We start from the raw sequence: 165615 nt of genomic DNA, 5'->3' as shown, positions 1-165615 counted from the left end.
TTCCTAACCAAAACTTTTTAATAAAAATTTTTGATTTCTTTTTTAAAGCGCAAATCCCAAATTTGCTCACTCCTTAATCACCCCTCTCTATGAACATCACTTCGTTTCCAAAGCGGGTGCAAATATACAGCCGTTTTTTAATTGCACAATAGCTATTCTAAAAATTAGTTATTTTTATCTTAAATCTATTATAACGACTTCAAACTATAGGATTAGGCAGATGTTTCTAGAAGAACACCTCAAATAATGCAATTGAATCCTTAATTCTAAAAGAATTCAGCAATATGGAAATTAGATTTCTAGAGAAAAAGATTCCAAACAAGACCAAATCTTACGAGAAAATCGGTGTATGGATAGCCAGGAGCGGAAAAATTATTGTTCTGTTCAATTAAATCATTTAGATTTTCCAGTTTGAAGAAGATCCTCGCTTTGTCAACTTTCGCATTAAAAAAATAGTCTACTACAGGGTACCCTCCTAATTCCTGTGAATTCTGCACGTAAAATTCAGCTAAAACAGGATCATAATCATTCATTTCATACTTGGAAAAGTATTTAAATGTAAAACCCGTTTGCAAATAAAGTGCCTCATCAAACCAGAAGTCTTTATAGTATATTGAATTCCTTGTTACAAATTCAGGCAAATTCAACACATCTAAGCCCTCAAAAACATTCTGATACATTATTGTATTATAAGCTCCGAATAATCCAAGATCTATTTCCTTTTCAGCCCGCAACTTCAAATATCTTACCTGTGAACCTGCCTGAAACGGTTTCACAAATCCATTTTCATCTGTAGAAAAATAAGTGTAATTCTCGATTTGTTCAAGACTACCAGATACGTCGAATAATTTTTTGGATCTAAAATCAGCAAAAAGCTTTTGAGAGATCTCATTATCAAAATCATTCTGCCAGTTATAATTCAGATAATCGCTTTGATAAAGAAGAAAATTAAAATTAGGTGCCGAACTATTCTGGTTCAGCCCGAATAGTATCGAATTATCTTTATTAAAACTATACGATGCTCTTGCTTCAAGATAATTTCCAGAAAATTCATCAGACAGATTTAGTCTTCCTTCCGCATTTAATGCAAACCCACCTATCTTCTTATTGTAAGCACCAGCAATATGAAGTACACCACCATTCAATCGATTTCCAATGGTATCTCCGGGCTTTATAAATACCGAATTATATCCATAATCGTATTTGGTATAGCCTGCTCCAAAAGACAGCTTACCTAGAATTTTATTGGCGTAATTGGCCGAAACTTCATTAAATAATCGTTTCATCCTGGTTTCATCCCGTAAATTAGATGATTCAAAGGATTCACCGAAAATATCATTAACCGCCGATTCCTGATCATAGACATATTTCTTATAACTATAATCAAATTCATGACTAATACTCAACATATTTGTAGAGTCGGTCACCCTGGTAAGGATATATTCGTGGTCCAGAAAGAAGCGTTTCCCATACAATGTATTCTCAGCATTTTCGAAATTCACGGAAAGCACAGACCTGTCGTCAAACTCTTCCTCCCTTGCAATATACTGTTCTACCGAAAGACTGTCTAAACCTCCATTTTCTTCATTTGCCAGATCCTGAGATGCGAAATGCGCCTTTGCATGATATTTTGCATTATCAGAATCATAACTAAAGCCTAGTCTAAGATTCCCGGCACTGGTTTTAATATTCTGATACCTACCTAAGGCACGGGTTCCTTTATAGCCAATAAAAAGATTGAAATTTTTAGATGTATTCACTGTAAACAAAGCATCGAGCTGCTGCCCCTGCTCCGGGACGGTTTTAAAATAAAGATCGGTCATTGGAGTTGGAACGTGATAATAATTCACATCTTCCACTTCGAAAAAATTGAAATGCTTAGCTCTTGCCCCAAACTCCGGAAAAGCATTTTTGTATTTTCTATCCAGACTTAAACTATTATAAGGCTGACCTGTATTAGAGAAAGACAAAAGTTCAAAATTATCTTTTCTCAGGTAATTGAAATTATAGTCTTTTAATATGGTTAAAGTAGTATCTAAATGAACTGTATCATTTTTAACCGAAATGATCTTGTAATCCTCTATAGGCGGCATGCTATCCTTTTTCTTGGAAGCATCTATTCTTTGGCTTTCTCCAGGAGCCTGACTCCAACTCTGAAAAGAACATAAAATAAAAAGACAAAAAAGGATTTTTCTCATATCGACAAAGACTATGGGAGCAAAAATATAATAATTAACGAAAGATAGTTGAAGTTTATTAAAACAAAAAAAACCACCCGAATTGGGTGGTTTTCTATTATATAAAGTCATTAATTTAATTATAACCCTGGTTCTGTTGAACGTTCGAATTAACAGCAGTCTCAGAACTTGGAATTGGCAATGCCAATCTAAAGTCTCCAAAAGGGATACCAGTATGCAATTGTAGCACTGGATCTTTAGCTTCAACTCCCATACCTGTTCTCATAAGGTCATGGAATCTAAATCCTTCAAAAGCTAATTCTTTTCTACGCTCTAAAAGAATGTTATCTTTTGTAGCAGCAGCATAAGAAGTTGCCCCTCTATTTTCTGGAACCATATTTAACCAATCTAACGCATCACCAGCATTTCCTGTTTCCAATAGAGCCTCAGCATATATTAGAACAACTTCTTCGAAACGAATTACTGGTATATTATCTTCATAAGGAGCGGTTGATGGATATTTTCCAACATTTCTTAAAGTTCCATCAGGATGAAGACCAATAACTGTACTTGGCGCCATTCCAGCTGCAGGATCATAGTCGCTTACACCTCTAACATCACCGTCTTCATAAGTTGCGGCTAGATTTGGAAGTGCAATAACATCACCGTAAGAACCAGTTTGGTATATATTTGCTAAACCGTTGATATCAGCATTATCTGTAGGTGTGTTCGCAACTTCCCAGATCATGTTTGCTCCACCATCAGCATCAAAATTAGCTAAAAATGTATCAGCTCCAACTACGCTAAAGTTACCAGAGTCAATCACTCTTTCAGAAGCTGTTAAAGATCTCTGCCAGTCACCAAAATAATTAGCGATTCTAGCTTCGATAGCAGAAACTGCACTTGTAGTGATATACTCTTTAGCCGGATCGTCAAAAGTAGGATCCATTAAAGAAAGAGCCATTTCAAGATCTGCATAAGCCATCATTTTAACTTCACCCACTGTATTTCTTGAAGGAAATAAACTTTCATTATCTCTAAAAGTAGTTACATAAGGAACTCCTAATGCAGATTCACCACCAGTAACATTTTGCTGACCATAAAAAGTCACAAGATCAAAATGAGTAAGAGCTCTAATGGCATACGCCTGCCCTTTTAGGTGATTTATTCTGTTTTCATCTCCAGAAATACCCTCTGCTGCAATTATAATATTAGCAGAACCGATAACCTCATACAAATTCTCCCAAAGTGTCGCCACGATTCCAGATTCTGGAGTCAAAGAAAACTGAGCTTCGGTTACGAATCTATTGGAATTCGCATTTGAAGTCGTATTATCAGACATGATCTCTCCCATGACAATTACATCACGGCTATAGTAAGTATTTTCTTGGATTCTTTCATAGGCTCCAATTAATACAGCTTGAAGATCTCCAATTTCATTAATACTGGTTTCTATACTTTTGTCCTGAGCCAAAGTAGGCTCGAGATCCTCTTCAGAACAGGAAGTAGTCGCTAGACCCAATCCTAATCCTAAAACAAATAAATATTTTAATTTCATTTTCATAGTTTAAAATTTAACATTAACGCCTACAGAATAAGTCTTTACAGGTGGAGTTGTAAGTTCTGTGTAACCATTAGCTCTCACCTCCGGGTCTAATTTCAATCCATCTTCTTTAACCCAAGTATAAAGGTTAGTACCTCTTAAGGTTAAAGTTAAAGCATCAATTCCTATACCATCAATTAATCCAGAAGGAAGGCTATATCCTATAGTAGCATTCTTAAGACGTACATAATCTCCATCATATAAATGTCTAGAACTTGTTGCATGGAAGTTATTATTCTGAGCGTAGTTTACAGCAGGAACGTCTGTAACGTCACCTGGCTGCTGCCATCTTTCTAATAATTCCTGAACACCATTATACGTCCCTAATGTAAAACTGTTAGTTCTTAAATAGAACTGTGCATACTGCTCGTAGATTTTGTGACCACCAGCTGTATAAAGCGTTGCGTCAGCGAAAAGTCCTTTATAGCTAATTCTTGTGCTAAAACCACCTGAGTATGTAGGCAATGCACTTGCATCATCCTGGAATACTCTTGCCGCTGAGTTATAATTTGAAGTTACCTCACCATCAGTACCATTTAAATACCAAGTTGGAGCACCTGTATCTGGATCTACACCAGCCCATGTTCTCATATACCATGCAGCAGCTGGAAGACCTACTACTGTAGATTTATATGATGTACCTGCGAGTGGATCTAATGGTTCTCCATCAGCTCCAATAGCTAATTCAGTAACTTCGTTCTTTACTGTAGCAAAGTTTGCAGATACATTCCAAACGAAATCATTTGTTCTGAAAATATCAACAGAAAGTTCTGCTTCAATACCAGAGTTTGTCATTTCCCCAAGGTTTCTATCCTGCTCTTGGAAACTCGTTGTTGGAGAAAGTGGCACACCTTGAAGAAGATCATAAGTTCTTCTGTTGAAATATGTAAAAGTACCATTTACTCTATTGTCCCAAAGACCATAAGTAATACCTACATCAAAGTTTTCACCTTTTTCCCAGGTAAGATCAGGGTTACCAAACTGAGATGGTTCAGAACCACCATTGTTAGAGTAATCTGCTCCAAAACCTAATAAAGCCTGGTAGCTATTTAATCCTACTGCGTTGTTACCTGTTAGACCATAAGAAGCTCTTAATCTCAAGGTATTAAATAATCCTCCTTGCATAAATGATTCTCTGTGAATATTCCATGCCGCACCTACAGATCCAAAAGTACCAAATCTGTTTTCTGGAGCAAACCTTGAAGATCCTTCACGACGAATCGTAGCATCAAGTACATAACGACCATCATAGTTATAGTTTAATAAACCTAGATAACCAACATTTACCCAGTCTGTTAACCTAGAAAATGCGTCAAAGTTAGCACTAGCAGAAGCGATATTGGTTAAACCATCGGCTGGGAAGTTTTCACCATACCCATACTGGTAGAAATTTTGGTTTTCTTGGTACTCAAATAAAGTAGTAAGGGAAAAATTATGAACATCACCTAAGGTAAAATCATAGTTCAAAGAACCTTGATAAACATAGTTATAGTTTTTCTCATCACTAATTGTAGATGAACCATTCACCGGAGCTGAATCTCCTTCGTATCTATTCTCATAGTTACGGTATTCAGTTAATTGGAAATCCAAACTCAAAGTGTTTCTGAAAGTGAAACCATCAAATAACTCCCAATCTAACTGAGAATTAGAGATCCCTCTAAGTAATTTGTTACGAGTTATGTTGTTATCTAAAACATATAGCGTGTTATGTAAAGAACCGAAAGATAAATCTGTTGTTGGTGTACCATCCTCATTATAAGGATTGTTCAAAGGATTCATCAAGTATCTTGTAAGAAAAGGATTCGAAAAGAATGACCCCTGCTCCAAAATAGGATTTCCTTGTTCAGTGTTAGAAACGTTTACACTTGTAGAAAATTTCAAGTTATCTCTAAACTGTCTTTCAAAGCTAAGAAGTCCGTTGATTCTTCTGAAGTCAGACTTGATAACTGTAGATTCTGTATCATTAAAACCAATAGAAGCGTAGAAAGAACCCTTCTCACTACCACCAGAGGCAGAAAACGTATGATTTTGAGTTAAAGCATCATCATTAGTAATAATACCACCCCAATCATAATCTGTTCCATCATAATCAAGATATCCAGCTGGGAAAAGACCAAAATCAACTGCTAACGGAATCGCGTTGTCCTGAGTAAATCCAAAATCTCCGTTAGTACCATTGGCTCCGTAAGCATTTACTAATGCTTCGCTTGCCAACTCTAATCTTTGATTACCGTTTAGAATTTTTCTTTCATTATAAGCAGCATTTTGAATACCTACCTGAGAAGTAAACGTAAATTGTGTATCTCCCGTCTTACCATCTTTAGTTGTAATTACAATTACACCATTAGACCCACGAGCACCATATGCAGCAGTTGCCGAAGCATCTTTAAGTACTGTAATACTTGCAATATCCTGGCTGTTGATTGCTGAAAGTGGATTCAGCGAGCTACGGTTATCACTACCACTATTGTTATTGTTTACAACCGGCACACCATCAATTACGTATAATGGCTCATTTGAAGAGGCTAGGGAACTAAGACCACGAATACGTACGTCCTGAGTAGAACCAGGAGTACCAGAGGAAGCAGAGATCTGAAGACCTGCAACTTTACCCTGTAACGCCTGATCTGCAGAAACCACAGGTATATCTGCAATTTCTTCTCCAGTTACCTGAACTGAGGATCCTGTTACTTCTTCAACTCCTTTAGTGCTATATCCAAGTACAACCACCTCTTGTAATGCCGCAGCATCTACCTCAAGGGTTACGTTTACTTGATTTGCACTTCCCACAGGCAGTTCCTGTGATTTGAAACCTACGTAACTAAATACTAAGGTTCCAGTTGGAGCAACGGTAACACTGTAGTTACCATCAAAATCTGTTTGAGTACCAGTATTAGTACCCTTAACTAGGACAGTCACACCTGGTAAAGGCAGACCATCACCGTCAATTACCGTCCCTGTAACGGTTTTTTCCTGTGCAAAACCAATTTGCACTACTAACACCAATAATAGTGTCAGAAATCCATGTAATCTTTTTTTCATTATTTCGTTAAATTTGAATTAGCCAGCGCCAAAAATCATAATAAATTCTTAATAAACCAAAAAAATATTCATTTTAACTTATCAATACTTTAACAACTTCGAGAATCTTTCAAGGAATTGAAGAGGCTGATTTTAAGTATCTATCAATAAAAACCAAACAAAATTACGAATGCTCAATTTTTACAACATTGAATTAATTGTAGCTGGAACAGACGAAGCAGGAAGGGGTTGCCTCGCGGGACCTGTTACTGCTGCTGCAGTTATCCTTCCACAAAATTTCACAAATGATATACTCAACGATTCAAAAATTACCAGTTTAAAAAACCGCGAATTATTAAAGTCTCAAATTCAGTCTGAAGCTCTGGCTTACGGAATTGACCATGTTTTTATGGATGAAATCGATAAAATTAACATTTTAAACGCCTCTATACTGGCCATGCACAGGGCTCTGCAAAAGTTAAAATTAGATCCGGAGCATATAATTGTGGATGGAAATAAGTTCAAACCATTCAAAAATATCTCACACGAATGCATCATAAAAGGTGATGGAAAATTCATGAGCATTGCAGCAGCCTCCATTTTGGCCAAAACCAGCAGGGACGAGTTTATGCAAAGAATTCATGAAGAATATCCTGAATATAACTGGAAAAAGAATAAAGGTTATCCAACTAAAGAACATAGAGCGGCCATAGAAAAGCACGGAATCAATAAATACCACAGAAAAAGCTTCAAACTACTACCAGATCAATTGAAGATTGATTTCTAAGTTGCTATTTTTGTCGCAAACCCACTACCAACCTATGAAGCGATTTGCCGTATTTCTAACCATACTAACATTCATTGCCTGTTCAAAAAAACAGGAAGATAATTACAACCTGGCAAAACATATTCCTGCAGATACTGAGGCAATAGTTGTAACGAATGACTTTTCAGAACTACTTCAGCACATCAAATCAAATAATTTTTTAGCAGATAGTGAGTTTGGTCTTAAAACCAAATTGATTAATCAACTGAGTTATTTATCGAATTTTAATTTTAAAACAGAAACAGGTCTTAGCATCTCGAATCTCGATTCTAAAACTCTTGTTTATACTATTACTACAAAAAAGGATTCAGGTTTTATTCAACTTGATTCCATTCAGAATAAAAGCGTAGAGAGCATTCAGGAAGATGGAGCTACTTTTAAAAGAATGAACATCGAGAATTCAAAATTCTTTCTATTTGAAACTGAAAATGCAACAATTATCAGTAACTCGAAAACGAAGATTCTTGACATTGCCAATAATAGAAATTCATTGAATTCAAATACTTTCAAAAGCGCTTACGATGCTGCAGATCCTAATAAAACTTCCATATTCCTGAATCAAGCTGCACTAAAAAAAATGACTTCTATCTTTGAAAAATTCAGTTTTCCTGGATTCAAAGATTTCTCAGAATGGATCGTTCTCGACCTTGATCTGAAAAAAGACAAGCTAAAAGCAAATGGAATTAGCGTGCATGGTAAGCAGAAGAACTTTTTGACCAACTTTAACGGAGTATCACCAAGGGAGATTGAGGTAAGTAAGGTTTGCCCTGAAGATTTTATAAGCTTTTACTCATTTAGCTTTTCTTCATTTAAAGACCTTCAGAAAAACTCTAAAGATTCTATTCAAAAATCATATCCCAATATTCTCGATAATTCCAGAGAAGCAGCTATCATTAAATTAAAGGATGGTGAACTTTTTATTCTTAACGCCATTGAAAGCGAAACAGCAAAGGCAAATCTTGCAGGATTTGGAACTGAAATAGAAACTTACCGGGGAATACCGATTTATGAAATGGAAAAACCGGGAGTTTTTAATTCGATTTTCAGCGATCTTATACTTTTAAATGAGAATAGATTTTATGGTATCATAGATCATTTTATTGTTTTTTCCAGTGACACAGAACTCATCAAAAAAACCATCGCCGATCATCAAAATTCAAATACCATTGCCGGAAAGTCTTATTATGAAGAAATAGCTTCTTCCCTATCTTCAGAATCATCAGTGTTACTGGTGTCAAGATTACCTGAATTTTATACTTCTATAGAAAATAACAGCAAATCAAGTAAGCTGAAATTTAAAAAGAACAGCCTTGCTGCCTTTCAAATGATAGCTGAAGATAATTTCACTCATTTACACGGTATTTTTTCAAATTCAGAGGAACAGAAAGGAAGTAGTAATGGAGCAAAACAATCGGCATCCTTTAAACTGGAAGCTCCTGTCGCCACAAGAGCCTACTTTTTCAAAAATCACGAGACAGACCAAAGAGATATCCTGGTTCAGGATGAAAATAACACACTCTATCTAATTTCAAACAAAGGGACAATTTTCTGGAAAAAGGAATTGGATAGCCAGATCTCGGGGCCTATTCATGAGGTAGACCTTTTTAAAAACGGAAATAAGCAAATCGCTTTTTCAACTGGTTATCACCTTGAGGTATTAGATAGAAATGGAAATACGGTCAAGCCTTTTCCTATTAAATTCAACGAACCTCTTACTCAACCGCTTTCGGTATTTGATTATGACAACAACCGAACTTACCGTTTTGTTTTGACTCAGAATAAAAGGGTTTACATGTTAGGGCCTAAAGGAAAATCGATCAAAGGCTTTGATTTTGAAAATGCGAAATCGAATATTGTAAAAGCTCCTAAGCACATCAGGTTGGGCACGAAAGATTATATTTTGATCGCTGAAGAATCTGGAAGACTCAATATTCTTAGCAGGCAAGGAAGTATTCGCGTGCCCGTGAATGAGAATTTTAAATATTCTGAAAATGAATGGTATGGTAATGACGGAAATTTCATCACCACAGAACCAGATTCCAATCTAATTACCGTCACTCAAAGTGGAGCTGTATCACGAAAAAATCTAAACCTAGCAGATAATCACAGACTTAAAGCAAACGATGATCTGCTCGTTTACCTTAATGAAAATGAATTATCTATCAAAGGAAAGATCGTAAGCCTGGATTTTGGATTATATACAGATCCTCAAATTTTCAGTATTGGCAGAAAAACTTACGTTTCAATTACAGATCTGCAGGCGCAGAAGGTATTTGTTTATGATTCTAATGCGGAATTGTTAAGCGGTTTCCCGGTATTTGGAACTTCAGAAGTAGATATTTCTAATGCAGATCTTGATTCAAGACAAGAACTGATTGTAAAAGGTGATGATAATGAGATCCTGCTATATAAACTTTAATTATTCCTGAATCAGTTCAGCTTCAAAGAGTTCCTGGAAATGTTTCATTAATTTCTCCTGAACTTCGTCCAGATCGATCTCTTTTTTGCCTAATTCAACATTTAAAGAAGTTACTGCTTTACCTTTGATTCCGCAGGGAATGATATTATCAAAATAACCAAGATCTGCATTCACGTTCAAAGCGAATCCATGCATGGTTACCCATCTGCTGGCACGAACTCCCATGGCGCAAATTTTTCGAGCAAATGGAGTTCCCACATCATGCCAGACACCTGTTTCACCCGGACTTCTTTCAGATTTGAGTCCGTATTCAGCAAGTGTTAGGATCACGGTTTCTTCCAGCAATCTCAAATATTTATGAATATCGGTAAAAAAATTATCCAGATCTAAAATTGGGTAACCCACAATTTGTCCTGGACCGTGATAGGTGATATCTCCTCCCCTGTTGATTTTGTAAAAAGTGGCATTTTTTGCTTTTAGTTCAGCTTCAGAAACAAGTAGATTGGAAGCATCTCCGCTTTTTCCCAGTGTATAAACATGTGGATGTTCTACAAATAACAAGTAGTTTTGAGTAGGTTCATCCTGTTCTTCCCTCCTGTTCTTTATTTTGAGATCTAGCGTATCCTTGAAAAGTTTTTCCTGGTAATCCCAGGCTTCCTTGTAATCTTTAATACCTAAATTCTGTACTTCTACTTTCTTGTTCATTAGCTAAGACTTAGGATTATTAAGAATGATCAAAGCAGCTATTACTCCAGGTATCCAACCAAGAAGCGTAAGTATTAGTACGATCAAAATAGAACCACAACCCTTATCGTATACGGCCAGCGGCGGGAACAAGACTGAAAGAATAACTCTCCAAACACTCATTAAAAAGCAAATTTTGATGCAAAGATAGAATTATTATTTCGGCTTTTAATTGCGTTGTGCGGCAGCCTGATAGTCACTATATTTGCATCCGCATTTTTGTTGAATGCATAAAAAAAATTATATGCAGCAGTTATCAGAACAGGAACAGATTAGAAGAGAGAAATTAACGGCTATAAGAAAAGCCGGTATTAATCCATATCCTGCCGATCTATTTCCGGTAGACCATACCACCATCGCCATTAAGAATACTTTTGAAGAAGGTAAAAAGGTGATTATCGCCGGAAGGTTAATGTCTAGAAGAATTCAGGGAAAGGCATCTTTTGCAGAACTTCAGGATTCTAAAGGAAAGATCCAGGTTTATTTTAACAGAGATGAGATCTGTACTGGTGATGATAAATCTAAATACAATGATTTCTATAAGAAGTGGTTGGATATAGGTGATTTTATTGGTATCGAAGGTGAGTTATTCAAAACTCAGGTGGGAGAAATGACAGTTATGGTAAAAGACTTTCATTTACTTAGTAAGTCTATTAGACCGCTTCCGCTACCAAAAACCGATAAAGAAGGAAATGTACATGACGGCTTTAGAGATCCTGAACAAAGATATCGCCAGCGATATGCCGATCTAGCGGTAAACCCGAAGGTGAAAGAGATCTTCGTAAAAAGAACAAAACTGTTCAACGCCATGCGAAATTTCTTTAATGAAAGAGAATATTTCGAAGTTGAAACTCCAATTTTACAATCAATTCCCGGAGGTGCGGCGGCAAGACCTTTTGTAACTCATCATAATGCACTGGATATACCATTATACCTTAGAATCGCAAACGAACTTTATCTTAAGAGATTGATCGTTGGCGGATTCGACGGAGTTTATGAATTCTCGAAGAACTTCAGAAATGAAGGAATGGACAGAACGCATAATCCAGAGTTCACTGCGATGGAAATTTATGTAGCTTATAAAGACTACAACTGGATGATGGATTTCACTGAAAAACTTCTGGAGCACTGTGCTATTGCAGTAAACGGAACTACGGAAGCTACTTTTGGAGAACATAAGATCAATTTCAAGGCGCCTTACAAGCGTTTGAGCATGACCGATGCTATTAAGGAATTTACCGGTTTTGATATCACTGGAAAGTCTGAAAAAGAACTTTACGAGGCTGCTAAAGAAATGGGTATCGAAGTTGACGATACAATGGGTAAAGGAAAACTTATCGATGAGATCTTTGGTGAAAAATGTGAAGGTAACTTTATACAACCAACCTTCATTACAGATTATCCGAAAGAGATGAGTCCGCTATGTAAAGAACACAGAGAAAATCCGGAGCTTACAGAGCGTTTCGAATTGATGGTTTGCGGAAAAGAGATCGCCAATGCTTATTCTGAGCTGAATGATCCAATTGACCAGAGAGAACGTTTTGAAGAACAATTGAAACTTTCAGAAAAAGGAGACGATGAGGCGATGTTCATTGATAATGACTTCTTACGATCACTTGAATACGGAATGCCTCCAACATCTGGACTTGGAATTGGCATGGACAGGTTGATCATGTTCCTTACAAATAATCAATCTATTCAGGAGGTATTATTCTTCCCTCAAATGAAACCTGAGAAAAAAGCAGTTGAACTTACCGATGAAGAAAAAGTGGTCTACAAGCTTTTAAAAGGTGATGATGTTCATGAACTGGATACTGTGAAAGAACAATCTGGATTAAGTAACAAAAAATGGGATAAAGCTGTAAAAGGCCTTAGAAAGCATAAGATGATAGATGTATTTAAAGAAGGAGAGACATTAAATATGAAGATCTCATAATCTTCTACTTATTTATATAAAAAAGCCCTGTATATAAACGGGGCTTTTTTTATTTCTGCCCAAGAATTATTCTTTTAACATTTCTCATTTAAACCTTTCAGGAAAAATTTAGTCAAACCACTACCTAATAGGCAGTTCATTCTATTTTCCATAGAATCACTGCTTTCAAAAAGTTAACATATTAACCAAATAATTACTTTTCTATGATCAAAAAACAAGGTCTCAGGCTCATGCTTGTAGCACTTTCTTTGTCCGTTTCGGGCTGTGCGGTTTTTCAACCGACTAGCAAGAAATCTGAGACTGCTCAGAAAGAAGAAAAAGGAGACAAGAAAGATGGAGGCTTAAAACCCTACGCTAAAGTCATCACTAAAGATGCTAAATCAGACGAAGGTCTGTTTACCGTGCATAAAGTTGATGAAAATTACTTCTACGAAATTCCAGATAGCCTTTTCAACCGTGAAATGCTTACGGTTACACGTATTGCGAAAACAGCAAGCGGAATTGGTTTTGGAGGTGGAAAACAGAACACCCAGGTTCACCGCTGGCAGAAAAAAGGAAATAAAGTATTGCTTAGAGTAGTTTCTTATGACATCTACGCTAACGATTCTCTTCCTGTTCATGAAGCTGTGGTAAATTCTAATTTCGAGCCAATCATCCAGTCTTTTGACATTAAAACTGTTGGTAAAGACTCTATAAGCAAATCTACAGTGATCGATGTAACCGATCTTTACACGAAGGATGTTCAGGCGCTTGGAATGCAGGATAGAACCAGGAAAGAGTATAAAGTTTCCAGGCTTGATGAAAGTCGTTCTTTTATAGACACTATCAGAAGTTACCCTGAGAACATAGAAATTAGACATATCAAGACCTATAACGCAGGTGAACCGCCTTCAAATGAAAGCACAGGTTCCATCTCTATGGAATTCAGTAATTCCATGATCCTTCTACCAAAAGTACCAATGGAAAGAAGATATTTTGACGAGCGTGTAGGATGGTTTACTACTGAACAAACCGACTATGGTTTGGCTGCTCAGAAAAGTAAAACCATTGAATACCTTGACAGATGGAGACTTGAGGTAAAAGATGAAGATATGGAGAAGTTCAAAAATGGTGAATTGGTGGAGCCAAAAGAGCCAATCGTTTATTATATAGACAGAGCAACTCCTAAACAATGGGTTCCTTATATCAAGGAAGGGATTGAAGACTGGCAGGTAGCTTTTGAAGCTGCTGGTTTCAAAAATGCTATTATTGCTAAAGATGCACCAACGGTTGAGGAAGATCCAGACTGGAGTCCTGAAGACGTTAGATATTCTGTCGTAAGATATCTTGCTTCTCCAATTCCAAATGCAAATGGCCCTCACGTTAGTGATCCACGTTCCGGAGAAATCCTGGAATCTGATATCAACTGGTATCATAATGTAATGACCCTTTTAAGAAACTGGTTCTTTGTTCAAACAGCTTCTATCAACGAAGATGCTCAGGGAGTAGCTTTCAAGGATGAAGTGATGGGAAGATTGATAAGATTTGTTTCTTCACACGAGGTTGGTCATACATTAGGGCTTCCGCACAACATGGGAAGTAGTGTTGCCTATGCGGTTGAAGATTTAAGAGACCCTGAATTCACTAAAGAATTTGGAACAGCTCCTTCTATCATGGATTATGCTCGTTTCAACTATATCGCGCAGCCTGAAGATGGTGATGTGGCTCTTATGCCAGAAATTGGACCTTACGATAAATATGCTATTGAATGGGGTTACCGTCCAATTCCGGAAAAAGAAGGAATGGAAGAAAAAGATATTCTTGATGAATGGATTCTGGAACATGCAGGAGATCCAAAATACAGATTCGGAAGTCAGCAAAGTGGAGGAGTTATAGATCCAAGTTCTCAAACCGAAGATCTTGGTGATGACGCAATGCTTGCCAGCGAATATGGTATTAAAAACCTTAAAAGAATTGTTCCTAAGCTTATCGAATGGACCGCTGAAGACGGGAAGGATTATGAAGATCTTGATGACCTTTACGGACAGGTTCTTGCTCAGTACAACAGATATATGGGACACGTAGCTGCGAACATCGGTGGTGTTTATGAGTATTATAAAACCTACGATCAGGAAGGTGCGGTTTATACTCATGTTGATAAAGAGACCCAGGAAAGAGCAATGAGCTTTCTTCAGGACCAATTATTTGATACTCCGGAATGGTTGATCAACCAGGATATTTTCAATAAGATTGAATTTGACGGAAATATTGAACGTATTAGAAATATGCAGCAGCGATCTCTAAATAACATCCTTGATTTTGGTAGAATGTCAAGATTAATGGAAAATGAAGAGATCAACGGCAAAGAAGCATATTCACTTCTGGATATGATGACCGATCTTAGAAAAGGAATCTGGAGCGAAGTTTATTCAGGAAAGAAAGTTGATAGATATCGTAGAAACCTTCAACGTGCTTATATCGAAAGAATGGAGCATTTAATGAATGAAGAGCAGGATGAAATTCCATCAAGATGGAGAAACTGGATCACAAGAAGTAATGTAAATGTTTCTCAAAGTGATATAAGACCTGTAGTTAGAGGAGAATTAAAAGCTCTAGAACGCCAGGTTAAAAATTCTATTTATAGTTCAGGAGATACCTTAACAAGGTATCATTTACAGGATGTCCTAAAGAGAATAGACCTGATACTCAATCCGGTAAACTAAATTTTAACTGTACCCCAATACTAAAAGCTATCGTTGTTAAAACGATAGCTTTTTTTTGTTAAAGCACATTTTATTTACACATCCAAGGTTTAATTTTAAATAGACATTTTTAAAACCAAAGTGATGAAACAGATAAGTTTATTATTGATCGTAGCACTTATTTCTTTAGGCAGCTTTGCCCAGGGAAATAAAAAAGACAAGATGGAGAAACACTCCAAAACTCATAATATGAGTAAAGAGCATATAGATAGTGAAGCTCATGCAATGATGTATGCAGATAAAATGACGACGAGACTAAATCTTAGCCTGGAGCAAAAGGAAGAGATCAGGGAGGCCCAGATGAAAAGACTTGAAAGACAAAAGGAAATGATGGCTGCTATGATGAGCGAAGGTGGCAATATGGGAAGTTATAACGAGGAAAAGAAGCAGGAAAAGATGAAAATCCAGAGTGACTTCCAGGATGAAATGAGAGAAATACTTTCTCCTGAACAATATCAAGATTGGGAACCAATGCATAAGCGTGAAATGAAAATGCAAAGAGACAAAATGAAAAATAAAGATCTCTATAAAGCAAAAGGCAAAAACAAAGAAAAGAATAAAGGAAAAGACAAGGATGAATATGAAAAAGATTCAGACGATTATTAATCTGAAATTTTGAATTTCATAAAAAAGGACCAAAAATCATGTTTTATTTTAAACCTTTTTCAAATTTAAAAGTCAAACAATCAGAAACTTAAATATTCATTCTATGAAAAAGTTGATCACAGTTGTATTTCTCTTTCTGGGAATTTCAGTTTTTGCACAGGAAAGAGGTGCCGCAAGAGCAGAAATATCTCAGGATGAAATGGCAACTCTTAGAGCAAAGAGATTGGTTATGCAGTTAGATCTTAATACAGACCAGGAAGAAAAACTGAAAAAATTGTTTGCCAAGAGAATTGAAGCAAATAAAGAGCTTAAAGAAGAAATTCAAAAAAATAAGGATGCAGACCGTGCAGAGAAGGCTGAAATGCGAAAAGAACGTATGGAAATGAACGAAGAGCAGAAAGCCGAGTTACGTGAGATCCTTACTGAAGAACAATATATAAAATGGGAGCAACTTCAGGAAAAAAGAAGAAAAGGTAGAAAAGCTCCAATGCGAGAAAGGAAAAATTAAGATTGGATTTTTTAATTGTTTGTTAGCTTGAGAAGGAACCTGTGAAGGTTCCTTTTTTTTATGATAATTTCGCACTACGTAACCTCAATGCATTTCCAATTACAGAAACAGAACTGAAACTCATCGCTAACGCCGCGATCATCGGAGATAATAATAATCCGAAAAAAGGATAGAGAATTCCCGCAGCTATGGGCACTCCAATGCTGTTATAGATCAAGGCAAAAAATAAATTCTCCTTGATGTTCTTCATCACCTTTTCACTTAATCTAATTGCCTTCAAAACTCCTTTAAGATCTCCCTTTAACAAAGTCACCTCAGCACTTTCAATAGCGACATCGGTCCCGGTTCCCATAGCAATTCCAATATTCGCCTGGGCAAGCGCCGGAGCATCATTAATACCGTCACCAGCCATAGCGACTTTTCTTCCCTGATTCTGGAGTCTTTTAACTTCTTCCATCTTATTTTCAGGAACCATTCCCGCTTTAAAGTCGGCAAGATCTAATTCTTTAGCCACGGCAGCAGCGGTCCTTTCATTATCCCCGGTGAGCATGATCACCTTTACTCCATCTTTCTGAAGTTTAGCCAGGGCTTCTTTACTGGTCTTTTTGATCTTATCTGATATGGTCACGTACCCCACCGCCTTTCCATTAACTGATAAATAGGAAACCGTCTTCCCTTTTTCCTGCTCATCAGAAATCTGTTTTTTTAGATCCTCTGGAATTTCAACATTTTCAGCCTGCATCAATTTTTCATTTCCCAAAGCAAGCTGTTTTTCTTCAAATTTCGCCTTAACTCCTTTACCGGTTACCGCATTGAAGTCTGAAGCTTCGCCAAATTCAATATTATTTTCTTTGGCATAATTTATCGTTGCGGTTGCCAGCGGATGTTCGCTTTGGGCATTTACTGAAGCAATTAACCTAGCTACCTCCTCTACCGAAAAATCTGAAGCAACAGAAACCACTTTTTCAACTGAAGGTTTCCCTTCTGTGATCGTTCCCGTTTTATCTATGATCAAAGTGTCGATCTGGTTCATCTCTTCAAGGGCACGGGCATTCTTAATTAGAACCCCATTTTTAGCTCCTTTTCCAACTCCTACCATTACAGACATAGGCGTAGCCAATCCAAGCGCACACGGGCAGGCAATGATCAACACGGCAATCGCATTTACCAAAGCGTATACATAGGACGGCTCGGGACCGTATATTGCCCAGATAATAAATGTGACCACAGAAACCAACACAACAATTGGTACAAAATAGGCTGAAATCCTATCTGCCAGTTTTTGAATTGGCGCCTGAGAGCGGCTGGCATCGTTCACCATTTTTATGATCTGGGAAAGCAAGGTCTCATCTCCTACTTTCTCGGCTGTCATGGTAAAACTTTGATTTCCGTTAATAGTTCCTGAACTTACCTTATCTCCTTCATTTTTATCTACCGGAATTGGTTCACCCGTGATCATGGACTCATCAATACTCGAAGCTCCTTTTTTGATAGTACCATCCACTGGAATTTTATCTCCGGGTTTTACCCTTAAAATATCTCTTTTCTTAATTTTATCGACAGAGATCTTTTCTTCCTTTCCATCTACTACACGAATGGCGGTATTCGGTGCCAGTTTCAATAATTCCTTAATAGCAGAATTTGTTCGGCTATGTGCTCGGGCTTCTAAAACCTGCCCCATCAGAACTAAAGTCAATATAACTGTGGCTGCTTCAAAATAAACATGCACCGTTCCCATTTCAGTCTTAAACTGAGCCGGGAAAAAATCTGGAAATAATAATCCGAAAACACTAAAAGTCCAGGCTACTCCCGCTCCTATCCCTATTAGCGTGAACATGTTCAAATTCCATGTTTTAATTGATCTCCAGGCTCTTTGAAAGAACATCCAGGTTGCATAAAAAACCACCGGAAGTGAAAGTCCAAACTGTATCCAGTTCCACACTTTCATATCGGCAAGCTTATAAAGAGGATTATCGGGAATCATTTCAGACATGGCGATAAGGAAGATAGGCAGTGTAAAGGCTACAGCAAGCCAGAATTTACTCAGTAATTTCTTATAACTCTTTTCCTCTGCAGAAGCTTCTGGCTCCTTCGGCACTAATTCCATACCGCATTTTGGGCAATCTCCAGGTTCATCTTCCACTACCTCAGGATGCATTGGGCAGGTATATTGTGTGGCTTGTGAAGCAGTACTCACTTCTTCTACCAGGTCCATTCCACAAACCGGACAGTCTCCGGGTTTATCATAGGTTTTATCGCCTTCACAATGCATCGGGCAATACCAGGTTCCGGTGCCTTTGCCTTCTGATTCTTTAGATTTATTCTTTGAAGTCTCTGAAGCTTCTTCTCCCGGCATTATAATGTGATAATTCCCTCCATCATTCTGAAGTGCCTTTTCAAACGTATCAACCTTAATATGCTTTTCCATACTGATCTCTGCCTCGCCATTCTCAAGGCTTACCGAAGCATTGATCACGCCGTCTACCGAATTCAAGGTATTTTCAACATGAGAACGGCATCCATTACAGGTCATCCCCGTTACCTTATATACATGCGTCATCGGTGATCCCGCTGCATGTTTTTCAGAATCAGTATTCATAATATGGTAATTTCCACCGGAAGAGGATAAAGCTTCTTCAAATTTCTTCAATTCAATATGCTTATCCATTTCTATTTCTGCAGTTCCAGAATTGAGATCAACCGAAACCTTTTGCACACCCTCAACCTCAGTCAGAGTTTTTTCAACGTGCGTCTTACAACCATTGCAGCTCATACCGGTTATTTTATAGATGTGGTTCATATTTAGAAATTTAGGAATGAAATAAGGATACTAAATTACTACAGTTCGAAATAGAAGAGTTTCAAAATCTAGTAGTATACTTTCAAATGGATGTATCCAAAAAAGAACTGCCTGAAAGAATATTTCAGGCAGTTTTATTGATTATGCGGCATATGCCTCACAAGCTTTTACGCATTCCTGGCAGGCTTTAGCGCAGTCTTTACAATGTTGATGATCATGCTTTCCACATTCATCAGCACAGGCCTGGCAAACCTTTTTACAGTAATCAACCAAGCCTTGTACGTCTTTATAATTAGTGGCAAGAACCTGGTTTAACGTAGAGCAGACTTCTGCGCAAACACGATCAGTTCTTATACAATCTTTCATCATTTTCACATTGTCTTCATCGAGACATGCATCGGCACAATAATTACAATGGTTAATGCAATTACCGAGCGCACTAATTAGCTTCTCATTTCTCATAACTTATTGATTTTATTGGTTTTCAATCTAATTTAAGCAAGAGATAAGCTAACTGCTTTTAAAATTATGCTAAGTTCTTTCAGTTTTAAGATTACTTAAACAGAATCAAGTCGTTTTCTGTCCTTAATGTGAAGATTTTTATATTCGGAAGGAGTAAATCCGGTGGTTTTCCTGAAGGAAGTGGATAGATATGCCGGAGTGGAATAGCCAAGGTTGTCGGCAATCATCGCAATACTCCAGTCATCATAATTAAGAAGTTCCTTTGCTCTTTCAATACGAACATTGTTGTAGAATTTCTGAATGCTTTGCCCCTCAATCTCAGTAAAAACATGAGTAATATGACTGTAGTCGTAATTCAATTCTGAGCTAAGCAAACTGGATAGTTTTTGATTCGAAGAATTTTCAGAATAAACTTCCTCGATAATAAGGGATTTGATGTTATTGATCAGTTTTTCATTTCGATCCTGAATGACCTCAAACCCAACCTTTTCAAACTCTTTCTGAATTTGATGTTTTTCAATACTGCTTATTTCCCGCTTAAGAATGGCTTCACCGAGATCTACTTCTGAAAAAGGAATATTCAGCCTATTAAGAATCTCCTCCACCGTCATGATGCAACGCTGGCAAACAACATTCCTGATATTCAACTTCACTTTTTCCAAATTTCAATAATATATTAAAAAGATCAGGCCGAAATGACTCCGACCTGAATCAATTTATTTTTACATGATGGTATTATCTACTCTACCACATTTTAGCATCTTATCCCCAAAATAAGGATTTCTTATCTCTTCTGAATTTGAATACCAGTAGTCTCCTTTTCCTTCAAACGCCATTGGGCAAAATTGCTTGTAGATCTTCCCCGAAGAAATGGCGTCTTTAAGCACCGGCTCCATAGCTGCCGTTAATTCTGAAAAAATCTCTCTTTGTACATTAACATCTTCAGATTCGGCAAGTTTACCTGCGATCCCGGCGATCTCTGGCTTAGCTTCCGCCAGGGTTTTCTCAAGATTTTGAGCAGCTTTACCGGCCGCAGCTGCATCAGTTCCAACCAACGCATCTTTTACTGCCAGATATTCTTCGTAAGCCTTCGTTACATTTTGATCATTGAACTCTGCATTAGCTTCTTCTGAACCATTTTCAGATTTCATTTCTTCGGAATGGTCGTTCATTTCTTGCTGCTCTCCAGAAACCTGCTCATTCTTATCTTTCTTGTCATCAACACAGGAAGTTAGAATAAAACTTCCGGCGATCACAGCGATGGTAAACAGTCTTTTAATTTCTCTTTTCATTTTATTGATGTTTAGTTTATGCTCTTTTTTTAAAATCTTTGCCAAATTTACTGAAGTGTTCTGGTAACTTCTCCACAAGTTAACATTGCTTCTCCATAGTACGGATTTTGTATTTCTGCTGTGCGGCTCAACCAGTCGGCTCCTTTATTATTATTTGCCATTGGGCAATGTTGCACATAGATGGTCGAATCAAGGTTCGATACATTACCAGCAATATTTATCATTTCTTTAGAAAGCAGTCTGAAAGCTTCTCGCTGTTTATCAATATTGCTTGTTTCTGAAATGCTTTTTGTCATAGACTGCAATCTTTTTAATTCTTCCATACTAGCCAGATTTTGATCCATTTCTGATGCTATTTTTGAAGCTTTTTCTTTTTGTGAAGCTACAAGTGCATCTTTCAATCTGAAATAGTCGTTCAGTAACTTTTTGAAGTCTTCTTGAAAAGATTCCGAAAGCTTTAGGTATAATTTCACATCAGATGATTTAGATGAAGTCTGATTCATCATCGATCTCTTTCCCTGCAATTGTGCCGCGGCGTCTACCGTGAAAGTTCCATTCGTTACAATCTCTTCTCCCGAAGAAAGGCCTCCCAGAACCTGGTAAGTTTCCCCGCTCGTATTCCCTAGTTTCACCTCTCTCATTTCAAAAACCGGCTGAGTTCCGGCTGCTTTTACATAAACTAACGATCGTTCCCCCGTCCACATTACAGCACTTTTAGGGATTTCCAGACTTTCAATTTCTGAATTGGTAAAATTTTCAACCTCAGCATGTACAAACATTCCCGGCTTGAGTTCATTATTCTGATTATTCAGCACCACACGCACTTCCACCGTTCTGGAATCCTGGTTTAAAATAGGATCAATAAAAGATATTTTTCCGCTGAAATCTTTATTAGGCAATGCATTTACCGAAATATCAAGATTCTGTCCTTCTTTTAAATTCGAGATCTGGGATTCGTAAGCATTAAAAACTGCCCAGACAGAATTAAGGTTAGAAACTTTTAAAATCGGCATACCATCCATTATATGCGCACCTTCTTCCACCATGATCTCGGTAACTGTCCCGTTCACGTGAGAATAAACTGGAATAGAAGTTCTCACGTTACCGGAATTTTCGATCTCATCCAGCATCGCATCGCTGATCTTCCAGTTCCTGAACTTATTTCGCACAGCCTGATACAATTGAGGCTGGGAATTTTTCAGTTTGGCCGCCGTGATCAGTTCCTGTTGCGCCGCCACTAATTCCGGAGAATAAACATTGGCAATCGTTTGTCCCATACTCACTTTATCGCCAACAGTGTTCACATATAGCTTTTCCACCCGACCGTCAAAATGTGCCGGCATCGCTGCATTTTGATCATCGTTCACTTCGATCTTCCCGAATAAATTCATTTTACCTTCAGTTCCTTTTCCCTCTCCAACTGTCGTGGTTTGAATATTAGCGAGTTTCATTGCATTTTCAGTCATGCTGAATTGATCTGCACTCAATCCGTCTGAAGTTGCATCAGCGGGAATGAGATCCATGCCACAAATAGGGCAATCTCCCGGCTCTGGCTGCATAACTTGTGGATGCATAGAACAGGTCCACGCCTCAGTTGTTTCAGCTTCCTTATGATCATGAACTTCTTTTGAAGAATTACTGAAAATCACATACCCCAGTAAAAGTCCGGCGATGATAAGCAGTAAATAAAGTATATATTTTTTCATCTTATTGATTATTAAGAGTGAGATATTCTACAACGGCATCCTGCCTGAACCAGCTACTAACGGCTTCAATGAGGTTCATTTGGATATTTAATTGTATTTCCTGAATATCCAGAACATCATCAAAATCTATTGTTCCGGTTTCATATTGTTTTAATAGCAATTCTTCTGCATCTCGAGCCTGAGAAAGATTATCTGACTGAGTTTCAAATTTGATCCTTGCAGAAGCTCTTTCATTCAAGGCAGAACTTAACCTGCTTTCCATATCGTTTAAAGCAGCATTACGGTCAAATGAGATCTGTTCCTGCCTTATTTCGTTTTGCCTGGAAATGGAGCGATATTTTTTATTGAAAATCGGTACCGAAAACGAGACCATCGGCATCACGATATCTTTTCCGTTATCTGAAAAATCCATATCTGTCCTTTCCTGAACGCTGACGTAGTCAAGACCAAAGCCCAATTTAGGAGCAGATTCCTGCTGATTCAATTCTTCGGAATTAGTAATACTTTCAGCAAATTTATCATAGCGCTGTAATTCGGGATGCAAGGCAAGATCGATATTCTCTGATTCCTGCATTGGAATGATCAAAGTGTCCTGAACCTCCATATTCTCATCATTAATATTCAGTAACTTATTAAATCTTATGTTTAATGCCTTCAGTTGCAGCCTGATTATTTTCATTTGCTCCTCAAGATCATTCTGACGCATTTTAAGCCTTAAAACTTCTACCGCTGAAGCTTTCCCTACTTCGATTGAATTTAGTGCCATAGTTCTATAAACTTCCAATAGATCGATATTCTGCTGCAATACTTCCAGTTTCTCTTCCAATTCATAGATATCGAAATAGACCTGGGACACGTTCAGTTTCAACTGCCTTCTAGCTATTTCAAGATCGACTTCTTCCACACCAACCATAGAACCTGCATAATCTTTCCTGGATTGAACAGTTCCAAACCAGGGTAACATCTGCCGCACAGAAACTTTGAATTTCTGAGCACCTGTCCTGGTTTCAGGTTCACTTACAAAATATCCCAAGCCAAATTCAGTATCAGAAAATGCATTTGCTTCGTTGATCCTTTCCTCGGCTATATCTATAGAAGAATTTAAAGATTGAATCTCAGGGTTGTTTTGCAAAGCGCGGTTCTGATAGTCTTCCAGTTCTTGACCACTTACTGAATGAAAAGTGAAAAGTGAAAAGTGAAAAAAGATCAGCATCCAAAAATTGCTTTGGAAGATTTTCAATATTCTACTAATTAATATTCTCATCTTAGTCTAATTTAGATTTGGCTGTTTTAATGGAACTTACCAACATTGCAACTAATTCCTTACAGTTTTGATAAAGATCGGCATGAACTTTAGTTTCTATAAACTCAGAATCTCTTAATAGATCTAACCAGTAAATATTTTCGTTAGCCTCTTTTAGCGCGATACTCATTTTATGAATAAAATCCTTTTTACTTTCCGCAAATTCTGCCTCACGAATCAAAGCACCTATTGCAGTACCACTTCTTAAAATTTGTTTACTGATGACAAATTCTTTCTTTTCAGAAACAATGGATTTATATCGTTGAACAACTAGTAAAGCGAACGAATAACTTTTATCTTTTAAAACATTACCTGCCATAATTTTAGTTTTTCACTTTTAGTTTTTCATTATTCACTTTCAATAGAGCTTCTTTCCTCCAACTAAATAAGACCGGTACTACGAATAAAGTGATCAGCGCGATTAACATTCCTCCGAAAGCAGGGATCGCCATAGGGATCATAATATCGCTTCCGCGTCCCGTTGAAGTTAAAATTGGCAGTAAAGCAAGAATAGTTGTTGCGGTAGTCATCAAACATGGCCTGATGCGCTTTTCTCCTGCTTCGATCACAGACTGCCTGATCTGCTTCTTATTATCTGGAGAATTTGAATCGAAAGTCTGCGTGAGATAAGTCGCCATAACAACTCCATCATCGGTGGCAATTCCAAAAAGTGCAATGAAACCAACCCAGACCGCCACACTTAAATTGATAGTCTTGATCTGAAATAACTGCCTCAGGTTTTCTCCAAATAAACTGAAATCCATAAACCATTCCTGCCCGTAGAACCAGATCATAAGAAATCCACCTCCGAAGGCAACTGCAATTCCGGCAAAAACCATCAATGAAGTTGAAACCAACCTAAACTGGAAATAAAGGATCATGAAAATGATCAATAACGATAACGGTACAACCAGCGACAGTGTTTTTTCAGCTCTTAACTGATTTTGATAATTCCCCGTAAATCGATATTTGATACCGGTAGGAACTTCTAATTCTCCGGAGTCTATTTTTTCCTGAATAAAATCCTGAGCATTTTCAACCACATTCACTTCAGCGAATCCATCAAGTTTGTCGAATAATACATAACCAGTAAGAAATGTATTCTCACTTTTAATTACCTGAGGACCCTGCTCATATTTAATATCTACCAGTTCGCCCAAGGGAACCGGCGCTCCATTTTCTACAGGCACATAAATATCCTTAATATCTTCAGGGCTACCACGAAGCTCCCTTGGATATCTAACCCTTATTCCGTAACGCTCTCGCCCCTCCACCGTTTCGCTCAATTGCATACCGCCAATCGCAACCTGAAGCACTTGCTGAACCTCATCTATGGAAATACCGTAGCGAACCAATTTTTCACGTTGTATGTCGATCAATAAATAAGGTTTTCCAACGATTCGGTCGGCAAACACAGCTTCTTTCTTTACTCCTTCAGCTTGTTTCAGGATATCTTCCAGTTGCATTCCAAATTCCTGTATTTGCTTGAGGTCCTGTCCCTGCACTTTGATTCCCATTGGTGCCCGCATCCCGGTTTGCAACATGATCAAGCGTGTTTCTATTGGTTGTAATTTTGGTGCTGAAGTAACACCCGGCAGTTTAGTAACCCTGGCGATCTCATTCCAGATATCTTCAGGTGTCCTGATTTCAGGTCTCCAGTTTCTGAAATATTCGCCTTCTTCATCTGGAATTAATTGCGATGAACCGATTTTCAACGGCTTTACAACTAAGGATTGCTGATATTCTTCTCGATTTTCAATATCAGAATTTGGGTTGGCTGCAAGTTTTCCACTTTTCAGCACAAAGAATCCATCCTCATTAACGTGATATTTTTGCTTTTCCCCATTCTCATTCTGCATATATTCCGTCTTATACTGGATGATATTCTCATACATGGATAATGGAGCGGGATCTAAGGCAGATTCTGTCCTACCCGCCTTCCCTACTACAGTTTCAATTTCCGGAAGGCTCGCCACCGCCATATCGAGTTGCTGAAGAACCCTTTTATTCTCTTCAACGCCAGAATGAGGTAAAGAAGTTGGCATAAGTAAAAAGGAACCTTCATTTAAAGAAGGCATGAATTCCTTCCCTGTATTTTTCATTATAAGAAATCCAATAATAATGATCGCCGCCGGAATTGCCAGAAACAATGCTTTATTCTCCAGAGTCCAGGTTAAAATTCGGACATAGGATTTTTTGAAAACATAGAATACTGCCAGAAGTCCGAAACTGATAACACCAACAAAAGTTAAATTGAGTAGAATACTGTTTTGAAGACCGAGTGGGCGCCAGTAAACTGATAACAATAATACAATCGTAATTATGGCAACTAAGATCTTAAGAATTTTACTCTGAAGTTCATCTATCTTATCTAATTTCAGCAAAAGATCAATCATTCCGAAGCCGATCAAAGCAAGACCTATCCAGTATCCAAAAACTATCGCCACAATACCTGAAAGGATCAGAATAAAAGGAAATATGAAGCTGATCTCCTTTCGGAAATTTCTTTTCTTAAAAAGTATCGCCGCGAATGGTGGAATTAGAAATAGGGCCACTAATATAGAAGCGGTGAGCGCCATTGTTTTAGTGAACGCTAGTGGTCTGAATAATTTACCCTCGGCACCAACCATGGTAAAAACCGGAATAAAGCTGATGATCGTCGTTAATACCGCGGTAAGAATCGCTCCAGAAACTTCAGCAGTGGCATCATACACCAGCTGATTAATAGGTCTATCATCTTTCATATCCAGATGCCTGATGATATTTTCAGAAAGGATAATCCCCATATCCACCATGGTTCCTATAGCGATCGCAATACCTGAAAGAGCAACAATATTAGCTGAAACTCCGAATATTTTCATCGACACAAAAACCATTAGTACGGCAACCGGTAATAATCCTGAAATAAGAATCGAAGCTCTTAGATTAAAAACCATTATAATGATCACCAAAATCGTGATCAGGATTTCCATAGTTAAAGCTTCGTTTAATGTGCCAAGGGTTTCCTGGATCAATTCTGTACGATCATAAAAAGGAACGATCGTAAGTTGTGATTCGGTTCCATCACTTAAAGTTTTAGAAGGCAAACCTGAGCTGATCTCATTAATTTCAGCTTTTACATTGTTGATCACTTCCATTGGATTCGTACCATAACGAGCTACCACTACTCCTCCAACAACCTCGGCGCCTTCCTTGTCAAGGATTCCGCGTCGTGAAGCAGGTCCCATAGAAACATTAGCAATGTCCTTTATCCTGATAGACGTATAATCTTCAGAAGTCACCACGGCATTTTCAATATCTTCCACAGACTTTACATAACCCAGACCGCGCACAAGATATTCCGCCTGGTTGATCTCCAAGGTTTGTGCACCGATCTCGCGATTACTTTCCTTTACCGCCATCACGACCTGATCTAAACCAATATTATACTGCCGCATCACTTCCGGCTTCACATCAATCTGGTATTCCTGGACGAAACCACCAATACTGGCAACTTCGGAAACTCCGCTGGCTCCGGAAAGCGCATATTTCACATAATAGTCCTGGATGCTTCGCAGTTCCTGAAGATCCCAGCCACCGGTCACATTTCCATCCTTATCCCTACCTTCGAGCGTATACCAGAATATCTGCCCAAGTCCGGTTGCATCTGGTCCAAGTGTGGGATTCACTCCTTCAGGCAATAGGTTTTCAGGGAGAGAATTAAGCTTTTCGAGGATTCTACTTCGACTCCAATAAAATTCTACATCTTCTTCAAAAATGATATAGATACTGGAAAAACCGAACATCGAAGAACTACGAATAGTTTTCACTCCCGGAATACCAAGTAAACTCGTGGTTAGCGGATAGGTGATCTGGTCTTCAATATCCTGTGGTGAACGACCGGCCCAATCAGTAAAAATGATCTGTTGATTTTCACCGATATCGGGAATCGCATCCACGGCTACGGGATTATTCGGCAGCAAATCTGTTTTCCAGTTGAAAGGTGAATTCATGATTCCCCAACCAACCAGCACCGCCAGTAAAATAAAGGCGATAAGTTTATTTTCAATTAAATATTTGATGCTTTTATTCAGCATTACTCCATTATTAAAAATTAGAAATTAAGCGTATAACGCAAGTTGCCACGGCATGAGATGCGTGGTTTAAATTCTAAATTTTAACTATCAAATGAGGAAAACCTGGTCTTCCAGCTGAATATCGGAAACCAGTAACGGAGGGGAATAATCTTTAAATGGAATGCTCTGTTTTGGCAGACTTTCAAAAAGATTTAGATAAGTAAAAGAAAAAGTAGTTATGAAAAGTTGCTGATCAAAATCGAAAGAATCGAAAGAAATTTTCAACTCATCCTGACCTTCTACCGAGATCTTTTCATTGGTACAACAATGAGATTCATCGTTTGCAGACATTTGCATTCCACAAGTCTTTGCTTTTGAGAATACAGCTTTATCAACAAGATGACTTCCGCAGAAATGTTTATCTACCGTAAAAGACATCGTAGAAAGCAGGACCATAAAGGCCATACTTAATGAAATGATATGTTGAAAAGCTTTTTTCATTCAGTTACAAAAGTACATTATTTTTAAATACCTATAAATAAGCCCTAAAAGCATCCCATTCAAAAGAAATAATTAATTATATAAATGATTGATAACTAGATATTTATTTAAATACAATTGATTAATTTTAAGTATCCGATCTGCTTAACCTTCAATCATTTAAATTTAGAAATTATGGAAGATAAGAAGATCATTGCGGTTGTTGGGGCAACCGGTGCACAGGGAGGCGGTTTAGTTCAGGCGATACTTGACGATCCTGAAGGAGGATTTAGAGTTAGAGCCATAACAAGGGATGCTAAATCTGATAATGCCTTAAAATTAAAAAAGTTGGGAGCTAAAATCGTAGAAGCCGACCTCGATGATAAAGCAAGTATCATTAAAGCATTCGACGGAGCTTATGGAGCCTATTGTATGACGAATTTCTGGGAACATTTCTCTCCTGAAAAAGAAATGCAGCAGGCAAAGAATATGGCGGAAGCAGGTAAAGAGGCCGGCTTGAAACATATAATTTGGTCTACGCTGGAAGATACCAGGAAATGGATTCCACTTGATGATGATCGCATGCCTACGCTCATGGGTAATTATAAGGTTCCGCATTTTGACGCTAAAGGAGAGGCAGATGAGTATTTTTCTAATAGCGGAATACCTTACACCCTTTTATTTACATCATTCTACTGGGATAATTTTATCAATTTCGGAATGGGCCCTCAAAAGGATCAAAACGGTGACCTGGCAATCACCTTACCTATGGATAATAAACAACATCCTGGAATTGCTGCGGAAGATATCGGCAAATGTGCCTATGCGATCTTTAAAGCCGGTGAAACTTTCCAGAACAAGATCGTCGCGATCGCTGGGGAACATCTAACCGGAAAAGAAATGGCCGAAACCTTCAGTGAAGTCTACGGTAAAGAAGTAAAATATAATGCGGTTTCTCCGGAAGTTTACAGAAGTTTTGACTTTCCCGGCGCAGATGACCTGGGAAATATGTTTCAGTTTAAAGTACAGGAGGAAGAATATTTCTGTACCATAAGAGATGTGAACGCTACCCGAAAATTAAATCCTGAGTTATTGAATTTTAAAAACTGGCTTTTAAAGAACAAGAATAAAATAGAAGTCTGAAATTCTTAATCTTTTGATCTCTTATAATTCTTTAACCTGTAATAATAAAAAGCAGGCAGAAGAATCAATAGAAATAACGGGTGGATTAAAAAGCGACGAACATAGAACAATGCCAGGTAATGTTCTCTTTCAATATTTAGCACCAGGAATATAAAGACTGAAGTTGCCAGAACATATAGTACGGCATAGAGAATTGCTGAAAATTTTAAGATGTTGAGATCTCTAAAACTGAAGTAGATTATAGCTAAGGATATCGCTGAATTTAACGTATATCTTAGAGTGAGATTGAACATTAATTTCGCCATATCCATTGGTGGAATAATGCCTAATAAATAATCTGATTTAAAAAAAATAATCAAGGGATCATAGAAAAGGTCCTGTTCAAAGAACCGTATACAGGCTAAAAGTAATATCAGCACACCTATCTGAAGAAACCGAAGTATGTTCTTATTTACCTTTTTTTCCATCTCGAATAAATTCTAACCCATATTAACCAGAGAATAAATACCGTTCCATAGATCGCGAGCGGAAAAAAGATGGAATGCATAAAGCCTGAATATTCAGGGTATTCATAAATGCTCACAGCAAGAATCACTATTCTAAGTATATTGATCGCGTAGATAATTACTGAACCGGCAAATAAATAGAGAAATGTTGATACCGTTTTTCCGAAGAATGCAAGAACAAAAGACGCAAAAAGAATAATGATACTGGCAGAATTACAACCTTCAACGATTCCGGCTAAAAAATAATCTCCAACCATCAATTTCATGGATAATCCTGTATAATGCATTACCACATCAACATTCTCATACCCCAATCCCTGCATTAACGTACCGCTTTGCCTCGCTACAAGCTGTGTAATCGGATCTGGCACAGGATTTTCAGTATCGTAGAGAATTAGAAAACCATTATATAGACTGGAGAACATAAAATAACTACCCAGAAAAATAAAAATGAATCTTAGAACAAGTCGGTATTTTCTAAAAAGACTGAGCAAATTTCAGATAGGTTTTTAACAAATTTATAGAAATACAGTGCTCCCTTTACATAAGAAAATGAATACTTTTGCACTAAAGATTGTTAATATGACTTTTGATAAGCTAAAACCAGAAATAGAAAAGATTCTTCAGAATAAAGAAATGGATGTAAAAGACCGTCTCACTGGAGTATGTGAAGTTCTAGAATCCAACATTCCTTATTATGATTGGGTTGGTTTCTACTTTAAAAATGGAGATAAAGAAGAACTGAAATTAAAATCTTTTGCCGGCGAACCAACAGATCATGAGATCATTCCGTTTGGCAAAGGAATTTGCGGACAGGTTGCAGTTTCAAATAAAAATTTCGTGGTGCCAGATGTAAAAGCACAGAACAATTATATCGCTTGTAGCATTCATGTTAAAGCAGAGATCGTTATTCCTTTGTTCGTAAATGGAGAAAATATTGGACAAATAGATATAGACAGTCATACTGCAGATCCATTCTCTCATGAAGATGAAATCTTTTTACAATGGGTAAATGAAAAAGTAGCAGAAATACTCTAATTAATCTGCTTAAAAATAAAAAAGAAAGCCTCGAATTAATTCGAGGCTTTCTTTTTTATAGCAAGTAGGTAAGTTGAACTTTGAAGTTCAATATTTTTCTAAAACTGAAATGCGATAATGACAAATAGAATGATAAAAAACCCTATTAATTGCATTACAGACGATAGATAATCTTTTTCAATTTCATTTCCCATTTTCCCTGATTTTTTATTTAAATATACTCAAGGGATGCACTGCTAATTAGGCATTTAACTAACTTTAATTCTTTTTATAAGAATTTAAGGAAATATATGTCAGAAGACTTTTGAATATTAACGAGACTTTTACATTCCGGTTCTTATCGCTTCTACTGGATCCAGCTTAGAAGCTGATATTGCGGGGATTATCCCAGAAATTAATCCAATCATTGCAGATACTGCTGTTCCTATCAAAACATTAAGTGGTGACAGTACAAATTCGAAGTCACCGGTAAATTGAGATGCAATAATGGAAACGAGCCAGACAATAAATAATCCAACCATACCTCCAATTACAGATAGTATGATCGCTTCAAATAAAAATTGTGACAGGATGAATTTATTTTTTGCTCCAAGTGATTTCTGAATACCAATAAGGTTGGTTCTTTCTTTCACACTCACGAACATGATATTTGCAATTCCGAAGCCACCAACAAGCAGAGAAAATCCGCTTATCACCAATCCGATGACATTTAATTGACCGGTAATATTATCAATAAAGTCTGCGAATCCCTGTAACTGATTGATGAAGAAATTATTGATCTCGCCAGGTTTGATTCCGCGCATATTTCGCAGCTGTTGTTCCAGCATGGCAACAAATTCAGCATTATCTACACCGCTCTCAGGTTTCATTACAATTTGAGGGAATACTGTTCCTTTTGTAGTTCCGTAGATCCTTCTGGCGAAGTTGGCTGGTACAAATGCCTGGCCATCTCTGGAACCTCCAAAAAGCGACTGACCTTGTTTCTTCATTACTCCGATCACCGTGGCTTTTCTTCCAAAAACTCTTAACTCTTTACCCATTGGGTCACTGGTTCCAAAAAGATTCTGCGCAACTTCATGACCTAGAATGATCACCGGAGAACCACTTACACCTTCCGGTTCATTGAAAAACCTTCCACTTTCCAGTTCAAGGGCCTCAATATCATAATATTCGTGCGTCACGGCACCAACGTCTACGCCGGTACTTGTAACATCCTGGTATTTTAATGAAGTCCCACCCGGGATTCCAAGCGCGAAACTGATCGCTTCGACATCTGGCATACTTTTTTTCAGATACTGATACTCTTCATAACTCACATCGGGAAACTGCTCTCTTTTCCATCTCGGCACATCTGAAGGACCAAAATTGAATCTCATAATAATCACTGTGCTGTTGTCCAAAGCACTCAGACTTCCAGTAATATCTTTTTTAAGAGAATCTACAGCTGCCAGAACGGCGATAATTGAAAATATACCAATGGTTACCCCTAAAAGGGATAAAAAAGTTCGTAAACGGTTATTCTTAAGTGCGCTTATCGCAAAATTAAAGCTCTCCTTAAGTACGCGTAAATAGATTAACATGGTATAAAATCAGCTGTTTTTGGATGATTTAAAGATAGGACGCATGATGTAATTTTTCGTTACAAAATTTATCGAGAATTCATTCCATGTACTTTCAAATTTTTGGTTGAATTAGTTACTTTTGCTGCTTTAACAAACACAACACAATGAGCGAATTAAAACAAGCAAAATCTGCTTTAATTTCAGTTTTTAGCAAAGACGGACTAGAACCCATCGTACGAAAACTTGATGATCTTGGGATCACTATTTATTCTACCGGTGGAACCGAAAAATTCATCAAGGACCTTGGCATCAATGTGATCCCGGTTGAAGATGTAACTTCTTATCCTTCAATTCTTGGAGGAAGAGTTAAAACACTTCATCCAAAGGTTTTTGGAGGAATTCTTAACCGTCAGGATCATGAAGGTGATGTAAAGGAGCTGGAACAATATGAAATTCCGCAGATTGACATTGTGATTGTAGATCTTTATCCTTTCGAGAAAACTGTAGCTTCAGGAGCTTCTGAACAGGATGTAATCGAAAAAATCGATATTGGCGGGATTTCACTTATTCGTGCAGCTGCCAAGAACTTTAAAGATGTAACCTGTGTTTCTTCAGTAGATGATTACAAGGAATTTCTTGATCTTCTAAATGAAAAGAATGGAGAAACAAGCCTTGCAGACAGAAAGAAATTTGCCGCCAAAGCTTTCAATATTTCTTCTCATTATGATTCTGGTATCTTCAATTACTTCAATACTGAAGGTGAAATCAACTCTTTCAAACAAAGTGAATTGCAGGGAAAAGAATTGAGATATGGTGAAAACCCACATCAAAAAGGAACCTTCTTCGGAGACTTTGATGCAATTTTTGACAAATTACACGGTAAAGAACTTTCATACAATAATTTACTAGACGTAGATGCCGCGGTGAATTTAATGAACGAATTCAAAGGAGAAGCGCCAACATTTGCCATTCTTAAGCATAATAATGCCTGTGGACTTGCTCAGCGCGACACCATTCACCAGGCTTATGTAGATGCCCTGGCTGGAGATCCGGTTTCTGCTTTCGGGGGAATTCTGATAAGTAATGTGGAAATAGATGCCGAAACTGCTGAAGAAATCCACAAACTTTTCTGTGAAGTGGTGATCGCTCCATCATATTCAGAAAAAGCACTGGAAATTTTAAAAGGAAAGAAAAACAGAATTCTTCTAATTCTGAAAGATATTGAATTACCAACAAGCCAGGTTAGAACCTGCCTCAACGGTGTTCTTGTTCAGGATAAAGATTTGAAATCTGACTCACTTGAAGATCTAAAACAAGCAACAGATAATAAAGCTACCGATGAAGAGTTATCTGACATGATATTTGCTTCAAAGATTTGCAAACACACCAAATCTAACACCATCGTTTTAGCTAAAAACAAACAACTTTGTGCAAGCGGGACAGGCCAGACCTCAAGAGTAGACGCCCTTACCCAAAGCATTGAAAAAGCCAGGTCATTTAGTTTTGACTTGAAAGGAGCTGTTATGGCAAGTGATGCATTCTTCCCATTCCCCGATTGTGTAGAGATCGCAGGAAATGCCGGAATAACCGCAGTAATTCAGCCTGGAGGGTCAATAAAAGACCAGTTAAGCATAGATTATTGCAATGAGAATAATATCGCAATGGTGATGACAGGAACGCGCCATTTTAAACATTAATTTTAGTACATTTACCCAAACCTCAATACTTATAATACACTATGGGATTTTTTGACTTTCTCATTGAAGAAATTGCAATCGACTTAGGTACCGCTAACACCCTTATAATTCATAACGACAAAGTTGTTGTAGATAGCCCTTCTATCGTAGCACGCGACAGGACATCCGGCAAAATTACCGCCGTTGGTAAAGAAGCCGCGATGATGCAGGGTAAAACTCATGAGAATATAAAAACCATTCGTCCCTTAAAGGATGGGGTTATTGCCGATTTTGATGCCAGTGAAAAAATGCTCACGATGTTCATCAAGGAAATTCCGGCATTAAAGAAAAAACTATTTACTCCTGCACTTAGAATGGTGATCTGTATTCCTTCAGGAATTACTGAAGTAGAGATGCGAGCCGTTAAAGAAAGTGCCGAGAGAGTAAATGGTAAAGAGGTATACCTGATACATGAACCAATGGCCGCAGCTATTGGTATTGGAGTAGACATCATGCAGCCAAAAGGAAATATGATCGTAGATATTGGGGGTGGTACTACGGAAATTGCGGTAATCGCCCTTGGTGGAATTGTTTGTGATAAATCGGTAAAAATTGCCGGTGATGTTTTCACTAACGATATCGTGTATTACATGCGAACTCAGCATAACCTTTATGTTGGTGAACGTACTGCGGAAAAAATTAAAATTCAGATAGGTGCGGCGACTGAAGATCTTGAGGTTCCGCCAGATGAAATGAGCGTTCAGGGTAGAGACCTGCTAACAGGTAAACCTAAACAGGTAAATATCTCATACCGTGAGATCGCCAAAGCTCTTGATAAATCTATTTTAAGAATTGAGGATGCTGTGATGGAAACATTATCGCAAACTCCACCAGAATTAGCTGCCGATATTTATAACACCGGTATCTATCTTGCAGGTGGTGGTTCTATGCTTAGAGGACTTGACAAGCGTTTATCTCAGAAAACAGATCTTCCTGTTTATATCGCAGAAGATCCATTAAGAGCTGTAGTTCGTGGAACAGGTATTACCCTTAAAACACTGAACAGATATAAAGGAATTTTGATCAAGTAGGAGAAGCTTAATTTATGCAGCAGATTTTCAATTTTCTTATAAGGAATAAGAATTCAATTTTATTCTTAATCCTGCTTGCTGTATCAGTTTTTCTAACCATACAAAATCATGCTTTTCAAAAAAGCCGGTTTATAAGTTCTGCAAATTTTGTTACCGGTGGAATTTATTCCTGGTCTAACAACATCAATACCTATCTTCATCTTGATGAATACAATGAACGATTGCTCGAAGAAAACAATAAACTTCGTAATATCATTTCAAACATCAATGACAGTATTTCTGTTGAAAAGCAACTAGACAGTACTTCATTTGAAGGAGATTATCTTTTCAGAACTGCAAGAGTGATCAATAATAACTTTGCTAAAACCGATAATTACCTTACTCTCAACCGTGGAGAACAGTCTGGCATTGAACCTGAATATGGTGTGATCACAAGCCAGGGAATTGTGGGTATCGTAGACAGAGTGAACGATAATTACTCCCGAGTGATCTCAATTTTGAACAGTAGATCAAGGATCAACGCTCAATTGAATAATACCAATCACTTTGGTAGTCTTGTATGGGACGGGAAAGATCCCAATTTGGTTCAGTTAATTGATGTGCCAAGACAGGCACCGCTTAAAAAAGGAGATACAATAATCACCGGAGGACGTTCGTTGATCTTTCCTAAAGGATTACCCATTGGTAAGATCGAGGATTTCACACTTGACCAGACGCAGAGTTATTACACCATCAACATTAAATTATTCAATGACATGACCAATATAGGTTATGTGTATATCATTGAAAATGTGAACCGGGAGGCTATAGAAAATTTGCAGGAGACGACTAATGAACAGTAAATTATTTTCAAATATCGCCCGTTTTATCATACTTGTATTTCTACAGGTATTGATTTTAAACAACATCAATTTTGCAGGATATATCAACCCGTATTTATACGTTCTTTTTATCCTTTTATACCCTTTTGCAGGTAACCAGAGTCTTTTTCTGTTCCTGTCGTTCTTACTGGGAATAAGTGTAGATATTTTTGAAGACAGTGGCGGAATTAATGCCGCAGCTTGCCTGGTAGCAGCTTTCGTTAGACCTAATTTATTGAGATTCTCTTTCGGAATTAGTTATGATCACCAAAATATCAGGTTAGCTAATACACCTTTTGGTGCTAAACTGAGTTATATTTTCTTGATGGTGCTTATCCATCATTTTGTATTATTTTCCTTGGAAATGTTCAGTCTAAATCATATACTATTAATACTGAAAAAGACATTATTTTCAAGTATATTCACGGTAATCCTAACACTTTTAAGCCTTACGCTGTTCAGCAAGAAATATAGATGAGAAAAGTATTGCTCTACATAACCATCTTGACCACAGGAATACTATTTATCGGGAGGTTATTTTATCTTCAGGTAGTAGATACTTCCCTGGCGATCCGTTCTCAGGATAATGCCATCAAGGTTGTATATGATTATCCCCAGCGTGGTTATATTTATGATAGGGACGGCGAATTAATGGTGTCTAACCAGCCGTCTTATGACGTTATGGTCATTCCAAGAAACCTGAAACCTTTTGATACTACCGAATTCTGTAATATTCTGAATCTCTCCAGGGAAGATTTGGAAAAGAAACTTGATAAAGCAAGGATATATTCACCCATGCTTCCATCTGTAGTTATTCCGCAGCTTACCAAAAGCGAATATGCGATACTACAGGAGAAAATGAGAAATTATGAAGGCTTCTATATTCAGAAGCGTTCTCTTAGAGATTACCAGGTAGACCATAGTGCAAACGTTCTTGGATACATTGCGGAAGTAAATCAAAGCATCGTTAATAAAAATCCTTACTACATCTCTGGTGACCTTATTGGTCGCGCGGGAGTTGAAGAAACTTATGAAGATCTTCTTCGTGGTGTTAAGGGTGTTAAATATATACAGAAAGATCGTTTCAACAGGGATATCGGACCTTATAAAGAAGGGATTTACGACACTCTCCCAGAAAAAGGAAAGGATATAACCTTAACGGTTGACGCAGCACTTCAGGACTACGGAAAACGTCTAATGAAAGACAAAAGAGGTGGTATCGTTGCCTTAGAGCCGGGGACAGGAGAAATTCTTGCTCTTATCACTGCTCCTACTTATGATCCTGCAAAACTTGTTGGACGTAAAAGATCCCCAAATTTCACTGAACTTTATTACGACACCATTGCAAGACCTCTTTATGATAGAGGCCTACTCGCACAATATCCTCCAGGATCACCTTTTAAAACACTAAATGCGTTAATAGGTTTACAGGAAGGAGTTGTTGATACTGATGATGCTTTTTCCTGTAATCATGGATATGCCTACGGAAGAGGCCGAAAATTAGGTTGTCACGCTCACCGAAGTCCACTTTCTATGGTGCCGGGAATAGCACAGTCCTGTAACGCCTATTTTGCGAATGTTTACCGAAGGATCATTGAAAAATACAATACACCTCAGGAAGGAATGGATGCCTGGAATGCTCACTTAAAAAGTTTTGGCCTCGGTCAATATATGGGTAATGATCTTAGTACAGGGCAACCTGGAAAGATACCTGATTCAGATTACTATAACCAGATATACAACTATCCTACCTATAAATGGTTTGCCACCGCAACGATCTCAAATGCTATCGGACAGGGAGAAGTATTGATGACACCTATTCAGCTGGCAAATATGGCTGCCACAATAAGTAATAAAGGATGGTATTATACTCCGCATATCCTGAAAGAGATCAATGGTCAGCCAATCAAGGAAGAAAAATTTACCAAAAAGAATTACACCACGATAGAAGCCAAAAACTTTGAACCTGTTATTGAAGGTATGCATGAAGTTTATAAAAGTGGTACCGCTACAACTTTAAGAATTCCGGGAGTTGAGATCGCAGGTAAAACCGGAACTGCTGAAAACTTCACCAAAATAGACGGAAAAAGAGTTCAGCTAACAGATCATTCTATTTTCGTGGCTTTTGCCCCGGTAGAAGATCCAAAGATCGCGATCGCTGTTTTTGTAGAGAACGGATATTGGGGAAGTAGATATGCAGGACGCATCGCGAGTTTAATGATCGAAAAATACATGAAAGGCACCATCACCAGAACTGATATGGAAGAATGGATATTGAGTCATAGCCTTGAAAACGAATACGAAAAGCCTCTTAGCGGGGAACCTTTTATAATCAATCAGTAAATGGCGAAAAGCAGCGCAGCAGGATTCGACTGGATCAGCATTTTTATTTACCTAATCTTAATCTGCTTTGGCTGGGCCAATATATACTCTGCATCTTTAGGCAGCACACCAGGATCTTTTTTTGATCTTGATCAGCCTTACGGAAAACAAGCTCTTTTTATCGGACTAAGCATATTCCTGATTATTATAGTACTATCGGTTGAAGCCAAATTCTACCAACGATTTTCAAGTATTATCTATATAGTTTCACTACTATCTCTAGCGGGCTTATTTGTATTTGGGAAAACTATATCTGGAGCAACTTCATGGTATTCATTCGGGAGCTTTGGCCTACAGCCCTCTGAATTTGCAAAATTCGCCACAGCTCTTGCATTAGCGAAATACTTAAGTGATATTCAAACTAATATCAGGCGATTAAGTCACCAGGTAAAAGCTTTCATTATAATCGCAATTCCAGCTTTACTGATTGTCCCACAACCTGATCCGGGAAGCGCTTTGGTCTACGCGGCATTTTTCTTTCCACTCTACAGGGAAGGATTGTCAGGTTTTTATTTGGTTACAGGACTTTCTGCAGTGGCAGTCTTCATATTAACTCTTATTATAGGGCCTATATGGGTTAGTGTAGGCGTTCTCACTTTAGGTCTGCTTATATTCTTCAGGAAACGAAAGAAACGTCCCGGAAGGCTATTAATAACGCTTTTTGCAATTATTTCAATAGCCCTAAGCTTTTCAGTGAATTATATTTTTGAAAATGTATTTGAACAGCGACATCGTGATAGATTTAATATCGTACTCGGTAAAGAAGTTGATTCAAGAGGTATTGGTTATAACACAAACCAGAGTGAGATCGCTATTGGTAGTGGTGGCTGGCTTGGAAAAGGCTGGACTGAAGGGACTCAAACAAAAGGTCACTTTGTACCAGAACAGCATACCGATTATATCTTCAGTACAGTGGGCGAAGAATGGGGCTTTTTTGGAAGCGCTATGGTAGTGATCCTATTTGTATTATTATTATTAAGGCTACTTGTACTCGCTGAAAGGCAACGCAACCAGTTCTACAGGGTTTATGGATATTCGGTGATTGGAATTCTATTTATACACTTTCTGGTAAATATAGGGATGGTAATTGGTGTATTCCCTACAGTTGGTATTCCCCTACCCTTTTTCAGTTATGGTGGTTCCGGACTGTGGGGCTTTACTATTTTACTCTTTATTTTTATTAAGCTGGATTCTGACAGGCTCTCTTATTAGGAACACTTATCGACCATTAGAAGGATCGCTGCGACAACTAGAATTAGAAAGGGATATACGTATTTTCTTTTCATATTATTAAGCATAAAAAAACCCGGAAATTACCTTCCGGGTTTTTGAATTTTATTAGACTTCTAGTTCTTTACTTTTTTCTTTGAATTAGTATCTGCTAGTTTATTTCTAGTGATATTATTCATTTTCATATCAGACAGTACATTAATTGCCTCTTCGATGTAAACATCTTTACTAAGACTTTCATGCCATCTCTCTCTCTTTTCCTTCAGGATTGTATCTGTGGTAAAAAGCTTCTCTTCGTAAGGCAGTGAATTATAGGTCAGATTTGTCTTATAATCTTTAATAGCATCAAATTGTTTAGCCATTTCCTTATTCTTCTCAGCCTCTTGAGCATAGTCGTCATAATTCAGAGAATAACTGTTATCATCGCTTTGAGTTTTCACCCATTTTGCATTCTCTTCAATAAGCTTTAACTGCTCATTAGTTTCCATTCTCTGCTTACTTGCTGCAATAGCATCGTCATAACCGACATATCCATTCCAGATCTCATAATCTGCAGCATCTATTTTATCCCATGGAAGTGGATTTTCCTGATCTTTTTCACCGATATCCACAAAACTGTATCTATCTGGAACCACTACGTCACTCTTCACACCTTCCAACTGGGTAGAACCACCATTTACACGGTAGAACTTCTGGGTAGTGATCTTAAGCGCTCCCATATCTCCCATATCATTATTTCTAAGCCATCTGTTAAGATCAATTACATTCTGAACAGTTCCTTTACCATAGGTTTGTTTACTACCAATGATAATTGCTCTTTTATAATCCTGCATTGCAGCAGCAAGAATTTCAGAAGCAGAAGCAGATAATTCATTTACAAGAATCACTAACGGACCATCCCAAAGTACTTGTGGATCTTCATCTTTCAATACTTCTTTTCGTGCGCCGTTAGATTTCACCTGAACAATAGGCCCTTCTTTAATAAACATCCCGGCAATATCTACTACCGTTTTCAAAGATCCTCCACCATTATTTCTAAGGTCTAGAACAAGTCCTTCCATTCCTTCTTTTTTAAGGCGGATGATATCTTCTTTAATATCTGAAGCAGCATTACGCTCGTCATAATCGGTCATATCAAAATAGAATTTTGGGAGGTTGATCACTCCAAATTTTCTACTCTCTTTTTCAACCATGGATGCTTTAGCATAAGTTTCTTCTATTTCAATCACATCTCTAACCAAAGTTACTTCTTCTATATTCCCCATTACTTTCTTACGAACGGTAAGAATTACTTTGGTATCCTTAGGCCCTTTGATAAGATCTACTGCGTCGTCAAGCCTCATACCTACGATACTTACAGCTTCCTTTTCATCTTCCTGCTTTACTTTAAGAATCACATCTCCTTCAGAAATCTCATCACTTCTCCATGCAGGACCTCCTGAAATAACTTCAGTAATCGTGATATTATCGCTATCTTTTACCAAACGAGCTCCAATTCCCTCAAGCTTTCCAGACATGGCAATATCAAACCTATCTTTATCCTGAGGTGCAAAATAGAACGTATGCGGATCAAATTCTTCTACGATAGCATTGATATAAACTGAAAAATAGTCTTCTCTTTCAAGATCATCAGTAAAATCATAGTATCGGTCGATATTAGAGAGTGTTGTTTCTCTTGCTTCTTTTTCCAGTTCAGCATCAGACTTCATTTCATAAGTCTCATCATTCTCTTTTTTAGTCTGCTGATCTTGTTTAAGATCGTAATATGTGATAAGAGTATTGAATTTCAGCTGTTCTTTCCAACGTTTCTTCATTTCCTCTTTTGAAGAAGCATAATCCAGGCTATCGTAAGAAGTATTTATTTTTTCAGCTTCTGAAAAGTCAAATGGCTCAGCCAGGATCTCTTTGTAAAGTGATCTTGCCTCTTCCATCCTTTCACCTAAACGACCATAAGTAAGATTAAAAAAATCTATATTCTTTCCTTTGATCTGATCATCCAGCTTTTCCTTAAATGAATCAAATTCAGCAATATCTTCTTTGTAGAAAAAACGCTTGGAAGGATCCAGCCCTTCTAGATAATCTTCATATACGTTAGCTGAAAAACTGTCATTAATGTCTTTAGCGTCATAATGTCCCTGGTTAAGAACATATGTAATTAAATCTATAAGAAGTTTATCTTTATTCGGGTCTTCAAACTTCTTAGTAGTAAAACTACATGAAGCCGCAGCCATTAGGAGAACGACCGCTAATATTTTAAAATTCCTTTTCATAACTCGTTTTAATTTCGTCATCGTTTGGTTACCAATATTATAGTAAAAACTGTGCCAATGAGTTAAATCATACACACTAATTTGTCAATGTACTAATATAAGCTTTCCTTATTTAAATTCTTATTTTAGCAGAACCAAATAATGAAGCATGAACAAGAATAAACCGCTTATCCTGGTCACTAATGACGATGGGATAACCGCTCCGGGAATCAGAACTCTGGTAGAAGTAATGAAAGAGCTTGGAGATGTAGTTGTAGTTGCACCAGACAGTCCGCAAAGTGGAATGGGCCACGCGATCACAATAAGCGACACTCTCTTCTGTGAACAGGTTACGATCAAGGAATCTTACAAGCATAAAGAATACAGCTGTTCCGGTACTCCGGCAGACTGTGTGAAAATTGCCACGCAGGAGATCTTACATAGAAAACCTGATCTTTGCGTTAGCGGAATTAATCATGGTTCCAACTCCTCAATTAATGTGATCTATTCCGGCACCATGAGTGCTGCGGTTGAAGCAGGAATTGAAGGAATTCCTGCAATTGGGTTTTCACTATTGGACTACTCATTAAATGCCGATTTTGAGCCCACTCGAAAATATATAAAAGCCATTACCAAAAATGTTCTTAAAAACGGACTACCAACTGGTGTGGTTCTTAACGTTAATATTCCGAAATTAACGGAATCTGAGATCAAAGGAATAAAAGTTTGCAGACAGGCAAATGCTCACTGGGAAGAGGAGTTCGATAAAAGAACCAATCCGCAGGGGCGCGAATATTACTGGTTAACAGGAACATTTGTTAATAAGGATGAAGGAAACGATACAGACGAAAAGGCCCTGGAAGATGGATATGTATCTGTAGTACCTGTTCAATTTGATCTTACCGCGCATCATTTTATCAAGGATTTAAGCAGCTGGTCTTTAAATGATTAAACAGAATATTTTTACAGGATTTCTAACCGGGATCGCCGCTAATATTGCCGGGGTGATTCTGTATGTGAGCCTTCTGTCTAATTCTGAACTTGACGCAACTATAAATGATGCCATTGCGAATGATTATCTTGGAAAAATAATCGCACTTGGTGCAGTTCTAAATTTCGTTCCATTCTTTGTTTTCCTTAAAAAGAAACAAAATTATCATGCTCGCGGAGTTTTACTGGCAACGGTAAGTGTAGCGATAGGCGTAGCAATCTTCAAATTCTTTTAATATGAAATATTACATCATTGCAGGTGAAGCTTCAGGAGATCTCCATGCTTCCAATCTAATGAAAGCATTGAAAGAAGTTGATGAAAATGCAAATTTCAGATTTTGGGGAGGAGATCTTATGGCCAAACAAGGTGGAACTCTGGTTAAACATTACAGGGAACTGGCCTTTATGGGTTTCGCCGAAGTGATCATGAACCTTAGAACCATTTTTAAAAATATCAAGCTCTGTAAGAATGATATTAATGAATATGATCCTGATGTGATCATTTTTGTTGATTATCCAGGCTTCAATATGAGAATTGCTGAATGGGCAAAAAAGGAAGGTTACAGAACTCACTATTATATCTCTCCACAGATCTGGGCCTGGAAGGAAAACAGGATCAAAAAGATCAAACGCGATGTAGAAGAGATGTATGTAATACTTCCATTCGAAAAGGATTTCTATTCGCTAAAACATAATTTTCCAGTGAATTTTGTGGGCCATCCGCTATTAGATGCTATAGATAATCGAGCTTTGGTGAACACAGAAGATTTCAAAAAGGAAAATGAACTTGATAAAAGACCGGTCATAGCACTCCTTCCGGGTAGTAGAAAGCAGGAAATTGAGAAAATGCTTGAGGTCATGTTAAGCATTACCTCCGAATTTAAGGATTACCAGTTCGTTATTGCCGGTGCTCCCAGCCAGGATGAAGAGTTTTATCAGAAATTCATCAAGAAGTCCAACATAAAAATTATTATGAATAAGACCTATGATGTACTAGGCATCTCACATGCCGCGTTGGTTACATCTGGTACTGCAACTTTAGAAACTGCCTTGTTCAAAGTTCCAGAAGTTGTTTGCTATAAGGGAAGTTATATTTCCTACCATATTGCTAAAAGAATTATTAATCTAGAATATATTTCACTGGTTAATTTGATCATGGGCAGAGAAGTAGTCACGGAGCTGATTCAGGGTGATTTCAATTCTGAGAATTTGAGATCTGAATTGAACAAGATCCTGGATGAGGATAATCGTAAAAGAATATTTGAAGATTACTTTGACCTGGAGCAAAAACTTGGTGGGAAAGGAGCCAGCAAAAATACTGCTAGATTGATTTATAACAACATAAAAGGCATAGCGTGAAAGCAGGAATTTTAAAATCAGCACTTCTGATATTTAGTATGATCCTTTTGGCATCTTGCGGTTCTTCACGTTCAAAAGTAGTTACTACAAAAAAGGAAGCGAATAGAAACTCACAAACTACCCAGGTTTACGATCGCACACCTTCCGATGAACCGGAAGATAAATCGGTTTCTAAAATCGTTAAGACAGCTAAAAAGTTTGAAGGAACCAGGTATAAATATGGCGGGACCGATAAAAAAGGAATGGATTGTTCCGGTTTGATCTATGTTTCATTCCTGGAAGAAGGAATCTCTCTACCAAGAACTTCACGAGCCATGTCCCTTGAAGGAAAAAGACTTTATCTCAAAGAGGTGAATGTTGGCGACCTGCTTTTCTTTGAAACCAACAAGAACCGAAAGGTTATAAATCATGTTGGGCTTGTTGTGGAAATTGATGAGAACGGCATTTATTTCATTCATTCCTCCAGTTCAAGAGGCGTTATTATTTCCTCATTATCAGAATCTTACTGGTATAATAATTTCGTCATGGCGCGACGAGTAATTTGATTATTTCATACCTTCAGATTGCAATTTTCAATCTTTGAAGGATTTCAATTTTATATTTATTAGACTTGCCGTTTATCTAATTATCGGCATAGTGGCTGGATTCTATTTCTCAATAGGAATTGCTACTGCTTTTTTGATCTCCGGATTTGCATTTTTGATCTTTACATTCAGTTTTCTAAGAGCTCGAAGAATGATCTTCTCCGACGCTATCTTCGGAATATCCAGTTTACTTTTAGTTTTTTGTATTGGAGTTACAGTCACCAGCTTAAGCATTCCATCTAATCAGAATAAGCATTTTTTAAATTTAGAAGAAGAATTTGGGAACGAAGTTCTGATCGCCAATATTTCTGAAGAATTAAAACCGACAGAATTTTCAGAAAGATTTATACTTGAAACCGAAAGTTTACTGCGCGATGATCGATCAGTTAAGATCAAGGGAAAAATTCTTGTAAATATCCGAAAGGATTCGATAAACGGGTTGACGTTTAAGCCTGGAATGAGAATTTTGCTTCCATGGAATCCTTTAGAATTCAATTCTTCTTTAAACCCATTTCAATTCGATTACAGGGACTATATGCGTAGACTTAAAGTAGAGAGGCAAATAAACCTGAAGGCAAGCCAGATCCAGATTTCAGCAAGCAATAATGCTAGTTTAAAAAGCATTGCATGGCAAATAAGGGAAAAAATTATAAATAAGCTTAAAAGCCACGATTTTGGACCGAATGAAATTGCCGTTTACCAGGCACTAATTTTAGGACAGCGTAGAGAGATCAGTAATAAACTATATCAGGATTATGCTGCGGCCGGCGCAATACATATCCTGGCAATTTCTGGTCTACATATTGGAATCCTACTTTATTTTCTCAATTTTCTATTGCAATGGCTTAATCGATTCAAAAATGGACGAATAATAAGGACTATTGTACTGATCTTACTTCTATGGAGTTTCGCCTTGATCACTGGCCTAAATCCATCGGTGGTGAGAGCAGTTACGATGTTTTCTTTTATAGCGATCGGACTTCAGTTAAAACGAAAGACCAGCGTATTAAATAGTCTGTTTGTTTCACTTTTCTTTTTACTAATCTTAAATCCATATTATATTTTCCAGGTTGGTTTTCAACTGAGCTACCTGGCAGTTTTCAGCATCATTATTTTTCAGCCAAAAATTTATAAATTACTGAAGTCTGAATCTCAAGTTTTAGACTATTTCTGGAAATTATGCTCAGTAAGCCTGGCCGCGCAGATTGGAGTTATCCCAATTAGTATATTCTATTTTCATCAATTTCCAGGGATGTTTTTGATCTCGAACCTTGTTATTCTGCCTTTCCTCGGAATTATTCTGGCGTTTGGTATACTGGTGATTTTTCTAGCATCCATCGGGCAACTTCCCGAATTCATGGTGAGATCATTCGATTTTCTTCTCAATTCCATGAATAAATTTATCGAATGGATCGCCTCTAAAGAAGGCCTAATAATTGGCGATATTCATGTTTTAAGCTACCAGGTTCTTGCAATTTATATGTTCATTTTTAGCCTGATCATTATTTTTAGGAAACAGAATTATTTTAGTCTTAGTTTTCTGCTTATAAGTATTCTTTGCATCCAGTCAGCAACTCTTTTGTCTAAAGCAAAGATACCTGATTCAGAAATAGTGATATTCCACAAATCCAGACAATCGGTGATCACAGTTAAGAATTCGAATCATTTAGATATCTATTCCGCGGTAGATAAATCAGATTTAAGCCTGATAAAAGATTATACCCGGGAAAGAAACATCAAATCGGAAGAATTGAAAAGCATGCCGGAAATCTTCTATTTAGCAGACCAGCTAACCCTAATAATTGATACTGCAGAAAATTATGCAATACCGAATTTCAAACCAGATCTTATCATACTGCAGAATTCTCCTAAGGTCAATCTCGAAAGGATCATAGATGAACTCAATCCAAAAGAGATCATTGCCGATGGCAGTAATTATAATTCAATCGTAAAAAGATGGAAGTCTAGTTCACAAAACAAAAAAATCCCTTTCCACCATACCGGAGAAAAGGGAGCTTATATTATAATTTCAGCACAGTAGATTAACTGGAAAAAGTGCTTTCAAATTCTTCCTGATACTTTGCCCATTCTTCATCTGTCTTCACTCTCTTATAATCATCTGTCGCGAAGATCTTCAGAAATATTTCTAATTTTTGTGGAGTTAGATATCCTTTAATAGGAGTTAAGAAACCTGCATTTTCATCAAAGAAAACCATGGTAGGATAAGCGCTTACACCCATAGCCAAAGCAAATTGATGTACAGCATTTCTCCCTTTTTTCTCAGGATCATAATTTGGGTTTTTAAAGACCTTGTCCTTAAAATTCACGGTTTCATCACCTTCTGCATTGAATTTTACCGCATAAAAATGCTTGTTTACATATTCAATAACATCCTTGTTAGAAAAGGTATTCTTATCTAACAATTTGCACGGTCCACACCAGGTGGTGTATGCATCGACAAATATTTTCTTAGGCTTTTTCTTCTGCGCAGCCAGAGCTTCATTCATACTCATCCAGTTAATTTCCTGAGCCTGGATTGCAGAAACTGAGAAAATTAAAAAGACAAAAAGGAGTAATTTCTTCATCTCATCAAATTTTTAATTAGGAAAAGCAAAAAGCATTCCCAAATTTAATGAATTCCATTCATCCATTTACGCAAAAGCGGAACAAGTAGTAATAGGAGTAATGCCGCAGCACCAACTACACAGAATCCCCATATCCAGTAAGTATCTGAATAAATACCTAAGGTAACTGAAGCAGGAGTATCATCTGTAACTTCTTCACTCGTGGTTAAAGTGCCAATTAAGCCTGCCATTTTATTAGCCAGGGCAATTGAGAGAAACCATGCCCCCATAACAAATCCCACCACTTTTGCAGGTGATAACTTTGTAACCATGGAAAGTCCGATTGGTGATAGTGATAATTCACCGGTAGTATGTAAAAGATACATAACCGCAAGAAAAGCTATGGAAACCAGCCCGTCACCGGAGGCAAAATACTTCGCTCCAAGAACAATCACACCAAAACCTAAAGCTAACTGGGTTAGACCTAAAACAAATTTCATAGGTGTACTTGGCTCTTTTCCGGCTTTGTTCAGTTTAAACCACATCCATGAGAATACCGGTGCCAGAAGCATGATATAAAGCGGATTTAAACTTTGGAAAATCGATGCAGGAATTTCAGTCCCACCTACGAATCTATCTACATTCTTATCTGTAAAAATGGTTAAACTACCACCGGCCTGCTCGAATAAGGCCCAGAAAATAGCATGGAAAAAAAATAATACAATTACTACAAGAAGTCTTTGACCTTCGACTTTATCTTTTGCTGTTAATGCCTGGTATAACAGATAAGCAATGATCAATAAGGAGATCACGATCATAGCTCCAGACATCACTTCATCAAGATCCAGCATATAAGCACACACAGGAATTGCCAGAAGTGATACGATATAAACTCCGTAATCTGGCTTCAAGCCAAGAAATTTTCTTTCTCCCTTCGTAACTTCTTCCGGCTGCCCACCTTTACCCTGAAGCATATCAGTTTTAGAAGCAAAATAGAAAACGATCAATCCCAGAAGCATTCCTATTCCGGCAAGTCCGAAACCATAATGCCAGTTGATCTGTTGCCCTACATAACCACAAGTAAGCGTTGCAAGAAAAGACCCGATATTCACTCCCATATAAAAGATAGAAAATGCTCCATCCTTTCTAGGGTCATCGGTTTCATAGAATGTACCCAAAAATGAACTGATATTCGGTTTAAAAAATCCGTTACCTACGATTATCAAGGCAAGAGCAGCAAAGAAAAATGGCATATTCCCCTCAAGACCTTCAATACCCTGAAGCGCCAGGGTAAAATGCCCTAAAGACATTAATAAACCACCCCAGATGATCGTTTTTTTGAACCCAAGTAGCCTGTCGGCAACAAGGCCCCCAAGAACAGGAAACAGATAGACCATGGCGGTATAGGAACCATAAATTCCGTAGGCCTGTGTTTCAGCTACATTCTGAGCAAGGTCAATAAAAAGAACCTTGGTCATATAAAGAACGAGGAGTGCCCGCATCCCATAATAAGAGAAGCGCTCCCACATTTCAGCAAAGAACAACACGAACAGTGCCTTTGGATGAGCTTTTTTATTAGTGTATATAATAAAGGGTACCCAGATAAGTACAAATACCCACCCAATGATCATGATCCATAACGTGATATCCATCGCTAATATGTATTAAAAATTATTCGACAGTAGTTTCTTTTGGAATTCCTTCTTCCAATGTAGCGTCTTCGGCTCCGTGCGTAAGTCTCTTGAGAGGTTTCAGTAATAAGATCACAATTACACCTATCAATGACCAGATAACTGCAATTCCTGTAAATACTTCAAATTCTCCTAATGATTGAGCTGATTCACCAATAAGTCCGGCAACTTTATTACCAAGACCTGTAGCAGCCCAATACATACCCATTATTATAGATGCATATTTTAGCGGAGCAAGTTTTGTAATAAAAGAAAGCGAAACCGGCGAAGCACATAATTCTCCAATTGTATGGAATAAATAAGCTAAAATTAACCAGTACATAGCTGAAGAACCAGTCTCTTCATATTCTACTGAAGCCATGCTCATAAACCCAAATCCAAGAGCCATGATAATTATACCCATCGCCATTTTGAAAATAGACGAAGCTTCCTTCCCTTTTTTCTTCCATTTGAACCAGAAAGAACCAACTACAGTAGCCAGGGTTATAATAAAGAATGAATTAATAGACTGGAACCATGATGCCGGAACTGTAAATCCTAATAAAGAACGATCTGTTTTTTGTTGAGCATACAGGTTCATCAATCCTCCTGCCTGTTCAAATGCAGCCCAGAAAAGAATGATTAAAAGGAATGAAAGCAATAATACTTTAACTCTGTCTTTTTCAACACTTGTAAGTGGTTTATCAAGAATAGCTTTATCTGCTTCATTCTTTCTTGAGATTAGATTACCTACATGCTTCAGGTGTTTCTGCCCCCACATATATACAACCTGACCAAGGAACATCCCTATCGCAGCAAGACCGAATCCCCAGTGCCATCCATATTTCTGAGCAAGGAAACCACAAGCGATCGGTGCAAGGAATCCACCAATATTGATACCCATATAGAAAATATAGAAACCAAGATCTCTTCTCTCATCACCTTGCTTGTAAAGTCCACCAACCATTGAAGAAATGTTCGGTTTTAAACCTCCAACTCCTAAAATGATAAATAAACAACCTACATAAAAGCTGATCTCAGAATCGAACGCCAGAACGGAGTGACCAATACAAAGTAATATTCCTCCGAGTAATACAGTTTTCTTTTGTCCCAGTAATTTATCGGCTACCCATCCACCAGGGATAGAAGACACATAAACCAACATGGTGTACCAACCGTAAAGTTCAAGAGCTTCCTGGTTAGTCCAACCGAATCCCGGGTTATCTGCAGTAGTTTCAGCTACCAGGAAAAGGGTGAATAAAGCACGCATTCCGTAGTAAGAAAAACGCTCCCATAATTCAGTAAAGAAAAGAATATAAAGACCTACCGGATGGCCAAATAATTCGTTCTGATTTTCAATCGCTTTAGCTTTGTTCATGTCAATAGGTTAGATTCTTAAAGTTTTTCAAGTATAAAATCGGTCATCATGTTGTAAAGGTGCAATCTTGTATTGCCCCCGTAGATTCCATGATTTCTATCAGGATAGATCGCCCAGTCAAATTGCTTATTCGCCTGAACTAATTCTTCAACCATTCTCATAGTGTTCTGAACATGCACGTTGTCATCTCCACCACCATGGATCAATAGGTAATCACCTTTTAGTTTTTCAACATGATTTAAAGGAGAGTTTTCATCATAACCTGAAGCATTCTCCTGTGGAGTTCTCATGTATCTCTCTGTATAAACTGAATCGTAGAATCTCCAGCTTGTAACCGGTGCCACTGCAATTGCCATTGAGAAAGTATCATTTCCTTTCAGGATCGCGTTAGAAGACATAAATCCTCCATAGCTCCATCCCCATATTCCAATTCTTTCTGAATCTATATAAGCTCTTTCTCCTAATTTTTTAGCAGCAGAGATCTGATCTTCTACTTCAAATTTTCCTAATTCCTGGTAAGTCACTTTTTTAAATTCAGCTCCTTTAAATCCAGTCCCTCTACCATCAACACATACAATAATGTAACCTTCGTTCGCTAATAACTGATACCAGTAGTCATTGGTGCCGAAATATGAATTAGAAACAGATTGTGATCCCGGTCCTGAATACTGGAACATCAATAATGGATACTCTTTATTTTCATCAAAATTTGATGGTTTGATCATCCACATATTCAGATCGTTCCCATTGATATTGATTGTTGAAAGTTCTTTTGGAGAGAAACCGTATGGTTTCACTGTTTCCAGCAATTCCTTGTTATTAAGAATCTCACGAACCTGCTTACCATCTTTTGCTCTAAGTAGAGTATAAACTGTAGGAGTTTCAGTGTTTGTAAAAGAATTGATGAAATAAGTATAATCTGCACTAAATGAAGCAGAATTTTTTCCTGTATTTTCTGTAAGTCTCTTTTTACTCTTACCGTTAGGTTTTACCGAATAAACATCACGATTAACACTTCCGTTTTCAGTACTCTGGTAATAAATCCTGTCAGATTTTTTATCGTAACCATAGTAATTAGTTACTTCCCAGTCTCCGCTAGTCACCTGGTCTAATAGTTCACCTTCTTCATTATAGTGGTAGATATGGTTATAGCCATCCATCTCACTGGTCCAGATAAAGCTATTATCTTCAAGAAAAGTCAGATTATCGGTAATATCAACATAAGCCTTGTCAGTCTCATTTAAAATAAGTTCAGCCTCGTTATCTTCAGCATCTACAAAAATAAGATCAAGATTATTCTGGTGTCTGTTCAATACCTGAACGCTAAGGATCATAGGTTCAGCCGTCCACTTGATTCTTGGAATGTAAAGATCACTGAATTCTTCCTGGGTATATTTTTTTCCAAGATCGATCTCTTCTGAATTTTGCGAATCAAGATCGAACATATGCAGGCTAACTTTTGAATTTGCTTCACCAGCTTTAGGATATTTAAAAACCTGCTGCGTAGGATAAAGATCCTTTCCGTAAAGGTCCATTGAGAATTCAGGAACTTCGGTTTCATCAAATTTCAGGTAAGCAATCTTATTACCTGTTGGATTCCATTCAAAAGCTTTTACAAAAGCAAATTCTTCCTCATAAACCCAGTCTGTAATCCCATTTATCGTACTGTTGATCTCACCATCTTTGGTAACCTGAGTTCTCTTGTTAGACTTAAGATCCAGGATATAGATGTTATTTTCAAAAACATAGGCTACTTTGGAAGCATCAGGAGAAAAAGAAGCCTCCTGAACCTTGTCGTCGCTAAGTTTCATCAGCTCTTTTGATTTTACATCATAAACGTAAAATATCTCTCTGGAAGATCTTCTATAAATAGACTCTACCTCAGTTGAAAGTAAGATCTTATCTTCTTTATTACTGAATTGGAATCCTGAAAAAGATTTGATGGCATCCAGATCATTACTATTAACAAGGGTTCTTGTCTTTTTTCCAGTTTTATAACTGTACACATCGATACTGCTGGCATCGCTTTCGCGATCCCTGTTCAGGACTACATATTCTTCACCATTATTAAGAGATTGTAGGGATTGAAGCCTTTCTTCTTGGAACGTTCCGCTCCATATTTCTTCAAGACTAACTTCTTTTTGTTGTGCAGTAAGCACAGAAGATGCTGCCATTATAAAGGCAACAAGTATTTTAGGGAACTTCATAAAATTTTTGAAATATTTAATGCAGGCCAAGTTTACTAAAATTTAACGGAAAAATGACTATCGAAAATTGTTAAATACTAACAATCTGTTAAGAAAAACACGGCTTTAGTCTCTTCATCCATATGAATTTATAGGTCTCTAAAAATATGCTTTGTATCTTTGAGCTCCCGAAATAAAATTAAAATGACAAAGCCCGTAAACGGATTTTCAAAACTTAATAAAACTGAGAAAATTGAATGGCTGGCAGAAAATTATTTAACAGATAATAAAGAAGCCGTCTCAATTCTTGAACAATACTGGAATGAAGATGAGAAGCTACAAAAGCTGCATGATGAATTCATTGAAAATACAGTTTCTAATTTTTACCTGCCCTTAGGCCTGGCGCCAAATTTCCTTATCAACGGAAAATATCATGTTCTGCCAATGGCGATCGAGGAAAGCTCGGTAGTAGCAGCAGCCAGTAAAGCAGGGAAATTCTGGAGTGAACGTGGCGGATTTAAAGCGACCGTGATCAATCAAACAAAAATTGGTCAGGTGCACTTTCTATTCAAAGGTGATATTTCAAAACTGGAGAAACTTTTTAAAGATCTTGAACCAAAGCTTCGTGAAGCCGTTAAGCCGATCACGAAGAATATGGAAAAACGAGGTGGCGGAATCCTCGATATCAGTCTAAAAAATAAAACAAAAGAGCTGGATCATTATTACCAGCTATTTGTGAAATTTGACACCAGGGATTCCATGGGAGCAAATTTCATTAATTCATGCCTGGAAAAATTTGCTGAAGTTTTACAAAAAGAAGCTTCAACAGCTGAATTTTTCTCGACCGAAGAAAAAGACCTTCAGATCATTATGAGCATACTTTCCAATTATGTGCCAGAATGTATCGTTCGTGCTGAAGTGTCCTGTCCTGTAGACCAACTCTCTGAAGACAAAAATATGAGCGGTGAGCAGTTTGCCGAAAAGTTCGTTCAGGCTGTTAGAATTGCTGAAATTGAGCCGTACAGGGCAGTAACTCACAACAAGGGAGTAATGAATGGTATTGACGCAGTTGTCCTCGCCACAGGAAATGATTTCCGGGCGGTAGAGGCAGGGATTCATGCATATGCTTCTAAAGACGGGAAATATTCCAGTCTCACCCACGCCTCTGTTGAAAATGGCATTTTTAAATTCTGGATGGAAATCCCTTTAGCCCTGGGAACTGTCGGCGGACTCACAAGCCTACATCCATTAGTAAAATTAGCTCTGGACATTCTGCAAAGACCATCTGCCAGTGAATTGATGGAAATTACGGCGGTTGCAGGACTGGCACAGAATTTTGCTGCTTTAAGATCATTAACCACCACCGGAATTCAGCAAGGACATATGAAAATGCACCTGATGAATATTTTGAATCAGAATGCAGCTACAGAGAAAGAAAAAGAAGAAATGGTAGAGTATTTTACTCATCACACCATCACACATAGCAGTGTAATCGAGCAATTGGAAAAAATGAGATCTTAATGCAGGAATTTAGAAGTAACGGAAAGATTTTATTAACGGGCGAATATGCGGTATTGAATGGAGCCAAATCTCTAGCTTTACCCACTAAAGCAGGTCAGGTTTTAAAAGTTTCTGAAGGTGAAAAAAATATAATTAGCTGGACTAGTTTTGATGAAAATGACCAGATCTGGTTTCAATCGGAATTAAAGATTGATGACGGAAATTTTACAATTATAGATTCTCCCGAAACAGCTAATAATCCTGAGATTCAGAATATACAGAAACGTTTACAACAAATTCTAAAAGCTGCTTTTCAAAAAAATCCTTCAATATTTCAGCAAACTGGTTATACAATTCATACACATCTGGATTTTAATCGTCAATGGGGATTGGGAACTTCTTCAACATTGATCAATAATATAGCTCAATGGCTGAATATTGATCCTTATAAATTATTGCATGAGAGTTTTGGCGGTAGTGGATATGATATCGCTGCGGCAAAAAGCGATCTTCCTATTACTTACCAGATCACAGAAAATAAGCCGGTTAGTTTTACTGCAGATTTTAATCCTGAATTTAAAGAAAACCTGTTTTTTGTCTATCTGAACAGGAAACAAAACAGTCGTGAAGCGATCGCGCATTATCGAAATCAACCCGATAAGGATTTGAAGAGCCTTACAGAAAAGATCTCAGGCATCACCGAGCAGATCATTCAATGCGACAACCTTGAAGAATTTAAGCTTCTCCTGAAAATTCATGAAACCTTAATTAGCAAAGCCATTAATCTTCCTAGAATCCAGAATGAACTTTTCCCCGATTATCCTGAACTGATAAAAAGCCTTGGCGGCTGGGGCGGTGATTTTATTCTCGCAACTGGAACAGAACAAGAAAAGGAGTATTTCAGAAATAAAGGTTACAACACCATATTTGGTTATCAAGAACTAATCAAATAAAAAAAGCCTCAGCAAATGCTGAGGCTTTTTTTATATTCTATGATAATCACTAGTAGAATCTAGCTCTGTTATCTTCAATTTCTGCTTTATTCTTAAGAGCATCAAACACTCTCATTGTTGCCTGAGCTCTACGAGCCGCACTTTCCTGCTGAGCAAATCCTTTATAAGAATCCATTGCTGGAGCCTCAAATTTACTTACAAGTTCAGCAACATAAACTCCTTTTTCACCAGCGATAGGAGAGCTTACTTTTCCAGTTTCCATAGAGAAAACAGCTCCTACAACTTCTGGCTCTTCACCAGCACCTGCTAGTGTTGGATTGTTAAGGTTCACCGCATCTGCCGTTTGAACGCTTACTCCCTGGTTGCTAGCAATTTCCTGAAGAGTACTTCCTTTAAGCCTTTCTTTGATCAATTCAGCTTTCTTTTCTTTTCTCAAGATCGGAGTAACTTCTCCTGAAGCTTCTTCAACACTCATAAGACCTTTATCTCTGGTAGAAGTCAACTGAGCTACGATATAACCGTTATTAGTGTCGAATCTTCTAACATCTCCAACTTTAGCCTCATCACCAAATGCCCACTGGATTACTCTACGTTGTGCACCTGCACCTGGTATATTTTCATCTAAAGCTTTTACATCTTTTACCGTACGTACTTCGTAATTACCTTCTTTCGCTACTTCTGCGAAATCACCTTCAGAAGCTGAAATTTCAAATTTCGTTACTTCATTGAAAAGGTTATTCATTGTTTTTTCAGAAGCTTCGATCTCCCTGGCAATGGTCGCAACTCTAACTGCTCTGGCAGCTTCAGTTTGATCATCAATAGAGATCACGTGGAATCCAAGAGGTGTTTCCACTACTCCAACATCACCAGTATTGTTATCAAAAACATAGTTATCAAAAGCCGGGATCATAGTTCCTGGAGTAAAATATCCAAGATCTCCAGCCTGCTCTTTATTCGATGTATCGGCAGAAAATTCAGAAGCAAGCTCTGCGAACTTAGCTTCGTCTCCTCTAACTACACCGGCAAGGCTATCTGCCAAAGCTTTTGCTTCTTCCTTAGAACGACTAACACCCGCTCCAAGTTGAGAACCCTGGTATGTCACAAGAATATGACTAGCTTTTACTGAATCAGGAATATTTTTAGTTTCAATAACCTTACTTAATTTCCAATATCCATTCTCTTCGTAAGGACCGAAAGTCTCTCCATCATTCAGGTTAAAGATCGCTTCAGCATTCTCACCAGAAAAGTCATTTCTGAATCTGAATCTGTTGTCGTATGGTAGATCTGAATTATCGCTAACAAATTCAGCATAGTCGTCTGCGTTGTCAAATCCAGCAAGCGTATCGTTTGCTCCAACTGCAGCGTTATACTCAACTCTCTGTCCTCTTAATGTTGAAAGAGATTCTTTAGCTTCACTTTTATCATCTCCAGAAGCACTTTCTTCGAAGATCACATATTGCATACTTCTAGAAGCTTCAGTCTCAAAACGAGATGAATGATCTTCCAGGTAAGCTTTGATATCAGACTTTGTTACTTCAACCTCACTGTCTGGAATAGAAGAGTAAGGAATCTGTACAAACTTCATATTGATATTATCGTTTTGAAGTCTGTAAGCCTGTTCACCTTCTAATAAGGTTGCGCCTACTCCGGCTCCAACCATATTATAGTAACTATTCATTTTGGCAGTTTGCACAAGGTTAGAAGTGAAATTCTGCCACTGAGCGTAAGCCTGAGGCGAAGTTTCCTTTAAGTTGGCAACGTATTCTCTTAACCTGTTCTCATCAAACATTCCAGCTTCATTTACAAAGTTTGGATTGTTAGACATTTGAGCACGTACTAATTGAGTAACCTGTGCTTCACCAGCTCTAATCCCAAGTTTTTCAACTTCTTCTTCAAGAATCACCTGTCTCAATTTCTGATCCCAGATACGGTTTACAGCCTGAGTCGTACTCATATTGTTCCCCATGTTTCTTTCAAAGTTCTCTACTTCACGAGCAAACTCTTCTCTACTGATCTCTTTACCATTAACGGTAGCTATCACATTCTGAGAATTCTGAGAGCTTAGTCCTCCATTACGAATCACATCAGCCAATACAAAAGAAAATAAAGCCAATGCAATGATGATAATCAAGAAAACAGACCTTTGTCTGATTTTATTTAATACTGCCATTTGAATTTAAAATTTATCGAAATATAGGGGGCGAAAATAAGGTTTTTAGGCTAATAATAAAATTTAAAATTAGCAAATTCTTAACTTTAAAGCTTTAATCTTCAGGATTGATTTTCAGCTCTACTAATTCGATTTTAGTATTGGAAGTTTCAAGGATTTTTATTTCGAAATCCTCAATGTTTATAACCTCTCCCTGCTGCGGAATTTCCTCAGTATGATTCACGATGAAACCACTTAAAGTTTCGTAATTCTCTCCAACGGGTATTTCGGTTTTATAAGTTTCGTTAAGATAATCTACTTCCAGTCTCGCCGAGAACTTGAAATGATCTTCATCTATTTTCTCTTCAATTAGTACTGCAGAATCGTGTTCATCTTCAATCTCACCAAATAATTCTTCCACGATATCTTCCACGGTCATCATACCGCTGGTCCCTCCATATTCATCAATTACAACGGCGATGCTTTTTCTCTTTTTGATAAGAATATTCAACACATCCTTTACCCACATCGTTTCCGGCACGAAAACTACAGGCAACAAAATAGACTTTATTGACTTTGGCCTTTTGAAGAGTTCGAAAGAATGAACATATCCAATAATATCGTCTATAGTTTCATTATAAACCAGGATTTTGGACAATCCGGTTTGAGTAAAAGTTTCTACAAGATCATTAGGCGCCTGGTCCTGATCTACAGCAATAATTTCAGTTCTGGGAATCATTACCTCCCGAGCTTTGATATCTGAAAACTGAAGTGCATTCTGGAAGATCTGGATTTCACTATCTACATCTTCATGCTCTTCGACCGTTTCCATTTGCTCACTAATAAAGTTACCAAGCTCTACTTTACTGAAAGCCAATTGAACTTCATCACCATCAGTTTTAAAGAATCGTTTCAGAATAATATCTGAAATCCAGATAACGAAAGACGAAACAAAACTGAAAAGCAGGTAAAAAATATAAGCCGGAACCGCGAAGAATTTCAACATCGAGTTCGCATAGATCTGAAAAAAAACTTTTGGAAGAAATTCCGCAGTAAGAAGAATTATCAGTGTAGAAATGACCGTCTGGGTTATCAGGCTCAGATCATTAATGATATAGGTAATTATAGCGCTATCGGTTTCAATACCTCCCAACCAGGCCATAAGAAGGTCACCCATGAAAAAACCATAAACAACAAGGGCAATATTATTGCCCACTAGCATAGTTGCAATGAATTTGGATGGTTTCTTGGTAAGCCTTTTTAGAACCGTCGCCAGAAAATCATTCTGACGCTTTTCAATTTCGATAAAGATCTTATTCGAGGAAACATAGGCGATCTCCATTCCTGAGAAAAAAGCGGAAAGCAGTAGAGAACAAACTATAATAAGTATATCAACCTCCATTCAGGTTATTTATTACGATCTTCATATTTGCGCCTAAAACGTCTTTTAAAGAAGAACATAAAAATGGCTACACAAACAAAGAATAAAAAAAGATAAGCTCGGTTTCTTTGATCACCCCAGATTCTAAAGGCTTCAAAAAGAAAGAACGCCGCAAATAATAAATATGCGTATTCAAAATATCTGAAAAATTTACTCATCTTCTTTTTCTTTTTCTTCTTCTATGATTTGTATACCCGTGTTGGTTCTTGAACGAAAATTAGTGAAATCCTGATTAGAATCAAAACCAAGATCTTCGGTATATGAACCATCTGGAAATCTTATAGTATTGGGCTTATCAGTAAAAATCCAGCTTCTATCCTGATCCCAGAACAACTGACTCGCTTCTAATTTTGTACTATCTGCTGTTATAATTACCACATTTCCCTGCAGGTCTATAAGTTTAGTAGCTTCGTAAACGATGCCGTAATCTGCTACCACTGTATTCTTTCTGTCCTCTTCATCAAAGAATTCTACCTCTACTCCATCAGGAAATTCCCGGTATGGAAAAGATTTATTAGTATAGTCTAACATTTTGGTGCTTTTAAGGGTAGCAACCAATCTTCCGGAATCGGTAAATTTTAAATTGATGCCTTCGGCAATTGCCTGAGGTGCATCTTCCTCTAAACTGAAGGCCCTTACCTGCTGTAAATTACCTTCACATGAAAAAAGCATTGTCACGCCTATGAGCGTGACAATGCTTGAAATTATATTACTATATGTGAGTTTCATCTTATAGGTTCGGGATACGAACGGTCTCACCGATCCAGCATCCTATTGAAATCGCATCACCAGCATTTTTACTAGACTGGAATACATCTGATTTCTGTGGCGCTCTACCTCTGTAGGCAGCAGCAGCCTGGTTCGCATTACTTGCGATAGATGGATCTACTCTTGCAGCTCTTGAAGCATAATCAGCAGCTAACCAGTATACAGCTCTTTTAGAGAATGCATCTTCACCACAGTTGTTTGCACTTTTAGCATACATATTAGCGATCTGTAGGTAAGCACTACCTAATGATGGCTTAGCTTCTAATGCTTTTCTATAGAAACTTCTTGCCTGACCGTAGCTACCTTTATCCTTGTAGTTATTAGCAATTCTATAGTAGATCTTAGCTTTATCAGACTTGTTTGTCTCAAGCTCAGCAGCTTCATTATAGTATTCTAGTGCTTTAGATCCGTTCCCATCAGCTTCAGCTAACTGTCCTAAAGAGTATGCAGATTTTGCAGAAGGCTCTAATTTATGTAGCGCCTCAGAAACCTGAACGAATAATGGATCTTCAGTACAATCTTTAGCTGAAAGTCTTGCGTTGGCATTTTTCAACCAGCTAACATCACTTTTCTTAGATTCGAAATCTTTCTTGTACAATGGAACAAGGTTATCACAATCTGCACGTGCACCTAGTTTTGCGTTAAGCGCAGCTTTTACATTACTGTAGTTTTTCAGGTTGATCTCAGCATATTTAATTTGCTTTTGCTCTTTTGAAGTAAGATCTCCACCTTCTTCCTGCTTCTTTAATAAAGGAGCAAGATTTTCGGCAGCAGCATTCTCTTCTGTCTCGATTTTAGCAAATACTCTATCGTACATATCAAATACATCCTGAAGGGTTCTATCTCCTTCATCCTGCATTTCAACTACAAGATCGAAATACGCATAAAGACCTTTAGGACTGGTAAAGTTTTCTTTATCCTCTACCCAAACTTTATCAAAAGCTTTGAAAAGTTCGTCTTTAGATCCCATTTTATTATCATACTTCAACTGAGCGATATCGGTATATATTTTACCTTTTTCAGTTTTACCAGGATAAAGTTCTAATCTGGTTTCCCAAACTTCGATAAGTTCTTCTACCAATTCAGCTTTATCACCTTCTTCAGCCTTATCTATTTTAGATTCGATCGCTCTTTCAAGGTATTGGTATGTAGCAAGGCTATATTTAGGACACTCTTCCTTAACTTTCATTAAAGCTGGGTAAGCAGCATCATAGTTTTTTGCTTTTGCATCATCGTACGCCAGAGCGGCCATTGTAGCACAATCTCCAGATTGTGCACTTGCAGCTCCCGAACCTAACATGGCAACCGTTATTAGTGCTAGAAATTTGTTTTTCATCTTTTTTTTATTGTGTGGTTAATCAAATTTTCTTTTCGTGAACCATTTGTCATTTAAAGACAATCCTACAGATAGTCTTAAAAAGTTCTCCTGAACTAAACCTGAATCCTTGGTACCTCTTTGTCCAAGCTCGATTCCGAGGTTTGCGTTAGAGAAAAAGTTTCCGACTGGTAATCCTAGTCCAAAAGATATGCCAAACTCATTTATAGACTCGTCATTGACCACTAAACCTGTCTGATCATAACGAAATCCGGCCCTGTAAACTACTCTCTCAAAGTAACTTGTGAAAGAATTGTAGTTGGGTATATAAAATCCTCCAAGAGAAAACTGAGAGGCATCTTCAAATGTACCACCATCTCCCCTAAATCTAAAACTGTCCTCATATGAAGAAGATCCTACTTTAGAATACTCGGCTCCGGCAAACCATTTATTTCTCTCTCCCAATCCTGCACCAAAAACAAATTTTGATGGAAATTCAAATTGAGTATTTCTTAGATCCAGCTCTCTAACCTCGATTACTCTACCAGTTCCTCCGGTGAAATCTACTGTAGAGATCGCTCTTGAATTCTCTGAATCCAGATCCATGGCCGGTCTGTATGTACTGGAAACATGAAGATCTAATTTTTCAGTAATATCCGTTTGATAATTAGCTCCGAAATTAAAATTAAAACCTTTAATATCAGATCTATTTATGTCTGTTGTTCCATATTGTAGCTCTTCACGATTTATACTTTGGGTATTCTGAAAATTCCCAAAATTATAGTTCGCATCCACACCAAGGCTTAATTCATCAGTTACCGCTACACCAGCAGATAGAAAAACCTTGTTCATACCTCCACGCCCGTTAAGAAAACTAGCTGAACCTTCTTCTAAATCAAGAATTCTGTATCCAACAGAGGTATAAGGTAAAACACCAAATCCAATTCCTACTTTATCACTAACCGGAAAAGCAAGCGCCAGGTAATCTAATGAGGAGATCTTAGCATTATCACTATTCTGTTCTGTTTCAACTTTTATTCTATCGTGACTTGCTCCTACTGTAAAGTTCGTGATTTTTAAGGTACCATAGCTAGCAGGATTCTGAATATTCATATGAATACTATCATTGAATATACTCAAACCTCCCATAGACCTGTTCTCTACAGTTCCCTTGAAGTTTGTTAAACCAATACCGTAATAAGAATAAGGTGAGGATACGTTTTCCTGTGCTTCTGCAGCAAAAGCTAAAAATAAAGCTACGATTACTATAAATCGTTTTATCATTGAGTCTTGTTAAATTCTAGAATGAAATTAAGTCCTTCTAACAAAAAATTTGAGTTGGCAAATATGCTATTTTTTAATGGTATAGACAAAATTTGACTATCTCCACCTGTGAAAATAACTGTTAAATCTTCAAATTTAGAGCAATAGGATTCTACTGTTCCTTTTAATTCCATTTTAATGCCGTTAATAATTCCGGATAATATGCTGGATTCGGTAGTATCACCAATCAGTTCAGGTTCCGGCTTCGCTGTTACTAACGGTAAATTTGCGGTAAACTTGTGCAGACTTTTAAATCTCATCTCCAAACCTGGGGAAATAGCTCCTCCCAGATAGACTTCTTCAGAAGTTTTAAGATCATAAGTGATACAGGTACCGGCATCGATCACCAGAACATTTTTCCCAGAATAGGAATTTACTGCGGCCGCCACTAAAGCAATTCTATCTATCCCCAAAGTTTGAGGAGTAGCATAAGAATTTGTAAAAGGAATTTTAGTATTTCCATCTAGCCGAAGTAAAGAAAATGCTTTTTCAAGCCTTTTTTCAACTTCAGGATCCAGAGATGTGACACTGGAAAGGATTGATTCTTCGATTTCAGGAAACTTTTTTTGAAGCTGATCAATTTTTTTTAAAAATTCTTCCTTCTTAAAAATCTGCTTATCTAAAATTGTATTGTTTTGAAAAACAGCAGTCTTTATAAAGGTATTGCCGCCATCGATAACTAAATTCATTCAGTTTTTCTTTGAAAGACAAAAATACAAAAGCATTTTTTTAAAATTTCCTTTGTGAGTTCCTAAAAATGAAATTATATTTGCCACCGCTTAAACAAGCAACTGGTGCCTTAGCTCAGTTGGTAGAGCAAAGGACTGAAAATCCTTGTGTCCCTGGTTCGATTCCTGGAGGCACCACCTTTAAAAACCCGATTCAGCTGAATCGGGTTTTTTTATTCATATACTTTTACTGATTCTATAAAACACAAAGACCATCTACTGATTTCAAAGAAATCAATCGACGGTCTTTTAGTTAGACGTTTCGTCTGTAATTCAAAAATTATACGTTCAGTACAATCACATTTACGATCGCACTAATTACAGCCACAAGAATTAATGCCAAAGCTAGAGTAACTCCAATCTTGGCGAAAATATTCAAGCCTTGTAGCGATCTGTTATAATTTTGAACAAAATCAGTAAAAATTTCCATAAGCCTAGCCTGTTTTGAATTAATATTCAACTCTCTTAAATATAAGGAGTTACAAGGCTTATTCAAAAAATAATCGTTGAACCCACGATATTTTAGGCGTATGACACGGCAGGAAAATTAGTAATGGAAAAATCGGACTTTTTTATCTGGATTTCGGCATTTAAAGAAATTTTTCACCTGTTCATTACATTCTAATGAATCTTGATCTTCCCCTGTTTTGAGGTCCTTTTCCGCCACCAAAACTACTCAGTTTATAAGTGAAACTAAGCATCGCATAACGCTGAAGTACCAGGTTATTTACATCCTGAATATAATCATCTCCAACCAGTCTTCTGGTATCTACGTTTTCATCCAATAGATCATAAACCTTGACTTTTAAGGTTGCATTATCTTTCAGGAATTGATATCCAAGACTCATATTCCATAAAAGCGAAGTATTGTCAAAACCAGGAGATACATTGCCAAATTGATTATAAGAAATATCATTTCCAAAAACTACATTCTTCGGCCAGTATGTCGTAGTCTCTAATGACAAGGTATGATTGGTATAACTTTGATCTCTCCCACTATTGATATCGTAGGTAATATCATTGTAATTAAGCGTGTAACTTGGATTGATCTCAAGCACCTCATCTATGGCATAGGTCAATTGAAAGCTTGGACTTAGGTTATATTGGTCTGATCTGTATTTAACCGCATTGATGAATCCAACATTCCTGTTGTAACCAGTATTCATTCGCAATCTTAAGCGAAGCTCTCTCGCGTCCTTTTTAAAGGTCTTGCTATAAGAACCTCCAAGATTTCCGTTTATCACTCCGTCAACATTTGTATAAGTAGTAGTCCTTACAAAATTATCTACGCTGCTGGTTGCTACTACCTGATTGTTGGTGAAATTCAGATACATGTAACCAAAAAATCCACTACGAGAGGCAAAATCAAAATTTCTGAAGTTGAAATTCACTCTCTGGTTAAAGGTTGGCTCCAGTTCAGGATTCCCAATAATGATATTCAGTGGGTTTGTTCTATCTACAACCGGTTGCAATTGTCTTATAGAAGGAACATCTGCATTTGTACTATAGCCTATATTGATGCTTTTTGAACGCTCTATTGAATATCGAACATCGGCATCCACAAAAATATTATTGTAGGTATTGTCAAAACTTACATCATTTCTGAAATTGTCGGTTTTTAAGTTGGTACTCAAAAGCCCTACTTCTGTACTCACCCTCCAGGTCTCACCTTCATAATTAATCCCTGCATTCGGAGTGTGCTTGAAAGTCTTTACTTCAAAATCATTGCTTAAAAGATCATTGAAGTTTGAATATTCTCCATTTACCGCATCAAAAACGTTCCTGGTGTTTCTATTTTTTGAAGTAGAAAAATTATAATTCAGATCAAGGAAAAGCTTTTCAGCCAAAACGCTACGCTTAGACGCGCCAGCACTAAATGAATTTGTATTCTCATCCTGATCTATCAACTGATCCTGAACTTCGTTATCCTCAGGAGCATTTACATAAGTACTTTCCGAAAAATAGAAATTCTCATTTTCCTGCTTGCTATGAGAATGGCTAAGATCTAACTGAAGAAAAGATCCGCGACTTCCAAAACGCTTGATAAAATCTATGTTATTAGTAAAATTTGCGCTATTTAGATCTTCCGTTTCATCTACCACGGTTGAATTTTGCAGATTCATGTTCTCGTCCAGGTTTTCCTCAGAACGATCTCTGAAAGATGTACCGATATTAGCATTGAATCTCGGGGCGATGGAAAGTTTAGTAAGGGTATCAAATTCCACTTCATATCTCAAATTCGCCCTATGACTTTCATTCAGCAATTTGCTGCTACTAAGAGAATTCGTGAAATAACGTGAGTCTGGCAAGATATTCTCTCTTTCCACCCTTGTTCTGGTATCGGTATCATTGCTTCCATAGAAATAATCTGCACTAAGCTCCATATCATTCTCCCACTCATTCACAAAATTAAAACCTGCTGTTTCAGATTTTGTGATTCCGTTATTGTTTCCAAAGCCATTTCCGTTGATACTAAAACTTCCATTGGAGTTGAAACTTATAGATCTCGCATTGCCGCCCATCATATCAAAGACCTCATCAAAACTGAAACCTGAACTGTTGATATTATTAGAACTGGCAAGAACGCTTAATCTCAGATCATCTTTAAAGTAATTCGCAATTCCGCTCAATTCATAACGTTCATCTGTACCGCCACCGGCAGTTAACCTTGCGAAGTAACCTTTATTCTTATCTTCTTTCAGTTCGATATTTATGGTTTTATCGTCTGGATTTCCGGCCTTACCAGTAAATTCTTCGCTTTTGGTCTTAGTATCTGTAACCTGTATCTTATCTATGATCTCCTTCGGAAGGTTCTTGGTAGCGATCTTTGGATCATTCCCAAAGAACTCTTTTCCGTTCACCAGGATTCGGGAAACCGGCTTTCCATTCACCGTTATATTTCCATCTGAATCTACCTCAACGCCCGGAAGCTTTTTCATCAACTCCTCCAAATTTGCATCCTGTCTTGTATTGAAGGATCCGGCATTAAATTCAAGAGTATCTTTTTTAATAGTTATTGGGGCTCTACTGGCAGTAATACTAATTTCGTCCAGCGCGTTATCCATTGGTTTTAGCTGAATATCATTTAGAACAATACTCTTCTCAACTTTCACACTTTGAAAATGAGGAGTAAAGCCGTTATAACTAACCAGTAAATTAAGCTTATCAAGTTCTGTATTTCCTTTTAAGATGAAGGAACCATTCTTTTCTGAAATAGTATAGCTTACCAAACTGCTGTCGCTGGGCTTTTCAGTATATACGGTGGCAGATTCTAGAGGATTGGAAGACTGGTCGACAATCCTTCCCGTGATTTGAAATTCCTGTGAGAAACAAAGAGTGCTGAATAAAATTCCCAGGAGACTTAGGTAAAAACGCATTCAATAATAAAGTTAGATTAAAAACAAAGACCAATAACTCAATTATAAACGAATTATTGGCCTCTACTAAGACTATTATTATTATTGAAGGTTTAAACCAGACCGTTATTTTTTTCTGAAGAAAATAGAAATCGGAACACCCTGAAAATCAAACTCCTGCCTTAATTTATTCTCAATGAACCTTTTGTAAGGATCTCTAACATATTGCGGGAGGTTACAGAAAAACGCAAATTGAGGATGCGGCGTTGGTAATTGCATGCAAAATTTGATCTTTACGAACTTCCCTTTATATGCAGGAGGTGGATATTTTTCAATAATAGGAAGCATCACATCGTTCAATTGACGCGTTTTGATCTTGTTGCTTCTGCTTTCAAATACCTTAACTGCTGTTTCTATAGCTTTAAAAACTCTTTGCTTGGTAAGAACTGAAATAAAGATGATCGGCACATCTGTAAATGGCTCGATCTCTCTACGGATCATTGCCTCGTACTCCTTCATGGTATTGGTCTCCTTATCTAATAGGTCCCATTTGTTAACCAGGATCACGATTCCTTTGTGGTTACGCTGAGCCAGCCAGAAAATATTCTGTACCTGCCCGTCAAAACCTCTGGTAGCATCCAGAACTAATAAACAAACATCACAATTTTCGATGGCTCTTACAGATCGCATTACCGAATAGAATTCAAGGTTTTCTTTCACCTTGCTTTTTCTTCTAATCCCGGCAGTATCTACCAGATTAAATTCAAATCCATAGCGATTATATTTGGTATCAATGGAATCACGGGTAGTTCCGGCGATATCGGTTACGATATAACGATCTTCGCCTATTAAAGCATTGATAAAAGAAGATTTACCTGCATTTGGTCTTCCAACCACAGCAAATCTCGGTAGCTCAGATTCATCTTCCTCTTCAATTTCTGGCAAAGCTTCGATTAAAGCATCCAGAAGATCACCTGTACCACTACCATTTGTACTGGCAATTGGAAAATATTCACCGAGACCTAAAGAGTAAAACTCTACAGCATTGGCAAGTCTTTTATTATTATCAACCTTATTGACTGCAAGAAGTACAGGTTTATTCACTTTTCTAAGCAAAACTGCTACTTCCTCATCCATTGGAGTCACTCCAGATTCAACATCTACCATAAAGATGATCGCATCTGCTTCATCTATGGCAAGCTCCACCTGCTTATCTATTTCCTCTTCAAAAATATCATCACTTCCCTTTACATAGCCTCCGGTATCTATCAAAGAGAATTTACGACCATTCCAGTCAGACTTGCCATAATGTCTGTCACGAGTTACCCCGCTTACCGAATCAATGATCGCTTCACGACGTTGAATGAGACGGTTAAAAAAAGTTGATTTACCTACATTAGGTCTACCCACAATGGCGACAATATTGCCCATAACTATAAATTGATTTCAGGAAGCAAAATTAATGGTTTTAAACCAATTAACCCGGTTCCTGTATTAAGCTGAAAAGTTTATTTTTTATCTGTGTACCCGAACCTGCGCAGTTGTTGTGAATCGCTACGCCAGTTTTTGTTCACCTTCACGTATAATTCAAGGTGCACCTGTTTTCCGAAGAATTTCTCAAGATCTTTTCTGGCTTCTACTCCTACTCTTTTCAATGCAGAACCTTTATGCCCGATAATGATCCCCTTTTGAGTTTCTCTTTCTACCATTATCACACTGCGCATTCTAATGATGTCTTCCTCTTCAAAAAACTCATTGGTCTCGATCTCAACGCTGTAAGGGATCTCCTTTTTATAATGCATCAGGATCTTCTCACGAATGATCTCATTTACAAAGAAACGCTCCGGTTTATCTGTAAGAGTATCTTTTGGATAGAACGCCGGAGATTCCGGAAGCAGCTCTATAATTCTATTAAAAACTTCAGAAACATTGAATCCTTCTAATGCAGATATTGGATGAATCTCGGCAGTCGGTACTTTTTCAGTCCAGTAACTAACCTGCTCTTCTAATTGCTCCTGATTAGATTTGTCAATTTTATTCAACAATAGTAATACTGGCACTTCAGAATTTGCGATCTTATTAAAGAAAGCTTCATCCTTTAACCCCTGTTCACCTATTTCAACGATATAGATAAGAACATCGGCGTCTTCAAAAGCAGATTTTACAAAATCCATCATCGAAGCCTGTAGCTCGTAAGCCGGTTTAATAATTCCCGGAGTATCACTAAGGATTACCTGGAAATCTTCACCGTTAACGATTCCTAGAATTCTATGACGGGTAGTTTGTGCTTTCGAGGTGATAATAGAAAGTCTCTCCCCGATAAAAGCATTCATCAAAGTTGATTTTCCCACGTTGGGATTACCAATAATATTTACAAATCCGGCTTTATGTGCCATAATGATAATTTTTGCAAAGGTATTTCATTTGGAAACTGTTACCTAATCTTTATTCAATTTCTAACGAATAGACATTTACCGATCTATAATTTGAAATTAAAGCTAAAGAATACTTTGAATAATTCAATATAACCCATTGAAAATCATAATTTAATAAAAATAGGAATCTGAACTCATTAAGGGTTGCGCTTCTCTTTTTAATGACTATTTTTGCCGCTTCAAAAAATCAAGCCGAAAAAGCCCGATTATGAAAAAAGTTTTGAACTTATTCGACTTCAAGCAACAAGTTAACTATAAAACAGAGGTGCTTGCCGGATTAACTGTAGCGATGACCATGATCCCCGAATCACTTTCATTCGCTATTCTTGCCGGATTCCCTCCTCTTATGGGATTATATGCTTCATTTATCATGGGTCTGGTTACAGCCATTTTTGGCGGAAGACCGGGAATGATCTCTGGTGGTGCCGGTGCAACGGTAATTGTACTTATTGCTTTAATGAAGTCTCATGGGCTTGATTACGTTCTTGCGGCGGTTGCATTAGCCGGTGTTATTCAGATAGTAATTGGTGTTTTTAAGCTAGGGAAATTCATACGCCTGGTTCCTCATCCTGTAATGTTCGGGTTTGTAAACGGACTGGCGATCATCATTTTCATGTCCCAATTAGATCAATTTAAAACTGTTGTGAATGGCGATATTGTATGGCTTTCCGGAACTTCTCTTTATATCATGGCCGGCCTGGTAGCTCTTACCATCGCTATTGTAGTATTATTGCCTAAACTCACCAAAGCTGTACCTTCTTCCCTAGTTGCCATTATAGTAGTATTCATACTCGTCTATTTCCTGGGAATAGACACTAAAACTGTAGAAGACATAGCATCTGTTAGTGGTGGATTCCCACCATTCCATATCCCTGAAATTGAATTAAGCTGGAATACATTGGAAACTATTGCGCCATATTCCATGATCATGGCAGCAGTTGGATTAACCGAAGGATTACTTACTTTGAACCTGGTTGATGAAATAACTCAAACAAAAGGTAGCGGTAACAGAGAATGTGTAGCCCAGGGAAGTGCTAACGTGTTAAATGGATTTTTCTTCGGAATGGGTGGTTGCCCAATGATTGCTCAAACTCTGGTTAACCTTTCTGCAGGTTCCAGAGCCAGATTATCCGGAATTATCGCGGCTTTTACAATTCTGGTGATCGTACTATTTGGAGCACCGGTTATAGAACAGGTACCAATGGCGGCTCTTGTGGGTGTAATGATCATGGTAGCGATCGGAACTTTTGAATGGGCAAGTTTGAAGATCTTTAATAAAGTACCTAAGAAAGATATTTTTCTAGTGATCATAGTAGCATTAATAACAGTATTACTTCATAACCTGGCCTTGGCAGTTCTCGTTGGTGTAATCCTTTCAGCATTATTCTTTGCCTGGGAAAGCGCCAAAAGAATTAGAGCAAGAAAGCATATTGACGAAAATGGCGTAAAGCATTATGAAATATACGGCCCGTTATTCTTCGCATCTACCACCAATTTTGCTGAAAAATTTGATGTAATAAACGATCCCGAAGAGATCATTATTGATTTTAAGGATAGTCGTGTTGCAGACATGTCGGCCATCGAAGCCTTAAACAACGTAACTCAGCGATATAGTAAGGTTGGCAAAAAAGTTCACTTAAGACACTTAAGCAATGACTGCCGCAGATTACTTCAGAACGCTGATGCACTTATTGAAGTAAACATCCTGGAAGACCCAACTTACAAGGTTGCAACAGATAAGGCTTAAAGAGAATTATCATTGATCTCTATCCAGTATCCATCAGGGTCCTGGAGATAAATCTGTTTTATACCATCTGGCCTGGTATTGGTAGTTTCCTTTTCCCCAGTCCAGTTTTCAAATGGCACTTTTTCGCTTTTCAGAAACTCCATCAATTCTGATAGCTTTGACGTATTTAATGCCATATGCACTCCTTTATGTTTTTCTGGCACATCTTCGCTTTCAATTAAATGAATCTGAACTTTTTCAGCGAGTTCGAACCATCTAATATGATCTGGAAGACCGCCATTAGGGATCTCCTTCAGTCCTAGAATTTCAGAATAAAATTTTGCCGAGGCATCTAAATCCTTTACCAGGATCGCATCGTGGTCTTTATGCAGTTGAAAATTATTTTGTGAGTTCATCATGGAAGTAAATAACAAAATTGTGAGAACACTAATTATTTTTTTCATTTTCTTATTGTTGGATTCTAAAGTTAGACAATTTCTGAAAATGTTTCGGCACTTCCCGAAAGCCTTAAAACTTTGCATTTTCTTTTAAACATTACTTAAAATGACTGATCAGAAAATATAATATTCCTAACTTTCAGGAACCAACAAAATCAAAGTTTATTAGATGGCTGAGCTAAGTGAAGATGAATTTCAGAATATTCTATCTATTCAGAATAAATGTACCCGGTTAAACCTCAACGAAAATATTTATGGAACTTTCGCTGAGATAGGAGCCGGACAGGAAACAGTTCGTCATTTTTTTAGAGCAGGAAATCCAAAGGGTACCATAGCCAAAACTCTGAGTGCCTACGATAAAGATTTTAGTGATGCTATTTATGGCTTAGATCCTCAAAACAGGTATGTAACAGAGGCTCGACTTAAACGAATGATAGATTACGAGGCAGACCTGATTGAAAAGAGATTGTCCAGGAAAAAATATCCTAACAAGCTATTCTTTAGTTACGCCAATACAGTAGCAACTATAGATTGGGCTAAAAAGTATAAAGGTCATGGCTGGCTAGGAATCAAATTCCAGCGAGAGCCGGAACAGGAATATAGCGAGATCATTCTGCACGTTCAGTTTCACGAAAATAATGCTTCTCAGCAACAGATAAGTTTAGGAATTATGGGCGTGAATCTTATTTATGCTGCATTTTACCAGAGCGACGACCCTAAAGTACTTATCAAAAAACTTTATGATCATCTTTCAGTAGATAAAATCGAGATCGATTCTATCAATTTTAAAGGACCTGTTTTCAAAAATGTGGATAACAGGTTGATGAGCCTCGAACTTGTGAAAGAAGGCATTACTGATGCCGTAATGTTCTCTAAGGATGGAAACAATATTCTACCCGCAAATGTTCTATATAAAAAGAACATTCTAACCCTTAGAGGAAGTTTTCGACCGGTTACCAACCTAAACCTGAACATGTTCATGTCTGCCAGGAAATTATTCCTGGAGGAAGAAGAAGTAGATCCAGATAAGACCGTCATTATTTTTGAAATGACCCTAAATAATCTAAAAGCTGAAGGAGAAATTGATGAAAAAGATTTCTTAGATAGAGCCGATCTTTTATGTGCTTCTGGACAAACCGTAATGATCTCCAGTTTTCAGGAATATTATAAAGTAGTAGAATATTTCTCTTTGCATACTAAAAAACAACTTGGCCTGGCGATGGGTGTAGACAACCTTATCGATATTTTCAACGAGAAATACTATCGACATTTAAGCGGTGGCATTCTGGAAGCTTTTGGAAAACTATTCTTTAAAAGTTTGAAAGTTTACCTGTATCCAATTAGAGATGAAGAGACCGGTGATATCATCAATAGTAAGAATCTAAAAGTTCATCCAAGAGTTAAAGAACTTTACAAGTTTTTCGTGGATAATGGAAAAGTGATCGATATCGAAGATTATGATGAAGAGTCACTGGATATTCACCCGAGAAAAGTTTATGAAATGATTCGTGAAGGCGATCAAGAGTGGGAAAATATGGTTCCCGGACTTACTGCGAAAATGATCAAGGAAAAAAATCTATTTCAGGAAGAAAAAGAAACTCAAAGCTAAAACCGGTTTAGGTGGAAAATTCAGATTTCATACCTCTGTCATACATAACGATACTACCCGCAACTGAAACATTCAAACTTAAAGTTGATTTGAATTTCACCAGAAAATGGGCTTTTTCTATAGCTGCATTAGATAAACCGTGATCTTCTGCACCCAGAAGATAAACACATCTACGGGGATGTTTAAACTCTTCCAGAGCCTGTGCTTCATCGGTAAGTTCAACTCCAACTAACATTGCGCCTTTTGGAAGATGTGCATAAAAATCTTCAAAAGTATCGTAATGAAAATACGGCATTGCGCCTACAGCCTTATGGGTGTCACAAGCCTGTTTTGAATATCTGTTACCAATCGTATAAATAAAACTAGCGCCCATATTCTGAGCAGAACGCCATAAAACCCCAAGATTTTCAGGGGTCTTTCCATTCTGAATTCCAATTCCGAAAAATCCCTGTTCCAGATTATCTGTTTGCATCCTGCAAAAATAGGATTCTTAAGTCTTTCTTCATAAAAATAGATGATCGCAGATATGCCGATTATCGAAAAAGCTATTGAATTTATCGGTTATATTACTGTATTTCAAAAAGTTGAACTAAATTCAAGTCAACTATCAACCAATTTTAAATCAATATGTTAGACTCTAATTCCAAATTCGAGACCGGGAGAGGTGTATACCTGCAGGTTTTCCTGGCCGTAATTCTCATGATTTTTGCAGCTTCCTGTAAGGACAAAGACTATAAAGAAGTTCCAGAAGAAAAGAAAATGACGATGAATGACAGTATTAAGCGAGGCGAATATCTTGTAAAAACAATTGGCTGTCACGATTGTCACTCACCAAAAAGAATGACCGAACGTGGACCACAGGAAATTCCGGAACTTGCTCTAAGCGGTTACCAGGCGGGCGACACTTTACCTCCAATCAATTCTGAAGCTATTCAAAATGGATGGATGTTAATGAGTGGTGACTTAACTGCTGCTGTAGGCCCATGGGGTGTTTCTTTTGCTGCCAACCTAACTTCAGATGATACAGGGATTGGTAACTGGAGTATGGAAAGATTTAAAACTGCCATGCGAGAAGGTAAATTAAAAGGAGACAAAGGTGGTAGAATGATGCTCCCTCCTATGCCATGGCAAAATTTAGGTAAGCTAACAGATGAAGACCTAGAATCTATGTTCAAATACCTTCAGAGCACTGAACCGGTTGAAAATGCTGTTCCTGCGCCAATCCCTCCAACAAAACTGGACAGTTTAAAAACAAAATAAAAAAACCGGCTTTGTGCCGGTTTTTATTTTATTGAACTTTAAAAGTTTTGAGCATTCCTTTACTTTGAGGATCTGGCACTTCAGAAATCAGGGCATAATTACCCGGTCTTAGTTCAGCTGTAAAATAACCGATTCCCCCCTGTTTCATTTCCTGCATTCCTCCAAGGAATTTAAATCCTTCAGGAGAAGGCGTCTGTAGTCCTTTTGGATCTGCCCAGTTCATCCAGGCATTAAGCTTGGAAATATCTGCACCTTCATCTACCCAAACCAGGTGAACATCAGACATCACATAATTTTCATGAACTTTTTGTTCTCCAAATTCTACTTTAAAAGTTTTTTCGCCGGCAGATGGTCTTTCATTAAATGTGATTCCTTCAATCCCTGAAACATTAATAGTGTAATCTTCCATAATATCAACCTCAGAACTATCAGGTTCAATCACATTTATCTGCATTGCCATACCCTGCGTATTATGAAAAACACCGTTGGCCATTTTAACATAACATTCAATAATGTAAGTTCCAGGCTCCAGGTAAATAGTAGACTGAGCAGTACTTTTTGCTGAAATAAGACCTACTCCGCCGGTGTATTCAACCTGCTGGAACCATTCAGGTAACTTCCCAAATGCTTCATTAGCCTTTTCAAATTCACCTTTATTCAGGAAATCCATCCCTTCCTGGAAAGCCGGTCCTACTTCTCTCTCAGCATCTTCAATTGTTTTTCCTTCCGGATATTTATCGAAAAGGATAAAATGAGTTTCATTGGAATTGTTGCGATATTTAATGGTGGTCCAACCTGCCTTCCATTCATCTTTAGCTTTAAACTCCATCGCATTGGTGACGATGGTCATAGATTGAGCTTCAGGCTTTTCTTCAGCTTGTTTTGTTTCCTCAGTTTCCTCAACTGAATCTTCATCTTTTTCCTCATTCGATTTACAGGATAGAATTAAAAAATTTAATAATACAGCGATTAATGCTCCTCCAAACGATAATTTGAAATTAGTAGCTTTCATATTTACTGGTTTTGATTAGTCTTTCTTGTGTAAGCAAGTGTGGAGCAATAACTAAATTCTAATTTTTTACGCTTATTTCAAAGAAATTCGCAATTTAAATGATGACTCAACCTCCTAAACCTTAATTAATTGTCAAAAATCTAAACAAGTTTGGAAATCGATGTCATTTTCAAAAACTCTTTATTAAATTTAAGATTCTGACGATCAAAAATTAAAACTCATAGTCTATATGCTAGAGAAGAGTAGAATTGTAATTGAAAATATAAGCCCCGTTATCAATTGTGGTGATTACCCGGTTAAAAGAGTTGTTGATGAAGTTGTAAATGTGCAGGCAGATATTTTTGGAGACGGCCATGATATCATTCAGGCATCTGTATTTTATAAACATTCAGCTAAACGAAACTGGAAAGAATCCAGAATGTGTCCTGCTGAAAATGATGTATGGAAAGGTGCCTTTTCCGTTGAAAGTCAGGGGAATTTTGAATTTTATTTACAGGGCTGGGAAGATCACGGCCTGAACTGGAGACATGGCATCATCAAGAAAATTGAGGATTCACAAAAGGTGACTTCAGAATTACTGGAGGGAGCGGAGATTTTTAAAGAGATATTACCAAAATCAACAAAGTCTGATTCAGTTTTAATTAAGAAAGCCATAGCTGCGTTTCAGGACGAAAATAGCTATGAAGAAGCTGTAAGTATTTGTCTTGACAAAGAGTTGGAAGATATTTTATTGAATTATCCTCATAAAGCTGTACCATTCGAAACGAAAAAATATCCGGTGTACGTAGATCGTAAAAAAGCAAGATTCAGTACCTGGTATGAGTTCTTTCCACGATCTGCATCAAAAGAAGAAGGTAAACATGGAACTTTTAAAGACTGTGAAGCCATCTTACCTAGAGTTGCTGAAATGGGATTTGACACCCTATATTTCCCTCCTGTGCATCCTATTGGAGAAGTTAACAGGAAAGGAAAGAATAATGCAACTAATGCTGAGGACAATGATGTAGGATCACCGTGGGGAATAGGTTCGAAAAATGGAGGTCATAAAGATCTTCATCCGGAACTTGGAAGCCTTAAAGATTTTAAATCTCTCGTAAAAAAAGCAAAGGAATTGGATATAGAAGTGGCCATGGACTTCGCCCTGCAAGCTGCTCCAGATCATCCATATGTAAAAAAACATCCTAAATGGTTCAAATGGCGTCCCGATGGAACCATTCAATATGCTGAAAATCCTCCAAAAAAATACCAGGATATTCTACCCATTCACTTTGAATCTGATGAATGGAAAAAAATGTGGAAAGAATTTCTGGATATCGTTCTTTACTGGATCGAAGAAATAGGAATTCAGGTTTTCAGAGTAGATAATCCGCACACCAAACCATTTTATTTCTGGGGATGGTTAATTGCTGAAGTGAAAAAGAAACATCCTGATATTTTATTCCTGGCAGAAGCATTTTCACGTCCAAAAATCATGGAGCAATTAGGTAAGCAAGGTTTTACACAGTCTTATACTTATTTTACCTGGAGAACAAATAAACATGAGCTAACAGAATATGTGAACCAGCTAACGAATACTGAATTAAGCGAATACTTCAGGCCCAATTTCTGGCCAAATACTCCAGATATTAATCCTTACCATCTTCAGGGTGCGAACGAATCAATGTTTATGATCAGGTATTTTCTTGCTGCGACCTTAAGTTCTAATACTGGAATTTACGGACCCGTTTATGAGTTTATGATTTCTGAAGCCATGCCTGGCAAAGAAGAGTATAGAGATTCAGAAAAATACCAGATTAGTAATTGGGACTGGAAGGCAGAAAATAAACTTATGCGTGTGATCTCAAAGATCAACACAGCGAGAAAAAACAATTCTTCCCTGCAGCAAACCAATAATATTCAATTCTGTGAAATTCATGATGACGGACTCATGGCATACTATAAATATGACCAGGAAAAAGAAAATCAAACCTTAATGGTAGTGAGTCTTGATCCTTATTATGCGAAGCAGGGTTCGGTAAGGTTTCCCAGGCATGAAATTGGCCTGGATCATGGCCAATCTGTAACTGTTGAAGATCAGATCACTGGTAACTCTTACCATTGGGATCAGGAATGGTGTTATATAGAATTACATCCAGGAATGCCTTTCCACTTATTCAAAATTATTAAAAACTAAAAAATGTCAAAGAAGGCGAATACCAACGTAAATACTTCAGATTTTCAGTTTAAGAATACCTGGGAAACGGCATTCGAAGACCAGGAATTCATCAAGACTTTCAGCACAGAAATTCTTGAAGATTATATTCTGAAGAAACGTTGGTATGCCGGAAAGTCGAGCACACTTAAGTATATTGAAGTTGTAGATCACTGTAAACTTAGCTCTGATAAAAACACTTATTTTGGAGTGCTTATCGAGATCAACTTTAGCGAGGCTTTTTTCCAAGATTATTTTATCCCGGTAAGTTTCATCCCTGGAAATAAAGAAAATTTAGAGACGGGAACCATCATTGCTCCGGTTACCTTTCAAGGCGTGGAAGGTCATTTAATAGATGCACTGCATATTGAAGATTTCAGGATCGTAGTGTTCAATAGAATTATGGGTTACTCCGGAGAAAATAACCATAAAAAGATCCTTTTCCATCGTTCAGAAACCATGAAACCTATGAAGTATGAATCTTCAGGATTTATGGGCGGTGAACAAAGCAACACGTCTATTATTTATAATAACAGCCTGGTCATGAAATTCTTCCGTAGAATTTATACCAGTAAGAATCCAGATTATGAAATAAGTCGTTTCCTTACCGAAAAAAGCAATTTCAAAAACATTCCAGCATACGTAGGCAGCATTAATCTTGATCTTGATAATGGTGATACTATTACCCTGGCATTGATGCAGGATCTTATTGAAAATGAAGGTGACGCCTGGAAATATATGCTGGAAGAGCTAAAATCTGTTTTTACCAATATTGAAAAGAAAAAGATCAAGGTTAAAAAGCTTCCTGCCATATCGCTTTACCAGAGGCAACCTATTAATTCCATTCCGCCTGAGATCATCGATTTCGCGGGACTCAATATATTTCTTAAAGTTTCCAAACTTGCACAAAGAACTGCTGAAATGCATATTGCTCTGGGAAGCGACATGCAAGACACGGCCTTCACTCCTACGAAATACAATGGTGATTATGCGGTTTGGCTTAAGAACCGGCTTATTTATATGTTTCAGAACAGGTTGAATACCATCGAAAATAATATGCATAAACTGGATGGTGAAGCCCTTGAACTTGCCAAGGAATTTCTAGATAAGAAAAAAGAAATAAGGGAACATTTTCTGAATTTTAACTGGACCAGAATGAAAAGCGAACGCATCAGGATCCATGGAGATTATCATCTGGGACAGGTTCTGGTAGATCATGATGATTTTTATTTGCTGGATTTTGAAGGAGAACCTGAAAGTACTATCCAGGATAGAAAAGTGAAACAACCACCATTAAAAGATGTGGCAGGCATGTTCAGATCATTTCATTATGCCATATATTCCACCATCTTTAATAACGACGGGAGCTTTTCTACCTCTCAGGAAGATATGTTCGAGGCCGGTGAGGTGCTTTATAAATACATGATCGGTGTATTCATGGAGACTTATGTACACAAAGTACAGGCAGAAAATTTAAATATTGGATATAAGCAGGAAATAGAATTTTTACTCGATTATTGCTTACTGGAAAAAGCGGTTTATGAACTTGGTTACGAATTGAATTCCAGGCCAAGATGGACCATAATTCCTCTTAGAGGAATCGCCAGTATTTTAAAGAATAAGAAAAATTAAAACCAACTATGAAAAAAGAAGTACAAGTACACTCTTTATTTTCAGATTTCGATATATCTCTTTTTAGGGCTGGAAAACATTACAGGCTGTATGAAAAGTTTGGCGCGCATATCTTGGAAGTTGATGGCGAGAAAGGCGTTTATTTCGCAGTATGGGCTCCATCAGCAAAATCAGTTTCGGTTATTGGAGATTTTAACTACTGGCTGGAGGGCGAGCATCCACTTAATGTTAGATGGGACGAAAGCGGTATCTGGGAAGGATTTATTCCGGGAGTAGAGAAAGGAGCGAAATATAAATACAAGATACATTCCAGCATCGATGATATGAAGCTGGAAAAGGCAGATCCATATGCTCTGAAATGTGAGCATCCGCCTAATACCGCTTCCATCGTATGGGATCTTGAATATAAATGGAAAGACAAGAAACATATGTCTTCCAGAAAAGATAAAAACTCATTAAGCAGTCCGTACTCGATTTATGAAGTTCATCTGGGATCCTGGAGAAAAAACATGGATGAGAATCGTTCACTTACCTATGTAGAAATGGCCGATGAGCTGGTTTCTTATGTAAAGGAAGTTGGATTCACTCATGTTGAATTCATGCCTATAATGGAATATCCTTATGATCCTTCCTGGGGTTATCAATTAACCGGGTATTTTGCTCCTACTTCGCGCTTTGGCGATCCTCAGGAGTTCATGTATCTCACCGATGCTTTCCATAAGGCTGGAATTGGTGTTATCCTGGATTGGGTGCCTTCACACTTTCCGGAAGATAAACATGGCCTTGGAAAATTTGACGGTTCCAATTTATACGAACATCCAGATCCAAGAAAAGGATATCACCCTGACTGGAAAAGTTTAATCTTCAACTACGGTAGAAATGAAGTTAGATCTTTCCTTATCAGTAACGCTATTTTCTGGCTGGACAAGTATCATGCAGACGGATTAAGGGTAGATGCTGTTGCCTCTATGTTATACCTTGATTATTCCAGGGAAGACGGAGAATGGGAGCCAAATGAACATGGCGGAAGAGAAAACCTGGATGCCATTAGTTTTGTGCGTGATCTCAATACTGAGGTCTATAAAAGTTTTGACGGGGTACAGACCATTGCCGAAGAATCTACGTCTTTCCCAATGGTTTCAAGACCTGTAGACCTTGGCGGCCTTGGTTTCGGAATGAAATGGATGATGGGCTGGATGCACGATACATTAGAGTATTTCAAGAAAGATTCTATCTACCGGCAATATCATCAGAACGATATCACCTTCAGTATGACCTATACTTTTACTGAAAATTTTGTCTTGCCACTAAGTCACGATGAAGTGGTATATGGTAAAAAATCATTATTAGGCAGAATGCCTGGAGATGACTGGCAGAGATTTGCCAACCTAAGACTTCTTTACTCTTATATGTTCACTCATCCCGGCGCAAAATTACTTTTCATGGGTGCAGAGATAGGTCAATATGAAGAATGGAACTATAATACCAGCCTGGACTGGCATTTACTTGATTATGAGCCCCATCAGGGAATCAAGAAAGTACTTACAGATCTGAATAAATTATACAAAACCAGACCAGCATTGCATGAAAAGCAATTCACTGCAGATGGTTTTGAATGGATCTCTTATGATGATAGTCAGAATTCAGTGCTAACCTATATTCGTAAAGGAGAAGATCCCAAAAAATCCTTAGTGGTTGTATGCAATTTCACTCCAACGGTGTTGAAAGATTATAGCGTCGGAGTTCCACATAGCGGAAAACTGAAAGAGATCTTCAATTCAGATAACGAAAAATATGGAGGCTCCGGAATCAAAAATAAAAGCATTAAAACCAAAAAAGAATCTTTCCACGGAAGAGATAATTCTGCAGAAATAACCATTCCACCTTTGGGATGTGTTGTATTTGAAATTTTATGAACAAGCATATAATAATTCAAGGGAATAAACTTCTTTTGTAACCGATTAACAAGATTGCAAAACTATGATTACCAATACAGAACTCGAACATAAGGGGAACCTATACCCTAGCGGATTGATCTCATATGAGCACGATCAGGATACGATAAATTTCATCACCAAAAACGGAGTTAGACTTCAAATTACCGTTTTACGTGATAACATGTTAAGAATGCGCTATACTACAAATGGCATTTTTGAAAATGATTTTTCTTATGCTGTAGATGAAAATCATCCACATGGATTTAACCAACTAAAGGTTGAAGAGGATGAGACGCATATTATTATTACTACTGAAAAATTTAAATGCAAGGTTGCCCGTGACGATATACGTGTTGGCATGTATGATCTTGACGGAAAAACCATCCTTGAGGATGAACTTGGTTTCCACTGGGAAGAAAGCTTTGAATTTGGAGGGAATTTTGTAAAAATGAGCAAATCATCGAAAGATCAGGAGAACTTCTTTGGCCTTGGTGATAAGCCAACTAACTTCAATTTGAAAGGAAAACGTCTTAGCCTATGGAATACAGATCAATACGCCTACGGAAAAGATACAAATGAGCTTTATAAAGCTGTTCCATTCTATATGGGACTTCACGGAAATCTTTCTTACGGAATATTCTTCGATAATACCTTCAAGACACATTTTGACTTTTGTAGTGAACGTAGACACGTAACCAGTTTCTGGGCAGATGGTGGTGAGATGAATTACTATTTCATCTATGGGCCTCAAATGTCTGATGTCTTAACTACCTACACAGACCTTACAGGTAAACCAGAACTTCCACCAATGTGGGCGCTAGGGTTCCACCAATGTAAATGGAGTTATTACCCGGAGAGCAAAGTGAAAGAGATCACTTCAAGATTCAGGGAACTTAATTTTCCTTGTGATGCCATTTATCTTGACATTGATTATATGGATGGTTTCAGGTGCTTTACCTGGAATAAAGAATATTTCCCAGATCCAAAAAGAATGGTACGGGAACTCGAAGAAGATGGATTCAAGACTGTTGCGATAATAGATCCGGGAATCAAGATCGATCTTAATTACGATATTTTCAAGGAGGCTTTAGATAAGAATTATTTCTGCCGAAGAGCCGATGGACCTTATATGCGAGGAAAAGTATGGCCGGGAGAATGTTATTTCCCCGACTTTACCAATCCGGAAGTTAGAGAATGGTGGAGCGGACTTTACCGTGAGCTGATTGGTGATATCGGAGTAAAAGGAGTTTGGAACGATATGAACGAGCCTGCTGTTATGGAAGTTCCGGGAAAAACCTTCCCTTTGGATGTAAGGCACGATTACGATGGTCACAGATGTAGTCACCGTAAAGCGCATAATATCTATGGAATGCAAATGGCTCGCGCCACTTATGAAGGAGTGAAAAAATTCAATTTCCCGAAAAGACCTTTTATTATCACACGTGCAAACTATTCAGGAGGTCAAAGATATACCTCTACCTGGACGGGTGATAACGTAGCTAGCTGGGAACACCTTTGGCTAGCGAATGTTCAGATTCAAAGACTATGTATGAGCGGTATGAGCTTCGCAGGATCTGATATTGGTGGATTTGCTGAGCAACCATCGGGAGAGCTATATACTCGCTGGATGCAATTAGGTATTTTCCACCCCTTCTGTAGAGTACACTCTTCTGGAGATCACGGTGAACAGGAACCATGGTTCTTTGGAGATGAAGTGCTTGATATCGCCAGGAAATATGTAGAACTGAGATATCAGTTATTACCTTATTTATACACAGCTTTTCAGAAATATGTGCATGAAGGAGCACCAATATTAAAACCTCTGGTTTACTTCGATCAGGAAGACGTGCAAACGCATTACAGGTCTGATGAATTTATCTTCGGAAACCAGATCCTTGTCTGCCCTATTCAGGAACCAAATGTACAGGGAAGAAGAATGTATATACCACGAGGAAAATGGTATAACTTCTGGAACGATAAATTGATCACCGGCGGAAAAGAAATGTGGGTAGATGCTCCTCTGGACACGATTCCTATGTATATCAAGGAAGGTGCAATCATTCCTAAATATCCTGTTCAGCAATATGTGGATCAATTAGACCTTGAGGAAATAGACCTTGATGTTTATTACAAACTTGGTAAGGAAAGTTCAGAATTCTACGAAGATGCTCATGATGGATATGAATATCGCCAGAACATCTATAGTTTAAGAACTTTTAAATTGACAGGAAGAGAAGATGGGATCATTGTACAGCAGCACAAAAGCGGAAAATATTCTGCTCCTTATGCAAGGTTTAAATTGAAATTCCACGGACTTCCATTTGAAGTCAAGAAAGTAATCTTCGAAAACGAAGAGATTCCATTAGAGAATCTTCAGTATAATGCAGAAGAGAAAACTATAATAGTTGATAAGGAATTCAGTGATATTCATCTCGTAGGATAAAATATCAAAGCTTATAAAATTAATTAGCCTGCCTCATCAAATGATGAAGACAGGCTAATTTTTGTTAGGGCATTTTACTAATTTGATCTATCCTCTACAGAATCTGTTAAGCTGTAGCCATAGAATTTTTTAAATGAACTATAAAATAATTTCGGACTGGAAAAGCCAGATTTATAGGCTACTTCCATTACATTCATATCCGTATGTTCCATAAGATCTCTTGCGTAATTCAACCTGGTAAATTCCATGAAATCCTGAGGTGAAAGGTTTACCAGACTCTTCAATTTCATAAACAGTGTGTTGCTGGTAATGCTCAGGGCGGCACTTAGATCATGCACAGAGAAATTTTCATTCCTGATATTTTGCACCACGATATCACTTAGGTTTGTGATGAATTTCGCATCGCTATCACTTCGGAATTTAACCTCAACAGCATCTACATGAGATTTTACATAAGAATTCCTGAGGTCGCGTTGCCAGGTAAGTATCTTAGTGACCTTGGATAAAAGCAGATTCACATCAATCGGTTTTCTAATCACCTCAACCATTTCTTCCATCTGATCTTTACCCAGCATTTGTTCTTCATCTGCAACAAGGAAAATATTAATATGGTTCAAACCTATATTCCTTTTCAGCATTTTTGATAACTGAAAGGCATTCATATCTGGCAGAACCGTAGCCGTAATAATGATATCGGGGAAGATCATCCCAGCCTTTTCTATTCCTTCTTCAGCATTTCCTGCCTGGTAGATCTGGCAATATTTCCCGATACTATTCACCAGAAGATTTCGTGTTTCAACATCATTCTCGATAATGAGGACCTTACTTTCACTTAAGTTGGTAATCTCTGCTGGAAACTCTGTTTTTGGGGCAGTCTTAGTCTTTTCTGCTTTGAAAATTGCCGCTGCTCTTTCCGGCACTTTTCTGTAATCCTCTTTTTTATTCTTTAGAACAGCCGTAAAAGTAGAACCTTCATCTTTTTCTGTCTCGTAGCTAAAACTACCTCCAGCTTTAGCGATTAGATCCTGGGCCTTTAGAATATATTTCAATCCGCTCTTATCCCTGAACTTCATATTTGGATTGATGGATTTTTTCTTCTCCATAACCTTGATATCATGTTCAGGAATACCTCTACCGTTATCGGTAATCTGGATTTTGAGATCGCCAATACTCGTCTGGATAAGGTTTACAAGAATTTTACCTTCTTTTAAGGAATAACCAGCACTTCCCGAAATAAGACTAAAAATGATCTTGTCCAGCATTTCAAGGTTATAAAAGAATTCAGAATCTCCCCACTGATCATTAATAATCATTTCAAGCTCCTTCATTTTGTAAACCGGCTCAATTTCCCTGATCACCTGCGGAAAGTGATTTTGCAGGTTGATCTTCGAGATCTCATAAACAGATTCCTGGTAATTGAAATTCAGGATCTGGTTAAACAACTCATCAAATCTTGCCGCATAACGCTGAAGATCTTCCGTATTACCTGCTTCTGCCGATGCCGAGATCTTACTTAAAGACTTTACAGCACTTTCTACTGGCTTTTTAAATTCCTTTTGAAGCTGATCACGAAGTTCTGCTTTCGCTAACTGATCTGCGTTCCTGGAACGTTTGATGAACACAAAAACAAAGATCGCAATGGTAGCCAGAATACTTATGCCCATAAATAGGTAAATACTACTTACTGTTCCTGCTACAGCTTCAACAGAAATATTTAAAGTTTCAGGTTTCGTCCAGGCCGCATCGCCGAGCCTGCCTCTAACCTTAAAAACATAATTACCCGGCGCAAGGTTAGAATAGCTAGCCGTATTCACCTGGGAAGGTTTGCTCCACTCCTCATCAAGACCTTCCATTTTCCAGGAATAAAGAATTGATTCAGGTGCTAAATGAGAGAATCCAGCGAACTCAATTCGGAAACCTTTTGTTTCATCAAGTTGAACCTGATCTTTCCCAGCCAGCAGAATATTCGATTTCTTTTCATCTTTATCTGAAGGAAGCAACATATTTTTCAATTCCAGCCTTGGTTTGAATTCCTGCTGTGCAAGCATAGTTTTCGGCTTGAATACATTGATTCCTTTTGTGCTTCCAATTGCCAGAGAACCATCCTTCATCATAGTAATATCAGAAGTAAGTTCATTGCTGGTAAGACCGTTTAATTCTGAAAATACCTTTACCGCTTTAGTTTCCTCATCATAATGCGCAAGACCTTTATCTGAAGCCAGCCAGATTCCATCTTTAAAAACTCCCTGAATAGAAACGATATTATCCGATGGTAATCCATTATCGCTGTTTAAAATTTCTATTTCTTTAGATTCAAAATCATACTTGATCAAGCCCATTCCCTCAGTTGCGAATAAGCCAAATCCTTCTTGAGTGATTTTCAAATCATTTATAGAATAATAAAGAAGCTCTTTATTTGCTGAAAGTGCCTCAAGATCTGTGATCCTTCCTGAGTCTGGATCTAAAGAATGAACTCTGGAACGAGTAGCGATAATGATCTTTTTCGGGCCTAATTCTGCGATCGCCTTTACCTCTTTTAAAGGATAATTCTTTATTTTATTATTCGGTTTGACCATGCTAATAAAACCATCTTCTCCACCGATCCAGATATTTTGCTTAGCGTCTACAAACAGTGTATTGGCATTCTGGACTTTAGTTTTGTATAATGCGTCTATCGAATAATGAGCTCGCAAAAGCGTATTGATATTGATTTTATAAACACCATCATCTGCCGTGGCAACCCAAACATGTTCACCAATAGAGGCTATATCGGTAATAGCATCAGGTTCATTTAAACTTCTCGTATAATTAAGGTTTTTAATATGCCTCCAGCGATCGGTTTCGGGATTCCAGATACTCAATCCTTTTCCTGTTCCAAACCATACATTTCCCCTGGAATCGGTTTGAGCTGCAGTCACAAAATTATCGGCAAGACTTGAATAGACTGCCGGATCATTTTTTAATTTGTCAATGGCATAACCAGAAAAGTTCTTAAGATATAAACCTTCCTTTGCAACCAGCCATAAAAGGTTCTGAGAATTAAAAGAAATCTGGTGGATGTTGTTAGGATATTCTTTTCCAGGCTCTTCAATTAACTTTAGGTCTTCACTAATTCTAAAGACACCTTTTCCATTTGTTGCCATGATCACTTCATCGTCAAACTTTTCGAGATCGGTGATTTCAAGGCTTGAAACTGAATACGGAAGTGAATAAACTTTTTGAACATTCCTGAACTGAGTATCGGTCATAAGCAAACCACCGGTTCTGGTACCAAAAATCACTTTATCATCCAAAGCAAGTGCGCTGGTAATATCCATGTTCTGGTAGTAGCCCATGTCCAGTTTATTGAATTTTCCTGAACGTCTGTCTATTGTTAAAATTCCATTAGGTCCGGCAAAAACTATTTTATTATTGAATAACACGATATCTGAGGCCATCGTATTTTCTGAAAGGAATCGGGAAATTCCAAAGTCTTCTTTATCAGAATCGATATTCAGCTTAAAAATACCGTTCTCTGCCGCTAGCCATAGTTGATTTCCTGGATCTTCGAGCATCCCATAAATCTTTCCGGTAATGCTGCTAACGAATACAAATTCATTTTTTTTCGAATCAAAAACTGCCAGCCCTCTGTTACCTGAAAGCCAGATCTTGTTCTCAGAATCGGTAAAAGTTTCGAGAAAAACCGAACCGATTTCTTTAGGCACTCCTCTAAATTTATTGTAGTCTTTTACTTCAATAGAATTATAGGCCATGACCTTGACGGGAGTTGTAATCCAGAGCATATCGCCCAGATCCTGCTGGATATGCACCTCTTCGGCTTTAATAAATGGCTCTACCGCCTTTACTCTTTTAACTGAATTTGAGTTCTGACCGATTAACGAACCGATAATTCCAATTATAAATAAAAAGGAATACAAAACTCTCAATTTAAAATGCCCCAAATCTCAAATTTTAGTTGATTGAATCAGGGATAATTTAGGAATTATCAGGATTACAAATCCCTGTTTTATAAAGTTTTAGAGTTGATTTATTAAGACGATATTAACAAAATGAAGAAAGAATTTTCATACAGTTTAAAATCTGGAAATAAAAAAGGCTAACCAACATACAAACGCATATTTAGTTAGCCTTCATGTTCATCGTTTTACCGATTAACAATACTTAAAGATACGAATCAAATAATGTGTATCCAATAGCTATTTGATAATTGACGAAAAATAAGGGTTTTCCCCTATATATATTTATTTAGCACAAACCACAGTTAGGAAAATACTCAAAACCTGATATTCGTCATTATTTAAGAAGTACTCCTACCCCAAATTTGTATTGATTTAAAAACGTAATCAATATGAAACCTTTTCACTCACTTAAAATGCTTGGCGCTTTACTTCTGTTAAGTCTAGGATTAAATGCTCAAAGTTTCCAGTTTGATAATAACTCTTCAAGCCTGATTGTGTACGGCACTTCCAATATCCATGACTGGATTATAGACGCTGCCAAAAGCAGCGGAACAATAACTCTGGCTACATCAGATCAAAAAATTACCGGTATAGAGAATCTTGAAATGGTAATTAGATCTGAAAGTTTAAAAAGTGGCAAGAGCGGTATGGATAAGAACACGTACAAGGCTTTAAAAACAGAACAATTCAAAACGATCACATATAAGCTCAAATCAGTTAAAAGCATTAATCAAAGCTCTAATGGTTCCTACCATGTAATGACTTCAGGAATTCTCGAGTTGGCGGGAGTCAAGAAAAACACCGATCTGAAATTTAACCTGGAGCTTCAAAACAACAAGGTCACAATAAATGGTGAACATGAATTGAAAATGACCGATTTCAATATAGAACCTCCAACTGCTGTATTCGGATCAATCAAAACCGGAGACGAGGTTAAAATAAAATTTAGAGCTCAATTCAATAAATAATACTTCAACCTTTAAAATTACCGATATGAAAACTTTTACTAAATATTTCAGTTTCGTGCTTATAGCACTCATGGCTACATCTGCAATCGCGCAAAGTAGCCGAGATCTCGATAATTACAGATCTCCAGATCAAAGAGGAATCAATCAATTTGAAGCACCAAAAGACAGCTTGTCTAATTTTGATGGTATTAAAGTGAGAATTGGAGGAGCTTCTACTATTCAGTTCCAGGGTCTTGATCACGAAAATTCAGGAAACGAGGCAACCCCGGTATTGGAAGAAATTGGAAAGAATTTTAATCTTGCAACTGCGAACCTAGATCTTGATGTGGCTCTTTACGATGGAGTTAGAATGCATTTAAGAACTTACCTGTCTTCTCAACATCACCCGGAAGCCTGGGTGAAAGGCGGCTATATCCAAATTGACAAGCTTGATTTTATAAGCGAAGGTTTTGCTGAAGATCTTATGAATAAGCTTCGTTTTAAAATCGGTCACATGGAGGTGAATTACGGTGATGCACATTTTAGAAGAACAGATAATGCCATGGCGCTTTACAATCCATTCGTTGGAAATTACCTTATGGATAGTTTTACTACTGAAGTTGGTGCCGAAGTTTATTATTTCAATGAAGGCTGGCTAGGAATGCTGGGTATGACCAACGGAAAGCTAAACCAGTCTGTAGAAAATCCTGATTCTACCAGTCCTTCTTTCGTGGCTAAATTTGGTTACGATGATTACGTAAGTGAAGACCTGAGATTAAGATTAACAGGTTCTGTTTACCATACCGCACAAACCGCCAGCGCCTATTTATATAGCGGCGACCGTTCCGGTAGCAGATATTATACCATATTCACCGATGTTGACGGTAATGGAGACGGTTTTAGAGCCGGACGTATCAATCCCGGACTTAGAAACGAATTAACTTCGATAATGATCAACCCTTTCCTTAAATACGGCGGATTGGAATTCTTCGGGATCTACGAAAGAGCAAAGGGAAAAGCCTCATCTGAAGCTAGTGAAAGAACCTGGAATCATTATGCCGGCGAGTTGATATACAGGTTTGGTGAAGAAGAAGATCTTTACCTGGGAGGACGTTACAGCCTTGCCGAAGGTGAACTTCAAAGTGGTGATGATGTAGACATTAACAGATTCCAATTAGGGGCCGGATGGTTTATGACAAAAAACATCCTGATGAAACTGGAATATGTAAATCAGAAATACAACGATTATCCTGTTACCGATATTCATAACGATGGAAAATTCAACGGGTTTATGGTTGAAGCTGCAATTAGTTTCTAGAGTTTGAATTATGCTTTCGGGTAGAACTTCTGCAATGAAGTTCTACCCGAATTTTTACCTGGCAAATTGAAAACTAAATCATGAAAGGTCTACTTACATATTATTTAATACTCTTCTTCTCGATAGTACTAACAGCACAGAAAGATCTTGAAAAGGAAACCATTTATATCCTTCCTGAAAGTGAATTGGTCATCGCAGGCAGCACCAACGTAAATAATTTTGAATGCAAATTCAATATTCAATTGATCTGTGAGCCGAAGAATTTTAGTTACTCGCTGGAAGAGGAAAATATCATTTTCAGAAACCTGGATCTTAAGTTGCTTACTGAAGGTTTTGATTGCGGTAATAAACGAATGAATGCCGATTTTCAGGATCTCTTGATGAATGAAAACCATCCCATGATCATTATTCAGGTGAAACGGGTTGAATTAATCTCATCTGAATATGCTAAGGCTTTTATAAAAGTAACCTTAGCTGGTAAGAATAAAAATTATGAATTGCCAGTTCATTTGAACGAGGAACATTTTATGGGAAAATTCAAAATCAATATTCGGGATTTCGGATTGGAGCCACCTACCAAAGCTCTTGGACTAATAGAAGTTGATGAAATGATCGAAGTTCAGTTCAATTTAAAAGTCAGGGAGCTATTATAAATATCAACATAAAAACTATGAAAAACTTAAAAATCGTATCGGCACAGGAAGCGGTAAAAGAGGTAAAATCTAATCAGCGCGTATTTATTCAGGGTGCTGCGATGACTCCCAATATCCTAATTGACGCACTTTGTGAAAGATATACAGAACTTAAAAATGTTGAGATCATCCAGATTCATACCGAAGGGAAAGCGCTGTATACAGAGGCTCCTTATCATGATGCCTTTAAGACCAACAGTTGTTTTGTAGGTGGTAATGTTCGAAAAGCTGTGAATTCCAATTTCGGAGCTTATATCCCGATATTTCTCAGTGATATCCATATACTTTTCAGAAGAAATATTCTGCCTTTGGATGTTGCCTTTTTTCAGGTTTCACCACCAGATAAACATGGATACTGTTCTCTAGGAGTTTCCGTAGATATAACCTTACCGGCAATTCAAAATGCTAAAAAAGTGATCGCCCAGATCAATCCTAATGTTCCCAGAACTCATGGTGATGGTATTATTCACATAAATCAGCTGGATGCTGCTATAGAAGTAAATCAGCCAATTCACGCTGCTCATTTAACTGAACCAACCGAAATTGAAAAACAAATAGGTAAAAATGTAGCCAATCTTGTAGAGGATGGAGCTACGCTTCAAATGGGAATAGGTGGAATTCCCAATGTGGTTCTCAACAACCTCATCCATCATAAACGCCTTGGTATCCACACAGAAATGTTTTCAGACGGAATTCTTCCACTTATTGAAAAAGGAGTGATCACCGGTGAAGAAAAAGAGATAAAAACAGGAAAACTGGTAACATGTTTTGCGGTAGGCTCACCAAAATTGTACGACTTTGTAGATGATAATCCATTGGTGCATTTCAAGGAAGCTGGTTATACGAACGATACGGCGATCATACGAAAGAACCCAAAAGTGACCGCAATTAATTCTGCTATTGAAATTGACCTCACGGGACAGGTTTGCGCCGATACCATTGGTAAAATTCAATATTCCGGAGTTGGTGGCCAGATGGATTTTATTCGAGGCGCTGCTTTATCTGAAGGTGGAAAAGCCATTATCGCTCTTCCTTCAGTAACCAAAAATGGGATTTCAAAGATAGTTCCTTATTTAAAGGAAGGTGCGGGCGTAACCACCACCAGGGCTCACGTGCATTATATCGCTACAGAATACGGTGTGGTTGATCTATTCGGAAAAAACCTCAAGCAAAGAGCAGAAGCTTTGATCTCTATTGCTCATCCAGATCATCAGGAAGAATTAACCAGAATGGCTTACGAACGATTAAATAATTAGAATTCACTGAAAGCATGATTTTCGTCATATTTTAAGTTTAGTGCTGGTGCTATTTTTATCCTGTAATTCAAACACTAGAAATCATGACTTTTTATCAAAAACAACTTTCGGAATTTACCCAGGATTTTTATGCAGGAGCAACCACAGGGATCATTTTATCCACCTGTATAGGATCAATAGCCGCCATGCTAATTTTAATGAATGGTCACGGATTAGGAGAAATGCTGCAACTAGGTTTGATCGTGGTTGTTTGCATGTGGTACAACGCATCTGTTCTAGCGCAATTAAAACCCAGATTTGTATTCAACTCACTAATAATAAGCCTTATTGTTAGCATCAGCTTTATTCTTATAAATATCCTTTGATGATAGTTCTGAATATTAGAAACAGGTTTTTTCTAACAGTTCCTTTATACAGCACTCCTATATACGAGATTGCTTTTCTCTTCAAAAGATCGATTATATCCATGTAATATCCATCTCCTAAAAGATCTTTGGAAAAGCAATCTCTCCTCTTTAAAAATTGTCTTTATTTATTTTAATCTTCAGAAACTTTCGGAATCTGATTATCCGTGGTAGACGTAAATTGGAATGTATACTGGCATTTTGGCCGACAGGCCATATTCAGAGTGCAGAAGTCGGTCACAAAGACTCAGATTTTTACCAATAATGAAAATAAAATCGTACTGTTGCTGGATTTCCAGGAATAATTCGGAAGTAAAGGCGACAGATAAATTATCATCTGCAGAAAGTTTTACAGCAGAATGATTATTGATTTCCAGCAAAGTAAATTTTAGAGACTTAAAGTACTCTATCTGTTCCAGAATATTACTTTCGAAATTAGCAGGCAGAATACTATTATCAACAGGAAATGCAGCCGTTTTAGGTTTTTTGAATTCACATCCACTGGGGATTGCAAAAATGTTGCATTTGATCTTTCTCACCAATTCGTACGCATGATCACCAAAAATAGGATGTGAATGGTCCTGCTGGCTTAGCGTGCCAATGAAAATGAGTTCTATTTTATGCTCTTCCAGTGACCTTCTAACTGCATTGATAAGGTTTTCCGAAGAAAACATGGTCTTAAACCGATGCTGTGAATTTGATGATAATACCTTTAACTCCTGGATTTTGGATTGCAAATCCTGCAGTGTGTTTTCCACTTTTTCACCCAGGACTTTCCCTTTGGTTTTCTCAAAATTGAATTCATGAATATTCATCAAATAGAAATTCACCTTAGAATTCTGTAAGAACTCAATGGCGTATTTCATCGCATTATCTGATGTATTTGAAAAATCGGTTAGAAGAAGGACATTCATCTTATTCACTTATAAAAGCGAAATTAGGGGAAGTAAGAATCCAAAAAAATGATGAATATCAGTATCTGAGAACTTAAGGGATTAATTATCTCACTTCTTTTAACGCCTCAGAATCCAGAAGTTTTATATTTCTACCTTCGATCTCTATTAGTCCTTCTTTTTTAAATTCAGATAGTGTTCTTATAAGACTTTCAGGAGCCATTCCTGCTACACCGGCAAGGTCTGCTCTGGAAATTCGAATACTCTTTAATGGGTGTTTTGTAATTCGTTCAGCAAAAAGCAAAATAGTACTGGCAGCCTTTTTCCGAACCGAACCATAGGCCATATCCATTAATTGGTTTTTAAGTTCAGACATATTATTGCTGAGGTCTTCAACCAGTTGCATGGTGATCTTCGGATTCTCTGCCAGCATCTTTTGAAATTCATCTCTAGAAATTGCATAGACCTGGGATTCTTCCATGGCTGTGGCATAATCTTCATAAGACGAACTGGAATTGACAGCATGATTTCCAAAAAAATCATCTTCCTTATATAATTCAGTGATCAGCTCCTTACCTTGATTATCTGCCCGGTATACTTTTATCACTCCGCGTTTTACCAGGTAGAAAAAATTAGAATGTTTCCCTTTTTCGTAGACATTCTCACCTTTTTTAAAATGCAGTAATTCGTTTTCAGCGAAGATCCTTTTCAGGTCTTCAATATCTCTTAATTTATCAGAAGACGCTGCATCGTTATTCTCCTTTTTATTTGAATTTAGAATGGCGACTTTAGCTAGCCTGCTTTCAATCGCACTCAGTAGCTCCACTTCTTCAAATGGTTTTGTGAGATAATCATCTGCACCAAGATCCATTCCTTTGCGAATATCTTTATGTTCTGTTCTGGCTGATAGAAAAATAAAGGGAATACCAGCTGTCTCAGCATTCTGACCCAAAGCTGCCAGCACTCCGTAACCATCAATTTCAGGCATCATGATATCGCAAACGATAATATCTGGACCTTCCTGTTTAGCTTTTTCAATTCCTACTTTCCCGTTGGGCGCCGTAATGACGTCATAATTGGAAAGCTCCAGTAATTCTGCCGTATTTTCCCTTACCGTAATATCATCTTCAATTAATAACAGTTTTTTCATAACTATATCCTGATTCTGATTTTTAAGATTTATCCATTGGCACCTGAACTTTGAAGGTAGTTCCAACATTTTCCTGACTCTCAAATTCAATTGATCCGCCCAAATTCGAAATATGAGATTTCGCGATATTCAAACCAATTCCAGTTCCCTGGTCCAGCAAGGCATTTTCAGCTCTAAAGTATCTTTCAAAGATATGTTTCTGGTCTTTTTGCGGAATTCCGCGGCCTTCATCTTTAATTTCAAAGAGGATGTCATCTCCTTCAAAATTAATATTGAACCAGATACTTGTGTTTTCTGAAGAATATTTGATGGCATTCCCGAGCAGGTTTGAAACGATGAGTTCCAGGATCTTCTCATCCTGGTAAAGCTCTACATCTTCAATTTCTTTCGGGTAAATTATTTCCTGACCTTCTTTTAGAGTGATATTGGCATTATAGATCACTTCATTTATGAACCTCCTAAGACCGAATTTTGAAAATTTATACTGCCCTCTTCCACTGTCCAGACGTTCAATGGAAAGAAAATCATTGAGAATATTATTCAGGTAGTGTACTTTATTTCGAATGGTAACCAGGTGTTTCTCTCGTTTTTCTTGTTGTTCTTCAGTAGTATACTTTTCAGTTAAAGTAGCTGAGGTAAGAATTCCACTAAGCGGTGTTTTAAATTCGTGAGAAACCAGGGAAAGAAATTTTGTCTTTAATTCATTGAGTTCCTTTTCCTTTTGCAGGGCAGTTTTGATTCGCTTTTCTGCCAGTTTTCTCTTTTTTATTTCATCTTCAAGATCCAGGTTCAGATCTTTCAATTCCTGCACAGTTTCCCTTAACTCCCTTGTTCTTTGCCTAATTTTATCTTCAAGTTCATTGTTAAGTTCCTGGATCTGTCGCTGGGTTTCCTTTCTAACGCTGATATCTATAACCAGGGACATTACAAATTTTTCACCGTTCATCATGAAGGGATTCAAACCGGCTTCTACTGGAAATAAACTGCCATCCTTTTTAACACCATAAAGATCACGACCATGCCCCATCTGCCTTTTTTCGGCATCTTTCAGAAATTTATTGAAATGTCCATGATGCCTATGATGATAATCTTTAGGAATTAGAACATCCAGATGCTGACCGATAAGTTCGCCATGCTCATAGCCAAATATTTCATCGGCCGCCTTATTAGCCGCAGTAACATTCTGATTGGCATCTACTATAATAATTCCTTCGGAAGCCGCCTGGAAAAGCGTATCGAAAACATCTTCCTTGTTTTTGAAAAATTCGCGCAAATCTGGATTTTTAATTTCGTATTTTAAAGGTAAAATCTTTTTTAGAATTATCCCTGAACAATCCCTGATCGATAGCCTCTTCCTATGATTAATTGCCTGAATACTGATTTTCATCATGTTTTTTGGGCGAGTTTGTAATTAGATTTGAATATAAAACAGTTGAAAGATGAAAACTATCCTTGTACCAGTCGATTTTTCAGAACATTCTGAATATGCCCTTGAAGTAGCTGCAAGTATTGCGAAATCGCAAAATGCAGAAATTGTAGTTTTACATATGATGGGTATTCCCGATTCGTTTCTTACCAACGATGAAAAACAAGAAGTTTTTAATGCCCTTTATTTTATGAAGCTCACCAAAAAAAGATTTGACAAGCTTCTGGATAAAGATTATTTGAAAGATCTTGAGGTAAGCGAGGCAGTGAAAACGAACAAGGTTTTTTCTGAGATCAATGAAGTAGCTAAAGAATATGATGCCGATTTAATTGTAATGGGCTCACACGGCAGCTCTGGAATTAAAGAGGCGTTTATTGGCTCAAACACCGAAAAGGTGGTTAGAACCTCTGAGGTACCCGTTCTGGTGATCAAAGACCGCATCTCTAAGTTCGAATTGAAAAAAGCCATCTTTGTTACAGATTTTCAACTGGAGACTCTTGATTCCTTTTTACATTCGCGTAAGTTTTTCAGGATCTTCGGAATCGAGCCAAAAATATTATTCATTAATATTCCTGAGAAATTCATGAATACCCGGGAAATGAAAACAAGAGCTTCAAACTTTCTTATCGATGCCAGTATGGATCATAAAGGATTGGATGAGGCGATCACTTTTTACGATGATTATACGGTTGAAAGAGGTGTTTTCAATTATTGCAAGGAAAATAACATTGACATAATCGCCATGCCAACCCACGGAAGAAAAGGTATCGGCCATTTCTTTATGGGAAGTATCGGCGAGGATATCGCTAATCATTCAGCAATTCCCGTGGTTACTTTTAAGATCTGATCTAAAATATTAGAAGCACTCTAGTGCCAGCTCGATCATTTCGCCCATTTTTGTTTCTCGTTTTTCCGTAGAAAGCTCTTCCTTTGTGATCAAAGAGTCAGAAATGGTTAAAATAGAAAGTGCATTAACTCCAAATTTCGCTGCAATTGTATATAAGGCCGAAGTTTCCATTTCTACGCACAGAACACCATACTTCGCCCACTTTTTATATGTATCAGGATCATCTTCATAAAATGTATCTGATGAAAGGATATTCCCGGCCTTAAAGTTGACATCATTATTTCTGGCATGATCAACAGCTTTCATGAATAGTTCAAAATTTGCCGTTGGAGCAAAATCATCCATTTGAAAATGATCTTTATTAATGGTAGAATTGGTAGATGCCGACATGGCGATCACAATATCCATCAACTCAATTTCCTTTTGATATGAACCGGCACTACCAACCCTTATTAAATTTTTTACCTCGTATTCTCTAATAAGTTCATTGATATAGATCATTGCCGATGGAATTCCCATTCCCGTCGCCTGAACGGAAACTGGTTTCCCTTTATAACTCCCGGTATAACCAAACATTCCGCGAACCTCACTATAACAAAATGAATTTTCAAGGTAAGTTTCTGCTATCCATTTCGCTCTGAGCGGATCACCAGGAAGCAATACATTTTCTGCAATTTCTCCCTTTTTAGCTTTAATATGTAAACTCATTATCTAAACGATATTTAAGAAACGATCTCGATTCCTGATGAAGTTCCAATCCTATCAACTCCAAGTGCAATATATTCCTCTGCCGTTTTCCTGTCTCTAATACCGCCCGAAGCTTTTATTTTCAGCTTATCCCCTACGACTTTCTTCATGATTCTGATATCTTCAAGGCTTGCTCCCCGTTCTCCAAAGCCCGTGGAAGTCTTCACGAAATCTGCCTTGGCTTTCATGGCAAGTTCACTAGCCTTTTCAATTTCAGTTTCACTAAGATAACCAGTTTCAATAATAACTTTCAGGATCTTATCGCCTATTGCTTTTTTGATTTCTAAAATTTCCTTCTGAACCTCATCAAATTTCCCATCCTCAAGAAAACCGATATTAATGACCATATCAATTTCATCTGCGCCATCATTTATGCAGTTTTCAGCTTCACAAACTTTGGATGCCGAAGATGACGCACCCAAAGGAAAGCCTATCGTTGCTGCGATCTTAACTTCTGAATCTTCTAAATGATCTTTTGCCAGTTTCACATAACTAGAGTTTACACAAACAGCGTAAAAAGAATATTCTAAAGCTTCATCACATAATTTTTTTATATCCTCTGAGATTGCTGTTGGTTTCAGGTACGTATGGTCAATGTATTTATTCAATTGCATTTCTGGTTGGCTACAATTATTACAGTTTAATTTTTTCTATCTCCACTACTCCCTGTGCTTTCATGTTCATGGAGATCCACAGATCTGATTCGCCTGCATGAAATTTAGAAACTTCCAGGCCTTCCAGTGAACCAATAAGATGAATACCTTCCTTGGCTTCCAGTTTATTTTCCAGTTTTTCGTTCAGGGAATCCATTTGTTCCTCGATATGTGGCATAAAGTTGAAATTCATCTTTTCCTTCAATTTAGAATACATCCACTTGTTCACCACTGTTTCCAGAAGTTGATTTGCGATCCAGTTTTTGGTTTTTCCGTCTACTTCATAATCCTTTAAACTGATCTTCTGTAATTCTCTATCAAGTTCCAGGGAAGCATGAAAAAGTAACTTTATCTGTTTATTTTTAAATAGGCTGGTCAATGTTTGTAGAGTGATGTGCAAGCAAAGATCAAACTCCTCTAATTCACTTTGCTCCATGCTAATATCAAGGATCTGGGCATAATTAGATTTCTTGCCGTTTTCATCTTCTTTACTAATGATTTCGCCTACCAGTTTTTCCTTTAAATAGGTATTCAGCACCGGATAACCTATTTTAATAGGTATGGTAATATCAATATTCGCATCAGTAATTTTTGCCTGTTCATTCATTTTCTTTCTCGTCTTTTTTGGATAGCTATTTAGTAAGGTAAATAAAAGATTCACATTAGTAGAACACTAATAGCATTTTAATAGATAATTATAATTTGAAAGTAAATTAAACAGGATGATCCGGAGAATGAGGAATATCGATCTGATCTATTAAGCCCTATGTAATTAAGAAATATTGAATAGGATTAAACACATAAAAAACACCCAATAATGGGTGCTTTTTTCCTTAAAAAAACTTAGATCTTATTCTTAAATCTAAAAGAAAAAGGGGCCGATTTCCCTACAATACCGATCCCCTTTTAATTTTTAACTAAATTCAATAACAAATATATTTTTTAAGCTTTGTATTGATTGACTCTATAAATTTAATTGTTATCACTATGCATCAAATCAAAACTTTAACAGACTGATAATCTGATATTTTACATTTTAACTGTCTAAGGTCTAAAATCCTCTGCATCCTGCACATCTCTCAAAATTCCATTTCTCATCACGTGGGTAATCGTACGCAGGTTTGAAATATTTTCTGAAGGATCATTTTCTAATACAATAAGATCTGCATATTTACCTTTTTCAAGGGTCCCGAAATCATCTAGTCTTTCCATTGCCATAGCTCCATTTCTTGTCGCCATTATGATAAGATCACTTGCAGGAATCCCTGCTTCCTGCATGGTTTCTATTTCATCGTAAAATGATACTCCATGAAGTGTTCCCGGATTTCCTGCATCGGTACCAACCACAATAGTCCCTCCTTCATCATAAACCCTTTTCAGGTTTTTTAGCATTATTTCCTTTCCTGTATTCATACTTTTATCCATTGCGGGAAGCCTTGATTTTAAAGCCTTAATTCGAGCATCCGGAAGGAATTTTTTAAAATCTGAAGCATTCTCTAACATATTCCTGGTTTTAGCATCAACGATCTTTCCCGGATCGCTCAATTCAAAATCATTCCCCAGAAGCGCATTGTAGGTATTGTAATAGCCCCTTTTTACAATCAGGGTTGGATTATATAATGTTTTATTGGCTTTCATTAATGAAATAAATTCATCATCTATCAGAGTGTCTTCCACACTATGTACTAAAAGTTTTGCTCCCAGTTCCATTGCCATTTTTGCTTCGGTTAAATTGGTTGAATGGGCTATTAATTTGTTGTCCTGGTTTATAATTTCTTCAGCTACTGCATTTATATTTTTCACAAAATCAGCATCCTTAGGACTAAATCCCCAAACCTTAATACCAGTTGTTCCAGCTTCTGTATTCTTTATAACTGCATTTCTTCCAATTTCTTCTGAACCAAGGTGAACGAAAGTACTTTCTCCATTCACATCGAAAATACCGATCATTTGCTCTGGTGCAGGAGTAATAAGCGGTCCGGCTGAAGCTGTATGCGGCGCGAGTGGATTCTCATCATTCTCTTTCTGAAATTTTAGAGTCCACATATAATCTCCAACGTCATAAACACCGGTAATTCCTGAACGAAGGTATGCCTGGTAATATCTCTCCGGATGCTCTTTTTGGTATTTCACAACCTCTGCCAATGGAATGCTGTCTCTTAGATCTGCAGCATCAGGCCTGGAATCAAAAAAAGCGGTTTGAAAAAAATGTATGTGAGCATCAATAAGCCCCGGCATTATATATTTCCCAGCAACATCTATGATCTGAGCATTTTCAGGAATTTCAAGTTCTTCATCTCCAAGACTTACGATTCTTTCATTTTCGATTATGATTATTCCATTTTCAATAGACTTTCCATTTCCATCGTAAATGGTCGCTCCTTTTAAGGCAATCATGCCTAAGTTGCCCTGGGCAAAAGCGGAAGTGATGATCATTAAAGACAAAATTGTGAAGAGGTAAAATTTCATTTTCATAATGACAGATTTATTTAGTGCTTCGGAAATTTACGATTATTAAACCAATCATTTTTGACCTTCCCTCCTGTATTTCAGAATTATATATCTGAAGAACAACATTCAGTTGATATCGACCAATATTTTCAAAAATCTAGTCGTATTTTTATTATAAAATTCAATAAAATTTGATAAAAACCTGTAAAACAGGCTTTATTAATAATTTTTTATCCACATTGCTGAGATATCAATAACAACAAAGCATAATTATGAAACCATACAACAATGCTAAAAATGCTCATCACCAGTTAAAACCTGATGAATTGATCAAGATCATCGAGGAGCAAAAGGAAGGTCAGAGAACAAATTCTGGCAGCATTGCCATTAATACTGGAAAATTTACTGGGAGATCTCCAAAAGACAGGTTTATTGTCGAAGAGACCCAGACTAAAGATAAAGTTCACTGGGGCGATATCAATATCCCGATTTCTTTTGAAAAATATTCCCAGCTGAAAAATGAAGTATTGGAATATCTTGAAGATAAAGATATCTATACCCGATTTGCCAATGCCGGTGCGCTTGAAAAATATCAGCTTAAACTTGAGGTTATTACCGAATATGCCTGGTCTAACCTTTTTGCTTACAATATGTTCATCAGGCCCGAGGAAGACGAGCTGGAGAATTTTAAAAAAGACTGGACGGTGATCGATGCTCCGGGTTTTAAGGCTAATCCAGAAAAACATGGTACTAGACAATCAAATTTTGCGATTCTTTGTTTTTCTGAAAAGACCGTTCTAATTGGTGGTACCGGATACACCGGAGAAATTAAAAAAGGAATTTTTTCAGCCTTGAATTTTATCTTACCAACAGAACATGATGTATTACCGATGCACTGTTCAGCAAATGTTGGTCAGGACGATGATACAGCTATTTTCTTCGGACTTTCAGGAACCGGAAAAACTACTTTATCTGCGGATCCTAATCGAAAATTGATTGGAGATGACGAGCACGGCTGGACCCCGGAAGACCAGATATTCAACTTTGAAGGTGGTTGTTATGCGAAAGTCATAAACCTCGATGAAGAATCTGAGCCGGATATTTATAATGCTATTAAAGAAGGTGCCTTATTGGAGAATGTAGTGATCCATAACGGTGAAGTAGATTTTGCCGATACGAGCATTACCCAGAATACCAGGGTGAGTTATCCAATTCACCATATTAATAACATACAGGTGTCGTCTATTGGTGAAAACCCTGAGAATATTTTCTTTTTAACCGCGGATGCCTTTGGAGTTTTACCTCCTGTATCTAAACTTACGGCTCACCAGGCAGCTTATCATTTTATTTCAGGTTACACTTCAAAAATCGCAGGGACTGAAGCTGGCATCGTAGATCCTGTGCCATCATTTTCTGCATGTTTTGGTGCTCCTTTCATGCCTTTACATCCTACCGTTTATGCTGAAATGCTCAGCGAAAAGATCGCGAAAAGTGGCGCTAATGTATGGCTGATAAACACTGGCTGGACAGGCGGGGCTTATGGTGTTGGTTCAAGAATTAAATTAAAATACACTCGCGCCATGGTGAATGCCATTCTGGATGGAAAACTGGATAAAACTTATTCCTATGAAAAATATCATATTCATTCAGTTTTTGGAGTAGCACAACCAAGATCCTGTCCTGGAGTTCCAGATGAAGTTCTAAGTCCAAGAGCTACATGGAACAATGATAAAGCTTATTATACTGCAGCATTCAAACTTTCAAATGCCTTTAGAAAGAACTTTGAAAAATTCGAATCTTATGCGAACGAGGAAATTCGAAGAGGTGGACCTCAGCGTTTTGACTTCTAAATTACCTGCAAATATTGTTGATATACTGATCTTCCAGTACGAAGGTCTTTTCATAATCAACTAAGAATCTACCAGTGGTGAACTGGCATTTAAAGACCAGTTCATCATTTTCTTCTATATAATTGAAGTCTGTATTAGGAACCTCTGTTGGTTCACAACTAATAGGTTTTGAAAAATCTTCCAGCCTGTTCTTGGCAATAGAATTGATCTCACTTTTTAATTCATCTACCAGTTTATCTGAGCCAAGTTTTTCAACCAGACCGTCTTCAGACAAAAATTCAATATCCCGCCCAATAGCTTTCCCTTTTCTATTGATCAATGTACTATCAATTGAAAACTCATTTCTGAAAAAGGTATGTACAAGTGCCACTTTTACGAAGTTCTTGTTTTTGGCCAGATCGGCATTATTATATTCTTCCCTGGTTCTGGTTTTTTTGCCTTCCACAAGAAAAGAATCTATAGGAAATTCTCTCTTATCATACCAAATCTCGTGCAACTGATATTCATAACCTTCGAATAATGTTCCGTCGCTACTACTTTCATCCATACATCTGGCATACATCACAGCATCTTTAGCTACGTAATGAAATCCGTTTCTTTCCCTGAAAAACGGAATTCTATATTCACTTTTCAGTTTCCACTTTCCCTGGTATTTATAACACGGATAATTACAATCTGCCGGAAGCTCTTTCAGCTTCACATATGGTTTTATATACTGGTTTTCGAAACTCCACTCCAGCATTTGAGCTCGGGAAGCCTTTTCTGTAACTTCGATTTCTTCGGGTTCTTCAGAAAATGTAAAAGCAAGGTATCCCAAAAGCGCTATAATAATTACTCCCAAAACATAAAATATCCAATTCCTTCCCGGACCTGAATCAGATTTTGCCGTTGCCGTATGTTCTGTTTCCAGTCTTTTTTCATTTAAAAGACGGTTTACATTTCTCAAGGCTCTTTTAAATTCACCTTCAGAAGCGGTATTATTTATCAACCTGGAAAATTGGGAATCACTATAACAAAGATCTCTCGCAATTTTAGAATTGCTGGTAGACTCAAACTTGTTTTTATCCGAATTAAAATTCCCGTAAATAGATTCGAGTTTGGTAACGAATTCTTTGTGAAAAGAGGCTGTATTTTCCTGACTCATATTAGATATTAATCAATAAAATTTGATAAAATTCCTTAAAAATTATTAAAGTGATAATTATATGGCTTTCATTTTATATAATTGCTAACAAACGAAGCAATTTTTTAAGGTTATAATAACAGATCCTAAAGGTACAATTAATTAATAAGTACTTTAAAAAAACCAATCCAATGAAATACTTTTTTACTAAATCTTTTCTGATCTTACTCTTCTCCTTTTCTCAGCTGGCATTCGCTCAGCAAGAGGTCACGGGAACGGTAAAGGATGAATTTGGTATGCCATTAGCTGGAGTTACCGTGCTGGAAACGGGTACTCAAAACGGAACTGCCACAAATTTTGATGGCCAATTTACGATAACGATTGCGAACGAAGACGCTTCTCTAACATTTAGATTTCTTGGCTTTAAAAGACAGGTAATAGACGTTGGTAATAAAACCAATATAGATATTGTTTTAGAAGAAGATGTTGAGTCGCTGGAAAGTGTAGTGATCAACTCCCTTGGTTTTAAGGAAGAAAGAGATGAGCTTGGATATGCCAGTTCCACCGTAGATGGTGAAACGGTAAGCGAATCTGGAGAAAGCACTCTTTTAAACGGACTTTCAGGTAAATCTTCCGGAGTTAGAATCTCAAGAAACTCTGGAGATCCGGGTGCAGGTGCTTATATTCAGATTAGAGGTTTATCTTCTATTACAAGAAACAGTCAGCCATTGATCGTTGTTGATGGTGTTCCCATTAGTAATGACGTAAGAGGGAATTCTGAAAGCAGTGGTGTAAGCCAGGAATCAAGATTAAATGACATTAACCCGAATGATATTGAATCTATCAACGTTCTAAAAGGAGCTTCTGCAGCAGCATTATGGGGAACGCAGGCTTTAGGTGGTGTGGTTATAATCACGACTAAAGACGGAAGCTATAATCAGGGACTTCAGATAAATTACTCCACAACCTTTTCTTATGATGTTATCAACCAGATGTATCCTCTACAAACTGAATATGGCCAGGGTGACGGAGGTGTTTATGATCAGAGAGCAAGAGATTCTTATGGAGATCGCATTTCAGAACGTGCAGGAGGTATGGATGATTTTGATACTTCAGGAGAATTTTATGAAGACCAGGATGGTAGAATTTATTACCCAATCGTGAACAAGAATTCACAGGAGATCTATGACGATTCAAATTTCGACCAGATATTCGACAATGGTTATTTCTGGGAAAACAACATCAGTTTAAGCGGTGGTAATGAAAAAAGTTCGGTTTTCTTCAGCATTAGTGATCTGGACCAACAGGGTATTATCATTAATAATTCAGATTACCGAAGAACTACGACCAGGTTAAATGCAAGACATAAATTTAATGATGTAATTAGCCTTGATTTCAGTTCTACTTATGCCAGAACAAATTCTAACAGGATTAGAAAGGGTTCAAGTTCATCTGGACTTTACCTTGGATTATTAAGAACTCCAGCCGATTTCGACATTTCAGGATATAGAGGAAATTATTATGCAGGTCCTGATGCTTCTCCGGTTTCAGATAGACATAGATCATACAGAGAACCTCTGGGAGCAGACGGAACTCCAACTTACAATAACCCACTATGGACGATCAATGAACAGGAAAATGAATCTAAAGTAGATCGTTTTATCACCAATTTTGAACTTACAGCTGAACCTGTTTCATGGTTAGATCTTATCGCCAGGGTTGGTTTAGACCATTATAGTGAGGAAAGAGGAGAATTCTTTACTCCGGGATCTGCTGCAGGAGCATATCGATCTGGTTTTATAGATAATTCTCTTGCTACGAATACTATTTTTAATATGGATTATATCGCCAAAGCAAACTACCAATTAAATGATGATTTTGGCGGAACATTTCTTGCAGGTTTTAATTACAATTCGAAATCTAGAAGTGTTGAAGGATCAAGCGCCACGAATTTTATTCAATTCATAGATGTAGACAGTGGGATTAGAGATATAGATAATGCTCTACCCGAAAACAGATCGGTAAGCAGCAGCGATGGTAATGAAAGAACCGCTGCGGTATATTCTTCACTTTCACTTAATGCACTTGAAATGCTATATTTCACGGGAACAATTAGAGTTGAGTCTGCATCTACCTTTGGTAATAATGTAGATAATACTTTCGCATTCCCATCGGCATCGCTGGCCTGGCAATTCACCGAAATTCTGGATATGAATGATGATATTCTATCTTTTGGTAAACTAAGAGCTTCTTATGGTGAGGTTGGTGTGCAACCATCACGTTATAACACTTCGAACACCTTTGTATCGCCATCATTCGGTGATAGCTATGGTGGAGATCTTGATCTTACTTTATATGGAAATGGAGCATTCGTGCCATCTGCGAGCAGAGGTAACAGCGCCCTGAGACCGGAAAGAAAAAAGGAAATGGAATTTGGTGTAGACCTTAGATTCCTGGAAGATAGATTAAGAATCAGCGGTACTTATTTTGACAATAAGACCGAAGATGTATTACTCGACTTCCCAGTAGCCAATGCTACGGGTTATAGTTCTATTTATGCCAACGGCGCAGAGATACAGAATAAAGGTATCGAGTTAGACCTGGGTTACCAGATCATACTTACCGATAATTTCTCCTGGAGCATTAATTCAAATTTCACCACAATAGATAATGAGGTAACCGATCTTGCCGGAATTGAAAGTTTTAATCTTGGTGGACTTTCCGCCGTTTCATCCAGAGCAGTTGAAGGTTATCCGCTTGGAGTACTTTGGGGGTCCAGAAGCCTAAGAGATGAAAATGGAGAGGTTGTACTGGATGAAAATGGCTTCCCGGTTCAGGACCAGGTTGAAGGAGTTATTGGAGATCCAAATCCAGACTGGCAGGGATCAGTTTCTACTTCCATAAAGTTCAAAAATTTCAGAGTTTCAGCATTGGTTGAGACTTACCAGGGAGCAGATATTTACGCCGGAACCAAATCTGTTTTACGAGATCTTGGGAGATGGTATGATACTGCCAACAGGGTAACTGCCGAAAGGAATTATTTAACCTCAGAAGGAAATGTTATCAATATTGGAGAAACATTCAGAGGAAATGTTCAGGATTTTGGAGCAGGACCGGTTGCTCTAACAGAATCATGGTATAATGGCCAGGGAGGTTTCTTTAGCGGTGGTAATGATGAATTATATGTTGAAGACGGATCATGGACTAGGTTACGAGAAGTAAGTCTTGGTTACTTATGGGATTCAGAATGGTTAAAGAATACTACTAAATTACAATCTATTGAAGTTACATTGACCGGAAGGAACCTGATATTATGGACAGATTTTGAAGGAAATGATCCAGACACCAACCTATCTGGTGTAAGTGCCGCAAGAGGAATAGATTATTTCAACAACCCGGGAACGAAATCCTACCTGGTAAATCTTAATGTTAAATTTTAAAATCAGCCGAAAAATGAAACGATATATAATTTTAATTTTGGTTATAAGCCTTCAATATTCCTGTAGCGATATTGTAGACGGGATCAACGACGATCCAAATAATCTGACTGAAAGCTCATATGGTAGCATACTTACGGGTGCCGAAGTTGGAAATATAATTGTACAAACAGGAGAATCTGCCAGAAGATCGGCACTTTTCGCAGGACAGTATACCGGTATAGACCGTCAGCATCTTGGATTCACTCAATATAATGTTACAACCAGTGATTTTGACGCATTATGGTATGACATCTATGTAAATGCATTCAGAAATGCGGTGGAAGCCGAAAATGCTGTGTTAGCCGATAATATTGGGCCAGTAAGCCTGGGTATTACCCAAACCATGCAAGCTTACATCGTAGGAACCGCAGCTTCACTTTATGGAGATGTACCTTACGATGAAGCAGCTAATCTTGAAAATACAGATCCGATGTATGAAGATCAGCCGGCAGTTTTTCAGAAAATTCAGGATAGATTAGACGAAGCCATTGCCAATCTCCAAATGGGTGGCGGTAGACCCGTTGGAGGTTCAGATATTTATTATGATGGTGCTCCAAATAAGTGGATAGAAGCGGCATATACCTTAAAAGCCAGATTTTACCTGGAAACAAAACAATATGATTTAGCATACCAGGCTGCTCTAAACGGGATCAGTTCTATGGAAAATAGTATGTATGCCCCACATGGTACAGCTGCAGATAATTCAAATTTGAACTATCAATTCTTTGCTGTCGAAGTAAGGCAGGCAGATGTTGTAGTTTCAGAATTCATGACCAGTTTAATGCAGCCGGGTGCTACGAATCCGATCCCGGCCAATTACCGCGGAAATACAAAAACTGATGAAACTGCACGTTTCAACTATTTATTTAATATTACCAGTGTGGGAGTTCAACCTAATACCGAAGATGGTTTTGCAGCTCAGACAGCTTCTGCCCCTTTAGTAACATATCAGGAAAATCTACTGATCCTTGCTGAAGCAGGGCTTCGATCTCAAGGATTTGACACCGGACTGGAAGAATTGAACGATTTCAGAGCATTTATGGATGCCGGTGGATATTTGATGAATATAGATCCTGCGAACCTTAATTATGAAGCTTATAATGCTTCAGATTTTAGCGCAGGTGGAATCGAAAATGCTGATGGATTAAGTCAGGAAAATGCATTACTTAGGGAAATTCTTGAGGAAAGATATGTAACTCTATTCGGATTGATCCACCCATTTAATGATCTTAGAAGAACATTGAATGAAACCAATGTGAGAGTTCCGGTAGAGCCATCTTCTGGAAACCAGTTACCTCAGCGATTTTTATATCCGCAGACAGAGATCGACAGAAATGATAATTCACCAAACCCGATCCCGGACTTTTTTGAACCTACAGATATCAATTCATAATAATGAAAATTAATCTTAAACGACATTTATTAGGTCTTAGCCTGTTACTACTTTTTCTTCCAGCAGCGATTTTCGCTCAGGAGAAATCAGAAGAAATTCTATTTGTTGGTAACAGCTTTACTTATTTCTACAACATGCCTCAAATGCTTGAGGCTATGGCTAAAGACCAGGGAGTTGATCTACGCACTTCGCAATCTACGGTTGGAGGCAGTAACCTGGCTCAGCATTGGAGTAAAGAAAAAGGAACTGAAACCAGAAGCATTCTTGAAAATGAAAAATTCGACTATGTGGTTCTGCAGGATCATAGTATGAGTACTATTGATGCTCCGGAAAGATTCACAACCTATGCATCTAAACTTATAAACCTGGTTAAGGAAAAAGGAGCTGAACCTCTATTATCGATGACCTGGGCATATGATTCAAATCCGTTAATGCAGGAAACCATCAGCACTTCATATATCCAACTGGGTAAAGAAACTAAAGTAAAGGTTGTTCCTGTTGGAAGTATTTTCATGCAAGCTCAGAAAGTAAGGCCAGATCTTAAAATGTATTTTGATGATAAGCATCCCTCATCAGACGGGTCTTATCTAATTGCCCTTATCTATTACAAATATTTCACAGGAAAATCTGTGCTGGACATTCCAAATCGATTAATCACTAAAGATTCTGAAGGAGACAAATTGTACTTATGTTTCGTGCTTCCTGAAACCGGAGCATTCTTAAGACAATTGGTTGAAGATTTTGATATGGGATCGTTTAAATCTGCTCATTAATGAAAATCAACAAGAATATATTTTTGATCCTGGGACCGGTATTATTTCTGGTCCTGCAAGCCATTGGCGGCCCGGACGGAATGCCAGAACCAGCTTATGACGTGTTGTGCGCAACCATATGGATCGCATTATGGTGGGTGACAGAAGCAGTCCCTATTGCTGTTACAGCCCTACTTCCCATCGTATTATTTCCTCTAACCGGTGCCCTGGACCTTTCCACTACCACGGCATCATACGGTCACAAATACATCTTCTTGTATATGGGAGGGTTTATAATGGCCATTGCAATAGAGAAATGGAATCTCCATAAGCGCATGGCACTTCATATTATTAAACTCATTGGAACCAATGTTAAGAATATTATCCTAGGCTTTATGGTGGCAACCGCTTTTCTGTCTATGTGGATCTCGAATACGGCAACATCAGTAATGATGTTACCAATCGGGATGTCTATAGTTTCCCAGCTTAAAGACAATCCATCAACTATTATGGACGAAAATAAGCTCTTCGGAAAAGCATTAATGTTGAGTATCGCCTACAGTGCTTCAATTGGTGGTATCGCCACTTTGATAGGTACTCCGCCAAACCTTGTTTTTGCCGGATACATACAGGAGATCTACAATATCGATATTTCCTTTTTTCAATGGTTGAAATTCGGATTACCGATTTCTATAATTTTACTGATCATTTCCTGGTTCTATATTACCCATATTGCTTTCAATTTCAAGCAAAAAGAGTTTCCAGGTGGTAAACAGGAAATACAAAGACTTATCGCTGAACTAGGACCAATGAAGCGGGAAGAAAAGATCGTAATGATCGTTTTCGTGATCACCGCTATATGTTGGATCACCAGATCTTTTATCCTGGAAAAATTCTTACCGGGAATAGACGACACGATTATTGCGATGATCGCTGGAATTACTCTGTTTACACTAAGTTCAGGAAAAGAAGGTAAAAGAATTATCCATTGGAAAGAAGCCGTAAAAATGCCCTGGGGAATTATCCTCCTTTTTGGTGGTGGTATGGCCCTGGCTTCAGGATTTGAAGTTACAGGTCTGGCGCAGTGGTTCGGAGTTCAGATGACCTTATTACAAGCCTTGCCATTGTTATTGCTGGTTCTAATTGTAATATTCAGCGTGAATTTTATAACTGAACTCACCTCAAATTTGGCCACTACAGCGATGCTTTTACCCATCCTGGCCCCTATTGCTTTAAAATTAGACCTTAATCCATATATGTTATTAGTTGCTACCACGGTGGCCGCATCATGTGCATTTATGTTACCGGTAGCTACTCCGCCAAATGCAGTGGTCTTTGGTTCCGGTTATCTAAGAATTCCAGACATGGTGAAAACCGGGATCTGGATGAATTTAATATCCATTCTCATTTTAACAGCCATGGTATATCTCATGCTACCATTTCTCTGGGACTTTGATCCCTTTGGGTTTAGCGAGCAATTTGTAATTGAAAAACCATAATCCAGAATAATTATCTAAAAATATCAATTAATGAAAACTATTATACATTCTAAAACAAGAACGCTTCTTAATGCAAGTGTCTTGCTCTTCATTTTCCTGGCTTTCGCAGCCTGTTCAAATGATGATGACGCTACGATGACAGATGATGGAGTTCTTCGATTACTAAAACAGAATATTGGAGAAGATAACCTTATAGATGGTGCTGAAAATATCCCGGTGGAATCTCCACTCACGCTGATATTTTCTCATAGCCTGAGTACTGATGCTTTTAGCTCTGCGCTACAGGTTAATGCTGCAGATGGTAATGCTAGTTACGACTTGGATTTCAGCAATTCAAATTCTACAGTAACCATCACGCCTACTACCCGACTGGATTATGAAACCGATTATACGATCACAATTCCTGCGGGAACTTATGGAACTGAAGGAGAAGAACTGAAGGAAGCTGTAAATATCAATTTCCAGACTGCAGCCTATGTACCGCCGGTTATAAAACTTTCAGCAGAAGCAGATCAGGTAAAAGAAAGTGCCGAGACCGTTGTGGTCACCGCTGAACTTGATAAAGATTCTGAAGATGACATCAGCTTTAGCCTGGATTTCGCAGGATCTGCAACACTTGATGAAGATTATTCAGTTAGTCAGACAGAATTTACGATCCCGGCAGGAGAACTTTCAACTACGTTTGAAATAACCACCTCTCCAGATTCAGAAAATGATGATAATGAATCAATAATCATAACGATTGCAAGTATTGAGAATGCCACAGATACTAATAATGCTATGGTAGAGATCAATATTACTGAAGAGCTGCCACCTTTATCTTTAAAAGGAGTTCTGGCACTTACCTGGGATGGAGCAGATACAAATGATGGTAAAGCGGTGCATGTGGTAGCAAATGCCGATATCGCAGATCTTAGTCTGTATAGTTTAGGTGTGGCGAATAATGGAGGAGGATCTGACGGGCCGGAATATACTTTCCCTGCCATTTCACTTTCTGAAGGAGATAATGTGCTGGTAGCACGAAATCCTGAAGCGCTTACCGCTTACTTTGAAGATTGTGGAAGTGAATTTGCAGAAATCCTGGAATCAAATAATTCCATCAGTCAGAATGGCGATGATGCCATAGAACTTTTCAGTGGAGAAACAATTATAGAAGTTTATGGAGATTCAGATGTAGATGGTACCGGCGAAGCCTGGGAATACTCAGGATCATGGGCTTATAAAATTGGAAGGGAATGGACCACCGGCGGTATAGACTGTACCGTTGGGGGAACGCTAAACAGCAACTCTCCATGCCCTTACCCAATTTGTAAGGAAGCTCTTGAAATTAAGGGAGTAATGGCACTCACCTGGGATGGAAGCGGAACCAACGGAGGTAAAGCGATTCATGTAAAAGCGAACAAGGATATTGAAGATCTAAGTATTTATAGTGTTGGAATTGCCAATAATGGTGGTGGAACAGATGGTCCTGAATATACCTTCCCTGTAATGTCGGTTGAAGAGGGAGATGATATTCTTCTCGCCAGGGAGCCTGGAACTTTAGCGGCATATTTCGGCGATTGTACAGATGAATTTGAATATGTACTGGAGTCTAATGGATCAGTCAGTCAGAATGGAGATGACGCCATTGAATTATTCAATAATGAGGTGGTTGTAGAAACTTATGGCGATGCAGATGTTGACGGAACTGGCGAATTCTGGGAATATTCTGGATCATGGGCTTATAAGATGAACGGAGAATTCATGGTTGGCGGACTTGATTGTGCAGATGGATCTACCTCTACTCAAAGTTCAGCCTGTCCTTACCCAATTTGTGAATAGAGATTAGCCAAAGCGGGAATCAAAATTTCCGCTTATAAAAATTATAAAATGAAAAAAATGAATTTTACGATACGAATCTTAAGCTTACTGATAATTTCAATTTTGTTCGTGGGTTGTAATAACGACGATGATTCTCTAGATACATTATCTGTCTATTCGGCATCAATAAATGGAACTGGACTGGATGAATCTCCGGCGAATGTTCCTCTTAGCGGAAGCATCGAGATCGCTTTTTCTCATATTCTGAATGCAGAAGCCCTGGAACAGGCGATTAGCTTTTCAGATGCACAGGGAGAAGCAAATTATACCACGACCCTGGGAAATGCCGGATCTAAAGTTGTTCTGAATTATTCAGGCTTAAATCCTGCTTCAACCTACACCGTTTCTATAGATCAGGGTGCTTTGGGAGACAATGGCGAACAATTCAATACAGGTTTTTCCGGAAATTTCACTACCACGGAAGAGGTTGAAGAAACTAAAACCCCATGCATAACTGCGTCTGCAGATTGTATGCAAAGTATAGAAATTCAGGAAGGAGCTGAATTTGAATTTTATAGTTCCTACGATATAATTTCCGATAGCGATTTTATCTGGGAAAATATTGAAGAAGTAGTGTTTGTGATCCACGGGCAAAACAGAGATGCCGATGAGTATTTTAGATATATGACGAATGCCGTTGGAGATATCAGCAAACTGGAAAATACATTAGTGATCGCTCCTTATTTCAAAGATGAAGCAAACGCGGCAGACGGAGAGCTTTACTGGGACAGTAACTGGAGAGAAGGCGCAATTTCAGCAAATTCAGGAATAGACATTAGTTCGTTCACCGTTTTGGACAACATAGTGGAATATCTAGCCGATACTGAAAAATTCCCAGCACTTACTGAAATAAAATTTGCGGGTCACAGTTCAGGTGCAGCTCTGGTGCAGCATTACGGAATTGTGAATACCGCTGAATCTATGTATTCAGAATACCAGTTTCAATATATCGTTGCGAATAACCAGTATTTCTATTATCCCGATGGAAGACGCTATGATGAATCTACCAATGAATTCTATACTCCAACAGATTGTACAGGTTATAATTTCTGGCCTTATGGATACGAAACCGCGCCGGCTTATGTTGATGGAATGACACAAGATGACCTGCTTCAACAGCAAATTTCGAGAAATACTATTTACTTACTAGGTACAGACGACACAAATACGGAAGGCACTTTAAATACTACAGATTGTGCTGCAACATTGCTTGGGTCTAACAGGCTGGAGAGAGGTAGAAATATTTTCAATTTCTTTGAGACGTTTTATCCGGATAATAACCAGGAAAAGATAGAAGTTCCAAATATAGGGCATGACGGCAACGCCATGTTCAATTCAGAAGAATTTAAAGAGGTCTTGAATAGAGACTAATGCTTATGTGTTGAATTGCTAATTTGAAAAGTCGCTCAAAATGAGCGGCTTTTTTAAATTAAAAGAAGACTGTAACCGGCTTAACATTTTTTCACAATACACTTTAAATTACTGCCAAATAACTTGCAGTTAACAGCTTAACAGCGATACATAAGATAAATTTGACTAACCAAAATAATTAAAACAATTATGAAAAATTTGAACAGTTATTTATCGAAAGCTGGTTTATTGATGCTTTTTATAGCAATTACCAGCTGCGGACCAGGTAAAGGTGGAAGCGGTGATGTAGATGCCTTAATGCAGGATTCTAGAGATGCGAAGTCAGCTATGCTAGAAGCAGACTCTAATCTTCAGGAACTATTTAGTGAATCTGCTGGGTACGCAATTTTCCCAAATGTTGGAAAAGGAGCCTATATCATTGGTGGCGCTTCAGGAAACGGAGTTGTTTATGAAAACGGAGCAATGGTAGGTTATGCTAACCTAAAACAAGTAGATGTAGGATTACAAGTTGGTGGAAAGGCTTACAGAGAAGTGCTTTTCTTTAAAACCCAAGAAGATCTGGAAGATTTTAAGGACGGTGAATATGAGCTTTCCGGAAATGCTTCTGCAGTTATTATTGAAAAAGGTAAATCTAAAACTATAAAATTTGTGGACGGAATTGCTGTAGCCACCATGCCTAAAGCAGGTGCGATGGCCGGAGTTTCAGTAGCCGGACAGAGGTTTGGTTATACTGCCAAGTAACATGACAATTTTTTAATGAATATAAAGCCACTCGATTTGAGTGGCTTTTTTCTTTCATGATTTTTAAATTAATTTGGACGATATCCAGATCTTAACTTGTGAAATATCAGTTTAATATTATTTTGTTTAAACTTTAGTTAATTTAATTAAACATTTTAATGTTTGTGTGTATATTTAGTTCATAATCAAAACATTATGAATTATGAAAAATTTTATTACAACTAAAAATTTATTATTCACATCCCTTTTTTTTGCCCTGATCCTTATTTTTGCATCTTGTGAGAAAGACCCAATTTCTGAAGAAATAACATCTGTTGATGCTAACGCGAAAGCCTCACCTGCATCTCAGCAAAGTGACTTATCTATTGTGGCAATTGCCGAAGCAGATGGCAGATTTACTACTCTACTATCATTGCTTGAACAAACCGGATTAAAGCCAATGTTCGAAACCGGAACAGATCAGTATACCGTGTTTGCTCCTACAGATGATGCATTTGCCACTTTCCTGGAAGAAAATCCAACTTTAGACCCTACAGATAATGAACTATTAACCGCAGTTCTTACATATCATGTTACCGAAGGTCAAAGATTCAGTAATAGTGTCCTTGGAAAAAAGAGCGCTAAGGAAATTGAAACAGTTAATGGTGCTAGCATTTACGTGGATAGTAAGGGAGATATCGATACAAACGATGAAGATATGATATTCGATGATGCCTCAATTCTTGTGGAAGCAGGACTATTTGATATAGCCGCAAGCAATGGAGTAATTCATGTAATTGATGCTGTACTTGTCCCTACCGAGTAGCATATGACCCTACTTATATGAATGAAAAAAGCCACTCGATTTGAGTGGCTTTTCTTTTGAGTAGCGGGTAAAATTGAAATGTCGAACCAGTTTATAAAAGATTTGGAATCAATAGCAACGATTTCCGTGCTTACATGATTGTTGTAACCACAAATGATTTAAGGATGTTTAAAAAACTTTATCTTTATCACCAGGATTAATTAATACTGAATAAAATTTAAATTTTAAAATATGAAAAACACAAAGAAAGAATTCGGAACCTGTAACACTTGCGGAGAGTATTATCATGATTGTGAGTGTCCAACTGGGCCAAATAAAGATTAATACTCTTAATCCCCTATAGAGATTACCTCTAAAATTTCTATAGGGGAAAATCTAAACATTATTTCTCTTTATGGTCAATATCTTCAACATCATTGCAACTTGAATTTCCCTCATTTAATTTAAATTTTGATTGATACTCAATCATTCCTTTATTAAAAGCTTTTTTGAAACTTTTCACAAAAGATTTTTCCATTTCGTCAATTCTCTCCTCCTCTTTTTTCCAATCTTTCTCGATATCCTCTTTTTCCTGCTCGGTTTGTGCGGCTTCTTTATTTTCTTCTTTTTTCTTTCTTCTTTTCTCTTTCCAATCCTGAAATGCAGTTCTCAATGCTTCTATTATAACATCCCGAAATAATTCAATTAGTAATGGTAAAAGGTATTTTACGAAGGATTTTAAAATTCTCTTTTTCATGTAATCTAAATTTAGTTAAGTATCATTATTAATTCAATTTCTGAATTTCAAAATTCGTAAGACCACATTTACTATGGTGGATATTGCTATTATATTTTTGATTTAGGGCATCGGCAATTTCTTGCTGCCTAAGCTTAGAGCTATATTGGGCAACAACATCAGTTGTCATTCCTTTAAGCAAACTTCCGTTATTTTTCTTAGCGGTAATTTTGTACAATGGTTTCGCCATTAGATTAGGTTTAGTGATTAATATTAATTTGATTGTTCAGATTTAGGGCCCCACCTTACGAGATTTTCGTGGTCCCAGGTTGTAGCCCATTTTAAAATTTCTTCATCTTCTTGAAATATTCTTTCTAAAATATCCCAACGGTTTCGGGTAATATCGGCAGCGCCTTTTGGAAGGAAGAATAACTTTCTTGAAAAACTTGGCTTTACAAAATCAGCTACCCACTTGGACGGCACCACATATACATCAGGTTCAGATTGCTCTCCTTTTAAATCTACAAACAGATACCAAAAGGTTGTTGAATGTCTGCCTATAACCGAAGTATTCACATCCCACTCATAACCTTCGGAACCATACCGATTTCGTCTATATGCCCAACCGCTTGTTTTAACCTGAATAGATATTGTTTTTAATCCGCTGTGGGAACTTAAAAGAAGGTCTACATCTGGCATGTTACCAAGTGTTAAACCAACATAATATTGTTTTTGGGCAAGCTTGTAAGCCACAAAGTGCTCACCGGCCTCACCAATGAATTTTGACTTCGACATTAGGAAAAATATGAATTTAATCTCGTAGGGAAGACTACTAAGTTAGATGTTTTTAAGCTAAATATCATAGTAATCCACGACCGCAAGTTTTTAATGACTTTTAAACACCGGTTAACATATTATTACCCAGGCACTTATTTCAATATTTTTTTAATTTACTATTGGCGATGGGCAAATAATAGGATATACTTGATAAAAATAAAAATGATATGGATGAGTTATTATTAGACCAAATCCCAATTGCTGAGGGTAATTGGATATTGAAAAATGATGGTGTATATCACTTACATAACAAGTATTGGTATATACCCAGTGGTAGGATAAATTTAAAGGAAGGTGATGGTCCGGATGCGCCCTGGATGTGGCCGATGCATTTCGGTCGAAAATCTGTTACATCCTTAGTTGACATAGAAAATTTAATGACATGTTTTGCAATCCTACGTAACCGTCTGGGACATTGCCAAAGTCCAGAAACAGATAAAATTACATGGGAAAAAGTTATTCGTGAAAAAGGAGACAATGACTTAGATTTCTTATACTTTAACTGTGGTACTTGATAAGTGTGCTACTTTTATCTTTTACTGAGACAGAATACCACACCCATCGTGTGGTATTTTTTTTCTTTGGATTTAATTGCTACTATCGTTATATTGCAATATAACGATATAACTTATTTAAGCCATGCATGTAGCTATCCTAACCAGAGTAAGTAAAGAGTCTCAGTCATTTGAAAGACAAATAAGTGACCTCAGAGCTCATGCCTATAAAAACGGTTACACCATTGTAGGAGAATATAATGAAAAGATAACAGGTGCTGCCAAGAATCATGACCGTAAAGCATGGAAAAGTTTAATGAACTTGATTGAATCTGAAAATATTGCCAAAGTACTGGTGTGGGAGTTATCCCGTTTGGGTCGCAATACCCTGGAGGTTTTAAAAACCGTTGATGCACTGCATGAGCAGGGCGTTTCACTATACATTCAAAACTATAATATTGAAACCCTAAATCCCGATGGTTCTCTAAATCCAATGTCTCAGCTAATGGTAACTCTATTAGCCGAGTTTAGCAGGACCGAACGTGCCCTAATCCAGCAACGCCTTGAAAGCGGTTACCGTAAACATATCAGTAGTGGTGGTAGCGTAGGTAGAAAAAAAGGTAAGCGTATGTCAAATAACCAATATCTTATAAAACATAAGAATGTAGTAAAATATTTAAATAAAGGTCGAAGCATCAGGGAAACCAGTAAACTAACCTCTACATCTACCAGAACCGTTCAAAAAGTCAAAAAGACCTTAACAGAGGTCATGGCATAAACTTTATAAAATAATATTTATAATTAGCTCGGCTTAAATAAGCTTTGGAGACGTTCAAGAAGATTTACATTTGATTTTGTGATAACATCTCCAGAATTTTCTTTCTCTATTGGTGATTTGTTCAATTCATTAAGGACATTTGTCATATACTCAGCTGCCTTTTCAGGGTCGTGCTTTTTTATTTCCTCAGCAAATGCCACGATAGATTTTGCTAAAACCAGTTTATAACCGTAATTATCGGCTAACCTTTTTTGATTAAGATACTGCTTCGCTGCAAAAGAGGCAGCAGCAATAGTTACCCCAACAAAAACAATTCGAGCGATAATTGCATTAGGACTATCCGGGTCCACATTAGCACCAAAGAAATCTAATTTAAATATCAGGAGACTTAGTCCGAATAAAGTTAGTGCAATAAAAATGATAGCTCCGATTAACCATTGACGTCTTTTTTCTATTTTTCCTTCTTCCTCGTATTGTGCAGAAAGAGCTGCACTCATACCCTCACTGGATTTTAATTTTAAAGCTTTTTCACTTTGCTCTATTAAATCAGCTACTTTTTCTCTTTTATTTTCAAAATCTTCAATTATAGCTTTAGTTTTCGCAGTTGAATTATTAATGTCTGTCTTAAAACTATCAACATTTTCTTTAAAAGCTACCACTTCCTTTTTAGCATTTTCCACAACCTGATTATGCTGCTTAACTGATTCTGTGATTTCCTCTATACGTCTTAATCCCTGAATAGTACTATCTACAGTTTTGATACTGGTTTCATTCTTTTCTTTAAGTTCCTCAAAAACTTTGTTACTTTGATTATTCAGTTTCTTAATTTCATCAACCTTTGCTTTAGTTTCATCCAATTTTTTTATTAAAGCAGAGTAACTTCTTTTGACATTCGAAACATCTTTTAGAGTTGCCCGAAACTTCTCCAGGTCATTCAACTTGAATTCTAAGCCAGAAACAACTACCTGATGATATGCTTGTTGCACTGAAACGGTAAATTGGTTTTGATTTCGAGGACTATTGAACATAGTCGTAATATTATTGTTAAAGTTAAATTGTAATGGAATAGGTAAAGATTCAAAAACACCATTCTCAATTGAATCTAAAAGAATATCTTTAACATAATGAAAGTCTGTTAGTGTTTTTTCTATACCAACAGGATAATTGTTGACTGGATAAGTAAAGCCAGGATTCTTTTCAGCAAATTCTTCGAAATAGGATATCCTGTCCGTGTCGGTTAATAGATTTTGAATGTTCGTTTCAAAGGTATTCATGACTTATATGAGTTATTAAATATATCAACTTTCATAACTGGAATGATTTTATTCAAAATCCACCTTAGGCAAACTTTCAACGATATCTACGGTTTGAACACTAACATTGATTATGCTTAATAACAAATCCAGAATATAACTTGGATTTTCCACCTCTCTACTCCAATCGTTAGGGTCGTTTTTAATCCCTGATTTCTTATCCACCTTAACCTGGTATCTGTCCATTATCCACGCGATAGCTGACTTACCATTCACAACATACTGGTAAGCCTTCTCTGGAATGTTGTTGATACTAATGCGACTGTTATAGATGATGGTTCCCTTTTGATTCTTCTTTGGAAAACGAAGCTTGGTCACCTTGTAAAACTCGTAAGCATCCATTTTAAGGTCTTCTGATGGTCCAACTACTTCAACCCCTTCGTAAGGTTCTACCTGCTCGTAATTAAGGTGTAAATTGGCTAATTCCCTACCCGCTTTACTGAAAGCCCAGAAATCTTTAGGTCTATCCGCCATTGGAATTCTTGGCAACATTTTCTTAAGGTCATTAGCAAAAGCTTTCCTATAATCTGGGCTGTGAAGAATCCCGTATACATAATAAAATATGTCTTCCTTTGAGATAGATTTACCATATTGTTTTTTGGCACGTTCAAATATAAAATCACTAACACCATCTCTTCGTACATATTTTGATTCGGTGCTGGCATCGAATAAGCTTCCTTGGACTTGCTCTTTCTCCTCATAGTAGTATAGAGGGAAGCATTGAGTGTCTCCATTAAAATGTAGATTGGTCAGCTCATTACTTATTAAAAGGGAAAGCCCATCATTTTGACTTGGTGAAACACATATAGTAATATTAAATAATTCTGAATTTGGATAAAAGGAAGCATTAACACCTGGTCTTTCAATAAATGGCCTATCAAAGTAAAGGTATTGTTTGCTGAAAGGACGATATGAGCTAACAACTATTTTGTCAGGATTATAACTATGCTTTTTATTTTTGAAAGCATCCTTTTTAAGGTTTACAGACCAACTAATTTTTTTATTATCACTATCTATGGCCTTATTAAACTCCTTAATATTTTTGAATTTCCCAGTTAATCGTTTACGCTCTCGATTATAAAAGTCAGTTAATTTGGCCATATTTTCCTCCAGCTTACCTGAAGAAAAATTATAAGCCCAGGCATCTCTTGCTGTATTAATACCGACTCCATACGTATTAAAATAGGATTTAGAGGTTAACACTAATTTCTTTTTTGGTTGAATAGGAATATAATTCTGGAACTCATCTTTCCTTTGGTTAATCCAATCACCATGCTCGTTTGGTTTCAGGTTTATCCATTTAATACCATTGATAGATTTAAATTCTGAAATAATATCTAATTTTTCCTTTTGACTAAGGTAATCACCAATATCATGATAGTGTATCTCAGCTTTTTCAGAATTATTAGGCTTTTTCACCAACAAGGTTATTGAGATAGGAGTACGGGAACCAGAACCAAAAATTTTACCACCTTCCTTTCGTGATAATTCTCCAGAAGTACGTTGATTCCCTCTCAAGTTAAAAACATAAATTGTCGAAAACTCTTGTTCCAAGGCTTTCCGAAATCCATCAGTGCTATTTCCGTCTAACCAGGCACCATTACTCACAAAAGCAATAATACCTCCATTCTTAGGGTCTAATCTATCCGTACTCCATCTAAAAGCTTTTATGTATGCATCATATAAAGACTTATTCAGACCAGCTGAGGATAAGTTTGCGTATGTTCTGGATATATCATTATCCAGCTTTTCGTAACTCTGGTTTTGTGCATTATCATTCGCTGACTTCTGTCCTATGGAATAAGGTGGATTGCCCATAATAACACGTAAAGGTGCATTTTGCTGTGCCTGAACTCGTTTTGAGTTTTGAGGGAACATTTCCGAAAATAGCTTTTCACTATGGTCCGTCTCACCCAATTGGAATGTATCGGTCAACACAATACCATCGAACGGAATGTATTTTTCTTTACCAATTCCATCATCTGGGTCTGGGGTCTGGTCATGGAAGGCATTTTCAATGTTAACGGCAGCAATATAGTATGCTAACAACACTATCTCATTAGCATGCAACTCCTGGGTGTATTTACGTTCTAAATCTTTCTCCTTGATTAGGCCGCTCTGGAGTAATCGGGTGATAAAAGTACCAGTTCCCGTGAATGGGTCAAGAATATGAACATTCTCATCAGAAACGGTACGACCAAATTCTTTTCGTAGCACATCGTTTACTGAATGAATTATAAAATCCACCACCTCAATTGGTGTATAAACAATACCCAATTGTTCTACCATCTTAGGAAAAGCGGTCTTGAAAAATTTGTCGTATAACTCTATAATAATACGTTGTTTACCTTCAGCATTATCAATACCTTCAGCACGCATTTTAACCTTCTCATAGAACTTATCTAAGGTTTCTGTTTCCTTATCCAATGCCTGACCTTCCAGCACGTCCAGGATGGACTGCATAGCCGATGATATAGCATTATTTTTTACGAAACTATAGCCTTCAAATAAAGCTTCAAAAACTGGTTTGGTTATTATATGCTGAGACAACATATCAATAGCCTGGCCTTCCGAAATCGATGGATTAATATTCTTTCGTAGTCCCTTCAGAAATTTATCAAATGCTATCCTATGGCTCTCATTCCTTGCTATTAAATTATTAATACGGTCAATTTGGTTCTCAGCAATTTGCGCTACATCCTTTGCCCATTTCTCCCAATAAACACGGTCCCCAACCTTCTGAACCATTTTTGCATACACCACACTTTGAAGTTCTTCAAATTGTATAGCCAACTGTTCATTGATTTCACCATATTTTTTAGTTGGTTCTTCAACACCATCAGGTCCGTTTTCTGTACCGTAACCAGGCACACCACCAACCAAAATTTGACTTGGTTTATTCTTGTTGAGGTTAATTTTGTTAATAGTTGAATTGAATCTATCATCATGTGCTCTCAACGCATTCAATACGGTCCACACTACTTTAAACCTTTCATTATCATTTAAAGCTTCAGCGGGTTCTACATTTGATGGAATAACTACTGGGATAATGATATAACCATATTTTTTACCTGGAGCTCTCCTCATAACCCTACCCACAGACTGTACAACATCTACCTCACTATTTCTTGCCGAAAGGAATAACACAGAATCTAATGATGGCACATCTACACCTTCGCTCAAGCAACGCACATTTGTGAGAATCCTACATTCATTAGAATCGGCTGATTGTGATTTTAACCAGCCTAATAGTTCATCACGTTGAGGTGCATTCATACTCCCATCGATATGATTAGCTGAAACACTAACCAATTTCTCTCTATGCTTCGGCTTAACAGAATCCAGATATACATCTGAAGTATCGTTAAAGGTTTGGGTAATTCGTTTTGATACCTTGATATTCTGACAAAACGCAACGGCACGTTTCATGGGTTCTGGGTCTACACCTTTAATTAATCCATTGTCACCAAGAACCTGTTTAGATAAAGCATTCAAGCACCCAATTAGCTTAGATGCATCATCAGAACTAATTTCATTTGATGGATTAGCCACCATCTTCTGAACTGATTGTGGAATATCATTCTCACTAAGTGTAAGCACTAACACCTTGTAATCAGTTAGTAATCCACGGTCTACAGCCTCACCAAACCCAATTCGATAAATCTCCTCACCATACTTATCTACATCATCCATCGAACACAGCTCTGCATCGTTCAAACCTGCCTTTGATTTTGAATCATCACTGAAAAGCCTTGGTGTTGCTGTCATGTATAATCGTTTCCTGGATTGCAGGAATTCATTATCATGAACCTTAACAAAAGCAGATTCATCATTACCTGCTAAGGTAACTCCTGTAGTACGATGAGCTTCATCACAGATTATCAAGTCGAAAATGGAATTCTCATTTTTCTCGTTCAATAAATGCCGTTGTGCATTGGCTATGACATCTATAGACTGATAAGTAGAAAAGACAACGGTCATACCTTCAGCCTTTCCCTTATCTATATCCCTAAATTGTTTAATTACTTTTTTCACATCGGTCGAAGCGGGGAAGGCTAAGTCTACTTCACTTAAATCCTCGTTATCCCCAACATTACCACGTTGCTTAGTTATTCGTGCATCAGAGCAAATAGCAATAGGTTTAATGGGCTTTTCAGCATCAGAAGACCATTCCCTTAATGTTTGACCTAATAAGGCAATAGAGGGCACAAGAAAGAGAACTAATCCATTGTGATTCGTTTCGTTCTCGGCAATCCTTAATGAAGTAAATGTTTTACCAGTTCCACACGCCATAATAAGCTTACCACGGTCATTTTCTTTAAAATGGTCATGAGTTTTATTTAGAGCTTCCTTTTGGTGTGCGTACCTTTTACTTTCCAGTGATTTCTTTTCCGTTCTGGCTAAATCTCCTATGATACCTTTTTGAAGGTTCTCCCAATTGACTGGAGCTTGCTCCAAATCAGATAGGTTAATCCTTGTAACTGGAGGATTCTGATTTCGTATTGTTTCTTCAGCGTTGCTACCCCAGTTATTTGTAGTTGAAACCCAAATTCTTCTGGAAAACCCTGTGGTAACAAATTCCTGGTTCTTAAAATCTCTGCTCGATGTGGAAAGGAAAGAATCTACCTCACCCTTATCTATCCTGGCATTTTGAGCATAGCATTTACACTGAATAGCCCAATAGTCTCCTTCATACGTTTGAGCTACCAGGTCTATACCAGTATCTCTACCTCCGAAGTCAGCTTTTCCTGGAAATTCATTCCACATCCAAACATACTTTAGAGTAATTGAATATGTTGGGTCGGTTTGGAGGTAAGCCTGAATAAGTCTTTCAAATCTATCTCCTTTATCTCTCTCAGAAAATGAATATTCACGGTAGTGGTCAAGAATTTTTTGGAAACTCATAAATAGGTTAGGTATGGCTATTAATTATTATACCCAGTAATATTTTGAATGGGGGTATCTAATTAAAACAATGATTCAAATTAATGTTTTAAGGGCTGTTGAGGTAGGGCTCATAGCGGTCCCAATTTAAAAAAAATGCTTCAGACAAATCACCCCTTTATTGACAATTAATTAACACTTACTTTAACAATATACATTATCAATGACAAGTAAACGTAGGGTATGCTTCTTACCTCAAAATTGAAGGAGTTGTGTGTTATACTAAGATTTATCGGTTATCCAAGAATTTTGAATATAACTTTCAGGATGGTTTTGAGGCAAACTCACGATGCTCCATCTCAAGTGTGAGCCAACGGGGGAGGTCCCTCATTTTGCCCCTGCATTACCCCTCTCCCCGTAACCAAAAGTAGCCTCCATTTTATAGTTACGATTATGTCTGGAAATTTTGCAGAACTAAAAATTCTAAGATTTCCAGTTACTATGTCATTTTTGATACAGATATAAAAATGCAAAAAAATTGAAGAAGCATTTGACTTTGCTCGTTTCTGACATATTTATAGTAGTACGAGGCTGGAAGTTTTTCCTTTATATCCTCTTTACATACTGTTTATAACGGTATAAATAACAAAGATTAAGAATATGAATATCTAAATGAAGTATTATTCAATGAATGAATTCCTGAATAAGATTGAAGTAAGCAGAAGCACAGTTAGTCGCTTCTATTCAAAATATACTCAAAAAGCAGACGAAAGGAAACCTTCTGGTAAAAGATTATTAATTCCTGAAACTCATATCAAATATTTCAATTTCGATTTAATGCTTGAGGATGAAGCAAGAATCAATAAAAGAATGAGAAATATGGAGAAACTTTTGGATTGTATAAGGCACAAAGAGGATATGCCTACATTTCTCTTTCAGATGGAATGGAATATTTTCGGCACCATTTCTTATAGAGATGAGTTGAGCTCCAAGAGCAGTTATAACCGAATGCAGAAAATTTGGAATAAGATTGAAACTAAATATAAAGTAAATAATTCGCTTCGAATGTATTTTACTACCGAACATTATGGTATCCGAGACGGTCATCATAACCATTTCGTAATATACAGCGAGAACAAGAAATATCTTGAAGATATCAATTTAATGATTAAGAATATGAATAAGTTTGATAGAGTTGACCTGGAGGAATACGACCCATATGATTCGGGTATATACTACATATCTAAAGATGGTAACAAAGGAGAGAGATGGGATATATTCATGAGTTGAATATTGTTTTTTTAACCCTTAATGATGGCCTCTGCATTAGCAGGGGCTTTTTTTATACCTATTTAGACTCTTCACAATCATCGGGTTTTAAATGTTAACCTTCCAACATTTTTGTCCTTTTTCACCAATAACAGCATTGTTTTTTAGAGAAAAGTGTAATAGGTTTGAGAAGAAGAGTTTCAACTGAATTAGTTTTTTGTCTTGGCTTACATGCAGACGTTAAAGGAATAACCTCCATTGAGAGGATGATTTCTCTCTCCACCGTGTAAAAAATAAATAGAGAAGATAATAGTGGAGAATTGAAAATATGCATGACCCCAATTGGGATGATGACTTCAAGTCGAATAAACTCACTCTTGAAGAATTAAAAAAAATTAAAGGTTTTGAAAAGATAGATAATATGAAGGGCGAAGAGATGATAAATGATGCTTTCGCTTTGGCCAGAATGATTCTGGATATAATTGATTAAAAGTAAGTTGATATGGATTTAAATAAATTTTATAGATATAAAAAAAATGGCAAGGTCCAGGCCCTAAGTAAAAGTAAGGAAATATGGATGTACACCAGGGTCAGCAGTAAAGAACAGACCAAGAAAAAATATAGCATTGAAGGGCAAATAAACAATATTAGAGACTATGCAAGATTACATGGCTACACTATAACAAAAGAACATGGAGGAACTTACGAAAGTGCAACGGGAGACTTTACCAGAAAGGAATTCAAACAACTTTTTGATAGTGTTAAAAAGGCCAGACGTAAGCCGTATGCTATCGCTATTAAGTTTATAAGTCGTTTCTCTCGCTCAGGTGGTGGAGCTATAAGTTTAGTTGAAGAATTAGTGAATAATGTTGGTGTACACTTAATTGAAACCAGCACTGGTTTAACCACTAAGGATGAAAAGGACCGTCTTGAAATATATGATAAACTTCTTGCCTCGAAACGTGAAAATATGGTCAGATTGGAGCGCACTTTACCTGCCCTAAAAGATTTTTTAGAAGATGGCTTCTGGCTGGGTAGACCACCTAAAGGCTATACTATGTTTGGTGAGAGAGTAACTAATTTCGAAAACCGAAGAGAAGGTCAAAAAATCGAGATAAATGAGGTTGGCAAGATTCTCAGAAAGGCATGGAAATGGAAGGCAGAAGGTATGACCGATGCAGATATTCGGTATAAACTACTGGATAAATTTCATTACAAAATATCCAAGCAAAATCTTTCCGCTATGTGGAGAAAACCATTTTACGTAGGCGTAAATACTAATGCAATGCTTGACGCTCCTGTTAAAGGGAATTGGCCACCACTGGTAACTGAAAAAATTTGGGACCAGGTTCAAAAGCGTTTAGATGGAGGAAACCGTAAATCTGGATATGAGAAAGCTCCCGTAAGTAAACATAGACCATTGACTGGTTTTATTTATTGTTCCCAATGTGGTGCAGCAATCACAAGCTATATCGCCAAGAAGAAGCAGGTCCACTATTACAAATGTCAACACGGAAAAGGTGGAAATATGAATGCATATACTACACCAAGAAGCAGAAAGCCTGGTGTGAATAATTCTTTCATCGAATTCCTATCTAAATTTGACCTGGATAATTCTAAAAGAAGACTTCTACAAGCACAAATTGAAAAATTGATAGACGAACACACCAATGAGAAAAAGAACAGCGCAAGGGTCCTTAAAAAGGAATTGAATACACTTGAGCTGAAATTGGATAAGGTTAATGAAAAATTCTTGCTGAGTGATAGTGCCGATGAAAGCACATATGAGAAAGTCAAAACTCAATTAGAAAATGATATTAGGAGAATAAAGAGCCAATTAGAGGATAATCCAGAAAAATTATCGAACCAAGTAGATTTAATAAATAGCGCCTTGGATTTTTGCCAAAACATCAGTGCACACTGGGCTTCGGGAGATATCCATCAAAAATTGAAAATTCAAAAAACTCTTTTTCCTGAAGGTTTAGTCATTAATCCCGAAACAAGGCAATATCGAACCAAAAAAATAAATGGGCTACTATCTGCAATCGGAGATATAGCAAGGGATTCAGAAAGTAAAGACAATAAAAAAAGCCACCGTAAAGGTGGCCTGTCTTACTTAGTAGCGGGAACTGGACTCGAACCAGTGACCTTCGGGTTATGAGTTTTTGATACTATGCTATCAATTTAATATAAAAACATTGAAAATCAATTGTTTATATACTATTTAATATAATTTGACAACATATGATATCAAACAAAACCAACAAATGTTGTACCTATGTTGTACCTAAAATGATTATCTTTATGACCTAAATATTTTGTTATGGCAACAGTTCGGGTAGTGTTAAGAAAAAAGAAAAACAAAGCTGGGTTGCTTCCTATTGCAATTAGGATTACAAAAGACCGTAAAAGCTCTTATCTAAATACGGGTCAATATATTGAGGAAAAATATTGGGATAGGATTAACCGGAATGTTCGCAAATCGCACCCTAATTCTAATGTATTGAACAATTTTATAACCACTAAGGTTGCAGAAGCAAACGATAAGGTCATAAAATCTGAAATGAATCCTGAATACCAAACAGTTTCAGAAATAAAAAATAAAATTGTAGTTACCAAAGGACTTGATTTTTTCGCTGTGGCTGAAATGCATCTTCAAAACCTTAAAAACAGAAACAAACACCATCAATATGATACTGAATTTGGTCGATTAAAAAAATTTAAAGAATTTCTTGTTAAAGATTCACTTCCCTTCAATAAGCTTAATGTTACAGTTTTGAAAAAATTTGAAACTCACTTATTACATAGTAAAAACCTTTCGCCAAGAACGGTAGTGAACTACTTAATCCTCATAAGAACAATATTTAATTTAGCTATTTCTGAAGCAATTACCGATAGAGGTTTATATCCATTTGGTAAAGGAAAAATGACAATTAGGATTCCCGAATCACAAAAAATAGGATTCTCAGCAGAAGAGATTCAGAAGTTAGAAAATGCAGAAGGAATAACGGAAGTCCAACAAAAAGCTATCCATATTTGGCTTGTAAGCTTTTACTTCGCAGGCATAAGAGTTGGTGATGTATTAAAATTAAAGTGGTCAGATTTCAATGATGGACGCTTACACTATCGAATGAACAAAAACAGTAAATTAGTTTCTCTTAAAGTACCAGATAAGGCTATAGAAATTTTCAATTTATATAAAGAAGAATCATCATATGGCGGTCTTGTATTTCCCCAATTAAAAAGTGTAAACCTTAGCGATTCTGAAGAAGTGACAAAGCGAACTCAATCTATAACCAGAAACTTGAACAGAAGACTGAAGATTGCTGCTAAACAACTCGGCATAAATAAAAACATTAGTATGCACATAGCCAGGCATAGTTTTGGAAATATATCCGGGGATAAAATCCCAATTCAAATGTTACAGAAACTATATCGTCATTCTTCCGTAACGACTACTATACGTTATCAAGCTAATTTCATCCATAAAGATGCTGATGATGCATTGGATAGCGTGGTTAATTTTTAAATAAAATATGATTATTTTCTACATCAGTTCAATGTAGCAAACAAATTAAATTTGTGTTAATCCCAATAAAAACTGTTAAGATTTTGTAATTTTGCAACAATGAAGCAAGTGTCCCATAAAATATTATCCATTTCGATGGCTTTCGTAGTGATGTTCTCTACAATGTCATTTACCGTGGATATGCACTATTGTGGGGAAAATTTGGTCGATTTCAGTTTATTCTCAAAGGCTGAAGGTTGTGGAATGGAAAAAGCGCAACCCGTAAAAAGTTGTGAGAATCCTAAAATGACTGAAAAATCCTGTTGTACTGACCAGCAAATAGTCAAGGAAGGCAAGGACGACCTTAAAATATCTTTTGACACGCTTTCATTCGAGCAGCAAACGTTCATCGCTGCTTTTACCTTTTCTTATATAAACCTTTTTGAAGGAACCGAATCTAAAGAAGTTCCTTTTGAAGATTACCCGCGACCCTTTGTCAAACGGGATGTGCAAGTGCTGCACCAGACTTTCTTAATTTGATTTGTTAGATTTTTAGAATGAAGCCCAACAGCTACGCTGTAGTGGGCTAAAACTCGTGTTTACCATTATTTGCAACACGCAATTCCAAAACTCTAATAATCAAATGCCATGCTGAATAAGAGCATTAAATTTCTCATAGAAAACAAACTTGTTGCCGTTCTACTTCTCGTCCTATTTGTGGGTTGGGGCGTGGTCAATGCGCCTTTTAATTGGGAAACTGGCTTTTTGCCAACAGACCCAGTTGCCGTAGATGCCATACCTGACATTGGCGAGAACCAGCAAATTGTTTTTACTAAATGGCAAGGCCGCTCGCCACAGGATATAGAAGACCAAATCACATATCCGCTTACCACTTCCCTTCTCGGTATTCCAGGGGTGAAAACCATCCGTAGTTCTTCAATGTTTGGGTTTTCCAGCATCTACATCATTTTTGAAGAAGACATTGAGTTCTACTGGTCACGCAGTCGCATACTTGAAAAGCTGAACTCACTTCCTGCAAACCTTTTACCTAATGGTGTTAACCCATCATTAGGGCCAGATGCCACAGGATTAGGACAGATATTTTGGTATACGTTGGAAGGTCGTGATAAAGATGGCAATGTAACTGGCGGTTGGGATTTACAGGAATTGCGTAGCATACAGGATTACTATGTAAAGTACGGGCTATCATCTGCAAGTGGTGTTTCTGAAGTGGCTTCCATAGGTGGTTATGTTCAGGAATATCAAGTGGATATCGACCCAGAAAAAATGCGCCAATATAATGTGAGTATGGGCGATGTAGTCAAAGCCGTAAAGCAGAGCAATCAAGATATAGGCGCACAAACGCTCGAAATCAATCAAGCCGAATATCTTGTTCGCGGATTGGGTTATGTAAAGTCTATCGCAGACATTGAAAGTGCTGTTGTATATTCTGAAAATTTCACTTCCATCCGTATCAAAGATGTCGCTAACGTTCATTTAGGCCCAGCTACTAGGCGTGGTATTCTCGATAAAGAAGGTGCCGAGGTCGTCGGTGGTGTTGTAGTCGCTCGCTACGGTGCAAATCCGCTGGAGGTTATTAATAATGTTAAGGCTCAGATTGCAGAATTAAGCTCTGGACTTCCCACCAAAACCTTGGCAGATGGTCGCACTTCACAAGTAACCATCGTTCCATTTTACGACCGTACAGAACTTATAGAAGAAACGTTGGACACGCTCAACGAGGCACTTACGCTGGAAATTCTTATAACTATTCTCGTCATTATCATAATGGTATTCAACTTGCGCGCGTCCATCCTTATTTCAGGATTGTTGCCCGTAGCCGTTTTGATGGTTTTTATTACGATGAAGCTCTTTAATGTAGATGCAAACATAGTTGCCCTTTCAGGTATTGCCATTGCCATCGGTACAATGGTGGACGTGGGCGTCATACTTGCCGAAAATATGATACGGCATTTAGAAGATGAAAAATTACGCTTTCGCGAAAGCGGAATAGCATTCACAACAAATGAAATCTTTTACAACGCAACTGCGGAGGTCTCAGGAGCTATCCTGACTGCAGTTTTAACAACGATTATCAGTTTCCTTCCTGTATTCACTATGATTGGTGCGGAAGGAAAATTATTCCGACCGCTTGCCTTTACCAAAACAATGGCGCTCTCAGCATCGCTTATCATTGCCCTTTTCCTGATTCCGCCTTTTGCAGCATTCCTTTTTCGTAAGACAAACATCAGGAAACGTTCAAAGCATTTATTGAATGGAGTCCTTGCGGTATTGGGTGTGGCTGCATTTATTTATGGCTATTGGTTAGGTTTGATTCTCGTGGCATTTGCGGCTTGTGGCTTTTTCTTTTTACTCAAAGCGAGAAAAGAATACCAGCTACATATTTATAAGTACAGCTTCACGCTGAACCAGAACATCATAAATATTATTATTTCGGCCACAGCGATTGTGCTGCTTCTGGCAGAATACTGGCGACCATTAGGTTTTGACCGCAGCATCGTGATGAACTTAATATTTGTTTCCATCATCTGTTTTGGGTTGCTGGCCGTGTTCTCAATTTTTAGAATCTACTATGAGCGCATCTTGAGATGGGCACTTCAGAACAGGTTTCTATTCTTGATAATTCCCACCACTGTGCTCGTGCTCGGTTTCATTATTATGCGTAATACGGGCAAAGAGTTTATGCCAGCACTCAACGAAGGTTCATTTCTTTTAATGCCTACATCCTTGCCGCACGCAGGTGTTGAAGAAAACAAGCGTGTACTACAACAGCTCGATATGGCTGTGGCAAGTATTCATGAAATTGAAACCGTAGTGGGGAAAGCTGGAAGGACAGAAAGCGCACTGGATCCAGCACCATTATCGATGTATGAAAATATGATTCAGTATAAATCTGAATATATGCGCAACGAATCTGGTAAGCGACAACGCTATGAAGTTAATGACGACGGCCTGTTTGTACTGAAAAACAACAAATTCATCATTAACCCAAACAATGAGATAGATGAAGATGTGAACTATGGAAAAGATTCGCTCAAGACTACTGCCACAAGCAATGATTTGATTGAAGATGAAGATGGCGAATACTACCGAAACTGGCGACCAGAAATCAGCAGTCCAGACGATATTTGGAACGAAATTGTACGAGTGACCAAATTACCAGGCGTGACATCGGCACCCAAGTTGCAACCCATCGAAACCCGATTGGTAATGCTACAAACGGGAATGCGAGCACCGATGGGCATCAAGGTAAAAGGTCCCGATTTAAAATCGATAGAAAACTTTGGACTTCAACTGGAAGACATCCTAAAACAAGCTGAAGGCGTTAAGGAACAAGCCGTTTTTGCAGACCGAATCGTGGGCAAACCGTACTTGCTCATAGATATTAAGCGAGACCAATTGGCTCGTTACGGCATATCTATAATGGATGTGCAGGAAATCCTTCAAGTGGCGGTTGGTGGTATGCCACTCACACAAACTGTGGAAGGTCGTGAACGCTATGCCGTTCGGGTTCGTTATCCACGAGAGCTACGGGCAAACCCAGACGACCTTAAAAACATCTACGTTCCCGTAGAAAAAGGCAGTCCTGTACCGCTGGGTGAATTGGTTGAAATTCGATACGAACAAGGACCACAAGTCATTAAGAGTGAAGATACTTTTCTAATTGGCTATGTGCTGTTTGATAAACTCGATGGCTTTGCAGAAGTAGATGTGGTAGAAAATGCCCAAGCACTCATTCAGCAGAAAATAGATAATGGCGATTTGGTCGTACCACAAGGAATCAGTTACCGATTTACAGGAACGTATGAAAATCAATTACGGGCAGAAAAAACGCTATCGGTAGTTGTGCCACTTTGTTTGCTGGTCATTTTCTTGATTTTGTATTTCCAGTTCAAGTCGGTTTCTACTTCTCTTATGGTTTTTACTGCCATTGCTGTAGCCTTTGCAGGTGGTTTCATTATGATTTGGTTATACGGTCAGGATTGGTTTTTCAACTTCAGCTTTTTTGGCGAGAATCTACGGGACTTGTTCAATATGAAAACCATCAATTTAAGTGTGGCTGTTTGGGTAGGATTTATCGCCCTTTTTGGTATCGCCACAGATGATGGTGTGGTAATGGCCACCTATTTAGACCAATCCTTCAAAAGCAATGAGCCAGATTCTCAAAAAGGTATAAGGCTCGCCACTTTGGAAGCGGCTGGAAAACGTATCCGTCCGTGTTTGATGACAACCGTAACCACAGTTTTGGCACTACTACCAGTACTCACATCCACAGGAAAGGGAAGCGATATAATGATACCGATGGCGATTCCCATTTTTGGTGGAATGATAATCGATGTTACGTCCTATTTCTTACTGCCAGTCTTATACAGCTGGAAAAAGGAATACCAACTTAAAAGAGCAAACAGATGAAGAAATTAAAATATATACTCGTGTTTTTGTTTGTTTCCGCTTTCGCGAAAGCGCAACAATTACAATCCTACATTCAGGAAGCCGCAGCCAATAATCCAGAAATCCAAGCCTTTGAATTGCGGTACAACATCGCCGAAGAAAAGGTAAACGAGGCCAACTGGATTCCTAATACTGAATTCAGCGCTGGGTATTTTGTGAGTGAGCCAGAAACCAGAGTGGGCGCGCAACGAGCACGCATAGGTTTTAAACAGATGTTGCCTTGGTTTGGGACAATTACTGCAAAGGAAAATTATGCCTCTTCCATGGCAGATGCAGAATATGTGGAAGTCACTATCGCAAAGCGTAAGTTGGCATTACAGGTCGCTCAATCCTATTACATGTTATACTCCATAAGAGCTAAGCAAAAGGTACTTGACGAGAATATCCAATTGTTGGAAACCTATGAGCGACTAGCGCTCACATCAGTAGAAGTTGGTAAAGCCAGTGCGGTCGACGTTCTGCGATTGCAGATACGACAAAATGAGCTACAGCAACAAAAGGAAGTGCTGGAAGAAGAGTTTGTAGCTGCACAAATTTCATTCAATAACCTGCTCAACCAGGAAGAAAACACTTTACTTGAAACTCCAATTATGATGGAGATCCCGACCGATGATCTTGTCTATAATATGGACAACCTGGTGCTCAATCCTGAGTTGCTCAAGTACGATAAACTTTACGAATCTGTAACCCAATCGGAATTACTCAATCTACGGGAAGCGCAACCTATGTTTGGATTTGGCGTGGATTATTTGCCAGTAACAGGAAATGACAACTCGATGTTTAGCGATAATGGAAAGGACGTTTTGATGCCTATGGTGACAATGACGATTCCCATTTTCAACAATCGGTATAAATCCATCACAAAGCAGAATGAATTACGCCAACAAGAAATAGAATTTCAGAAAAGCAATCAATTGAATGTGTTGGAATCCGCTTTCGCGAAAGCGAACTCCCTACGAAATCAAGCCAAGATAGCATTCCATACGCAAGAAAAAAACCTGAAACAAGCTCGAGATGCGGAGCAGATATTAGTCAAGAATTACGAGACAGGCACCATAGATTTCAACGATGTGCTGGATATTCAGGAACTGCAACTCAAATTCCAGATGAATCAGATAGCATCGATCCAGATGTATTATGAGCAGCAAGCCATGATGAACTACTTAATAAACCAACCGTGATCAAGGATTTCTACATAAAAAACATGGTGTGCAACCGTTGTATCAAGGTGCTTAAAAATGAAATTGAGGCGCAGGAAATACGTTTGATTGAGATTGAGTTGGGCCGTGTACAATTGGATATTGAAAATGAGGATCAACTCAAGGTTTTAGAAAACATCGTCATCAACAATGATTTTGAGATTATCGATTCGGCAGAAGATAGGATTACCGAGCAGGTCAAGATTCAACTATTGAAAATGCTGGAAGATTTACCGCTTGACATGGATGGGAAACTGTCTGATTTATTGATGCAGAAAATGAATCAGGACTATTCCAAAATAAGCAAGGTTTTTTCATCCACCGAAGGTATTACGATTGAGAAATATTTCATCAAACTGAAAATTGAAAAAGTCAAAGAACTCATCCAGACACAGCAACCAAATTTTACTGAAATAAGCCAAATGTTGAATTATAGCCATATCAATCATTTGAGCGGTCAGTTTAAAAATCAGACGGGAATGAGCTTGACAGCTTATAAATCCCAACAGAAAAATTTTAGGAATTCCTTGGACAAAATTATGTAGATAACAACCATAATTATGACACAAGCTGTTGATTTACAGCGGTAATTTTATCAAAATAAAATTAAATACTATGAAATATAAAATCACATTACTTCTAACGATGCTCATCGCTTTTGGTGCAAAAGCTCAATTGGTAGCGAACGAGACCGAAGAAAATGTTGATAATTGGCCAGAACGTGTTTATGACTTAACCATAGATTATAAAACCGTAAACTTTACGGGTAAGGATGTTCAGGCGATGACCATTAATGGTGGCATACCTGGACCCAATCTTGAGTTCAATGAAGGCGAGTTTGCCATTATAAATGTGACAAATAATATGGATGTGGAAACATCTGTTCATTGGCACGGTTTAATTCTACCAAATTTCTATGATGGTGTTCCATACCTAACAACGCCACCTATTAATCCCGGCGAAACCCAACAGTACAAATTTGCATTAAAACAATCTGGAACGTATTGGTATCACTCGCATACTGGTCTGCAAGAGCAACGTGGTGTATATGGTTCCATCCAAATTAACCCAAAAGAAACTGATTTAGAATACGATAAAGATTTAGTGTTTGTACTATCAGATTGGATAGATGAAAGTCCTCAATCCCAACTTAAAAATCTAAAACGTGGTAACGAATGGTACTTGATTAAAAAAGGACAGGTTCAAAGTCTTGATAAATTAATTGCACAAGGTGCGGTAGGTGCCAAGTTAAAGATGGCGTGGCAGCGTATGCCTGATATGGCAATTTCAGATAATTATTTTGACAAATTTTTTATCAATGGTAGTGCTTCACAGGATTACCCAGATTTTCAGCCTGGCGAACGTGTGAGACTTCGATTTGTAAACGCAGCCGCAGCTTCCTATTTCTGGCTCACATTTGGTGGCGAAGATCCGATGCTCGTATCTGCCGATGGGCTGGATGTCGTTCCAGTACCGCATAACAAAACCTTGATAGGTGTTGCTGAAACCTACGATTTTATAGTGACGATTCCAGAAAATGGAAAACTGCAAGTGCGCGCTACGGCACAGGATGGTTCTGGCGAAGCTTCGGCGTTTATAGGTACTGGAAATGTATTGGAAGCACCTGTAGTTCCAGAGCCCAATCTTATTAAGAATATGAAGCAAATGATGTCTATGGGAATGAAAATGGGCGCACCTGCTTCAAAATTCAACCCATCAAAAAACGATTCCATTCAAGTAATGGAAAAGTATAAAATGGAAATGGGCGGTATGCAAATGGATGGTATGTCTATGAAAGATGAAAAGATGGAAATGGATGGAATGGCGATGGATTCTACCAAAATGGCTCACAATAAAATGGACCATTCTAAAATGGATATGAAGGACGACAAAATGAAGATGTCCAAGACCGAAATGAAGATGAAGAAAGGAAAGGCAAATATGGATATGGATGGTGATATGAAAATGGACGGAATGAAGATGGGCTATATGGTGCCAAAGGATAAAGTAGTAGGTGATAATATGAAAACGGGGGGTAATCCAGAGTTCAATTACAACTATTTACGGTCGCCTGAAAAGACCGTATTTGAAAACGATAAACCCGTAAAGGAAATGCTATTCAATCTTACTGGAAATATGAACCGTTACGTCTGGTCTATCAACGGTGTTCCTCTTTCAGAAACCGATAAGATTAAAATTAAACAAGGCGAAGTCGTGCGTGTTACTCTCAATAATCTCACGATGATGCACCACCCAATGCACTTACACGGTCACTTCTTTAGAGTATTGAATGAGAACGGCGAGTATTCGCCACTAAAGCATACAGTAAACGTGGCGCCAATGCAGAAAGTTGTATTTGAGTTTGCTGCTGACGAAACCGGTGATTGGTTTTTCCATTGTCACATCCTTTATCATATGATGAGCGGTATGGCAAGGGTTTTTAGTTACGATACACCTCGTGACCAGCGTCTAAATGATTATCCACTTACCAACCTTACCAATGAAGCAGACCACATATTTACTTGGGGCGAAATCACGGCTGCGAGTCATATGACCGAGCTATACGCTACCGCAACAAACATTAGAAATCAATTTACCTTTAGGGGCGAATATGGCTGGAACAAAAATCTTGAAGCAGAGTTCACATATGAGCGCTATCTCAATGATTACTTCCGTGTATTTGGTGGTGTAAACGTAGAGAATGAAGGCGAAGACAGCCTTGAAGAAATAAACACGACCGCCATTGCTGGTGTCCGTTGGTTAATGCCATTGCTCATTAATTCAGATTTCAGAATAGATAGCAAACTGCGACCACAGGTAAGTTTCAGTACTGGTTTTATGATTTTCCCACGATTGGGGATTTATGGCGAGTATGAATACCAGATGGATTTTGGCTGGGACGGCAAGTTGCCCGAAGGTCAGGACTTTGAAGAAGAAACCACGTGGCAAGTTGGACTGGAATATGTGCTAAGTAGAAACTTCTCATTAATGGGAAGTTTTGACAACCGCTTTGGGCCTGGTGGCGGACTGTCATTAAGATTTTAAAAATTAAAACTGAATATTAATAAAAACTATAAACTATGAAAAATTCAAAATTGATTGAAGCTTTAAACAACTGTATCACACATTGCAATTACTGCTCAGATGCTTGTCTAAATGAAGACAACATCAAGATGATGGTTGACTGCATTCGCACGGATAGAGCCTGTGCCGAAGTATGTAGCACGACGGTAAAATTGCTGGCTATGGATTCCGCTTTCGCGAAAGCGATGGTAGAAAAATGCCACGAAATATGTAAGCAATGTGCCGATGAATGTGGCAATCACGACCACCAGCATTGTAAAGATTGTGCAGAAGCCTGTAAAAAATGTGCTGATGCGTGTGAAGCCTATTTGGCATAATCAAAACAACAGATTCCCATTTTTAACGAAATGGGAATCTATTATTCTAAAAAATAACCCTTAAAACCAAAATATATGAAAATAGTAACAAGAACGATAGGAACAATGGCACTTGCTGTGACAATGGTACTAACGGTTTCCTGCAAAGATGGAAACAAGAACGAACCGGCTGCACCTATGAGTAACGAGATGCACCAAGAGTCTATGGATGACAAAGACGATATGGCGATGAGTGACAACCAAGATGCAAAAGCAGAAGCAATCCTAAATGACTATTTCAACTTAAAAGATGCGCTTGTAGGCGATGATAATGGCAAGGCGAAAGAATTGGGAAATGCATTGGCTCAATCTCTTAAATCCTTTGATGCTTCAAACTATTCTTATAATGAAAAATCAGAATTAAATGACATTATCGAAGATGCCACAGAACACGCAGAGCATATTTCAGAAAGTGATATTAAGCACCAGCGTGAGCATTTTAAGATATTAAGTAAGGATGTAACCGATATGGTTGCCATCACAGGTACACAAGCGAAACTATACGAGCAATTTTGCCCTATGTATGATGGTGGAACTGCGTGGTTGAGCAAAGAAGAAAACGTGTTGAATCCTTATTACGGAAGCCAAATGTTGAGATGCGGAAAGGTTCAACGAGAAATCAACTAATTGAAGTTTCTTAAAATCATAGCGTGGATTGCCCTTGTGGCATTGGTAGTGATTCAGTTCTTTCCAGTAACCCTGAACGAGAGCGATACCATACCACAAAGTGATTTTATGTTAGTGAATAAAGTACCTGCAACGATTAAAAATCAGTTGCAGGTTTCCTGCTATGATTGCCATAGCAACAATACAGATTATCCGTCGTACAGCAAGATACAGCCTGCCGCTTGGTTTCTGGAAGACCACATCAAGGAAGGAAAGGATGAACTAAACTTTAATGAATGGGACACCTATTCCAGTCGTAGGAAGAACAGCAAGCTGCGTTCCATTATAAAGCAGATAGAAAGTGGCGAAATGCCTCTGGTCAGTTACACACTCATCCACGGTGGTGCACGATTAGATAGTACCGCTGTAAAAGAAATTATAGGCTATATGGAAAGCCTACAAAAAGATTAAGTCCTGATACGGGAAAGTGATTTTTCATTGATGGTTGGTTAGTTAGAACCTTTCTCGTATCAGGCATATTATTGAATAAAAAATGAAACATACATATCACATACAAGGGATGACCTGTAACGGTTGCCGAAATCACGTAGAGCAGACACTTTCAAAAGTCGAAGGTGTAACTAATGCGGTTGTCAATCTCGAAAAGGCCGAAGCGACCATAGAAATGGAATCTCATATTGCCATCGATAAATTTCAAGAAGCGCTGAAAGCTGATGGTGGACGGTATAGCATCCATAAAAATGGGGAACATCATCACATCAACGATAAGAAGAAAGTTGAGAAACCCAAAGAAAAAGGTACAGGAACATTCTATTGCCCGATGCATTGTGAAGGCGACAAGACTTACGATAAGCCTGGCGATTGTCCTGTTTGCGGAATGGATTTGGTTGAAGAAGTTAATCTTTCTGCAACCACATCAGAACAATGGACGTGTCCTATGCACCCAGAAGTCATAAAGGACGAGTCTGGTAGTTGCCCTATATGCGGTATGGATTTAGTACCGATGGAACCTGATTTGTCCGCAGAGGAAAAGAGCTATAAAAAACTACTGAAGAAATTTTGGATTGCCGTAGCCTTTACATTGCCCATTTTTATAATTGCAATGAGCGAGATGATTCCTAAAAATCCTTTGTATGATGTTTTAGAGCTAAAATACTGGAACTGGATTCAGTTTGCACTTTCCATTCCTGTGGTTTTCTATGCCACTTGGATGTTCTTTGAACGTGCCTATCGCAGTATAATAACGTGGAACCTTAATATGTTTACGCTCATCGGCATTGGTGCAGGTGTAGCTTGGCTTTTTAGTGTATTCGGGATGCTCGTTCCCGACTTTTTTCCTGACCAATTTAAGACCGAAGCGGGAACGGTTCACGTTTATTTTGAAGCGGCAACAGTCATTCTAACTTTGGTACTACTTGGTCAAATGCTTGAAGCTCGTGCGCATAGCAAGACTAATTCAGCGGTCAAGGAACTTTTAAAATTAGCACCTAACAAAGCTATTAAGGTCGTAAATGGTGAAGAGCAGGAAGTAGCCATCGATAAAATTGAATTAAATGATATTTTGCGTGTAAAGCCTGGCGATAAAATTCCTGTGGATGGTGTAATAACCGAAGGTGAAACTTCCATCGACGAATCGATGATTACGGGCGAACCTATTCCCGTAAACAAATCAGTAGATGATAAAGTAAGTAGCGGAACAATCAATGGTAACCAATCCTTTTTGATGAAAGCCGAAAAGGTAGGCTCTGATACGCTACTCTCACAGATTATACAGATGGTCAATGATGCCAGTCGTAGCCGTGCGCCAATACAGAAATTAGCAGATACGGTTTCGGGATATTTCGTGCCTGTCGTCGTTATAATCGCTGCCGTAACATTCGGTGTTTGGGCAATTTGGGGGCCAGAACCAGCCTATGTTTATGCCTTGGTCAATGCAATCGCCGTATTGATTATCGCCTGTCCGTGTGCTTTGGGACTTGCTACACCAATGTCTGTAATGGTGGGTGTCGGCAAAGGCGCACAAAATGGTGTGCTCATCAAAAATGCCGAAGCACTTGAAAAAATGGATAAGGTTGATACCTTAATCGTGGATAAAACTGGAACTATTACCGAAGGAAAACCTACAGTTGAAAAAGTGGGTTCTTTTGATGAAAGCTTTCGCGAAAGCGAAGTGCTACAATACATTGTATCCCTTAATAGCCAAAGTGAACATCCTTTGGCGGAAGCAACGGTAAAATATGGAAAAGAACAAAGCGCAGAATTTTTAAAAGCTGATAGTTTTAGTGCGGTTACTGGAAAAGGTGTTGAAGGGAAAGTGAACGGAAAAGAAGTGGCTTTAGGAAATGCCAAAATGATGGAACAGGCGAATGCCACGCTTACCGAAGTGATGGAAAACGAAGCGCAATCCTATCAAAAGCAAGGTAAGACAGTTTCCTATCTAGCCATTGATGGTAAAGTTTCTGGTTACGTGGTCATAGGCGATAAAATCAAGGAAACGAGCGCAAAAGCTATCAAGGATTTGCAGGATAAGGGAATTGCAGTCATTATGCTTACGGGTGATAATCACGACACCGCAAAAGCTGTTGCAGATGAACTGAACCTTGCAGATTTTCAAGCAGGTATGCTACCCGAAGACAAGCTTAAGGAAGTCGAGAAATTACAAGAGCAAGGTAAAGTGGTTGCAATGGCAGGTGATGGTATTAATGACGCACCTGCATTGGCTAAAAGCGATGTAGGTATCGCAATGGGCACGGGAACGGATGTTGCTATCGAGAGTGCCGCCATTAACTTAGTTAAGGGGGATTTGCACGGTATTGTAAAGGCACGTAATCTTAGTCACGTAGTAATGCGCAATATTAAGCAAAACCTCTTTTTTGCACTTATTTATAACACATTAGGAATACCGATTGCGGCAGGACTGCTGTACCCCTTTTTCGGAATACTCTTATCGCCAATGATTGCGGCTTTGGCAATGAGCTTCAGCTCAGTATCAGTAATTGCCAATGCACTTAGACTGCGAACAAAGTCAATTTAATAACTAATTATAAAACCAAAAATTATGAATGCAAACGAACACACAAATTCAGGAAAATCAAAAAATCATTATACGCGCTTTGTAGCGATGCTGGCTTGCTCTTTTATAGCAATGTATATCACGATGTATTTAAATACCTATGAATGGGACCACGTTTGGTTCAGCCTTACGCGTTTCTATATGGTCTGCCTTGGTATCGCAGCTATGGCCATCATAATGTTTGTTGCAATGCGTGGTATGTATCAAAATAAAAATAAAAACATAGCTATAGTCTTGGGCAGCATCGTTCTATTTGTAGGTGCATTAGGGCTGGTACGCGACCAAAAGTCAACCGTGGGCGATGTACTCTGGATGAAAGCAATGATACCACACCATTCTATAGCAATATTAACAAGTGAACGTGCCGACATTAAAGACCCAGAAGTCAAAAAATTGGCTGAAGATATCATCAAAGCTCAACGTAAGGAAATTGCCGAAATGAAGGCGATGATTGAACGTTTAGAAAACGAAAAATAAGATTATGAATAAGAACATTTTATATATAGCAATAGCCGTAATCGTAGGTTTGGGCGCAGGCTGGCTCATTTTTGGAAATGGGTCAAGTGATTCAAATAAGGATATGTCTGAAATGTCAGACCACGACCGCTCTGGCGAAACCGAAGACCAAATGTGGACGTGTTCAATGCACCCACAGATAATGCAACCCGAAGCTGGCGATTGCCCTATATGTGGAATGGACTTAATTCCTGCCGAATCGAGTGCTGAAGGACTCGCAATAAACGAGATTAAAATGACCGAAAACGCAATGGCGCTGGCAAATATCCAGACCACTATCGTAGGTAATACACAATCCAGCGATGATGATGGTATGATATCCCTTTCGGGAAAAATAGCTGCAAACGAAGAAAATAATACCGTGCAAGCCAGTTATTTTAAGGGAAGGATTGAGCGACTTAATGTTAATTATGACGGTCAGCAAGTAAACCGTGGTCAGTTACTGGCAACCATTTACGCGCCAGACCTTGTCGCGGCGCAGCAGGAATTAATTACAGCTGCATCGCTGAAAGCATCGCAACCAGCGTTATATAAAGCGGTGCGCAATAAACTCAAAAACTGGAAACTTTCGGACTCACAAATCAATGCCATAGAAGAAAGTGGAACGGTGCGAGAAAACTTCCCTATTTATGCAACTGTTTCAGGAACGGTTTCAGAAGTAATGGCAGCACAAGGCGATTATGTTAATCAAGGACAGCCTATTGTGAAGTTGAGCAATCTTAATTCGGTTTGGGCAGAATTTGATGCATACGAAAATCAGATTGCACAATTTAAGGTTGGACAAAAAATCAACATTACGACCAATGCCTATCCCAATAAGGAATTTGAAGGAACTATCTCTTTCATCGACCCTATGCTTAACAATGCCACACGTACAGTAACGGTGCGTGCAACCTTACAAAATCGAGACGACCTATTTAAGCCAGGAATGTTTGTGACAGGTAAGGTAAAAGGTGCAACCCAAACTATGGAAAACACCCTTTCTGTTCCCGCAAGTGCTGTACTGTGGACGGGCGAGCGTTCATTGGTATATTTAAAAACCAATCCTAACGAACCTGTTTTTGAAATGCGTGAAGTAACCTTGGGCAATCGCTCTGGCGAAAATTACCAAGTATCGGCTGGACTGAATAATGGCGATGAAATAGTAACTAATGGAACGTTTACAGTAGATGCTGCTGCTCAATTACAAGGTAAAAAATCAATGATGAATCAGCAAATGATGCAGGATGAATCAGCTATGATGGGCGATATGGAAATGAGTTTCAGTAATAGCTTTAGTACTGAATTCAATAAAGCATTACCATCATATCTTAAAATGAAAGATGCTCTTGTAGCAAGCGATGCTGGTCAGATTTCCGCTTTCGCGAAAGCGACATCAAAAAAATTAAAGGAAATTTCTACATCGGATTTAGGCAAAATGGAAAAGCAACATCTTACCAAAAGTATCGAGATGCTGGATGCCATTGCAACCAATGAAAATCTGGAAAACCAGCGAGCACATTTTGTGATACTTAATGAGAATATCGTGCCTATTGCTATGAACATAGAAAACTCAACAAATTACTATGTCCAAAAATGCCCAATGGCAAACAACAATAAGGGCGCAGTATGGTTAAGTACTGAAGAAGAAATAAAGAACCCTTATTATGGCGATGCGATGTTGACCTGCGGTAGTGTTATTAAATCAATGTAATAATCATTTGCAACACAGTTGCAAAAAAATTCTGTTATCTTTGCATTGTGAAATTTATAGCAATCATACTTTCGTTTTATTTCTTGGCACTTAATGCTGTGCCTTGCAATGATATGAATTATAGCGAGGATGATTCCCAAGTTGTTACGGTAATTGACTTTGATGGCGATCACGACCAAGACTGTGAGTTTTGCTCGCCTTTTTGCCAATGTCATTGCTGCCACGTTCACACTATAAATTTCGGGCTTGTTGCTTTTGAACCCTTACAGCCCGCAATTCCACACCAATATTTTGCCCATTTTGAGAACCTTGGCAAAGATATTCCACATTCCCTTTTACAACCCCCTCGGGTATAATTCAGTTTTTATAGGATAAATACATCCCGTTTTGACGTGTCCATCTATTGGATTCGTCAAAATCGTGCATTGAATTTTTTTCAATGTACCTAAAGAGAATTTAAACTGAATTAATACTCTATCTATGATTAATAAAATCATTGATTTTTCAATCAATAACAAATTTATTATTGGGCTACTCACACTTGCATTAATAGGTGCTGGTATTTATAGTATGACCCAAGTTCCCATTGATGCCGTACCCGATATTACAAATAATCAAGTACAAGTTATAACGCAATCGCCCAATCTGGGTACAGAAGATATTGAGCAATTTGTAACCTATCCCGTCGAGGTGGCTATGAGCAATCTGCCCAACGTTAAAGAAATCCGTTCGATTTCTCGTTTTGGGCTTTCTGTTGTAACCATTGTATTTGACGATGATGTAGGAACGTATCTGCCCAGACAGCTCGTTGCCGAAAAGCTGACAGAAGTACAGGAACAAATACCAATGGGGTTTGGTAAACCTTCAATGGGACCTATCTCAACAGGATTGGGCGAAATCTATCAATACACCCTTGAAGTTGATGAAGAACACCAAGGCGAATATTCTGCCACAGAACTGCGAACGATTCAAGACTGGATTGTTCGTAGACAGATGGCTATGGTAACTGGGGTGGTCGAAGTAAATGCCTTTGGTGGAAATAAAAAGCAGTATGAAGTATCTGTTGACCCTGACGAACTTCGTGCCATTGGTATCACGATTTCGGATGTGTTTTCCGCTTTGGAAAATAACAACCAGAATACAGGCGGTGCTTATATCGAGCGTAACCATCAAGCCAATTTCATACGTGGCGAAGGTTTGGCGAGAACCGTTTCGGATATCGAAAATATGGTTGTCAAAACTGTCAACGGTATTCCCATAAAAATAAAGGATGTAGGGAACGTTACTATGGGAAGTGCCGTGCGCTATGGTGCGCTGACCAAAGATGGAAAGGGCGAAGCCGTGGGTGGAATGATTTTGATGCTGAAAGGGGCTAATTCCAACGAAGTAATTGAAAATGTTACCCAAAGGATGGAACAGATTCAGCAATCCCTTCCAGATGGGGTAAGCATTAAACCCTTCCTTGACCGTAGCGAATTGATTGCGGAAACCACAGGAACAGTAACTGGAAACCTTTTGGAAGGTGGTCTTATTGTAATTTTTGTCTTGGTATTGCTTTTGGGTAATTGGCGTGGCGGTTTAATAGTTGCATCCACTATTCCCCTTTCATTATTGTTCGCTTTTATCTTAATGTACATTTTTGATGTATGGGCTAACCTAATGAGTTTGGGGGCTATCGATTTCGGTATTATCGTAGATGGTGCGGTTATCATCGTGGAAAGTACCGTTTTCTTAATGTACTCATATGTAGTGAAAAAGAAAGCTGTAAGTTCTGAAACACGAGATGAAATCGCTGCAAAGTCATCCAAAAAAATGATGAACGCTGCCTTCTTTGGTCAGCTCATCATTCTTATTGTCTTTCTTCCTATTCTGGCTCTCGAAGGTGTCGAGGGCAAGATGTTCCAGCCTATGGCGTTGACCTTCATCTTTGCGATGATTGGGGCAATGCTACTTTGTTTGACTTACGTGCCAATGATTTCGGCTCTTTTCCTAAGACCGCCAAAATCAGAAAAACAATCTTATGGCGATAAGTTCGTCCATTGGATAGAGCGAAAGTATGAGCCGCTACTTACCAAATCACTCGTCAAGGGAAAAGTGATTATAGGCATTGCCGTTGCACTTTTTGTAGTTGCCATTTTTGCCTTTACCAGAATGGGCGGCGAGTTCATACCACAATTGGACGAAGGCGATATTGCTTTCCACGCCATTTTAAAGCCCGGAAGTTCGCTTACTGAAACCATTGAGACCACAACAAAAATTGAGCGTATCGTAAAGGCTGAATTTCCCGAAGTAGAAACTATCATTAGCCGTATCGGTGTGGCTGATGTGCCTACCGACCCGATGCCGATGGATATTGCCGATGTATTCGTTATCCTTAAACCAAGCGATGAGTGGACATCCGCTGAGAGTAAGGATGAACTGTTGGAAAAAATGAAGGATGCCATTAGAATAGTTCCCGGTGTTAATTTTGAGTTTACACAACCTATCGAGATGCGATTCAACGAATTGCTTACAGGCGTTCGTGAAGATGTCGCTATCAAGTTGTTCGGGGAAGATTTGGATATACTCGCAAGTAAGGCCGAGGAAATGGGCAAAATCATAGCGACCGTTCCCGGTGTTGCAGATATGAAAGTAGAGGCAACCGATGGCCTTCCTCAAATTACGGTTAACTATAACCGTAATAAGCTGGCGCAATACGGTCTTGAAATCAACCAGCTCAATAGTGTATTACAAGCTGCTTTTGCAGGTGGAAAAGCAGGTGTTATTTTCGAGGGCGAAAAGCGGTTCGATTTGGTCGTACGCCTACAAAAAGAGAATCGGGAAAGTATTGCCGATATCCAAAACCTGTTCATAAATCTTCCTAATGGTTCGCAAATCCCACTTCGGGAAATCGCGGACGTGAGCTACGAATCCGGTCCAATGCAAATAAGCCGTGATAATACAAATCGTAGAACATACGTAGGTATCAACATTCGTGACCGTGATGTCAAATCTGTTGTCGAAGAAATTCAGGCAAAATTGGATGCTCAATTCGACCTTCCCCCAGGATATTATATTCGTTATGGCGGTGCATTCGAGAATCTTGAACGTGCCAGTAATCGGTTGCAAACGGTTGTCCCAATTGCTTTGATGCTAATCTTTATCCTGATTTATTTCGCATTAAAATCTTTTCCGCAGACCTTAATGATTTATTTGGCCATACCAATGGCGACCATAGGTGGTGTGTTCGCCCTATGGCTTCGGGATATGCCTTTTAGCATTTCCGCAGGGGTAGGTTTTATTGTGCTATTCGGGGTAGCGGTACTTAACGGATTGGTAATGATAAGTGGACTAAACGAGCTGAAAGAAGAAGGCGGTACCGACTTAAGACAGCGAATTATAGAAGGTACTAAACGTAGAATTCGTCCTATTATGCTAACGGCCTTGACTGATATGTTAGGGTTTCTTCCAATGGCCATTTCAGCATCGGCTGGGGCTGAAGTACAGCGACCATTAGCTACCGTTGTCATTGGTGGATTGCTAACTTCGACGCTCTTGACACTTTTTATTCTTCCTATTTTTTATCAATGGGTCGAGAAACGTTCGGAACGTAAGATGAAAGTCAATCCAAAATTCGTTACTGCAACTGCGGTAGTCTGTTTACTGTTTACATCTACTTTCGTTAAGGCACAAGAAGTTCCTCAGAATAATTCCCTGCCAGTTATATCATTGGAAAAAGCGGTAGAAGTTTCCAAGGAAAACTATCCGCTCTTGAAAACGAAACAGTTGGAAATTCAAAAACAAACTGTGCTAAAGGGTACAGCTTACGATTTTGGAAATACCCAAGTGTTCACGGGTGGCGAGGAAATTTCGGATAGTCAGGGTATTTACACTTTGGTTGGTTTAGGACAGCAGAATATCAACCTATTCGGTATAGGTGCTAAAAAGCGTTTGCAAAAACAGCGTATCGCTTTAGCGGAAACAGCTCTTGAGATTTCTGAACTTCAGGTAGAACGGGAAGTTAAAAAGGCTTGGTCACAAGCCTATCAGCAAAGGCAGAAATTTGAACTGTACCGTGAACTGGATTCCATCTATTCACAATTTGAAAAGGCCATTCAACTCAACTTTGAGGTGGAAGCTATTTCAAGACTGGAATATTCATCTGCCACAAATCAAGCCTTGCAAATCAGTAACAAATTGCAACAGGCAGAAAGTGATTATACCATTGCCCTGCAAAAATTGAATCTTTGGTTGGTATCAGACACGTATTATTCCGTTCCTGAAACTTTAGAAGGTAGTGAGGTTGCCATATTGGGAATGGACACAGATTTAGGCAAACATCCAGAACTACAACTTTCGCAAAAGCGCACTAATGAAGCAGAAGCTAACTATGAAGCAGCGCGTTCCGATTTGATGCCCAATTTCAACTTACAGGGCGGACTTCAAAGAGTAAACGACAATAATGGGTTTTATAGTTATCAGGCAGGTATTTCCATTCCTCTTTTTTCAGGTGTGGTACGTAGCCAAGCAAAAGCCTCTAAAATAGATAACGAAATCGCGAGAGCAAATGCAGATTTTACCAAACGGCAATTGCAATCTGAATATCAGCAGGCAATACAAGCTTATCAAAAATGGGAAGGCTCTTGGGCTTTTTATAGTGATAAAGCCTTACCACTTGCAGAAGAACAACGCAAAGGTGCATTGCTCGCCTATAAAGAAGGGGCGGTGGACTATGCAGCGTTCACGCAAATTATACGGGATGCCATTCAGACGGAAATGGATGCGCTGGACGCTCTCGACAATTATTTAAAATCAGTTTTCGAACTACAATATTTCAAACAATAAGAAATGAAAAATCTATCTAAATATACAGTTATCGGATTATTTATGATGCTCTTAGGTCTAACAGCTTGCGGCGACTCTAAATCTGAGACTGCCGAAAACGATGAGGGAAATTCCGAAATGGAAGAAGTACACACAGAGGGCGAAGCTGAAGAAGTGATGCTTACGGCCAAACAGTTCGATGCATTACAAATGAAAATCGACACCCTACATATGCGAAATATGAGCGGTTATGTGGAAGCAAATGGCCAACTGGAAGTTCCACCTCAGAATGAAGCGACTATCACTTCGGTCATAGGTGGAAATGTGGTTTCCATCGAGGTTATTGAGGGCGATAAGGTCAACAAAGGGCAAACGGTCGCTTATTTATCCCATCCTAATATCATTCAAAAACAGACGGATTATCTGAATGCGTATAGCAATAACCAATATCTTAAGAAGGAATTTGAAAGACAAAAGACTTTATATGACGCTGGTGTAGGCAGCGGTGCTAATTTTCAAAAAGCAGAAGCTCAATATGAGGCATCCCGAAGTATGGCCAACGGTCTGGAAGCGCAGCTGCAACAACTATATGTTAGCGCTTCTGGCGTTAGAAAGGGAACTATTTATCAGCGTGTGGCCTTGCGTAGCCCCATAGAAGGATACGTTCAAAAAGTAGAGGTAAAAACAGGTCAGTACGTAGAACCGCAAACCGACCTTATGGAAGTCGTGGACACCCACCACGTTCACGCAGATTTGATGGTCTTTGAAAAGGATGTGTATAAAGTCAAAAAAGGGCAGATGGTTACGTTCAATGTACAATCCAATCAGGGCCAAGAACTGACCGCAGAAATTTATTCTGTGGGAAAAACTTTTGAGGAAAATCCCAAAGCATTGCACGTACACGCAGAAATCGAGAACAAGCAAGGCAATCTAATACCAGGAATGTACATCCAAGGGCGGATTCAAACTGACAATACAATGACCACGGCAATACCTGAAAGCGCCATTGCAGCCGATGGCGAAAAGTCATTTGTGTTTACAGCAAAAAAGGAAGGCGAGGATTGGAAGTTTACGCCCGTAGAAGTCACAAAAGGCACTCACGATGGCGAGTGGATTGCCATAGATTTTTTAAAGGAACAAGAGCCTGATACACAATATGCCTTTAATAATGCCTACTACCTTATGGCAGAAATGAAAAAGGGCGAATCAGAACATAGTCATTAATAATAAAAACCCACAGTAAAGAACATCAAGAATAATATTAACAATGAAAGAAATAGAAAAAAGATTAGATGACAATGGGGTTCGCCCTACGGCAATGCGCATATTGATTTATAAGTATATGGCCGAAAAAGAGGTTGCCGTAGGATTGACAGATATTGAGAATGCTTTCGCGAAAGCGGACAGGACTACTCTGTATCGTACCCTAAAAACTTTTGAGGAAAAAGGTATCGTACACCAGATAGACGATGGTTCCAACATTTCAAAATATGCATTGTGTGAACCGGGTTGCAACTGTGAACTTGAACAAGATCTGCACTTGCATTTTCACTGTAATAACTGTGACGAAACGGTTTGTTTAACGGAACAAAAAATTCCGCATATCAACTTGCCCGATGGATATATAGCTGAGGATGCCAATTTGGTCATTAAAGGAATTTGCGAGAAGTGTAGCGGACAATAAATGCACTTCCGTTGCACCAATATTTCCAGTATATTTTGTGCGAATTTTTAAATGTAAAAACCTATGATACAGATAATAAATACAGGAAAGGATAATTTAATTTCTGCGAAAATCAGCGGAAAGATTTTAAAAAATGATGTTGAAAAAATACATCCACTAATTCATAATATTATTAAAAAAGGGAATAAAGTAGATTTCTATTTTGAAATGGAAGACCTTGAGGGTTATACACTCAAGGGATTTTGGGAAGATATTAAAGTGGACAGCGCACATATTTCAGACTATAGAAAAATGGCTTTTGTAGGCGAAAAGAAGTGGCAGGAATGGTCTGCAAAAGCAACTGACTTCTTCACAAGCTCAGAAGTGAAATATTTCGATTTAGAAGATAAGGAACTGGCAAAAACTTGGATTACCTCTTAAATCTGTACAAATGAAATTCAATACCGTAATGCCAAATGGCTTAAAGGAACATTATGAAAATGAACTACGGTTTTACCGTTTGTCATTACTCAAAGGAAATTTGTCTCAAGCTTGGAATCATCTTGAGCGCTCACACATAATTGGTCAATCCTATCCTTTTGAGCATACATATTCCAATTGGCTAATGCTCAAATTTGGATTCAGACAAAAGAATGTGAAAGAAGTTTTAGGTCAACTTGTTCGCTTAGTTGTGGGTGGGTGGAAATCGTTTATCGACCATATACCAACTGGAAATACAGGGGGTTCCAATGTTCTACCACTAAAAAAGATGGAACTTCCACAAGATTTAAGTATCATTTTAAACCAATACAAACCAACATAATGAAAAAGAAAAAAGTAAACTTACGTGACTTAGAACCAAAAGAACACCAAGGCGAGCACAGTCACGACGATGGCCATAACCATAGTAGTCCCGAAGATATTTCCAATTTTAGGACTTACCTGCCCGCAATTTTCAGCTTTCTAATGCTTATTATCGGAATTGCGGTTGATTACTTTGACACCTTTCCTTTTTTTGAAGGCTGGGTCAGAGTGGTTTGGTACACCGTTGCCTATATACCCGTTGGTTTTCCTGTTATAAGGGAAGGTTGGAATAGTATTAAAAATGGCGATTTTTTCACAGAATTTTTCTTAATGTCGATTGCCACTTTAGGGGCATTTGCCATTGGCGAATATCCCGAAGGCGTGGCCGTAATGCTATTTTATGCTGTGGGCGAACTATTTCAAAATGCAGCGGTCAACCGAGCCAAAAGAAACATTAAAGCTTTACTGGATGTAAGACCAAATGAAGCTTTGGTTTATCGCGAGAACGATTTTGTTTCCGTAAATCCCGAGACCGTTGAGATTGGCGAAAAGATTCAGGTACGTGTTGGCGAAAAAGTTCCGCTTGATGGCATTTTAATTTCTGAAAAGGGCTCTTTTAATACTGCTGCCTTGACAGGCGAAAGCAAACCTGATACTATCGCTAAAGGCGATACTGTCTTTGCTGGAAGCATCAACCTCGATGGCGTAATCGAAATCGAGACTACCAAGGAATTTAAGGACAGTTCCATTGCACGAATTCTGGATATGGTTCAGAATGCAACTGCCAGAAAATCAAAGACCGAATTGTTCATTAGAAAATTTGCGCGGATTTATACACCAATCGTTGTATTCTTGGCAATCGGCCTGACATTATTGCCTTACTTTTTTGTAGATGATTATGTGTTTAGGGATTGGCTATATAGAGCATTGATATTCCTTGTGATTTCGTGTCCGTGTGCGCTGGTTATTTCTATTCCTTTGGGCTATTTTGGCGGATTGGGTGCGGCATCCCGAAACGGTATTCTATTCAAAGGTGCATCTTTTCTCGATGCAATGACCAAAGTGAACACGGTCGTAATGGACAAAACCGGAACGGTTACCAAAGGGGTTTTCAAAATCAAAGAAATCAATTCCATCACATTTGAGGAAGCTGAGTTTATGAAATACCTGATGGCTATGGAAGAACAATCTACCCATCCTATTGCAAAAGCGATTCTCGAATACAAAGCAGACGGTTCGGAGTTTGAAGCGACTAATGTTTCAGAGGTTGCCGGAAAGGGGTTGAAGGGAACAGTTAATGGGAAGACGGTGTTGGTAGGCAACAAAGCTTTGATGACTTCAAACAACATAAAAGTTCCTTCGGAAACGGATGGTATTGTAGAATCAATTGTTATGGTGTCCATTGATGAGAAATTTGCAGGTTACGTAACCATTGCAGATGAACTAAAGGATGATGCGCACCAAGCCATCAAACAAATTAGGGATGCAGGAATTTCTAAGATTATAATGCTATCAGGCGACAAGGACTCTATTACGCAACAAGTTGCAAAAGAGTTAAATATCGATTGGGCAAAAGGTGGTCTGTTACCTGAAGACAAGCTAAACGAAGTTGAAGAACTGAAGAAACAACCTGATACAAAAGTAGCATTTATTGGTGATGGCATCAATGATGCACCAGTTTTGGCCGCAAGTGGTGTAGGTATTGCGATGGGTGGTTTAGGAAGCGATGTTGCTATTGAAACTGCTGATGTTATCATACAGACAGACCAACCGAGTAAGATTGCAAGAGCGATTCAAATTGGTCGTTCAACTCGAAATATCGTATGGCAAAATATTGGTTTGGCCTTCGGTGTAAAAGTAATAGTTCTAATTCTTGGTGCTGGTGGATTAGCAACAATGTGGGAAGCTGTTTTTGCTGATGTAGGCGTTGCTTTACTCGCTATTCTTAATGCCGTTAGATTGCAGAAAATGAAGTGGAAGGATTCTTAGAGGGATACTGGATAAACCAATAATTGAAAATATCGATATAAGATTGTCTATCTCCATATTAATTAGATCCCTATTGAACTTGATTTAATGGCCACTTCTACGCCACGTCTTAAATGCTTGAAAACCCGAAGTGCAATTTGTGCTTGACTAACTGGAATACTTGGCACTATGGGTAATCCCGTTTTTGTGATCATTTTGAAAGCCAATGCTTTTTCATTGGCTGGCAACTTCATCAACGCGGCGAAGTATAGATTAGGATTCTTAACAAAATCCTTCCTGGCTTTATAGGTTTCTGCAAAGTTGCGTTTATAGTCAAAAGTCTTGTCAAACGTTTTTTCCGCTTTCGCGAAAAAGGTATCTCTATCAAAACCGCGCTTTACCTTTTTACCGTGCATTTCAACTTCCGAAGCTTTGTGTTTGCTTCCGGGAGAAAGACTAACAGAATTTGAAGCATCCTTTCGGCTAACGATGATATGGATGTGACTTTGGTTTCCATCTTTTCGCATTCCCTGGACAATCCGTTTTCCGTTTTGCTGATGCGGTGCTTGGCGTTCCAGATTGGCAATTTCTTTTTTCATCTTTTTAATATTCCCCTCAGCTCTTCCTTCTTGAACATTTCGGATTTCAGTTTTTAGCTGAAGAATTTTTGAAGCGTAAGGTTGATTCTCTTTAATCTGAAAATCTGTTCCTTTAAAGGTTCGTTGATGTTCAATTTTAGCGAAATATTTTATGTCATCTATGGTTATGGGTCGTCCGTGAATTTCTCGATTGAAGCTGGCAACATAATCCTTCATAAGCTCACGCGTGTAGGTTTTTAAATCTTGGCTATTGTTCTGAAGTTTTCGCAATTCGTACTTTGAGGGACTGACCGTAATCGAATAAAACTTGGGTTCTTTCTTTTTCAATTTTGCGGTGTTTCCATCGATTTCTTTTACCACTTCTTCAGCGGAAATTTCAACGCCATATTGATTGAAAAAGTGTTCCATATCTTGCTGTTCTAGACCCTCGTTTTCTTTCTCTAAATAGCCCACAAAATCAGCTGAACTTTGTGAATAATTAGTACCCAACTTTTGAGGTGTTATTGTGATGTACATAGTTCAAAAAATTAAAGTTGGTTACTTGGGTTTTGCTTTTCGCGAAAGCGTACTTCCTTTTTTTCTTCGGCATATTTCTTTTCTACAATCAGCGATTTTTTTATAGGTTCTTCTGTTTCAAAAAGGGATTGAATCATCGCTACCGTGGGTTTCGTTTGTGTCTTTTCCACGTCTCGCATTATGGCGATAACTGCATTAATTCTTTTTAAAAGTTTTGCTTCAATTGTTCGTCCCGTTGGACCTAATTTTTCTTTTGGCGAAATTTCGTTATAGAAGAAAAAATCGAGAATAGTTGACATTGCTTCAGTATGTGACTTGAAGTGTGCTTTCGAAAATTCTTGAAAACGTTTGGCAGTTTTCCGTTTAAACCTAATTGTAATGAATGAATCCATTTTCTTTCGCTTTTTTAAAGATTTGACGTAAATCCATCCCTGTTTACTGGCTATTTCAAGCTGTTTGACGCAAATTGTAGAAACTTTGAAATATCGACTGATTGTAAACAGCTAATAATCAGATTATTAAAATGTAAATAGAATCCGTAACATCGCGCAGCGTGTTACCCTCTTGCTATTCCTTTTCGTCACGCGCAAGCGTGACAAAAAATCCATACAATCAGGCTAAAAAGCCGATTGCCATTTTCAGGGAAAATGATTTTCCGATATGTTATTTTTCGATGTGTAAGATTATCGGCGAAAGTCGAAAAGTGGATAACCTTACTTAAATTTGAATGCTGAATTTCAGCGAAATAAAGATACGTTTTTTTATTGATTATATACTAATCGCATACAAAAACACCTCTAAATTTTAGAGGTGCTTGCTTTTAATTTCATAAAATTTATACGTTGAAAATGTATTTATACGAATACAAATTCCGAAGTGCTTCTTCATCAAGCATCTTATTCAAATTGGTATTATGCTTTGTGGCATAATCCATTATATCCTTGCCGTACTTTTCCTTTACTTCTTCTTTGGAATTGGCAATTAATCGCTCTTGTGTTTCCTCGTTCAAATCGGTAAAATTTAGATATATCATAACGTCCGGTTTTTAGTATTCGCTCGGTAACATCAGCGTATCATTTACAAAAAATAACCGCAGTTCATCGAGTGGGAAATCGGTAACCCGATAGCCGTGTTTTTCTAAAATATTATCATTGCCATCGCTGTAAGTTATTTCAGCTTCATAACCAGAATAATCTTGTTTTTCTTCGGGCAATCTTTTGAAGTCAATGGTAATAAATTCACTTCGGTTCATCAGACTTTTTGCAATTACGGAAGTGTCCGTGATTAACCAAAAACAATCTGCTATATTGGCAAGATATTTTAGTCCGTCTGTAAAACGTGTTCTTAATAATGGGATTTGATAGAACATTTCCGTTCCGTGAAAATGTTGCAATCCTTCCTTAATTTCGTTAACTTGTGCTTTCATTGTACATATTATTTAAAGTGTGAATAATGAAAAAGAGGGCGCATCTTTCGACTGTTACGCCCTCTTTCATTTTAAGATTTACTTGTCGTCTTTGCTTCCAAGTAATAGGATTTCATCGGCTACAACTTCCGTAACATAGCGTTGTTCGTTATCATCATTTGTATAACTTCGGGTTTTAAGCTTTCCCGATATTCCAACTTCTTTGCCTTTAACAACATACTTCTCTACAATTTCGGCAGTTTTGCCCCAAGCTACTACGGTATGCCAATTCGTGTCCGTTTGCTTGTTGCCATCTTTGTCCTTGTAATACTCATTTGTTGCTAATGAAAAACGGGCTACTTTCTTTCCGCTTTCAAGGTTCGTAATGGTTGGCTCTTGCCCAACGTTTCCAATTAACTGTACGTGATTTTTAATAGTACTCATAATAAAAAGATTTGTGCCTGCTTTGTTACAGACTGGTTTATATTTCCCCTATTTGATTTAAACTGAATTAAATTTTAAGGGGTGTTTGTTCTTTTCTTCTGTGCACCGCACAATGGATAGAGTGGGTTTTGTCCAGACTTTTAGGGAACAAATCAGGTGTGTTTGCGACGTAGTAAAACCCTTGGGTTTTCAAGGAAGTAGAAACCTTATTTTTTGCTAAAACTTGTATAGTCTTGACAAGTTCCATAAGGGCATTAGCAATTCTTTTAAACGCAGTTGCGTTTGAGCGTACAGACAGTTAAGCGAAATAAGCCGCTGAGTTTAATTTAGAATTTGGTTATGTCGTGCCTGTTTTTCGACGCCCCGAAAAACAATACAGGCTCTATCCATTATAAACCCCTTAAAATGTGTAAGGCAAAATTTGATTTTTAGAAATTTTTGAGGAAGCACTCAAGAAGGGCTTGCCTAAAATTTCGTCAAGAAAATCGAAGTTTTGACTTTCCGATGAGAAAGCGGACTTAATTCACCATTTTGGCTAAGGAATGAAGTGTCCCGTTCCAGCGTAGCGGATCGGGTTAACGTAATGGAAAGTCGAAATTGGGGATTATGTCCAAGACCTGTGTAGTGAAGCTCTTTTCTCGAAATGTAGCTTTTCGCGAAATGTAGAGAAATGTGCTGAGTGGGTTATAAAGGTCTGATTTGCCTTATTTAACTGTCTTGTATATGAAACGTAGCGTGTAAAAAGACGCTATCGTTTCGGATTATACACGAGCCGATTTTTTTTAATTTTCTTTTTATCTTAATTTTTCAAAAAACCAAATTAAAAAATTTGGCGGACTTTGCAAATACACACGAACCTCTCGGAAAGCCTATATTAGCTATGTTTTATAACTCAGTTCTTTGTTGGCAACTGGCTTTTTTCCGTAATTAGCTTTTGAAATCTTCTCTTTATACATTAATAACCCTGCATTTTGTTCAGGTGTTCTTTCTTCAGTTGATTCCAATTTATCCATAAACGACTTAGGTAATTTTAAATGGTTGTTCATTGGATGTAATCCAGTAATGTTTGGGTTTCTTGAGTAATTGGTCTTTTTATGACTTATTTTATATTCAGCAGTAATAATCTCTAATATTTCAGGAAGCTTTGCTTTAAAGTCATTCGCAGATGAAAAAGTCATATCGTCAACAAAAGATGTAAATGTCATATTGTGTTGCTGAGCATATTCATACAAAACGTCTCCAGTTTTCATAAAAACTAAATTGGCAAGTGTAGATGACGTTGGTGCTCCTTGTGGAATTTTTCCTTTGAATGTAGTGAGTTTAGTTAAAATGCCAGAAACTTCATAAGAAAAACCTTGGTTAACGAACATTTCATTAACGGCTTTATTAGTAATAGAGGGAAAAAAATCTTTTAAATCGGTTGTGAATTTATATTTTTTTCCTTGATGCTGTTTTGCATTATCGACATTGTCTTTTCCTTTAACAGCACCAAATGCATAAGGCGGTAATTCTATCTTTAAAAGTATATATTTTTGGATTCTTTTTTGAATTATTTTAAGTCGATTAATACTCGGATTTATAATTCTTTGTTTTGGAATTCCATTTTTATCAAGTTTTGGCTTTCCAAACTTGTCCAATTTTATGACAATCTTTTCTCGATAATGATTATCTATATTTTGTGTTATGGATTGAAATTCTTTGAAATCAACTTGCAATGTATAGGCGAGATGCTTAGTTGATTTAATCATTATACAGCGAAAAACTGATTAACCAATGATTTTATAGAAGGTGCAATCATCTTAAAAGCCTCCTTTTTTTCTGGATTTATATCATCATTATCTAATGATAAAAAGAATAAAATTGGTAAAGGTGTTCCAAGGTTATTAGAAATAATCTTTAAAATAGAAAGATTAGGTTCCTTATTGTTATTCTCTATTTGCGATAAGTACGAAGGTGTAATTTCGCAAAGCTCAGCAAATTGGTTTTGTTTTAAGCCTTTTTGTTTTCTAATCGATTTTATTGCAAGTCCTAAGTCCATATTATTTGTGTTTAAAAAAATTAAGGGGTGTCAGTTAAAAAAAATCATTCAAGTTTTCAAGATTAGTAAATACCTTTAAAAGTATTTCAACTGCTTTAAAAACAATACTCCAATCAATAGGTTTTTCAACGTCTACTTTTCTAGAGTTTTCTAAATAACTAATAGTGTCATTTAATTGAATTTTTTCTTCTTCCGATAATGAACAACGGTCCTCGGAAAGGATAGCCCTTATATTCAATATAAGGCTATCGATGTTTTGATAATCTGTGCTTTTACGCATAATTTAATAGATTTAATTAGAGACGGAATTGTCCCTTGCCTATTTACAATACGCTCGTAATTAAATTCAATATGCGTTGCCCACATTATCACCCCAAAATTATTCTTGCCTTTATTAAAAGATTTAATAGAATAGCAGTTATTGGTGTTACTCTTTTCAGAATATGACTTCTAACGTTTTTAGGGGTTGCCTAAATCAGTTTATAACATTTCATCAGTAGCGTTAACGCTTGTGACTGGATGTGCTGTCGCCAATAGAACCATAATTGGTTGTGTAACTTAATACACTTTAGTTGTTTTTGAATTTAATTACTTCAATTTTCAAAACTCTTTCAAAGAACTATGATGCAAATATAGAATGGATAATTCAATTACACAAGAAAAAACGTAAAAAAATTAACTATGAGTTGAATAAAACTACATTTTAATGTGTTTAAGGAAAATTTTAAATGTGCAGAAAAGTGTTTTTTCAGCTTGTTGCCAACGTTTAGTATATCTTGAAAAGTAGGCGATTTCGAAGCACTAAACTTTCGGTTAAGCACAAAGCTTGATGCGAGCTAAAACCCTTGATTTTACTGATATTTCGCCTATTTTTTATATACATTGTTACCCACTGGCTTTTTTCTTTTTTTAAGTCAGAATTTTTATTAAATTTGCAACTTCAAAAATGGCAAATACAATTTCAATATATAATTTCAATCTTCCTGCGGTTACTCCGCCCTGAAATTTAGTGCTTTTTTTCTCCGCCCTCTTTTAGAGGTAAACTTACTAAAATCTATTTAAACAAACTGACGTCATTGGTATTATTGCCAAGTGGACTCGCTTTTTAACAAAAATATTAATGAATATTCTTTTTTTAAGTCAGAATTTTTATTAAATTTGCAACTTCAAAAATGGCAAATACAATTTCAATATATAATTTCAATCTTCCTGCGGTTACTCCGCCCTGAAATTTAGTGCTTTTTTTCTCCGCCCTCTTTTAGAGGTAAACTTACTAAAATCTATTTAAACAAACTGACGTCATTGGTATTATTGCCAAGTGGACTCGCTTTTTAACAAAAATATTAATGAATAAATACGCACGACTTTATCGTCAAAAATCAAAACAAGAATATAAAAAAGTAATTAACTTATTTAATAAAAGTTCTGAAACAAGTGCCAAAACAGAGATTTTATCGGGTTTAACAGTAGCTTTGGCTTTAATTCCTGAAGCTGTTGCTTTTGCTTTAATTGCAGGATTGTCTCCATTGACAGGTCTTTATGCAGCTTTCGTAGTTGGATTAATCACGTCAATTTTTGGTGGACGACCTGGAATGATTTCTGGTGCAACAGGTGCTGTTGCAGTGGTAATTGTGGCTTTGGCTATTTCTCACGGACCCGAATATATATTTGCAACTGTAGTCTTGGCAGGTATTATTCAGGTTCTAGCAGGAGTATTCAAATTGGGTAAGTTGATGCGATTAGTTCCCCATCCTGTAATTTTCGGATTTGTCAATGGTTTAGCAGTCATCATATTTATGTCTCAACTCGACCAATTTAAAGATGCATCAGGAAGTTGGTTAACTGGTCAGTCGTTGTACATTATTTTAGGGTTGGTCTTGCTGACAATGCTAATTATTTGGGGATTGCCAAAATTTACAAAAGTCATTCCCGCATCATTGGTTGCCATTCTTGCTGTTTTTGGGATTGTTGTCGGATTTGGGATTGATACAAAAACCGTGGGCGATATAGCATCAATCCAAGGTGGTTTTCCGCCATTCCATATTCCGAGTGTACCTTTCAATTTTGAAACCTTGGCGTTGATTTTTCCTTACGCTGCTATTATGGCTGGTGTCGGTTTGATTGAGAGTTTGCTAACGCTCAATATTATTGATGAAATTACCGAAACTCGTGGTAGAGGAAACAAAGAAGCGGTGGCTCAAGGTGCTGCAAATATTTTTTCAGGTTTCTTTTCTGGAATGGGTGGTTGTGCAATGTTAGGGCAAAGTCTTATCAATATTTCCAATGGTGCGAGAGCAAGACTTTCGGGAATTGTGGCTGCTGTGGCACTCTTACTATTTGTAATGTTTGGTGCAGGTTTAATTGAGCAATTGCCAATGGCAGCCCTTACAGGTCTGATGTTTATGGTAGCAATCGGAACTTTTGAATGGGCAAGTTTGAAGACTTTTAATAAAATGCCTAAATCTGATATTTTCGTTATGGTTGTCGTAACGCTGGTTACAGTTTTCTTGCACAATTTGGCTTTAGCTGTTATTGTCGGTGTTATTATAGCTGCATTGGTTTTTGCGTGGGATAATGCAAAACGTATTCGAGCAAGAAAGTCGATTGATGAGCAGGGAATTAAGCATTATGAAATCTATGGGCCTTTATTTTTTGGTTCGGTAACAATGTTTAACGAAAAGTTTGATATTCTGAACGACCCACAGGAAGTCATCATTGATTTTAAGGAAAGTCGCGTTGTTGATATGTCAGCGATTGAAGCCCTTAATAAAATTACAGAACGTTATTTAAAAGTCGGGAAAAAAGTCCATTTGCGTCATTTAAGCCCTGACTGTATAACGCTACTACAAAATGCTGATGAAATTATTGATGTTAATATAATTGAAGACCCGAATTATAAAGTTGTAGTCGATAAGGTTTAAGGTTTATGGTTGTTTTTTCAGCTTGTGGGTAACGGTTTTGTGTAAAAGTAGGCGATTTCGAAGCACAAAACTTTCGGTTAAGCACGAACTTTGTTACGAGTCAAAAGCCTCGAATTTATTACTATTTCGCCTATTTTTTTATACATCTTTGTTGTATGCCGTATTTTATTCAATCGGAAAGAATCCATATCTTCCTTGTTCCTTACTCTTTGTAAATTCAATGATGTTAATGCCTTCTATTTTTTTAGGAATCTTATTTTCAAATATTATTAATTGACTATCTAAGGAAGTTTTTCTAATGTCATCAAAAAATAAGTCATCTAATTCAATCGAGTCATCTTCAGTTTCTGAAACTTCTTTGTCTTTGAATGTTGTTAAAGGTGAGTCAATAACTATGAAGTTGCTAAAATTCTTTTCTTCCTTTAAACAATAATCTAAGAAACCTAACAAACAAGCAGTATAAGAAATTGCTCTTCTCCCTTTGCCATAACTACCTCTACTTTTATTAGATATGACAATATCAAATATTTTAAAATCTGAGTTAAATATTACCTTAGGATTAACGTTATAGTTCCAAGTTTTTAATCTTTGCTCAATAAATCCCGATAGCTTTTTTAAAATGTCGTAGTCACAAACATTTACTATGTCTGTTGATTCTTTTTCAGATTTTAAAATTTCTAGAGATTCTTTTGTTTCATAAAGAGTTGCAGTTTCCGTATCAATAAACTCTATATAATTTCCAATTTTTTCAATTTCTATATAATCATTAAGAATGGTCTTTAAATTCTGAATTTCTGGTTTTATACTTTCTAAGCGGTTTTCTAATTTTTCTAAAGTTCTTTTTAGGTCATTTGATTCAGCTTCAAGCTTTAAAACATTTTCTTTGGACTCAGTAATACTCTCTTTTAGGTCTTCTAATTTTTCTTTAATAAGAGCTATTTCAGCAATTACTCCTTCTTTAAAATTTTCTATCTCATTTAAATGCTGAATTTCGTCAATATTCATTGGGTTTGAACAGATAGGGCATAATTGACTAGGTAATTGAGAGGTAAGTGATTCAGCTTCTAGTATAAACGCCAACCTATCTAAATCACTCAAATATTGTCTTTCAAGTATATCAAATCTTTTTATTAATTCTAAAGCATAGATTTTTTTTTCTGTCGTAGAATTAACATCATTTAAATATTTAGTTACCTGGGATTCTAGATTATATGAATCCTCAATTCGTTTTTGAATTTGGTCATTTATGAGGGCTTTATCTAATGTAGTTTTATTTGAAATAAGCATTTCAAATTTTTTAACCAACTTTTGTCTTTGCTCTGAGTAATCGACAATTTGTTTATCTATAAATTCTAATTTTCCTGAAATTTTTGTTTCTTTCTTTTTTGGGTCTTCAATTGAATCTACATTTGAAAAATCAGTTTCCTCTAATATTGAACTTATCATAGATTGTTCAACTGTATGAAGTGAGTTAACATTAGTAAAATAGAATGGTGAACCTTTCGTGATTATTCTATCTTCAGCTATATTGGTAAATTGAATTATATTTTTAAAACTCAAAGGTATTTTTACACCTTTTAATCTATTTTTTAAAAGAATTTTACCCTTTAAACCACAAAGATTAAGAAGGAAATTAGAAATATGATTTTCATTAGATAAGTTAGCGTTTGTACTAAATGTATCAATTAAAACATTCCTTTGTTCAATTGCATTCATATTCCAAACAGCGATTTTATTTTCACCTAATTTTCTTTGAAGTTTAAATTTGTCGCTAGATTCAAAAGTTTCTATTTCTAAGCTAAAAGTATCATAACCCACACCTTCTGGAATATCATCATCAGGGGGTGCAGTTCGTCCTAATATATAGTTAATAACTGAAAACAAATAGGACTTACCTGTATCTGAAGGACCTGTAATAATATTTGCTCCTTTTTTTAAAGTTATTGAAGCATCTACTTCATCTTCACCACTTGCTATTATTTTATATATCCAAAATCCTTTCATACCTGATTTGCTTTATTACCGTCAGTCATAAATTCTTCTCCCCATTTGGATAAATTTTGATTAACATAAATTTTTAACTGATTCTCCGCAAACACACCTAATATTTTTAGTATATTAGCGCTCAATCTGAATGTTCACTTCCACATGCTGTTTCTCGACGGTGTGTATGTCGAGCAATCCCACGGCTCAGCGCGTTTCCGCTGGGTCAAGGCGCCGACCAGCCCAGAGCTCACCCAGCTGACGCACACCATCGCCCACCGGGTGGGTCGCTATCTGGAACGGCAAGGCCTGCTGGAACGGGATGTCGAAAACAGCTATCTGGCCTCGGATGCGGTGGATGACGACCCGATGACACCCCTGCTGGGGCACTCGATCACTTACCGTATCGCTGTCGGTTCACAGGCGGGGCGAAAGGTGTTCACTTTGCAAACTCTGCCGACCAGTGGTGATCCGTTCGGTGACGGGATTGGCAAGGTAGCCGGGTCCAGCCTGCACGCCGGCGTGGCGGCCAGGGCCGATGAACGCAAGAAGCTCGAACGGCTGTGCCGGTACATCAGCCGCCCGGCGGTATCCGAGAAGCGGCTGTCGTTAACACGAGGCGGCAACGTGCGCTACCAGCTCAAGACGCCGTACCGGGACGGCACCACGCACGTCATTTTCGAACCATTGGATTTCATTGCAAGGCTGGCCGCCCTGGTACCGAAGCCCAGAGTCAACCTAACCCGCTTCCACGGGGTGTTCGCACCCAACAGTCGGCACCGGGCGTTGGTCACGCCGGCAAAACGGGGCAGGGGCAACAAGGTCAGGGTGGCTGATGAACCGGCAACACCAGCACAACGGCGAGCGTCGATGACATGGGCGCAACGGCTCAAGCGTGTTTTCAATATCGACATCGAGACCTGCAGCGGCTGCGGCGGCGCCATGAAAGTCATCGCCTGCATTGAAGACCCTATAGTGATCAAGCAGATCCTTGATCACCTGAAGCACAAAGCCGAAACCAGCGGGACCAGGGCGTTACCCGAAAGCCGGGCGCCACCGGCTGAGCTGCTCCTGGGTCTGTTTGACTGACGAGCCTGAAGGCCAACGATACCAATCAAAATGCTGCGTTCACAGCGCCGCGGCAGGGATCCGCCGTGCTGGTTGTCGGAAAAGGAGCCGCTAGTGGGAAAGAGGAGGGTAAATTTTCAGCGTTGCTGGCTCCCCGTCAGCCGGATTGGGTTGCATCGCAGGGGTGTCGAAAGAGTCAACTGCGGTCCAAAGCTGTTGGACTTGGGTGAAAAGGGCGTTTATTCTTCCTATACGTTGTCGGCAGCGGGCCAAAAAGGAATACGTCCATGCCCATCGAGGTGAAACCGGCTGTGAGCGCGGGTTCAAGCATATAGCCCGACAGGCGCGTATCCTTGCCGATCACGACACGATGGCGGTGGTCACCGCGACGAAAGACACGGCCAGCCGCCATGCCGACGCGCAAGGCGGTTTCCGCCGTCATCGCGCCTTCGTTGGCTTTGCCACGAATACCGTCTGTGCCGAAATATTTGCGCACCATAAGGTCGATTATCCTGTCGTCGGGTCGCCCTCAAAGGGGACATGCCTGCTGAACCGCGAATATAGAGAAATATCCCGAATGTGCAGTTAACGAATTCTTGCGGTTTCTTTCAGCGCCGCCAATACCGCCAGCCCGTCGCGCAAGGGGCGCGGCTCGTGTGTGCGGATGAAGTCAGCTCCACCTGCGGCGGCGGCAAGCTCTGCAGCGAGTGTCGCGGCCCCGACATCCCCCGGACCACGGCCTGTGAGCGCGCGCAGAAAGGATTTGCGCGAAACAGACAGAAGCACCGGCAAATCGAAGCGCAGCCGCAATTCATCGAACCGCGCCAGCACCGAGAGCGAGGTTTCGGGAGCAGCCCCCAGAAAAAACCCCATGCCGGGATCAAGGACAAGGCGGTTGCGTTTGATACCGGCACCCGTCAGCGCCGCGATGCGCGCGTCAAAGAACGCCGCAATGTGATCCATGATGTCGCCAGCGGGTGCCTCGCGCCGATCTGCCTGCCCGTCTTGCACCGAATGCATAACGACGAGTTTGGCAGATGATTTCGCCAATTGCGGATAGAACGCAGCGTCTGGAAAACCGCGAATATCATTGAGATAGGCCACACCACGCGACAAGGCATAGGCTTGCGTCGCGGGTTGATAACTGTCGAGCGAGACGGGAATGCCATCTGCCTTGAGCGCGTCCAGCACCGGCGCGATACGCGCGATTTCTGTGTCGGACGAAACAGGCGCGGCGTCGGGATTGCTGGATGCCGGACCGAGGTCGATCACATCTGCCCCCTCGGCCATCAGCTTACGCGCCTGCGCAATGGCTGCGTCTGGCGCCAGATACCGGCCTCCATCGGAGAAACTGTCCGAGGTTATGTTGACGATGCCGAAAATGATGAGCGATTTATTCATGGGGGCTTCTATAATAATACCTAAAATCCGCAGGTAGTTAATTAGGATGTTTAAAGATTCTGATTATCCGTTTATGCACCTGTTATATTCGCAATTACTAGTCTGTCAAAGAGTTTGTCTCCAAAATACCGTCTGTTTAATTTGTAAATAAACTCGTTGAGATACAACTGTAAGTATTTCCTTT

The 165615-nt window shown here is 38.0% G+C and carries 129 protein-coding genes, 1 tRNA gene and 2 pseudogenes; 70 read left to right on the top strand and 62 right to left on the bottom strand.

Annotated elements, in window-relative coordinates:
• Positions 1 to 299: 299 nt before the first annotated feature.
• The 3 genes from RE431_RS15200 to RE431_RS15190 all read right to left on the bottom strand — a co-directional run bounded on the left by RE431_RS15200 (position 300) and on the right by RE431_RS15190 (position 6822).
• On the bottom strand, positions 300 to 2198 hold the full coding sequence (locus RE431_RS15200; RefSeq protein WP_309562821.1) for a putative porin: 1899 nt from the start codon (positions 2196 to 2198) through the stop codon (positions 300 to 302).
• 115 nt (positions 2199 to 2313) lie between these two features.
• Positions 2314 to 3741 (bottom strand): RagB/SusD family nutrient uptake outer membrane protein, encoded by a 1428-nt coding sequence (locus tag RE431_RS15195; protein ID WP_309562820.1) that lies wholly within the window; start codon positions 3739 to 3741, stop codon positions 2314 to 2316.
• A gap of 3 nt (positions 3742 to 3744) precedes the next feature.
• Positions 3745 to 6822 carry a SusC/RagA family TonB-linked outer membrane protein gene (locus RE431_RS15190; RefSeq protein ID WP_309562819.1) on the bottom strand — a complete coding sequence of 1026 codons (3078 nt, stop codon included), beginning with the start codon at positions 6820 to 6822 and terminating at the stop codon, positions 3745 to 3747.
• 169 nt (positions 6823 to 6991) lie between these two features.
• Here RE431_RS15190 and RE431_RS15185 point away from each other — a divergent pair, with 169 nt between their 5' ends.
• A complete protein-coding gene (locus RE431_RS15185; protein WP_309562818.1) occupies positions 6992 to 7588 on the top strand; it encodes a ribonuclease HII in 597 nt (198 codons plus the stop codon).
• A gap of 34 nt (positions 7589 to 7622) precedes the next feature.
• Positions 7623 to 10046, top strand: a complete 2424-nt coding sequence (locus RE431_RS15180; RefSeq protein ID WP_309562817.1) for a hypothetical protein — start codon at positions 7623 to 7625, stop codon at positions 10044 to 10046.
• Here the strand turns inward: RE431_RS15180 and lipB are convergent, their stop codons facing one another.
• Positions 10047 to 10751, bottom strand: coding sequence for a lipoyl(octanoyl) transferase LipB (gene lipB / locus RE431_RS15175; RefSeq protein ID WP_309562816.1), 705 nt, complete (start codon positions 10749 to 10751; stop codon positions 10047 to 10049).
• A gap of 3 nt (positions 10752 to 10754) precedes the next feature.
• On the bottom strand, positions 10755 to 10913 hold the full coding sequence (locus RE431_RS15170; RefSeq protein ID WP_084519480.1) for a YqaE/Pmp3 family membrane protein: 159 nt from the start codon (positions 10911 to 10913) through the stop codon (positions 10755 to 10757).
• Positions 10914 to 11034: 121 nt separating this feature from the next.
• On the opposite strand from RE431_RS15170, the gene lysS reads away from it, so the two are divergent.
• The 4 genes from lysS to RE431_RS15150 all read left to right on the top strand — a co-directional run bounded on the left by lysS (position 11035) and on the right by RE431_RS15150 (position 16581).
• Positions 11035 to 12726 (top strand): lysine--tRNA ligase, encoded by a 1692-nt coding sequence (lysS, locus tag RE431_RS15165; RefSeq protein ID WP_309562815.1) that lies wholly within the window; start codon positions 11035 to 11037, stop codon positions 12724 to 12726.
• Positions 12727 to 12929: 203 nt separating this feature from the next.
• Complete coding sequence (locus RE431_RS15160) at positions 12930 to 15428, top strand: zinc-dependent metalloprotease (protein WP_309562814.1); 2499 nt, start codon at positions 12930 to 12932, stop codon at positions 15426 to 15428.
• Positions 15429 to 15551: 123 nt separating this feature from the next.
• Positions 15552 to 16073 carry a hypothetical protein gene (locus tag RE431_RS15155; RefSeq protein WP_309562813.1) on the top strand — a complete coding sequence of 174 codons (522 nt, stop codon included), beginning with the start codon at positions 15552 to 15554 and terminating at the stop codon, positions 16071 to 16073.
• Between the two features lie 103 nt (positions 16074 to 16176).
• Complete coding sequence (locus tag RE431_RS15150) at positions 16177 to 16581, top strand: hypothetical protein (RefSeq protein ID WP_309562812.1); 405 nt, start codon at positions 16177 to 16179, stop codon at positions 16579 to 16581.
• 58 nt (positions 16582 to 16639) lie between these two features.
• On the opposite strand, the gene RE431_RS15145 is transcribed toward RE431_RS15150, so the two are convergent.
• The 9 genes from RE431_RS15145 to RE431_RS15105 all read right to left on the bottom strand — a co-directional run bounded on the left by RE431_RS15145 (position 16640) and on the right by RE431_RS15105 (position 28700).
• Positions 16640 to 19381, bottom strand: coding sequence for a heavy metal translocating P-type ATPase (locus RE431_RS15145; protein ID WP_309562811.1), 2742 nt, complete (start codon positions 19379 to 19381; stop codon positions 16640 to 16642).
• A gap of 141 nt (positions 19382 to 19522) precedes the next feature.
• Entirely contained in the window at positions 19523 to 19843 is a 321-nt protein-coding gene (locus RE431_RS15140) for a four-helix bundle copper-binding protein (protein ID WP_309562810.1), read from the bottom strand.
• Positions 19844 to 19938: 95 nt separating this feature from the next.
• The gene (locus RE431_RS15135; protein WP_309562809.1) at positions 19939 to 20496 is read right to left on the bottom strand and encodes a helix-turn-helix domain-containing protein; all 558 of its coding nucleotides are present in this window, start codon (positions 20494 to 20496) and stop codon (positions 19939 to 19941) included.
• 69 nt (positions 20497 to 20565) lie between these two features.
• Complete coding sequence (locus tag RE431_RS15130; RefSeq protein ID WP_309562808.1) at positions 20566 to 21135, bottom strand: DUF3347 domain-containing protein; 570 nt, start codon at positions 21133 to 21135, stop codon at positions 20566 to 20568.
• Between the two features lie 47 nt (positions 21136 to 21182).
• The gene (locus RE431_RS15125) at positions 21183 to 22841 is read right to left on the bottom strand and encodes an efflux RND transporter periplasmic adaptor subunit (protein ID WP_309562807.1); all 1659 of its coding nucleotides are present in this window, start codon (positions 22839 to 22841) and stop codon (positions 21183 to 21185) included.
• Between the two features lies 1 nt (position 22842).
• On the bottom strand, positions 22843 to 24054 hold the full coding sequence (locus tag RE431_RS15120) for a TolC family protein (protein ID WP_309562806.1): 1212 nt from the start codon (positions 24052 to 24054) through the stop codon (positions 22843 to 22845).
• 52 nt (positions 24055 to 24106) lie between these two features.
• Positions 24107 to 24463: a four helix bundle protein gene (locus RE431_RS15115; protein WP_309562805.1), complete on the bottom strand. Its 357-nt coding sequence runs from the start codon at positions 24461 to 24463 to the stop codon at positions 24107 to 24109.
• Positions 24464 to 24467: 4 nt separating this feature from the next.
• The gene (locus tag RE431_RS15110) at positions 24468 to 28220 is read right to left on the bottom strand and encodes an efflux RND transporter permease subunit (protein WP_309562804.1); all 3753 of its coding nucleotides are present in this window, start codon (positions 28218 to 28220) and stop codon (positions 24468 to 24470) included.
• A gap of 87 nt (positions 28221 to 28307) precedes the next feature.
• On the bottom strand, positions 28308 to 28700 hold the full coding sequence (locus RE431_RS15105; protein ID WP_309562803.1) for an HYC_CC_PP family protein: 393 nt from the start codon (positions 28698 to 28700) through the stop codon (positions 28308 to 28310).
• Positions 28701 to 28874: 174 nt separating this feature from the next.
• On the opposite strand from RE431_RS15105, the gene RE431_RS15100 reads away from it, so the two are divergent.
• Positions 28875 to 29822, top strand: a complete 948-nt coding sequence (locus RE431_RS15100; RefSeq protein WP_309562802.1) for an NmrA/HSCARG family protein — start codon at positions 28875 to 28877, stop codon at positions 29820 to 29822.
• Positions 29823 to 29827: 5 nt separating this feature from the next.
• On the opposite strand, the gene RE431_RS15095 is transcribed toward RE431_RS15100, so the two are convergent.
• Both RE431_RS15095 and xrtF read right to left on the bottom strand, forming a co-directional pair.
• A complete protein-coding gene (locus RE431_RS15095) occupies positions 29828 to 30289 on the bottom strand; it encodes an exosortase F system-associated membrane protein (RefSeq protein ID WP_309562801.1) in 462 nt (153 codons plus the stop codon).
• Positions 30274 to 30822 carry an exosortase family protein XrtF gene (xrtF, locus tag RE431_RS15090; protein WP_309562800.1) on the bottom strand — a complete coding sequence of 183 codons (549 nt, stop codon included), beginning with the start codon at positions 30820 to 30822 and terminating at the stop codon, positions 30274 to 30276. The genes RE431_RS15095 and xrtF overlap by 16 nt, the downstream gene beginning before the upstream one ends.
• Before the next feature lie 88 nt (positions 30823 to 30910).
• Between xrtF and RE431_RS15085 the strand changes: the two genes are divergently transcribed.
• A complete protein-coding gene (locus RE431_RS15085; RefSeq protein WP_309562799.1) occupies positions 30911 to 31366 on the top strand; it encodes a GAF domain-containing protein in 456 nt (151 codons plus the stop codon).
• A gap of 323 nt (positions 31367 to 31689) precedes the next feature.
• On the opposite strand, the gene RE431_RS15080 is transcribed toward RE431_RS15085, so the two are convergent.
• On the bottom strand, positions 31690 to 32946 hold the full coding sequence (locus RE431_RS15080) for an ABC transporter permease (RefSeq protein WP_309562798.1): 1257 nt from the start codon (positions 32944 to 32946) through the stop codon (positions 31690 to 31692).
• Between the two features lie 146 nt (positions 32947 to 33092).
• Here RE431_RS15080 and purH point away from each other — a divergent pair, with 146 nt between their 5' ends.
• The 6 genes from purH to rodA are packed head-to-tail and all read left to right on the top strand — an operon-like array spanning position 33093 to position 40149.
• The gene (gene purH, locus RE431_RS15075; protein ID WP_309562797.1) at positions 33093 to 34625 is read left to right on the top strand and encodes a bifunctional phosphoribosylaminoimidazolecarboxamide formyltransferase/IMP cyclohydrolase; all 1533 of its coding nucleotides are present in this window, start codon (positions 33093 to 33095) and stop codon (positions 34623 to 34625) included.
• 41 nt (positions 34626 to 34666) lie between these two features.
• Positions 34667 to 35695, top strand: a complete 1029-nt coding sequence (locus RE431_RS15070; protein ID WP_026914537.1) for a rod shape-determining protein — start codon at positions 34667 to 34669, stop codon at positions 35693 to 35695.
• A gap of 14 nt (positions 35696 to 35709) precedes the next feature.
• On the top strand, positions 35710 to 36537 hold the full coding sequence (gene mreC / locus RE431_RS15065; RefSeq protein WP_309562796.1) for a rod shape-determining protein MreC: 828 nt from the start codon (positions 35710 to 35712) through the stop codon (positions 36535 to 36537).
• Entirely contained in the window at positions 36527 to 37033 is a 507-nt protein-coding gene (locus RE431_RS15060; RefSeq protein ID WP_309562795.1) for a rod shape-determining protein MreD, read from the top strand. The genes mreC and RE431_RS15060 overlap by 11 nt, the downstream gene beginning before the upstream one ends.
• On the top strand, positions 37030 to 38898 hold the full coding sequence (mrdA, locus tag RE431_RS15055) for a penicillin-binding protein 2 (protein ID WP_309562794.1): 1869 nt from the start codon (positions 37030 to 37032) through the stop codon (positions 38896 to 38898). Before RE431_RS15060 ends, mrdA begins: the two co-directional genes overlap by 4 nt.
• Positions 38899 to 40149 (top strand): rod shape-determining protein RodA, encoded by a 1251-nt coding sequence (gene rodA / locus RE431_RS15050; protein WP_309562793.1) that lies wholly within the window; start codon positions 38899 to 38901, stop codon positions 40147 to 40149. It begins immediately after the preceding gene.
• A gap of 134 nt (positions 40150 to 40283) precedes the next feature.
• Here the strand turns inward: rodA and RE431_RS15045 are convergent, their stop codons facing one another.
• On the bottom strand, positions 40284 to 42437 hold the full coding sequence (locus tag RE431_RS15045; RefSeq protein ID WP_309562792.1) for a carboxy terminal-processing peptidase: 2154 nt from the start codon (positions 42435 to 42437) through the stop codon (positions 40284 to 40286).
• 148 nt (positions 42438 to 42585) lie between these two features.
• On the opposite strand from RE431_RS15045, the gene surE reads away from it, so the two are divergent.
• The 5 genes from surE to RE431_RS15020 are packed head-to-tail and all read left to right on the top strand — an operon-like array spanning position 42586 to position 47390.
• Positions 42586 to 43368 carry a 5'/3'-nucleotidase SurE gene (gene surE, locus RE431_RS15040; RefSeq protein WP_309562791.1) on the top strand — a complete coding sequence of 261 codons (783 nt, stop codon included), beginning with the start codon at positions 42586 to 42588 and terminating at the stop codon, positions 43366 to 43368.
• On the top strand, positions 43361 to 43642 hold the full coding sequence (locus RE431_RS15035) for a hypothetical protein (RefSeq protein ID WP_309562790.1): 282 nt from the start codon (positions 43361 to 43363) through the stop codon (positions 43640 to 43642). The genes surE and RE431_RS15035 overlap by 8 nt, the downstream gene beginning before the upstream one ends.
• Position 43643: 1 nt before the next feature.
• Positions 43644 to 44765, top strand: coding sequence for a lipid-A-disaccharide synthase (gene lpxB / locus RE431_RS15030; RefSeq protein WP_309562789.1), 1122 nt, complete (start codon positions 43644 to 43646; stop codon positions 44763 to 44765).
• Positions 44762 to 45310 (top strand): C40 family peptidase, encoded by a 549-nt coding sequence (locus tag RE431_RS15025; protein ID WP_309562788.1) that lies wholly within the window; start codon positions 44762 to 44764, stop codon positions 45308 to 45310. Before lpxB ends, RE431_RS15025 begins: the two co-directional genes overlap by 4 nt.
• Positions 45311 to 45344: 34 nt before the next feature.
• Positions 45345 to 47390 carry a ComEC/Rec2 family competence protein gene (locus tag RE431_RS15020; RefSeq protein ID WP_309562787.1) on the top strand — a complete coding sequence of 682 codons (2046 nt, stop codon included), beginning with the start codon at positions 45345 to 45347 and terminating at the stop codon, positions 47388 to 47390.
• Between the two features lies 1 nt (position 47391).
• Here RE431_RS15020 and RE431_RS15015 read toward each other — a convergent pair whose 3' ends face one another.
• The 4 genes from RE431_RS15015 to RE431_RS15000 are packed head-to-tail and all read right to left on the bottom strand — an operon-like array spanning position 47392 to position 53168.
• On the bottom strand, positions 47392 to 47934 hold the full coding sequence (locus tag RE431_RS15015) for a thioredoxin family protein (protein ID WP_309562786.1): 543 nt from the start codon (positions 47932 to 47934) through the stop codon (positions 47392 to 47394).
• A 44-nt stretch (positions 47935 to 47978) separates the two neighbouring features.
• Positions 47979 to 49565, bottom strand: a complete 1587-nt coding sequence (locus tag RE431_RS15010) for a peptide MFS transporter (protein WP_309562785.1) — start codon at positions 49563 to 49565, stop codon at positions 47979 to 47981.
• A gap of 19 nt (positions 49566 to 49584) precedes the next feature.
• Positions 49585 to 50961, bottom strand: coding sequence for a peptide MFS transporter (locus tag RE431_RS15005; protein ID WP_309562784.1), 1377 nt, complete (start codon positions 50959 to 50961; stop codon positions 49585 to 49587).
• Between the two features lie 17 nt (positions 50962 to 50978).
• Complete coding sequence (locus RE431_RS15000) at positions 50979 to 53168, bottom strand: S9 family peptidase (protein WP_309562783.1); 2190 nt, start codon at positions 53166 to 53168, stop codon at positions 50979 to 50981.
• Positions 53169 to 53327: 159 nt separating this feature from the next.
• Between RE431_RS15000 and RE431_RS14995 the strand changes: the two genes are divergently transcribed.
• Both RE431_RS14995 and RE431_RS14990 read left to right on the top strand, forming a co-directional pair.
• Entirely contained in the window at positions 53328 to 54668 is a 1341-nt protein-coding gene (locus RE431_RS14995) for a hydroxymethylglutaryl-CoA reductase, degradative (RefSeq protein WP_309562782.1), read from the top strand.
• Positions 54668 to 55600, top strand: a complete 933-nt coding sequence (locus RE431_RS14990; RefSeq protein ID WP_309562781.1) for a GYDIA family GHMP kinase — start codon at positions 54668 to 54670, stop codon at positions 55598 to 55600. Before RE431_RS14995 ends, RE431_RS14990 begins: the two co-directional genes overlap by 1 nt.
• A gap of 49 nt (positions 55601 to 55649) precedes the next feature.
• Here the strand turns inward: RE431_RS14990 and RE431_RS14985 are convergent, their stop codons facing one another.
• The 7 genes from RE431_RS14985 to RE431_RS14955 form a co-directional block, all read right to left on the bottom strand.
• A complete protein-coding gene (locus RE431_RS14985; protein WP_309562780.1) occupies positions 55650 to 57770 on the bottom strand; it encodes a peptidylprolyl isomerase in 2121 nt (706 codons plus the stop codon).
• 94 nt (positions 57771 to 57864) lie between these two features.
• Positions 57865 to 59151: a hemolysin family protein gene (locus RE431_RS14980; RefSeq protein WP_309562779.1), complete on the bottom strand. Its 1287-nt coding sequence runs from the start codon at positions 59149 to 59151 to the stop codon at positions 57865 to 57867.
• 5 nt (positions 59152 to 59156) lie between these two features.
• Positions 59157 to 59348 (bottom strand): hypothetical protein, encoded by a 192-nt coding sequence (locus RE431_RS14975; protein ID WP_309562778.1) that lies wholly within the window; start codon positions 59346 to 59348, stop codon positions 59157 to 59159.
• The gene (lptC, locus tag RE431_RS14970) at positions 59341 to 59919 is read right to left on the bottom strand and encodes an LPS export ABC transporter periplasmic protein LptC (RefSeq protein ID WP_309562777.1); all 579 of its coding nucleotides are present in this window, start codon (positions 59917 to 59919) and stop codon (positions 59341 to 59343) included. The genes RE431_RS14975 and lptC overlap by 8 nt, the downstream gene beginning before the upstream one ends.
• Before the next feature lies 1 nt (position 59920).
• Complete coding sequence (locus RE431_RS14965) at positions 59921 to 61294, bottom strand: hypothetical protein (RefSeq protein WP_309562776.1); 1374 nt, start codon at positions 61292 to 61294, stop codon at positions 59921 to 59923.
• A gap of 18 nt (positions 61295 to 61312) precedes the next feature.
• Positions 61313 to 62557: a BamG family beta-barrel-assembly machinery protein gene (locus RE431_RS14960; protein WP_309562775.1), complete on the bottom strand. Its 1245-nt coding sequence runs from the start codon at positions 62555 to 62557 to the stop codon at positions 61313 to 61315.
• The gene (locus RE431_RS14955) at positions 62554 to 63285 is read right to left on the bottom strand and encodes a type III pantothenate kinase (protein WP_309562774.1); all 732 of its coding nucleotides are present in this window, start codon (positions 63283 to 63285) and stop codon (positions 62554 to 62556) included. Before RE431_RS14955 ends, RE431_RS14960 begins: the two co-directional genes overlap by 4 nt.
• Positions 63286 to 63389: 104 nt before the next feature.
• Here RE431_RS14955 and RE431_RS14950 point away from each other — a divergent pair.
• A tRNA-Phe gene (locus RE431_RS14950) sits at positions 63390 to 63462 on the top strand.
• Positions 63463 to 63604: 142 nt separating this feature from the next.
• Here RE431_RS14950 and RE431_RS14945 read toward each other — a convergent pair.
• From RE431_RS14945 to era, 4 genes are all read right to left on the bottom strand, one after another.
• The gene (locus RE431_RS14945) at positions 63605 to 63754 is read right to left on the bottom strand and encodes a hypothetical protein (RefSeq protein ID WP_309562773.1); all 150 of its coding nucleotides are present in this window, start codon (positions 63752 to 63754) and stop codon (positions 63605 to 63607) included.
• Positions 63755 to 63938: 184 nt separating this feature from the next.
• Positions 63939 to 66701 (bottom strand): outer membrane beta-barrel protein, encoded by a 2763-nt coding sequence (locus RE431_RS14940; RefSeq protein WP_309562772.1) that lies wholly within the window; start codon positions 66699 to 66701, stop codon positions 63939 to 63941.
• Between the two features lie 105 nt (positions 66702 to 66806).
• Entirely contained in the window at positions 66807 to 68111 is a 1305-nt protein-coding gene (gene der, locus RE431_RS14935) for a ribosome biogenesis GTPase Der (protein WP_309562771.1), read from the bottom strand.
• A 77-nt stretch (positions 68112 to 68188) separates the two neighbouring features.
• The gene (era, locus tag RE431_RS14930; RefSeq protein WP_309562770.1) at positions 68189 to 69076 is read right to left on the bottom strand and encodes a GTPase Era; all 888 of its coding nucleotides are present in this window, start codon (positions 69074 to 69076) and stop codon (positions 68189 to 68191) included.
• Positions 69077 to 69323: 247 nt separating this feature from the next.
• Here era and RE431_RS14925 point away from each other — a divergent pair, with 247 nt between their 5' ends.
• Positions 69324 to 70862: a SulP family inorganic anion transporter gene (locus RE431_RS14925; RefSeq protein ID WP_309562769.1), complete on the top strand. Its 1539-nt coding sequence runs from the start codon at positions 69324 to 69326 to the stop codon at positions 70860 to 70862.
• On the opposite strand, the gene RE431_RS14920 is transcribed toward RE431_RS14925, so the two are convergent.
• The gene (locus RE431_RS14920; protein ID WP_309562768.1) at positions 70859 to 71305 is read right to left on the bottom strand and encodes a VOC family protein; all 447 of its coding nucleotides are present in this window, start codon (positions 71303 to 71305) and stop codon (positions 70859 to 70861) included. The two genes, RE431_RS14925 and RE431_RS14920, sit on opposite strands and share 4 nt — an antisense overlap.
• 163 nt (positions 71306 to 71468) lie before the next feature.
• Here RE431_RS14920 and RE431_RS14915 point away from each other — a divergent pair, with 163 nt between their 5' ends.
• Entirely contained in the window at positions 71469 to 72908 is a 1440-nt protein-coding gene (locus tag RE431_RS14915) for a TonB-dependent receptor (protein ID WP_309562767.1), read from the top strand.
• A gap of 7 nt (positions 72909 to 72915) precedes the next feature.
• Here RE431_RS14915 and RE431_RS14910 read toward each other — a convergent pair whose 3' ends face one another.
• Positions 72916 to 73380, bottom strand: a complete 465-nt coding sequence (locus RE431_RS14910) for an RNA methyltransferase (RefSeq protein ID WP_309562766.1) — start codon at positions 73378 to 73380, stop codon at positions 72916 to 72918.
• Positions 73381 to 73535: 155 nt separating this feature from the next.
• Here RE431_RS14910 and RE431_RS14905 point away from each other — a divergent pair, with 155 nt between their 5' ends.
• Complete coding sequence (locus RE431_RS14905; protein WP_309562765.1) at positions 73536 to 74168, top strand: c-type cytochrome; 633 nt, start codon at positions 73536 to 73538, stop codon at positions 74166 to 74168.
• Positions 74169 to 74196: 28 nt separating this feature from the next.
• Here the strand turns inward: RE431_RS14905 and RE431_RS14900 are convergent, their stop codons facing one another.
• Entirely contained in the window at positions 74197 to 75180 is a 984-nt protein-coding gene (locus tag RE431_RS14900) for a hypothetical protein (protein ID WP_309562764.1), read from the bottom strand.
• A gap of 229 nt (positions 75181 to 75409) precedes the next feature.
• On the opposite strand from RE431_RS14900, the gene RE431_RS14895 reads away from it, so the two are divergent.
• The 4 genes from RE431_RS14895 to RE431_RS14880 all read left to right on the top strand — a co-directional run bounded on the left by RE431_RS14895 (position 75410) and on the right by RE431_RS14880 (position 83383).
• Positions 75410 to 77353 (top strand): alpha-1,4-glucan--maltose-1-phosphate maltosyltransferase, encoded by a 1944-nt coding sequence (locus tag RE431_RS14895; RefSeq protein ID WP_309562763.1) that lies wholly within the window; start codon positions 75410 to 75412, stop codon positions 77351 to 77353.
• Between the two features lie 3 nt (positions 77354 to 77356).
• Entirely contained in the window at positions 77357 to 79003 is a 1647-nt protein-coding gene (locus RE431_RS14890) for a trehalose synthase (RefSeq protein WP_309562762.1), read from the top strand.
• 8 nt (positions 79004 to 79011) lie between these two features.
• Complete coding sequence (gene glgB / locus RE431_RS14885) at positions 79012 to 80919, top strand: 1,4-alpha-glucan branching protein GlgB (RefSeq protein WP_309562761.1); 1908 nt, start codon at positions 79012 to 79014, stop codon at positions 80917 to 80919.
• A 64-nt stretch (positions 80920 to 80983) separates the two neighbouring features.
• Complete coding sequence (locus RE431_RS14880) at positions 80984 to 83383, top strand: glycoside hydrolase family 31 protein (protein WP_309562760.1); 2400 nt, start codon at positions 80984 to 80986, stop codon at positions 83381 to 83383.
• A 77-nt stretch (positions 83384 to 83460) separates the two neighbouring features.
• Here the strand turns inward: RE431_RS14880 and RE431_RS14875 are convergent, their stop codons facing one another.
• On the bottom strand, positions 83461 to 87300 hold the full coding sequence (locus RE431_RS14875; protein ID WP_309562759.1) for an AraC family transcriptional regulator: 3840 nt from the start codon (positions 87298 to 87300) through the stop codon (positions 83461 to 83463).
• A 431-nt stretch (positions 87301 to 87731) separates the two neighbouring features.
• Between RE431_RS14875 and RE431_RS14870 the strand changes: the two genes are divergently transcribed.
• From RE431_RS14870 to RE431_RS14850, 5 genes are all read left to right on the top strand, one after another.
• Entirely contained in the window at positions 87732 to 88310 is a 579-nt protein-coding gene (locus RE431_RS14870; protein WP_309562758.1) for a YceI family protein, read from the top strand.
• Positions 88311 to 88335: 25 nt separating this feature from the next.
• Positions 88336 to 89607, top strand: coding sequence for a hypothetical protein (locus tag RE431_RS14865; RefSeq protein ID WP_309562757.1), 1272 nt, complete (start codon positions 88336 to 88338; stop codon positions 89605 to 89607).
• Between the two features lie 80 nt (positions 89608 to 89687).
• Entirely contained in the window at positions 89688 to 90260 is a 573-nt protein-coding gene (locus RE431_RS14860; RefSeq protein ID WP_309562756.1) for a YceI family protein, read from the top strand.
• A gap of 17 nt (positions 90261 to 90277) precedes the next feature.
• Positions 90278 to 91555 (top strand): acetyl-CoA hydrolase/transferase family protein, encoded by a 1278-nt coding sequence (locus RE431_RS14855; protein ID WP_309562755.1) that lies wholly within the window; start codon positions 90278 to 90280, stop codon positions 91553 to 91555.
• 83 nt (positions 91556 to 91638) lie between these two features.
• Complete coding sequence (locus RE431_RS14850; protein WP_309562754.1) at positions 91639 to 91920, top strand: hypothetical protein; 282 nt, start codon at positions 91639 to 91641, stop codon at positions 91918 to 91920.
• Between the two features lie 200 nt (positions 91921 to 92120).
• Here the strand turns inward: RE431_RS14850 and RE431_RS14845 are convergent, their stop codons facing one another.
• From RE431_RS14845 to RE431_RS14835, 3 genes are all read right to left on the bottom strand, one after another.
• On the bottom strand, positions 92121 to 92873 hold the full coding sequence (locus RE431_RS14845) for a universal stress protein (protein WP_309562753.1): 753 nt from the start codon (positions 92871 to 92873) through the stop codon (positions 92121 to 92123).
• A gap of 85 nt (positions 92874 to 92958) precedes the next feature.
• Positions 92959 to 94002 carry a response regulator gene (locus RE431_RS14840; protein WP_309562752.1) on the bottom strand — a complete coding sequence of 348 codons (1044 nt, stop codon included), beginning with the start codon at positions 94000 to 94002 and terminating at the stop codon, positions 92959 to 92961.
• A 22-nt stretch (positions 94003 to 94024) separates the two neighbouring features.
• Entirely contained in the window at positions 94025 to 95275 is a 1251-nt protein-coding gene (locus tag RE431_RS14835) for a PAS domain-containing sensor histidine kinase (protein ID WP_309562751.1), read from the bottom strand.
• A 166-nt stretch (positions 95276 to 95441) separates the two neighbouring features.
• On the opposite strand from RE431_RS14835, the gene RE431_RS14830 reads away from it, so the two are divergent.
• On the top strand, positions 95442 to 96275 hold the full coding sequence (locus RE431_RS14830) for a universal stress protein (RefSeq protein ID WP_309562750.1): 834 nt from the start codon (positions 95442 to 95444) through the stop codon (positions 96273 to 96275).
• A gap of 9 nt (positions 96276 to 96284) precedes the next feature.
• Here RE431_RS14830 and deoD read toward each other — a convergent pair whose 3' ends face one another.
• The 4 genes from deoD to RE431_RS14810 form a co-directional block, all read right to left on the bottom strand.
• Entirely contained in the window at positions 96285 to 96983 is a 699-nt protein-coding gene (gene deoD, locus RE431_RS14825; protein WP_309562749.1) for a purine-nucleoside phosphorylase, read from the bottom strand.
• 14 nt (positions 96984 to 96997) lie between these two features.
• Positions 96998 to 97636, bottom strand: coding sequence for a deoxyribose-phosphate aldolase (gene deoC, locus RE431_RS14820; protein ID WP_309562748.1), 639 nt, complete (start codon positions 97634 to 97636; stop codon positions 96998 to 97000).
• Between the two features lie 19 nt (positions 97637 to 97655).
• Entirely contained in the window at positions 97656 to 98282 is a 627-nt protein-coding gene (locus RE431_RS14815) for a DUF4403 family protein (RefSeq protein ID WP_309562747.1), read from the bottom strand.
• 437 nt (positions 98283 to 98719) lie between these two features.
• Positions 98720 to 100150, bottom strand: coding sequence for an amidohydrolase family protein (locus tag RE431_RS14810; RefSeq protein WP_309562746.1), 1431 nt, complete (start codon positions 100148 to 100150; stop codon positions 98720 to 98722).
• Positions 100151 to 100398: 248 nt separating this feature from the next.
• Between RE431_RS14810 and pckA the strand changes: the two genes are divergently transcribed.
• Complete coding sequence (gene pckA, locus RE431_RS14805; protein WP_309562745.1) at positions 100399 to 101976, top strand: phosphoenolpyruvate carboxykinase (ATP); 1578 nt, start codon at positions 100399 to 100401, stop codon at positions 101974 to 101976.
• A 1-nt stretch (position 101977) separates the two neighbouring features.
• Here the strand turns inward: pckA and RE431_RS14800 are convergent, their stop codons facing one another.
• Positions 101978 to 103120, bottom strand: a complete 1143-nt coding sequence (locus tag RE431_RS14800; RefSeq protein ID WP_309562744.1) for a hypothetical protein — start codon at positions 103118 to 103120, stop codon at positions 101978 to 101980.
• A 170-nt stretch (positions 103121 to 103290) separates the two neighbouring features.
• Between RE431_RS14800 and RE431_RS14795 the strand changes: the two genes are divergently transcribed.
• The 8 genes from RE431_RS14795 (at position 103291) to RE431_RS14760 (ending at position 114999) form a co-directional block, all read left to right on the top strand.
• Positions 103291 to 106539, top strand: a complete 3249-nt coding sequence (locus RE431_RS14795) for a SusC/RagA family TonB-linked outer membrane protein (RefSeq protein ID WP_309562743.1) — start codon at positions 103291 to 103293, stop codon at positions 106537 to 106539.
• Positions 106540 to 106552: 13 nt separating this feature from the next.
• Positions 106553 to 107971 carry a SusD/RagB family nutrient-binding outer membrane lipoprotein gene (locus tag RE431_RS14790; protein WP_309562742.1) on the top strand — a complete coding sequence of 473 codons (1419 nt, stop codon included), beginning with the start codon at positions 106553 to 106555 and terminating at the stop codon, positions 107969 to 107971.
• Between the two features lie 2 nt (positions 107972 to 107973).
• A complete protein-coding gene (locus RE431_RS14785) occupies positions 107974 to 108744 on the top strand; it encodes a DUF4886 domain-containing protein (RefSeq protein ID WP_309562741.1) in 771 nt (256 codons plus the stop codon).
• Positions 108744 to 110222, top strand: a complete 1479-nt coding sequence (locus tag RE431_RS14780) for an SLC13 family permease (protein ID WP_309562740.1) — start codon at positions 108744 to 108746, stop codon at positions 110220 to 110222. The genes RE431_RS14785 and RE431_RS14780 overlap by 1 nt, the downstream gene beginning before the upstream one ends.
• A gap of 30 nt (positions 110223 to 110252) precedes the next feature.
• On the top strand, positions 110253 to 112043 hold the full coding sequence (locus tag RE431_RS14775; protein WP_309562739.1) for an Ig-like domain-containing domain: 1791 nt from the start codon (positions 110253 to 110255) through the stop codon (positions 112041 to 112043).
• Positions 112044 to 112100: 57 nt separating this feature from the next.
• The gene (locus RE431_RS14770; RefSeq protein WP_309562738.1) at positions 112101 to 113453 is read left to right on the top strand and encodes an Ig-like domain-containing domain; all 1353 of its coding nucleotides are present in this window, start codon (positions 112101 to 112103) and stop codon (positions 113451 to 113453) included.
• Positions 113454 to 113642: 189 nt separating this feature from the next.
• On the top strand, positions 113643 to 114194 hold the full coding sequence (locus RE431_RS14765) for a lipid-binding SYLF domain-containing protein (protein WP_309562737.1): 552 nt from the start codon (positions 113643 to 113645) through the stop codon (positions 114192 to 114194).
• A 202-nt stretch (positions 114195 to 114396) separates the two neighbouring features.
• Entirely contained in the window at positions 114397 to 114999 is a 603-nt protein-coding gene (locus tag RE431_RS14760; RefSeq protein ID WP_309562736.1) for a fasciclin domain-containing protein, read from the top strand.
• A 382-nt stretch (positions 115000 to 115381) separates the two neighbouring features.
• On the opposite strand, the gene RE431_RS14755 is transcribed toward RE431_RS14760, so the two are convergent.
• From RE431_RS14755 to RE431_RS14745, 3 genes are read right to left on the bottom strand one after another with little or no spacing between them, the layout of a single operon-like run.
• Entirely contained in the window at positions 115382 to 115735 is a 354-nt protein-coding gene (locus RE431_RS14755) for a hypothetical protein (RefSeq protein ID WP_309562735.1), read from the bottom strand.
• 28 nt (positions 115736 to 115763) lie between these two features.
• Positions 115764 to 115964, bottom strand: coding sequence for a hypothetical protein (locus RE431_RS14750; RefSeq protein WP_309562734.1), 201 nt, complete (start codon positions 115962 to 115964; stop codon positions 115764 to 115766).
• Between the two features lie 23 nt (positions 115965 to 115987).
• Positions 115988 to 116509, bottom strand: coding sequence for a hypothetical protein (locus tag RE431_RS14745; protein WP_309562733.1), 522 nt, complete (start codon positions 116507 to 116509; stop codon positions 115988 to 115990).
• A 209-nt stretch (positions 116510 to 116718) separates the two neighbouring features.
• Here RE431_RS14745 and RE431_RS14740 point away from each other — a divergent pair, with 209 nt between their 5' ends.
• Both RE431_RS14740 and RE431_RS14735 read left to right on the top strand, forming a co-directional pair.
• Complete coding sequence (locus RE431_RS14740) at positions 116719 to 117066, top strand: hypothetical protein (RefSeq protein WP_309562732.1); 348 nt, start codon at positions 116719 to 116721, stop codon at positions 117064 to 117066.
• 124 nt (positions 117067 to 117190) lie between these two features.
• Positions 117191 to 117823: a recombinase family protein gene (locus tag RE431_RS14735; protein ID WP_309562731.1), complete on the top strand. Its 633-nt coding sequence runs from the start codon at positions 117191 to 117193 to the stop codon at positions 117821 to 117823.
• A 23-nt stretch (positions 117824 to 117846) separates the two neighbouring features.
• Here RE431_RS14735 and RE431_RS14730 read toward each other — a convergent pair whose 3' ends face one another.
• Together RE431_RS14730 and RE431_RS14725 are read right to left on the bottom strand one after the other, a co-directional pair.
• Positions 117847 to 119097: a coiled-coil domain-containing protein gene (locus RE431_RS14730; protein WP_309562730.1), complete on the bottom strand. Its 1251-nt coding sequence runs from the start codon at positions 119095 to 119097 to the stop codon at positions 117847 to 117849.
• Between the two features lie 48 nt (positions 119098 to 119145).
• Complete coding sequence (locus tag RE431_RS14725) at positions 119146 to 124041, bottom strand: DEAD/DEAH box helicase (RefSeq protein ID WP_309562729.1); 4896 nt, start codon at positions 124039 to 124041, stop codon at positions 119146 to 119148.
• Between the two features lie 651 nt (positions 124042 to 124692).
• Between RE431_RS14725 and RE431_RS14720 the strand changes: the two genes are divergently transcribed.
• The 22 genes from RE431_RS14720 to RE431_RS14615 all read left to right on the top strand — a co-directional run bounded on the left by RE431_RS14720 (position 124693) and on the right by RE431_RS14615 (position 153077).
• Positions 124693 to 125310 carry a hypothetical protein gene (locus tag RE431_RS14720; protein WP_309562728.1) on the top strand — a complete coding sequence of 206 codons (618 nt, stop codon included), beginning with the start codon at positions 124693 to 124695 and terminating at the stop codon, positions 125308 to 125310.
• Positions 125311 to 125617: 307 nt separating this feature from the next.
• Entirely contained in the window at positions 125618 to 125779 is a 162-nt protein-coding gene (locus RE431_RS14715) for a hypothetical protein (RefSeq protein WP_309562727.1), read from the top strand.
• A 12-nt stretch (positions 125780 to 125791) separates the two neighbouring features.
• A complete protein-coding gene (locus RE431_RS14710; protein ID WP_309562726.1) occupies positions 125792 to 127450 on the top strand; it encodes a recombinase family protein in 1659 nt (552 codons plus the stop codon).
• Between the two features lie 162 nt (positions 127451 to 127612).
• Positions 127613 to 128818: a phage integrase SAM-like domain-containing protein gene (locus tag RE431_RS14705; protein ID WP_309562725.1), complete on the top strand. Its 1206-nt coding sequence runs from the start codon at positions 127613 to 127615 to the stop codon at positions 128816 to 128818.
• 99 nt (positions 128819 to 128917) lie between these two features.
• Positions 128918 to 129337, top strand: coding sequence for an HYC_CC_PP family protein (locus RE431_RS14700; protein WP_141876715.1), 420 nt, complete (start codon positions 128918 to 128920; stop codon positions 129335 to 129337).
• 108 nt (positions 129338 to 129445) lie between these two features.
• Complete coding sequence (locus RE431_RS14695; protein WP_309562724.1) at positions 129446 to 133231, top strand: efflux RND transporter permease subunit; 3786 nt, start codon at positions 129446 to 129448, stop codon at positions 133229 to 133231.
• Positions 133228 to 134451: a TolC family protein gene (locus RE431_RS14690; RefSeq protein WP_141876713.1), complete on the top strand. Its 1224-nt coding sequence runs from the start codon at positions 133228 to 133230 to the stop codon at positions 134449 to 134451. Before RE431_RS14695 ends, RE431_RS14690 begins: the two co-directional genes overlap by 4 nt.
• On the top strand, positions 134448 to 135014 hold the full coding sequence (locus RE431_RS14685) for a helix-turn-helix domain-containing protein (RefSeq protein WP_141876712.1): 567 nt from the start codon (positions 134448 to 134450) through the stop codon (positions 135012 to 135014). Before RE431_RS14690 ends, RE431_RS14685 begins: the two co-directional genes overlap by 4 nt.
• A 70-nt stretch (positions 135015 to 135084) precedes the next feature.
• Positions 135085 to 137514, top strand: coding sequence for a multicopper oxidase domain-containing protein (locus tag RE431_RS14680; RefSeq protein ID WP_309562723.1), 2430 nt, complete (start codon positions 135085 to 135087; stop codon positions 137512 to 137514).
• 35 nt (positions 137515 to 137549) lie between these two features.
• Positions 137550 to 137870: a four-helix bundle copper-binding protein gene (locus RE431_RS14675; RefSeq protein WP_298350576.1), complete on the top strand. Its 321-nt coding sequence runs from the start codon at positions 137550 to 137552 to the stop codon at positions 137868 to 137870.
• A 75-nt stretch (positions 137871 to 137945) separates the two neighbouring features.
• A complete protein-coding gene (locus RE431_RS14670; RefSeq protein ID WP_309562722.1) occupies positions 137946 to 138536 on the top strand; it encodes a DUF3347 domain-containing protein in 591 nt (196 codons plus the stop codon).
• Complete coding sequence (locus tag RE431_RS14665; protein WP_141876708.1) at positions 138537 to 138986, top strand: heme-binding domain-containing protein; 450 nt, start codon at positions 138537 to 138539, stop codon at positions 138984 to 138986.
• An 82-nt stretch (positions 138987 to 139068) separates the two neighbouring features.
• Positions 139069 to 141570, top strand: coding sequence for a heavy metal translocating P-type ATPase (locus tag RE431_RS14660; protein ID WP_309562721.1), 2502 nt, complete (start codon positions 139069 to 139071; stop codon positions 141568 to 141570).
• 24 nt (positions 141571 to 141594) lie between these two features.
• A complete protein-coding gene (locus tag RE431_RS14655; protein ID WP_309562720.1) occupies positions 141595 to 142086 on the top strand; it encodes a DUF305 domain-containing protein in 492 nt (163 codons plus the stop codon).
• 4 nt (positions 142087 to 142090) lie between these two features.
• Positions 142091 to 143818: an efflux RND transporter periplasmic adaptor subunit gene (locus tag RE431_RS14650; RefSeq protein ID WP_309562719.1), complete on the top strand. Its 1728-nt coding sequence runs from the start codon at positions 142091 to 142093 to the stop codon at positions 143816 to 143818.
• A 47-nt stretch (positions 143819 to 143865) separates the two neighbouring features.
• Positions 143866 to 144174 carry a DUF6660 family protein gene (locus RE431_RS14645; protein WP_309562718.1) on the top strand — a complete coding sequence of 103 codons (309 nt, stop codon included), beginning with the start codon at positions 143866 to 143868 and terminating at the stop codon, positions 144172 to 144174.
• 124 nt (positions 144175 to 144298) lie between these two features.
• Positions 144299 to 148642, top strand: a complete 4344-nt coding sequence (locus RE431_RS14640) for a CusA/CzcA family heavy metal efflux RND transporter (protein WP_309562717.1) — start codon at positions 144299 to 144301, stop codon at positions 148640 to 148642.
• A 3-nt stretch (positions 148643 to 148645) separates the two neighbouring features.
• Positions 148646 to 149845 carry an efflux RND transporter periplasmic adaptor subunit gene (locus RE431_RS14635; protein WP_309562716.1) on the top strand — a complete coding sequence of 400 codons (1200 nt, stop codon included), beginning with the start codon at positions 148646 to 148648 and terminating at the stop codon, positions 149843 to 149845.
• Positions 149846 to 149888: 43 nt separating this feature from the next.
• A complete protein-coding gene (locus RE431_RS14630) occupies positions 149889 to 150305 on the top strand; it encodes a Fur family transcriptional regulator (RefSeq protein ID WP_309562715.1) in 417 nt (138 codons plus the stop codon).
• 63 nt (positions 150306 to 150368) lie between these two features.
• On the top strand, positions 150369 to 150725 hold the full coding sequence (locus tag RE431_RS14625; RefSeq protein ID WP_309562714.1) for a SpoIIAA family protein: 357 nt from the start codon (positions 150369 to 150371) through the stop codon (positions 150723 to 150725).
• A gap of 10 nt (positions 150726 to 150735) precedes the next feature.
• Positions 150736 to 151107 (top strand): DUF3703 domain-containing protein, encoded by a 372-nt coding sequence (locus tag RE431_RS14620; RefSeq protein WP_309562713.1) that lies wholly within the window; start codon positions 150736 to 150738, stop codon positions 151105 to 151107.
• Positions 151107 to 153077: a heavy metal translocating P-type ATPase gene (locus RE431_RS14615; RefSeq protein ID WP_309562712.1), complete on the top strand. Its 1971-nt coding sequence runs from the start codon at positions 151107 to 151109 to the stop codon at positions 153075 to 153077. Before RE431_RS14620 ends, RE431_RS14615 begins: the two co-directional genes overlap by 1 nt.
• Positions 153078 to 153139: 62 nt before the next feature.
• Here RE431_RS14615 and mobB read toward each other — a convergent pair whose 3' ends face one another.
• The 8 genes from mobB to RE431_RS14575 form a co-directional block, all read right to left on the bottom strand.
• Positions 153140 to 154171, bottom strand: a complete 1032-nt coding sequence (mobB, locus tag RE431_RS14610) for a MobB family relaxase (protein ID WP_309562711.1) — start codon at positions 154169 to 154171, stop codon at positions 153140 to 153142.
• A gap of 11 nt (positions 154172 to 154182) precedes the next feature.
• Entirely contained in the window at positions 154183 to 154563 is a 381-nt protein-coding gene (locus RE431_RS14605) for a BfmA/BtgA family mobilization protein (RefSeq protein ID WP_309562710.1), read from the bottom strand.
• Positions 154564 to 155006: 443 nt separating this feature from the next.
• Entirely contained in the window at positions 155007 to 155204 is a 198-nt protein-coding gene (locus RE431_RS14600; RefSeq protein ID WP_309562709.1) for a hypothetical protein, read from the bottom strand.
• 12 nt (positions 155205 to 155216) lie between these two features.
• Complete coding sequence (locus RE431_RS14595; protein WP_309562708.1) at positions 155217 to 155597, bottom strand: DUF6876 family protein; 381 nt, start codon at positions 155595 to 155597, stop codon at positions 155217 to 155219.
• Between the two features lie 78 nt (positions 155598 to 155675).
• Complete coding sequence (locus tag RE431_RS14590) at positions 155676 to 156020, bottom strand: single-stranded DNA-binding protein (protein ID WP_309562707.1); 345 nt, start codon at positions 156018 to 156020, stop codon at positions 155676 to 155678.
• Positions 156021 to 156898: 878 nt separating this feature from the next.
• Entirely contained in the window at positions 156899 to 157735 is an 837-nt protein-coding gene (locus RE431_RS14585) for a reverse transcriptase family protein (protein ID WP_309562706.1), read from the bottom strand.
• A 32-nt stretch (positions 157736 to 157767) separates the two neighbouring features.
• Complete coding sequence (locus tag RE431_RS14580) at positions 157768 to 158058, bottom strand: helix-turn-helix domain-containing protein (RefSeq protein WP_290269491.1); 291 nt, start codon at positions 158056 to 158058, stop codon at positions 157768 to 157770.
• 34 nt (positions 158059 to 158092) lie between these two features.
• Entirely contained in the window at positions 158093 to 158338 is a 246-nt protein-coding gene (locus RE431_RS14575; protein WP_309562705.1) for a hypothetical protein, read from the bottom strand.
• Between the two features lie 1066 nt (positions 158339 to 159404).
• Here RE431_RS14575 and RE431_RS14570 point away from each other — a divergent pair.
• Complete coding sequence (locus RE431_RS14570) at positions 159405 to 160979, top strand: SulP family inorganic anion transporter (RefSeq protein WP_309562704.1); 1575 nt, start codon at positions 159405 to 159407, stop codon at positions 160977 to 160979.
• Positions 160980 to 161144: 165 nt separating this feature from the next.
• Here RE431_RS14570 and RE431_RS14565 read toward each other — a convergent pair whose 3' ends face one another.
• Positions 161145 to 162983 (bottom strand): hypothetical protein, encoded by a 1839-nt coding sequence (locus RE431_RS14565; protein ID WP_309562703.1) that lies wholly within the window; start codon positions 162981 to 162983, stop codon positions 161145 to 161147.
• A 117-nt stretch (positions 162984 to 163100) separates the two neighbouring features.
• Here RE431_RS14565 and RE431_RS14560 point away from each other — a divergent pair.
• Positions 163101 to 164051, top strand: a pseudogene (locus RE431_RS14560) (IS91-like element ISCR2 family transposase); the annotation flags it as partial.
• Between the two features lie 175 nt (positions 164052 to 164226).
• Here RE431_RS14560 and RE431_RS14555 read toward each other — a convergent pair.
• The 3 genes and pseudogenes from RE431_RS14555 to RE431_RS14545 form a co-directional block, all read right to left on the bottom strand.
• Positions 164227 to 164529 (bottom strand): phosphoglucosamine mutase, encoded by a 303-nt coding sequence (locus tag RE431_RS14555; RefSeq protein ID WP_000251875.1) that lies wholly within the window; start codon positions 164527 to 164529, stop codon positions 164227 to 164229.
• A gap of 86 nt (positions 164530 to 164615) precedes the next feature.
• Positions 164616 to 165431 carry a sulfonamide-resistant dihydropteroate synthase Sul2 gene (gene sul2, locus RE431_RS14550; RefSeq protein ID WP_001043260.1) on the bottom strand — a complete coding sequence of 272 codons (816 nt, stop codon included), beginning with the start codon at positions 165429 to 165431 and terminating at the stop codon, positions 164616 to 164618.
• 71 nt (positions 165432 to 165502) lie between these two features.
• Positions 165503 to 165615, bottom strand: a pseudogene (locus RE431_RS14545) (IS1595 family transposase); the annotation flags it as partial.

The organism is Christiangramia sediminicola (assembly GCF_031344135.1).
GTDB lineage: Bacteria > Bacteroidota > Bacteroidia > Flavobacteriales > Flavobacteriaceae > Christiangramia > Christiangramia sediminicola.
The sequence above is the reverse complement of the archived record's forward strand: the minus strand, read 5'-3'. Positions and strand labels throughout refer to the sequence as shown.

Coding starts and splice junctions, on each gene's coding strand:
- RE431_RS15200 (WP_309562821.1), bottom strand. CDS start 2,198: ATGAGAAAAATCCTTTTTTGTCTTTTTATTTTATGTTCTTTTCAGAGT.
- RE431_RS15195 (WP_309562820.1), bottom strand. CDS start 3,741: ATGAAAATGAAATTAAAATATTTATTTGTTTTAGGATTAGGATTGGGT.
- RE431_RS15190 (WP_309562819.1), bottom strand. CDS start 6,822: ATGAAAAAAAGATTACATGGATTTCTGACACTATTATTGGTGTTAGTA.
- RE431_RS15185 (WP_309562818.1), top strand. CDS start 6,992: ATGCTCAATTTTTACAACATTGAATTAATTGTAGCTGGAACAGACGAA.
- RE431_RS15180 (WP_309562817.1), top strand. CDS start 7,623: ATGAAGCGATTTGCCGTATTTCTAACCATACTAACATTCATTGCCTGT.
- lipB (WP_309562816.1), bottom strand. CDS start 10,751: ATGAACAAGAAAGTAGAAGTACAGAATTTAGGTATTAAAGATTACAAG.
- RE431_RS15170 (WP_084519480.1), bottom strand. CDS start 10,913: ATGAGTGTTTGGAGAGTTATTCTTTCAGTCTTGTTCCCGCCGCTGGCC.
- lysS (WP_309562815.1), top strand. CDS start 11,035: ATGCAGCAGTTATCAGAACAGGAACAGATTAGAAGAGAGAAATTAACG.
- RE431_RS15160 (WP_309562814.1), top strand. CDS start 12,930: ATGATCAAAAAACAAGGTCTCAGGCTCATGCTTGTAGCACTTTCTTTG.
- RE431_RS15155 (WP_309562813.1), top strand. CDS start 15,552: ATGAAACAGATAAGTTTATTATTGATCGTAGCACTTATTTCTTTAGGC.
- RE431_RS15150 (WP_309562812.1), top strand. CDS start 16,177: ATGAAAAAGTTGATCACAGTTGTATTTCTCTTTCTGGGAATTTCAGTT.
- RE431_RS15145 (WP_309562811.1), bottom strand. CDS start 19,381: ATGAACCACATCTATAAAATAACCGGTATGAGCTGCAATGGTTGTAAG.
- RE431_RS15140 (WP_309562810.1), bottom strand. CDS start 19,843: ATGAGAAATGAGAAGCTAATTAGTGCGCTCGGTAATTGCATTAACCAT.
- RE431_RS15130 (WP_309562808.1), bottom strand. CDS start 21,135: ATGAAAAGAGAAATTAAAAGACTGTTTACCATCGCTGTGATCGCCGGA.
- RE431_RS15125 (WP_309562807.1), bottom strand. CDS start 22,841: ATGAAAAAATATATACTTTATTTACTGCTTATCATCGCCGGACTTTTA.
- RE431_RS15120 (WP_309562806.1), bottom strand. CDS start 24,054: ATGCTGATCTTTTTTCACTTTTCACTTTTCACTTTTCATTCAGTAAGT.
- RE431_RS15115 (WP_309562805.1), bottom strand. CDS start 24,463: ATGGCAGGTAATGTTTTAAAAGATAAAAGTTATTCGTTCGCTTTACTA.
- RE431_RS15110 (WP_309562804.1), bottom strand. CDS start 28,220: ATGCTGAATAAAAGCATCAAATATTTAATTGAAAATAAACTTATCGCC.
- RE431_RS15105 (WP_309562803.1), bottom strand. CDS start 28,700: ATGAAAAAAGCTTTTCAACATATCATTTCATTAAGTATGGCCTTTATG.
- RE431_RS15100 (WP_309562802.1), top strand. CDS start 28,875: ATGGAAGATAAGAAGATCATTGCGGTTGTTGGGGCAACCGGTGCACAG.
- RE431_RS15095 (WP_309562801.1), bottom strand. CDS start 30,289: ATGGAAAAAAAGGTAAATAAGAACATACTTCGGTTTCTTCAGATAGGT.
- RE431_RS15085 (WP_309562799.1), top strand. CDS start 30,911: ATGACTTTTGATAAGCTAAAACCAGAAATAGAAAAGATTCTTCAGAAT.
- RE431_RS15080 (WP_309562798.1), bottom strand. CDS start 32,946: ATGTTAATCTATTTACGCGTACTTAAGGAGAGCTTTAATTTTGCGATA.
- purH (WP_309562797.1), top strand. CDS start 33,093: ATGAGCGAATTAAAACAAGCAAAATCTGCTTTAATTTCAGTTTTTAGC.
- RE431_RS15070 (WP_026914537.1), top strand. CDS start 34,667: ATGGGATTTTTTGACTTTCTCATTGAAGAAATTGCAATCGACTTAGGT.
- mreC (WP_309562796.1), top strand. CDS start 35,710: ATGCAGCAGATTTTCAATTTTCTTATAAGGAATAAGAATTCAATTTTA.
- RE431_RS15060 (WP_309562795.1), top strand. CDS start 36,527: ATGAACAGTAAATTATTTTCAAATATCGCCCGTTTTATCATACTTGTA.
- mrdA (WP_309562794.1), top strand. CDS start 37,030: ATGAGAAAAGTATTGCTCTACATAACCATCTTGACCACAGGAATACTA.
- rodA (WP_309562793.1), top strand. CDS start 38,899: ATGGCGAAAAGCAGCGCAGCAGGATTCGACTGGATCAGCATTTTTATT.
- RE431_RS15045 (WP_309562792.1), bottom strand. CDS start 42,437: ATGAAAAGGAATTTTAAAATATTAGCGGTCGTTCTCCTAATGGCTGCG.
- surE (WP_309562791.1), top strand. CDS start 42,586: ATGAACAAGAATAAACCGCTTATCCTGGTCACTAATGACGATGGGATA.
- RE431_RS15035 (WP_309562790.1), top strand. CDS start 43,361: ATGATTAAACAGAATATTTTTACAGGATTTCTAACCGGGATCGCCGCT.
- lpxB (WP_309562789.1), top strand. CDS start 43,644: ATGAAATATTACATCATTGCAGGTGAAGCTTCAGGAGATCTCCATGCT.
- RE431_RS15015 (WP_309562786.1), bottom strand. CDS start 47,934: ATGAAGAAATTACTCCTTTTTGTCTTTTTAATTTTCTCAGTTTCTGCA.
- RE431_RS15010 (WP_309562785.1), bottom strand. CDS start 49,565: ATGGATATCACGTTATGGATCATGATCATTGGGTGGGTATTTGTACTT.
- RE431_RS15005 (WP_309562784.1), bottom strand. CDS start 50,961: ATGAACAAAGCTAAAGCGATTGAAAATCAGAACGAATTATTTGGCCAT.
- RE431_RS15000 (WP_309562783.1), bottom strand. CDS start 53,168: ATGAAGTTCCCTAAAATACTTGTTGCCTTTATAATGGCAGCATCTTCT.
- RE431_RS14990 (WP_309562781.1), top strand. CDS start 54,668: ATGCAGGAATTTAGAAGTAACGGAAAGATTTTATTAACGGGCGAATAT.
- RE431_RS14985 (WP_309562780.1), bottom strand. CDS start 57,770: ATGGCAGTATTAAATAAAATCAGACAAAGGTCTGTTTTCTTGATTATC.
- RE431_RS14980 (WP_309562779.1), bottom strand. CDS start 59,151: ATGGAGGTTGATATACTTATTATAGTTTGTTCTCTACTGCTTTCCGCT.
- RE431_RS14975 (WP_309562778.1), bottom strand. CDS start 59,348: ATGAGTAAATTTTTCAGATATTTTGAATACGCATATTTATTATTTGCG.
- lptC (WP_309562777.1), bottom strand. CDS start 59,919: ATGAAACTCACATATAGTAATATAATTTCAAGCATTGTCACGCTCATA.
- RE431_RS14965 (WP_309562776.1), bottom strand. CDS start 61,294: ATGAAAAACAAATTTCTAGCACTAATAACGGTTGCCATGTTAGGTTCG.
- RE431_RS14960 (WP_309562775.1), bottom strand. CDS start 62,557: ATGATAAAACGATTTATAGTAATCGTAGCTTTATTTTTAGCTTTTGCT.
- RE431_RS14955 (WP_309562774.1), bottom strand. CDS start 63,285: ATGAATTTAGTTATCGATGGCGGCAATACCTTTATAAAGACTGCTGTT.
- RE431_RS14945 (WP_309562773.1), bottom strand. CDS start 63,754: ATGGAAATTTTTACTGATTTTGTTCAAAATTATAACAGATCGCTACAA.
- RE431_RS14940 (WP_309562772.1), bottom strand. CDS start 66,701: ATGCGTTTTTACCTAAGTCTCCTGGGAATTTTATTCAGCACTCTTTGT.
- der (WP_309562771.1), bottom strand. CDS start 68,111: ATGGGCAATATTGTCGCCATTGTGGGTAGACCTAATGTAGGTAAATCA.
- era (WP_309562770.1), bottom strand. CDS start 69,076: ATGGCACATAAAGCCGGATTTGTAAATATTATTGGTAATCCCAACGTG.
- RE431_RS14925 (WP_309562769.1), top strand. CDS start 69,324: ATGAAAAAAGTTTTGAACTTATTCGACTTCAAGCAACAAGTTAACTAT.
- RE431_RS14920 (WP_309562768.1), bottom strand. CDS start 71,305: ATGAAAAAAATAATTAGTGTTCTCACAATTTTGTTATTTACTTCCATG.
- RE431_RS14915 (WP_309562767.1), top strand. CDS start 71,469: ATGGCTGAGCTAAGTGAAGATGAATTTCAGAATATTCTATCTATTCAG.
- RE431_RS14910 (WP_309562766.1), bottom strand. CDS start 73,380: ATGCAAACAGATAATCTGGAACAGGGATTTTTCGGAATTGGAATTCAG.
- RE431_RS14905 (WP_309562765.1), top strand. CDS start 73,536: ATGTTAGACTCTAATTCCAAATTCGAGACCGGGAGAGGTGTATACCTG.
- RE431_RS14900 (WP_309562764.1), bottom strand. CDS start 75,180: ATGAAAGCTACTAATTTCAAATTATCGTTTGGAGGAGCATTAATCGCT.
- RE431_RS14895 (WP_309562763.1), top strand. CDS start 75,410: ATGCTAGAGAAGAGTAGAATTGTAATTGAAAATATAAGCCCCGTTATC.
- RE431_RS14890 (WP_309562762.1), top strand. CDS start 77,357: ATGTCAAAGAAGGCGAATACCAACGTAAATACTTCAGATTTTCAGTTT.
- glgB (WP_309562761.1), top strand. CDS start 79,012: ATGAAAAAAGAAGTACAAGTACACTCTTTATTTTCAGATTTCGATATA.
- RE431_RS14880 (WP_309562760.1), top strand. CDS start 80,984: ATGATTACCAATACAGAACTCGAACATAAGGGGAACCTATACCCTAGC.
- RE431_RS14870 (WP_309562758.1), top strand. CDS start 87,732: ATGAAACCTTTTCACTCACTTAAAATGCTTGGCGCTTTACTTCTGTTA.
- RE431_RS14865 (WP_309562757.1), top strand. CDS start 88,336: ATGAAAACTTTTACTAAATATTTCAGTTTCGTGCTTATAGCACTCATG.
- RE431_RS14860 (WP_309562756.1), top strand. CDS start 89,688: ATGAAAGGTCTACTTACATATTATTTAATACTCTTCTTCTCGATAGTA.
- RE431_RS14855 (WP_309562755.1), top strand. CDS start 90,278: ATGAAAAACTTAAAAATCGTATCGGCACAGGAAGCGGTAAAAGAGGTA.
- RE431_RS14850 (WP_309562754.1), top strand. CDS start 91,639: ATGACTTTTTATCAAAAACAACTTTCGGAATTTACCCAGGATTTTTAT.
- RE431_RS14845 (WP_309562753.1), bottom strand. CDS start 92,873: ATGAATGTCCTTCTTCTAACCGATTTTTCAAATACATCAGATAATGCG.
- RE431_RS14840 (WP_309562752.1), bottom strand. CDS start 94,002: ATGAAAAAACTGTTATTAATTGAAGATGATATTACGGTAAGGGAAAAT.
- RE431_RS14830 (WP_309562750.1), top strand. CDS start 95,442: ATGAAAACTATCCTTGTACCAGTCGATTTTTCAGAACATTCTGAATAT.
- deoD (WP_309562749.1), bottom strand. CDS start 96,983: ATGAGTTTACATATTAAAGCTAAAAAGGGAGAAATTGCAGAAAATGTA.
- deoC (WP_309562748.1), bottom strand. CDS start 97,636: ATGCAATTGAATAAATACATTGACCATACGTACCTGAAACCAACAGCA.
- RE431_RS14815 (WP_309562747.1), bottom strand. CDS start 98,282: ATGAATGAACAGGCAAAAATTACTGATGCGAATATTGATATTACCATA.
- RE431_RS14810 (WP_309562746.1), bottom strand. CDS start 100,150: ATGAAAATGAAATTTTACCTCTTCACAATTTTGTCTTTAATGATCATC.
- pckA (WP_309562745.1), top strand. CDS start 100,399: ATGAAACCATACAACAATGCTAAAAATGCTCATCACCAGTTAAAACCT.
- RE431_RS14800 (WP_309562744.1), bottom strand. CDS start 103,120: ATGAGTCAGGAAAATACAGCCTCTTTTCACAAAGAATTCGTTACCAAA.
- RE431_RS14795 (WP_309562743.1), top strand. CDS start 103,291: ATGAAATACTTTTTTACTAAATCTTTTCTGATCTTACTCTTCTCCTTT.
- RE431_RS14790 (WP_309562742.1), top strand. CDS start 106,553: ATGAAACGATATATAATTTTAATTTTGGTTATAAGCCTTCAATATTCC.
- RE431_RS14785 (WP_309562741.1), top strand. CDS start 107,974: ATGAAAATTAATCTTAAACGACATTTATTAGGTCTTAGCCTGTTACTA.
- RE431_RS14780 (WP_309562740.1), top strand. CDS start 108,744: ATGAAAATCAACAAGAATATATTTTTGATCCTGGGACCGGTATTATTT.
- RE431_RS14775 (WP_309562739.1), top strand. CDS start 110,253: ATGAAAACTATTATACATTCTAAAACAAGAACGCTTCTTAATGCAAGT.
- RE431_RS14770 (WP_309562738.1), top strand. CDS start 112,101: ATGAATTTTACGATACGAATCTTAAGCTTACTGATAATTTCAATTTTG.
- RE431_RS14765 (WP_309562737.1), top strand. CDS start 113,643: ATGAAAAATTTGAACAGTTATTTATCGAAAGCTGGTTTATTGATGCTT.
- RE431_RS14760 (WP_309562736.1), top strand. CDS start 114,397: ATGAAAAATTTTATTACAACTAAAAATTTATTATTCACATCCCTTTTT.
- RE431_RS14755 (WP_309562735.1), bottom strand. CDS start 115,735: ATGAAAAAGAGAATTTTAAAATCCTTCGTAAAATACCTTTTACCATTA.
- RE431_RS14750 (WP_309562734.1), bottom strand. CDS start 115,964: ATGGCGAAACCATTGTACAAAATTACCGCTAAGAAAAATAACGGAAGT.
- RE431_RS14745 (WP_309562733.1), bottom strand. CDS start 116,509: ATGTCGAAGTCAAAATTCATTGGTGAGGCCGGTGAGCACTTTGTGGCT.
- RE431_RS14740 (WP_309562732.1), top strand. CDS start 116,719: ATGGATGAGTTATTATTAGACCAAATCCCAATTGCTGAGGGTAATTGG.
- RE431_RS14735 (WP_309562731.1), top strand. CDS start 117,191: ATGCATGTAGCTATCCTAACCAGAGTAAGTAAAGAGTCTCAGTCATTT.
- RE431_RS14730 (WP_309562730.1), bottom strand. CDS start 119,097: ATGAATACCTTTGAAACGAACATTCAAAATCTATTAACCGACACGGAC.
- RE431_RS14725 (WP_309562729.1), bottom strand. CDS start 124,041: ATGAGTTTCCAAAAAATTCTTGACCACTACCGTGAATATTCATTTTCT.
- RE431_RS14720 (WP_309562728.1), top strand. CDS start 124,693: ATGAAGTATTATTCAATGAATGAATTCCTGAATAAGATTGAAGTAAGC.
- RE431_RS14715 (WP_309562727.1), top strand. CDS start 125,618: ATGCATGACCCCAATTGGGATGATGACTTCAAGTCGAATAAACTCACT.
- RE431_RS14710 (WP_309562726.1), top strand. CDS start 125,792: ATGGATTTAAATAAATTTTATAGATATAAAAAAAATGGCAAGGTCCAG.
- RE431_RS14705 (WP_309562725.1), top strand. CDS start 127,613: ATGGCAACAGTTCGGGTAGTGTTAAGAAAAAAGAAAAACAAAGCTGGG.
- RE431_RS14700 (WP_141876715.1), top strand. CDS start 128,918: ATGAAGCAAGTGTCCCATAAAATATTATCCATTTCGATGGCTTTCGTA.
- RE431_RS14695 (WP_309562724.1), top strand. CDS start 129,446: ATGCTGAATAAGAGCATTAAATTTCTCATAGAAAACAAACTTGTTGCC.
- RE431_RS14690 (WP_141876713.1), top strand. CDS start 133,228: ATGAAGAAATTAAAATATATACTCGTGTTTTTGTTTGTTTCCGCTTTC.
- RE431_RS14680 (WP_309562723.1), top strand. CDS start 135,085: ATGAAATATAAAATCACATTACTTCTAACGATGCTCATCGCTTTTGGT.
- RE431_RS14675 (WP_298350576.1), top strand. CDS start 137,550: ATGAAAAATTCAAAATTGATTGAAGCTTTAAACAACTGTATCACACAT.
- RE431_RS14670 (WP_309562722.1), top strand. CDS start 137,946: ATGAAAATAGTAACAAGAACGATAGGAACAATGGCACTTGCTGTGACA.
- RE431_RS14660 (WP_309562721.1), top strand. CDS start 139,069: ATGAAACATACATATCACATACAAGGGATGACCTGTAACGGTTGCCGA.
- RE431_RS14655 (WP_309562720.1), top strand. CDS start 141,595: ATGAATGCAAACGAACACACAAATTCAGGAAAATCAAAAAATCATTAT.
- RE431_RS14650 (WP_309562719.1), top strand. CDS start 142,091: ATGAATAAGAACATTTTATATATAGCAATAGCCGTAATCGTAGGTTTG.
- RE431_RS14640 (WP_309562717.1), top strand. CDS start 144,299: ATGATTAATAAAATCATTGATTTTTCAATCAATAACAAATTTATTATT.
- RE431_RS14635 (WP_309562716.1), top strand. CDS start 148,646: ATGAAAAATCTATCTAAATATACAGTTATCGGATTATTTATGATGCTC.
- RE431_RS14630 (WP_309562715.1), top strand. CDS start 149,889: ATGAAAGAAATAGAAAAAAGATTAGATGACAATGGGGTTCGCCCTACG.
- RE431_RS14625 (WP_309562714.1), top strand. CDS start 150,369: ATGATACAGATAATAAATACAGGAAAGGATAATTTAATTTCTGCGAAA.
- RE431_RS14620 (WP_309562713.1), top strand. CDS start 150,736: ATGAAATTCAATACCGTAATGCCAAATGGCTTAAAGGAACATTATGAA.
- RE431_RS14615 (WP_309562712.1), top strand. CDS start 151,107: ATGAAAAAGAAAAAAGTAAACTTACGTGACTTAGAACCAAAAGAACAC.
- mobB (WP_309562711.1), bottom strand. CDS start 154,171: ATGTACATCACAATAACACCTCAAAAGTTGGGTACTAATTATTCACAA.
- RE431_RS14605 (WP_309562710.1), bottom strand. CDS start 154,563: ATGGATTCATTCATTACAATTAGGTTTAAACGGAAAACTGCCAAACGT.
- RE431_RS14600 (WP_309562709.1), bottom strand. CDS start 155,204: ATGATATATCTAAATTTTACCGATTTGAACGAGGAAACACAAGAGCGA.
- RE431_RS14595 (WP_309562708.1), bottom strand. CDS start 155,597: ATGAAAGCACAAGTTAACGAAATTAAGGAAGGATTGCAACATTTTCAC.
- RE431_RS14590 (WP_309562707.1), bottom strand. CDS start 156,020: ATGAGTACTATTAAAAATCACGTACAGTTAATTGGAAACGTTGGGCAA.
- RE431_RS14580 (WP_290269491.1), bottom strand. CDS start 158,058: ATGGACTTAGGACTTGCAATAAAATCGATTAGAAAACAAAAAGGCTTA.
- RE431_RS14575 (WP_309562705.1), bottom strand. CDS start 158,338: ATGCGTAAAAGCACAGATTATCAAAACATCGATAGCCTTATATTGAAT.
- RE431_RS14570 (WP_309562704.1), top strand. CDS start 159,405: ATGAATAAATACGCACGACTTTATCGTCAAAAATCAAAACAAGAATAT.
- RE431_RS14565 (WP_309562703.1), bottom strand. CDS start 162,983: ATGAAAGGATTTTGGATATATAAAATAATAGCAAGTGGTGAAGATGAA.
- RE431_RS14555 (WP_000251875.1), bottom strand. CDS start 164,529: ATGGTGCGCAAATATTTCGGCACAGACGGTATTCGTGGCAAAGCCAAC.
- sul2 (WP_001043260.1), bottom strand. CDS start 165,431: ATGAATAAATCGCTCATCATTTTCGGCATCGTCAACATAACCTCGGAC.